Source organism: Terrimonas rubra, from assembly GCF_042686025.1.
GTDB lineage: Bacteria > Bacteroidota > Bacteroidia > Chitinophagales > Chitinophagaceae > Terrimonas > Terrimonas rubra.
This window is the reverse complement of the sequence record NZ_JBHUOZ010000001.1, coordinates 115343-346028: the sequence shown is the minus strand read 5'-3', so window position 1 is coordinate 346028 and position 230686 is coordinate 115343. Positions and strand designations below refer to the sequence as shown.

The following is a 230686-nucleotide window of genomic DNA, read 5'->3' as shown; positions in this document are numbered from 1 at the left end:
AGTTACCTGACGGCGCACCTGGATAAGGCCAATCATTTTGGTGGTGCACCGGTGGATCTGACATCGTTTGGTATTACCACTACCGATTTGGCAGCTATGGCCAGGCAGGTATTGCAGCAGGCCGATACGCAGTGGGGTGGTTTTGGTGCTGCACCCAAATTTCCGCAGACATTTGTTATCCGCTTTTTATTACGCATGGCTTACCTGTGCAAATACAATAAGGAATTGCAGGAAACGGATACGCAGCTGGGGCAGGAGTGCCAGGCACAGGCCCTTTTATCGCTGGATAAAATGATACGCGGCGGCATATACGACCAGGTTGGAGGCGGTTTTGCCCGGTATGCTACCGATACGAAATGGCTGGTGCCCCATTTTGAAAAAATGTTATACGATAATGCCTTACTGGTATCGGTAATGTGTGAGGCCTACCAGTTAACAGGATTGCAACACTACCGGGTAGCCATTGAGGAAACCATGGCTTTTGTGCAAAGAGACCTGATGCATGCACAGCACGGTTTTTTTGCAGCCCTGGACGCCGATAGCGAAGGTGTGGAAGGGAAATATTATGTGTGGACCAAAGAAGAGGTAACAGCTTTACTGGGAGCGGATGCAGCTTTATTTTGTGCCTGTTATGATATTACAGCAGCAGGCAACTGGGAGGGGGTGAATATTTTACAGGTGAAAGAGCCTTTGGATAAAGTGGCAGCCACCTATGGCAAAACAGAAGCGGAATTAAACGCTGTTTTAAACAGGGGTAAGGAAATATTGCTGCAACACCGGTACACACGTATTGCACCCGGACTGGATGATAAAATAATACTGGGCTGGAATGCCCTGATGAACAAGGCCTGCAGCCAGGCTTTTATGGCTACAGGTAATGAGGAGTATAAAACACTGGCGGTTAAAAACATGCAGTTCCTCCTGGAGGTATTTAAGGGCGGGAACGGGTTGTTGAACCATACGTGGAAGAACGACCAGGCCCGCTACCCCGCATTTTTAGATGATTATGCCTGTTTAATTGATGCCCTGTATTATTTATATGAAATAACGGCTGAATTTGACTGGTTACTGAAAGCGGAGGAACTAACGGAGCAGGTAATTGCCCACTTCAGCGATGAACAAAACCTGTTTTTTTATTATACCGGTAAGGAACAGACAGATCTGTTGTTACGTAAAAAAGAAGTATATGACGGGGCGGTGCCATCGGGAAATAGTGTGATGGCACACAATTTATACAGGTTGTCCATCGTTTTTGGCAAGGCCGGGTGGGCCGAAAGGGGATTGGGTATGGTACAGGCTTTAAACAAATCCGTTCATCAATATCCGGCTTCTTTTGGTATCTGGGCCAATATTTTGGTAGAATTGTATGCGGGCACACAGGAAATAGTGATGGTGGAGCCGGATGAGAACATATATTTTAAAACACTATATGAGTATCTCCCGTTTAAAATAATGCTGACGGTGGATAAAAAAACAGGGCACCTGGACTGGGCCCGGGGTAAAAAAAAGTTGGAAAAAGCCAATATTTTTTTATGCCGTCAGTTTGCCTGTAAGGCGCCGGTTGCTACTGTAGAGGAACTTATATTATTGATTAACAGTGAGTTGTAAAATTAATTAATTTTCTGTTAAATGCAATAAAATATTTAATGCCGCGTTAGATAATTTACGACGTATTAAACCATTTGATTGTTTAAAAATAAATTGTATCCTTGTGACTGCAAATAGACCAAAATATTATATTTGTCCAATACCCTTTAAGTGTATGATAATGAGAAACCCTAACTATGCGTTTTTAGCATTTGCAGCCCTGATGGTGTTTGCAAGCTGTAATTCGGGAAAGAACAAAGGCGGTTCATTGCCTAACGACGGCCAGTTACATGGTGTGTCGGCAGGTGTGAGGTCCAACCTGAAAAAGCCGGTGGGCATGGTATATGTGCCTCAGGGAACTTTTCACATGGGCCCCAGCGATGAAGATCCTGCTTATGCCTTTAGTGCCCGTAACCGTTCCGTTTCTATCAGTGGCTTCTGGATGGATGCTACCGAAGTAACCAATGCAGAGTACCGCCAGTTTGTATACTGGGTGCGCGACTCAACTGTTGCCCGTAAATTAAACAAAGTAAAAGCTGATGCCAATGGCATTGAAGGTGTTGATTGGGCAGCAATGAAAAAATTCAGGTGGGATGATCCCAAAAACATTGAGGAGCTGGCTAACACCAACCTTATCCTTGCTCCTGAAGACAGGATCTTTGGCAAAAAAGAACTGGATGTGAAAGAGTTGAAATACCACTCAGAGATCCATGACTTAAAAGAAAATGCCAAAAGAGAAAACGAGAACAAACCCCGCTCTAAGTTCATCATTAAAAAAGACGTTCCCATTTACCCGGACACGCTGGTATGGGTGAGAGACTTCTCTTACTCTTATAATGAGCCCATGACCAAACGTTATTTCTCCCACCCGGCTTTTGATAATTATCCTGTAGTAGGTGTAAACTGGAAACAGGCTACAGCCTTCTGCGAATGGAGAACACATTACCTGAACTCTTTCCTGGAAAGCAAAAAAAGGGTAACGGAGTCTGACTTCCGCCTGCCTACCGAAGCACAATGGGAGTATGCCGCACGTGGTGGCCGCTCACAATCTATGTTCCCCTGGGGTGGTCCTTACTTACGTAATAAAAAAGGATGTTTAATGGCCAACTTTAAACCAGGCCGTGGTAACTACCCTGAGGATGGCGGTTTTTACACCGTGCGTGCCGATGCTTACTGGCCTAACGACTTTGGCCTGTACTGTATGTCGGGTAATGTGGCGGAGTGGACCTCTTCTATCTTCTACGAAGGACGTAACAACTTCCAGCACGATATGAACCCTGATGTACGCTGGAATGCCAAAGACGACGACCCACCATTAATGAAACGTAAAATTATCCGTGGCGGCAGCTGGAAAGATGTTGGATACTACCTGCAAACCGGTACCAGCACTTACGAGTACCAGGATTCTGCAAAATCTTACATTGGTTTCCGTTCGGTAATTGATTTACCTGCAGCCGGGGGTCGCAGATAAATAAAATTGCCGCTTTACCTGAGACAATACAATATTGTAATTACTTTTTAAGTTATAAATAACCGGGGTGTAATAAAAACTACATCACACCCCGGTTCATTTCACCAATCTTCTTCATCAAAAACTATTTTTTTTAAATCATTATTTTATGGCAGCAGCTATTCCTTCAAAAGTTAGTAAATGGGTTGACGTAGCAGTATCATTTGCAGCAGCAATTGTATTATGGGGAGCATTAAGAAAAATTACCCACGCACCCGATGCCGACACCTGGTTATGGATCGGTCTGGTAACTGAGGCTGTTATCTTCGCTTTATATGGTGTTTTATATATTATGTACCCGGCTTTACCCGATAGCTCTCATTCTGAAGAGTTAACGGTTGCCGGCGAAGTGGTAAAACCAGCAAAAGGTGGCGCTATTGCCGCATTGGATAAAGCATTGATCGACGCGCATGTTAGTCCTGAAGTATTGACCCGTTTGGGCGATAACTTTAAAAAATTAAACGAAACTATCGGTAACATGAACAATATCAGCGATGTATTGGCTGCTACCGGTGATTATACCGCAAAAACGAAAGAAGTAACGGTTGCTTTGGATAAAGTAAAAGAAGCTTATGTAGGTGCGGCTAATTCAGTAGGCGCTTTTAACCTGGCTACCGAAGGGGCTAAAACCTTCCACGACCAGGTGCAGGTACTGACCAAAAATTTGTCGTCTTTAAATACAATTTACGAGCTGGAACTGCAGGAAAGCAATAACCACCTGAAAGCCCTGAATGGTTTTTATGGTAAACTTTCCGAAACTTCTGCCAGCCTGATCAACAGTGCGGATGATGCTAAGAAAGTACAGGAGCAGATTGGTAGCCTGGCTACTAACCTGGGTCGCCTGAACGGCATTTATGGTAATATGTTAACTGCAATGCAGGGTAAATAATTACCATCCTGTTTGATAAACCAAAGTTGTAAAAGAAAAATATTTTATAAAAGACTATAAATTTTTTGATCAGTTATGGCACTACCTAAAGAGCCGCGGCAGAAGATGATCAACCTGATGTACCTGGTGTTAACCTGCCTGTTAGCACTGAACGTATCATCAGAGATTCTTAATGCCTTTAAAACCGTAAACTCCAGCTTAGAGAAAACGAATACCACTGTAAATGCTTCTACTTCTACTATTTTAGCCTCATTGGAAGAAAAAACAAAAAAAGCAGAAACAGCAGAGAGAGCAAATATTTGGTATCCGAAAGCACAGCAGGCTGCTGCTTTGTCTAAATCAGTATTTGATTATATACAAAGCTTAAAAACCAAAATCATTACCACAGCCGGAGGCGATCCGAATAATCCTGACAACCCTGACAAACATATGAATGAAGGAAGCCAGGAGATTGTTACCCGGATAATGGTAAAGGACGGCGAAGCCAAAAAGTTATATACGATGTTGGCTGATTATAAAAAGAACTTATTGGCAATTGATCCAAGTATCGCTGAAAAGTTTTCTAAAACCCTGCAGATAGACCTGTCTGAGCCAACAGGCAAAGACGGAAAAAAGAAAGATTGGGATATTGCCAACTTTAATATGGTGCCAACCGTAGCCGGTTTAACCATTTTAAGTAAGCTGCAGAATGATATTAAAACTTCTGAGAACAATGTAGTGGCTCATATTCACGAGCAGGTGGGTAAAGTAGAAGTAATATTTGATTCATATGCTGCGGTGATCGGGCAAAGTTCAAATTACCTGATGCCTGGCCAGGAATTGGAAATTACGGCTGGTGTAGGTGCTTTCAGTAAAAATGCACAACCTAAAATTTCAATTGGCGGCTCAAGCCTTTCGATCGGAGAAGACGGAACGGCGCATTATAAAACAATGGCAAATTCCATTGGTACACATACTGTTCCGGTAAATATTTCGTTCTTTAACCAGACAACGAATAAAGAGGAGTCTATCAGCAAAACCATTACCTATACAGTAGGTCAGGCTAATGCTTCTATAGCATTGGATAAAATGAATGTACTGTATGTTGGTGTTGATAACCCAGTTACCATTGCTGCCAGCGGTGGTGGTGATGACAAAGTGCAGGTAAGCATTAGCGGCGGTGGCGGTTCAATCAGTAAAGTAGGTGCCGGTAAATATATTGCACGGGTAGGTACTGTTACTGATGATTGCCGGATTACGGTGTCAGTGGATGGTAAAGTAGCCGGTGCCTCTCAGTTCCGTGTACGTACCATACCTAAGGCACAGGCTTATGTTGGTGGTAATGAGAGTGGCGCTTCTATTGCGGCGGGTGCTTTCAGGGCACAAACCGGTGTAGGAGCAGGTATTAAAGACTTTCCTTTTGAGTTGAAATACCAGGTTGTTTCATTCTCTTTCTCCATTGATACTGATGACGGAGATGTAGCAACAGCGGCTTGTCAGGGTAACCTGTTCAGCTCGCAGGCTCAAAACTATATCAAAGCTCATGCGAAAGCTGGTAAAACAGTAACTATTGACGATATAAGAGTACAGGGTCCGGATGGCAGGGTTTCTTCTGCTCCCTCACTGGTGTACTACCTTAAATAATATTTTTAAAGTTCAGCGCTATGAAATTATCAATTTATAAAAAGTGTTTGTTGGTTGCCTTTGCAGCTTTACTGGTTGCAGATGTAAGTGCACAAAGAACAGGGAGGAGAAGAAATAATACGGGCACCAACACCAACCAGGGTACACAACAAGGTAATAACCAGCAGCAACAGCAGGTTAACGATACCCGCCCGCCTTCAGGTTATGATCCTTATGGTGGTGTACCGATCGAAGTAGACAGTTCCGGTGTTTCAAGTAATACGAAAAAGGCCTCTTTACGTCAGGATAATGCTTTTGATAAAAAAGGATTAAATGCACGTACCCCTTTGGAGTATGAACATTTACGCTGGGATGATGCATTATATGCAGAAAAGGTTTGGCGTGAATTAGACCTGCGTGAAAAAATGAACCAGACTTTCCGTTACGAAGCGGAAGATGATAACGGTAGCCAGGTTTTCATCAATGTTTTGCTGAATGCGGTTACCAACGGAGAAGTTACTGCTTTTGCCGACGACAGGTTCACCACACCTATTACTGTGGCTGATATTAACCAAATGACATTGGGTAGTGCTGATACTGTTCCGCAGTATGACCCTAATGATATTAACAAGATCGTTAAATATGTAGTTACACGTGCCAGCTTTGATGCCAAGAGTGTTTTAAAATTACGTATTAAGGAAGAGTGGGTGTTTGACCGTGAGGCCAGCCGCATGTTCTGCCGTATTTTAGGAATTGCTCCTGTACTTACTAAATACTTACCCAATGGTAAAGAGTTTGGTAGCCAGCCAATGTTCTGGGTGTATTATCCGGATTTGAGACCAACCCTCGCTAAAAATGAGGTGTACAACCCTAAGAACATGGGCCAGAGCCGCATGACCTGGGAAGAACTGTTTGAAAGCCGTATGTTCAGCAGCTATATTACCAAATCAACTTTGGATAATGCCGCCAACAGAACTATCAGGCAGGTAATAAAAGACCCGATCCTGGCCTTACTGGAGGGTGAGAATATCAAAGAAAAGATCTTCAATTTTGAGCAGGACCTTTGGTCGTACTAACAAGAAAATATTGATGTAAAGCCCCGGTTTACCGGGGCTTTTTTTATGGCCGCTATTGTTGGGCTATTGGGTGTTTAAAATACATAATTGAATGATAAACAATTTGTTGTTCCGACAATATACCGTAAATGAATAGTAGTGAAAAAGGGTAAAAATAAATATGACGAACGGTCAAAGGAAACTGTTGAAAAATATAGATATAAATGAGTTAAATCAACTTTTTTGTGTATTTTTGTTACGGTTTTTCATAGGATATTGGATTTTAAAAACGGGGCTGGATTTCTATCCTGGCCCCATTTTTTTAAGTATCATCCCCGGGATGAAAATGCTTATACACCAACACCGCCTTTTGCAGTCCTACTATTTTTGTTAGCGTCTCTTTGCTTTGCGCTTTTACGTTTTTTACCGATTTGAAATGTTGTAATAACTGTGTGGCTATTTTAGGACCAATACCTGCAATGCTCTCCAGTTCATTGGTAAATGTGCCCTTACTTCGTTTATTACGGTGAAAAGTAATGCCAAAACGGTGCACTTCATCCCTTATTTGTCTTAACAGTTTTAACTCTTCGCTATTGTAAGGCAATTTTACCGATTCCTTATCACCTACAAAAAAAACTTCCTCTTCTCTTTTGGCCAGGCCAACCAGGGTGGTTCTGTCAGCCAATCCTAGCTCCGTCATTGCCTCATGAGCCGAACTTAATTGTCCTTTACCACCATCAATGATCACCAGTTGCGGGAAAGGCTGTTCCTCTTCCTGTAAACGTTTGTACCGGCGGGTAACGGCTTCCTTCATGGTGGCAAAGTCGTTAATACCCTCTACCGTTTTTACATTAAAATGGCGGTAATCTTTTTTACTGGGTACGCCCATTTTAAAGCATACCATGGCCGACACCGGGAAACTGCCCTGGAAGTTAGAGTTATCAAAACATTCAATATGAACAGGTAAACTGTTTAACTGCAGGGCCTCCTGCAATTTTTCCAATACTTTTATTTTATTGGTATTGGTGGACAGCTTTAAACGTTCTTTATTCTTTATCTCTTCAATATAATGATCTACATTTTTTAAAGACAACTCCAGGAGTTTCTTTTTATCGCCACTCACAGGTATGGTTATGGTGATATCTTTCTCAGGATAGTCAATGGCAAAGGGCACAATGATCTCCGTGGCATCGCTGTTAAATGTCTGGCGCAAACGCGCAATACTGAAACTTAATATTTCCGGCTCATCCTCATCGAGATGCGTGAGCACTTTAGTGGTTTGTGTTTGTACAATGGTGCCATTACGTACCATTAAAAAGTTAACATAGGCCACATTCTTTTCTTTCACCAGGGTAAACACATCTTTATCACCGGCGGTATTACCGGCTACAACCGATTTAGCCTGGTAATTGGTCAGAAAAGCAATTTTATTTTTCGCAACCTCGGCCTGTTCAAAGGCAAGATCAGCCACTGCATTTTTCATCTCCTCCTTAAAATGCCGGATAACAGGAGTAAGATTTCCCTTTAATAAATTTTTTACCTGTTGTATACCTTCTAAATAATCAGGTAAGGTTTGTAAACCTTCGCAAGGCCCCTTACAATTACCCAAATGATATTCGAGGCATACTTTGAATTTCTTTTTGGCAATATTGCCTGCCGTGAGGTTGAGGGTACAATTCCTGAGCGGTACGGTTTGACGGATGAACTCCAGTAGTTCCTTTACTTTTTGCACAGAAGTAAAAGGACCCAGGTATTCCGATTTATCATTCACCACATAGCGGGTTAAAAACACTCTGGGGAAGGGTTCATTTTTAATAACAATATAAGGATAGGTTTTATCGTCCTTCAGGTTGATATTATACCGCGGCTTGAACTCTTTGATCAATGAGTTCTCCAGCAGGAACGCATCATGCTCCGAATTAACAATGGTAAACGCAATACGTTTAATGCGCTGTACCAGCTCGTGCGTTTTATAGGAGGTAAAGGTTTTAGTAAAGTAGGAGCTTACCCTTTTACGCAGATCCTTGGCCTTGCCTACATAAATAATCACATCCTCGTCATTAAAATACTGGTATATGCCGGGCTGGTGCGGTATGGTGGGCGCTATATGTTTAAAATCTTCTGCAGTCATAAATACACATCAATCGTTCCATTTAACAGTAGTGGTGGTAGTGGTTTCAATACCACCGGGTTTTTGTACCATGCGTGTTACCTGGAAATTTTTATCAACCATCCATAACATTCTTTTCTGTACCGCACTATCTTTTGAGGATGTGGCGTAGTCCACATATACACTTACAATTTTATCGCCTGTATACTGGTTAGGGCTGATGGTGATCTCCTGTTTCAGTACGGCATGTTTGGCATCGGGCTTTTTGGTATAGGTCATTACTACCCGGTTCAGGGTTTCATCAAAAAACTTACTTTCGGTATAATCATCCTCATATTTTTCAGATGAAATATCAGGAATGTCTAAAAAGTCACTTGCTTCTTTTCTAAAATCTTCCCTTGGAACAAAAGTGGTATCGGCAACGGAATCAACTGTTACCACTTTAATAATACTGTACAGGGAAGTGTCCACATCTTTTACCTGGCTTAAGAGATAGGGTAATACGGGAAAGTTTTTATCTGCTTCATCGCGTTTCTTTTTTTTACTGCCGCAGGCGGTTATCAATACCATTAATGCAACAAACAGTGCTGTTATTTTCATAGTATAAAATTACTTGAAATAGCGTTCGGACTGATAAGGTTTTTAAAACCTTATCAGTCTGGATGAAGGGCTGCCCCGCTTAGGTGTAAATCCTTACGGCCTTAAAGCCGTAAGATTGCAGCCGGGCGGGGAACTACAGCTGACCGGAGTTGCTGCAGCTGACAGCCCCTAAAAGTCCTGTTCCTCCAGTCGTATTTTAAGAAGATAGTACCCGAATTTTTCCTTTTGCCCTTTATTTGGGGTGGTGCAGCCGGAGCGGGGTAGTAAAATATGCCATCTTTACAGTAAGACCTGACATTGGTCATTTTGCTACCCTGATCTAACTTACTTCCTTATTTAAGTGGCTTTTCCAGGGCTGCTTATGAGTAAGTTAATGATTGCATTTTTTGTGATGAGCCATAGATAAATTACAACGCAAGTTTGTATAAATGCCCGCTACAAAGCAAATGATCCGCAACAGCTGCTTATTCCTGAGCCTGTTATCCTGTACAGCCTACACCATATTGCAGGTTTATGTTTTTAAAAAAATATTTCGAGGAGTTTGAAATTGGCGAACAACGCCTGACCATTGGCCGTACCGTGACCGAGACGGATATAGTGGTACATGCCGGTCAGTCGGGTGATTTTTTTCCGCATCATATGGATGAGGAATGGTGCAGCACCCAGCCTTTTAAAAAACGTATCGCCCATGGCACGCTGATCTTTACCATCGGTATTGGATTAACGGCCAGTTTTATTAATGAAGTGTCCATGACCTATGGGTATGAAAGGCTGCGTTTTATTAAGCCCGTTTTTATTGGCGACACCATAAAAGTAACCGTCTCCATTAAAGATAAAAAAGACCATAAGAAGCCCGGCTTTGGCCTGGTAACGGAATTGGTGGAAGTGTTTAACCAAAATAAGGAACTGGTAATGCTTTGCGAACATTTATTACTGGTTGAAAAAAAGCAAGCTTGAGTATGTCGGTAGTTTTAAAAGGTATAACATGGGGGCATAGCCGGGGCATTACACCCTTGCAGGCTTTTTCGCAGCGTTATGCCGAGCTGCACCCGGGCGTGGAGATAGTATGGAAGAAGCGGACCTTACAGGAGTTTGCCGATTTTCCGATTGAAGTACTGACAAAGGAGTATGACCTGCTGATCATTGATCACCCGTGGGTGGGTTGTGCCGCCGCTACTAATTGTGTACTACCCCTGAACGAATATCTATCAGCTGATTATTTGGCCGACCAGTTACAGCATTCGGTTGGACAATCACATATAAGTTATAACTACGACGACAAACAGTGGGCCCTGGCCATTGATGCAGCCACACCTGCTGCCAGTTACCGCAAGGACCTGCTGGAAGCGAATGGTGTTGCCCTGCCGCAAACATGGGAAGAGGTATTATCACTAGCAAAGGATGGTAAAGTAGCTGTGCCGGCCATACCCATTGATATACTCATGAATTTTTATTCCTTTTGTATTGCATATGGTAAAACACCCTTTAGCAATGAAACCGAAGTGATTGATGTGGAGACCGGTGTAGCGGCTATCCGCACCATGCAGCAATTGTATGGTATTATTGATAAAGAAATGTATGTGTATAACCCGATAGCAGTGGCAGAACGTATGAGCAGCACCAATGATTACTGGTATTGCCCTTTTGCTTATGGTTATTCCAACTATTCGCGCCGGGGATATGCAAAATATTTATTGCATTATGCGGATGTAGTGCGGGTGAATGGAGAAAGATTACAAACAACAGTAGGCGGTACCGGTATATCGGTATCTGCATTCAGTGAGCATAAGAAAATAGCGATAGATTTTGCACAGCAGATCGTATCGGCGGAATGCCAGTCCACTTTTTATATGGAGCATGGCGGACAACCGGGGCACCGCAAGGCCTGGGAATCGCCGGCTGCCAATGTATTGACGAATGATTATTTTAAAAATGTATTACCGGTAATGGATAACGGGTATATCCGCCCGCGTTACAACGGGTATTTACATTTCCAGGACCATGCCGGTACACCCCTGCAGCAATGCCTGTTGCACAATGGTAACCCTGAGGAGGCATTACAGGAAATGAATAAGATATATCAACATAGTAAACAAGCTAAACCATCAAACCAACCCGTATGAGTCATTTGCCGTTGAAAGGATTAGTGGTATTGGAGTTTAGCCAATATTTATCGGGGCCTGCTGCGGGCTTACGCCTGGCCGACCTGGGCGCCCGTGTTATTAAAATTGAAAGACCGGGAGTGGGTGATGCCGGCAGGAAACTGTCCATTAAAAACCTCTGGGTAGATGAAAGCTCTTTGTTGTTCCATACCATTAACCGGAATAAAGAAAGTTATGCGGCCGATCTGAAAAATGAAGCAGATCTGCAGCTGTTAAAAAAAATAATCACCAAAGCAGATGTGCTGATACATAATTTCCGCCCGGGTGTGATGGAGAAAATAGGATTGGGTTATGCAGCCGTACAGGCCATTAACCCACGGCTGATATATGCCGAGATCAACGGGTATGGTAAAGCCGGTCCCTGGAAACATAAACCGGGGCAGGATTTACTGATACAATCTATTGCCGGTTTAACCCATACTACGGGCAATAAAGAACAATCACCGGTACCCTTTGGCATTGCTATTGCCGATATTTTATGCGGGGCACAGTTAACGCAAGGTATACTGGCAGCATTGATACGCCGCCAGAAAAGGAATACAGGCGCATTGATAGAGGTAAGCCTGATGGAATCCCTGCTGGATTTCCAGTTTGAATTACTGACCACATACTATGCCGACCGTCAACAGCCGGTACGCAGTGCAGTGAACAATGGCCATCCTTTATTAAGTGCGCCTTATGGTATTTATGCAACAAAAGACGGACATTTGGCCATTGCCATGATGGATATACAGGAGTTGGCAGAAGCTATACACAGCGATGAACTGGCGGCATACACATCTGAGTCTGCCTTCACGCATCGTGATGAGATAAAAGCTATCATAGCCGCTCATTTGTTACAGCAGCCTACTGCCTACTGGCAGGAACAATTGCATAGTCGTGATATGTGGGCCATGGAAGTGCTGAACTGGCAACAATTAACCCAGCACCCGGCTTATAAAGCCGTCCAGATGGAACAATCCATACAGGCAGAAGGCATGAGTATTACAACCACCCGTTGTCCTATCCGGATCAACGGTGAACGGTTAACATCAGATAAACCGGCCCCGAAAGTAGGGGCAGATAATGCGGCTATTTACCGCGATTTTATAAGTGAAATGTAGTTTATGCGTTTGTTGGAAGATATAATAGTGGTGGATTTCAGCCAGTTCCTGTCGGGGCCTTCCGCATCATTGCGCCTGGCCGATATGGGAGCGCAGGTGATTAAAATTGAAAAACCCGGCATTGGCGATATATGCAGGGAACTGTATGTATCGGATGTGATGATAGAGGGTGAATCGACCATTTTTCATGCCATTAACCGGAATAAAAAAAGTTATGTGGCCGATTTGAAAAACCCCGACGACCTGGTAAAAATAAAGGAGTTGCTACGCAGGGCCGATGTGATGATGCATAATTTCCGTCCCGGTGTAATGGAGCGTATCGGGCTGGATTATAACACAGTGAAGGAGCTGAACCCCCAGATCGTATATGCGGAGATAACGGGCTACGGTAACGAGGGCCCCTGGAAAGACCTGCCCGGGCAGGACCTGTTATTACAGGCTGCATCGGGTATTACCTGGTTAAGCAATAATAAACAGGAAGGACCTACACCGATGGGTGTGGCCGTGGTAGATATATTGGCCGGCACACACCTGGCACAGGGCATACTGGCTGCTTTGTACAGCCGTATTGTTTCCAATAAAGGGGCGTTGGTACAGGTGAGTATGCTGGAAAGTATTTTAGATTTCCAGTTTGAAGTACTGACCTGTTATTATAATGATGGGAATGCATTGCCGCAACGCAGCGAAGTAAACAGCGGTCATGCCTATATAGCAGCGCCTTATGGTATTTACCAGACACAGGAAGGATTTATTGCGCTGGCAATGGGTAGTATTCCCGTATTAGGCGAATTATTAGGTTGTGCGCCTTTACAGGCGTTTACAGATAATACGGAATGGTTCAGCAAAAGGGATGAGATCAAAACCATTTTATCGGCTCACTTATTAACGAATACAGCCGCTCATTGGCTGGCTATTTTAGAAAAGGCCGATATTTGGTGTGCCCCCGTATTAAATTACGATGAGCTGATGCAGGAGGAAGGATATAAAGCGTTGAATATGGAAACCGTGGTTAAAACCACCAATGGCCTGGAGATCACTACCACCCGTTGCCCTATCCGTATTGACGGGAAAATTATCACTTCTGAAAGAGGCGCTCCTGTGCTGGGCGAACATAATGCTGAAATTGATAACCAGTTTGGATTAGTACAGCCGGTTACAAAGCTGGCCAATATTTGATTTAAAGTTTAACGATGCTGCAGCCGATCATTGATACACATATACATATCTGGGATTTACAAAAAGCTGCCTACCCATGGCTGGAGGGAGACGAATCTATACTCCGTAATAACTATGACCTCTCGCAACTGGAGGCTGAACGCAGTAAAACAAATGTGGTGGGTGGGGTATTGGTGCAGGCGGCCGGTAATAAAGAAGATACTGACCTGATGATGGCAGCTGCCCGTGAAAACGACTGGATAAAAGGCGTAGTGGCCTGGTTGCCGCTTACTGATCCGGAAGCTGTGAGTAAATTGTTAAAGGAGGAATACCTGCACAACCCCTACTTTAAAGGGGTACGTCATCAGGTACACGATGAAAAAAATACAGAATGGCTATTACAGCCGGCAGTTATCAAAAGTTTAGAAATATTAGCGGATAATGATATTCCGTATGATATAGTAGGCATATATCCTGCGCATATTGAAACAGTATTGCAGGTAACGAAAAAGGTGCCGGGTTTAAAAATGGTATTCGATCATTTAAACCAGCCACCCATTGCAACACAGGAAAAATTTGGCCGGTGGGGTGAGTTAATGAAACAAGCAGCACAGCAGCCAAACCTGTACGCCAAAATATCAGGACTGGGAACAACATCGGGCAAATTGCATCAATGGCAGGCCGATGATGTAGCGCCTTATATTGATTTTGTATTACAGGAATTTGGTACGGACCGTTGTTTTTGCGGAGGCGACTGGCCGGTGAGTTTACTGGCAGGCTCTTATGAACATGCCTGGCAGGTGTATGAAACCGTGATCAATAATTTATTGAACCAAGCAGATAGTGGCAGGGTATTGCATGATAATGCCGTACAATTTTATAAGTTATAGCTGTAAAAAATGCCGGTTTATTTTTGTTACCGCCGACAGTAACACGGATGAACAGTTATTGCGACGCTCCTTTCAGCTGTATATCGCTGTTGAGCAAAACAGGGCATAACAGGTAAATTGTTTTTTACAATAAAAAGCAAACAGGTTAAATGAATGGAAGTTATTAACGGTATATTATTACATGGTGTAGGTGCATCCAGCGCGGCTTTATGTTATACGCCACAAAAGCAGGTGCGTAACTGGAGCTGGCAAACCTACTGGCTGGCACAGGCTTTTGTATGCTGGCTGGCTTTGCCGGTTTTAATAGCCATGCTTACTATTCCGCAATTAACAACAGTATTGAAAGAAGCTCCCGCTTCGGCTATGATCAACTCCTTTTTATTAGGAATGGGGTATGGTATAGGCGGTACGGCTTTTGGTATTGCCATCCGTTATGTGGGTTTCTCACTCACTTATGCTATTTCCGTGGGTATCAGTTGTGTGTTAGGCACTTTAATACCGCCATTGGTAAAAGGCACATTAGCGGAAACGCTTTCCGGTTATGGTGCCAATTTTGTTATCATTGGTATTGTATTAGGCGCCATTGGTATTGCCCTCTGCGGCGTAGCCGGCCGAAAAAAAGAAAAGGACCTGGAAAAGGCCCATAATACCCAAACCGGTTTCTCTTTATCCAAAGGCTTGCCTATTTGTTTACTGGCCGGTGTGCTTTCTGCCTTTTATGGATTTGCTATTGAACAGGGGCAACCTATTGCTGATATAGCGGCTAACTATGGCGCCGGTAATTTACAGAGTAACGTGATCTATATATTTTCCAATACAGGTGCATTTGTTACTACGGCTTTATATTGTTTGTACTTACACCTGAAACAAAAAACATTTTCAGAATATCGTATAGCCGGCAAAGGCATACTCAGCAAAAACTATTTAATGGCTGCCATTACCGGCGTTTTATGGTATGGCCAGTTTTTCTTTTATGGTTTGGGGCATGTGCGTATGGGCAGTTATAAATTCTCCAGCTGGGCCATTCATATGATCATGCTGGTACTCATCAGTTCACTGGTAGGCATATTGTTAAAAGAATGGAAGCCTACCCAACAAAAAACAAAAACGTATCTGGCCATTGCACTGTTGGTATTGTTGACAGCTGTACTGGTTATTACTTACGGCAATTATTTAGGAGGAAACGAAGCGAATGGCTAATCATCAACATTTCCCGGTTTGTATTATTGGTGCGGGTGGTATTGTACACGATGCGCATTTGCCGGCCTATGCACTGGCGGGCTACCGGGTAAAAGGGATAGTGAACCGTAATAAAGAAAAGGCGGAGGCGCTGGCAGCAAAATTCGGGATTGAAAAAGTATATGATACACTGGAAGCCATGGTGGCTGAAAACGGCAACGATGTGATCTATGATTTTGCTTTACCGGCCTCTGAAACCGTGGAGGTATTACATAAACTTCCTGTTGGCGCTACCGTATTAATACAAAAACCATTAGGTGAAAATATTGAGGGGGCAAAAGCTATTCTTGACCTGGCCCATGCCAGACAAATGCAGGCCGGCGTAAACTTTCAGTTACGTTTTGCTCCTTATGTGGCGGAGGCCCGGAAGATGGTCGAAGCCGGTGAATTAGGTACCATTACCGATATGGAAGTATATGTAAATGTACACACGCCCTGGAATTTATGGGAGTTCCTGTTTACCAAACCCCGCATGGAAATTGTGTACCATAGCGTACATTATGTGGACTTAATACGTTCCTTCTTGGGAAACCCTGAACGGGTGTACGGCCGCTCTTTTAAACATCCATTATCACAGCCGCTTACGTCGGTACGCAGTAATATCATCATGGATTATGGCGATATGCTGCGGGCGGCTATTCATACCAATCATAACCACGACTATGCCTACCAGCAACAGGAGTCGTATATAAAAATAGAAGGCACCAATGGCGCTGTTAAAATTAACTATGGCGCCCTGATCAATTATCCGCATGGTGTGCCTGACAGTTTTCACTATATCATAAGGCAGGAGGGGAAACAACCCGAATGGCAGACAAAAGAAATTAAAGGTACCTGGTTTCCGCACGCTTTTATCGGCACTATGGAACAGATGATGCTGGCCAAAGCCGGTGTAATAACGAAACCCTGGAATAGCGTGGATGATGCTTTTGATACCATGCGTTGTGTGGAAGCGGCTTATATCAGTAATGAAAAAGGAGGCACCTGGTTAAGCGAGGTATAGTAGCGGGTGATACTTTCCCCTTGAATTTTTAACGGTTAATATGCCTGTTAGCAGGATAACAGGCAGTCAAATTTTTTTTGAAAAGTGATGAGAGTTTTTTGTTTTATACTGGCAACTTGTTTTTTTGTGTTTGGTGGTACGGTTGTAAAGGCAGCACCTAGTGAAAAAGTGTACGTGGTAGTGCCATCCAAAGCGGCACCCCGTGTACAATTTGGCGCAGCACAATTAGTAAAAAACTTAAAAAGCTGGGGGTATGATGCAGTAACGACTGCGGGTACTAAAAATATAAAGGGTAATGTAATTATACTGGGGGTTGACCCTTCAAAAGGACTAGGAAAAGAAGGCTTTGCGATAGAGGCTGCGGGTAAAAAAATAAACATAACCGGTGCCGATGAATCCGGTGTTTTATATGGTTGCCTGGAATTACTGGAACAATCAAAGGCGGCAAAAAAGTTACCGTCTGACTTGAAATTGCAGGACCAGCCCGAGATGGTATTGAGAGGGGCCTGTATTGGTGTACAAAAGCCTTACTACCTGCCGGGCAGGAATGTGTATGAATATCCTTACACCCCTGAAGTGTTCCCCTGGTTTTACGATAAACAACTATGGATACAATACCTGGACTCGCTGGTGGCCAACCGGATGAACTCTTTGTATTTATGGAATGGTCATCCTTTTGCTTCGCTGGTAAGACTGAAAGACTATCCTTATGCGGTAGAAGTGGATGATGCTACTTTTAAAAAGAACGAGGAGATGTACAGTTTCCTCACCACGGAAGCAGATAAACGGGGCATCTGGGTAATACAGATGTTCTATAATATTATTGTATCGAAACCTTTTGCCGAACATCACCATATTAAAACGCAGGAAAGGGAAAGACCGATTACACCTTTAATTGCTGATTATACCCGTAAATCCATTGCGGCTTTTGTAGAAAAATATCCCAATGTTGGATTGATGGTCTGCTTGGGTGAAGCAATGGAAGGTGTAGGGCCTGATGATATTGAGTGGTTCACCAAAACCATTATTCCCGGTGTACAGGACGGGTTAAAAGCGCTTGGTCAGACTGCCGAACCACCGATCGTATTAAGGGCACATGATACCGATGCCCCGGCCGTGATGCGTGCTTCTTTACCCCTGTATAAAAATTTATACACCGAAGCCAAATTCAATGGCGAAGCCCTGACCTACGCCCGGCCGAGAGGCGCCTGGGCCGAGTTGCACCAGACCTTAAGTAAGCTGGGGAGTGTACAAATAGAGAACATTCATATACTGGCCAACCTGGAACCTTTCCGGTATGGCTCGGCCGATTTTATACAACAATCGGTGATTGGTATGCATGAAGTAATGGGCGGTAATGGCCTGCACTTGTATCCGCAGGCATCTTACTGGGACTGGCCTTACAGTGCCGACAGTGTTAAAGGAAAACGTTTACTGCAAATTGAAAGAGACTGGATATGGTATGCCGCCTGGAGCCGTTATGCCTGGAAGGCAAAGCGTGACAGGAAGGAGGAAATAAACTATTGGGGGGGCTTACTGGCTTCAAAGTTTGGAACGAATGCGCAACAGGGAAAAGAGATACTGACGGCTTATGAGGAATCGGGTGAGATTGCCCCCAAGCTATTACGCCGCTTTGGTATAACCGATGGTAACCGCCAGACTTTAACCCTGGGTATGCTCATGACCCAACTCATCAATCCTTACCGTTATGGCCTGTTTACCTTACTATACGATGGGGAAAGCCCGGAAGGAGAAATGCTGATACAATATGCCGAAAAGGAATGGAAGGGCGAAAAACATATTGGCGAAACACCGGTACAAATTATACAGGAAGTAAAACAACATGGCGATAAAGCCGTAGCTGCCATAGAAGCAGCGGCGAAAGGGGTAAAGGCCGATCAGGCTGAATTTGAAAGATTGAAAAATGATATGTACAGTTATCGTGCCCTGGCCTATCATTTTGCTTACAAGGCTGAAGCTGCCCTGCACACGCTGCGTTACAAATATTCCAACGATATCAGTGACCTGCAGAAAGCCTTACCCTTATTACAAAAAAGTGTGGACTGGTATAAAAAGCTATCTGATCTTACCAAAGGCACTTATTTATATGCCAACAGTATGCAGACCCAGCAACGGAAAATACCCATGCGTGGGGTAGATGCTACTTATAAAAACTGGTACGAGATGGTGGCCCCTTTTGAAAAAGAAGTACAACATTTCTCCAGGAAGATAGACTCCTTGCAACGAAATGCCAATGCACCCGTGGTAACCGTAAAACCACTTACCAACGCACCGGTGAAATTAACAGGTGTTATTACACCGGCTTATACATTGGATAGTGCGGCCGCTATTTTTGCGGACACCACTTTAAAAGTGATGGCTGTTGCCAAAGAATTGAAAGGATTAAAAGGCCTGCAATTATCCTATAAGCAGCTATTAAAAAATCCTACACAGGTGCAGTTTACTAACAACAAACCGGTAAAGGTATTGGTAGGTTATTTTAAGCCCACCCGTGCGGCTTTTACACAGGATAGCGTTTACCTGAAGGCGCCGGAACTGGAAACCAATGCACTGGCCAATGATTATGGCCAGGCGGATACAAAAATTGCCAATGCACTGGTGATAAAGGGCATGCCACCGGTAAATGTGCATACTTATACCTTCCCTGCCGGCAACAATATCCTGAAATTGGCAAAAGGGGTATGCGTAATACTGGGCTTTGTATATGATGATGAAATAATACCCCTGTATGATGCAGGTTTAACCGAAAGTGGTGCCAGCAAGGAGATAGATTGGTTGTTTGAATAATTATAAATCATGGAAGTGATGAATTGTAAGCGTAGTTATATTTTATGGATCGCTTTTTTAGTCAGCAGTACGGTAGTACAGGCACAACGCTTTTTTGATGTAACCAAATACGGAGCAAAAAACGACAGCAGCGTCAAAGTCACTGCTGCCATTAAAAAAGCCATTGATGCGGCTGTGAAAACCGGCGGCGGTACCGTATACTTTCCTGCAGGCAAATATTTAACCGGCCCGATACACTTAAAAAGCAATATCACCATTCATATTGAAGCCGGTGCCGAGATACATTTCAGTGATAATTTTGACGATTACCTGCCCATGGTAGAAAGCCGTTATGAAGGCGTTGATGTGACGAGTTTTTCTCCCCTGTTCTATGCCAACCGTGCTGAAAACATCACCATCACCGGCCGGGGATTAATTAATGGACATGGGAAAAAATGGTGGGATTTTGTAGAAGGCTATAAAGCCGATCAGCCAAGAAGTAAATGGCAATTGATATTTGATGACCTTAACAAGGATATTTTATTGCCCGATGATCCCAAACAAATGAAACGCGGTTTTTTACGCCCGGCATTCATCCAGTTTATGCATTGTAAAAATGTACTGATCGAGGGTATCACGATAAAAGACTCGCCTTTCTGGACGGTAAATCCGCAGTTTTGTGATAATGTAACGGTACATGCCGTTACTATTACTAATCCGCAAAGAAATGCGCCGAATACGGATGGGATTAATCCTGAATCCTGCAGTAATGTGCGTATCAGCGATAGTCATATAAGTGTAGGGGATGATTGTATCACCATTAAATCGGGTAAGGATCTTCCGGGTCGCACCAAAAACAGGCCGGCGGAAAACTATACCATTACCAATTGCACTATGCTGGCGGGACATGGTGGTGTGGTGATAGGCAGTGAGATGAGTGGCGGCGTGAAAAAGATCGTGATCAGTAACTGCATATTTGATGGCACCGACAGGGGTATCCGTTTAAAAACAACCCGTGGCCGTGGCGGTGTGGTGGAAGATATACGTATTGATAATATTGTCATGAAAAATATCCGCGACCAGGCTATTGTAATGGATATGGAATATGCCAAAGTACCTGTGGAGCCGGTAAGTGAGCGTACACCTGCTTTCCGTAATATCCGTATCAGTAATGTAACGGCCTATACCAATGAAGCTATGTTTATCAATGGTCTTGCTGAAATGCCGGTACAGGAGATCAGCCTGAACGATGTGGTGTTTGAAGCCAAACGCGGCATTACCATTCGCAATGCAAAAGATATTACATTGCATGGTGTACGTATAAACACGGAAACTGGCCCCGCAGTAACAGTGAGTAATTCCGAACGGATTGACCTGGATAATATCAGCGCCGCCAAATTGCCGGCAACGTCGCCCATGATCCGGTTAACAGATGTAAAGGCGGCCCTGTTAAGGAATAACTGGTTATTTAAAAATGTAAAGACATTTGCAGAAATAAAAGGGGCCACCACAGAAAAGGTGAAGTTGTTAAATAATGAAACCGGCGATGCCGCAGTGGTGTACGGCGAAGAAGTGAAGAAATAGTTCATGGTTCATGGTTAATGGTTCATGGTGATTGTTGTAGAGACTCCATGCATGGAGTCTCTACAACAATGTTGGGGTCTCTGCAACAATGCTGGAGTCTCTACAACAATGCGGCAAAAATGTACAACCCATAACAATATCATTTAGGCCCAACACAACAACCGCCCCATCAGGGACAAAACATTGATAAAAAATGACAACAAAACAAACCTATTTATTAGCCATTCTATTAACCGGGTGTGTGCAATTACTGCAGGCACAGGATCTGAAATTGTGGTACAATAAGCCCGCTGAAAAGTGGACCGATGCCCTGCCCCTGGGTAATGGCCGGATAGGAACCATGGTATTTGGTGGCGTAAACGAGGACCGTATTCAATTGAATGAAGAAACCCTATGGACAGACGGACCGAGGGATTATAATAAACCGGGTTCCTGGCATTACCTGGATACCATCAGGCAATTACTTTTTGCCGGTAAACAGCGGGAGGCAGAAGCGATAGCCGGTGAACACTTCATGGGATTAAAATCGGAGGAAGGAAAAAAGGAAGCATGGCTTCAGAAAATTAAATCCGGGAAAGGATTAACAGGCAACCCTGCGGCTGAAAAATATAATGACAGTAAATGGGGCTGGTTACAGGTGCCTGCTTACGATGGATGGGAATCTGTAGGGCAGGAAGGATTAGACGGTGCTATCTGGTTACGAACCTATTTTACCTTACCGCCCGACTGGCAGGGGAAGGACCTGGTGCTGGACCTGAACCGCATTCGTGATGAAGATGAAACCTATGTGAATGGTGTATTGGTGGGTTCGCAGAAAAATACCGAAGCCAGGCGCTATGTGATACCGGCTAAGGTATTACATGCCGGTAAAAACAGTATTGCCATACAGGTGCTGAACTTTTTTGACAAAGGTGGTGTGGCCGGTTATAAGGATACTACTAAACATATTGGTGTATACCCGAAAGGAAATGAACAGGCGAAACTATCTTTAAACGGCAAATGGAAATTTTTTATACAGGACGATGAACCACCGGCTGCGGGCACCTACCAGGCCAGTTACCAGCCTTTTTCCGATATCTGGTTGCGGTTCAATACTACTAATATTACCAACTACCGTCGCGAACTGGATATCAGTACGGCTATTGCCACTACTAGTTATACAGATGGTGAGGTACAATACAAAAGAGAATACCTGGTAAGCCAGCCGCAGCAGGTATTTGTAGTACAGTTAACGGCCAGTAAAACAGGCCATATTAACTTTGAAGTGGCTTTAACCAGTGTACACAAAAAATATACACTCAAACAAATTGATCCGTTTACACAGGAATTAAACCTGCAGGTAAAACATGGCAGCTTAAAAGGTGTAAGCCATATCCGGGTACGGACTAAAAACGGTAGTATACGGTTTACATCAACGGGCATAACGGTAAATAAGGCTGATGAAGCTACGGTGTATATAACAGCGGCTACTAACTATAAAAATTACAAGGATGTATCGGCCAATGCTGTTGCTATCAGCAAAAAACAATTGCAGTCAGCAGTTGCGTTGAGTTATGCGCAGATAAAGCAGGCGCATATTAAAGAATACCAGCAATACTTTAATACCTTCTCCATTAGTTTTGGTAAGGGTGATGAGCACCTGCCCACGGATGAACGGTTACAAAAATTTGCTACGGCCAATGATCCTGCTTTTGCGGCACTCTATGCGCAGTATGGAAGGTATTTACTCATTGCCGCATCAAGACCAGGTACAAGACCGGCTAATTTGCAGGGTATCTGGAACGACCTGCAAACACCGCCATGGGGTAGCAAATACACCACTAATATTAACCTGGAGATGAATTACTGGCCGGCTGAGTTATTAAACCTTTCTCCATTGCATGAGCCACTGTTCAGTATGATCAAAGAACTATCGGTTACCGGTGCCGCAACCGCCAAAGCTTATTACAATGCGCCGGGTTGGGTATTACATCATAATACGGACCTGTGGCGGGGTACGGCGGCTATCAACCATCCCAATCATGGTATATGGGTTACCGGCGGTGCCTGGTTATGTCAGCATTTATGGGAGCGTTACCTGTTTACAAAAGATAAAAACTTTTTACAAACGCAGGCCTATCCTTTAATGAAACAGGCGGCCTTATTCTTTAACGCCTTTTTAATTACCGACCCGGTTACGGGTTACCTCATCAGTACACCTTCCAACTCACCGGAACAGGGTGGACTGGTTGCCGGTCCTACCATGGATCACCAGATCATCCGCGGTTTATTTGACAATGTGATACAAGCTGCCGCTATTTTAAACACGGATGAAGCTTTACGTACTGAGCTTGCCGAAAAATATAAACGTATTGCACCCAACACCATTGGTAAATACGGCCAGTTACAGGAATGGATGAAAGATGTGGATGATACCACCAACAAACACCGCCATGTATCCCATTTATGGGGCGTATATCCCGGTAACGAAATTAACTGGGATCATACACCGGACATGATGAAAGCTGCCCATCAATCTTTATTATACCGGGGTGATGAAGCAACGGGCTGGAGTCTTGGATGGAAAATAAACTTATGGGCAAGGTTTAAAGACGGCGATCATACTTACCGCCTGATAAAAATGTTATTAAGCCCGGCAAAAGGCGGAGCCGGTAGTTATGTGAACCTCTTTGATGCACACCCACCTTTCCAGATAGATGGCAACTTTGGCGGCGCTGCAGGTATTGCTGAAATGTTGCTGCAAAGCCATGCGGGTTACCTGGATATATTGCCGGCCCTGCCTGCTGCTATTCCGCAGGGAAGCGTAAAAGGCCTTTGTGCCCGTGGTGGATTTGAAGTATCCATGCAATGGAATAATGGTCAGCTGCAACAATTGCAGGTATTGTCAAAATCCGGTGAACCACTGGTACTGAAATACGGCAATAAGGAAACAAAACTCAATACCCTAAAAAACAAGACCTATACTTTTAATGCAGCATTGCAAGTACAATAATTTTTATGATACCGGCTTTAGGGACATAAGGCAGCAGTGGTTGCGACGCTCCGTTCATCGTCCGGTTTTTCATGGCATCCTTTTTACCATGCTGTGTGGCATGCTTTCATTAACGGTATCGGCACAACGTAAACAAATTAACCTGTATGATAACTGGCTCACGACGGCAAACGATCATGCAGGCATAAACACCACAGATGCTCCGGTGCCTGCGGCTGATGCGCATTGGAAAAAAGTTTCCATACCTCATAACTGGGACGATTACCATGGTTATCGCCGTTTATTACATGGTAACAAACACGGTACTGCCTGGTATAAAAAAAATATTACACTCAATGCATCCAGGCAGGGTAAACGTTTCTTCCTGGTTTTTGAAGGGGCAGGTTCTTATGCTACGGTTTATTTAAATGGTACTTATATAGGTGAGCATGCCGGCGGCCGTACCAGTTTTACGCTGGATATAACGGATCATTTTAAAACTGATGGTACGGATAACCTGTTAACCGTGCGGGCCGACCACCCGGCACATATACAGGACCTGCCCTGGGTATGCGGCGGCTGCAGTGAGGAGCGTGGCTTTTCAGAAGGCTCGCAACCCATGGGTATCTTCCGGCCGGTACAATTGCTGGTTACGGATGATGTACGCATTGAGCCTTTCGGTATTCATGCCTGGGCCAATGTAGGCGAACAGCAATCGACATTAAACATCAATACCACGGTAAAAAATTACGGCCCGACCAAACGTACGGTAACAATTACGCACCGTTTACTCAATGCACAACAACAAACCGTTAAAACGGTTAGTTATACACAGGTACTGCAAGCCGGTGATTCTTTAACCCAACTGCAAAAAAATATTATCATCAACAAGCCCGTGCGCTGGTCAGTTACCAATCCTTACCTGTATACCATTGTAACAACTGTGAAGGAAAATAACCGCCTGCTGGATGAAACAAAAACGAGTTTTGGTTTCCGTACAGTAAAATGGCATACGCCCACTAACCAGTTTCTATTAAACGGGCAGGCTGTATTTATGAATGGCATTGCGGAATATGAACATATTATCGGGCAGAGTCATGCTTTTAGTAAGGAGCAGGTGAGGGCAAGAATGAACTGGATCAAATCAACCGGCTTTAATGCTTTTCGCGATGGTCACCAGCCGCATCATTTATTATACGGGCAGTTATGTAACGAATTAGGCATTTTATGGTGGACACAATTATCGGCACATATCTGGTTTGATAATCCTGCATTCCGCAGCAACTTTAAAAAACTATTAAGGGAGTGGGTGATAGAAAGAAGAAATGATCCTTCCGTAGTACTATGGGGTTTACAAAACGAAAGCACTTTGCCTGAAGACTTTGCCAAAGAATGTACAGAGCTAATAAGAACGCTTGACCCGACAGCATCAACAGAAAGATTAGTGACTACCTGCAATGGCGGTAAAGGAACAGATTGGGATGTGCCGCAAAACTGGACAGGCACTTATGGCGGTAACCCTGCTGCTTATGACCAGGATGTAAAAAGACAGGTGTTGATAGGAGAGTATGGTGCCTGGCGTACGCTGGACCTGCATACAGAGGGTGGCTTTGTACAAAACGGCCCGGTGAGTGAAGACAGGATGACGGAGCTGATGGAACAGAAAGTCCGCCTGGCAGAAAAAGCCAAGGACAGTGCGGCCGGTCATTTCTTCTGGTTGCTTACTTCACATGATAATCCCGGCAGGGTACAGGGCGGCGAAGGCTTGCGTGAACTGGACAGAGTTGGTCCTGTAAATTATAAAGGCTTATTAACGCCCTGGGAAGAGCCCACGGATGTATTGTATATGTACCGCAGTAACTACACTACTGCACCCATGGTATATATAGCTTCACATACCTGGCCTAACCGCTGGACAACACCCGGTATTAAAAATGATATCCGTGTTTACTCCAATTGCGAAGAAGTGGAACTGTTTAATGATATAGAAGCCGCTTCCTTAGGTAAAAGAAAACGTGATGGCATCGGCACACATTTTACCTGGGATAAAGTAAATATTCAGTTTAACGTGTTATATGCCGTAGGATATGTAAAGGGTAAAGCGGTGGCCAGGGATACCATTGTGCTGGATCATTTACCCCAGGCCCCGGGTTTTGACAAACTATACCGTACCGCAAAACCTTTATTGGAACCTGCCAAAGGCTTTACCTATGTATACCGTATTAACTGTGGCGGACCGGGGTATACCGATACTTACCAGAACAAATGGTCAGCGGACAGGTCAGTGCCCAATGGTAATACTAAAAACCAGGGTTCCTTATCCTGGACCAATCATTTTTCCGGCATGCCTGCATTCTTTGCCAGCCAGCGCCGGACCAATGATCCCATTAAAAACACCAGGGACTGGCCGTTATTTCAAAGCTTTCGGTATGGACGTGAGCAGTTAAGTTTCCAGTTTCCCCTGCCGGACGGTGAATACAGGGTTGAACTATATTTCAATGAACCCTGGCTGGGTATTGGCGGTGGTATGGATGCCGGGGCTATGCGTTTATTTGATGTGGCGGTGAATGATAAAGTTGTTTTAAAAGATCTTGATATCTGGAAAGAAGCCGGTACCAATGCGGCCTTAAAAAAAGTGGTGACAGTGCAGGTAAAAGGTGGTATGCTGCGTTTATCATTCCCTGATATAAAAGCAGGGCAGGCATTGATAGCAGGTATCGCTATTGCCACTACCAACAAAAATGTACAACTTGCACCTGCCTTACAGTTAATTACTTTGCAAAGTAAAACCGGTGCCGCTCAAACCTGGTTAGATGCCGGTGATAAAACATTCAGTGATGGGAATGTGCAATTCCGTTCATTGCCTTCTAAATTATATGGTGCCGACTGGATACAGCAACCCCGGCAACAAAATGCTGATATTAGTTTTACCATACACAAACCAGCCGATGTTTTTATTGGTATAGATTCGGCCTTAAAACCCTCGGCAGAATGGCTTGCACAAATGGAAGCCACACAAACTTTTATAGAAACCGATGAAGGTGGCAGTAAACTGTATGCCGTGTACCGTAAACGTTATAAGGCAGGTGAACCGGTGGTTGTAAAAGCAGCAAACTATCCCCAACTGATCATGATAGTACCGGTTGATAGCATGCAGGCCGCTTTTGACCTGAAAAAAACAACGGTATATAATATTGATAAAGCGATATTACCTCTGGGTGTACAAGTTGCCATAGCCAATGAAAAAGAATGTGGTGTGGTGAATACCAATAACCGGGTAATGGTGGAATGGCCGGTGCATACCGGTGTGGCCGATCAGTATGCTATTACATTTAAATACTATTACCCGCTGCAAAATGAAATAAAAGGCCGGTTACAATTAATTAATTCGGCAGATGATATAATGTTAGATGAAGAACTGTCCATTGGCTTTACCCGGCCCGGTAAATGGAATACCCTTGGTTTTAATACACCGGGTATGATCAATGCCGGTCATTACCGGGTACGTTTTATTACCGAAGGCGGACAACAATTGGCGATACGTAGTATTGAAATACAATAGGAAGCTGAGATGATGAAGAAAATGTTTTTTATTTTATGGGCTGCTATACCGGTTGCTGTAAAGGCACAAAACTTTACCGTACACAACCTGCGTTGCCAGTTACAGGAGCGTCCCCTGGGGGTGGATATACCTCGACCCGCTTTAAGCTGGGAACTGCGATCCTTGCAGCAAAATGTGTTGCAAACAGCTTATCGTATTGTAGTCAGTACCGACTCTCTTGCATTAATCAATAACGAAAACATAAGCTGGGATTCTAAAAAGATCACCGCAAATACTTCTATACAGGTAGCCTACAATGGCCCTGCTTTAGCACCCGCTACCCGTTACTACTGGAAAGTAATGAGCTGGGATAATAAAGGTAACCAGTCACCGTGGAGTCCTGTCAGCTCCTGGCAGATGGGCCTGTTCACCCAGCATGACTGGAAAAAAGCACAATGGATCACCAATGCCATTTTACCTGATGCCAGGAAGATATATCCGGCTGCTCATGGCAACGGTGATAAAAGCTGGGGCAAACGACCGAATACCTTGCCTTTATTGCGTAAACAATTTAGCGTTAATAAGCCCGTTAAACAGGCTACTGCCTTTATTTGCGGACTGGGTCAGTTTGAAATGATGCTGAATGGTAAAAAAGTAGGTGATCATTTTTTAGATCCCGGTTGGACCAGGTATAATAAACAGGCACTGTATGTTAGTTTTGATATCAGTAACTATTTACAACCCGGAGAAAATGCGGTGGGTGTGATGCTGGGTAATGGGTTTTACTATATCCCCGGCGAACGTTACCGTAAAATGACCGGCGCCTATGATTATCCTAAAATGATCAGCCGTATTGCCATTGAATACACTGATGGTTCCAAAGAAGATATTATTTCTGATGATACCTGGAAGACGGCGGCTTCGCCTGTTATTTTTTCCAGCATTTACGGCGGCGAAGATTATGATGCCAACCTGGAGCAGGCTGGTTGGGACCAACCGGGATTTAATGATACACAATGGAAACAGGTACTGGTTACCACCGGGCATGACCTGCAATCGCAGGTAAGTACACCGGTAAAAATTATGCAGGCTTTTAACCCGGTACAACAAACAAAGATCAGTGATACGCTATGGGTATATGATATGGGACAAAACATGTCCGGCATACCCGCTATTAGCGTAAAGGGTAATAAAGGCGATACCATCCGTTTACGACCTGCAGAACTATTAACAGAGAAAGGCCTGGCGAACCAGAAACATACCGGCAGCCCGGTGTTTTATCAATACATTCTTAAAGGGGAGGGTGAGGAAAGCTGGCAGCCCCGTTTTCATTACTATGGTTACCGGTATGTACAGGTAGAGCTGGTTAAAAATACGGCATCGACCGGTTTGCCGGTGGTAACCGCGGTAAAAGGGCTGCACTCCCGTAACAGTGCCGATAAGGTGGGAACCTTTCATAGTTCCAGTGACTTATTTAATAAAACCTATGACCTCATCTTATGGGCCATCAACAGTAATATGCAGAGTGTATTTACCGATTGCCCGCACCGCGAAAAGCTGGGCTGGCAGGAGGAAGTGCATCTTATGGGTAACTCCATGCAATACAACTACAATATTGCTCCTTTATCACAAAAAATATTCCGCGATATACAGGTTGCACAATCACCCAAAGGGTTGGTGCCGGGCACGGTTCCCGAATTTACTGAAATGCATTTTGCCGATGGCTATTTCCGCGATTCACCGGAATGGGGCAGTAATGCCATTATCTTTCCCTGGTATAGTTATTTATGGTACGGCGATAAAAAAGTGCTGGAAGATAACTATGTTACCATGCGCCGCTATGTAAGGTACCTGCAATCAAAAGACAGTAGTGGTTTACTGATGTGGGGTTTAAGTGACTGGTATGATCTGGGGCCGCAACGCCCGGGCTTTTCACAGCTCACACCAATGGGGTTAACGGCAACGGCCTATTATTATTACGACCTCAGCATTATGGAGAAAGTGGCCAACCTGTTAGGTGAAAAATATGATGCCGCAGAATTTAAAAGTGAGGCGGCACGCATTAAAAAGGCATTCAACAAAGCCTATTTTCACCCGGCAAAAATGCAATATGGCAGCGGTAGTCAAACCTCCAATGCCATGCCTTTATACATGGGCCTGGTAGAGGATAAAAACCGGCAGGCCGTATTAAAAAACTTAATTGCCGGCATTAAAAAGAATGATAACAAGGTAACGGCCGGAGATATTGGCTATCGCTATTTATTAAAAGTACTCAGTGATGCAGGCCGCAACGATGTTATTTTTGATATGAACAGTCGCAGTGATGTACCCGGTTATGGTTACCAGTTAGCCCAGGGCGCTACTGCATTGACCGAATCATGGCAGGCATTACCAACGGTAAGTAACAACCACCTGATGCTGGGGCATTTGATGGAATGGTTTTATGAAAGCCTGGCCGGTATTAAACAGACGCCCAACAGTGTGGGGTATAAAAATATTATTATTCAACCGCAGGTGGTAGGCACGGTAACAGCTGCGCAGGCCGGTTATCATTCTGCCTATGGCGTTATTCAATCTTCCTGGAAAAAAGAAGGTAAACAGTTTGAGTTAACAGTAACCATACCGGTCAATACAACGGCGCAAATTATATTGCCGTCCAATAATAAAATAAACAAACCCATACATATTGGTTCCGGTGAACACAAATTTACTGTAACCCTGAAATAATTTTTTGTATACGGGCTTTATAGCCCTGATGGGGCTGCTGTTGCGACGCTCCATTCAACTGTAGTAATGCTATTGAACAATGAAAAAACTTTTTATCTATACCGTTTATCTTTTTATTTCAACAGGGTTGATGGCACAATCAGGTACCAGGCTTACGCTGAACTTTAATGATAACTGGAAATTCAGTTTACAAAACGACAGTACTGCCATACAACCTTCATACAATGATGCGGCATGGCGTAACCTTAACCTGCCGCATGACTGGAGTATTGAAGGCACATTCAGCAAAGACCATCCCGCCACCACCCAGGGCGGAGCCTTGCCAACGGGCATTGGCTGGTACCGTAAAACATTTGTATTACCCAAACAGGCAAGCGGCAAACAGGTACGCATTGAATTTGACGGGGTATACCGTAACAGCGAAGTATGGGTCAATGGGCAATACCTGGGCCTGCGTCCCTATGGGTATAGTGCTTTTAGTTATGACCTGACGCCTTATATAAAACCGGCTCCGCATAACAATGTTATCACCGTAAAAGTGGATAACAGTATGCAGCCCAACTCACGCTGGTACTCCGGCTCGGGTATTTACCGTAATGTAAAACTGGTGGCTACCAATACGGTTGCTATTAAAAAATGGGGCCAGTTTATTACTACGCCACAGGTAAACAAACAGTATGCTGTTGTAAACTTTGCTACCGGTATAACCAACCTTACCGGGAAAGATGTTGTGGTAACGGTTAATACAAAAGTATTTGACGGAGCAGGTAAACCGGTTAACACAGAGCCCATCAGTAAAATAAAAAATATAACAACAGGAAAAGAAGGTGCTACACACGAGTATGCAGTATATATTAAACAGCCTGCTTTATGGTCGGTTGATAAACCCAATTTGTACAAGGCCGTAACTACACTTACCGTGAACGGGAAAGTAGTGGATGAGTTGTCACAGACTTTTGGTATCCGGCATTTTCATTTTGATAAGGACAAAGGTTTTTTCCTGAACGGGGACTGGCTTAAAATAAAAGGTGTTTGTAATCACCACGACCTGGGCGCCCTGGGTGCAGCGGTGAATGTGAGGGCCATGGAAAGACAACTGGAGATATTAAAAGCCATGGGTTGTAATGCCATCCGTACAGCGCATAACCCGCCTGCACAGGAATTACTGGAGCTTTGTGACAGAATGGGATTCCTGGTAATGGATGAAGCTTTTGATATGTGGGCCAAAAAGAAAAACAAATTTGACTACTTCGCCGATTTTAAACAATGGCATAGGGAAGACCTGCTGGATATGGTATTACGCGACCGTAATCATCCTTCTGTATTTATGTGGAGCATTGGTAACGAGATCAGGGAGCAGTTTGATTCCACAGGCATTACCCTGACCAAAGAAATGGTGGCCCTGATAAAATCGGTAGATACCACCCGCCCGGTAACAGCGGGACTAAGCGAATGGAACCCGGAGAAGAACTTTATGTATAAAGCCGGGGCACTGGACGTAATAGGGTTGAACTACCACCATGAAGTGTATGAAGACTTTCAGCAACATTTCCCCGATCAGGTATTTATTGGTTCGGAGAATATGAGTGCTTTTGCCACCCGCGGGCATTATGATATGCCATCGGACAGTACTTATTTCTGGCCGGCCGCTTCGCCGCAAAAGATAGTGGAAAAAGGCAACCCGGATTATACGGTTTCTGCCTATGACCAGGTTTCTGCCTATTGGGGAAGCACACACGAAACCACCTGGAAACTGATCAAAAAACATAATTTTCTATCGGGGCTATTTGTCTGGAGCGGCTTTGATTTTATAGGCGAGCCGATACCCTATCCCTGGCCGGCGAGGAGTTCGTATTACGGTATTATTGACCTGGCAGGCTTTCCCAAGGATGTATATTATATGTACCAAAGTGAGTGGACCAATAAACCCATGTTACATATATTTCCGCACTGGAACTGGAAGCCAGGGCAACTGGTAGATATATGGGCTTATTATAACCAGGCGGATGAAGTGGAACTTTGGCTGAACGGGAGATCGCTGGGGGTGAAGAAAAAAGAAGGGGATGCTTTACATGTGCAGTGGCGGGTACCTTTTGAAGCCGGAACCATAAAAGCGGTGAGCCGTAAAAATGGTAAAACCATTGTAGAGAAAGTAATACATACTGCCGGCGCAGCGGCGCGGATTGAACTGGTAGCTGACAGGACGGCTATTCATGCTGATGGTAAAGATCTTTCTTTTGTTACCGCCCGTATAGTGGACAAGGATGGGAACCTTGTTCCCGATGCCGGCAATACCCTGACCTGGAAGGTAGATGGTGCGGCGTTTCTTGCTGCAACGGACAATGGTTACCAGGCAGATACGGTATCTTTTAAAAGCGCTGTCCGGAAATGCTGGAAGGGGCTGGCACTGGGTATTGTACAGAATAATGCAAAAAAGGGAAATATTACCGTTTTGGTCAGCAGTCCCGGCCTGCCACCGGCCAGTATAACCCTGCGTACCAAACCGTAAAATGAAAGGAGCTTGTTGCAGGAGGTCTGCGGGTAAAACCCGGAGACCTTTTTTATTTTTAACCATATCACCATCAATGCAGGATCATAATAAAATATTGCAAAAGAAGAAGATGGGAGCGTAAAAACTGCCTGTTCCATTGGGGAAGCGTATTCCCGGTACATAAAAGCACCCTAGCTGCAGCCTGTACTGCAGCTGAAGTGTGCGACGCAAGGAACGATGCCCGTTGTACTGCAGCCGGGAACAAAAAAATATAATGGCGAATACCGCGAATAATATAATGCAGGGCAAAGTCATGATATCCGCAAACGTTCCCGGCATTGGGAAATATTATCAAATAGTAAAATATTCCATCTTTATAACCAAACTTTGCATTTTCCCCGCCAAAAGGTACTTCTACCTTTAGCATAAATGTATAGGGGAGTTTTTAACCACTTATATGTTGATCTAACGATAAAGTTTTCTTAGCTAAATGAAACGTTTTATGCTTGTCCATACTGCAAAGCCTGTTATACGTCATTCGTATTTACCCGGGCTGGCCGCAACGCTTATCATGCTGTTAATAACTGCCTTTAGTGCTATGGCACAAAATACTCCGGAGCAGGAGGCCGCTTACAAAAAAACAATTACCGAAAGAGCCACTAAAATTGTCAATACACTGGGTATTGATGATACGGGTAGGTTTAACGAAGTAGTGACCGTAGTGGCCAACCAGTATTTTGCATTGAATACCATACAGGACGAAACGCAGAAAGCTATTGCAACGGTTAAAAGTACTTATACCGAAAAAACGAAACAGGAAGAGCCGTTAAAACAGGTTGAGGATAAAAAAACGGTGAAAGTGAAGCAGCTACATGCTGCTTTTCTTGCTCAATTAAATAATAAACTTACTCCTGAACAGGTAGAGAAGGTAAAGGATGGCATGACCTATAGTGTACTGCCTAAAACCTATGCCGCTTACCAGGAAATGTTACTGCAATTAACACCGGAACAAAAAAAGCAAATTTATGCCTGGCTGGTGGAAGCCCGCGAACTGGCGATGGATGCGGAGACCTCGGATAAAAAACACGCCGTATTCGGAAAATACAAAGGGAGGATCAATAACTACCTGTCAGCAGCCGGTTATGATATGAAGAAAGAAGGGGAGGAGTGGCAGAAAAGGATCAAAGCCCGCGAACAAAACAACAACACTAAATAATAATGTCTTTTAACTATAAGATTGCTCTTTAATTACCAAAACAAAACAATGCTATATGAATCAATTAAGATTGCTTAAAGTTGCTTCTTTGCTGCTGTTTTTATTTGTAAGCTTTACTGCCGTTGCACAAAACGGAAGAATGATTACAGGTAAAGTAGTGGACGAAGCTACAGCACTCCCGCTGGAAGGGGTAAGTGTAAAGGTGAAGAACTTTACCGCCGGCACGCTTACCAATGATAAGGGTGAGTTTACACTTGAAGTGCCTTCCTCCGAATCGGTTATTACTTTTTCTTATGTAGGTTTCCGTATTTATGAAATAAAAGCCGGTACGGCCAGTACCCTGGATGTGAAGCTGGTATCAACCGCCGATAAAATGGATGATGTGATTGTGATCGGGTATGGTACGCAGCGTGCTAAAGATGTTACCGGTTCAATGGCGACGGCGGATCTGAAAAAAATACAGGACCTGCCGGTGGCGAGTCTTGCCGAAGCATTAAGAGGACAAATACCCGGTCTTAATGTAAGTGGCGGAAGTACACGTCCCGGTTCATTGGCCACTTTAAGTATCAGGCAACAGTTTAACTGGGGTAAAGACGGTGGCGGTACTATTCCGCTGGTGGTAATTGATGATGTGATACAGGTGGATCCGCAAACCGGTTTACCTTCCCTGGACAGGTTTAACATGCTGGATATATCGGAAGTAGAGAGCATTACCGTTTTACGTGACGCGAGTGCAGCTATTTATGGCTCACGTGCATCCCAGGGTGCTATTGTGGTAAAGACAAAAAGAGGTAAAGTGGGTGCGCCCCGTTTAAGTTACAGTGGTAAATTTCAAACCAATGATGCGGTGAGCCATGGTAAAGTGATGAATGCACGCCAGTACGGTGAGTTTGCCAATCGTTTTGGTACGGCTATGGGCTGGAACCCGCAAACACAATTGTATTCGCAGGCAGAGCTGGCGAGAATGGACTCTTTAAATTACGACTGGCTGGCCAATGACTGGAGGGCCGCAGGAGCTATGCAACACTCTTTAGATGTAAGCGGCGGATCGGACAGGGCTACATACTTTACCGGTGTTTCCTATTACACCCAGGGCGCCAATTTAGGGTCGCAGGATTTTACAAGATGGACTTACAGGGCTGGTACAGATGTAAAAGTAATGAGCGGTATGCGCTTAGGGGCAACGATTGCAGCCGGTAGTACCAATATTGAAAAATCCTTTACTAAAGTGAATATCAGTGACGGATCGTATGCTATTGGCGGTGAGCAGAATGACTATAATATTTTATTACACATGCCCAAGTATATTCCCTGGATATACAATATTAATGGCGTAGACCGTTATGTTTCGCCTTCGCTGGGACCTAATAAACTGGGTAACGTGTCAGGTAATAACTCACTGAGCAACTATAACTACTATGCTTTATTGAATAACGGCTCAAAAACAACTAATAAAACATTCTACTATAATGCTGTTTTTTCTTTGAACTATGAAGTACCTTATATTAAAGGCCTTTCATTAAAAGTAAACTATGGCCTTACTTCAACAGCTACCAATACCGAGCAAATTATGCTGGCGCAGCTTTTATCAAGAGCTAATAATATGAATACGGCTAATAACCACTTATATTCTGCCACTACGGTATGGGATAACCCTGTATTAAACAGGTCTAACTCCCGCGTTACCTATGATAATACAACTTCTACCAACCAGCAGATGAACTTTTTTGTTAACTATGAACGCAGGTTTGGTGATCACAGTATTTCGGCAATGGCTAGCGTAGAAAGGGCTGAAAACCAGTGGGAGGACAGGTACCAGATATATGACAACCCTATTCCCGGAGCTTATAATGGTACATCGGTATCGGCCGGTACATTAAATACTTCCAATTCAATTACCTACAGAACAGAGAGTGGTAGTTTATCCTATTTAGGCCGCCTGAACTACAGTTATAAAAACAAGTACCTTTTACAGTTTGTTTACCGCCAGGATGCTTCTACCAGGTTTGCACCTGAAAACTACTGGGGTTCATTCCCTGGAGTTTCTGCCGGATGGGTAGTATCGGAGGAAAGCTGGTTTAAAGACAATGTTTCCTGGATGGACTACTTAAAAATCCGCGGATCTCTGGCACGTACCGGTAATGATAATGTAAAAGCATGGAAATGGATGCAGTTATATAAAGCCGAAACGGATAAAGGAATGGGATTTGGCTCTAACGGCGGTAATTATACAACAGGTATCACACCTGAAGCTTCTCCGAACAGGGATGTTAAATGGGACCGTACAACCCAACGCAACCTGGGCCTGGACATGGCTTTCTTGAAAAACAGGTTATCTATAGCTATTGATGGTTATTATAATACCACCAGCGATATGTTAACCGATATGACCGGTGCGATCAATGTACCTATATCAGTAGGTGGTGCTTTTGCTGAGCAAAACTACAGTGGCGTTAAAGCATGGGGTACTGAAATTGCTGCTACATGGAGAGAGACCCATAAAGACTTCAACTATTCTATTGGTATGAACTTCGGTCTTGGCGATAATAAGATCACTAAATATTTTGACCAGCCCTTCGATTATCCTAACAAAACTACTACCAGGAGAGAAGTTGGCCAGTCCACTATTGCACCGGTATGGGGTTTTAAAACCTGGAAAGGTACTTCCGGTGGTGATGGCATGTTACGTACCGATGCGGATATTGATAACTACTGGGCTTATTTGACAGACCTGGCTAATAAATCGGGTGTGACCGGTGCAGTACCTAATTTTATGGGTATCACCAATAAATCACTGATGAAAAAAGGTATGCTGGTATACGAGGATGTGGCCGGTGCGCTGGATGCTAATAACAGGACTATTGCCGGACCAAACGGCACTATTTCAAAAGACCAGGATTATGTAAAACTCAGAAAATCGAGCCGTTCTTATGGTATTACAACTAACTTAAGTGTAGGCTGGAAAGATATTTCACTGACTGCCCAGATAGCTACTTCATGGGGCGGTGCTAATTTCCTGGATTATATTAAACAGGGAACAAGCAGTACACATAGCTTATGGTCGCATCCGATTTACCTGACCGATATGTATGATTCGGCCAGTAACCCCAATGGCAAATATCCTAACCTGGCCTATTTTGATCAGTTTGGCGGTACCAATTCAGATTTCTTTATGCTCTCTAACTTCCGTATGGTAATTAGAACACTGAGTATTGGTTATACATTACCTAAAGCATGGGTAAACAAGGCTAAAATTCAAAGTGCCAGGGTATTTATTGCAGGAAACAATCTATGGGATCTTTATAACCCTTATCCTAATAAGTATCGCAATATGTACGATGCACCAAATGTGGGTTACCCCACCTTACGTACATGGGCGCTCGGGGTGAATGTAGGATTCTAAGATTTTTAATTTCAAACTTTTGATTACTTGTATTATGAAAAATAAAATATTATACCTGGCCTCTTCCCTGTTACTGCTGACAATGGTAAGTTGCAGTAAACGTTTCCTGGAGGATATGAAGAGCTACGATAAATACGACGAAAGCATTTTTACGAACGAAGCCCAGACCGGATGGTATATAGACAGGCTGTACAACTACTATTTTGTGAGTTACAGGAATCCGCTGCAATCTGTAGTAGGTTTATATAATGACAACAGGTCAAGAATGACAGAAGAATTAGGCGGTACAGTTATTAACTATACAAACCCGAACATTCTTTTACAACTGGCAACAGATGCGGATACTTATTATGGTAACTCCGTAGGTACAGGGGTAACCAATAACCCTTATACCCGTATCAGGTTCGCCAATTTTTTACTGGAAAAAATTGAAACGGTAGGCCAGGTATTACCGGAAGAGTTTCGTAAAACGTCCCGCGGACAAATGTACTTCTTAAGGGCTTTGCAATATTATGACCTGGTGCGTACTTATGGTGGTGTGCCAATTGTTACTACTGTACAAAACGCCAGCTCTACCGATGAGTCGATCAGGGTGCCCCGTGCCAAATCATCAGAAGTATTTACGCAAATTGTTAAAGACCTTGACTCGGCGGCAAACTTATTGCCTATGATATGGAGTGCGCCTACCACCAACTATGGCCGTCTTACTGCTGCCGGCGCCTTAGCTATGAAAAGCCGTGTATTATTAACTGCGGCAAGTCCTTTATTTAACAGCGACTGGGATAATCCAGGCAGTGAAAAATGGCAAAAAGCGTTGCAGGCAGGTTTACAGGCCGAAACGGCTTTAACCACTGCAGGATATGGTTTATTTGGTGCTAATGCAAAAGACTGGGCTGAAATGACTTTCAGGAATGACAATTCCTTTAATAAAGAAGCCCTGATCGTTACTTTATTATCAACCAATCAAACCAGTTCAGCGGGGTACAATAACTCATGGGAACAATCGGTGCGTCCCCGCGATCATAATGGCGGAGGCGGCGTTTCTGCAACAAAGGAAATGCTGGACCTTTTCCCGTTGGCAGATGGTACCCGCCCCAACGCTTCGAATTATAAAGACACATTCTTTTTTGAGAACCGTGACCCCCGTTTTTATCGCACGTTTGCTTTTTCCGGTGCCAAATGGGGTATAAGAACAAATGCCAATAAATCGTCCTGGTTTTACAGGTGGAGACCTAATGCAACAGGTACCCCGGTTTATTTTAATAATAACCAAACCAATAGTCCGGCAGTTGTTCGTAAAATGTCAAACCCCAATGCAGATACCACGCTGTTAACCTTCTCCGGAACTGATATTTTTGAGTACAGGTATGCGGAGTTATTATTGAATATTGCGGAGTGTTATGCAGCAACTGGCGATATCGGCAATGCGGTTACTTATATTGGAAAAGTACGTCAGCGTGTAGGCATACCATCAGCCAATAATTATGGTGTAGGTACACCTGCCGACAGGTATGCGGCTATTGAGGCCTGCTTATACGAGCGCCGCGTAGAACTGGCTTATGAAGGAAAACGTTTCTGGGATCTGCAGCGCTGGATGTTATATGGTAATGATAATGAGTCAGGTTATAATACCTGTCAGAAACTGGGCATTGCTCCATTAAACGGAACAAAACGCAATGGCTATTACTGGCAATCTAAAAGTTTTGTAAGTGCTGATCCTTTAACCGCTGCAGACAGGAATATTTTAATTGATCCGGATGCAGCCAATTTCGCTACAGAAATAGCGAAATTGAAGGCGGTGTACCAGGCAAAATTAGTAATGACCCCGCTAGACCAGGAGTGGGACCGTGTGAACAATTTACCGGTAACCATCCTTTTCCGTCCTCATTACTATCTGTCCGGTTTACATGCAACCCTGCTGTCAAATAACTCCTGGTTACAGCAAACAAAAGGTTGGCTTGATTATTCAGGAGGTCAGGGTACTTATGATTACAGGCAATAATCATAACTTTTATAAGAGATCAGATAGCAGTTGTTTTGAAATAAATTAAGTGTGTTAAAATAAAGAAGGGAGAGGTTGGCAGACAACTTTTCCCTCCTTTTTGATATCTGTTAGTAGTATTCAATCATTTTAAATATATCATTTGTTGTAAGGCCGGCAAATGAACCCAGTGAACATGAAAAAAATTGGACTGTCTCTTTTCGCATTAGTAACAACCATCTATGCTTCTGCTCAATACCCGCAGGTATCGGCTGAAGACAAGAAGAAATCAGATTCATTAATGGCTGCAGCCGTTCGTCATTCCGACTCGGCCTGGGCTGTTGCTTATCCCATTATTCAACAGCAGGCGAAAGAAGGACGCCCCTATATTCCCTGGGCTTCGCGGTATGATGAATTGCCACATGCTGATATTCCTGCTTTTCCCGGTGCGGAAGGTGGCGGTAAAGTAAGCTTTGGTGGCCGTGGCGGTAAGGTATTGGTGGTTACTAACCTGAATGATGATGGCCCGGGCAGTTTACGCTGGGCGTGTGAGCAGGGTGGCGCCAGGACAATCGTGTTCAATGTAGCCGGTATTATCAAACTTCAAACGCCTTTAATTATCAGGGCTCCTTATATCACTATTGCAGGACAATCGGCACCCGGTGATGGCGTATGTGTGGCAGGAGAATCGGTGTGGATCAATACCCACGATGTGATCATCCGTTATATGCGTTTCCGCCGCGGGGAAACCTGGGTGGGTCGTCGCGATGATGCCATTGGCGGTAACCCTATCGGTAATATCATGATCGATCATGTAAGTGCTTCCTGGGGTTTAGATGAGAACATGAGCATGTACCGTCACATGTATAACGACAGTACAGGCAAAATAGAGGATAAATTCGGTACCGTAAATATCACTATCCAGAACTCTATTTTCAGTGAAGCGCTGGATACCTGGAACCATGCTTTTGGCAGTACCTTAGGCGGTGAGAACGCAACTTTTATGCGCAACCTCTGGGCCAATAATGCCGGCCGTAATCCCTCTATCGGCTGGAACGGCGTGTTTAATTTTGTAAACAATGTTGTGTACAACTGGGTACACCGCTCTATTGACGGGGGCGATTACCGTGCACAATACAATATTTTCAATAACTACTTTAAGCCCGGTCCGGCTACGCCCAAAAACAATGTGGGGCACCGGATACTGAAACCGGAAAGCGGCCGTAGTAAATTACCTTACAGAGTGTACGGACGTGCTTATGTAAACGGCAATATCATGGAGGGGTATCCCGAGATCACGAAAGACAACTGGAATGGTGGTGTGCAGATAGAAGAAATGCCAAACACCGGTGAATACACCGATTATATCAAAGTGAACAAACCTTTATTAATGACAAAGATCCCTGTGTTAACAGCGGAACAGGCAAAGGATTATGTGCTGGCAAATGCCGGCGCTACGTTGCCGGTTCGTGATGCGGTGGATCAGCGTATTGTAAAAGAAGTAGCTACCGGTAAAGCCACTGCATTACCCAATGTACAATTACCCGAAACACAATTCAAACACCGTCGCCTGCCGATCGATTCTTATAAAATTGGTGTGATCACCGACCCATCACAGGTAGGCGGTTATCCTGCTTACAAAGGCACACCTTATAAGGACAGCGATAATGACGGTATACCGGATGACTGGGAAAGAAAAAATGGCTTAAATCCTAACGACCCAACAGATTCTGCAAAATATGCAAAGGATAAAAGCGGTTATACCAATATTGAAGTGTATTTAAACAGCATCGTTACAAAGGCTAAAAAATAATGGCAGTAATTACTGCGGCAAGTTCTTTTATTTATTCATTGTTCAGGTTACCGGGCGGTTATGGTGGTTTTGCCCGGCTGCAGTGCAGGTGGCAGCAGCTGTTGCGTCGCACACTTGTGCACCTGTAATGCTGCCCGGCATGCGGCAAGGTGATGGTTTCACCTGTTGATCACGATCGTCCGGTGACCTTATGCAACAATGGTAAAAAACAATGAAAGAGCTGGAATCGGGCATTTTTTGGCAACTTTGTACAGGTATAACTTTATTACATCATCCCGGGAGTTACGAGATAATATGAACTGATAGCTGAATGGCGAACCTGTATTGTCTCTCTCATAAAACCATAAACAGGTTTATTGTGAAAGCGAAACAATTGTACATATCAGCCTTACTGTTTATTACCGGTAGTTTGTCCGCACTTACCGGCCGGGCCCAAAAAGAAACCAAACCCCAGCCGCCTCTCTCCTTTGTTAAAAACAAGGCGGTATATGTTGCCGACTCTATGGGCAACCGCATTCCAGATTTTTCCTATGCCGGCTATAAAGCTGCTGAAAAAAAGATCCCCGATATTCCTGTTAAAATAATTGTACCGGTAACTGCCGGTGATGCCACTATCCGTATTCAATCGGCCATTGACTATGTGAGTAAATTACCTGTTGATCAAAATGGTTTCCGGGGTGCGGTTTTATTGCAGCCGGGAACTTACCGGGTAGAAGGAGCTTTGCGCTTGCATAGTTCCGGGGTAGTGTTAAGAGGCAGCGGCGTAAACGATAACGGTACTATACTGACAGGTGCTGGTAAAAGCAGGACCACCCTGGTTACCATTGGCGGCAGCGATAACCAAAAATGGCAAACCCCTGTTGCTGTTACCAGTGACTATGTACCGGTAAACAGTCTTACGCTACAGGTGGCAGATGCTTCCGTATTTAAAAAAGGAGATGCCGTGCTGGTGATCCGGAAAGGAACAAAAGAATGGATTGACCGGTTAGGTACCGATCACTTTGGCGGCGGCATTACCTCCCTTGGATGGAAGCCGGATCAGCGCAATATTAACTGGCGCAGAACAATTACTGCTATATCGGGTAATACCTTAACCCTTGATGCGCCCATTACCACAGCCCTCGATAAACAATACAGCGTATCTACCGTAACGGCCTATACCTGGCCGGGCCTGATCGGTGATTGCGGTATAGAGAACCTGCAAATGGTTTCTGAGTATGATAAAAATAATCCGAAAGATGAAGACCATCGCTGGATGGCCATCGTAATGAATAATGTAAATAACAGCTGGGTGAAACAGGTTACCTTTAAACATTTTGCCGGTAGTGCGGTAGCATTGTATAGTAATGCTTCAAAAATTACGGTGGAGGATTGTATTGCATTAGCGCCTGTTTCAGAAATTGGCGGTCAGCGTCGCATCAGTTTTTTTACCGAGGGGCAGCAGACTTTATTTCAACGTTGTTATACCGAAAATGCGATACATGGTTTTGCTACGGGATTTTGTACACCCGGGCCAACTGCTTTTGTACAATGTGAAGCCGCGAATGCTTTAGGGTTTAGTGGCGGCCTGGATAGCTGGTCCTCCGGTGTATTATTTGATGTGGTAAATGTAGATGGTAATGCTATTAGTTTTTTAAACCGCGGCCAGGACGGACAAGGTGCCGGCTGGAACATGGCCAATAGTGTATTGTGGAACTGCAGCGCTGCCCGTATAGATAATTACCAGCCACCCGGTGCACAAAACTGGGCTTTCGGCTCCTGGAGCCAGTTTGCCGGCGATGGCTACTGGAATGAATCCAATAACCATCTGCAGCCCCGCAGTTTGTTTTATGCACAATTAAAAGAACGGTTACAAAACCTACCCGATACCCGGCAACAGCTACTTGAAATTGGTACCGAAGCCAGTAGCAGTCCCTCTGTAGAAGTAGCCATGGCTTTAACGAAAGAAGTGCTCACCCCGAAAATAAGTTTACAACAATACATTCTTGATGCCGCTAATCGTACACCGGTTGATGTAAATGCGAACAACAGTAAAACGATTGACCAGGTTGGGCTTAGTGCAACACCTGCCAAACAACCCGCACCAGCTTTACAGGTACAACAAGGGTGGTTAACAAGGGGGAGTAAGGTATTGGTGGGTAACAGCATCAGTTCGCCCTGGTGGAATGGCAGCTCCCGCCCGTATGCATTAGATAAGGCCCAGATGGCCGTAACCCGTTTTGTTCCGGGTAAAACAGGCAATGGCTTAACAGATGATTTACATGAAGTAACAGACTCCATGCTGGCAAACAATACCATTGCTTTTGAACAAAACTATGCTTTGTGGTACGACAGGCGAAGGGACGATCATGAACGCATCCGCCGTATGGACGGCGATGTATGGCCTCCTTTTTATGAAGTGCCTTTTGCCCGCAGCGGTCAGGAGCTGGCCTGGGATGGGCTGAGCAAGTATGACCTGACCAAAAATAACAACTGGTACTGGGGCCGTTTAAAAGAATTTGCCGGCCTGGCCGATGAAAAAGGATTACTGCTCATTCACCAAAACTATTTCCAGCATAATATTATTGAAGCCGGGGCCCACTATGCCGACTTTGCCTGGCGCACAGCCAATAATATAAACCAGACCGGCTTTCCGGAGCCGGTACCTTATGCCGGTGATAAACGCATCTTCATGGCTGAGCTGTTTTATGATACTACGAATGCAGTTCGCCGTGGGTTACACCAGCAATACATTCGCCAGTGCCTGGATAATTTCAGCACCAACAATGGCGTCATCCAGTTAATAGGGGAGGAATATACAGGCCCTTTACATTTTGTGCAGTTCTGGTTAAACACCATCCGTGAATGGCAGGTTGAAAAAAACAAAAAGGCCATCATTGGATTAAGTACTACCAAAGATGTGCAGGACGCTATTTTGCAAAACCCCGCTTATGCCAATCTTATTGATGTAATAGATATTAAATACTGGCATTATCAAACCAATGGCGAGTTGTATGCACCGCAAGGCGGACAAAATTTAGCGCCCCGTCAGCATGCCCGTTTATTAAAACCCAAAGGGCCTTCTGCACAACAGGTGTACAGGGCGGTATCGGAATATAAATTACGTTATCCCGGGAAAGCTATTTTGTACTCAGGTGATGCGGCCGACCGCAATGGCTGGGCGGTGTTAATGGGGGGTGGTTCGCTGGCAAATGTAAAAGTAAAAGACAATGAATTTTTGCAGGCTATCAGTACCATGCAGCCGGTAACACAATACACCGATAAACAATGGATACTGTCAGGTAAACAAACTGGTATGGTGATATACCAGTTGGAAGGTAATATTATTGACTTGAATATTAATGATAATAACCGATATGAAATTGCCTGGGTTAACACCGGCAATGGTACAATTCAGAAAACAAAACAAATTTATAAAGCAGGTTCGGCCAGACAATTCACCATGCCTGGCAAGGGGAATTGGGTATTATGGCTAAAGAAAAAAATAAAGAGATGAGAATTATTGCAGCAGTCCTTTTTTTATGTATTACAGTAGTTACACAGGCACAATCTTCACTACCGGTAATAAAAATATCGGCCAATAAACGGTTTTTTCAAACCGCGGATGGTAAACCATTTTTCTGGCTGGGTGATACAGGCTGGTTATTGTTTGGTAAACTGAATAAGGAGGATGTATTGACTTACCTGGATACGCGGCAGCAACAGGGCTTTAACGTAATACAATCCATGGTATTACATGAAATGACTGTTGCCAATGTAACACAAGGGCCGGCCCTGCTGAATAAAAATGCAGCAACACCTGATGTAAAGGAAGGTCCGGACAATGACTACTGGGATAATATTGATTTTGTGGTGACTGAAGCAGGCAAGCGTGGTATTTACATGGCCCTGGTGCCGGTTTGGGGCAGTAATGTTAAAGGCGGGCATGTATCGGTAGAACAGGCCCAAGCTTATGGTAAATTCCTGGGCGAACGTTATAAAAAATACAGCAATATCATCTGGTTGAACGGCGGTGATGTACATGGTACCGATATCAAAGCGGTATGGGAGGCTTTAGGCGCTGCTATCAAGCAATACGATCCTGTACATATCATGACCTATCACCCGCGTGGCCGTTATTCTTCCAGCGAATGGTTTCATCATGCTTCCTGGCTGGACTTTAATATGTTTCAAAGCGGTCACCGTAATTATGCACAGGATACCAGCAAAAATGATAAAAACCATTATGGGGAAGACAACTGGCGTCATGCGCAGCACGATTATAATTTAAAGCCGGTAAAGCCTACTATTGATGGTGAACCGTCATACGAAAATATTCCCCATGGCTTACATGACAGCCTGCAGCCGCGCTGGCAGGCAAGTGATTTAAGGCGTTATGCTTACTGGAGCGTATTTGCAGGTGGTGCCGGTTTTACCTATGGTGAAAATGCCATCATGCAATTTCATACCAAAGGCGATAAGGATGCAAATTATGGCGTAACGCATAACTGGAAAGAAACATTACAGTCACCGGGCGCCAACCAGATGAAATATTTAAAACAACTGATCCTTTCCAAATCATATTTTGACCGGGTACCGGCACAGCAAATTATTGTTGATAATGACCAGGAGCGATACAATTATATACTGGCAACAAAAGGTAAGGGTTATGCGATGGCCTATACTTATACAGGAAGAACGTTCAGTATCAATTTTGCTAAACTGGGATTCACTCCTAAAAAAGCATTTTGGTTTAAACCTGCTACCGGTGAACAAACAAAACTGGCATTGACCGCCAAAAAAGGAGTGGTGCGTTTTGATCCGCCAGGACAGCCGGCAAACGGGAATGATTGGGTATTGGTATTGGAATAGTTAATGGTTCATAGTTAATAGTTCATGGTATAGCCACAGGAGTGAAGAAGTGCTTTTCACAAAGTTGCAGGAATTTTTACTGCTCTGTGTTCCTCCGTGAAAGCCCTCTGTGTACCTCTGTGGTTTATTTATGAACAAAAAATACAATTGATGAATGTTGTTTTTTAAGAGAAATATTTTTTTAGGGGCGCTTGTACTGCTATTCACGGCTTGCTCAAATAAAGCCTACCTGTTCACTTCCTTTCATGAGCCGGCAACGGATGGGTTAAGGATGTTGTATAGTTATGATGGCTATACATGGATCGATACCGATACGGTTTTATTAAAGCCCGCTATTGGCAATCAAAAAGTAATGCGTGATCCATCGATGGTACAGGGGCCAGACGGAATTTACCACCTGGTATGGACCACCAGCTGGCGGGGAGATAACGGTTTTGGGTATGCCTCTTCCAAAGACCTTTTACACTGGTCCGAACAAAAGATGTTACCGGTGATGCAGCATGAACCCTCCACGGTGAATGTTTGGGCGCCGGAATTGTTTTATGATGATGAAGGCAAACAGTTTATCATGATCTGGGCATCCTGTATCCCGGGCAGGTTTGAAAAAGGAATAGAGTCTGATAGCAATAATCACCGTATGTATGTGACCACTACAAGGGATTTTAAAAGCTTTACACCTGCACAGCTTTTTTTAGACCCCGGCTTTAGTGTAATAGATGCGGTAATTGTTAAAAAAGCGAAAGCTGATTACGTACTGGTATTAAAGGATAATACCCGCCCGGAACGGAACCTTAAGGTGGCTTTCAGTGACTCGCCTTTAGGTCCCTGGAGAAATGTGTCAGCACCTTTCACTGATAATTTTACAGAAGGTCCTAGCGTGGTTAAGCTGGGTAAGGAATTGCTGATCTATTATGACTCCTACCAGAAAAAAATATATGATGCGCACAGTACTACAGACTTTATCAATTTTAAAAGCATTACTGGTAAAGTAAAAGTACCGGAGGGGCATAAGCATGGAACCATTGTGCCGGTAAAGAAAAAAGATGTAAAGAAATTTTTGAAACAGGTTAGCAAATGAGAGCAGTAATTACAGCAATACTATTGAGTACCGGTGCGGCAGCTTTGCAGGCACAGGATACCGTGCGTTACGTGGGAAATACCTTATCCAATATTGATTATCACCATGGACAACTGACACCCGCGGTGGGGGTGCATAATGTCCAGACCTTTCGTGCCAACAGGGAACATGCAGATTGGGCAGGCGGCATGAACTGGACCTATAATCACCAGCCCATGATCTGTTACTGGAACAATACATTTTACATGCATTTTCTCAGTAACCCGGTTGGTGAACATATTGCACCGGGTAAAACATTCATACAGTCATCAAAGGATGGCTATAACTGGACCAATGTACAGGTCTTATTCCCCGAATACCGGATACCGGATGGGTTTAAAAAAGCGGAGGGCAATCTTGTAGCAAAAAACATTGATGCGGTGATGCACCAGCGGGTAGGTTTTTACGTTGCCTCAAACGGGAAGTTACTGGCACAGGGTTATTATGGCATTGCGCTGGACGCCAAAGATGACCCCAATGATGGCAATGGCATTGGCCGTGTAGTGCGGGAAATTAATAAGGATGGCAGTTTTGGCCCCGTTTACTTTATCCGTTATAACCATGGTTTCAATGAAAAAAATACGAGCCTGCCCTTTTATAAAAAATCAAAGGACAAAGCTTTTATAGCTGCCTGTGATGAATTAATGTCCAAGCCCCTGCAGATGCAGCAGTGGGTGGAAGAGGCAGACAGGGATGATGTATTGATCCCTTTGAAAAAGCAATTCAAGGCCTTCAGTTATTATCATTTACCGGATGGCCGTGTAGCCGGCTTTTGGAAATATGCATTAACCAGTATCAGTAACAACGAAGGTAAAACCTGGCAATACAACCCAACCAGGGCGCCGGGTTTTGTGAATGCCAATGCCAAAATATGGGGACAACGTACCAGCGACGGTAAGTATGCTACGGTATACAATCCTTCGGAGTTTCGCTGGCCCCTGGCAGTGTCGGTAAGTGATGACGGACTGAATTATAAAAACCTGTTGCTGGTAAACGGCGAGATCACATCCATGCGTTATGGCGGCAACTATAAATCCTATGGCCCGCAATATGTAAGAGGTATACAGGAAGGAGAAGGTACGCCGCCCGGCGGCAATATGTGGCTTACCTATAGTGTAAACAAAGAAGATATCTGGGTAGCATCGGTACCAGTGCCGGTTGTATCGGAAGTGAAAGAAAATATAACGGAAGATTTTACCACACTCGCTCCTGTTGATGCATTGAAATATTGGAATATATACAGCCCGGTATGGGCCAGGGTAGGGTTAGCGCAATGGAACGGCAAACAAATACTCACCTTAAAAGACGCCGACTCCTTTGATTATGCCAAGGCCGAAAGGGTAGTGCCGGAGTCGGTGATCAGCCGGGTAGAGTTCAGTGTAACCCCGCAGCAAAAAGATTTTGGAAGACTGGATATAGAATTCCAGGATGCAAAAAATACCCCGGCTATCCGTTTTTCATTTGACTCAACCGGCAATATTATTACCAAGGCAGGTTATCGTGATAAAGGACTGGCAAAATATGAAGCAGGCAAAGCGTATCATTTTGTGGTGGAACTGAATACGAAGACCCGTTTTTATACGGTGTCTATCAACGGCAGCAACCCTAATAATAACCTGGTGTTTGCACCGATCGCAGCTTTGCACCATGTAAGTTTCCGGACCGGCGGGGTAAGGCGTTTTCCCAATGCAGATACCCCGACCGACCAAATGTATGACCTGCCCAATGCCGGGGAAAAGGATAAGGAAGCGGTATACGGAATATCTTTTTTTAAAGCGACTAAACAATAAGGAATGCGTTTAAAGTGGACTATATGGATCATGTGTTGTTTTGGGGTAATGCAGGCGAATGCGCAGCAGAAAGCTAAAAGTTATGTACTGAAGGCAGCTGATTACAAACATTATGTTGATTATTTCAACGGGATGGAAGACGAGAACATTGTACAGGCCATACCCAATGCCGAATCCTGGAACTGGATGCAGCAGAATATCCCCCTGTTTGAGTGCCCGCAGCAGAATTTTGAGGAGATGTTTTACTATCGCTGGTGGACACTGAGAAAACATATTAAAAAAACGGAACAAGGTTATGTACTGACCGAATTTTTGGTCCAGCGTTCTTATGCGGATAAATACAACCTGATCAGCAGCGGGCTGGGGCATCATATTTATGAAAGCCGCTGGCTGCATGATAAAAAATACATGGACGAAAACCTGCTGGTATGGTACCGCGGCAACAAAGGCAAACCACTGAACCGCCTGCGTTTTTACAGCAGCTGGAATATTGATGCCATTTACAACCGTTTTCTCGTAAACCAGGATATGGGTTTTATCAAAGATCTCTATCCGGACCTGGTAACCGATTATAAAGCCTGGGAGGCGGAGAAGAAAGCAAAGAACGGTTTATACTGGCAGTTTGATGTAAGGGATGCGATGGAGGAAACCATCAGCGGTGGCCGTAAGGAAAAAAATCCCCGTCCCAGTATCAACGGCTATATGTATGGTAACGCCATGGCTTTATCTAAGATTCTGAACATGTTTCACCAATACGAAGCGGCTTCTTTATACAAGGCCAAGGCCGATACCATCAAACAACTGGTGCAATCAGCATTATGGAGCACAAAAGACCAGTTCTTTGAAGTGCGTAAAGAACATGGCGATACCCTGGCCAATGTGATGGAAGCTATCGGTTTCATTCCCTGGTACTTCAATATGCCGGACAGTAATTATGATATAGCCTGGAAAAAAGTAATTGACCCTTTACATTTTTATGCACCCTTCGGACATACTACGGCCGATAGGAGTCACCCGGAATTCAGGACACATGGCTGTTGCAAATGTGAATGGGATGGCGCCGTATGGCCTTTTGCCACGGCACAAACATTAACAGGCATGGCTAACCTTTTATGTTCGGATCGTCAGCAATATGTGGCCGATTCCAATTACTTCCATATGCTGGAAAAATATGTAGAGTCGCAATACTATCGTGGTCGTCCCTATATTGGCGAATACCTTGATGAAAAGACCGGTTACTGGTTAAAGGGTGATGAAGAACGCAGCCGTTACTACAACCATTCCACATTTAACGACCTGATCATTTCGGGACTGGTAGGTTTAAAGCCAAGACCAGATAATATGGTAGAAGTGCATCCATTATTGCCGGCGGGTAAATGGGATTGGTTCTGCCTGGATAATGTACTATATCATGGCAAAATAATCACCATTGTATGGGATAAAAACGGTACGAAATATAAAAAAGGAAAAGGATTGACAGTGTGGGTGAATGGTAAGAAAGTAGCTCAAAGCGGGGAGCTAAAGAGAGTGACTGGGAAATTATAGCATGATAAATTATGAATTATGAATGATGAATGAATGAATCGTTCACCATTCACTCTCATTCAGCGAAAATCTGCGTAAAAAATCAGCGCATATCTGCGGGTAAAAATGAATAACCATTATGCGAATTGTTGTTGTATTATTAATGATCTTGTTTTCTGTTGGTAGTGTAAAGGCACAACCAACAGAAAAGATATACCTGTCAGGAAAGGGGAGCGATGATATGATGTCCTGGGATTTTTTTGTTACCGGTGGTATGAACGCCGGTAAATGGAGCAAGATCGGCGTGCCTTCCTGCTGGGAATTACAGGGCTTTGGTAAATACGATTATGGTTTTGCTAAGGATAGTGTAAGAGGTAAAGAAAAAGGTTTATACAAACATCATTTTGAAGTCCCGGCTGCCTGGAAGGGAAAAGTCATCAATATTGTTTTTGAAGGCGTGATGACCGATGCAGAAGTAAAGATAAACGGTAAGCAGGCCGGGCCGGTACACGAAGGAGCTTTCTATGCCTTTAAATATGATATCAGTAAACTGGTAAAATATGGGAAGCATAATTTGCTGGAGGTAACCGTCTCCAAACACTCGGCCAACAAAACGGTGAATGAGGCCGAACGCCAGGCCGACTACTGGATATTCGGCGGCATATTCAGGCCGGTGTGGCTGGAAGTACTACCGGCTGTGCATATCAGCGATATCAGTATGGATGCAAAGGCAAACGGAACTTTCCGGACCAGATTTGCGGGCGGCAAGTCTGACAAGGCAGCAGTAAATATTTACAATGCCCATAATCAACTAATAACAACAGCGGAAGCAAACCATGAGGGCCGGTATTATACAGCGCAGTTCACCGTTCATAATCCTGGGTTATGGAGTGCTGAATCACCTTACCTATACCGGGCAGAATACATACTTTACAAAAATGGGAAAGCGGTACATACTGTCAGTGAAAAATTCGGCTTCCGGACAGTGGAAGTAAAACAACGGGATGGTATTTATGTGAACGGGGTGAAGATGAAATTTAAAGGCGTGAACCGCCATTCATTCAGGCCGGAGAGTGGCCGCACGACGAGTTATAAAAACAGTGTGGAAGATGTGCTGCTGATGAAGGAGATGAATATGAACGCGGTAAGGATGGCGCATTATCCTCCTGATGACCATTTTTTAACCGTCTGCGATTCGCTGGGTTTGTTTGTGATCGATGAACTGGCAGGCTGGCATGGGCATTATGATACGCCTACCGGTAGTTTACGGGTGAAGGAAATGGTGGAGCATGACCGTAATCACCCATCCGTTATAATATGGGCCAATGGTAATGAGGGGGGTAGTAATCCTGAACTGGATAGTTTGTTCGGGCAATATGATCTGCAGAACAGGGTGGTCATCCATCCCTGGCAACTAAGAAATGGTATTGAAACGCAACACTACCGGCAATATAATTATGGCGTAGGCAATTTTGAAAATGGCCGGGAGATCGTTATGCCGACAGAGTTTTTACATGGGTGGTTTGATGGTGGTCATGGTGCCGGTTTAGAGGACTACTGGACCAAAATGTGGAACAACCCTTTAAGTGCCGGTGGCTTTTTATGGGATTTTGCCGACCAGGGTGTGGTAAGAAAAGACCTGAATGATTCCATCGATACAGATAAACACAGGGGGGCAGATGGAATAGTGGGGCCGCATCATGAGAAAGAAGGAAGCTTTTATACCATTAAAGAAATATGGAGCCCTATATTTTTTGAACGCCGGGAAATTACACCTGCTTTTGATGGTAAATTGAATATAGAGAACCGGTATCATTTTACCAATGCCCATACCTGTACCTATACCTGGAAATTAAAACGGTTTACGGTAGCTAATGAAAAAGAACTGACTGGTAAAGCGGTAGCGCCGGATATATTATCTGGCCGGAAAGGTGTTTTACAATTATCGCTTCCTTCTGACTGGACGAGCTATGATGTACTTTATGTAACCGTGACCGATAAAACTGGCCTGGAGCTATTTACCTGGAGTTTCCCTATTGCTACGCCAAAACAGAAAGCAGTTGAACTGGTAAACGCTACTACTGCAACAAATGCAGTAACCATTGCAGAGCAGGCTAACCAGTATGAAGTAAAAACAGGCGAGGTAACACTCTTATTCAACAAAGCAGATGGTTTGTTACAGGAAGTGCGAAATGCTAAAGGCATCATTCCCTTATCAAACGGCCCGGTAGTGCAGGAAGGGGTGAATAATTTTGCCGGCTTATCCTATGCTTTTGATGCGGATGAAAACCTGGTAATAAAGTCTGCCTATCACAAACAAAAAAGTTTTAACACCCTGCAATGGGTAGTACATACCAATGGTTGGGTACAACTAACGGTTAACTATTTCCCCGATTCCTTGCATACAAAAATGCTGGGTATCAACTTTGACCTGCCGGAAAATAAAATGCGATCGGTTACTTATATGGGTAAAGGACCGTACCGGGTATGGAAAAACAGGTTGAAAGGTGGCCGTTTTGATGTGTGGACAAAAACGTATAACAATACAGAGACCGGTGAAAACTGGGTATACCCTGAATTTAAAGGATACCATGCTGATTTTTATGGCGGGTTTATTAATACAGAAGGGCAAAGCTTTGCAGTGGCTACAGAAACGGAAGACCTGTTCCTGCGTTTATACTCGGCAAAATGGAAAACGGACCAATGGCATAACTATGAACCCTGGTTCCCGTCGGGAGATATTTCCTTTATGCAGGCCATTCCTTCCATTGGTTCACGTACACAGACAAGAGAAACAACAGGCCCAATGGGACTGGATAATATTTACTACGATTACGAGAAGGACCCCGCCAGGGCCCTGAAAATTGTATTGTGGTTTAACTTTAGCAGCAGACAATAAACGATATGAGATTTGTTTTTATCATAATAGCTTTTATATGTTTTAGCAGCGCTACTGTGGCGCAGACAACCGTGCAGCAATTGTTAACGGAGCAACAGTCGCACCCTATCGGTATTGCTACCACGCAGCCACGGTTCAGCTGGCAGCTGGCATCGGCACAACGAGGAGTGAAACAGTTGAGTTATGAGATACTGGTGGCTAGTTCCAGGGCAAATCTGGAACAGGACAAAGCGGATATCTGGCAATCCGGTGAAGTAAGATCGGACCTGTCCATATTAATTCCTTATACCGGCAAGCCGCTGGCCTCAAATGTATATTACTACTGGAAGGTAAAAGTAAAGACCAGTAAAGGTGAAACAATAGAGAGCAAACCTGTGTTCTTTACAGTAGGTTTTGTGGACCCCAAAAACTGGAAGGCCAAATGGATCGGTTATGATAAAGCTTTTGCCTGGGATAGTGTAACACAATGGTCCCGTTTATCGGCCCGTTACTACCGTAAGGAATTTGGTACGGCTAAGAAAATTAAAAAGGCCTATGTTAATCTGGTAGGACTGGGTATGTATGAACTGCTGATCAATGGTAAAAAGATCGGCGATCAGGTACTGGCGCCTGCGCCTACCGATTACCGCAAAACAGTATTGAGTAATACTTTTGATGTAACGGAGCATATCATACAGGGTAAAAATGCCATTGGCGTAGCACTGGGCAATGGCCGTTTCTTTACCATGCGCCAGAACTTTAAACCACAAAAGATCAACACTTTTGGTTTCCCTAAACTGCTCTTGCAGCTGGATATGATCTTTGAAGATGGTACCAGACAAACCGTTATTACTGATGAAACCTGGAGGTTTACTGCTGATGGCCCCATACGCACCAACAATGAATATGACGGTGAGGAATATGATGCTACCAAAGAACTGGGGAACTGGGCCCAGGCTGCTTACAACGATGCAAAGTGGCTTAAGGCAAATATCGTACCTGCACCCACTGGTGTGATTACCCCACAACCTAACCGGCACATGAAAATAATGCAACGTATACAACCGGTTGCTATTAATAAAATTAACGGTGATAAATACATTCTGGACATGGGCCAGAACTTTGCCGGCTGGTTACAATTAAAAGTAAAAGGTGAGAAAGGCCGTAAAGTAATGTTGCGTTTTGCTGAAAGCCTGCAGCCGGATGGTGAATTATATACTGCCAACCTGCGTGATGCCAAAGTAACCGATGTCTATACGTTGAAAGGAGAGGGAGAAGAAACATGGCATCCCACATTCGTGTACCATGGTTTCAGGTATGTAGAAATTACCGGATGGCCGGGTACACCTGTAACCAGTGCCTTTGAAGGACACCTGGTATATGACCAGATGCAAAGCACCGGGAATATCCGGACAGCTAATGAAACCATCAATAACATTGTAAAAAATGCCTGGTGGGGCATTGCTTCCAACTACAAAGGCATGCCGGTTGATTGTCCGCAACGCAATGAACGGCAACCCTGGCTGGGCGACAGAACACAGGGGGCTTACGGTGAAAGTTTCCTGTTTAATAATGGCGCTTTGTATGCCAAATGGCTGGACGATATTCAGCAGGCACAAACAGCCGAAGGCGCTATACCCGATGTAACACCGGCTTACTGGAACTATTACAGCGACAATGTTACCTGGCCCGGCGCTTATATCTTAATTGCGGAAATGCTGTACCATCAATTCGGCGACCAGCAGGTACTGGTGAAACATTATCCTTCCATGAAAAAATGGATGGATTATATGCGCGGCAAATACTTAAAAAATAATATCCTGACCAAGGATAAATATGGTGACTGGTGCGTACCGCCGGAAGACCTGAAAATGATAAAATCGCAGGACAGTACCCGCACTACCAATGGCCAGTTGATTGCTACAGCTTATTACTACCGGTTATTACAGATCATGAAAAACTTTGCCGTGATCACGGGTAATAAAAGCGATACCCTGGCTTATGTAAAACTCTCGGCAGATATAAAAGATGCTTTCAATAAAAAATTCTTCAAAGCAGATGCCGGCCTGTATGATAACGGTACTATTACTGCCAACTTATTACCACTGTATTTTGGGATAGTGCCCGCTAATAAAAAAATGCAGGTGGTGGAGACCATTGCCCGAAAATTAAAAGCCGATAACATGCATATCAGTACCGGCGTGATCGGTACACAATGGCTGATGCGGGGACTAACACAAAACGGCCTGGAACAGGCAGCTTTTACCCTGGCATCTAACCATACCTATCCCAGCTGGGGGTATATGATACAGCAGGGTGCTACTACCATCTGGGAATTATGGAACGGCAATACGGCAAACCCGCAGATGAACTCACAGAATCATGTGATGTTACTGGGCGACCTGCTAACATGGTTATATGAAGAAGTAGCCGGCATTAAAAACCATACACAAAGTGTGGCATTCAAAACAATAAGTATGAAACCAGCTTTGCACCAGCAATTGCCCCATGCCCAGGCTACTTATCAATCTCCCTATGGTACAATTGTTTCGGATTGGAAAAATGATAAGGATATTTTTACCTGGAAAATAAATATACCGGCCAATACTACAGCACTGGTGCAGGTGCCGGTTAAAGCGCATGCCAATATCATGGAGTCGGGCAGGCCGGCCAATGAGGCCGATGGTCTGCGTTTTGTAAAACAGGAAAAAGGTTATGCCATATATGAAGTGCAGAGTGGGGAATATGCTTTTGAATCAAAATGATGAATGGAATTATGACAGTAAAATATATTATTACAACAATAGCCTTGTTTGGTATAGTGGTGGTAAAGGCGCAAACAGGCGACGAGCAATCGTTGAAGAAAGCGGCTGAATGGACACAGGCCTTACAGTTAAATAATGCAGCAAAAGAACAGGCCGTACAGCAGGCTATCGCCAGGCATTTAACGGCGGTAAAAAACTGGCATGATGCACATCCTGCTACTATTATACCTGATGGTATTAACCCGGCTACTGGTAACAAACTGAGCGACCTGGATAAACAGGTGATACTCTGCAGCGCCCAACCGGCTGCCATACGTGATAGCCTGTTAATGGTATTACAGGCCAATCTGACGCCTGTACAGGTGGAGCAGGTGCTGGATGCCTATACTGTAGGCAAAGTGGCATTTACCATAAAGGGGTATGAAGCCATTGTACCCGACCTGACTGAGAAGGAACGTGCAGAGATCACCAAACAATTAAAGCTGGCAAGGGCTGAAGCCATTAACTATAAGAATATGAAAGAAATATCGGCCATCTTTGAAATATACAAGACCAAATGCGAACAGTATTTAAATAATAATGGTCGAAATTGGAGGCAATTGTATAAAACTTATACCGATAAAATAAAAGCGGAGAAAGCGGCGAAAGGAAAGAATTGAGAGCATAGTATTCGGATAGTAGTATTCAGAAATTAGTATTGAGATAAGAATAAGAATAAGAATAAGAAACAACTGGCTATATTAACATAGTTATATATTGAATTATGAAAAGGATCGTATCATTAGTATTGTTGGGCATTATTTGTCATACAGCCTGGGCGCAAACAAAATGGAAGGATGGTATTTTGGTGGATGAATTCATTTATACCAAGGCTGCCTTTCCTTCAGCACATGCTGCCACCATTGTAGAAACGCCCAAGGGGCTGATGGCGGCCTGGTTTGGTGGGGCCAGGGAAGGTGCCCCGGATGTTGAAATTTATATGAGCAGGCTGGAAGGCGATGGGAAGTGGACGGCACCGGTTTCCATCGCGAATGGTATTATTAATGATACCCTGCGTTATCCCTGTTATAACCCCGTATTATACCAGGTGCCCGGTGGTGAGCTGATCCTGTTTTATAAAGTAGGCCCTAAAGTAGCGGCCTGGGTGGGTTGGATGAAACGTTCCTTTGATAATGGTCACACCTGGACTAAACCTGAATTATTACCGGATGGAGGTTTGGGGCCCGTGAAAAACCGTCCGGAGATGATCGGTGATGAACTGTTCTGCCCTTCGAGTACCGAAGTAGACGGCTGGAAACTGCATTTTGAAATAACAAAGGATAAAGGTAAAACCTGGCGTAAGATAGGGCCGCTGAATGATGGCAAAGAGATCAGTGCTATTCAGCCTAGTATATTACGTCATGGTAAAAATAAATTACAGGTATTATGCCGCACCCGCCAACAACATATAGGTCAGGCATGGTCTTATGATGGTGGTCAGACATGGACCGGTGTAACCCTGTTAAAAGCGTTACCTAATAATAACTCGGGCACGGATGCCGTTACCCTGAAAGACGGACGCCATCTACTGGTATATAACCATGTATTGCCCGATACTACCTGGGTAAAAGGTAAAGGCCCGCGTACACCCTTGAATGTAGCACTTTCTAAAGATGGTAAAACATGGCATGCTTCACTGGTGCTGGAAGATTCACCCATCAGCCAGTACTCATACCCATCCGTTATTCAATCAAGCGACGGTATGGTACATATTGTGTATACCTGGCGCAGGGAGAGGATCAAATATGTGAAGATCGATCCGTCGAAACTGAAGATGAAAAAAATAAAGAACCAGCAGTGGCCCGGCGGGCAGGCTAAGTTAAAGGAATTTGTGATGGAAGAATAAAGGTCAGCGGCCTTACCGTTGTAAACGATTAGTTTTTGTTGTATGAATAATTTGCCCGTTATTGACCTGTTGATCATCGGAGTGTACCTGGTGGCCATGGTATGGATCGGTTTTTATTTTTCGCGTAAAAATAAAAGTGCCGAGCAGTTTACAGTGGCTTCCGGTAAAATACCCGGATGGGCTATAGGCTTATCTATTTATGCTACTTTTTTAAGCAGCAATACCTTTTTAGGTGTGCCGGGTAAAGCCTTTGGTGGTAACTGGAATGCTTTTGTATTCAGTTTATCCATGCCACTGGCGGCATGGATAGCGGCAAAATACTTTGTTCCTTTTTACCGGCGTACAGGTGAGGTATCGGCTTATACCAATTTGGAAAAACGTTTTGGTCCCTGGGCAAGAACATATGCAGTGGTCTGTTTTTTATTAACACAGTTTGCCAGGATGGGTTCTATCTTTTTCGGAATGGCGCTCAGCCTGCAGGCCCTGACAGGTTTTTCGATGGCGTCCATTATGCTGGTGATGGGCATCTGTATTATTTTTTACACCGTGCTGGGTGGTATTGAAGCAGTGATATGGACAGAAGTAGTACAGGGCATTATTAAAACACTGGGAGCAATACTGATATTATACCTGGTGATAAAAGAGATACCGGGCGGGGTGAATACCATACTGGAGATAGCCGGTAAGGATGATAAGACAAGCCTGGGAAGTATGTCATTCAACTTTACGGAATCAACCTTTTGGATGGTATTGTTGTATGGCTTCTTTATTAACCTGAATAATTTTGGTATGGACCAGAATTATGTACAGCGTTATCATACGGCCACCTCGCAAAAACAGGCTGCCAAATCGGTATGGTTATGTGTGGCATTATATGTACCGGCTTCTTTATTGTTCTTTGTTATTGGTACGGCGTTGTATGCTTATTACCAGGTGAATCCCGGTATGATTGAAACAGTGAAGCTGACTACTGCTGCCGAAAGGCTGGGTAGTGAAGCAGGCGCGGCACAGATCAGTGCCCTGGCGGCGCAACTGCAGCCGGCTGATTATGGTGATAAGGTATTACCGCATTTTATGGTCACTACTATTCCCCAGGGGCTGGTAGGCCTGATTGTTTCGGCGATACTGTCGGCGGCCATGAGCACCATTAGTTCAGGTATGAATGCATCGGCCACGGTGTTTACGATCGATATTTATAAAAAGTACTTTAATAAGAACGTTTCAGAGAAAGGACATTTACGAACGCTCTATATAACAACGGTACTGGTAGGCCTGATCGGTTTGTGTACCGGACTGGCAATGATAGGCAGTAAAAGTGTACTGGATGTATGGTGGGAGTTGTCGGGCATTTTTGCCGGCGGTATGCTGGGCCTTTTCCTGCTGGGTTTGATCAGCAGGCGTACCAGGGGGCAGGAAGCATTAACAGCGGTTATCATTGGGGTGATCGTTATTCTGTGGATGAGTTTTTCGGACAGGTTACCGGCAAACTATGCCTTCCTGAAAAATCCGCTGCATAAAAACATGATCATTGTGGTGGGCACTTTAACCATTTTCCTGGCGGGTATATTGCTCACAAAACTGCGTAAGAAAACAAACGACGACCGCATTCATCATTCATAACTTATCATTCATCATTCATTAATGAAACTTTATAAAACAAAAACAGGTATCATAGTTGGTCATGAAGATCGTTACTATCTCCTGCCAGGAACGGATTGGGATACGCTCATCAATCAGCCCGCATTATACAACTGGTTACAGGAGACCATTGCTGCACTTCAACCCTATGCTGATACTTTTACATCCGATGATTGCCTGGTGCCTATTGGCTCGCAGGAAGTATGGGCTGCGGGGGTGACCTACCTGCGCAGTAAAGTGGCAAGAATGGAAGAGAGTAAGGAGAGCGGCGGTGCCACTTTTTATGATAAGGTATATGATGCAGAAAGGCCCGAGATATTCTTTAAAGCCAACCCGTACAAGGTAGTTCCGCATCAGGGTAAAGTACGTATACGGAAGGACAGTAACTGGAATGTTCCCGAGCCGGAACTGACACTTGTCATCAATAGCAACGGTGAAATTGTGGGCTATACCATTGGTAACGATATGAGCAGCCGCAGCATTGAAGGTGAAAATCCCTTGTATTTACCGCAGGCTAAAATGTACGATGGCAGTGCTGCTGTTGGTCCCTGTGTGTTGGTTACGGCTGCGCCGATCGATCCGGCAACATTGATCTCTATTTGCATCATGCGTGAAGGAGTAACGGTGTTTGAAGGCAATGTAACCATTGATAAAATGAAAAGAAAACATACGGAACTGGTTGAGTTCCTGTACCGGGAATATAGTTTTTCCACCGGTGCTTATTTAATGACCGGTACGTGTGTGGTGCCCGACAACGATTTCACCTTACAACCCGGTGATGCAATACAAATAACCATAACCGGCATCGGAACATTAATCAATACAGTTGCATAAACATACACTTATGGTAAACGATAAAAAATTTGTCCCGGTAATGATCACACCTTTCAACCTCAAAGCCAAGGTTGACCTGGACGCGGTCTCAGCACTGATAGATTTTTACCTGGCAGCAGGGGTGAAAGGTTTTTTTGCCAACTGCTTAAGCAGTGAAATGTTCAGTATTTCTGAGGACGAACGCCTGGAACTTACACGGCATATTGTACAATATGTCAATGGCCGTGTGCCGGTGGTGGCTACCGGCTCCTTTGGCTTAACCATTGAAGATAAGGCCGTTTTTACCCGGCAGATATTTGATACAGGCATTGATGCCGTGATCATGATCACCGGGCATTTTGCCAAAGTGAACGAAGCGGATGATGTGTTATTACGCAATTTTGATACAATGCTGTCGCTTACCGGCAATATTCCTTTAGGGATGTACGAATGCCCTGCTCCTTACAAACGTATACTCAGCGCCCCGGTATTTAAACAACTGCTGGATACCAACCGCTTTGTATATCATAAAGACACGTCCATTTTACCTGGAAATGTAAAAGCCAAACTGGATATTGCAAAAGATAATACGATGCTTGAATTTTATGATGCGCATACGCCTAATGCTATGTTCTCATTGCAGAACGGGGCCAGGGGTATGTCCTCCATCTCCGGCAATTTTTATCCCGAAATACTGGTATGGATGTGTAATAACGCGACCGACCCGGCACGGCAGGAAGATGTTGCATGGCTGCAAAATGAGTTAACGGCCGTTGACCCCCTGATACATATTGCTTATCCCATGGCGGCTAAATACTTCCTGGAGAAAAGAGGTTTGCCGGTAAGGCAGATCAGCCGTTCGCATATTTTACAGTTAACACCGGAGCAAAAACAAACACTGGACGATATTCATGCAAAATTTTTGCATTGGTGCGAACGTTTACAAATTAAGCCGGCAACGGTTTGATCCCGGCTGTAGTGCCATTGGCATCGTTCCTTGCGTCGCACACTTGTACTGCATGAACACAGATGAGCATTTGGAGGTTTTTTTTCATTGTTAATTATTAATTACTAATTACAAAATGCGATTGTTATTTTTTATAAAACTGGCGTTGTGTTTAGTATGCTGTATTCCTGCATTTGCGCAAAACAATAACAGCGACAACCAGTTTAAAAAAACGCTTAAGGAAGTACTGGATGATATTCAGAAAAAATACGGCGTTAAAATAAAATACGATGAAAAAGCGGTGAAGGATAAATGGGTAAGTTATGCCGACTGGCGTTACCGTAATGATGTGGACGAAACCCTGCGTAATGTGCTTTCCATCTTTGATATGAAAGTAAAGAAGGAGCAGGAGAAAGTATACAAACTAAGCGATTTTGAATACTACCGCTGGCAGCCACAGGAAGGCTGGGCCGAACTTGACAGGATTGCGGCACAGTACAACAACCTGCATGAGTGGGAGGTACGTAAAGAACAATTAAGGGACTGTATAAAGGAGCAATTGCAACTCTCCGCTTTACCGGCACAGCCAACATTAAAGCCTGTTCTTACTACTGTTAGAAAATTTAAAGGTTATACCGTACAAAATATTGCACTGGAAATTTTACCCGGTGTATGGATCAACGGTTCTTTATACAAACCTGAAAAATACAAAGGCAAAATTCCGGTTATATTAAACCCCGACGGGCATTGGCAGGACCATCGTTATCGCGCCGATTGTCAGCTACGTTGTGCAGCGCTGGCCCGTATGGGCGCTATGGCCATCAGTTATGACCTCTTTGCCTGGGGTGAATCGATGTTACAATTTAAATACGAGGACCACCGGCGAAGCCTGGCCATGACCATCCAGGCATTAGGGGCTATCAGGATACTGGATTACCTGCTGGCGCAAAAAGATGCTGATAAAGAGAGAGTAGCTATCACCGGTGGTTCGGGCGGTGGCAGTCATACCGTATTGATGGCGGCTATTGATGAACGCATTAAAATATCAGCACCTGTAGTTTCTTTATCCTCTTATTTCTATGGTGGCTGTCCCTGCGAAAGCGGTATGGATATATTCAGTTGTTCAGGCCGTACCAACAATGTGGAAATAGCGGCTATGGCAGCGCCCAATCCGCAACTGGTGATCAGTGACGGCGGCGACTGGACCGATAAAATGCCGGAACATGATTTTCCTTACCTGCAAAAAATGTATAGCTGGTACAATAAAAAGGATAATGTGGAGAATGTACACCTGCCTGCGGAAAAACATGATTTTGGTATTAACAAACGTACTGCGGTGTACCGTTTTATGGCCAAACACTTGCAACTAAATATAGGGGCTATACAAAATGCAAACGGCTATATTGATGAATCGGCCATTACCATAGAGCCTAAGGAAGCTTTGTACGTTTTTGGTAATAATGGTGAAAAACTGCCTGCACATGCGGTAAAAGGATTTGAGAACCTTGAAAAGCTCTTCTATACCGAGGTGGAGAAAGCAAAGGCGGGCCAGCGTTATAAGATCGGGTTGATTGACCTGATGTTATTAAAAAGGCAAAAACTAAGTGCCATTACTTTAACCGCCGAACTAAAAGCCGATGGGGTAGAAGTGGATATGGGCGGACTGGGTAACAGCCCCACCTTTGATAACCAATTAGCGGTTGATAGTATCAGCACTAAATTTTTACAAACGGCTAAAGAGAATAAGGTTGAAATTTTTTCACTGGCCATGACAGGTTACTATGCCCAGGCATTCTGTACCAGGCCTGAATATAAACAAAGTATTGCCGATTGTATTACTACCATGCAGCAGATGGGGGTAAAACATGCTTTCCTGCCCTTGGGCGTACAATGTGACCTGAAAAAAGAACCCGGCCTGAGAGCTGCTGTGGTAGAGCGACTGAAAGTAGCCGGTAAAATGGCGGAAGATGCGGGGGTAGTGATCGGCATTGAAACAGCCCTCTCAGCAAAAGAAGAAGTACAACTGCTGAAAGAAATTGGCTCTCCTGCCATAAAAATTTATTTCAATTTCTCTAACCCTTTAAAAGAAGGCCGTGACCTGTTGAGTGAATTAAAAATATTAGGCAGGGACAGGATCAGCATGATACACGCTACCAATAAGGACAGTGTGTTATTGCAGGATGATAAGGAGCTTAACCTGTACCAGGTAAAACAAACCTTAGATAACATGGGATGGAGCGGCTGGCTGGTGATAGAGAGAAGCCGGGAAGCGGCAAGAGCCAGGGAGACCAAATACAATTACGGTGCTAATACGGCCTACCTTAAAAAGATATTTCAGCGGTAAGCCGGTTATGAATAATTTAGCCTGTTAAAATACTAAGCGGTTGAATACGGGAAATGCAAAGCTGAAATGGTTTACAGGCGGGTTGTTATTTGCAGCACTATGGGCTTCGGCATCAGCTGCTACTAAAATAGGTTTACTGGTTGCCCAGCCACTGGTGATTGCCAGTGTGAGGTTTGGCATGGCAGCGCTTATCATGTTACTGATAGCCCACCTGCTGATGCGTGAAAAGCTCCCGACGGGCAAACAATGGCAGCAAATTGCCATTTACGGGTTGTTGAATATTACCATTTACCTTGGTTTATACGTGGTGGCTATGAAAACGGTATCGGCGGGTATCGGCTCTTTATCCACGGCCATCAACCCGGTTTTTATGAGTGTGATGTCGGTGTTCTTTCTCAACAAAAAACTCACAGCCACTATTGTACTTGCTTTAGTGATCTGCTCGGCCGGTGTCATCTGCGCAGCCTGGCCACTATTCGGGGATGCTTATGTGACTCCCGGGGGGCTGGTCATTTTATTTGTCAGTATGTTATCCTATTCCATTGCTGCTATCTACTTTTCCTCGAAAGACTGGAAAGGCCTGCACCTGTTCACTATTAATGGCTGGCAAACTTTGCTGGGCGGTATTTTTCTTTTACCCGTTACCTTATTTTATTATGAGCCCGGGCTGAATCACTTTAATCATTCTTTCTGGCAAAGTGTTGCCTGGCTGGCCATACCGGTTTCCATTGCAGCGGTACAAATATGGTTATGGTTGTTAAAAACAGATGCGGTGAGAGCCGGTTTATGGTTGTTTCTATGCCCGGTATTTGGATTTGCTTATGCATCATGGTTGTTAAAAGAGCCGCTGGATATGTATACCATTATTGGGGTGGTGTTGGTATTGGTAGGGTTATTATTGTCGAGGTTTGATGCAAAAAAGAAAGCGGTAAACGGCTAAGGGGTAAATAACTATTTACCTGCTGGTGATGATTTTATTGTACTGTCCTTACGGTTAACATGCGACCCGCTCCGGGGTCGAAAATACTTTCATCAATCGTGCATCTATAAAGTTGTGATGCCGAAGGCATCAGTCCGTATTATCCGTCAAAAGATTTATCATTCCTTCGCAGGATTACGTTATGCCGGCGATAGGAAGCATATCCTGTTACACAAAAAGCTTTCAATATTTTTAGCATATCATTTCCGGGATAAAAATGCATTCCGGTCTTTGAGGAATAAATCAAACTCCTTTGTGTATACATACAATAATACAGAACAAATATATTGTTATGGAGCTATAAATTTTTATCCCGTAGGGATAACATATTTATAGCAAAGCGACAGCGTGCGTTCGACGCCGGCGGGGTCGCATGTTGTTGATAGTAGATGAATGATAAACCAGATTACCAGAAATTAGCTGCCATTAAATGAAACGAAAGGGTATGTGATTTTCCTTATCCCATAGGGATAAAATGTTTATAGCCGAAAAGGCGTAGATGAAACCGACCCCGGCGGGGTCGCATGTTACTGGTATCGTTTAATTTTAATATGATTATTCATTATGTCGCTATTGGTAACCATAATGCCCGACATTAACTTAATCCTATTTTATTAACAGGGCAAGACAAACAACCTAAATACTGGTTATATTTGATTGCTGTTAATATGAATGGCTGACATATTTAAAACACAAAATCACCCATATGGAACCAACAATTCTTTTAGATTCGGTTAACCCTTCCGGTACGCTTCGTGCCATTGTAGAACAAACGGATACTACTGTTTACCTGTACATTCAGCCACATCCCGACCTGGCAGAGCAATATCCTATGCGCAGTAGCTGGGTACGCAATTTAACGGCAGCGCCGGCGGAGTTTGATTATGAGGCCATGCAGCAGGGGCAGGCGCCTTTATTGCCTGCCATACATTGTGCCCATCCTGATGGCGCAACACCAATGGAAGAAGAAGGCCTGGCCCTGGTTTGGACAGAAGCAGAGGATGGCGCATCCCTGTTATATGAGGAAGAGATCATTGCCATTATCCCCGGCTGGAGTTTGTATATGGAAAACCCGGTGACCTATGCAAAAGATTGTATAGCAGAAACCAATACCCTGTTTCCTTTAACTGCCGATAATGTGTTAATTGAGGCAACCTATAAAACAATGGAACTTATTGACCAGTGGACGGAGGACAGTTCGCCCTGGCCTGCTACACAGGAATATATATTGAGCAGTTATGAAAAAGTATTTGGTCCGCACCATCAATACTTTGCCATTGATGGGGGCACCTGGCCGCCCATGGCCCTGGTATCTTTTAAGTATGAAGACCTCTATGTATTTTTGACCATAGGTATTTCGCAACGTCCCATGCCCTGGGTGGATTATTTGTACAGTGATACGGCCACTGCTTATCGCCGGATGGAACTTGGTTTAGCCGTACAGCAATCGCTGGGCGAAGCTTTTGCCATGGAGCTGGCGCAGGGAATTGCCGGCCTGGCAGGCATGCCCTGGCGAAAGATCAGCTGGCTGGGAGAAGGACATACCATTAGTTCCAATGCGGTAAAGCCGCCATTTGAAAGCCTGATCCTTTCTTCGGCCCTTTATAACGGACCCGCATTGCCTTCGCTGGAAATGAATGGAGACAAAGTAAATATTTACTGGGCGCAACCCATTACCCTGGCCGAAAGGGAGTTTGCACATAAAGAACCGAATGGGGGTTACCCATTGATAGAAAAAATGATCAATGCCGATATCAACTGGGTTATTACCGGTAACAGGCCATCGGTAGTATAACTTACTGTAATGAAATAGTAAAATATGACATCATTTTAGTAGATAATTACATTGCAGGGCCTTTTAACTGCCACTAATTTTACTGTATTAAATGAGTGACAGCTGTTTATACCAGAAACAGCGGTTGGTAAAGAACGATTAGCTAAAAAGCGTTTTTTGATTTGCACATGGGCCATTTACTTACCCGTAAAAGCTGTTGAACAGCTTGCAATAACAAACCAGCATCCGGTTAATCAGTGGGGAACAGGTACTGACACAGGCATTTATATTTTTTTTCAACGATCCGGCAACGATTGCGCTGAGCGCACGAAACCGGGCGGCAGGTAAAAGTCAACAACATTTCGCACCTGTTGGTGTGTAACGATATTTATCTTTTTAGTATGGCAATTTTAACAAATCTACCGGGGTTTCTACCCCGGTTTTTTTATGAAAGTCAATAGCAGCCTGCTTATAAGATGATACGGGCCCTGTAGTAGTAACGCTGTTGGTTGTTGCTTGTGTGATGTTACAACAGTAGTATTGCGGGTGCATACTGTATAGCCTGGTACATTTTTCATCAGGGGGTAAACGGTTCCGGGCAGGGATTGCAGCGGTTACCCCGCAGCCGGCGGGTGGTGATGTGGCTGGGGCGAGGAGTAATAGCGAAAAGCCCGGCCCGTACCGGGAATAAGGCGAACGGAACAAGCCGTTCAGTAATTGCTGCAGCCGGTTTCCCGGTACGGGGCCCGCATAACAAAGACTTTAAAGCATGTTACAGTATGCAATAGTAATATATTCCATCTTTATAACTAATACATACATTTTTCAGGCCGGGTAAGGGGCCTACATTTAAGTTTCTAATTGCCTGCTGGTTAAGTGTTACGGCACAGGATTAATATTTGTAATAATGAAACGATTGCCCTTTTGCCTGTTTGTGCTTATTTTACTATTTGCCGGATCATTACGGGCAACAGATATCTACGTATCGCCACAGGGTAACGATAACAACGACGGCAGCATTAATAACCCCTTACAAACCTTACAGGCAGCCATTAAAAAGGCAAGAGCGTTAAGACGTACACAGGCCCCGGGTATACAACAGGGCATCACCATTCAACTGCAAAAAGGAGTTTATCCCGTTTATGAAACCATATCTATTAAAGCCGAAGATGCCGGTACCGCCCAAAGTCCTTTAGTGATCAACGGGGCCGGCAGGGAGCAGACCATCATTAGCGGTGGTATAGCCATAAATAACTGGAATAAATTAAGTTATACCGTAAAAGGATTACAGACTGGTGTACACCAATACCTATGGGTGGCAGATGTGCCGGTAGTAAATGGTATACCCCTGCAGTTTCGCCAGTTATGGGTGAATAACCGTAAAGCTGCCCGGGCAAAATACTTTAATGGTAATACTATGGGGCGTATACTGGACTGGAATAAAACGGATGCCAGCTGTAAGATCTTATTACCGAAACCCATACAAGTAAAACAATCAACACCCCCGGAGTTATTTATACACCAATGGTGGGCCATTGCCATGCTGCGTATTAAACAGGTGAAGTATAACAGGGATACGGCCAGTGTTTATTTTTACGAACCGGAAAGTAAGATACAGAACGAGCATCCATGGCCGGCGCCCTGGATATCGAAACATACGGGCAACTCGGCCTTTAACCTTACCAATGCCATTGAGTTTTTAGATGAACCGGGTGAATGGTACCTGGATTCCACAGCAAAAAAAATGTATTACTGGCCTTTACCGGGCGAACAAATGAACCGTGCAACTGTGATGGCGCCGTTTACAGAAACACTGATCAGCATAAACGGTACCGCAGATAAGCCGGTGCAGGAAGTGTATTTTAAAAACCTGCAGTTTGCCCATACCGGCTGGCAGCGGCCTGCTTTATATGGCCATGTACCTCACCAGGCAGGCATGTATATGACGGAGGCTTACAAGCTAAGGCCGGCAGGAACTGCGGAACGGCCGCAACTGGATAACCAGGCATGGATAGGCAGACCGGCAGCAGCTGTGGAGGTGAACTATGCCAGCCATACAGGATTTGCCAATTGCCTGTTTACCCGGATGGCATCCACAGCACTGGATTACCATACCGGTGTTTATGACAATATGGTAACAGGCAATGTATTTAAAAATATTGGTGGCACGGCCATTATGGGTGGCGTATTTGCTGAGCCGTCAAGAGAAATTCATACTACCTATTTCCCCAAAGACACCAGCCTGTATTGTAACCGGCTTACACTAACTAATAATGTGATAACCGATGTGGCGAATGAGGACTGGAGCTGTGCTGCCATTGCTTTAGGATATACCCGGAATTCAATGGTTGCCAATAACCATATTGAAAATACCTCGTATAGCGGCATTAGTATGGGCTGGGGCTGGAACCCCAACGAAAATATGATGCGGAACAATACGGTAAGGGCCAATCGTATTGTGCTGTATGGTAAACACAATTACGATTGTGCCGGGGTGTATACTTTAAGTGCCCAGCCGGGATCGGTAATAGAAGAGAACTATGTGGACAGTGTGTACAAAGCACCGTATGCCCACCTGCCATCGCACTGGTTTTATTTGTATACCGATGAAGGATCCTCCAATATTACTATCCGGAATAATTATAGTCCTGCTACAAAATACCTGCAAAATAACAATGGCCCCGGCAATAGTTGGGAGGACAATGGTCCGCAGGTGCCGGCAGCCATACAACGAAAAGCGGGTGTTTTAAACAAAGAGTTATTACAATATATACAGGGCTATGATAAAGCTTATGCCATTAACGAAGAGCACCCGGAAGTGATTGAAATTATTGTGCACCGGGATAGCGTATTGAACATACAGCAATTGAAAACCTTTTTGCATCAATACCAGGTAGACAGTAATGCTGTGTACCAATGGAAAAACCGTTTTGTGGTTTATGCACGTATGCAGGATGTGGGCGTGATGGAAGGCCGGATACAGAAACGTTTTCCCGGTACAACCGTAAAGGCATATTACGACCTGTTTTACCAGTACAATAAAAAACAGCATTGCAGTGATAAAGAGCTGGCAGGCGAATGGGATCATTTTATTATCACGGCCAACCTGGTGGCTGATACCAAAAAACAGCAACAATACCTGGAAGATCATGCCACACAATTTGAAAAATGGCCTGAAGTGGCGAAGGGGTTTTGTAATGCCGGCTTCCAGCAATTATTGCTGTTTAAGCATGACAGGCAGCTGATGTTAATTATCAGTGTGCCAAAAGGAAAAACCCTTGCCGAGCTTGACCCTAAAACAACGGAGAATAACCCGAGGGTACATGAATGGAATAAAAGAATGAGCCGGTACCAGGAAGGAATAGAAGGGACAGTGAAAGGAGAAGTGTGGGTGGAGTTGAGGAAACTATGAATGAGGAATTATGAATGGAACTGAGAAATGATAAAGGTTGTTGATATCGAGTATAATATTTTTTGAAATAATAACAGAGAGTTATAAATGATGAATTATGAATGAAACGCTCTACGTATAAGAGCCATTAGGTCCAGGCGCAGTAGTTCTATAAACAATAATGATTTGCAGATAAACAGGGTCTAAACATTCATAATTCACTAATTCATAAATCATAATTTTAATAAAGATGTTAAACGTAGGCATATTAGGATTAGGCGAGGGACGCAGCACCATGTCGGCGGTATTAAAAAGTGAGAAACTGAATTTAAAACTGGCTTGTGACCGCGATGCGGAGTTGTGCAAAAAGCGGGAGGCGGAATTTGGTTTTGCTCATTATACACAGGATTATAATGACCTGCTGAATGATAAAACAATAGACATTATTGCTATTTACACGCCTGATCATTTACATGCAACTCATATTAAGCAGGCTTTACTGCACGATAAACATGTGGTATGTACCAAGCCATTTATTGATAACCTGGCTGACGCAAAGGAGCTGCTGGACCTGCAGGCCAAAACAGGTAAAAAAGTATTTGTAGGCCAAAGCTCCCGTTTTTTTGAGCCGTACAAAAAACAACGCCAGGATTTTGAAGCCGGGATAATTGGTGAGTTAATAACTATCGAGAGCCATTACAATGCGGACCACCGTTGGTTCCTGGAAAAAAAATGGGCCCTGGAAAATTCTTTTAAATGGCTTTACGGCGGCTTGAGCCATCCCGTTGATTTTATCCGCTGGTATATGCCCGGTGTGGAAGAAGTAATGGGTTATGGCATGATCAGCAGTAACGGCAAAACTGCCGGTTTAAAGAATGAGGACACGATGCATTTTATATTCCGCGCAGCGGACGGCCGTATTGCCAGGGTAAGCGGCGCTTATACCGGCCCCGTGCAGCCCACACAAAGGGAGAGTGGGATGAGCTGTATTTTACGTGGTACCGAAGGCGCCAGCCAGGCCGATTACCATGAACTGCGTTATGCGGTAACCGATAAAACCGGTGAAGAACGCATCATTACCTGGGGCGATGAAAAACTGAAACATTATTTCCGTTTTGAAGGACAAAGTCACCATGCCGGCGAATACCAGAACTACCTGGAATACTTTGCAGACTCCATTACCAATGATTTTACCGCCTATCCCAACATGCAGGAAGGCATTGGTACCGTTGCTTTATTACAGGCGATGGATAAAAGTCTGCAAACAAAACAACCGGTGAAGGTGGCGGATGTATTAGGGGAGTATGGGTTGTAGAAATTATGAATTATGATTTATGAATTAGTGAATTATGAATGAACAGAAACGATTAACTAATAACAAATAACGATTAACCGCTTGAATACTATTTACGATAAACTAACAGCCCTCGATTTTACCATTGTAGCCATCTACTTATTGGTATTGCTGGCCATTGGGTATTGGGTAAGCACCAGGCAAAATAAAAAGGAGGAGACCTTGTTCCTGGCCAATAAATCGTTGAACTGGTATAATATCGGCTTTAATATGTGGGGTACCAATGTAGGCCCTTCATCCTTACTGGCTTTTGCAAGTATCGGTTATACGGCCGGTGTGGTTGGTGGTAATTTTGAGTGGTATGCTTTTGTTTTTCTGTTACTGCTGGCTATGGTATTTGCTCCGCGTTATATTGCCAGTAAGGTAAGCACCATGCCCGAATTTATGGGTAAGCGATATGGAAAAAGTACACAGGATATACTGGCAGGTTATGCGTTGATAAAAATACTGATCAGCTGGCTTTCATTAGGATTATTCAGTGGTGGTATACTGGTGCGGCAGATATTAGGCATACCCATGTGGCAATCTACGATAGCGTTGGTAGCTTTCTCAGGCTTTTTTACTTATGTAGGGGGACTGAAAGCGATTGCCAAAGTGAATGTCTTTCAAATGCTGCTATTGATTGTTGTTTCACTGATACTTACTTTTTTAGGGTTGGAGAAGATCGGCGGTATCAAAGCATTGATCGATCAGACTCCCGGTCATTTCTGGAACCTTACCCGCCCGGCTTCGGATCCCGGTTATCCCTGGCATGCCATCTTATTAGGCTACCCGGTTTCGGCCATTGCTTTTTTCTGTACCGATCAGAGTATGGTACAAAGTGTACTGGGGGCCAAAAATTTAAAGCAGGGACAATTGGGCGTTAATTTTATTGGCTGGCTTAAAGTACTGGCATTACCCATGTTTATCCTGCCGGGTATTATCTGTTTTGTACTGTATCCCAATATTGGTGATGATAAGCTGGCTTATATGACCATGGTCACTAATTTATTTCCGGCTGGTATGAACGGCCTGGTAATATGTGTCCTTATCGCCGTACTGGTGGCCACTATCGGCTCTTCACTCAATGCATTAAGCACCGTGTTTACCAAGGATATTTATGTGAATAATATTAACCCCTCGGCAACGGTGAAGCAACAGATAAATGTTGGGCGGATGGTGGTTATTGCCGGGTGTGTATTGGCCGTACTGATGGCCATAGCATTGGATAATGTAAAAGGGAAAACCCTGTTCGATATCTTTCAATCTATTTTGGGTTACCTGGCGCCACCCCTGGCAGTAACCTTTTTACTGAGTGTTTTCTGGAAACGCACCACTAAACTGGCGGTGAATATCATTTTATCTTTTGGTTCGGCGGTCAGCCTGTTTGTGGGTATTTTAAATTTATGGATACTGCCACCTGATCATGAAACAGGTGTCAATACCTGGTGGCCGCACTATTTCCTCATATCGTTTTATTTATTTGCCTTTTTACTGGTAGCGGCTATACTCATCTCCCTGCTTGATAAAAAGAAAGTTACGGCTGCTATTGAAGCAACACCGCTGCCTGAAACCGATAAACAGGTGAAATGGTTGTTTGCTGCCCTGGGGCTTGTTATTGTTTTACTGTACATCATCTTCAACGGACATTAATATGCTGAAAATTAAAAAATCAAAAGTCAATGTAGTACACGCAAAAAAACAGGCCGCTAAAAAGCTTGTTATGTTCTACTTATTACTATTGACTTTAGTTGCCCCGGCTTACTCACAAACAGCCACCTGGATATGGTACCCCGGCGATTGGGAAATATCATTGTCCAATAAAATGCAGAACCGCCGTACAGAACGGGGCGTATTCTTTCCCGTATTCTGGAAAATTGACAACCATTATGTACTGATGGATTTTCATAAAGTATTTAACCTTTCACAGCCGGAAGAAATAAAACTTTATGTGGAAGGGGAATACAATGTAAAAATAGATGGTAAGGCTTTTGAAGGCAGCCCTTCAACCATTACCGTGCCGGCCGGTAAACACAAGATCAATATTAAAGTGTTTAACCAGCAACAGGTGCCGGCCATATTTGTGCAGGGTAAAACCATTGTATCCGATAACAGCTGGCTGGTAACTTTCGAGGATAAGGAGTGGATCGATGAAACAGGCAAAACCTCCGATATCTCCGCTACCAAATGGCTGAATGCCGGCAGTAGTAATTTAAATGATCCCACCAAACTACCATCTACCTATTCTTTACCGGTAAAACCGGAACCGGCATTACGCATAGAAAGAAAACCACAGGCTTTGGTGGCCGATTTTGGTAAGGAAACATTCGGTTTTTTAAAACTGCATGGTGTAAAGGGTAAAGGTAAACTGACTGCGTACTATGGTGAATCAAAAGAAGAAGCGCTTTCACTGGAACATAGTGAAACGTTTGACCGGTTAACAATAGCGGCGACTACTAAGCAAGATACTGTTATCAGCCTGTCAAAAGCATTTCGTTTTGTAAACCTGGTACATGAAGCCGGTATATCGGTTGATTCTGTTTCTGTTTTATACGAATATGCGGATATCAGTGATAAAGGAGGCTTCCGTTGTTCAGATGAGGAGTTAAACCGTATTTACGATGTATCAAAATACACCCTGCACCTGACCACCCGCGAATTTTTTATAGATGGTATTAAACGGGACCGCTGGGTATGGAGTGGTGACGCCTACCAGAGTTACCTGATGAATTACTACCTGACCAACGATAACGAAACGGTAAAGCGTACCATGTATGCTTTAAGAGGGAAAGATCCCGTTACGGCGCATATCAATACCATCATGGATTATACCTTTTACTGGTTCCTGGGTATTTATGATTACTACCTGTATTCCGGTGATAAAAGCTTTATTGCCCAGAACTACGACCGCATGCAGTCTTTAATGGAATATTGTCTGGGTCGCAGGAATAAAGAAGGTTTAATGGAAGGGCTGCCGGGAGATTGGGTATTTATTGACTGGGCCACCGGTTTGAGTAAAGCGGGGGCAGTGAGTTTTGAGCAACTGTTGTTATGCCGCAGCCTCGAAACCATGGCTATCTGTGCCGGCCTGGCCGATGATGCGGCAGGAGCAGCCCGTTATACAAAGGAAGCGGACCTGTTAAAAAAGAAATTATTTGATTATTACTGGAACGAGAACAAACAGGCGTTGGTACATAGCCGTGTGAACGGAGCACAAACAGATAATGTTACCCGTTATGCCAATATGTTCTCCATCTTATTCGGTTATTTTTCGGAACAACAAAAACAGGCGGTGAAAAAATCGGTATTACTCAATAATAATATCCAGAAGATCACCACACCCTATATGCGTTTCTACGAATTGGAAGCATTATGTGCCATGGGCGAACAGGTTTATGTATTAAAAGAAATGAAGGATTACTGGGGTGGCATGTTAAAGCTGGGAGCCACCAGCTTCTGGGAAGAGTACAACCCCGATAAAACCGGCGCTGAACATTATGCCATGTATGGCCGTGAGTTTGGTAAAAGTCTTTGTCACTCCTGGGGAGCCAGCCCTTTATACCTGTTAGGTAAATATTATCTGGGGGTAAAGCCATTGGAGCCTGGTTACAGTCAATATGAAATAGCGCCGCAACTGGGCGGATTACAATGGATGGAAGGCAAAGTTCCTACACCTGATGGCACGATTGAATTAGCTGTAACGACCAGTCAGATCAAAGTAACCGGCGCTACAGGCACCGGGGTATTAAAATTCAGCAGCAGATCGAAACCGGTTTGTAAAGAAGGAATAGTTAGTGATAAAGGGAATGGTCATTACGAGCTCACTATTGAAAAAGGAAAGACCTATACCGTTAAGTATAAATTGTAAGTATTGTTAAACATATTCAGCTATGATGAAACGATATATGGTAATGGCGGCCTTAACATTATCCCTGCAGGGGATAGCGCAAAATGGCCTGCTTAATACTTCTCAGAGTGCAAAAGCAAAGATGAATTCGGTTGGACTGAGTGATGTGCAATGGACAAAAGGCTTCTGGGCTGAAAGGTTTGAAACCTGCAAGGATATAATGTTGCCACAGTTATGGGAGACCTATACCAGCAAGACCATGTGTTACTCCTTCCAGAACTTCAGGGTGGCAGCTGGATTGGATACGGGACGTTTCCGTGGGCCTTCTTTCCATGACGGTGATTTTTATAAGACCCTGGAAGCGGTAGCGTCGATGTATGCCATTACCAAAGATAAAAAGCTGGAAGGCTGGATGAACGAAGCGATTGAAGTAATTGGTAAAGCACAAAAGCCGGATGGATATATCTACACAAAGAGCATTATTGAACAAAAGAAAACCGGCCAGGAAAAAATGTTTGACGATGTACTGAGTTTTGAGGCCTACAACTTTGGCCATTTAATGACAGCCGGTTGCATATATTATCGTGCTACCGGGAAGACCCCTTTATTGGATATTGCCCAAAAAGCAGCTGATTTTTTGATTGGCTTTTACAATACCGCTACACCCGAACAGGCACGTAATGCTATTTGCCCTTCGCATTATATGGGCCTGGTAGAGCTTTACCGTACTACGGGAGAAAAAAAATACCTCACACTGGTGAATTATTTAATTGATATACGTGGCACAGTAGAAGGTACGGATGATAACAGTGACAGGGCCCCATTCCGGGAGATGAAAAAAATAGTAGGTCATGCTGTAAGGGCAAACTACCTGCTGGCAGGGGTAGTAGATGTATATGCGGAAACTGGAGATGAGCGCTTGTGGAATACAACCCTGCGATTGTGGGATAATGTGGTGAACACTAAAATGTATGTAACAGGAGGTTGCGGCGCTTTATATGATGGTGTGTCTGTGGATGGAACTTCTTATAAGCCGGATACGGTACAGAAAGTACACCAGTCTTACGGACGTGATTACCAGTTACCCAATTTTAGTGCGCATAACGAAACCTGTGCTAATATCGGCAATGTACTATGGAACTGGCGTATGCTGCAGGTAACCGGCGATGCAAAATATGCAGATATTGTTGAGCTGGCTTTGTATAACAGTGTATTAAGCGGGGTGAGCATGAAGGGTGATAAATATTTTTATACCAACCCCTTAGCTGCCACACAAAACTATCCTTATCACCTGCGTTGGGAAGGCGGCCGAATACCCTATATCAGTAAAAGTAACTGTTGTCCGCCGAATGTGGTGCGTACGATAGCACAGGTAAACAACTATATGTATACAACCGGTGATAATAGCGTGTATGTGAACTTATATGGCGGTAACACGCTTTCTACAACACTTAAAGATGGCAGCCGTATACAACTGGAGCAAACCACGGCTTATCCCTGGAATGACCATGTTAATATACTGGTAAAGGAAATGCCGGCAAAGGAGTATACTGTTTACCTGCGTATACCGGGATGGTGTACTAACTATACTATTAAGGTGAATGGCAAAACGATAAAAGCCCCGGTAAAAAACGGGTATGCTCAGTTACAGCAAGCCTGGAAGGCCAATGATAAAATTGAACTGGTGATGGATATGCCCGCTACCTTGCTCGAATCAAATCCACTGGTGGAAGAAACCCGTAACCAGGTAGTTGTTAAAAAAGGACCGATGATCTATTGCCTCGAAAGTCCTGACCTTCCCGGGCAAAATATATTCGATGTTGCCATTCCTTCAACTATTAAACTGCAGCAGCAAGTTATGGCAATTGAAGGAGGGCGGGTAATGGCCTTAACAGGACAGGCTAAACTATTACAACACAACTGGAGCAATCAATTATACCAAACCATCAATAACAAGCTCCAACCGGTTAACATTAAACTTATTCCGTATTATGCCTGGGCGAACCGCGGTAAAACGGATATGACGGTTTGGATGCCATTGTTGCGTTAATATACTTATGCCCGTAAATCAGGCACTCTTATTATACTTTAAAAGAACAGGATACTCATATGCAAAAAATAAAAAACTATTCGCTTTATACTGCAAAGGCCACTTTACCCAAACCTATTGCTGATGCTACGCACACATTAACCGAAATATCCTTCGTTGTTCTAAGGTTACAATTAAACAGCGGGATAACCGGTGAATCGTATTTATTAAGCTTTCAATATAGTCCGCAGGCAATTGCGGGTGCCCTGAAAGATATATGTGCCCTGGCTGTTGGCGAAAATGTGTATGACACGGTAGCGGTATATAAAAAAATAGATGACGCCAATGAATATTTTGGCAAAGAAGGCATCAATCGCTGGGCTCAGGCCGCGGTTAATATAGCCATGTGGGATGCATGGTGTAAAACACTGGGACAACCTGTTTGGAAAGTATTGGGAGCTAACACACTGAAAGTACCGGTATACGGTAGTGGTGGCTGGTTGTCTTACTCCACAGCGGAATTGATAGACGAAGTTACCGTGTATAAAAAACGCGGCTTTAATGCGGTTAAAATAAAAGTTGGAAAGCCCGATTGGAAAGAAGACCTGGAAAGATTAACGCAGGTGCGTGAAGCCGTGGGTAATAACATCGGTATTATGATGGATGCGAACCAGGGCATGGATGTTTCATCGGCTTTACAACTGGCCAGGGCTGCCAGGGAATTAAACATTCATTGGTTTGAAGAGCCGTTGGATCATGCCGATTTCCAGGGCTACCAGTTATTGAAAAACCAGGCGGGCATATCACTGGCTATGGGTGAACGCGAATACTCCACCCTTGCACTGAGGGAGCTGATTAAACTCAATGCCATTGATATCTGGCAGCCCGATATTCTAAGGTTGGGTGGTGTGGAAGCCTGGCGTAACAGTGCCGCAGTGGCATTGGCGCACCATATACCGGTGTTGCCACATTACTACAAAGATTATGATGTGCCTCTGTTGTGTACAATATCCAACGGGGCAGGAGCAGAGTCTTTTGACTGGATAGATCCCCTGATCGATCATCCCCTGCAAATAAACAATGGTTATGCCCGTCCACATGAAAGGGCCGGTTGGGGTTTCGGATTTAAAGATGAATGTTTAACACAGTTATGATAAAATATACTATAATCTTCCTGGCGTTTTTAGTTTGCGGACACGTATCCGCCCAGTTGGTGGATAAAACACCTGCAGCCGTACCGGTGGCTCCACGGGTGTTTGACCGGGAGCCTTATGAAGATCCTTCCGTAAGTGGTATTAACCGCGAACCATCGAGAGCTACGGCTTATTCCTTTGCATCTGTAGAAGATGCCTTACATAAAACAAGGGAACAAAGTGGCCGTTACATGAGTTTAAACGGCGATTGGGATTTTGCGTTTGCCTTAAAGCCCGGTGAAGAACCGCAGGACTTTTATAAAAGCCGTGTGCAGGGCTGGAAAAAAATACCCGTGCCTTCCAACTGGGAAATGCAGGGCTATGATAAGCCTATCTATAAAAGTGCGGTCTATCCTTTTCGTCCCGTAAACCCACCTTATGTACCAAAAGATTATAATGGAGTAGGTTGTTACCAGCGTACATTCAATGTTCCTGCCAACTGGAAAGGAATGAATATTATCCTGCATTTCGGCGGCGTAAGTTCGGCCTATAAACTATGGATCAACGGGAAGTTTGCGGGTTATGCAGAGGATAGTTTTTTATCCTCCGAATTTAATATTACCCCGTATTTGAAGGATGGGGAAAATATAATTTCCGTTTGGGTGATCCGCTGGAGTGATGGCAGTTTCCTGGAGGACCAGGACCAATGGCGTTTGAGTGGTATTCACCGCGAAGTATATTTAATGGCCGAGCCCACCATGCGTATCAGCGATTTTTATTACCAGGCCAGACTGGATGCACAATACAAAGATGCCGTACTGAGTATCCGTCCGAAAATTGAAAATCTTACGGGTAGTGCGCTTACAGGGTATACCGTAAAGGCTCAGTTATATGATGCGGATAATAATGCCGTGTTAGCAAAACCGTTAACACGTTCGGCCGATGAGATCATCAACGAAATTCATCCGCGCCTGGACCAGGTAAAATTCGGTTTGCTGGAAACAACAGTCAGTGATCCAAAAAAATGGAGCACCGAACAGCCTAACCTGTATAAGCTGGTCATTACACTTGAAGATAGTACCGGTAAACTGGTAGAGGCCAAGACCTGTAAACTGGGCTTCCGTTCTGTTGAGTTCAGTAAAGAAAACAGTAAACTGCTCATCAACGGAAAACTTACTTATCTCTATGGGGTTAACCGGCCGGATCATCATCCTGTAAAAGGAAAAGCACTGAGCCGGGAAGATATTTTACAGGACATCACTACCATCAAACAATTTAATTTTAATACCGTTCGTTTAAGTCATTATCCTTCCGATCCTTACTTATTGGATCTTTGTGACGAATTTGGTATCATGGCCATTGATGAGGCCAACCTCGAAACACATGGACTGGGTGGTAAACTGAGTCACGATGCGGCCTGGGCCGGTGCATATATAGAAAGGGCCAGCCGTATGGTACTAAGAGATAAAAACCATCCGTCTATTATCATGTGGAGCCTGGGTAATGAGGCCGGTAGTGGTCCCAATCATGCAGCCATGGCGGCCTGGGTAAAGGACTTTGATATTACCCGTCCGCTGCATTATGAACCGGCAATGGGCGACCGTAAATCGCCGGGTTATATCGATCCTTCCGATCCGCGTTACTTAAAAGCCAATGATCATTCACATCGTATACAAAACTCCCTCGACCAATATTATGTAGATGTGGTAAGCCGTATGTACCCGGCACTATACACTGCGCCTTTATTGGTAAACCAGCCGAATGGCGATAAACGTCCCATCTTCTTTTGCGAATATGCTCACGCCATGGGCAACAGTGTAGGCAATATAAAAGACCTCTGGGATCAGTGGCGCAGCCTGCCCCGTGTGATAGGAGGTGGTATCTGGGAATTTAAAGACCAGGGCTTGCTGAAGAAAGATGAAAATGGTGTGGCTTTCTATGCCTATGGTGGTGATTACGGCGAAAAGTATTTTGACAACTTTACCATTAAAGGTATTGTGGCTTCGGATGGTCGTCCCAAGGCCGCTATGTATGAATGTAAAAGGGTGTTTCAGCCCATTGAAGCCAGCTGGGCCGATTCAGCAGCATTCGTTGTAAAAATTTATAACAGGAGTGCTGTACAGAATGCCAGTGTATTTACACCGGTATTGTTGATAAAGGAGGATGGAAAAATAATAGTACAAAAAACTTTGCCGGTGATTGACCTGCCGGCCGGCGCTGATACCCGGTTAAATATAGCGGCTTACTTACCCAAACTAAAAGCAGGTGCCGAATACCATGCCGATATACAATTTTTATTAAGCGAGGCTACGGTCTGGGCGCCCAAGGGATTTGTTATTGCATCGGACCAGTTAACTATTAAGGGAATAACCAGGACTGCCACAGCATTTAAGGCCGGTACAAAACTTAAGTTTACGGAAACACCGGAAGTGATACAGGTACAGGGTAAAGATTTTACTGTTAAAGTGAAGCGTACCGGCAGCGGAGGACTTTCTTCCTATATCTATAAAGGCAAAGAACAACTGGCACAGCCTTTCATTCCACATTTTACAAGGCCCCTAACGGATAATGATAAAAGAGGCTGGAAGCCGAACCGTGTTTTAAAACAATGGTATGATGCGGATATAAAAGTGAACAGCGTTACAAAAACGGTTAACCCTAACGGAGAACCGGTTATAATTACGGACTACCGTTTACTTAACGATAGTGCGAACGTACAGGTAATATATACAATAGCAGACAATGGTGTGGTAAAAGTAAATTATCAATTGACGGTTAAGCCCGGCCTGCCCAATATCCCTAAGGTGGGTATGCAGGGTGGTATACATAATAGTTATCAAACTATTGAATGGCTGGGCAAGGGGCCTTTGGAAAATTATATTGACCGGGCTCATGGTTTTGATGTAGGTCTTTATAAAATGGATATTTACGATTTTATGGAGCCCTATGCTGTGCCACAGGAAAATGGTAACCGTACAGGTGTTCGCTGGATGTACCTGGGTGATAAGAAAACCTATGATGGTTTATTGGTAGTGGCAGACAGCTTATTAAGTATGAGTGCGTGGCCGTATACGCAGGAAAATATCCAGCAGGCAAAACATACCAATAAACTGCAGGCAGCCGGGTATATAACGCTCAACATAGATCTGAAACAGATGGGTGTTGGTGGTAACGACAGCTGGAGCCCGGTGGCTGCGCCGCTGGAGCAATACCAGTTACCTGCAGCAAACTATCAATATGCGTTCTACCTGCTGCCTTTGAATGCAAAAAAATCAAATCCGGCAACAGGCGTTAAATTTGTACAATAAGCATGAAAAAAATTATTGCAATTATTATCAGTCTGCAGTGCGGCTTAATAGCAGCGGCACAACAAACCGTACCGCAGGCCGATATGCAAAAAATATACGAGGAAGTAAAAACCCCGTATAAATATGGACTGGTAGTGGTGCCGGATACCGGTAAAAAAATAGATTGTCCTTCGGTATACCGCCAGGGTAAATACTGGTACATGACCTATGTGGTTTTTGATGGCCGCGGTTATGAAACATGGTTGTCACGCAGTAAAAACCTGCTGGACTGGACCACCCTGGGCCGTATCATGAGTTTTACGGACAGTACCCGCTGGGATGGTCACCAGCAGGCCGGTTATATTGCTTTACAGGATCATACCTGGGGCGGCTCTTACAAATGGCAGCAGTATAACAATAAACACTGGCTTTCTTATTTTGGGGGTAAAGACCGTGGTTATGAAGCAGGGCCTCTATCCATTGGTATTGCTTATTCATCAAAGGCGATTACCCGGGCTAACGAGTTTGAAAGAATAGCACAGCCGGTATTAACACATAGCGATCCGGATACACGCTGGTGGGAGAACAAAAAGCTGTTTAAAAGTTCGGTGATCTGGGATAAAAATAAAACAACCGGTTATCCTTTCGTGATGTATTACAATGCCAATGGCGACAGCAGCAACAATACACCCAAATGGCGCTGGTTTGAACGTATTGGCATGGCCGGTTCACATGATATGATAAAATGGGAGCGTATTGGCGCTGATCCGGTAGTGCATCATAAAATCGGCATAACCGGTGACGGTGTGATACAGAAAATAAATAACCTTTGGGTAATGTTTTACTTCGGGGCCTTCTGGGAAAACAGGAAGAACGATACCTTTAACCGTTTTGCCTGCAGTTACGATCTGGTGAACTGGACAGACTGGAATGGTGCGGATTTAATTAATCCCTCAGAACTATATGATGCCAAATATGCGCACAAAAGTTTTGTGGTAAAAGATAAAGGGGTGGTATACCATTTTTACTGTGCGGTGGATAAAAAGGATAACAGGGGCATTGCAGTGGCTACATCTGTTGATAAAGGAAAAAGTAAACTGGTGTTCAGGTAGTAATTGTTTTGTTGCCGATCTGTAGTGCTGCTATCATCGTTCCTTGCGTCGCACACTTGTACTGCATCAATACTATTCAACTACTTCCCAGCCTGGTCTCCCGCAGGGCCCCGGCGTGTGTAACAGGATAACCAAAGAGGTAAGGGTGTTGATACACAGGGTTACACGGCGTTTTGTTAGCTGCTTAACCCTGTATTCCGCAGCGGACCTGACGTATGAAAGCTACAAACTGAGTTGCTTTCTCTGCGTAACACCGTGAAAGCACTCCGTCAACGCTGTGGTTAAAAGAAAAAGTTATAAATGAAATCTTTACAAAATATATTTTTATTATTCGCACTATTGTTGTCTGTACATTTTTTGCAGGCACAACAAGGTGAGGTTTTTACACGTTTCAACAACCCGCCGTCCGCTGCCAAACCCTGGGCAATCTGGTACTGGCTGCATGGCGCGGTAAGTAAAGAAGGTATTAAAGCCGACCTGGAAGCCATGAAACAGGTGGGTTTTGGCGGGGCTTATTTAATGACCATCAAAGACACCAATGCAAAAATTCCTTTTCAACCGCAGGTACGCCAGTTAACACCGGAATGGTGGGGGATGGTGCGTTTTGCTTTGCAGGAAGCACAACGCTTGCAACTGGAAATCGGGATACATGTAAGCGATGGTTTTGCCCTGGCCGGTGGCCCCTGGATAAAACCCGAGCAGAGTATGCAAAAACTGGTGTGGACCAAAACCTTTATACAAGCTGGTAACACCAAAAAGATCAGGCTTACCCAACCGGAAAGCAATGAAAATTTTTACAGGGATGTGGCCGTTTATGCTTATCCGGCTAACTATAAAAATCAAATCGCTGTTAAAAAGTTAAAGCCGGTTGTTACCACCAGCACCGGTGTAGAAGCTTCCTTCCTGGCTGACGAATCAGCCGCTAAACAAACATTCCGGGGCGACAGTATTTGCTGGATACAATACACTTATACCGAGGCAGTGACCGTGCGCCAGATGAAGATAAAAAAACAGAACAATGCCTACCAGGCCCAACGCTTTATTATCCAGCAAAGCAGGGATGGTAAAAACTTTATTACGGTAGATACGTTACAACCGCCAAGGCATGGCTGGCAGGATTGGGATGAAGCCTATACCCATGCAGTGAAAACATTTACATCAAAATACATCCGTTTTCTTTGGACGGCCGATGGTACGGAGCCGGGTAGTGAAGATTTGGACGCTGCTAAATGGAAGCCGGTACTAAGAGTGCAGGGCATTTATGTGAGCGATGAACCGGTGATCAATAACTACGAAGGAAAAAACGGGAGTGTCTGGAGAGTGGCGGCCAGTACTACTACGCAGGAAGTAAACCATAAAGAGGCTGTTCCGCAAAACAACATCATCAATCTTAGCAGTAAACTTTCGGCAAATGGCGAACTCAACTGGACGCCACCCAAGGGAAAGGGCTGGGTGATTGTGCGGATCGGCCACACTTCTACAGGTTATAAAAACAATACGGCCGGTGGTGGCAAGGGACTGGAAACAGATAAATTCAGTCCGGAGGCCATCACCTTACAATTCAATAACTGGTTCGCTAAATTCTTTACGGAAACGGATACTGAAGCGGCTAAAGCGGTTATCAAATATTTTCACATGGATAGCTGGGAATGTGGCAGCCAGAATTGGAGTGCAAACTTTGCAGCGGAGTTTAAAAAGAAAAGAGGCTATGACCTGATGCCTTACCTGCTGGTGATGACCGGTACACCTGTTAACAGTGCTGCTGCATCAGAAAAAATACTACACGATGTAAGACAAACTATTACCGACCTGGTGAATGAAAAATTCTACGGCACTTTACAAAAGCTGGCTAAAACAAAAGGATGCCTGTTCAGTGCCGAAAGCATGGCGCCTACTTTTGTAACGGACGGCTTGCAACATTACCAATACGCGGATGTACCCATGGGCGAATTCTGGCTTAACAGTCCAACACACGATAAACCCAACGATATGCTGGATGCGATCAGCGGCGGGCATATTTATGGTAAGCAGCTAATAGGCGCAGAGGCCTTTACCACTTTACGTACGGACTGGGGCGAACATCCGGGCAACCTGAAAACCCTGAGTGACCGGGCTTTTGCGGATGGTATCAACAAGTTATCTCTACATGTATTTATGCATAGTCCATGGTTAGATAAAAAACCGGGCATGACCCTGGATGGTATCGGGCTTTTTTACCAGCGTGATCAGACCTGGTTTGCACAAAGCAAACCCTGGCTCGACTATTTTACCCGCAGCCAGGCTTTATTGCAGATGGGAGAGCCGATAACGGATATTGCGGTTTTTATTGGGGAGGATATTCCAAGGCGTTCACTATTGCCTGACCGATTGGTAAGTACATTGCCTGGCCTTTTTGGAGAAGATAAAGTAGCGGCAGAACGTATACGTTTACAGAATACAGGCCAGCCTATGCGTACCATACCCGATGGCGTATCGCATGCTGCTAATATGGCCGATCCTGAATTATATATTGATGCATTGAATGGTTATAAATACGACTGTTTTAACCCCGATGTATTAATGCAGATGACAGTGGTAAACGGCAGAGTAGTAACACCGGGCGGCGCCAGTTATGCCGTATTGGTGATACCGGGTAAACATCCCCTAAATACAAATACGCTCATGAGTGTGGCGGTGAAAAATAAACTCAAAGCACTGGCAACAGCAGGGGCAAAAATTATTGTGGATAATAAACTATATGGATTAACCGGGACAAACTTTATACCAGCGCCTTATTCAGATAATGATTTCTTAAAACTGGGTATTATCAAAGATGTGGAGGTGATTGATGGGAAAAATAAAATTGCCTGGACACATCGCAGGCAGGGAGAAACGGATATCTATTTTTTATCCAATCAAACAGGAGAATATGTGGGAAAAGAGATAGTATTCAATCAACAAGACAAACAACCATGGATATTGAACCCGGTAACAGGTCAATATTATAAAGCTGAATATGGCGGTTTAAAAAATAATAAAACTTATTTGGACCTAAATTTGGCACCATCAGAATCTGTGTTTATTGTATTTACGCCAACAACAGAAAGGATTGTTTTTAAACGCGCTAAAATTGGTATAGTAGATCGAAGATTGGTACTATTTACCAACAAGTGGCAATTACAGTTTGGTAATGAGGATAAGCAGTACAGCCTGGATGGATTAAAGAGCTGGACTACCTTTACGGATTCAGCTATTAAATACTATTCAGGTACTGCTACCTATACCAATAATATTAAGTGGGAAGGAGATTTACCGGATCGGCCGGTAAATCTAACTATCGGCTCTTTATATAATATAGCTACTGTTACGGTTAATGGTATTGATTGTGGCACCTTGTGGACCTATCCTTATAATATTGATATTACAAAAGCAATTAAAAAAGGGAATAATACTGTTGAAATAAAAGTAACCAATACCTGGCGTAACCGTTTAAAACTGGACGAAGAGTTGCCCCTTGAACAAAGAGAAACTTATCATAACTCACCTTACTCATTAAAAAACAAACCCCTGTTACCTGCGGGAATGACAGGTAACATATATTTATTCGTAGATTAATGAATACAAAAAGCCTGATAGTATTATTACTGATCATCGTTGCGCTCACGGTAAAGGCACAGCAACCTGCTGCTTATAATGTAGTATGGAATAGCCAAAGCAAAAACGCGGGCGAGTCCATGCCCTGCGGCGGTGGTGATATTGGCCTGAATGTATGGGTAGAAAATGGCGATCTGATGGTGTATGCTGCCAAATCCGGCAGCTTTGATGAGAACAATGGTTTAATGAAAGCAGGCCGCCTGCGCATCAGCACTTCACCGGCTGTTTTTAATGGTAACAATTTTAAACAGGAACTTCATTTACAGGAAGGTTATATTACCATAAATGCCGAACAGCATGGCATTAAAGCACAGGTAAAAATATGGGTGGATGTTTTTCACCCGGTAGCCAATATCGAATTTAAAAGTAACAAACCCGTCAATGCCACTGTAGCGTATGAAAGCTGGCGTTACCAGGATCATTTCTTGCGTAAAAATGAAGGCTTTGGTAATTCCTGGAAATGGGTATTGCCCAAAGAACAGCTGGTTAAAAAAGATGAGATCGGGTTTATCAGCAATGGCATCAGTTTCTATCACCAAAACATAGGAGAGACCATTTTTGATGCTACAGTGAAAGAGGAAGGATTAACAGCCGTTAAGGATCAGTTGTATAATCCTTTACAGCATTTGATATTTGGAGGCAAACTGGTAGCAAAAGATTTTATTGCTGCTGGTAACAGCGAAGGGGTATATATCAATACACCCTATAAAAGCTGGCAGCTGAAAACAAAAAAAGCAACCCGGTCTTTTGCCCTGCAATTATACTTACTCAATACACAGGCTACTGCTATTACACAGTGGCAACATTCGGTAGATAGCCTGCAACAATTGTACAGCCGTATAGCCAACAGGCAACCGGCGCTTAATAAGCAATGGTGGCAGCAATTCTGGAACCGCAGTTTTATCTATACCGGCCATCAGCAAACTGATCCCACAGCCTGGGAGATAGGCCGGAATTTCCAGTTATTCCGCTATATGCTGGCGAGTAACAATAACAGTAAATGGCCTTTAAAATTCAATGGTGGTTTGTTCACCGTTGATCCGGTGCTCACCGATACTACCCGAAAATTCACTCCCGATTTCAGGAACTGGGGCGGCGGTTTACATACAATGCAGAACCAGCGCCTCGTGTATTTTCCCATGATCAAAAACGGGGACTGGGACCTGTTACAGCCTCAGCTTGAATTTTATTTACGCCTGTTAAAAAATGCCGAACTGCGCAGTAAAGTTTACTGGAACCACGGCGGGGCCTGTTTTACCGAGCAGATGGAAAACTTTGGTCTCCCTAACATAGCGGAATACGGCCAGAAACGCCCGGCTGGCTTTGATAAAGGGGTGGAGTATAATGCCTGGCTGGAATACCAGTGGGATACTGTACTGGAATTTTGTTTAATGATGTTGCAGGAACACCAGTACACGGGCAAATCCAGCGATGATAAAATTCCTTTTATAGAAAGCTGCCTGCAATTCTTTGATGAACATTACCAGTACCTGGCCTTGCAACGTGGCCGTAAAGCCCTGGATGGTAACGGTAAGCTGGTTTTATACCCGGGCTCTGCGGCAGAAACATTTAAAATGGCTTATAATGCCAATGCTACCATTGCTGCTCTGCAGGTGGTGACAAAAGAATTATTACAACTGGAAGCGATACAAAACAATGAAGCAAGAAAGACAAAATGGACAGGCTTCTTACAGCGTATACCACCAATTAATTTCGCATCTTTTAATAGTAAGTCTACTATTGCCCCGGCTATTACCTGGGAGCGTATCAATAATGTGGAGTCGCCGCAGCTATACCCGGTGTACCCCTGGGGTATTTACGGGGTTGGCAAGCCTGGTTTAGATACGGCATTAAATACCTGGCTGTATGATACCAGTGTTATTAAATTTCGCAGTCATGTGGGTTGGAAACAGGATAATATCTGGGCGGCACGTTTAGGTTTAAGTGAAGAGGCCTGGCGCATTACTGCTTTAAAATTACAGAACAGCGAACGCCGTTTCCCCGCCTTCTGGGGCCCGGGTTTTGATTGGGTGCCTGACCATAACTGGGGTGGCAGTGGTATGATCGGTTTACAGGAAATGTTATTACAAACAGATGGCAAACGTATCTTACTCTTTCCCGCCTGGCCTAAAGACAAAGATGTACACTTTAAACTACATGCCCCATTTAATACAACGGTAGAAGCGGAGTGGAAAGATGGTAAACTGCAAAAGCTGACGGTATTACCGCTGGAGCGGAAGGAAGATGTAGAGGTTTTGATACGGTAGATAATGATGAATGATAAATTATGAATGAAGGGTTATAAATTTTACGTTTTTTACCCGCAGATTTTCGCAGATAAAATACACCGCAGATTTGCACAGATATATTTACAAATCAGCGATGATCTGCGTGCTATGCCTTTCTCATATATTTTTACAAATGAAATACGCAATAGATTTACACCGGTATATAAAAAATCAGCGATGATCTGAGTAACCCATCAGCGCCCATCTGCGGGTAAAAAAAGAATTTCAGGTCATCATCTGTTCCATAAGTCAGAACAATTGATTGCTATGTCTTTCTCATAGATTTTCGCAAATAAAATACACCGCAGATTTGCACAGATATATAAAAAATCAGCGATGATCCGCGTAACCCATCAGCGCCCATCTGCGGGTAAAAAATTTGAATTTCAGGTCATCATCTGTTCCATAAATCAGACCATTGATTACTATGTCTTTCTCATAGATTTTCGCAAATAAAACACACCGCAGATTTGCACAGATATATAAAAAATCAGCGATGATCCGCGTAACCCATCAGCGCCCATCTGCGGGTAAAAACTCAATTCCTAATTCATAACTCATAATTCCCTACCAATCATCCGTCCTGAAACTTGACACCGGGAACCCCTCCGTACTGAACAGATCACCCGTTACAAAATCTTTAAAAGCATAACGTACCGCTACGGGTTCTTTCACTTCCGGCGCTGATACCACAATATTGCCGCGTACAATACTGGCTTTGGCCGGTCGGAAAAATTTATCGGCTCCCGCAACTTCAAATTGCATCAAAGGTTTACCGAATGAAGTAAAACCATTGGGTGCATTATTAAAGCTGAGTGTGGCCACGCCTTTATCGTAGGTTACTTTAGCCAGTGAAGGACTGGTATAGGCAAATCCCTTTTGTCCGTAGGTTTGCGCCAATGCCAGGTAAGCAAAACGTTTACCTGCTATTGCTTTATTAGCGGGGTGAATATTATTCTCTTCACCGGCATCCAGTAACACGATCATACCACTGTTGCTGATCTTTTCAGCTGCCTTGCGCTGCGCATCACGCAGGTAGGCCGAATTAAACTTGCCGCCACTGTTATAGGGTGGCAACTGCGCATAATTATAGGGTGCAATCTGGGCAAAATAAAAAGGAAAATCGCCCTGACCAAACTCCTTACGCCATTCCTGTACCAAAGCCGGGAAAAGGGTTTCATATTGATCGGGACGTTCATAATTGCTTTCGCCCTGGTACCAGATACAACCTTTGATGGTAAAACCTATAAAGGGGTATAACATGCCATTATATAAAGCAGTAGGGGTACGGTTATCGGGTTTATCGGTATCAGGTATTTTTATTTCAGGGAATAACTCCTGCAAAGTAGCCTTATTCATCCAGGCTTCGGCTGTGGAGCCACCGTAGCTGATGTTGACCAGGCCTACAGGCACTTTCAAACGCTCCTGTAATAATTTTCCAAAATAATAAGCGGTTGCGCTGAAGCCCGCGGTAGTCTCCGGGTTGGCTATCTTCCAGTCATACTTTTTTGAAGTATCCTGTACCATTAATTTAGCTGAACGGGGCACCACGTAAAAACGCAACTGGTCATTGGCGCTATTGAAAATGGCATCGTTGCTGTTTAAAATAGGCTGGTCCTTATAACCCTTCATCGGCATCTCCATATTTGACTGGCCGCTGCACAACCAAACCTCACCTATTAATACATTATTCAGTGTAATAGCATCACCATCACTTATCCTGATGGTATAAGGTCCGCCGGCAACCGGGGTTTCTATCTGGGTCTTCCATTTTCCGCCGGTATCTGCTTTTACCGTGTAGTTCTTTTTATTCCATGAGGGTATGATGGTAACAGTGGCCGAGGCTTTTGCCCGGCCCCAGATCGCGGCTTTGGTTTGTTGCTGCAGCACCATATTGTCGCCAAAAAAATAGGGAAGTTCAATGGCGGCAAAAGAAAATAAAGGGGCTAAAGCCAGGACAAGGGCAAATAATATAGTACGGAAAAAAGAAGTAATAGTCATGCGTAAAATTAACCGATACCGCTATAAAAACTGTTATGGGGTTAACAGATAATGTTAAAATAAAATAACCGGGCAGGGATAGTCAATTTTTTTGTAATTTTTGCCGTTTTTAACGGGATACGGCTGTATGAAAGAAATAAACAAGGAAGGTTCACACAACAATATATGGTACGGCATGGGCCGTGAGCGTATTGATATTCCCAAAAATATCCTGAAATCCCGTGTGCAGCAAAACCTGTTGTTACAACATTTACATATCTGCTCTATCGGGCATTATCCCAAGGCCAAGGATCATTATACCTATCGTAAAAAAGGCCTGCCGGAAAATTTTATTTTTTATTGCGTGGATGGTCATGGCTGGTACCAGCTGAACGGTGTACGCTATGAAGTAGGGCCGAACGAATTTTTTATTCTGCCGCAAAACCAGGAGCATGCCTATGGCAGCAGCGACGAAAACCCCTGGAGTATTTACTGGATACATTTTGGTGGTACTTCCCTGCCTACTTTAAACGAGGTATACGCGGTCCAGCAATTCTTCAAGCCCTCGCATATCAAAAGTAACAATGAGATCATTGCCATCTTTACCCGTATTTATAAAACCCTGCAACTGGGTTATAGTATCGATAACCTGCTTTTTGCCAATATGTGCCTGGCGCATTATCTCACCCTCTTTGTATACAGCGAAAGGCATAATGATAAGGTGGACAGCAATAACCTCGATTGTGTAGACAATGCTATTTTATATATGCGTGAACACCTGGCGGAGAATATAGCCCTGGGCGATCTGAGCAAAAACTATAACTACTCGGTATCCCGTTTCTCCAACCTGTTCAAACAAAAGACAGGCTATGCTCCTATCGATTACTTTTTACAAATGAAAATGCAGCGTGCCTGCCAGCAACTGGATTTTACCAGCCATTCTATCAAGGAAATTGCCTTCAATATGGGTTTTGATGATCCCTATTATTTCTCCAAACGTTTCAGGACCATCATTGGCGTATCGCCCCGCAAATACAGGGCATTGAAAAAACAGGAGTAACTCCTGCCGTGTTTTCAGCGGGGGAAACCAGATGTTTTATTTGATAGTACTAAATCTGTTTTAATCTCATTCATAGCTAAACGTTCCTGGATTATGGCTAGTCTTCGTGCAGAACCCATATCAAGAATCAGCTTTTTGTCTTTTTTGAAAGCGTTCAATTCTCCCTGTGTCCATTCCATAATATTTTTAAGTGATAGAAGGTTTTTAATATCAATATGCTGGTCAATACGCAGTGACAATATCCAGATTGTGTTTTCTTCTTCGTAATGGTCAAACATTGCTTCTATATCTAATCCTGATCGATAGGTGGATATATGGCCGGTCGTTTTTGAAACAAATAAGGGACTGTTGCCGCCAATTACATATTGCTTATCACCTGTCTCCCAATGTTTTTTTGAAGTATAAGGGAATATCCAGGCATAGGGTTTTTCAATAATCATTTCATCAATGATTATCAGTGAATCATTATCTGGAAATTGAATCAAACGTATCTGTTTTTCTGCTATAAGTTTAGCTTCCTGTAAACTGATCATTATGAATTGAAAAATAATTGTAGGGAGTGCCGGTAAAAGAAAAAAGAAATTTAAAAGCGCCTCGGTATTTATTGATTAACCTGCATACCGATCTTCAAACCAAAATCAAACAGGTTCTCTTTAACGGGGTATTTGTTCTGGAAGCTCGACAGCATCTGGTAACGTATCTGTGGGCCCACCTGCCATTGTGTTTTGCCTGTGCGGAAGGCGGCAAAGGTTTCAAAGCTCGAATTAACATTCACCCGGCGTATCAGCCAGGGTACTTCCACATAATGTTTATAATCCGATGATATCAGGTGCGAACGGTTACTGATCACATAAGTAGGCTGAATGGTTCCTGACACGCCTAAATAAGTACGGTCATTACCGAATATTTTATACTCCAGGCCAATAGGCAGCGATGCGGAGAAATAAAAATTCTTGATCCAGTTGGCTTTATAACCGCTGAAAGTATTGTAATAGGTCCAGCTGGAGGCAAAATTATTACCGCTGCCATTGCTTACATCCACGCTGGCCATCTGTGGGTTATAAATAAACGCTTTTATATCGTAACGATTTACATTTAACTGCACTCCGCCTTTAACCTTTAACCGGTTGCTTAAACCATATTTGCCGGTGAGGCCAAACTCCAGTCCCAGGTCGGGTTTATGGGTTACGGCGTTGTTAATATCATCGCGGCTGTTGGCAAAAGGATTATTATTCGGGTTTAAGATAGAAGAATTGGTATAGGTACTATTCTCGCTCAGCTTACGGTAACTGATCGATGGGGTGAAATGTAACTGCCAGTCAACTTTTTTCCAGAAATAACCTTTGGGACGTTTATAACCATTGGTCACACTTTCAATAGTGGCAATATGAATGGGGTTGTACAGGTTGCTGTGATTTTCAATCAGCGAAAAGCGCTGGGCATGCATAAAACCCTGTTTGGGTGCTTTATGTTTTTGCATATCTGCTACGGCCACCAGTTCGTCGGTTACAGTGGCTTGTGCCGTATCATTACCGGTTACTTCTGTTGCTGTTACATTATTCCTGCGTTTTAACTGGGTAACCTGTTTACTGGTAATGCCCGATGCGGGGTCGCCTTCATGATCTACCCTGGCCAGTAAAGGGTTACCGGCAACATTATCTGTTTCGCTTATTACAGTTGTAATGGCCGTAAACTGGGCGGTACCGGCAGGGTTATAACCCATTACAACCGATTCGTCCACTAAACCGGGTATGGTATGAATGATGGAATTTTTATTGGCAGTTTCATGCCTGCGGCCGGATGGGGCCAGTATCTCAGGGTTATTGGCGGCAATAACAGGCTCGTTAATAACCGGCATTGTCTTGTTCGATTGAAAATCATTCACAGGCAACTGTGTTACTTCGGGTACATTCACCTGTTTAACGGGGTAAGAAAGCATGACGGCAGTAACGGCAGTAACAGTAAGCATAAACAGGCCTATCAAACCAATTGCGTACAACCTTCTTTTAATATGCAGGGTATCATTAATACCTTTCCATACTTTCTCAGAAGGCAGCATTTGGTAATCATCAACGCTCTCTTGTAAAAAGCGTTCAAAATTCCTGTTATGATGCTCTCTATCCATAATCCAGTTAATGGCGCAAACAACTTGCCAATCAACGCTGGTGTACAGCAGCTAACCAGTCAACGTTTGGTTTTGGTTTTTGCATAATACGTTTATGCACTAATATATCTTCAAGCATGCTTTTGGCCCTTGTGTACTGGCTTCGGCTGGTGCTCTCTTCAATATTTAATAATTCGGCAATTTCGCGGTGGCTGTAACCTTCCAGGGCATACAGGTTTAAAACGGTACGGTAGCCTATGGGTAATAGTCTTATACACTCCACCACCTGTTTGGCCTGCATAATGGCCGGTATACTTTCCTCCCTGGTGTACAAACCCGAGGCATGAATAATATCCACGCTTTCATTAAACTTCTTATTCTTCTTCAGAATATTAATGCAGGTATGTACAATGATCCGCCTGATCCATCCTTCAAAAGAGCCACGGTTCTCAAAGCTGTGCACCTGCAAAAAAACTTTAATAAAGCCTTCCTGCAGCATATCCTCCGCATCTTCGCGGTTCGGTGCAAAACGATAACAGACAGCCAGCATACGGGTACTATACTTATTGTATAACTCCCGCTGGGCTACCGCATCATTTCTTAAACAGCCTTTTAATATAGCTTCCTCAGTCATATTGTGACGATGGTTGCCTGTAAGTTAGACATTTTTTTCATACAAATGCTGCTTAGTTTCGTAGTTTTTCATGCGAAAAGCGGGTTAGTACGCAAAAAACAAACGTTTGAGTAGTGCACAGGCTCAAAACCTGTTATTTACAGCTTTTGGGGCTACCGGCCGCAGTAACTACGGTCAGCCACAGTTCCCCGCCCGGCTTCAATCCGCCGGCTATAAGGCCGCCGGTATTTACGCCTAAGCGGGGCAGCCCTTCAGCTGTACCGGGCAATTTGACAGGCTCAATCACATTTTATAATTTTATGCTTATCAATGGAAAGGGTAACGATTGATATTAAAAACCGCAGTTTTCATATTACAAGGCTTTTATCCGTTACGGTAGAAAGAGTTTGGCAGGCTTGGACTAACCCCGGACATATTGCCAGCTGGTGGGGGCCTGAAGGCTTTACCAATACCATCCATGTTATGGAAGTAAAAGCTGGTGGTGAATGGCGGCTGACCATGCATGGCCCCGATGAAAAACGTTATCCCAATAAAAGTACATTCGAAGAAATTATACCGCAGCAAAAAATAGTATTCAGGCATTTTAACCCCGATTACCTAGCTACCATTCTCTTTGAAGCAAAAGGTGAACAAACCCTGTTACACTGGACGATGGCATTTGAAACAGAGGCGTTGTTTGAAACTGTGGTAAAAGTATTTAAGGCTGATAAGGGATTGGAAGAAAATGTAGCGAAACTGGAAAAATATCTTACCACGATGTAAGAAACAATAGAGGTTTATTTTTTGGTACTCCGCATCGCTTTCACTTTTTTAACCTCCTTATCTGCTATAAACCGTTGATACTCCGCAGTACCTGCACTTACCAGGGCAATCTTTCCTGCTTCATTGGCATGAATGCCAAACCCCTGTTTCTTGGTTAAAGGCGATGCCCGCATACAAGCCTGGCCTTTGGAAAAAAAGGCAGCCCTGGCTTCGGCATATTCTTTTTTAGTCAGCTCATTTTTATCGGCATATACCTGGAATAGCACATCATCCGAGGTAAACCGGTAAGGGTGTTTGGCTATCAGCTCATACTGCATCTGGGCAATAGTTTTTTTATCATTTTTTGAAACCGGGATAACAGCTTTACCACCCGGGCAATCCTCCGCTATCTCGATAAATGTATTGTAGTAATTGGTGGTATGTACCTTATCGTTTGTTTTCATATTTATTCATTTGGTGCCTGATAGCTACGCTGGTTCTTTAATATTGTAATCCCCTCACTGGTGTAAAACCTTGTCTGTACAAAAGCGTCCATCTGGTAATTTAATTTTCGTTTTACTGAAAAATGCAGGTGCGGCCGGAAAATAAAGCCGGTGGCCCCGCTCCAGCCAATCTGCTCTCCTTTTTTACTTTCCCTGTTTTGGTTATTACACCATGCTTTTTCAAATGCCAGTAACAGCCATAGCTGCCGTCACTGTGTTGTATCATAATAAAATTTGCTTTTCCTTTATACTTACTGAATGGTCCACCCTCATCGTAGCTGTCTTTATAAGCATATACCACCCCTTCTCTGGCAGCCAGTACAGGCGTGCCTACCGGCATTTCAAAATCAATGGCCGCAGTATTTTTATGAGAGAACAGCCCGCCATAACCCTGTACTACCTTATGGCTGGTACCTTTTTCAAATGGCAGGTCATAAATATAACTGTCAGTGTTTTTAGTTACGGCGGTTGGTACATATAATACAATGACAATTCCGGCAATGCATAATAAAAACAATAATCCCAGCCATTTTAATACACTGCGTAAACGTTTTCTTTTCATCATATCTATTCAAACAAAGGGGGCATTCAACTATCTTGCACAATTTACTTGATTTCTAAAGAAAGATCGGAAAGAGCTTGTTTTCTTCAATTGAAGCAGGTTGCACAAATAGCAGTCAACAACAAGCTATTTCTTTATTAAATAATTATCTCTATATCCATAATCAAAAAGCTACTTTCATTTATTGTAGTACATGTACAGTTATATATTCAGTTGAAGGGCTGCCCGATTGCAGCGGCATACCGGAACATCGTGACGGGATACAGCGGAAAGCGGGAACTGCAGCTCAATAGCATTACCACAGCTGACAGCCCCCATAAAAAATGCCCGCAAGACTGCAGGCATTCAATAGTATAAAAAGATTAAAACTATATCAACACGTCACCGGTCATTTCAGGTGGTATGGGTAAGCCCATTACGGTTAAAATAGTAGGGGCAATATCGCCCAGTTTACCTTCCTTAATAGTACCCTGCCAGTTATTACTGATGATGAACAAAGGCACCGGGTTCATGGTATGCGCTGTATTGGGCGACCCGTCTTCGTTAATTAAATAATCGGAGTTGCCATGGTCCGCGGTCAGGAAAATAGTGTAATCGGCAGCCAGGGCAGCCGTTACTACTTTCTCTACGCATTTATCCACCGTTTCGGCGGCTTTAATGGCAGCGCCCCATACACCGGTATGGCCCACCATATCGGCATTGGCATAGTTCAGGCAAATAAAATCGGCCCGTTTATTCTCTATTTCCGGCAACAGGGCAGCGGTCATTTCAAAAGCGCTCATCTCAGGCTGCAGGTCGTAGGTGGCTACCTTGGGCGAAGGGATCAGGATGCGGTACTCACCCTCAAATTGTTTTTCGCGGCCACCGCTGAAGAAGAAAGTTACATGCGGGTACTTCTCCGTTTCAGCAATGCGTAACTGGGTGAGGCCGTTATCCTCTATTACTTCGCCCAGGGTTTTACGCAGGTCATCGTTCTCAAAAATAACATGCACATTCTTAAAACTATGATCGTACTGTGTCATCGTAGTGTAGTGCAGGTTAAGCGGGTGCATACCAAAGTCCGGGAAGCTGGTCTGTGTCAGCACCTCCGTTATTTCGCGGCAACGATCGGTACGGAAATTAAAGCAAAGCGCCACATCGCCGTCTTTAATGGATGCAATGGGTTGGTTGGCTGCATTCACAATAACGGTTGGTTTAATAAATTCATCCGTTACGTGCGAGTCATAGGAAGCAGCTACTGCGTCAATAGCCGAAGTATTGGTATCGCCAATGCTATGCACCATGGCATCATAAGCCAGCTTTACACGTTCCCAGCGTTTGTCGCGGTCCATGGCATAATAACGGCCGCTTACCGTAGCAATGGCGCCCACCGTTTTTTGTGTATGCTCATGCAGCTCGGTAATAAAATGTAAGCCGCTGCGCGGGTCACAGTCACGACCATCGGTAAAAGCATGTATATATACCTGCTGTAAACCCTGCACCTGGCAAATATCCAGGATGGCTTTCAGGTGGTTGATATGCGAGTGTACACCACCATCGCTTACCAGTCCCAGTAAATGCAGCAGTTTATTATTTTCTTTGGCGTAGGTAATAGCTTGTAATAAAGTAGGGTTTTGTGCAAAGCTGCCGGTGCGGATGGCCACATTAATACGCTGCAGTTCCTGGTATACAATACGCCCGGCGCCCAGGTTTAAATGGCCCACTTCTGAATTGCCCATTTGCCCTTCCGGAAGGCCAACCTGCTCGCCAAAAGTGGTAAGGGTAGTGTGTGGATACTTGCCGTACAGGGAGTTAGTAAAAGGTACGTTTGCATGTTGAATAGCGTCGGAGGATGCAACTTTTCCGAGTCCCCAGCCGTCCATGATTATTAAAATAGTTCTTTTTACAGACATAAATGAAAATTTGAGGTTGTTAAAGTGACAAGCAAACGTTCGCTTCAATGCCCATAAGAGTAATTTTTGTCATTGAAGTGTGTAAAATTACAGCGAAATAGCTTATTTATGTGGTAAAAACTACTTGTAAATGAGTAATTTATTACATTAGCACTATAAACCAATGCCTAAGATGGCATATTTTTAGATGCAATAACTATGAAAGCTTAAAATAAAAAATATGAAAACGATTTATACTCCTTTACTGGCGTTGTTTTCTTTTGTGATGTTAACGGCTTTTGAACAGAAAAGCAATATTGATAGTGTGATCAGTTCCTTAAAAACCGGTAACGCTACTGAATTGTCAAAATACAGCGATGAAAACCTGTTACTGACACTGCCTGATAAAAGCGACAGTTACAGCAAATCGCAGGCACAGCAGATATTACGCGATTTCTTTGGCACCAATGGTGTGAAAGGCTTTGAGTTAAAACACAAGGGTAATTCACCCGGTGGACAATATTGTATTGGTACCCTGCAAACAAAATCGGGTAACTATCGTACCCACGTTTTTATGCAAACCAAAAGCGGTAAAGAAAGCCTGAAAGAGATCAGGTTCCAGTTTATTGAATAAGCAAGTATTAACACATTAGATATAAGCCTGTACGGATTGTACGGGCTTTTTTGTGGATGGTGGTTAACAGTTAATTGTTCCAGGTTAATAGTTAAGGGAAGGCAAAACGCTTAACGCTGAAAGCTTAAAGCTTGCAATATAAAGCGGGGTATTTATTTTTCGATAGAAGCCTTTTTAATGCACTCATCAAATTCTGTCATTTACCATTCATAACTCATCATTTATAATTCATCGTTCATACTACAAATGGTTAAGCTGTTGTGCCACAGAACAACACTTTCACCTGTAAAACAATCTGGCTTTCAGCTTTTCGCATTCAGCTTTTGGCTTTTCACTCATAACTCATCATTCATAATTCCTCAACGCCTAACTTTGTCCCATGAGCTTTACACAAAAATTACATCATTTAATTGACGAAGCCTGGAAGGAGGATATTGGCAGTGGGGATCACTCTACTTTATCCAGTATACCGGCTGGTGCAACCGGGAAGGCGGTGTTAAAAATAAAACAGGACGGTGTGCTGGCGGGCATGGAAGTGGCCCGGGAAATATTTGCCTACAAAGAACCCGGGGCTGTATTTAAAGCCTATAAAGCCGATGGCGATGCCATGGTATATGGAGAAGTGGCTTTTGAAGTAGAAGCACATATACATACCATATTACAATGCGAAAGACTGGTATTGAACTGTATGCAGCGGATGAGTGGCATTGCTACCCTTACCCGCCAGTATACCAGTAAACTGGAGGGCTATCATACCCGTTTACTGGACACCCGAAAAACCACCCCTAACTTCCGTTTACTGGAAAAAGAAGCGGTACGCATTGGTGGCGGGGTGAACCACCGCTTCGGGCTGTATGATATGATCATGCTGAAGGATAACCATGTGGATTATGCCGGTGGTCTGGAAAAAGCCATTGATGCAGCTTATCAATACTTGCAGGTAAACAAATTGCCTTTAAAAATAGAAGTGGAGACCCGTAACTTGGACGAGGTAAAAAGGGTGGTGGCTATGGGCGAAGAAAAGGTATTTCGTATAATGCTGGATAATTTTACCCCCGAACAAATAACTGAGGCATTACCTTATACCAAAGGGCGTTTTGAAACCGAAGCCAGCGGGGGCATTAACCTGGATAATATTGAAGCCTATGCCCAGACAGGTGTTGATTATGTAAGTGTAGGGGCATTGATACACCAGGCTAAAAGTCTTGACCTGAGCCTGAAGGCAGTGAGCAATAAATAGTAACAATTCGCTAACCTGCGATACAAACCAATCTAAATATTTTTATACCATGAAGAGCAGATTATTTTTATTGCCTGTTGGCTTGGTCATGACAGGCATGGTAGCCGCACAGGATATATCGGTGATGAGTTTTAATATCCGTTTAAATACAGCATCGGATAGTTTGAATGCCTGGCCTTACCGGAAAGAAAAATTAAGCTCGCAGGTATTATATCATGCGCCGCAGGTGTTGGGTGTACAGGAAGCCCTGCCCGACCAGATGAACGACCTGAGGGCATCGTTAAAACAATATAGATCCATTGGTGGTGGCCGCGATAACGGAACGGATAAGGGCGAAGCCTCTGCCATCTTTTATGATACCACACAGCTGGCTGCTTTGCAATCAGGCATGTTATGGTTATCGGAAACACCAACAGTGGCCGGCAGTAAAGGCTGGGATGCAGCATTTCCGCGGGTGATCACCTGGGTCAAATTCAGGCATAAAAAAAGCGGTAAACAGTTTGTTGCCTTTAATACACATTTTGATCATATGGGTAAGGTGGCCCGCAGGGAAAGCGCCCATATGGTATTAAAGACCGTAAAAGAAATTGCAGGCAAACTACCGGCATTCTTTACCGGCGATTTTAATGCTACTCCTGATGATGAGCCGATACAGGTGATCATGGATAAAAATAACCCGCTGCATTTAACTGATGCGAAAACTGTTACGGTTAAGCCGCATTATGGTCCCACCGGTACTTTTAATGCCTTTAAAAATAAAGAGATCAATGACCAGCCGATAGATTATATTTTTATTAAGGGTAACTGGAAGGTAAAAAACCACGCTACGATTTCGCAAACATGGGAGGGGCGGTTTGCATCCGACCATTTCGCTGTATTGGCCTTATTGCATTTACCATAATAGAGACGTCAGCATGACGTCTCTATTATGGTAAAAAGAAATGTTGTTGTCGTAGAGTGAGCATGCATGCTCACTCTACGACAACAACAACCTGAATTTTATTTCGTTTCCAATCCGCGTGTCAGCCATCCTTTCCGGCTGGCGGTGGCAATGGCATATGGTGTTATCCAGAACAGGGCAAAGGCATAAAAAATACTATAAGGGTATGCCCAGAAGGACTCTACTATATTATGCCATTTGGCGTAAAAATATACCTGTATGCTGGAGAAAATTAATATGCTTAAGAGTACGGAACTGATAAACAGGATGGGATGCGTAACAATGAACACCAGCATTAACAAGGTCAGTGGAATGGCCATGATCACTTTTAACCATTGGTTCAGCAATAATATCCTGGTACCTGCTTTAGGACCGGTACGAAAGTTTTTAAAGGCGAAAGTACTCATCATGATATTCTCACGCACATTACTTCTTTCCCAGCGTATAAACATCTTGTAAAGATTTTTATATTTTTCAGGGATATTGGTCAGCACATGCGCATTACGCTGGAATACCACATGATAACCCTGTTTCAGGATCATATTGGTCATGGCCCGGTCTTCACCTATATCAGACAGTTGTCCCATAAAGGTTTGGTTGATCCATTCCGGTAAGCAGGCCATCACGGCATCTTTACGGTAAGCGGCCAGGGCGCCCGGTGTACACAATACCGAACCTAACGAACTTTGTGCTGAACGGATGAACTCAAAGCTGAATACAAAACTCACATTCAGCATGCGGGGGATCATGCCCGATTTATTATTTAACACCCTTACATTGCCGGCAACGGCGCCACATTTTTCATTTACAATGAACGGGCTTACCAGGTTGCGTAAAGTGTTTGGTTTTACAATGGAATCACTGTCTACCGTAACAAATATATCGCCGGTGCCTAAATGAAAGCCACGATACAGGGCATGGCGTTTACCTTTATTCTCCGGCTGCTGGTATATCTCCAGCCGGTCGCCTAATTCGGCCTTCGCTTTTTGCATCCATTGCCAGGTATCATCCTGGCTGCCATCGTCGATAGAGATCAGCTGAATTTTTTCTTTGGGGTAATCGCTGTTAGCCAGACTCAATAATGTTTGCCATACCAGTTTACCTTCATTATAAGCCGGAACAATAACGGTACAGGTAGGTAATAACTCGTCACTAACCGATTTAACTGCTTTATAGCGGAGGTATAAGACAAGAATATATACGAGAAAGCAAAGCTTAATAACTAATAAGGATACTGCTAAAATAACAAATGCGGTTCCCCATACAGTGGTTAATCTTTCTGACCGGATCTGTTCATAATGCGGCTGCAACCGGTATACAAGATATACAGCGCCGAACATTAAAATAAAAGTGGTAATAAGCACCATGTAGTCCGATAACTTTAATGCAGCGGCTTTTGCATGTTCTGCTACTTTTGATTGAAAGGCCTTTACACCGGCGGACAATCTCCGGGCAAGACCTGCTTTTTTTTGTAGGGTAGGTTCCATCATAATCAATACATTTAATGTGTTAGCTGATTCAACTGACAATTCATTTCATTCACGATCCTTCCTTATTATAGACTTGAACACTCAACACACATTCTCAGTCTGTAGTGAGAATGATCAGTAGTAAGTAAGCCAAAGAAAAAATACATGAGGTATTCTACAGACTTGGGGAACCAACAATTTTCAAATACCATGCCATTATGATAGACTGCTTGCCAGCACTACATTGTAGCCTTTATATTTTTTATTTTTTTATGATTAAATCATAAGCAGATGATAACAATAAAATAACATTTATATAGCAGGTGCTGTTACTGTAGTGTTTTTCAGTGTGTTGCTAATAATGAAAAAAAGCTGCTTCATGTGTATAAAAAAATATACATGATAAAGATGTTGATAAGATGCAGGAGTAAAGAACTTTGTGTAACTGCTATACATAATTGGAAGCAGTATTCTTTTTTATTATTTTAGCCTTATAATTTACTCCGGTGAATAATAAAATAACTGCTTTTTTACAATCAATTTTATGTTGTATACTCTTTACGGCTGTATTAGCCCTGGCTTCCCCGCTTAAACATTTGTTACCACCACAATTTGAACGATATGCTTATGGCATACTTGGAATAGTTGTTGCGCTTGGTATTGTTTGGGTGTTTTGCAGGTGGGGCCGGCAGCGGCCTGCTGATATGGGCTTAGCATGGCAGCCTGGTACAGTGAAAAATTTTTTCACCGGTTTTGTTTCCGGGTTATTGATTTCAGGGATCGCTTTTTTGATTGTTATCGGTGTAAATGATCTACAGGTGATAGCAGTACAAGGCCAGGATATGGGCATGTTTTTTATGTGGGCAATGGCCTTATTATTATTGTCTTTGATGGAGGAAATAGCTTTCCGTTCTTTTGCTTTTATGCATTTAAAAAATAACTGGGGGATATGGCCGGCACAAATTACCATTGCCATATTGTTTGCATTGTATCATGTAGCAGGTGGGCAGGATATGCTCAGTTCCTTTCTAGGTCCCGGTGCATGGGCCTTTATCTTTGGCTGGGCCGTGTTGCGTACCGGTGGAATAGCTATGGCTACCGGTATTCATTTTGCCGCCAATTTATTTCAGGCTGCACTTGGGCAAAAAAGCAGTTTTCCGGCGCTGTGGAAAATTGATGTGCCGGAAGTATTACCGGCTTCTTTACAGCAACAGATTGACAGGACCGGTGTACTGGTACAGCTTGGGCTGCTGTTAACAGGTATAATACTTACACTTATATATAAGCGAAAGCAGCGTAGAATCTGATAAACAGGTAGCTGCTCATAACAGCACTGCAGCTGAAGGGCTGCCCGACTGGATGTAGTAGCTGCATAAAGGGGTATAGCAGCATGGCTGCACTACTACGGAAGGCGGGAGCTATTGCTGAGTGATGTACACTGTTGACAGCCCCGATAAAAGCAAGGATAATTATTCTATTAATGAGTTTTTAACGGCAAAGAAAACCAGGCCGGCAGTGTTTTTACAGCCAAAACGTTCCATTAATCGGTCCTTGATAGCCTCTACGGTTCGCGGGCTGATCTCCATTTTCTGGGCTATTTCCTGTGCGGTAAATTCCATACAAATAAAACGCAGTACATCCCGTTCCTTATCGGTCAGGGTTACTTCGTTGTTTAAGGATGGTATTACTTTCTGGCGGGAATGTGATTTTTTTAGTAAGATGCGGTTAACAAAGTTGTTGAGGTAATATCCTTTTTCAGCCACATCCATAATGGCCCGACGGATTTCCTGGGGATCGGCATTTTTGAGCAGGTAACCATTCGCTCCGTTTTCCATCAGGTGGTAAACAAAGCGCTCATCTTCGTACATACTTAAAACCAGTACCTTGATATGGGGGTATTTTTTGCTGACGATCTTGGTGGTTTCAATACCATCTTTTCCGGGCATACGAAGATCCATCAGGATTACGTCCGGCTCTGCTTCATCCAGTTTTTCCAAAAGTTCATCCCCTTCTCCGGCTTCCAGTACAAATTTAATATTTGCAAAGGGCCTTAAAGATAGTACTACGCCTTTTCGAAAAATCTTATGATCGTCTGCTATGGCTACTTTTATTACTTCCATCGGCTTGGGTATTGGCAAATGTAAATAATTCGTATCATTTACCCATAACAGTTCTGAACATTAAGGCATGGGGAGCGTGAAAGGCGGGAAGAAGCGGGTGAATAGTTGTGCGGAATAAGCTTACTCGTAGGTGGTATTATTTTCCTGCGGAATTTCGAGAGTAACCTTATAATAGGTTTGGGAAATATCTTTTTCAAAAACAATACTCCCACGAACCAGGCTGGTACGGCTGGTAATATTCTTTAAGCCAAGACCTACGGTACTTTTAGTAAGTTTATCAAAGTCTGATTGCACAATACCCCGCCCGTCATGGTGAATACGCAGGTAAAACCGGTTGTCGTGTACATTTTGCGTAAGGTGTATAAAGCTGGAGTTACTGTGTTTTAAAATATTGCCCACTAACTCCTGCACGATCCGGAATACAACTAATTCTGTCTCAGGTTTAAGACGGTCTTTATAATCGTGAAAACGGCTGCTGGCGTTGATGGTACCTGAGCCGCTGATCTTTTGGAAAAGGTCATTAATGGCCGATTCCAGACCAAAGTTTTTCAGGGTAGGGGGCATCAGGCTATGGCTGATATTCCGGATCAGCTGAATGGTATCGTCGATGATCTGGCGGGCCTGGAAGATGGCCTGCAGCTGTGATGCTTTATCCTGGTTTACCAGGTTCTCGTTCAGGTATAAACGGGCAGTAGCCAGTAATGGTCCGGCGTCGTCATGCAGGTCGGCAGCCAGGCGTTGTCGTTCCTCTTCCTGCATTTTTATAGAAGCATTTAATAAAACCTTTTGTTGCTCCTTTTCCATTTCCTGTACGGTGGCATTAAAACGGGCTACTTTTCGCTGGTGAAGTATTAATAAGGTAACAATGCTTACTGTAAGTACAGCCATACCCACGGCACCGATGATAAATACCACCGGGATATTTGTAGCTGTGCTGGCTTGCAGTAGAAAATTCATATATGCAGGTAGATAAGACAGGTTACATGACTAACCTATAAAAAATTTAAAAATGGTTCGTTGGTTTTTTGGGCTTGCGGTTTTTTATTGGCTTGGCGGATGTAGACGAAGATAGCTATTGTAAAGAATATATTCTTAATTATGTCAAATATATAGGTGATAAACCAGTACTGGCGGATCTGCTCTTTAGGTAAATAGTCGATTAACAAATGAAAAAAGAAAGTGCCGGCTAGATAAACCAATATTCCAAGTGCTATCCAAAAAGTAGGTTGAGTAGCTAGGGACATACCAGGCATTTTTGTTTCATCCCGGTTTAATTCTAAAAAAATATAATAAAATATATAGGCAAACATTAATAATGTACAAATACCGATAGAAACGGAATCAATAAGACCGGCTTTGACCCAAAGCGAATAGAAAGTGTGAAAAAGCAGAAAGAATATTGAACCAATAAAAACCGTTTTTAAGAATGTTTTATTGGTTTGATACCAGTAAGTAAGTAAAGTGGCAAATAATATATATTCAGTTAATGTAAATAAAAAGTTGAATATACGGGGTGAAACAGGGGACGGGGTAATCTGATCAAAGAAAAAGGTAGTTAAAAAGAAAACAATTGAGTAAATCAGAAGGGGTAATACCTTAGGGAAAATTTTACCTTTATTTTTGATAAACAACAGAAAAGCAATTACCGGGAAAAGGTAACTCAACTCTAATATGTGTTCAACTAGGTATAAAAAAAACTTTTCTATTGTAATTGGATTTTATCCAAAAATAGAAAAGTTTTTTAAAAAAGGAAATTCTTAAAAAATTTAGTCTTCTAAACCTTCAAAAATACCACCACCTTCAAGATCCCAAACGATTTTGCGGTTTAATTTCGTAATTTTTTTCATAACAGTAACAAATTTAGACGGTCTATAAAATTATTGTACTGCAAAAATTGCACGTAGAAGTCCCATACTCAACCCTTAATTTCAGAGGGATAAATACTTATAAGTGCGTGTAATTCAATACTGATAATAGTTACAGGGAGATTAACGGAACAACGGCATCTTAATAGTTGCGTAATGTTACGACTATTTACTAGTAAAATTACTATTTTGTATATAGTTTTTTTACTAGGTATAAACTCTTATTGTAGAAAGTTCTTCAAATAGAAGCAAAAACCGGATTCAAAAAAAGAGGAAAAACATCTGTTTTTTAAAAGGGAAACTCCCCTTTTGGAGGGTACAAAGTTATTTTAAGGGGTAATACCGGGCAATAGCAAAAACACTATCCAGCCTATCGTATATTTAGCAGTAGGAGAGTTTTAGGATTATTTAAAACCTTTTTTATTTTAACTTATTGATTATCATATTGATATGATTTAGGGGAGATAGGGAGTAAGTAAGGATATATTGGGCTTGCCGTTTCTTAATAGTAATAATGTAAGGGAATATCAAGCATTTTACATACTAGTTTGACGGACCATAGATCCCGGAAGGAGCCTATGGTCCTCGAAAAACAAAACGCTTCATGGGCAAAGCATAACCAGCAAGGGTTTAATTATTTACTCTATAGAATACAACTTATATAACAGCTTTTTCACCAGCCTGTAATTGGTAATCACGGATAACAATATCAGTATTACCGCGATACTGATAACCGACCAGTGTACAACAGAAGAAAGTTCGGGGCGATTATACATAACAAACTGATGAAAGGCCCATTGCATCAACTGGGTGGCTAATAATGCGCCAAAAACTATAACCAGGTACATGGGTACAAAGCGCCGGGAGAAGTTGCTGCCAAGCCATTTTGGTGAATACCCGATAGTGAGTAATAATTGCAGGTTGTCCTTGCTGCGGGCAATGACCAACTGCAGGTAAAAGGAGAATAACAATAAGGCTAAGATCACTACCAGCAAACCAAAGATCCCCAGGGCGCTGAAAATACCCTGGATCACGATCTTATTACGCCCCAGTAAAGTTTTATCCTTGTTCAGTTTATACCCCTTGCTGTCAAAGAATTTCAACAGTTCGGTATTATTGGCGTCCCTGGTTTTTATAAATAACCGGGAAGAGGCTACGCCTTTGTTTTTCCCGAATTTTTCATTTGCCCAGCTTAAAAAGGCTTTGGGAACCAGGACTGAGTTTACCCGGTCGCTGAAAGCCACAATGCGGCCATAAAATACTTCGCTGTTATTGTTCCCTTCACAGTGTACATGTACTACCATGCCTCCTGCAGTTTCCTTGGATATCTGGGGCAGGTTCTGGCCCGGGGCAAATACATTGTAGATCTCGAAAAAGTCGGAGGACAGGATAATGGGAAGGGTTTGCTGGCCGGGCTGCCAGGTAAAGCTGGGTGGAAGGGTGTCTAAAAAATCATTGTCCAGGGTTTCCAGGAACATATCGGTACGGAAGGGTACCACATCGCCGGCGCTTAACATTACCCTGAAATCATTGGGAATTAATGGCGACACATTATCAATCAGCGGGTTGGCCTTGAGTCCATCTATATCCTGTTGGGTAAATAAACTTTTTTCGGGCTGGCCCATGGTCGCATTCGTAATGGGCTTGGTTATCGATATATAATCGTATCCGTTTTTACGGATGCTGCCTTCTTTTAATAGCTGCTGGATGTTGATATACATCTGTACAGAACATAAGAGCAGTAATACCCCGATACCCAGGCCTAAAAACGAAAAGAAACCAGAACCGCCTTTTCCGCCTGTCTGTAACAAAGGTTTTATGGGTTTAAATGAAAGCGCCATATAATAAGGTCAGAATTAAAAGTAAAAATTAGTATAGAACAGCCTGCCGGGATAATTTATACTACAGGTAATAAATACTGGTGTACGGATAAAAATCTATTTTCTCCAGGTCGGCCAATATCACGGTAGCGTTCCTTTGTCTGGCTTCTTCAATGATCAGTTCCATGGCTTTTTGTGCATTATTGTTATCCAGGTGACTAAAAGGCTCATCCAGTAATAAATAATCAAAAGGCTGTAATAAGGAACGGATAATGGCTACACGTTGCTGTTCGCCGTAGGAACAGGTTTTACCCCGCGACGATAATTTATCACCCAGCCCCAATCTCCTGGCCATCTCCAGCACTTTGTCCCCATCATGAAAAGGAGCCAGTTGTCTTTTTACTTCCAGGTTCTCCAGTACGGTCGATTCCGGTAATAATTTCATATCCTGGAATACAATACTTACCTGGTTGGTACGTACCCGGGCAAAATCTTCGGGCGTAAACTTTTTTAGCGGTTGGGTGTCGTATAATACATCGCCTTTGTATTGCTGCCGCATACCATATAAAAAATGCATCAGCGATGTTTTACCGCTGCCCGAAGGAGCAACAATTTTCACCAGCTCCCCTTTATTAAATACGATATCCTTACCCCATATTTCGGAGGTAGTGGTCCGTTGCTGTTCAAAATAGGTGGGTAATAAGTTTTTAATGGATAGTATCATGTATCAGTAAATAAACCACTATAGATATGATAGTGGTAGTTTGAAGTTTAAAGCTACAACATTACCGGTATTCCTGTAACTGCTTGTTTTGTTAAAATATGAACAGTACATATCAGGATAGCAGGTAGTACAAATGAGGTCGGAAACAAAAATGGGTACAGTAATAAGCTAACCTTACTACTGCACCCATTACCTGCTTTATGAATTATTTTTTTGGTTTAACTTCTATTGCAGATGCGCTTGGCGGTGGGGCAGGCATATTCGGGGCTGCTATCACTGTATCTATTGTGGTAGGATACTCTGTTTCCCATTTTGCCCTTTGTTTTTTCTCCAACACATTCATCTGGTCAGCATATTTATTGAGTTGTTTTAAGCTGTTAACACTTTTATCGCTTAACAGTACTTCCATATTATAAGTAGCTTTACTTTTTTTGTAGTCGCAGTTAAACGTAAACTCCTGCCAGGTTGCTTTTGACAGGTCGGTCATGGCATTGGCAATGCTGTCATTGTTTTTACTTCTGAAGGTTTCGATAACCTGCGGGATATTCACAAAAAAGTTCAGGTTGTTGCCTTTTAATTTGTCGGCATAATTTGGTTTGTTATTACCGGCCAGGAATGCTTCCTGGGCAGCTGAGTCGGTACCCACGATAAACCAGTCCTTTTCATTTTTAACAAAAATATCATTAGGTTTTTCCCCGCCCATTTCTTTCAGGAACATATCATATAACTTGTTGAATTTATCCTGCACTACAGAGATACCAAAGACCATTTTCGGGTTTTCTTTCTCGTAGGTATAGCTCTCCGGTTTGCCATCATAACCGTCATAAGTACTGGTCACTGTTTTCTTTTCCATGCCGGTTAAGGCAAAAGCAATATCACCTTTGAAAGCGGCGGCAATCTCTTCCAGTGAAAGATTGTTTTTACCCAAATAACTATTGGCAATACCGTCAGCACCAGCCAGGCGGATGATGTCGATGATCATGGGGATAGATAGTTTGTAAACACCGGCAGCCAGGGCTTCACCCGAAGGCAGGCGGTTGATTACGTCGGCACTTACGCCTTCGTTGTTATATTTATCCATGATCTTGGCCAGCTCTTTACCATAAAACTGTTCGCCTGTCAGTGAAATTTTACCATTCTCAAAACTAAGGGTACCGGTACTGATATTTCCCTCGATCAGGCTGTTGAATTTCATCATGCTTAAAATGCCGCCCGCGAATGAATTGCTGTACATTTTTTCGGCACTGATCCAGTAATGCAGGTCGCCTTTACTGGTTACCAGGTCGGCAAAACGTTTATCACTGTCCAATAATTTTTTACCGCTTAATGCATAAGTGGTTTTGGCAAAAGTTAATAAGCTGTCCGTGCCAAAACGGGTGCTGCGGCCGGAACCGCGAAAATCATTGGTAAGGTTCATTGGGGCATCTGCAATAAACATAAAACGGGAGCTGTTCCAGGTCAGGATAGCGTCATCGTCCAGGCTGGTATAACTGAGGTCATCTTTCTTTTGAATACTGATGCCTTGTTTTACATTCTTTAAAGCGGCTTCAAAATCAGCAGCGCTTTTTAGTTTGCCCTGGAAAACCAGGTAACCACCATTATTCTGGGGTTTCATAAAAAATGCAAAACCTGCTTTAATATCAATACCCGATTTTTCAGGATTGGCTACCAAAGCGGCCATGGCCGTATCATCATTGGTGCTTTTTTTCTGCATGTCTTTGTACCATTCACTGGCCTGGATATCATCCCAGGTCATTTTTTCGCTTAATGATTGTGAGTTGATGGTAAAAACAACGGCTGCATCTTCCGGAACCAGTAAGCCGGTTTTGCCGGATTTATTACAGGAAGCCAATACCATTATACCGATAATGGCAAGAAATGATAAGAATTTTAATTTCATGATGTGTTTTTTATTTGTCAGTCGGTAAGTTTTACTTTGTACCGGGTAGGACACTTTTTTTGATCAGGTTTATGTAATACAAAGAAACAAAGAAAAAGCTTGCATTGCTGCAAGCTTTTATAAATGGTGGTTTAAGCCGTATAAATGAAGTATTATGATTGATGGCCGTTAGCTGCGCAATATTTCGCGGCTGATGACCAGTTTTTGTATTTCGCTGGTACCTTCTCCAATGGTACATAGTTTGGCATCGCGGTAAAACTTCTCTACGGGGAAGTCTTTTGTATACCCATAACCGCCAAATACCTGTACGGCATCATTCGCTACCTTAACGGCAACTTCGCTGGCATAGTACTTGGCCATAGCTGCCTGTTTGGTCATAGGCAGGTGGCGGTTTTTAAGGTCGCAGGCCTGCAGGGTCAATAACTCGGCGGCCGCAATTTCGGTGGCCATATCGGCCAGTTTAAAGGAGATGCCCTGGAAGCTCGCAATAGGTTTATCAAACTGGTGACGCTCCTGTGAGTATTGCAAGGCCGCTTCATAAGCTCCTTTGGCAATACCAAGGGAAAGGGAGGCTATTGAGATACGTCCGCCGTCCAGGACCTTCATAGCCTGTTTAAAGCCATCGCCGGTTTCACCCAAACGCTGTGTGTCCGGTACCCGGCAATTGTCAAATATCATTTCAGTGGTTTCGCTGGCGCGCATGCCCAGTTTATTCTCTTTTTTACCGGCGCTGAAGCCGGCCGTTGTTCTTTCTACAATAAAAGCGGTGGAATTATTCTTGCTTCTCGGCTCACCGGTGCGGCAGATAACAACGGCGATATCGCCGCTTTTACCGTGGGTGATCCAGTTTTTGGTCCCGTTAATGATCCAGTCATCCCCATCACGGGTAGCGGTACATTTCATATTACCGGCATCGCTGCCCGTATTGGCTTCCGTTAGGCCCCATGCCCCTATATATTCGGCTGTAGCCAGTTTGGGTAAGTACTTTTTCTTTTGTTCCTCGTTGCCGAAGTTTAAAATATGGCCGGTACACAGCGAGTTATGTGCCGCTACGCTAAGTCCTATTGAGCCACAAACCTTGGCAATTTCTTCAATGATGGTTTTATATTCTACATATCCTAACCCGGCTCCCCCGTACTCTTCCGGCACCAGTACGCCCATTAAACCCAGTTGCCCCATGGCTTTAAAAACGTCTACCGGGAATTCCTGGTTTTCATCCCATTGCATTACATAGGGTTGTATATGTTGACGGGCAAATTCCCTGGCTGTTTGTGCTACCTGTTGTGTAATTTCTGATGTTTCAAAGTTCATACGACTGATTATTTACGATGTTCTCCTTTATCCGGGTTATATCACTTCCCCAAACTTACTGCGCCTGTCAACGATAAAAAAATGTGCCACCGCAAAATTGTGATGGCACACATTGAAGGCTATTTGCCATAGGCTATGAGGCAAGCAACCGACGCAATCGTTAAAGGCAGTACAAAAATGCGGAATAATATTTAAACTAACAAATGTTAGTTTAAATATTTATAAACTTTTTTGGGGTTGGCATCCGGGCAGGTCCGGGTATTATTCTACTATAATGGAAAGGCCGTCATAGGCCAGCTGTATGCCGGCAGGTAATTGGGCCGAAATAGCCTGGTGAAGCCCCAGCTGATGGGAAATATGGGTGAAATAAGCCTGAGGTACCTGTAATTCCTGTACAATGGCAATGGCTTCCGACAAGGTAAAATGCGAAATATGTTTTTCCTGGCGAAGGGCATTTAAGGTAATAGCATGGCTGCCTCTTATTTTGTCCATTGAATCGGCATTGATAAAATTAGCATCGGTAATATAGGTATAGTTGCCAAAGCGAAAGCCGAGCACCGGCATGTTCATATGCATTACCCAAACAGGAGTAACGGCAATATCGCCTACAATAAAAGGATTATCGCTAATGCTTACCAGGTTCATCTGTGGCAAGCCGGGTATATTGCGGTGATCAAAAGCGTAATAAAAGTCCCGGCGGATAGCCTCTTCCGTCATTTGGTTGGCATATACAGGGATGGTTGTTTTTTGGAAAAAGTTAAAAGCCCTTATATCATCCAGGCCGGCAATATGGTCACGGTGCGGGTGGGTAAACAGTACGGCATCGATCTTTTTTACCTTCTCCCTAAGCATCTGGTAACGGAAATCGGGGCCTGTATCCACAATAATACGGGTGGTATCCGACTCTACCATAATACTGGAACGCAGGCGGGTATCTTTTTTGTCAGTGGATTGACAAACCTCGCAATTGCATGCGATCATCGGCACACCACTGCTGGTACCTGTACCCAAAAAAGTTATTTTTAACCTGGTAGCTAACACAATGGTAAAAGTAGTAAATGCAAAATGAAAAGCCGGCTAAACTTAGTAGCTTAGGCCTCCCCTTCGGGGGTATTATTGGTAGACAGGATACCCCAGTAAAGTTTACGGGCATCGTCGGTAAGCAGATTGGTATCAATATCCAGCTGCGGTATCAGCTCCAGTAATGTATTGATACGTCCTTCCGTTTGTAAAAACTTGTTCAATACCACCACTTTTTTAGCTTCTAAAATGCAGAAACCGCTTTGAAAAGTACCTCTTTCATAGCGCAGTACATACCCGCATTGTTCGGGTATATGCTCCAGTTTGTCAAGCGTGGATTGGGTGTATTTTATCATGCCGGAATACGTTAAAAATATGCTGCAATTTACTCCATAATCGGGGGAGGGGAATAAGTACTTTTCCACAAAAAAAGCTTTGAAAATGGGTATAATTCATACCATTTTCCGGGGTATTGCCGGTATAAACAGGTAAAGTGAAAATGTAATAGCTTTGCCGCGAAGCATCATCATCATCATTACCAGAAATATTACTCCCATGAGTAAGAAAAATAAACAGGACCAAAACGGTTTTGTATTCAGTACAGACCCTGATTTCAAGTTTGACTACCAGGAGGAGGCTCGGGAAACCCTGGAACCGGCACAACAGGTATTGCGTGTAAAACTGGAGACCAAACACCGGGCTGGTAAAGCGGTAAGTCTGATCACCGGCTTTATTGGTAAGGACGGGGATCTGCAGGACCTGGCCAAAAAGCTTAAAAATTTCTGTGGTACGGGTGGCAGCGCCAAAGATGGCGAGATCATTATCCAGGGTGATCAGCGTGAAAAAATACTGAACTGGTTATTAAAGAATGGTTATACCAAAACCAAACGCATCGGCTAATGTACTGGCAGGTAGGTATCATAGGATTACTTTGTTGCATTCTGGGTATATACCTGTTTGTGAAAAACGCTTTCGAGGAAAATAAAAGCGTTTTCAATGCCATCATGTTTATGATACTGGGTGTGTTTTTAATCAGCTGGGCAACGGCTATATTCTATGGTTGGGTAAAATAAGGGATTAGATAAAAACAATATCTACTTATTTATTTTACTACTTATACCTAAGTGTAAATACTAGTACGTTAGAAATACTTAAGCAGATATTTTCCAGTTGTCATTTGCCGGAGGAAGTATCTCTAATATATCATGTACTGTTAATGAAAAGATCGCTGCGATCTTTTGAAGACGTTCAATATCAATACGCGTTTTCCCGGTTTCTATTAATGAGTAGGAGTTTTGAGAGATAAAGAGCATCTCTGCTACCTGCGCTTGTGTCATCCTCCTTTTTTTCCGCAACAGTTTTATTTTCTCATGTAGCTTCATGGTGGTTGGACTTCGGTCACATAGTAGTTTGGTTAATGGTATTTCAAATATATAAAAAAAATGCAGCTTTCTGCGTACCACTAAGTGGTATTTTTTATCAGTTTTATTGATAAACATTTGCTATCAGCAAAACTGATAAAACTATTCAATACAAAGTAGGAGATTACGGGAGTAAACTTTTTTTCTTAAAATCAAAAATGTAACTTTATGAGAAAGTTTTTTCTTCTTGTTCTGGTAGCTACTTTTAGTATGTATGCTTCCGCCACTGTAAAGTATCCTTCTACTGACATTTCTACAATTGTCAACAAAGCGAATGCAGAAGAGATAGATGTGAAGAATGCAAAAAAAATCGACTTTGAGACATTTAAGGAAATTGCAGCAAATAAGGGTATTGGCAGTATTGTGTTTACAATGAGGGCCGGTTTTTGGTTTACTGACTCCTGTGGCGGCACGTATTGGGTAGAGTACTGGGGTATGACATGGTATGAAGCCATGGACATTCTGGTTATGATGGACCCGGTTTTCTGCACGTTCCCCGGTCATGACTGGCTGATCATGGTTGAATAATAACGTAAATACAATTAGCTGATCAAGAAATAGCAAATGCGTTACATTTTGTTCTAACACGCATTTGCTATTTTACTTTATTATATTTTTAAGTAAAATGCTAAAACCATAAACTATGGCTTACTGGGGTATACTACTGGCAGTTTTATTATCTTTTGCAGGTAATGATTTAAAAGAAACATCGGAACAACAGTTGAAGAATGAGCAATACGCTTATATTATTTACTATGAGTTTATCGGTAAGGTAAACAAGGAGGATTCTACAAAGCTGGTAACAGAAAGAATGATACTTTTATCCGGGCAAAATACATCGAAATATCTGAGCTATAATAAATTCCTGGCCGATTCCATGCTTATGGACCAGTATAAGAATCCCAAAATGATCAATGGAGCTCCTTCTTTCTCCATGCAGGGTATTCCCCGAGCAAAAGTTAATCACCAGGTAAGTAAGGATTTTTCTAATAATACCTATAAGTTTAATAATGTTTTAGGAGTTAATTATTATGTTTTTTCCGATAGTCTTCCTGATCTGCAATGGAAGCTTGATGCGGAGGAGAAAGTATTGTTAGGTTATAAATGCCAGAAAGCCACTACTCGTTTTGCAGGCAGGGATTATATTGCATGGTTTACATCAGGTATACCTATACAGGATGGTCCCTATAAATTCAGTGGATTACCAGGGCTGATACTGGAAATAGCAGATACAAAGGGAGATTATAAGTTTATCGCAGTTGGTCTTGAAAAGGCGAATAAAAATATTGCCACCAGGCCTATCAGTAACATCTTAAAAGAATTAAAAAGCAGTAGCGATTATAAAGCGGTATACAAGAAATTTAAAGCTAACCCCGGTCCTTTTTTTGAACCGGATAATATGAAATTGCCCCCGGAGCTAATAGAAAAAGCTGCCAAGAATGCTACAGAAATGCTTCAACTACAAAATAACCCTTTGGAACTGGATGAATAACAGAAGGTCTAAATATCTTTTCTTTCTTGTCACCTTAACTATTTTAACCTGCTTTACTTCTTTTATTGCTTATGCACAGCAACCGGTGCTGATTAAGGGAAAAATAACAGATACGTTAGGCGTTGGGATGCAAGGTGTATCTGTTACTATTACTACAGAGGATCAACAGGTGCTGGCATTTGCCATCAGTAATAAAACGGGCAACTATAGTTTAAGCGTTAACACCGGGTTAAGCCCGTTGGTGTTAAACCTGCGTAAACTGAATTACAAACCTGTCCGTCAAACTATATTGAACCAGGCGCAGGAATTAAATTTCACCCTGCATTTTTTTTCAGAAATATTACCTGAGGTAAAAGTAAAGAGTGGCCCGATACGCATGCGGGGTGATACCATCAGTTACCAGGTAAGTGAATTTGCCGAAGGCCGCGACAGAAGTATCGGCGATGTATTGGCTAAGATGCCCGGCATTGAGATACAGGGTGATGGTAAAGTATTATACCAGGGTAAGCCGATCAACCGGTATTATATTGAAGGTATGGACCTGCTGGAAGGCCGTTATGGTCTTGCCAATAAAAACCTTCCCCATCAATCGGTAACCAGTGTACAGGTAATAGAAAACCACCAGCCCATCAAAGTACTGGACAGCCTGGTGCCCAGCAACCAGGCAGCTATCAATATTAAATTAAAGAGCAATATCACTACTACGGGTAATGCACAGCTGGGTGCTGGTTTTTCTCCTTTTCTTTGGAGCGCCAATATAACCCCGATGGTATTTACTAAAAAACACCAGTTCATTGCTTCTTACCAGTCCAATAATATAGGTAACGACGTAAGTGTGCAATTAAAAGCCCTTAACCTGGAGAGTTTTCTGGAACAGGTAGAAACACCTACCATGAAATCGAACCTGGTGAATATTGTAGAAGTGCAGTTCCCGCCGGTTTCCAACCTTCGTTTTCTTGATAATAATATACACCTAGGAACGCTTAATTATATTACCAGGTTAAAAAAGGATGTAGAACTGAGGATCAATTCCTCTTATTTCAACGATTATCAAAGACAAAATGGCGACAACCGGATAGAATATATTTTACCAACAGGAAATGTGCTGCTGGAAGAACAAATGAATAACCGGCTTTTCTATAATGACTTTAAAACCAGTGTAACCCTGCAAAAAAATGTTACCAAGGGTTATATGGCCAATAATACCCGTTTTCATTTTAATACTGATGGTGCAGCCGGGCATATTTTTAATACCCGTGATAATATTGCACAACGTACCAGTACCCCCTACACATCTGTTACCAACGAATTAAAATGGATAACACCCATTGGTAAACAACTGGTCACTATTTATTCTTTCGTTAACTATAACAGGTCGCCTCAACGTCTTACGGTGACGCCTGGACAGTTTATTGAAGCTTTGAATGATAGTGTGGACTATGGACAGTTGCGCCAGGAAATAAGGCAACAGGTATGGCAAACACATAACTATGCCGAGCTTATAAAAGGTCTTGGCAAGTTTACGCTTACGTCCAGGGCAGGTCTGGTATTACAGGAACACAAAACCGATGCTGATATTTATATTGATAATGTAAAATCACAGGATCATTTCAACAATGCGCTGTTATATAAAAAACAGAAATTTTTTGCACAAACAGAATTGATCCGGAAAACACAAAAAAGCGATCTTACCATCAGGCTGCCGTTCTCTTATACGTTTATTTCCGTTCGTGACAGCAGGCTGGATAACGGCCAGAAAAATAGCGGGCTGATCGTACAACCTTCCGTTACCTGGCGGTATAAACTGGGCAACTATTGGGAGTCGGATATTTTTGGTGGCTTTAGTAACGATTTTTATCAGCCAGGCCAGGTATTATATGGCTACCTGCTGACCAATTACCGCAATTTGCAACAGAATGCTTATCCCGTGCTGCAAAATAAAACCGTTTATTTTCAACCGGGCATCCGGTTCCGCAACCCGGTGAATGGTGTGTTCTTCAATGTACGTTACCGGTTTTCATTTTCCGATAACCCGTTTTTATTCCAGAATTTGGTGCAACCCGATGGTACCATGATAGTGGCGATTAAAGATGTAAACAACCAGGCCTACAGGCATGAATCGTCTGCTAAACTGGGTTATTACTTCACGGCTATTAAAACTACACTGACCATTGGCGCAGATGCTTCCCGGCAGTCGGAAAACCAATGGTTAAATAATGGTCTTACGAAAACAGTTAATACTACGTTGAACCCTAACCTGCGGATCAATACCCGTTTCTCTGCCTATGCCAGCATTGATTATACGATCAACAATAATATTGGTATGAATAAAACAGGAACCAGGCCCGAGCAAAAATATTATACCCTGTCACAGGCAGGCAGGCTTACTTTGTATCCTTTAAAGCATCATCAGCTTACGGTGACAGCAGATCATTACTATAATGATTTTGTACCGGCAAATAAACACAATGTTTACTGGGACCTTGCTTACCGCTATACGATCGCTAAAAAGCGCATTGATTTTGACCTGGTATGTATTAACCTGCTGAATGCTTCCACCTATGTGAGGCCGATGTTCTCCCAGTTTTATTTTTCGCAAAACATTGTTCAACTCCGGCCACGTCAGTTAATGCTGAAGGTTGGCTTTTATTTTTGATAGGTATAACCGTGAGCTGGCCACCCTTAAAGTTGTAGTTGTTGCGAATGGATTAATAGCGGAGTAATCCCTGCGTGACCACCTCGTAGATGGTCCTGTTCCTGAGTACCAATTCTTCCTGTCCATCAGGTGAAAATTTTTTCCAGTAAACAAAATAAGCGGCTGATCCAAGGCCTATCTGGGGTTGTTTATTAAAAGAGGGGGTGTGGTATTTAATCTCTTCGGTCTTTCTCCCTGAGGCGTCATAACTGGTCCTGGTGATCTCAAATTTTTTATGAATATACGGAGGTTTCCTGGCCGCTTTTTCTTTCCATTTATACATGGTTTCAAGCGTGCCGGCCGGTGTATATTCTTTTCGCCAGTCCCTGGTCATCTCTACTTTCAGCCGTTTGCCTTCGTAATATTCTGTAAACTGTATAATGCCTCTATATGACTTTTCTGCAATGTGAGTATTCCCGTTGGGATAAAAAGTGGTGGCAGTATAATTGGGCGAGGCTGAGTTTTCGGTACCATAGTGACTGATTTTTACCACCCGTGCCAGGCTGTCAAATTCTTTAATATACAAATGCCTGGGTAGGTAAATAATCGATTTATAAGGTATACCATTTGGGTGAAATATACTGATAGAGTCCTTGGGTATGCCATTTTTAAAATTGCCCCGCATTTTCACAATACCGTCCTCATAATAATCCTCGTGCTCACCATTGAGTAAACCGTTACAATCTTTATACACGTATGTAACACCATTGTCAAATCCCAGGCCTACCCTGATCTTACTGTCGTAATGCGTATAAATATTAGTGTCCTTTTGTATATTAATAACCGGGAAAATGATGTCGGGTTGGGTGGGATAAAAAATCTGGTACTCACCTGCGGCCGGCAAAAATACTTTGCCTCTGACATTTTTATACTGGTTACCCAGCATATCTGCCAGGTAAAAATAGTTTGAATCTATGACGGTTTCTTTTGTACAATAATTTACCCGTTGCATTTGAAACCAAATAGTTTGAGTTTGACCTGATGCAAAATGACCAATTAGCGTAAAAAAAAGGAGAAGTAATTTGTTCATTAAATTTTCAACCCCATTTTTAATTATAAAAAATATTGGGTTTATTGACTAATAATATCAGCACCCGACTGCATCATTTCATGCTTACTTATATTTTTAAATAACACCGTTTCTTGTCCATCATCCGCATATTGTTTCCAATAAACAAAGTAGCTGGCGCTGTTTAAATCAAAGTTTGGGATATTATTTCCCCATTGCGTGGAATGATATTTTATAATGGATGTTTTTTTATGCAGTTTATCGTAATTGGTTTTTACTACCTCGTAAGTTGTTTGTAGTACTAAACCCCTGCTGGCTGTTATATCTTTCCAGGTGTACTTAGCGGTAATTCTTCCTTCATTATCATAGTCGGTTTTGCTACTATAATTAGTTTCGCTTTTAAGTTTTTTATCAGGATAGTACTCCTTGGAAGTAGTGGTTCTTCTTCTTACTTTTTCTATTTTTTTTACCCTGCCATTGGGGTAAAAACTGGTGGCATTATATTCTGTAGAAAAATAAGTATGGTCCAGTACATGGGTTATTTTAGTTAATACGGACAAGCTGTCGTATTCCCTGATATGAATTTTTTTTCGAAAAAAAATAACACTTTGATAAACGTTTCCGTTACGGTAAAAAAAGGTTAACGAATCTTTAGGTTCTCCATTTTTAAAATTACCCCGCATTAAAAGAATGCCGTTTTCATAAATATCTTCATGCACGCCATTTAATAAACCTTTACAATCAAAATAGGCTTCTGCCCCAAGTTGCCGATCAAATTTTATATTTATTTTTTTATCATAGTGTATATGTGTATTCACACTATCAGTAATATTTACCGTGCCAAAGTTTACATTACGTTGCGATAGCGATACAATTTTATACTTACCCATACTATCCAGCCAAACAGTACCGTCAACACTTTTGTAACCATTGCCCGATTGGGCAACAAGATAATAGGTGCCTCTTTCAAGCTCGGTAGTATTGGTGCAAGGATTTACCCGGAAAAGTTGAAAAGAATAAAGCTGTGCCTGCGTATAACAAACACAAGTAAAAGTTGTAATGAGTAAGACAAGTAGTTTTTTGTGCATATACAAGTGGTGTCTGAAAGATAATATAATCACACGAAAGATGAACCGGTTGATTAAAATATATTAAAAAGATTAACAAGTTAAAAGCAGTCAAAAACTTTGAAAAGAAATATTGGTTATTACATATAGCCCGGTAGAATTGTAGCAGTACAAGTGAGTGACACAACGTAAGCTCAATCAAGGGTGGGACGCTGGTAACATAAAACTATTATGCTTTGTCAGATTGTAAAGTCCCTTTTAGAGATTTAGGATTGATAGTAGTAATGCAAACAGCAATAAATATAAAAGCACCTGCATGTACAGGTGCTTTTATTATAATAATGCTCGGTTAAACTATTAACCAATAACGCTTATTGTCCTTGTGCTAAACTATACCCGCGTTTATCGCCCCAGGCATTCAACAGTTCAAAGGAGCATATTTTAAAATTGCCGCTCAGGCTTACGTACAAACCAATAATATCTGTTTGGCTAAGTGGTGTGCCATCAATACTTTCAAAACGTACATTGTACTGGTTTACCAGGTTGGTGTATACCGAGCCGGTTGGCCATACCTGGGTACCACGGTTGCTGATGTTTACCAGGTTGAATTTTACCCCTGCATGGCGCTGGCATTTCAACGCAATTACATGCGGCTGCTCATCACTTTCAATAAACATATCAACCCCTGCAATGGTTTCGTTAACCGCTTCCTTGCTTACCATCATACTGTTTTGCTGCAGTTTGAAAGGGGCAGGCGTGCCGGGTTTATTGGGCACAATCTCTTTAGCGCCTACCGCCGGTTTTTTACCAAAATTGGCAATAATGGCATTGGCAAACTCGGTGGTATTTACAGCCGGAATACTTTTATCTCCAAAATCACCGGTATGTACACCGCTTTCCAGGGTATATAATAGTGCGTTCTCAATAACGGCTGCATTCTCTGTTAAGCCTACGTGCTGTAACATAGCAATACCGCTTAATAATAAAGCCGTTGGGTTGGCAATATTACGGCCGGCAATATCCGGTGCGGTGCCGTGTACAGCTTCAAAAATAGAGATATGGTCACCAATATTGGCAGATGGAGCAAAGCCTAAACCACCTACCAGGCCGGCGCAAAGGTCGCTTACAATATCACCCTGCAGGTTGGTCAGTACCACTACATCAAACAGGTCGGGGCGGGTAACCAGTTTCATACAAAGGTCGTCCACAATAATATCGTCTGCTTTAATTTCGGGATACTCTTTCGCTACTTCATAAAAACATTCTAAAAACAAACCGTCGGTTATTTTCATAATGTTGGCTTTATGGCCACAGCTGATCCGGCGGGCATTTTTCTGGCGCGCCATTTCAAATGCGTAACGTATCACCTGCATACTACCCGGGCGGGTAATAAAACGGCGGCTCAGGGCCACATCGTGGGTAAGCATATGTTCAATACCGCCATAAGTATCTTCAATGTTTTCACGTACCACTGTAATATCAATAGGTATACCGGCTTTGCTAAAAACCGTATCTACACCGTGCAGGCTTTGAAAAGCACGTTTGTTGGCGTAGGTATTCCAGGTTTTACGGGCGGTAACATTAATACTTTTTACGCCTTTACCTTTTGGCGTTTCCATGGGTCCTTTAAACAATAAGCCCAGGGTTTCAATACTTTGTTTGGCTTCCGGCGTCATACCGTTATTAAAGCCTTTGTCAAACACCCATTTACCCATATCCACAAACTCGTACTCCAGCGGTGTATTGTTCGCCTTAAAAATGTTCAGCACGGCATCCATAATTTCCGGTCCAATGCCATCACCTTTTGCTACAGCTATTTTCATAAATTACTATATAATTGTGTGTTTAATATGTTACTTTTTTGGGGCTGTCAACAGTAGTGCTACTATCAACTGCAGTTCCCGCTGTCCGTTATACCTGCGCCGTTAAAACGGCTTCGGTGCCACTGCCATCGGGCAGCCTGTTAACGGTATTGCAAGGCCCGTCATTTATGATAAACATCAAAACTTACCGGCCCTGTTCTCTCCATATCCGGGTTGTTTAAAGCGGCTGATTTGGTGGCGCAAAGGTAACTCAAATATGCTTCCATTGTGTATTAAATAAGGCCTTTTGTGCGTATTTGACATTTGTTTACCGTTTCTCCAACAGTACTATTTTATAGGGTGGTCGTTATCGCTTACAGGGTGGGTTTTCCTTGTCCGGACGCTGTCCGGCGGCAAGGGATAACGGCTTACAGCTATAAGCCCGCAGTTATAAATGACAGATAATTATTGTAAACGCCGGGGAAATAACTTATTTTTACCAAAACCATCATATATGAGCAGTGCTATTACGGCAGGTATATTGGTGCATGTGGAAACATTCTATCAACCGGATTACAGCAATCCCATGCAATCGGAGTTTATGTTTGCTTACCGTATCACACTCGAAAATCATAACGCATTTCCCGTAAAGCTACATCGCCGCAACTGGCATATTTTTGACAGTAATGGTACCTATCGCACCGTGGAAGGCGAAGGGGTGGTAGGGGTACAGCCCACCCTGCAGCCGGGCGAAAATTACCAGTATGTAAGTGGCTGTAACCTGCGTACCGATATGGGTAAAATGAAAGGCACTTACCAGATGGAAAACCTCCATAATAAAAAACTATTCCTGGTCGAAATTCCTGAATTTGAAATGATTGTGCCCGCAAAGGCCAATTGATCCTGCACATATAACCCACTTTTGTAAATAACGTTTAGTGTATTGGCTAAATATTACCTGTAATGTTTATCAGTACTGTTGTCTGTGAATGCCTGAATTTTATAAAACTTATTTACATTTTTTTAGATTAATATTTTATTATTTTACGGTTAATTTTGGCTACCAAAGCCGATAGTAGCAGCTTGTCAAAAACTAATTTACATAACGAACCCATGTGGGTGGAAGCCTTGCAAAAGGGTGATACGGAAGCATTTACCGTTTTGTACCGCCATTACAGCCCGCAACTATATTCCGGTATTCTCCGGATTGTAAAGGACCCCCTGTCTGCCGAAGAAATTACCCAGGAGCTGTTCACCCGGGTATGGTTAAAAAGGGAAGCGCCGGGTTTACAGGAAAACTTTGCCGGTTATATCTACCGCATTGGTCAAAGACTGGTATTTGACTTTTTCCGTAAACTGAAATCTGATAAAAAACTCCTGCAAAAGTTTACAAAACTGGCGGCCGAACAATATAACCCGGTAGAGGAATTACTGCTGCAAAAAGAATGTTCCCTGTTATTAAACAAGGCCATTGACCAGCTAAGTCCCCAGCAAAGGCGGGTGTACAAATTAGTGAAACAGGAAGGCTATACCTACAAAAAAGCTTCGGAGATCATGGGTATATCACCGCTTACGGTTAAAGAATACCTGGTAACCGGTAAAAAGAATTTACAGCAATATATGCTCAATAATATGGATGCCACTTTGCTGGCCGTATGGCTGCTTTCCCAGTCGGGTATGTTCTAACCTGCTGTTAATGAATATAATATCCTGATTATTTTTTTCTGCCCCCACTCCCCCCATTTGCTTTTTTGTTCCGTTAATTAGGAAATAAACTAATTGTAACGTGTTATTAACCCCGGAACAGTATAAGGATTTATTTGAACGATTGCTCGCTTCAGACCTGTCCCCAGCCGATAGTGAAAAGATCATTAACTGGTTAAGCAGCCGGGAGGAAGATCCCCTGGCCGCCGAATTAATACTGCAGCAACTGGCGGTTACTGACACGGTAACGGATGAGGCCACTACCCGGGCCCTGGAAAACAGGCTTAGCCTGATATTGCAAACAATTGATACAGCTGCTCCGGTAAAACAAATTCCTTTTTATAAAAAAACGATCTGGCGCGCCGCTGCCGTATTCATTGTATTAGTGGGTATGGGTTTTTATCTTTTTAATGCTACACAACAAACAACTGCCCCCGATAAACCTTTGGCAGCAGTTACATCCAATGCCGAAATTAAACCCGGTGCAGAAGGAGCCTTGCTTACTTTATCAGATGGTTCAGTGCTGGTGCTGGACAGTTTAGGTAACGGGCTGGTAACTATGCAAAACGGCACACAGGTAATATTGAAAAATGGCCAGCTGGTATATGATCCCAATAATACCGACCCCGCTACTATAGGATATAATACCATGACCACTCCCAAAGGCCGCCAGTTTCAGCTGGTATTACCCGATGGTTCCAAAGTATGGTTAAATGCGGCCTCGTCCATACATTATCCCACCCTGTTTACCGGCGACGAAAGACTGGTGGAAATAACCGGTGAGGCCTATTTTGAAGTAGCCCATAATGCAGCAAAACCTTTTAAGGTAAAAGTAAACAACGCTACCACCATAGAAGTACTGGGTACCCATTTTAATGTGAATGCCTATAGTAACGAAGAAACGATCAATACTACTTTACTGGAAGGTGCGGTACGGGTATCAGGCACCAACGGTAAAACCGTACTGGCACCTGGTCAGCAGGCACGTACATCCGGCGATGGAAGCAGTAAAGTGGTAAATGCCGTAAACACCGGTAAAGTAATAGCCTGGAAAAATGGTGTATTTGATTTTGAAGATGCAAGCCTGGAAGAAGTAATGCGCCAGTTAGAACGCTGGTACGATATAGAAGTGGTGTATGAAAAAAATATTCCTAAGCTGGAATTTTTTGGTAAGATGGGAAAAGACCTGAGCCTGGATATTGTACTGCGCGGCTTAGAGAAATCAAACGTTCATTTCAGAGTTGAAGCCAACAGGAAGTTGGTTGTATTGCCATAATAAAAAAACGATTAAAAAACTATGATGTAACAAAACTAAAAACAAGGTTACACTCAAAAAGAAACCGCCATGGACGGCCATCCAGGCGGTAAAGGTTTGAGTAGTATCAACATTCAGGTCCGAACATTTAATTCTTAAAACAAACCCAAACAAAGGTATGCAAAAAACTGCTCTTTGTGACCCCAACGCTGTTGTGCTAAGGCTCTCTTTACATGCTGCAAACCCATGCGGTAAAACCAGGCTGTTGCCACGGCGGTTCAGGTTACTCACCAAAACGCTGTTGATCATGAAATTTTTTATACTGTTTATGATGGCGGGCCTGCTGAAAGTGCAGGCGAACGGCTATGCCCAGACAGTTACATTTTCAGGAAAAAATGTAGCGATCACCCGGGTATTTAAAACCATTGAAGCACAAACCGGCTACACGGTTTTTGCCAACAAGGATGTGTTGAAAAACATTAAACCCGTATCGGTTGCCGTACAGGATATGCCGTTGCAAAGTTTTTTAACGGTTATCACAAAAGACCAGCCGGTAGGTTATGAAATTCATAACCGGACTATTTTTATTGTAGCAAAAAAAGAAACCCCGGTAGAAAAGAAAGAGGAAAAGCCCGAACCGGTATACGCCGAAGTTAAAGGTGTGGTAACGGCTGATGGCGGCCCTTTACCAGGTACCACTGTAGCGATCAAGGGAACCAATATTTCAACGGTTACCGATATAAACGGCCGTTATACTATTGCTGCCTTACCCGGCCAGATCCTGGTATTCTCCTATGTAGGTTACAAGTCGCAGGAAATTACTTTTAATACACAAACTGAGATAGATATTACCTTGGAAAAGCAGGTAGCTGAAGAAGAGCATGTGGTGGTAACGGCGCTGGGTATTCCCAAGCGTGTAAGAAGCCTTACTTATGCCGTACAGGAAATTAAAAGCAGCGACTTAAACGCGGTAAACAACGGCAACTTTGTCAATAGTTTAGTAGGTAAAGTGGCCGGCGCCACGGTAAACACTTCTTCATCCGGTGACGGCAGCTCGGCACGTGTGGTATTACGTGGTGTAAAATCGATCAGTGGTAATAACAACGCTTTATTTGTGGTGGATGGTATCCCTATGCTGAACAACACTATCAGGGGGCAGGCAGAAGATATTTTCTCCGGTGCCGGACAGACAGGCGATATACTGGCTAATCTTAACCCGGATGATATTGAAAGCTTAACCATCCTCAGCGGCCCCTCTGCTGCTGCTTTATACGGAAGCCTTGCTGCAAACGGGGTGGTAGTGATCAATACCAAAAAGGGACAAAAAAACCGCACCACCTTTAGTGTGTCCAATACCACGGCTTTCTCTTCACCACTGGTGTTGCCTAAATTTCAAAATACCTATGGTGTATCTGAAGCAGGAAGTTACTATAGCTGGGGTGATAAATTAAGTACACCTTCTTCTTATAAACCTGCCGATTTCTTCCAGACGGGCGTTAACTCCGCTACTTCCGTTTCTTTTTCTACCGGTAGCGAAAACAGCCAGACCTATGTTTCGGTAGCTAAAGTGGATGCAAATGGTATTGTGCCTAATAATGAATTCGGACGGTTAAATTTTACCGCCCGCAATACATCCACTTTCCTTAACGGGAAAATGAACCTGGATGTAAGCTTTTCTGCCGGCCTGGTTGATGAGCAGAACATGATCTCACAGGGACAGTACTTTAACCCCTTAATTGCAGTATACCTGTTTCCGCCCGGGGATGATTTTAACAAGGTAAGATCATTTGAGCGTTACAATGCTTCCCGTAATTTAATGACACAATCCTGGCATTATGGCGATAACGGACTGATGATGCAGAACCCTTACTGGGTAACACAAAGAGATCTCTTTGTAAATAAAAAAGAACGGTATGCAGGAACAGTGGCGTTGAAATATAATATCAACGACTGGATGAATATTTCCGGCCGTGTAAAACTGGATAAGTCAAATGACCGCAACGAGAAAAAATTTGCGGCATCTACCAATACATTATTTGCATCGGAAAATGGCTATTACTCTTTACAAAATGTAAGCAACCGCCAGATATATGCCGATGCCTTATTGAATATTAATAAAACAATTGAAAGAGATTACAGTATAGCGGCCAACCTGGGTGTTTCCCTGGAGGATATACGTTTTGACCAGAATTTATATGGCGGACGATTACAGGGTGTGGCCAACCTGTTTACTTTCGGTAATATTATCCGGGGTACTACGGCCGATATTGCACAGGCAGGCTATGTACGCCAGAAACAATCTGCTTTCGGAACGGCTCAGTTAGGATACCAGAACAAGTTGTTCCTGGATGTTACGGGCCGTAATGACTGGGCCTCTACTTTATCAGGATCCAGAAATAACTCTTTCTTCTATTCATCGGTAGGTTTATCTGCGGTGGTTACCGACCTGGTAGATATCCGTTCCAATATGCTGAACTACCTGAAAGTGCGTATTTCACATGCAGGTGCGGGTAACGAGCCCGATCCGTTTTTAACTATTCCAACCTACCCGCTGGCAGGTGGTGTGCCTGTAACACAAACCAGGATGCCCAACCCTAATTTAAAGCCCGAGCTTACCCGTTCATGGGAGGCTGGTTTTAATGCCTTGCTGTTTAATAACTCACTACGTTTAGAAGGTACAGTATACCATTCCCGTACTTATAACCAGTTTTTCGAGCCTACACTTTCGGCCGCTTCCGGTTATACCAGCGTGGTGCTGAACGCAGGCCGCATTGATAACAGGGGTATTGAGGCAACTGCCCGTTACACCAAAGAGTTTGGTAATGTAAGCTGGACCTCATCACTTACCTATTCTTTAAACAGGAATAAAGTAGTAGAGCTGTTACGTAACTGGGAAAACCCCGTTACAGGTGAAAACATTTCCATGCTGGAACTGGATATGACCGGTACCGGCAGTTATAAAATGGTACTGAGAGAAGGTGGCACCATGGGCGATATTTATGTAAATACTTTAAGGGTAGATGAGCACGGCGCTATTTATGTAGACCCGGGTTCGCAGACAGTGGTACCGGAAAATAACAAGTTTGTATACGCAGGTACCAATTTACCCAAGTACAATATGGGCTGGGGTAATACGGTTACCTGGAAAGGTATTACGTTAAACGCACTGGTATCGTTAAGAGTAGGTGGTGTGGTGGTTTCCAATACACAGGCTATGATGGATGCCTTTGGTGTTTCCAAAGCATCTGCTGATGCCAGGGATGCCGGCGGGGCGCTTGTAAACGGACGCCCGGTACCTGCACGTGAGTTTTACCAGGCTGTGGGTTCCGGTGGCTCCGGCGGCATTGCTTCCTTATACACTTACAGTGCAACCAATGCCAGGCTGGCCGAATTATCCTTAAGCTACGAACTGCCTTTAAAACGTTATAATAAATTCATCAAAGGTGCGAATGTAGGTCTGGTTGGGCGTAACCTGTTCATGTTCTACCGCGAAGCACCATTTGATCCGGAGTTAACCGCTAACACGCAGACCTACTTCCAGGGCATTGACTATTTTATGATGCCAAGTCTCCGTTCAGTTGGCTTTTCAGTAAAACTTAATTTCTGATCAACTAATTATTAATTATTATGACTGCAGATAAAATGAAAAAAATTAAAAGCTGGTCACTGTTCAGTTTATTTATACTGACCATGACGGCATCCTGTACCAAAAAGTTCGGGGATTACAATACGAACCAGCATGAGGCTACAGAAGATATGATGGGTACGGATAACCTGAAAACAGGTGCCTTCTTTGCACAAATGTTACGCAATGTGGTTTTATTCAGGGATGGTGTTAACCTGTCCAGCGATTACCAGGTGGCACAGGGCCTTACCAGCGACCTGTATTCGGGTTATATAGCGCCTACAGGTACCTGGTACGCCGGTGTACATAATGGTTCTTATGCCTTTATCAGTGGCTGGATTGAAAAAACCTTTACCTCAGGCTTTGCTTCTGTTATGCCGGCCTGGCAATCCATTAACAAAGCGGCAACCGAGCAAAACCTGCCCCATGTGGCTGCTTTGGCAACCATTGTAAAAGTACAGGGCATGCACCGTGTTACCGATGCCTATGGCCCTTTGCCGTATGTAAACTATGGCAGCGGATCTTTACAAAATACCTATAACTCTGTACAGGATATATACAAAAAATTCTTCGAGGAGTTAGATGGTGCTATTGATGTATTAACACAATATGCCCAGGCCAATCCATCGGCCCTGTTGCTGGATAAGTTTGACTATATCTATGGCGGTAATGTTACCAACTGGGTAAAATTTGCCAATACCCTGCGTTTACGTTTAGCTTTACGTGTAGTATATGCAGATGCCGCCCTGGCTAAAACCGAAGCGGAAAAATCAGCAGCCAACCCCTTGGGTTTTATCTCGAATGTGAACGAGCGTGCTTCGCTTAAACATTCATCGGCTTTGGAATACCTGCATCCTTTATACGAGATTGCCTATAATTTTAATGCCGGCGAAGTAAGAATGAGCGCATCGATGGACGCTTACCTGAACGGCTTCCAGGACCCGCGCCGCGCTGCCTATTTTACCAGAGCGGCAGATGGTAATTATCATGGCGTTCGCCTGGGTATTGTTACCGGCAACTGGACACCCTATACCGGCACGGCTATCTCTAACTTAAATATCAATCAAAGCACTACACAAATAGTATGGATCACTGCCGCAGAATCTTTCTTCCTGCGGGCAGAAGGTGCTTTAAGAGGATGGAATATGGGTGGTACGGCCGAAAGTTTTTACAACCAGGGCATCACTGCCTCTTTCCAGGAAAACGGTTTACAATCTGCTGAAGCAGCTACTTATTATGGTAATTCAACCTTAACTCCCATAGCTTTTACCGATAACAGCGGGCAATCGGGTAATAACCATGGTGCACCAAGTAATGTAACCATAGCCTGGAACAATGGCGATGGTTTTGAACTGGCGCTTGAAAAAGTGATCACGCAAAAATGGATCGCCATGTATCCCGACGGACCGGAAGGCTGGGCCGAATACAGGCGTACGGGTTACCCTAAAATACTACCGGTAGTAACCAATAACAGCAATGGCACCATTGTAACAGCTACGCAGATCAGGCGGATCCCTTTCCCGCAGTCCGAGTACAATAACAACCGTGCCGGTGTGCAATCCGGTGTGGCCTTACTGGGCGGTGCTGATAGCGGCGGTACACCATTGTGGTGGGATAAAAACTAAATAACTGATTAAAACTATTGATATGCGATCAACAAAAAATACCATATTAATGCTTTTAGTATTACTGGTTTCTTTTGCCGCCTGTGTAAAAGAAAAAGCCCTGGAAATACAAAAGCCATTTACCTACGACGAACAGTATTACGCTAATTTAAGAGCGTACAAAAAAACAGATCACACTTTATGCTTTGGCTGGTATGCAGCTTATGCACCTATTGAGGGTACATCAGGTTATAAAGATCCGGCATCATGGGGCGAAAGAATATTGGGTATTCCCGATAGTATGGATATTGTGTCCTTATGGATGGGTATTCCCAGTAACGATCCCAACAGCCCGGCTTATGCACCCATTGCCTATAAAGACATGCATTATGTGCGGGAGAAAAAAGGAACACGTTTTGTGGTGCCTACCATTACGCGTATGAACAAGATCATTACCCTGCGTGATGGTACCCAGTATGACCTTCGCTTAAATCATAATGATGCAGGTATTGAAGTATACGGGCAGTACCTGGTAGACCAGGTATTGGATGCAGGCCTCGATGGTGTTGACCTGGATTACGAGCCGGATGGTGACTGGATACAAGGCGCCAACTTTACCAAACTGGTACAATACATTGCTAAATTCTTCGGTCCTAAAAGTCCTAACCCCGAAAAATTACTGATCATCGACTTTTACAGCCTGGTACCTCCTGTTGCTACCGGTGAGTATGCCGATTACTTTATACGCCAGGCATATTCGCAGGGTACAGGTGGTATACAAACCGCTGCCAACTTACAGAACTACTATAATGCGGTACAAACTGCTGTACCGGCCTCCAAATTTATTGTAACGGAAAACTTTGGAGACTTTGCAGAAAACGGCGGTACTCCTTTTACCGAGGCCAACGGTAATACATTATCCAGCGACGGAAGCAGGATGTATTCGCTGGAAGGTATGGCCAGGTGGAACCCTACACAAGGTAAAAAAGCCGGCTTTGGTGCTTTTTACTTTGACAGGGACTACTATTCTAAAACAGGTATACCTTATTACAATGTACGCAGGGCTATACAATTAATTAACCCGGCTGCTAAATAGTATTGCTGAAAACATTAAATGAACTAACATGAAAAAAATATATTTAGGACTTTTATTATTGTCCTTTTATACCATCGGTTGTAAAAAAGCCGATTTTGGTGACCCGGTTATCCTGGTTACAGGTACCGAAGTATCACCCATTGTAAAGTTTACAGTGGAGGATACACCGGCCGAGTTTGCGGTAACTGCCAGCTCATCCCATAAAACAAACGAGGATATTGATATTGTTTTTGAATACAACCCGGGTGCTGTAGATGCGTATAACGCCCTGCATAAAACAACCTATTTTGCTGCACCTGAAGAAGCCCTGGAAATTACCAACCTGTCAACAGTTATCAAAGCCGGATCAGCTTCTTCCACACCGGTTTCGGTAAAAGTAATTTCTACCTCGCCTTTACTGGACGGGCGCTCTTACCTGATACCGCTTACCATTAAAAGTACCAGGGGCGGTAATATGAGTGTACTGGAAGCTTCCCGTACTATCTTCTTACGTATTGCCCGTATCATCAACTTTGCAGCGGTATCTATGAACAATGCTACCGGCGCTACAACCGGTTCACCAGGGCAGCGCGGCAACTTTAACGGCTTTGCTTTATTTGATCCGCAAAATCCTGCCCGCCTGGCCAACTTTACGGTGGAGATCAAAAATTTAATTTACGATTTCAGGGGTGGCGACGGTAACTCCAATCCTCAGCCCATTCAATACCTGGTAAGCTGGACCAACCAGTGGGAGCAAACCACCATCGGTTTCCGTTATGGTGAGTTGGGTAACCCTAATAACTCTTTGCAGGTTATCGGTTCTTTAGGTGGCAAGTTTGCTTACGGCTTTAATAAAAACCAGTGGTACACTTTGTCTTTATCTTACGATGGCAGTAAAGGTGTGCTGTTTGTTGATGGTAATCCTGTTGCTGAATTGCCGGGATCCATGGTGCTCGATTTTTCACGTATGCAGTTCGGCCAATGCTGGGGTGGTTACCATACCCGCCAGTACGTAAATGGCCGTATTGCCGAAGTACGTGTATGGGAACGGGCTTTAACTGCCAGCGAAATAAAACTCAACCTTTGCGGCGCCGATCCTAATGCAGCGGGGTTACTGGCTTACTGGAAAATGAATGAAGGTTCGGGTCATATATTCCATAACTCATCAAAAGCAGGATCTAAGTATGATATGGACTGGAGTAAAGTATACTGGGATCCTAATGACAGGGGTAACGATAACCTGACACTGGCAGACAAATCACAATTTGTGTATTGGGCGAATGACGACTTAAATAAATGTAGTCAGTAAATACAATTACTTATACAAATGTTATGTTTCATACAAATACCTGTTTATTGTTTGGGGGTGTCCCTCGTGCCTCGGGCCGGGCTATCCGCTGTATCTTTTGCCCCTGGCTGCTTTTGGCCGGCGCTGCGCAAAAGGATGCCGCTGCTATCCCTCACCCGGTAAGCAGGTATTGGTAACAGTAACTTATACTAAAAACTAATGAATATGCTTTCAGCTAAATATATTACGGGTTGTGTGCTGGCTATAGGGTTATTGGCCGCATGCTCCAAAAAAGAAACCTTTGATGTAAAAGGGGATGCCACGGTAAAGTTTTTTGTAAACAATGCGGCATTAGGCAATGCCCCGCAAAACTCAATCAGCTTTGCGGTGGTTAACTATCCGCAGGCAACGGGTACCGGGCTGGTAAACCTTTCGTCCAATATACCGGCAACCATAAAAATACCGGTATTTGCCACAAGGGATGTAAGTGCGTCAGTGGATATCAGTGCTACGCTCGATAATGGGTTGATTGCACAATACAATACGGCGAATAATACCAACTATAAAGCTTTCCCGGAGGGATTTTTAAATACGGCTAACTTAAAAGCCACTATCGGCCAGGGTACATCGGTATCTGCCGATTCCATTGTAGTAACTGCCGATATAACCAAACTGACTGACCTGGCGGATACTGCTTATATGGCACCATTGAAATTACAATCGGTATCCAACCAGTCGGTAGGGCAAATAAGCAATACTGCGGCTTTGCAGGTGGTATATATTGTAGTGAATGTGGAACAAAGAAAAATAAAATACCTGGCCACCACAGCCGATGTAATGGGTGCATTAGTTACCGCCCGCACGGCCTGGCAGGTTAACCTGACACCCGTACCCACTTTGAGTGCCGGTAGTATAACGGACGGATCAGTTAATACATTTGCCCGCTGGGATATATCCAACCCGCAGGTAGATGTGATGATGCCGGAGAGTAAAAATGTAACGGGCATCAGGATACATACTTCCACCAGCTCTACCACTTCACCCACACAGGTACAGGTACAACTGAGCGAGGATGGGGTGACTTACCAGAACATTGGTACGCCACTGCGGGCAAACCTTACTTATGCATCGGGTTATACTTATATACTTTTTTACAAAGCCATACCGGCAAAATATATAAGATTGAACCCCTTATATTCAACCTCTACCAATACCCAGAACCGCAGGGTAACGGAATTGGATGTATACGTTAATTAATAAAGGCGCACCTGTAAAACAATGCTGATGAAACGGTTTATTGCTTTTTTATTACTGGGTATCATTTTTCAAAACAGGGTACAGGCTCAAACACTTGCCGAAGGTATTGTGTTTGAAAAGCGGGTACACAGTTTCGGAACCATTAAGGAAGTGAATGGTAAAGTGTCTTACACTTTTGTTTTTAAAAACAATGGTAATACACCGGTTACCATCAGCAGCATTAACAGCGGTTGCGGGTGTATAGGTAATGCCGTTTCCAAAAAGCCTGTACCGGCCGGTGGAAAAGGCCAGGTAACAGTTACTTTTAACCCGGAATATAAATCGGGTTTCTTTTCCAAGGAAATAGTGGTGATGAGCAATAACGATAAGGAGTTTAACCGGGTTTGGGTAGAAGGTACTATTATACCCTCCGAAAAACCCATTGAACATGAGTATCCTTACAACTTTGGCAGCGGGCTTTATTTACGGCTGGAGGTAATGGCTTTTGGTTATGTAAAAGCGGGTACTACCAAACAAATGGAACTGCATTACGCCAATGCAACAGATAAGGAGATGAACCTGGGTTTTGTAGTGGAGGATAACAAAGGTAACCTGTTATTTAAAAACCCCGGCAAAATAGGTGCAAAGGCAAAAGGAATAACCAGCTTTAGTTTTACCATGCCCTACCTGGGTAATGATGATATAACGTATAAAGTATACCCGTACGTAAACAATAAAAAACTGGCTAAGCCGGTAGCGGTTAAGATTTTGAACGAACTGAATTTTAAAAATAAGGCTGCCAAACCAGCTGCGGTAACCAAATAAAAAACAGGGCCGGTTGTATGCAACGGTGGCTGAAAAGCCATGGTTTTGATACAGCCGGCTTTTTAATTTTTTTTCGGATTACATTTTTTTAATAGCGGCACACAGATGAGTAATGAAACCGCAGCTGAAGGGCTGGCGGATGGAAGCGGTAGCTGGCCTGCGCCAGGGACCGGGCAAGGCCGGCCACTACAAGCGTACAGCCGCAACTGTAGCCGGATGATGTTCTTTGGATCACAGCCCCAACTTCTTAAACTACCGGCGGATGTTGATTTGTAGCCGGATAGTATGCATATTTGTATTTACAGGCAATATGGTACTGCAAAAATATACAGTGTATGAAAACTAAAATAATAATGGCGCTGGCTTTGCTGGCAACAACAGGCGGTATGAAAGTACAGGCCCAGCAAAAAAGCAGGCAGGATAAAAATTATGTGCTGTTCCATGAACAGGATACGGATGCGGATAAGATAAGGAAGGCGGCACAGGTGGCCCCTTCGCCAAGACAGTTAAGCTGGCAGCAGATGGAGCTGACCGGCTTCCTGCATTTTGGTGTAAATACGTTTACGAATAAGGAATGGGGCGATGGCTCGGAAAGCCCGGCTATATTTAACCCCACTGCTTTGGATGCCCGGCAATGGGTGAGGGTAAGTAAAGAAGCCGGTATTAAACTGGTGATATTAACCGCCAAGCACCACGATGGATTTTGTTTGTGGCCATCGGCTTATACCGAACACTCTGTAAAAAACAGCCCCTGGAAAAACGGGCAGGGCGATGTAGTGAAAGAGGTAGCTGCGGCCTGTAAAGAGTATGGGGTTAAGTTTGGCGTGTACCTGTCACCCTGGGACAGGAATTCGGCCTTCTTTGGCGATTCGGCCAGATACAATGATTATTTTATTAACCAGCTTACGGAACTGCTTACCAACTATGGCCGTATTGACGAAGTATGGTTTGACGGTGCTAACGGGGAAGGGCCTACGGGTAAAAAACAGTATTACGATTATAACCGCTGGTATACACATATACGGAAGCTGCAACCCGGTGCGGTAATTGCCGTAATGGGCCCTGATGTAAGATGGGTAGGTACGGAATCGGGCTACGGACGTGAAACGGAATGGAGCGTGTTACCTGCCGATGAAATGATACAGGATAAAATTGCCGCCAATTCGCAACAGGCGGCAGGCTTTGCACCCATGAACTTAATGGAGGACGACCTGGGCAGCCGGGCAAAAATTTTGAAGGCGAAAAGCCTGGTATGGTATCCTGCTGAAACCGATGTATCTATCAGGCCAGGCTGGTTTTACCACCCGGCAGAGGATAACAAGGTAAAAACGCCGGAGAAGTTAATGGATATTTATTTCAGTTCTGTAGGGCGTAACGGCGTATTGTTATTAAATATTCCGCCCGATACCAGGGGCCTGATACATGAACAGGATGTGAAAAGTTTAACGGGCTGGAAAAAACTCAAGGACCAGACTTTTGCCCATAATTTATTACGCAAAGCATCCATTACGGCAAAAGGAAAAAACGCAAAAGTCCTGGTTGATGGCAGGACTGATACGGACTGGACAACAACCGGAAAGGATAGTACGGCTGTTATTACCTTTACGCTGCCTGTTGAACAGGAGTTTGACGTTTTACTGTTGCAGGAGAATATTGCCAAAGGACAGCGTATTGAAAATTTTGTATTGGAGGTTGAACAAGGCGGTGAATGGAAAAAAGTAACAAGCGGCACCACGGTAGGGTATAAAAGGTTGTTACGTTTTGCACCGGTGAAAGCAAAGAAAATTCGCCTGTCAATTACGCAATGCCGTACCCAACCGGTACTGGCCGAAATAGGTTTGTATAAACAGCCTTAATGAAATAACTATAAATAAAAGTTGACCATGTTGTACTTACGTTTACTGATCGTATTGCTTATGTTGGGTAGCGGGTTATGTGCCCAGCAGGTACCCGTTTTCCGGAATGCCCATGAACCACAGGAAAAAAGAGTGGCCGACCTGTTGAACAGGTTAACCCTGGAAGAGAAAATATCTTTACTGGGTTACAAAAGCAATGCTATTCCCCGGTTAAATATCCCGGCTTATAACTGGTGGAACGAAGCGCTGCATGGTGTGGCAAGAGCAGGCCTGGCAACGGTTTTTCCACAGGCAATAGGAATGGCCGCAACATTTAATGACAGCCTGGTACAGGAAGTGGCTACCGCTATTTCTACCGAAGCCAGGGCTAAGTATAATTTATCCACTGCGGCAGGCAGGCATATACAATACATGGGTTTAACTTTCTGGTCGCCTAATGTAAATATATTCCGCGATCCTCGCTGGGGCCGTGGCCAGGAAACCTATGGCGAAGATCCTTTTCTGACAGGCGCTATGGGTACTGCTTTTGTTAAGGGGTTACAAGGTAATGATCCCCGGCATTTAAAAACAGCAGCAGCAGCCAAACATTTTGCCTTACACAGCGGCCCGGAAGCCGGACGCCATGCATTTAATGCCAGGGCCGATGAAAAAGATATGCGGGAGACGTATTTGTATGCATTTAAAAAACTGGTGGATGCCGGTGTGGAATCGGTAATGTGTGCTTACAACCGTTTAAATGATGAACCCTGTTGTACCAGCAATACCCTTTTACAAAAAATATTGCGTAACGAATGGCAGTTCAAAGGTCATGTAGTGACCGACTGCGGCGCCATTGACGATATTGTTAACTTTCACAAGTTAACCGATAGTAAACCACAGGCGGCTGCAGATGCGGTAAAAGCGGGTGTAAATTTAGATTGCTCCAACCTGTTGCAAAATAACCTGGCGGATGCACTGAAGCAGGGGTTGCTGACGGTGAAAGATATTGATACGGCACTGGCCGGTTTATTCCGCACACAGATGCGTTTAGGTTTTTTTGATAACCCTGCACAGAATGTATACGGTAAGCTGGGTGCAGAAAGTGTACATACGCCACAGCATATACAGCTGGCACGCAAAGCGGCACAGCAAAGTATGGTGCTGTTGAAAAATGATAAGAACCTGTTGCCGCTGGATATAAAAAAATATGGTTCCATTATGGTATTAGGCGCCAATGCAGGTGCTATGGACCCAATGGTGGCCAATTACCATGGCATGTCAGGTAATATAGTTACGGTTGCCGAAGGTATAACACAGGCTGCCGGCCCCGCTGTTGCCGTTCAATACGACCAGGGCAGCGATTTTACCGATACTACCCGTTTTGGTGGTATATGGGCGGCCGGTGAAAGTGATATTGCCATAGCTGTTATTGGTTTAACACCGGTATATGAAGGCGAAGAGGGTGATGCTTTCCTGGCAGCCAACGGCGGAGATAAACTGTCACTGGAATTACCCGCGGCACATATTGCCCTGTTAAAAGAACTGCGTAAAAAAAATAAGCCCGTTGTAGTGGTGGTAACGGCTGGCAGTAATGTAAATATTAAAGCCATTGAACCTTATGCTGATGCCATTATTTTAGCCTGGTATCCCGGTGAGCAGGGCGGACATGCTGTAGCCGATGTATTGTTTGGCACCGTATCGCCCGCAGGCCGTTTACCGCTTACTTTTTATGAATCATTGAACGACCTGCCAGATTATGCCAGTTATAATATGCAGGGCCGTACCTACCGTTATTATAATGGTAAAGTGCAGTACCCCTTTGGATTTGGATTAAGTTATACCCGCTTTCAATATAGCTGGAACCAGCAGCCGGTTATTAATCCACGCTCTTTAAAGGATAGTATAACCGTAAGTGTGAAGGTTAAGAACACCGGTAATTACAATGCCGATGAAGTAACACAATTGTATATTCAGTATCCGGGTATTGAGCGTATGCCATTGCAGGAGTTAAAAGCTTTCCGCCGTACACAAATAGCAAAAGGCGATGAAAAAATAGTAAGACTCACCATCCCGTTAACTGAATTGCAAAAATGGGATATGAAGGAGGGTAAATGGAAATTATACCCGGGCGATTATACCATACAGGTAGGTAGCCATTCCCGCGATATACAGTTGGAGACTAAGTTTACTATCAAGAAAAATGTAAAATAGTTTTTTAGCCCGCAGATAATGTGGATTTGTACCGCAGATTTTCACAGAGAAGTATTTGATCTGTGGTGGTCTGCGGTTTTTGTGTAGCGAGATACGATAAACGATTTTTTTAACCCGCAGATGACGGTGATTTGTACCGCAGATTTTCGCAGAGAAGTATTTGATCTGTGGTGGTCTGCGGTTTTTGTGTAGCGAGATACGATAAACGATTTTTTTAACCCGCAGATGACGGTGATTTGTACCGCAGATTTTCGCAGAGAAGTGTTTGACCTGAGATAATCTGCGTTTTTTTATAACGTGATACGACAAATGATTTTTTTAGCCCGTAGATTTTCGCAGAGAAGTATCGGTCTGCGAAAATCTGCGGTGCTCTTATTCTGCGCAAATCTGCGGGAAAACATTATTCTTCAGCGGGCGGTGAATATTTCACAATATCAATCCCAATACCATTAGGGTCCACAATAGCGAAATGCCGGTCGCCCCAGGGTTCATTGCGGATGTCGATCTCAATGGGTACTTTCTTTTTCTTCAGCTGGGCATACAAAGCATCTACATCATCTACTTCAATGGTTAAATACATACCCTGGTTTTGAAAAGCTTTCTGAAATACGGGTTGCTGACTCGGGTGATCGGGTAATAAAAAGCTGATCTCGGCACTGCGGTCAGGAGTATGCAGCAGCAGGTAAAACTCATTTTCAAAACTTACGCCAAAGCCCAGCACCTCCGTATAAAACGTTTTGGTAGCGGCTAATTTTTCAGTAATAATGCCTGCATTCAGTTTCATCGTTGTTGATTTTTTATGAGGTAAATTATTTTGCGCCTGGCAAATTGTTGTTAAACAAAGGGCGGTGAATATAAAAACTAATTGTTTTATGAGCATTGTTTTCATAACACAAAGCTCCGGTAAAGCACGCCGTAAACATTGTAAAAAACGGACATAATCAGCGGCCGAAGGCCTTTGCCGGAGTTACACCATAAAAATTTTTAAACTCCTTGATAAAGTGTGCCTGGTCATAATACCCGGCATCAAAAAACAATTTATTCTGCCGCAGGCTTTGGGTGGAGGGTTTAGCCCTTAATATATTTTGAAAACGGACCACTTTGCTGAAGGTTTTTGGTGTGTCGCCAACATAATATTCAAATAAGCGACGTAACTGGCGCTGGCTGATACCGGTGTCAATATCCTTTTCAATATCTACCACACCATAATTTTTCAGTATGATGCCCAGCGCTTCATACAGCCTGGGATCATCATCAAAATCAGTCCTGCCAAGTATGTTCAACAGGTATTCATCTAATAAGGCGGTAACCTGAGCAGTGGTTTGCCCCTCATGCAGCCTGTTACTGATAAAGCCAGACAGGTCCGGCACAACTGCCTGCAGGTTTTCAAAACGATTGCTTAACTGCTGCGCATTTACCTTAAAAAACTGGGGGAAGATAGTGGGGAGGAAACGGATACCAAAATAGTTAAAAGTATTATCTAGCGGGAACTCTGTGAATTTTTTACAAAAACCCATTACAAAATTTTCTTTACTGTTATCCAGTTCAAAAAACACATCTATACAACCATCTGCTACTACCCGGTAATTAAAAGATTCCTGTAAAGTTTCGGTTGTTTTTAATTGCCAGTAACAATATATAAAGGGTTGTAAACGGATGTCAGGCACAAACTCGGCATATTGTACCGCTGCGGCAGTTTGTTTTACGGTAGGTTGAACAGGAGTATAAAAAGGTCTTATGGCAGTGATCAATTTCAAATACCGGGATTTTTTTATCACCAAATTTACTTTTTTATGCCGGTGAATAAATAAGATACTACGACAATTGCCGGATAAAGGGGTTAGTGGTTGTAGGTGGTTATTAACGGTGGAAACAGGGAAAGGGGCTAATCCCTGCCTATTTATATTGGAGTTTTTTCCGGATAGGCCTGTCATAATATTTCATGGCCAGCCACGCTACCAGCAACTGCAACATGATTAAAGCCATTACGACAATTGTTAAGGTTCCGGTAGATGGGTTGGTGGTGCTGTAATAGCTGCCGAATGCCCATAAAACAAAATAGTGCGTGATATATAGGGGGTAGGATATATTGCCCGATAACCGGCAAATGTGCGCTTGCTTGGATGGTAATATACTACCGGCTCCCAGGGCTATTAAAAAAGGGAAATAGATCAATACGATAAACGGTTCTACTACCGGGTTAGATGCCAGGTTATAAGGTGCCAGGAAGGCCGCGATCAGTAAAACCGATAAGCCCGCAAACCCAAGCCGGTTTTTAATAAAGAAGCCATAGCGCATAATACACATGCCGGCTGTAAAGGAAAACAACATTCTTGCCCCGCCGTGCCAGAAGGTTTCGCCATTCCATCCGCCTACCAGCGAACCCGCGGTATACGTAATGTACACGATAAGTAAGGCACTGATAAACGCCAGTAGTAACAGCCATTTTTTATGGAGCTTTACCAGTACCAATGCGTAAAATATATTGGCCACGTATTCCCAGAATAAAGACCAGGCAGGGGCATTTAATCCAAACAGGTTAAAATACCGGTCTTCCATTACCGGGTAAGGAATAAGCAGAGCGGAAGTGATAAACAATAAACTGATTTGAAGAAAACTGTAACCGTAAGCGGCATTGCTGAAAGGATCGAATAAAAAAGCCAGTAGCCCTAATACTGTACCCAGTATCACCAGCGGGTGTAAACGTTTAAGTCTTTGTTTGAAAAAACTGCCCAGCCGCATGGTGCTCATGCGGTCATCGTAGGCATAGGCTATTACAAAGCCGGAGAGACAGAAAAAGAAGTCTACAGCCAGGTAACCATGCGCAATAATGTTTTTGGTAAAATCGGTAATGATCACTTCCATAAAATGGAAGATGACAATAACCATGGCGGCCACACCACGCAACCCGTCTAAAATTAAATAATGTTTTTTAGCAGGGTAGTCAGGGGTCATGATCTTACTTGTGTTGATAGCCTTTATTTATCTTCAAGAATAGGCTTTTTTCATGACTTGAACAAACCGGCAACATTGGCTTTAATAATGATATTAAAAAATTATGCCATACCACCATTGCAACCAATATTTTGCCCCGTGATCCAATGCGATTCGTCACCGGCCAGAAACAGGATCACAGGCGCAATGTCTTCCGTTTCACCAATGCGGTTAAAAGCAGATAAGCCTGCGATCCTTTGCACCAGCTCCGGTGTTTTGTCTTTTAAAAACAATTCGGTGTTCAACGGCCCGGGCGAAACGGAATTAACCGTAATACCTTTTGCTCCGATCTCTTTGGCAAATACCCGGCTCATCTGTTCTACGGCTGCTTTGGTGGCGGCATAGCTGGCATAACCTGGCATCATTAAACGGGTTACCGAACTGGATATATTAATGATACGGCCATGGTCCGCCATTTTTAGCGCGGCCTCCTTCATGGAAAGGAAAACGCTTTTTACATTAATGCGGAACTGCTGGTCAAAATCTTCTTCTGTTGTGTCTTTCACCGGTTTGGTGATCATGATGCCGGCATTATTTACTACAATATTCACTTTACCAAACTGTTCAATGGTTTGATCGAAAAGATGGGTTACCGCAGCTGCATCACTGATATCGGCACGGATAGCGATGGCCCGTCCGCCTGTATTATTGATACTGTTTGCTACTTTCTCCGCTTCTTCGGTATTATTGGCATAATTGATCACTACGTTTGCGCCATGTGCCGCTAATAACAATGCGATCTCTTTTCCCAGTCCACGGGATGCGCCTGTAACAATGGCTGTTTTGTTGGCCAGTTTATTCATTGTACTATTTTATATACAAAACTAGCGCTTAAAAAAAGGTAATGATGGTGAAGGTTTCAGAATCTGCAGGCAAGCCTACAGGCTATTCCTGTATTGCAGGGGTGTTTGACCGGTATGTTTTTTAAAGTACTTGGTAAAGTTGGTGGGCTCGTAAGTGAGTAACATGGCAATGGAAGCGATCGTAAGACTTCTATCCTGTAATAACTTTTGCGCCCGTTCAATGGTTTTATCGTTGCAGATATCGCAGGGCGATTTGCCGGTAGTGGCTTTGATGGTATTACTTAAATGGGTAGGGTGTATATGTAGCAGGGCAGCCATATCACCGATCTCTAAATAAGTATCGGTTTCACCGCTGACAATTTTATCGAGGTGGTTATCCAGTATTTTTATAAAATCGGCCGTTATGGTTTCAGGTCTTTTCATGGTATGTTGTATAACAAATTTTTACCTGAATTGTTTAGGCTTTAACTGCTGCGCTGCCAGGCTGGCAATTTCATCGATCCTTTTTGCCCTTGTTTCCGGGCGTTTGGCGGTGGCTACCCAATGTAACATGATTTTTTGTTCAGCTTTTTTTAAGCCCGTGAAATAGGTTTTGGCGCCGGGGTAAACTTTAAAAGCCTGTAACAGGTCTTTGGGAATGATCATGGCTTCCACCGTATCCAGCAGGAACCAGGAGCCGTTTTGTTTCGCTTTTTCTATACATGCAAAACCGGCAGGCATCATCTTGTCGTCTTTAACCAGTTGTTCAATCTTGGCCTTGTTTATTTTAGACCAGCCGCTACTGGGTTTTCTTTTACTGAAAAACTGGATGAATCTTTCTTCATCCAATGTTTTTTTTACACTGTCTATCCAGCCAAAACACAGTGCTTCATCCACGGCTTCGCTCCAGGTTAAATTATGATTGGGTGATGTTTTTTTGTAGTAGATAAGCCAGACGGCTGTTTCTGCCTGGTGATGTTTTTTTAACCAGCGTCGCCATTCGCCCTGGTTTTTAGGACAAAAGGAAGAAATTTCATTGTTAGTCTGTGCAGGCATCTGTATCAAAATGAGTTTGTAAAAATAAGGGAAAGAACGGATCAGGTATTACTGGTATGAAAACCCTTTAACCAAAAGGAGAAAGTACTGCCTGCTCCAAAATCACTTTTTGCACTGATAGTACCACCCTGAGCCTCAATAAACTCCTTACTGATGCTTAGTCCCAGGCCGGTGCCTTCTTTTTTGGTGCCGGGTATACGGAAGTAGCGGTCAAACACTTTATTAATGTATTCCGGGGGAATGCCCTGGCCGGTATCCGTAACGGAAAATCTTATTTTATCATTTTCCTCCTGCACTGTAATATCAATGGTTGAATGATCGTGGGAATAACGGATGGCATTGGATAATAAATTGGTCAGTACCCAGGCTGTTTTTTCCGAGTCGGCAAAAACGCTTAAAGGTGTGTTTGCTTTTATATGAATGCTGACCTGTTTTTGCTCCGCAGCGGTTTTGTTGGCATTAATGGCATAGTGAATAATATCCCGCACATCAGTGGGAGTTATATTGATATGGATTGATCCACTCTCCACCTGTGTCATATTCAATAGTTCACCGGTTATTTTTAATAACCTGCCGGCATCATCCCGTATACTTTCTACCAGCCCCTGCTGTTCTGTATTTAATGTGCCTATCTGTTTATTCTCTAATAGTTGTAAACTCATTTTAATGGCCGAGATAGGTGTTTTAAGCTCGTGCGAAACCGTAGCTATAAAATTGGTCTTGGCAAAATCCAGTTCCTTATACGGTGTTATATTCTGTAACATGATCACATCGCCAATATGTTTTTCCTCTTTTTCACCGGTTGGAATGATCCGGATGGGAATGATCTCTTTTTCAAAATAACTTTCTTTATTGTCCGCATATATTTTTACAGGCGCTGTATGGGTGGTTGAACCAGGATTAAACAACTCCTCTGTTAATTTTTTTACCAGGTCATTCTTGGTTGCAATTTCCTGTACCGGTTTGCCGATAACCTGCTGTTGCTGCAGGCCGGTGATCTGCAGGGCGGTATTGTTCATAAAAAGAATATCCCGGTTATTATCCAGTCCTATTACCGGTTCGCTCATATTATTGATCAGGGTTTCAATGCGCTTCTTCTCCATCATTAATTTCTCCAGGCTGCCGGCCTGGTATTCCTGTAACTTGCCGGCCATGGTATTAAAGGCTGCGGCCAGTTCACCAAATTCATTGTGTTGCTCAAAATGTACCCGCTCGGAATAATTTTGGGCCGCCACCTGTTTAATGCTGGTCGTAAGCTCTTTTATGGGGTTGGCAATATTGCCGGGCAGGTTTACCAGCATGGTAAAAGCCAGTACAAAACAAATCACGCCTGTGAGCGATATCCAGAACACAGCACTTTCGGCTGTTTGCCCGGCAATACTGCTCTTACGCTGTATGGCCTGCATGTTCAGTAACATAATATCCATCAGGTCATGGCGGATATTATTCTGAAGCATGCTATCTGCCGGTGTACGGATCAGTTGGTTAAAGTCAGCTTCCAGTTTATCGGTCAGCTCTCTTTCACCGGTTTCGGTGATCGTATTCTTTTGCTGTAAAAGATTGGCCTGGAAATCAGCCTGGGTGCCCGTGTCGGCAATATCCTTGTTCAGGCTGTTGAGCATCTGCCGGCAATAATCAATGGTGTTGTAATTGTCGGTGAGTATGTTTTTAGAATCGCCCGACAGCTGGTTAATATACCAAAGGCCCAGGGTAGTTAAAAGGGCTATCATAATAAACAGCAGCCCCACACCCAGTAATAATTTTGTTTTAATTTTCATCGTAGTTATTTAACTTAAAATAACAAGGTCAATATCACTGGCCGATAGTTTTTTCAGAAGTTCATTAAATACATTGGTGGCCAGTATCACTTTCCATAAACGCAGGTGCGGCTTGCCGATACAAATAGTGGTGGCCTTGCGTTCCTCGCATTGCTGCATAATGGTAAGCGCAATATGTGCACTCTCTGTTTTAATAATCTCGGCCCCAAGTTCCGTTGCCAGTTTAAAATTATTGATCAGGTGCCTTTGTTTATCCAGGGCAATCCTGTCGGGTCTTTCAGCCGGTGTTTGTACATACAGTACATACCACTTACTGTTATAATAATTGGCCAGCCTGGCTGTTTTACGGATAACCGTCCTGGCGGTTTTGTCGTTCGAGCTGATACAGGCCAGGAAACGTTCTCTTTTACCGGCATTGGTCCGGGTAACCTCGGTTTCTACTTTACGTTCTACCTGCGAAGCTACTTCTTTCAGGGCCAGTTCACGCAATTGTAAAATATGTTCGCCCTTAAAAAAATTAAGCAGGGCCCTTTCAATCTTTGCCGGCTCATATATCTTGCCCTCTTTCAACCGGCTGATCAGCTCATCGGCCGTAAGGTCAATATTTACTACTTCATCGGCGCGGGCCAGCACACTGTCGGGTATGCGTTCTTTTACTTCAACGCCGGTAATGGCTTTTACTTCTTCATTCAGGCTTTCAATATGCTGAATGTTTACTGCACTTATCACATTAATGCCTGCATCCAGTATATCCGTTACATCCTGCCAGCGTTTCAGGTTCTTGCTGCCCTCAATATTGGTATGGGCCAGCTCATCAATAATAACAACTTCGGGCCGCAGGCTGATAACGGCCTGTACATCCAGCTCCTCCAGCTCTTTGCCTTTGTAAAACAAACGGCGCCGTGGTATAAGGGGTAAGCCTTCCAGCAATGCATGTGTCTCCGGGCGGTTATGGGTTTCTATATAACCTATTCTTACATCAATGCCGTTCTTTAACAAAGCATGTGCTTCCTGTAACATACGGTAGGTTTTACCTACTCCGGCACTCATGCCAATATAGACTTTAAACTTTCCCTGCCGGGCTTTTTTGATCAGTTGCAGAAATTCCTCCGCCGATTTTTTTGTTGCTTCCATCATACCAGGTTTAAAAAGAAAGGGCCAGGGCCGTGCTTACAAAAAAGTTATTATTTACAGGTGTATCGCCCTGGAAAAATATTTTGTCTTTTGCCGTAAAGCCTCGTCCTTCTATCCTCCATAACACATTATTGCGGATCATCCAGTCGTAGTTCAATGAATAACCCCAGGTTTGAAAACCATTGGGTGAGCCGGAGGCAATGATCACCCCGTGGGTATCATGGTAATATTCACCTCTTGCTGTAATATGATGCCGGGCATTAACGCTGAAACGTGTCATCAGTACAGGGGTATACCAGTTGTTATAGCGACTGCTGCCTTTTACTTTTTGTTCGGCGCCTATATCAAAGCCGGCGGTAATGGCAAACTGGTTGCTGATTTGCCATATACCATAAAAATTATGGAAATAACGCATCTGCCTGCTGCTGTCGGGTTTATCATTCCCAATAAAACTACTGCTGTTCAGGGTGATTTTATCGTTGGGTTTATAAGTAAGCTGGTGACCAAAGGCCGGTGTATTATTACCGTTCACTCTTTGTATGCGTTGCCAGCCATTCAGCACTAACCCACTGGCAAACCATTTACCGTTATCGCTGGTATAGGAAAGTTTTACCCCGCTTTCGTAATAGGGAGAGTTGTCGGCCAGTATACCGCGGGTCAATGCCCAGCAATCTTTACCAATGGCACTTTCAAAACCAATATGCGAGGCAAAAATGCCGGCATCTACCCAAAGCTCCTTTTTCTTCGACAGTTTTACCCCGGCATTGGCCTCGTAAATATTTTTTAATACCCCCGGTTCGGCCGCAAGGTTGGCATTGGCATAAGTACCGGTCATTAATGCCAGGTTGGCCCTGATGACACTGGTTTGATAATCGGCTTTGATCATGGCCATATTTATATTCACTTCATTATGCCGGTTAAAGGAGTAAAGAAAAGGTTGCCGGTCATGCCCCGCTGGCTTACCAAAATCATAGGTATAATAAGTTTCCAGGTACCCGCTGATGGTTAAAGGTGAAGTACTGCTATCCGTTTGAGCTGATCCTTTTACAGCAAGCATGATGATAACTGCTGTCATTATTTTTTTCATCTGTATTATTTTAAATTGTCTAATGCTATGTTCAATTGGAGTACATTAATGCGTTCTGTGCCAAACAAACCCAGGAAAGGTTTTTCCGTGCAGGAAAGAATAAGTTGCTGGATATTACCTTCGGCCATAGCTCTTGCTTTGGCTACCCGTTTTACCTGTACATTGGCAGCCTGTACTGAAATATGCGGATCGAGGCCGCCGCCGCTGGCGGTTACCAGGTCGGCAGGAATATCGGATCTGCGAATGCCGGGGTTATGTACTAAAAAACTGTCAATGCGTTCCGCAACCGTAGCCAGGTAAGCAGGGTTGGAAGGGCCTTTGTTACTACCGCCTGCACCGGCTGCATTATACTCTACTGCCGAAGGGCGGGAGTGGAAGTATTTATCATCGGTAAACTTTTGCCCCAGGTTAACGTAATAAGCTTTGCCATTTTGCAGCACCAGTTCGCCCTTTCCTTTGTTGGGGGCAAACTGTGCAATGCCTAAAACAATACAGGTATAAATGCCCGAGAAAAATAACAGGCAAACCAGGGTAAGCCTGATGGCGGGGAAAATATGCGCTTTCATGTTGAATAATTTTAAAAAAATAAGGAAACAAAAAGGTCAATTAATTTAATGCCGATAAAAGGTATCAGTACGCCGCCCAAACCATAGATCAGCAGGTTGCGCCTTAATAAAGCGCCCGCCCCGATGGGTTTATAGGGCACACCCTTTAAGGCCAGGGGAATCAATAGCGGTATAATAATAGCATTAAAAATTACGGCGGAAAGAATAGCCGTTTCGGGTGAATGCAGCTGCATAATATTCAATCCCTGTAAAGCCGGAACTGCTGCAATGAACAGGGCCGGTACAATGGCAAAATACTTGGCCACATCATTGGCAATACTGAAGGTGGTCAATGTACCCCTGGTCATTAATAACTGTTTACCTATTTCCACTACTTCTATCAGTTTGGTGGGGTCGTTATCCAGGTCAACCATATTACCGGCTTCTTTGGCAGCCTGTGTACCGCTGTTCATGGCCACACCCACATCGGCCTGGGCCAATGCCGGGGCATCGTTGGTGCCATCGCCCATCATCGCTACCAGGCGGCCTGCTGCCTGCTCTTTACGGATATAGTTCATTTTATCTTCGGGTTTTGCCTCGGCAATAAAATCATCAACACCGGCTTTTTCGGCAATGTATTTTGCGGTTAAGGGGTTGTCGCCTGTTACCATTACGGTTTTAATGCCCATTTTACGTAAACGTTCAAAACGTTCCTGTATGCCTGGTTTAATAATATCCTGCAATTCAATAACGCCTAATACTTTTTCGTTTTCCGCTACTACCAGGGGTGTGCCGCCATTACTGGAAATAACCTTTACTATTTCTTCCGCTTCTTTCGGAAAGCTGTTGCCTGCTCTTTCTACCAGTTTACGAATGGCATCAAAAGCGCCTTTACGGATCTTAATATTGTCGTAGTCAATACCCGAACTCCTGGTTTCTGCTGTAAAGCTGATAAAGCGTGGCTGGGTAACAGTAAAAGAAGAAGGGTTAATGCCTGCCAGTTCTATGATGGATTTTCCTTCCGGTGTTTCATCGGCCATTGAGCTTAGTATGGCAGCTTTTAAAAAATGTTTTTCATCCACACCGGCTACCGGGTGAAAATGGGTGGCTTTGCGGTTACCAATAGTAATGGTGCCGGTTTTATCCAGCAGCAATACATCCACATCCCCCGCTGTTTCTACAGCGCGGCCGCTCTTGGTAATTACATTGGCCCTTAAAGCCCTGTCCATACCGGCAATACCAATGGCCGATAATAAACCCCCGATGGTAGTGGGTATTAAACAAACAAATAAGGAAATAAAGGCTGCAATGGTGATGGGTGTTTGTGCATAACCGGCAAATGGTTTCAGCGTTACCGTAACAATAATAAACACCAGGGTAAAGCCCGCCAGTAAAATGGTCAGCGCAATTTCATTGGGTGTTTTCTGGCGGCTGGCGCCTTCTACCAGGGCAATCATTTTATCGAGGAAACTTTCGCCCGGTTCGGTGGTTACTTTTACTTTTATATGATCCGATAATACCTTGGTGCCACCTGTCACGCTGCTCTTATCGCCACCGGCTTCACGTATAACGGGAGCGCTTTCACCGGTAATAGCGCTTTCATCTATCGTTGCCAGTCCTTCAATGATCTCGCCATCGGAAGGAATAATATCACCCGGTTCGCAAAGAAAAATATCGCCTTTTCTCAATTGCGAAGAAGGAACAATTTTTAATTCATTCACATACATTTCGCCAACGGTCTGTATCCACTTAGCAGGCGTTTCTTCTCTTGTTTTACGCAAACTATTGGCCTGGGTCTTGCCTCTTGCTTCGGCAATGGCCTCGGCAAAATTGGCAAACAACAGGGTGATAAATAATACGGCCGTTACAATAATATTGTAGACAAGGCTACCCTGGCTTTGTTCGCCCAGGGCAACCCACATGCACACGCCTGCCATGATCAGCGTGCCGATCCATACCATAAACATTACCGGGTTGCGGTACATGCCGGCGGGGTGCAGTTTTATAAAGGATTGTTTCAAAGCTTCTTTTACAAGCGATGCCTGTATAAGCTGGTTGTTATTATAATTTGTACGCATCTTTTTTATTTTTTGTTTTACCGGCGTCCATATTGCTATGTGGCTTTTGTTGTGTCACTCACTGCATCGTCCGGTAATGCTATTGAACTGATTGATGAAGACACCGGCAACTACCGCAGGCTTGCTGTAAACACGGTGCACAGGGTACAGGTGTACAAGTGTGCGACGCAACTATGGCTGATAGTAGTAATGCTGCCGGCTTCATTATTATACTAATGATACAGGGAAAAATATTCTGCTATAGGGCCCAATGCCAGTGCCGGGAAAAATGATAAGGCCGCTATAATGGCAATTACCGCAAATACCATCAGGCCAAAAGTTGGTGTATCGGTCTTTAACGTGCCCGCGCTTTCGGGAATATATTTTTTAGTAGCCAGGCTTCCGGCAATAGCTATCGGGCCAATGATTGGCAGGTACCTGGCCAGTAACATTACAATACCACAGCTTATATTCCAGAAAGGCGTATTATCACCCAAGCCTTCAAAGCCGCTGCCATTATTGGCGCTGGACGAAGTGAACTCGTATAACATTTCGCTGAAACCATGATAACCGGGGTTGTTCAGCCAGCCTGCATAAGCTTCGGGGTTACCGGCGTACAGGTGACTGGCAATGGCTGTACCGGCTAATATTAATAAAGGGTGTAACAGTGCAATGATCATGGCGATCTTCATCTCCCTTGCCTCTATTTTTTTACCCATGAACTCCGGTGTTCTTCCTACCATCAGCCCGCTGATAAATACGGCCAGTATAATGAAGATGTAAAAGTTTAATAAGCCTACACCAGCACCACCATAAAAAGCATTCACCATCATGCCCAGCATCTGGTTCATACCGCTAAGGGGCATAAAACTATCGTGCATGGAGTTAATACTGCCGGTAGAAATAACGGTGGTAGCAATACTCCAGTAGGCAGAGGCGGCAGAACCAAAACGCAGTTCCTTGCCTTCCATATTGCCCATGGATTGACCGATACCCATACTGCTGATGTCAGGGTTACCTTTCATTTCGGTAATAACCGTGGGAATGGTGAGTAACAGAAATCCAACGGTCATTACACCGAACACCGTCCAGGCAAACCTCCGGCGTTTGAGTATAAAGCCAAGTGCAAAGATCATGGCAATGGGAATGATCATCTGTGTTACCATCTCCACTATATTGGTAAAATAGTTAGGGTTTTCAAAAGGGTGGGCCGAGTTGGGGCCAAAAAAGCCACCGCCATTGGTGCCTAAATGTTTAATGGGTACAAAAGCAGCTACGGGCCCACGACTTACCTGTATGGTATCACCCTGCAAATTGGTAATCGTATCCTTACCTTCAAAGGTCATGGGGGTGCCATTGAATAACAATAAGGTGGCCACTACCAGGGCAATGGGAAACAATATCCTGGTGCAGGAACGCACAAAGAAAAAATAGAAATTTCCCAGTTTACCGGCAGTTCTTTCCTTCATGGCAAAAAACAACACCGCTGCAATGGCAATACCACAGCCCGCACTCACAAATTGAAACAACATCAGTACCAGTTGTCCCAGGTAGGACATACCCGTTTCTCCTGAATAGTGTTGCAGGTTGGTATTACAAATAAAACTGGTAGCAGTATTAAATGCCAGCGTGGCGTCCATGGAGGGGTTGCCATCCGGGTTCAGCGGCAGCCAGCCCATGTTCATGAGTACAAACATGCCCAGTAAAAACCAGGACAGGTTAATGGTAAGCAGGGCCACCAGGTGTTGTTTCCAGTTCATCTCCCTGGCAGGGTTAATACCGCTTAATTTATAAAATAGTTTATCTACCGGGTTTAAAACGGTATCCAGCCAGGTTGGCTGGTTACTGAATATTTTACCGATATACCTGCCCAGTGGAATGGCCAGTAGTACGGCCAGTGCATACATAAGTACAATGCCGGTTATTTCTGTGTTCATTTATTAATCATTAAAGTGTATAAAACGGGTTAAAACTTTTCGGGTTTGATCAGCACATAACACATATACCCGAATACGGTGATGGCGATGATAAACAGGGCTGTCATATTTTTTCAAATGATTTGATGGTGAAGAAAAAGCCTGCAAACAGTAATATGCCGGCCAGTACGAGGATTGTTGTCATGAGCATAAGAATTTTTGTTGTTGTGTTATCCTTATGCCAAATCCCGTTCCTGTTAAGGTGGTAAATACTGAAAGGCTTACCGGTATTGGTTTTCAGGGTTTCCGGGAAACAGGGGCAATAAAAAACCCTTTCAAAATGAAAGGGTTCACACTATCGTTTTGAAAGGGTTATTGTATCTGGTACTCCTCCAGTTTACGGTATAGGGTGGTGAGGGCAATATTCAGCAGCCTGGCCGTTTCGGTTTTATTGCCATTGGCATAGTTCAGTACTTTCTGTATATGTATCTTTTCGGCACTGGCCAGTTCAAAGGCCGACAGGTTTTTGCTGCCTGTGGTATTACTGTGTTGCAGTTCGGCCGGTAAGGTGGAAATGTTTAGTTCATGGCTATCGGTGAGGATGGTACTGCGCTCAATAACATTTTTCAACTCCCTGATATTGCCCTTCCAGTGATGCTGCTGCAGGGCTGCCAGGTAGGCCGGCGCCATGGCTGTTATTTTTTTATTGGTCTTACGGGCAAACAATTGCAGGAAATGTGTGGCCAGGTCTTCTATATCCACTATCCTTTCCCTTAAGGCCGGCAGGGCTAGCTGGAAAACGGCTATACGGTAATACAGGTCTTCCCGGAAATTACCGGCTGTTATTTCATCCTGCAGGTTACGGTTGGTAGCGGCAATAATCCGTACATTAATGCGGGTGGATTTGCTGTCGCCTACTTTTAAAAACTCGCCTGTTTCCAGTACCCTTAATAATTTGGCCTGCAGTTCCAGGGGCATTTCGCCTATTTCATCTAAAAAAACAGTGCCGTTACTGGCTTCTTCAAAAATGCCTTTACTGTCTTTGATGGCCCCGGTAAAAGCCCCGGCTTTGTGGCCAAACAATTCGTTCTCCAGCAACTCTTTACTAAAGGCTGAACAGTTAACGGCAATAAAATTTTGTTTGCTCCTGCTGCCGGCATTATGAATGGCCTGGGCAAATACCTCCTTGCCGGTGCCGGTTTCACCCGTTAATAAAACGGTGGCATCGGTAGCAGCTACTTTCCTGCCTGATTCAATAGCGGCCTTAATTAATTTAGATCGGCCAATAATGGTATCGAAAGAGTATTTATTACCCAGCTGTTTTTCCAGTTGCAGCACTCTTTTGGCCAGTGTTACTTTTTCAACGGCTTTATAGAGTAAAGGGATGATACGGTTGTTATCATCGCCTTTGGTAATATAATCAAAAGCCCCGTTTTTAATGGCTTGTACGCCATCAGGTATATTACCATAGGCCGTTAACAATATGATCTCGGTAACAGGATACTTCTCTTTAATGGTGCCGGCTAATGTAACGCCACTGGCATCGGGGAGTTTTACATCGCAGATGATCACATCCGCCTCCGCGGTTTCCAGTTTTTTAAAAGCGGTTTTAGCGTCGCCGGCCTCTGCCACTTCAAAACCTTCGAGGCTAATGATACGGGCCAGTAAGGTCCGGATCTTTTCTTCATCGTCTATAATTAAAACCTTGGGCAAATTGTATATTTTATGCGAAGGTAGAAATTAATAGAAAGGAATGCCTATTGTTTGTTTTCAGCAATACAACTGTTATACCTGCTGTTAATGGGAGGAATGCAGGCCCAGTTTATTGCCCTCGGTATCTATAAACAGGGCAAAATATCCCATTTCAGGACTGATCATGGTTTTAGGTACAATTGTTTTACCGCCGGCTGTTTCAACTTTACTCAAAACAGGTTGCAGGTCCTTACCGGCATTCAGGTAAAGTACCGGGCCGTCGGTAGTAGGTTTATAATCATGACCTTTTGCCAGTACTACATTTATCGTTCCTTCTTCATTTGGGAATATGCCCATTTTTACACCGTCCATGTCCATCTCTTCAATAGTTAAGCCCAGTATGGTTTGATAAAAATTACGGGCTCTGGTGAAATCTGTAATGGGGATCTCTGCAATGGAAATTAAATTTTTCATGTTTCCGGTTTTTGTGGTGATAGAATCTGTTGTTGATGCGGAGCTGCCTGTACCGGCCTGGTTATTACAGGCAGTGAGTGCGGTAATGGTCATAAGGACTACCGCAAATAATTGTTTTTTCATGTTTACCGTTTTTTAATACGGCACAAAGAAAACATCCTGTTTACACCGGGAATTGTATAAATGCGACAGTTTACCTGGTTGTATAAAAAAGGGAGGAGAGGGTCATGTTATCGTGGTCTAAAAAATCTTTCGGGTTAATGCCGGTAAATGCTTTAAAATCTTTAATAAAATGTGCCTGGTCAAAGTATTCGCTTTCGTAGGCTACATGGGTGAGTGATTCGTTCTGCCGGCTGAGTAATAATTTTAAGGCAGCCTGTAAACGGATGATCTTACCGAGTTGTTTGGGACTAAGCCCTACCTGTTTATAGAACTTTCTTTCCAGTTGTCTTCTTTTCGCCAGGTTGTTTTCCAGTAGTGTATTAATGGAAGTACTTCCCTTTGCAGCCAAAAGTGCATCAATAGTGTTGGTCACAATACTATCGATGGTGGGTTTGTGCCGGAACCTGTCCAGGAAAAATGCTTCCAGTATTTTTATCCGTTCCTCATTGCCGGTTGCGGTAATGATCTGTTGCTCCAGTGTTGTTGCCACCGTTTCACCAAACAGGTCAGCGATCGGGGTTTCTTTATTGGCCAGGTCTGTTACCGGTATATCTACCAGGTTAGCAAAACCATAAGGATAAAAACGGGCAGCAAAACAGTGTACATAACCGGTGGGTTCAATTATAAAAGGTTCGGTGATCTGTCCTACCACTATGGCAGGGGGTTGTATAATAAACTCCTGTTCGCTGGTATAACGCCGGATATCATCGCCTAAAATGAAGATCATTTCCATACAGCCATCGGGTACAATCCGTTGTTTTTGCGCTGGTACTTCGGCAGGCACTTCCAATGACCAGTAACATTTTACCAGGAAGGCTATATCGGTATGTGGTGGAAAGGTCTGGTAGTTCATATTAAATGATGTACATGTCTTGGTTTGCTAAAGGGTAAGGGGAGTGATTCTTGTTCTTTTTGGATACGATAAAAATACAAATATCAGCGTTGATTTATTATTCAAATTGATACAAAGCTTCCAGTACTTGCTGCTGCCTGTTTGCCAGGTTACCATTAACTTCTATTGTTTTTATGCTTATATCACTTAGCCATTCCTGTACAATATCGTTTACCCGTAGCCTTAAACGTGGCAGGTCCGATTCCCCGCATGGAATAAGGTCCGGGTTTTCTACCGGTACAAATACCAGGAGATCGATCTGTGTCAGCGCATTTGTCATATCCGCATACAAAGAGGTAATATCCCTGGATTTACTTACGGCATGGATATAGGGTAACAGGTCTAAAGGACAACGGTCAAAAATCACTTTTTCTTCAGCAGCTTCGGTTTGTTCTACCGCAAGGTTAAACTGGGCAATATAATCATCGATAATTGGTATTTCCGAAAATAAATATCCCTGTTCCTCCAGTTGCCGGTATGGCTCCTGTATCAACAGGTAACCGGGTAAATGTGTGGTAATCGCTTCTGCCAGGCTTGTTTTGCCTACCCGGTGTGCTCCTGTAAATGCTATCCGCATACAATGTTAATGCCGGTTATTAATGTTTGTTATTATATCCTTTTGTTCTATGTTGTCAGCGCCTCCGGATGTGAAAAAACGCCACTTATCCGCTGTAACGGTTGAAACATATACACTAACCGTTCCGCAGTTGTTTTTTGTATTATTTTTAAACGATTCGTAATTACCCTGTGCCATGATAGAACTGTTTTCGAACCAATATATCCAGTCGCCGGTTTTAAAACTATAACCCATGGTTACAGGCCCTCCGGCATTGCATTCAGGATAAGCACCCACCGAAAAATTACCCTTTGCATAAATTTTCCCCGAAGGATAGTAATATATCCATTCTCCTGTCTGTACCAGGTTAAACTCCATATGCGGGTCTATTATAAGTTGACCGATTGCATAATAACCATCGGGAAATAAAAAAGTATCCAGGTATGTATAGAATTGTTTTATTGTATCAATTGGGTGCGATGGACTGGTTGAAACTGATATATTGACTATTGTACTGTCAAGTTTGCCCGCTTCGTATAAATTTTTACATTTTTGCCACACGATTGCCGGGCTATTTTCCGGTTGTGCAAATACAATGAAAGGAATAAAAATAAATAAAAGGATTAAATATTTTTTCATTTTTTATTGTATGTGATGGTCATTTACTAACATTTCGGTATGACAATATACAAAAAAAGCTAAGGGGTAAAAATGAATCCTGTTGTATTAACAATATGTTTTGTTATGGGGAATAGGATATGTTATATCCTGGTGATGATGCTTGATATCTGCGAGGATGTTGTTTTGAAGGAAAAAAATAAATAGGATGTTCTCCGTTGATTTTGATGAAAAGGCCGGGGATACAGATAGTAATCCTTTCTGTATCCCCGGCCTTTGACCTTTGTTGTCTCAAAAATATTTATGGCAACTTACCCGGAAAATTTAGGGCTTCGGTGCACTCGTCGCATCTTTTGTTATTACCGGCCAAACCGAACCGGGCGGTTGTGAGCCGGGAACTGTTATGCCTTTGGTAGCGCCGCGAAGCATATTGTCTGCACTAAAATAATAAAGCGGCCAGCCATTGTAGGTTAATTGTTTTCTGCCAAAAACATCCATTATTACAAACAGGGATTTATTCAGGGTGGAAGGCACTACTATCGAGGTGGTCTCATAAATCGGCCAGATGGTATTGTTGCTGAAATCAGCGGCTGTAAAGTTATTGTTTAAAGCACTGTCCCTTATAAATAAATACAGGGTATTGCCTTTGGCGTCTGTGAAATAGGACGTTCGGCCATCTCCGGCAGTATAATCACTTTTATAATTGGTGCCATTGCCTCCCGTTAGTTGATGGTTGGCAATCATAATGGTATAATCGGGTTTGGCAACAAACCAAACATTACCTATACCTTCGCCTGTAGTTGTTCCGGCTGCTTCATACACATCGCCGGGTGTATAGTAATATAAAGGCCAACCTTTATAAGCTAGTTGTTTTTTACCTGAACTTAAGGTTATTGACGTAAAATCGGCAGCAGCTAAGCCTTCATCGTACAGGTTACTCGTACTATCCGGATTAAGCGGTTTCCAGTTAGTAAGACAACCGCCGCTACAGTTTGAAGCACCATTAGCATCATTGGAAAAATAATAAAGCGCTCTTCCTGTTTTGTCTACTAAATGTTTGCCAAGTGTGGGGCTGGTTGCAAGATGGATATTCTTTGTTGCAGGATTTTGGTCCGACTCATTTTTGTTGCACGAATGAAAAGCAAGGGTCATGGTACCGGTAAGTAAGAGCAAAAAGAAGTGTTTCATGTTTTTTATTTTGAAGTGAGGTTTTATAAATGCGGCAGCGCATTTACTGGTATTTTTTATAACTGCTATTAAATCGGTATTTTACAGGTAATGGTTGCCTGGAGATTTCTTTTTGTGGATAACTGGCATTGATGCGGCAATGGTTTGCTTAAAATAAGCGGTTCCCGGGTTTGATATAAAGCTCGTATCTGTTTATTTATTAGCGAAATAGATATATCGGATTTTATATATTTAACAATACGACACGAAGGCTGGCCAGGCATTTTACCGCTATTCAAAATAGTTTTACCATAAGGCAACCATTTACAAAAAAGATACGTTTATACGGCTAATTTTAATGGAATCGCACTTAGCTAGTCAGGCAACAGATATTCAGGGGATATTAACCGGCTGTGCAAATCAGGACAGGATTTGCCAGAGAGAATTTTATAAAAAATTCTATGGGTTTGCCATGAGTATATGTACCAGGTATACCAATGTGTATGATGAAGCACTGGAGCTCGCCAATGACGGTTTTTTAAAAATATTCAGGGCCCTGGCTAAATTTAAAACTGAGCAGGGGGAAGTTGAAAACCAGCTAATGGCATGGATTAAGAAAATAATGATCAATACCTGTATAGATTTTATCAGGTCAAAAAAAAGTAAAATTGTCTTTTCTCCCATACCCGAGTCGCCGTACGCGGAAAATCCTGTTTCCGAAGATTATATCATTGAAAAAATTTCCATAAACGATATCCTGGTGTTGATTAATAAATTGTCGCCATCGTATAAAACAATTTTTAATCTTTTTGTAATAGACGGGTATACCCATGAAGAGATAGCCTCCATGTTGCAGATCAGTGTAGGTACTTCAAAATCCAACCTGTTTAAAGCAAGACAACATTTGCAGAGCCAGTTAAAAAGAAACGAACTAAGTATGTATGAAAAATGATTTTTCAGATATCGAACAAGCATTAAAGGCGGAAGCTGCCCAAAATTTGCCTGAGTTCAACGAAGAAGCCTGGCATAAAATGGAAGCCCTGCTGGATAAAGATGAACGGAGGCCCAAAATTATTTTTTGGTTTTCCGGCATCGCTTTGCTAATACTGTTACTTACTGCACTGTATTTAGTGAACAGGAAAAATAATCCGGATAAAATCGGCGATAAACAAATCAGCAATACGGGAACCGCTAAAGAAAACCAGCCGGCAACCACAGGAGCGGCAGGCAGTACAAGCCATATAATAAATGAACATGATTCAATGGACAAGCATATTGCAGTTAACTCAGATCTTGCCGATAAGATGGATGTGGAGGATCGAACTGATAAACATGTTACCGTTAACCGGAATTTTACCAATACAACAAAACTTACACAGCCATCTCAAAGCCGGCCCGTTCTTGTAAAACCATCCAGGAAAAATAAGGGGGCTGATAACCGTGGTTTTGTCAAAAGCCAGGTGCAAAGTAACGATGCAGCAGCCAATGAGGAGAGGATTGCAGAAAAAGAAAATAACATGACGGTAAGCATACCGGTAAGGGAAGTGAAAAAAACTGAGGTGGATAGTCAATCAACTACTGTAGCCGCCACAGAAACAATGCCCGCACCATCAGTAACACAAAGCGATTCGGCTAAGACGGAAAAAAAGGATAAAAGTATAAAAACGAGCAGGTTTTATGTTACCGGGGTTATCGGAATGGGTACTGATAAAACATCATTAGGTAGTGCAAGCAAACTAACGCCAAAATATGGTGTGGGTGCAGGCTTTGCCATTAATAATAAATGGTCGCTAGGCATAGGGGTGCGTGTGCATAGAAAAATATATACAGGAGGCCCTGATGATTACCGCGTAAAATCGGGTTACTGGAGCATGGTAGATATACAGGAAGTGGATGCCAATTGCCTGGTTTATGAAATACCGGTTACGGTCAATTATAATTTATTTGAAAAAAATAATTACCAGGTTTTTGCCTCAGCCGGTCTGTCATCATTCATTATGAAAAAGGAAAAGTATGATTTCTCTTATATAAACAGCAGCGGACAACAGGCAAAAGGTGCTGCCAACTATACCGGTAATAAACATTTCTTTTCCTCCATTAATTTAGGTATTGGGGTTTCTAAAAAAATGAATAAGCGCCTACAGCTTTTTGCAGTTCCGTCAGTAGCCCTGCCTGTAAATGGTATCGGGGAAGGAGCCATAAAACTAAAATCTTTTGAAATAGCAGCCGGCTTCAATTACTTTTTGTTTAAATAGCCACACAGGCAACCATTTGTTTTAATTATACGTTGGTGTATACTATAAAACAAATAAGATGAAGTACAGGCTTTTATTATACTCTTCATTTATCATGGTGATGGGTACATGTTTAACAGTTGTATCCTGTGGTAAAAATGAGCCGGATGTAACAGACCCCAATGCTGACTGTGCCGCTTCAGGCTTTGCCGTAACAGCGTCGGCGACCAATACACCGGGCTGCGGATCCCAGGGAACGATTACTGCTTCTTCCACAGGCGGTACAGGCACTATTACCTATAAATTGAATGCCAATGGGACTTATCAAAGTTCAGCCGTCTTCTCCAATGTAGCGGCAGGCAACTATACCGTTTTTGCCCGGAATAGTAATGGTTGCGAAAAATCCACTACTATAACTGTTAATAGTGATAATACCGAAGGCCCGTTGTTTACCCAGGTAAAACAATTACTGGCCACAAGATGTGTGAGCTGCCATAATACCTCTACTCAAAGCGGTGGAAAAGATTGGACAGTGAGTTGCAATATTGTCAACAATAAATCACGTATTAACCAAAGAGCGGTAATTGAAGGCACCATGCCTGCAGGTGGCCCGCCATTAACGCAGGCGGAAAAGAACCTGATCATTAATTGGTTAAATGCAGGTGGCGATTTGAATGATTAATGTATATCCTGGTAGCTGTCATGGCTTGATGTACTGTTTGTAAACCGCATCGCCGGTACAGCGTTTCATGGAATGATAATTTCTCCTTTCATATGATTAATGGTGAACATGCAATGAAAAGAAAATGGTGGTTATACCTTATTGTTCTGGTGATCGTTAGTGCGGCAATTTATACCTGGAAAGAATATAACCGCAAGCCCCCTGACTTAATGTATTCCACTGCTGATGCAATTGTAAAGGCCGAAGCGCTTGCTGCAGCTTTTGAAACGGATGAGGCTGTTGCTAATGAAAAATACCTGGGAAAAATAATTGAAGTGGATGGCGTAATAATCAATGTGAATGCAACGCAATCGCCTGTGCATATTGTTATTGGTAATGAAGATAGTATGCATAATGTCGGCATTAGCCTGGCAGGCAGTAAGCAAAATATACATGAGTTAAAAAACGGGATGACTATTACTGCCCGGGGTGAATGCACCGGTTTTTTAATGGATGTTGAATTGAATAATGCGGTTATTATAAAAACGAAGCAATGAAAATCCTGATCGTTATTGGTGCGCTGTTTTTATCGGCACACCCCGGCCTGCAAAAAACAAAATATTATACCAAGGCCGCCCAAATTAGTTTTTACTCCAGTACAAGTTTTGAGAATATTGAAGCGCATAATAAAGCCGCTGTAGCTGTATGGGATATAGCCAGCGGGCAAATTGACTTTTCGGTACTGATTAAGGGCTTTGAATTTGAAAAGGCCTTGATGAAAGAGCATTTTAACGAAAACTACCTGGAAAGTGATAAATACCCCAAGGCCGGTTTTAAAGGGAAATTAAATAAAGCGGTATCATTAGAAACGGACGGAACTCAAAATCTTACGGCAACAGGGGAGCTTACCATACATGGAATTACAAAAAAAATCACAGCACCTGTATCGGTAAGTGTAAAACAGGGAAAGTTATCTGCAACCAGTGTGTTTACTATTGCTCCGGAAGATTACGGTATAAAGATCCCGGCAGTAGTAAGAAATAATATCAATAAAGAAATTCAAATAAAAATTAATGCAGCCAATTTTATTGCCTCTAATTAAACTATTCATTAAACGGGAGTATTGTTTTGTTTTGTGTTTTTTGAGTGTTACTGCAATAACATCGTATGCACAGGAAGACTCGCTGATGAACGCGTTAGAAGCAGAGCAGGCAAGGGTGCCGGCAAAGGTTACAGGGGCTTTTAAATCTACCAGGGTTATTAATAATCATTCCATGGAGATGCTGGCTACCGGAAACCTGGATGTAAGAATATTGCACCGTTTTGGGTATATTAATAATGGGATCAGCGAGCTTTTTGGATTGGATGATGCATCCATGCGGATGGGTTTTGATTATGGACTCACCAAAGATCTCAATATCGGCGTTGGACGAAGTACGTTCAGAAAAGAGTTAGATGGTTTTGTAAAATACAGGATCTGGCAACAAACAACCGGGGCAAAAAACATTCCTTTCTCAGTTATTTTGTTGCAGGGGATCAGTACCTGGACGGAAAAGTCGTTTACCGGTAAAGTGAGTGTGGAGGATAGAACAGCTTATTATACACAGCTGATCATCGGCCGGAAATTCAGTGACAGGTTTTCCCTGCAGTTAATGCCTACTTATCTGCATCGGAATATGGCTTTTGAAACGGGTTACAATAAGGACAATATTGCACTCGGTATTGGCAGCCGGATGAAAATAAGTAAAAGAATGGCACTTACGCTTGATTATACCCATTCCTTTACCGATCTGCCGGATAACTATTATAATGCTTTATCTTTTGGCATAGATATAGAAACAGGGGGGCATGTATTCCAGATGCATTTTTCAAATGCTTCCGGTATGAATGAACGTGCTTTTATAACAGAAACTACCGGCGATTTTTTTAATGGTGATATACGTTTTGGGTTTAACCTTTCAAGGGTTTTTTCAATGAAAAAGAAACCTGCCGCCAGGCAGTCAAAGGTTTATTGATTCCTGTCAGGCTCAGGGGATATATTTTCCTGCTCCATGGAAAAGATCACGCTGGTGATCTTCCATTCATTGTTTATTTTAATAAGTCCCCAGGACTCTTTGCCCCACAATCCTTTCCTGCCACCGGCCCAGAAACTAAAGTCGAAAGTAACAGAAGCAATACTTCCATCCGTATCAATATTGACATTATAAAATTTTTCCTCCTTGGTCGCACCCTGCGTAGTTGTTCTAAACCAGGTTTTATAATCGGAGGTCTTATAGTCTAAAATATTGGGACTGTTCTGTGATCTTTTTGCCTGCGTTTTTTCTTTATATACCCCTATCCAGGTTACATGACCTTCGTAGAAAAGGTTGTAAAGACTGGTACTGTCTTTTGTTTTGAGACTGTTCATAAATGTATGGAGTACCTTATTTAAAGCGTCCCTGTCTTTATCGGCTGATGATGAATTCTGGGCTGATAAAACTGAATAACTCAGCAGGAACATTGTAATTACCACTATGGTTTTCATATGACCTTCATTTTTCTATTTTGTATTATAAGATGGAAATGGCCTGATCCGGGCCTAAAAACGAATTTGATGTTTTTTTGAAGAAGACCGATGAACTTAAGTTAATAAATGAACCGGCTACCCCCCGGCGGGTTTATTGTATGTTGTTATGGCACTATACTTTTTTATCTGGCAGGTTCATAATAAAGTATAATAGCCCCGGAATCAAAGTTTTTGGTATTGATTAATTTAAGATTGATCCTATGATCGATGTTTTTAAATAAAGGCAAGCCGCTTCCCACTACTACCGGGTGTACACATATCTGGTATTCATCAATTAAGTCGAGTTGTGTTAAGGATACGATCAAACCCGGGCTACAGGCAAAAATAGCTTTACCCGGCTCCTGCTTCAGTGCTACCACTTCTTCTTCCAGGCTGCGGGTTGCCAGGGTTGCTGTTTCCCAGGTGAGCTCTTTTAGGGTACGGGAGAATACAATTTTTGGAACCCGGTCAATGGCTATTGCAAAATCATCCATGGCTTTATTGCCGGTGGGCTCTTTCAACACCGTTTGCCAGTATTCCATCAGCTGGTAGGTGGTTCTGCCATACAAAGCAACACCTGCCTGGTCTAACAGATCGGTATAATGGTCATGTATGGTTGCGTCAGGGGTAATGACATCATGATCGCAATACCCGTCCAGGGTCATATTGATGGCAGCAATTAACTTTCGCATGTTGTTATTATTGATCCGGGAATGAGGAGGGCATACTGATGAATATCAAATATTCCCGGCTTGTTTTTTAGCGCCCCAGCGGAAAGTTACAAATAATAACATGATCAATACTACACCCTGCAACACGGTAAAGAAGTTGATGATGGATTTTGTTACAGGATCCTGTGTTAACCCTTGGGTTTTCTCAGGCTTTAATGCCGATAAGGGCGGATAGACCGTCCAGTCGCCTGAACAAAACCCTGAAAATGTGCTGACGAGTAATGTTAATGCAATAATAAGCGCTATGCCAATAATGACCAATACCCGGTTGGAACCTGTTCGCTGAAAGGAATAGCGGAATTCTTTAATAAAATAAAGAAGGAAGGTGATCAGCAAAAAAAGCGGTAGCCATACACGAAAAGGCTCCAGTATAAAATAGGTATCACCCACATGAATGTCCACCGTGTTGCTGAAAGCAGTACGGCCTCCAATAAGAAGGGATAGTAATACTGTCAACCCCAGGGAAAGGGCCAGCCAGATGACTTCCATTAAAAAACGGTTAGCTGATTTTTGCATGATGGTGGTGTTTTACAGATGTTGTTAATACCCGATATGACATTAGTTCTTACGCCCGCTCCTGAAATAATAATCAGCCAGCGCATTGGCAATAAGTCTTGGGTTTGCCTCATCCGTATTGGTAAGGATGATAATGGAGAGCCCGTCATTCACAAAACGTGCATATACCGACCTGAACCCGATATTGGCCCCGCCGTGTATGATTAATTTACGTCCCTTGTATTCCTCTATTGTCCAGCCAAAGCCATAATAGTCTTTGGCATCCGCTTTGTCCGAGGTTTTAATAACCGGTTGCCATAACTGTTCCCAATTATTTTTTTGCAGGATGATCTTTTTTTCTCTTAAGACCTTATCCCATTTGATCATGTCCGAAGCGGTGGAAAGAAACCCGCCACTGGGTCTTACGGCAAACATGGCCGTGGCATTGATGAGCGTATCTTTCTTATGCATATAACCATTGGCACGGTTGGGTATGATGCGGTAAAATTCGGTCAGGTAACTATTATGCATACCTGCGGGGATAAACAGTTTTTCATGAATATAGTCCTGCCATGGCATACCACTTACCTGCGTGATGATCTCGGCCAGCATAAAATAAGCCAGGTTACAGTACAGGTATTTTTCTCCTGTTTTATAAGCCAGGGGCAGGTTGTAGGCCGACCTGATCACATCTATATCGGGTTGAATTTTAAAATTATCATAACCCGGGGCTTCCCTTTGCAGGCCGGATGAGTGGGACATGAGGTGTTTGATGGTAATAGGCCTCCAGGTTTCGGGCGCATCCGGGAAGAATTTATGTACTGAATCACTGATACCCAGTTTTCCTTCTTCCATGAGTTTCATAATGGCCGTAGTAAAAAACTGTTTACTCACGGAACCCAGCCGGATCACGGTTTCGGCGTTTACCGGTACATTCAGTTCCACGTTGGCAAGGCCGTAACCTTTATTTACCACCGGTTGCCCGTTTTTTATAACAGCAAGTGAAAGCCCGACAATCTTTTGTTTCTCCATCATTTGTTTGACAATGATATCGGTGCTGTCCACTTGTGCAAATACAAAGGATGGCAACAGTAAAAGTAAGACCAGCAGTTTGTTCAGCCGGCTTTTATTGGTTTGTATCATTTAAGGCTTATTTTATAGTTAAACTTAAGAACTTTTTTCCGCCAAAGTGTTAATACCTGTTCAGCGGAAAGGTGGTCATCTTCCTGCCGGATGGTTAACCGGTCACGGAACGAACTTACATATTTTGACCAATAGTTTCCTTTAGAATCGTTCAGTAAAAAATAAAAACCGGCATCGCCCGGTTTTTTCCCGGATGATTCTAAAACCAGTTCACCGGCGCTTGTTACACCCGGTACCATAATAACCGTTGCATTCCCCTGCGGTAACGGAAATACCGCTTTGATACAGGTTTGGCCCGAGGGCAGGGTACAGGTGCCGTATATGCCGGAATAAATAACCTGTCCGCTTGCCGCAAAAGTCCTGAGCCAGATGGTATATTTTACCTGGTTTGATACAGGATGGGTTAGTGTGATGATCTCGCTTTTAAGGGATTCCGCATTTTTTATATTCCTTGTGGGAATATGTAGCTGGTTGATCCTGCTGCTAAATAGTTTATTGACCAGGATGCCGAAAAACTTAAAGAAAGGATTCCATTGTACACTGAAGTCTAGGTTGTATTCTGCAGTTTTTTCATAAAAATCAATAACCTTCCAGGATAAACACGATAAATCGGATGCCGGCAGGTTAAGCAGATCAAAGGAAGGGATCAGGCCCTGTGACAGGGTATTTCTTTCAATAACTAAATTTTCTTTTTGTGCTAATTGCTGTATAAAAGCTTCGCCTATCCCGTTTACATTACCAAAGGGTCCCATTAACCAGGGCATATCATCCGGGTTTATTTTTTTGCCGGTAATAATTACCCATTGCTGGGTAAGCCAATCCTGGAACTTTTGGAGGGGGTAAGCTAAACCCATATCAGTTATTGGTTGAGGGTTTGGGTATGATGTTTACCCGTCCATTCCATTGCCCAAACTCCGAAAGGGGCCTGAAACGTAAGGTGGTAAACTCAATATGAAAATCTTTGCGGTCTCTTTCTTTCATAGCGTTTATATGTCGTTTGGGTTGCGGTATGGTGCTATGCCCATGCACCATATCCGTCATTTCTTTTTGCGACTTCCAGATGGAGAAAGTAGAAATGGTGCGGGGAAGCCGGATGGATGCCAGCGATAAAGTGGTGCCGGGATGATCCCGGACTAATTTTTCTACCGGCCTTCCCCACCGAATGAATCTTGGGATCTCCGGCATTTTCATACGGGCCAGGGTAATGGCCACCACTACCGCATCAGGGTTGTCGGGTTCAGTGGTAGCGGCCGGTATGTCGAATTCAGTTATTTTACCCCATTGCCGCATAAAGGCTAACCTGGTATGCCAGCCTTTTGCCAATACTTTACCAAAACTATTTTCCGCTAAAAAATGATCAATAGCCGCTTCATTCTCCCATTGGGCAAATACCGCCACTTGTCTTATTAACATACGTGACGGGGAAAAAACAGGCGAGCCTAATGTCATCACCGTCATGCATTCGGTATGTATTAAACCGGGATTGTTTTTGGGGCTGGGCGGGGCTATAATGGCCTTTAAGGCGGTGAGTGGAGAAGTTTTAACCAAATGGTAGGTGAATATGCTCATTTGCTACTATTGACGATGAAGATAAGGACAAAAGGGCAATAGCATGAGCTTACTTTCAATCGATAGTGCATCATCAGTTTTTTGCTTCCCGTAATTTAAAAGGTCAAAAACAGGTTCTTGCCTATAATTGGAAAACAGCGTTGACCATACCAATAGGGGGCGTTAAATTATTGTTTTTAATTCTTCCTTTGATTTATGCGAAAAACCGGATAAGCAATGCGCTTGTATTTTTTAAAACTGCCTGTCAAATGAGTTTCCATTAAATTGATATACGCCACCGCCAGCCATTCCAAAAAGTAAATTGTTATTATTGTCTTTATAGATTGTCCAGATCATTGGTTGGGAAAGTTTATGGCTGATAGTATAGTTTGTCATCGTTTTGCCGTCATATTTCCAGGCCCCGGAATCCCTGTCTCCAAACCAAATATTTCCATCACTATCTTCTTCAATGGCAAAAACGGCTTGAAGCCCTTTATTTTTATTGAATCCCCTGCTTTGCGTGTTTGCTTCCAACTCATTTATTGGGATGGATTTTCCTAGTTCTTTTGAGAAGTGAATGATAGCATCTCCGTTTTTAAGCAGTACACCAATGCCATTATTTCCTATCCAAAGCCGGCCCTTTGAATCTTCGAGGGTACTCCTGATATGAAGACCATCCTGCTCATTGTTAATCCCCAACGTTTTATTATTCAGAATGGTCATATTGCTTCCATTATACCCAAAAACACCCGCATAAGTACCGATCCACTGCATATTGTGTTTCCCTTTTGAGAAGCTTGTAACAGCATAGGTATTGCCACCAGGAACGGTCACCGGATCGGGGAAGGCCAGATAATTTAGTTTTTGTCCGTCATACTTATTTACACCTTGTTTTGTTCCGGCAGAAAACCACAGGTCAAAGTCTGTCTTCTTCCATTCGTTTTCTGCATTTTCATTTACGGTGTGGTTTTTAATGGTTTTCCCATCGTAACTACTTACTCCATTTTGTGTATCAAACCAGATAACGCCTTCCCTGTCTTCCTGAATGGAACGGATCTGATTGTCTGCTAAACCTTCTTTTGTTGTAAAGTATTTGAATGTCTTTCCATTATAAAAGCCTGCTCCTTCATTTTGACTGCCAAACCAATAGTTGCCTTTACTATCCTGGAGAATAGCTCTTATTCCGGATGTGAATTTTAAAGTATCGGCACTTAAAGTTGCTGCCAATCCAGGCATGCCGGTTTCTTTTTCGGCTGATCTGTTTTCAATACAGGAAAAGTTGATGATCAATATGAGGAGGAAATAAATCAATTTTAAGTTTTTGTTCATTTCTGATTTTCTAATATGACACACCATGGTTAAGTATAAGCTTAGTGCGGGATCAGCAACACTATACTTATAGCCGGGCGATATGTTGGTTAATAGATAATTTGTTTAAAATTAATACTTTTACCTGCGAACCTACCTGTTTTGACCAATAGTTTCATTCTTTTGGAATGGTATAAGGTTGATGATGAAGAATAGAGAATATTCCGTTATTAATGGGGTTTAAATCAGTGTCAAAATTATTGCAGAGTATGACGATAAGGATGTTTTCATTAACAATATGTGTCATGATAGAACGGAACCCATTAATGGCTCCCTGGTGAAAAATGAAGTGCATTTCTTTGTTCAAGCCAGGTACAATGAATTTGGTTATTCCAACACCGTACCCATAGTTTGATAAAACCGGGGTGAACATTAATTCCCTGCTTTTTTTAGTAAGTAATTTATCTGCATACAATGCTTTATCCCATAAAAGCAAGTCGGCTGTTGTTGAGTAAACAGCACCCGCCGAAAAGATGGTAGATGATAGATCAATATAGTCTGCATTCAAATACCTGCCGGAATTGAAAGTATATCCCTTTGCAATTTCTTTAATAATGGTTGAATCGTTTTCAATACCTGTGTTTTTCATTTCAGCAACAGCTAAAATGTTTTTTTGTAATACTTCCGCATAACTTTTCTTAGTAACTTCTTCGATGATTGCCCCCAAAATATAATACCCTGTATTTGAGTATTTATATCCGGTTCCGGGTTTTGCTAAAAGACTATCGCTGCAAAATTGCTGGATAAAGGCTTTATGCGTGTACGTATGTTTGCTGATATCAGGAAAGAAATCATCACGTTCCGTATATTCGGGCAGGCCAGATGTATGTGTTAGTAGTTGGTGTATGGTGATCCGGTCGCCGGTTTCTTTTTTGTAATAGGGCAGGTATTGGGTAATTGTGGCATCCAGGTCAATTTTACCGGATTCAACAAGCTGCATAATTAAAACAGCCGTAAATTGCTTGGTCAATGAGGCAATGCGGAATCTGGTGGTTTTTGAATTAGGAATATCAAATTCCCTGTCAGCAAAACCATAACTTTTTTCAAAAACCACTTTCCCTTTCTCCGCTATTAAAATATTCCCACTGAATTTATTCAAATTTGTATATGCCTGCACCAGGTTATCTATCATCTCCTTTTGCGCCTGGGGGAAAACGGGAGCATTTATTTGTGTTAAGATAAAAAGCAGGAGTATGAATTTTTTCATTTGCTGTTCGGGTGATTAGGTATCGTATCCGAAAACGTTATTTATAAAGGTTTTTGGACTTGTCGTTTGGGGAAATTATCAAAGCACAAAACCTGAACAAGGTACAAAAGTTTGATAAGAACACAAAGCTAGAAATGATCCGTTACCCTGGTTGATACAAAATTTGTGTTGGTAATAGTTTTTATGTGTTGGGCTACATCGTAACATTCGTCAGCCTAATAAATTGCTCTATTGTTGAGAGTAAGAATAACGATTATTGCAATGACCGTATAAAAAACTTACCAGTTTGTTTTTCTCCATTCTTCAAGTGACATTTTTACTAATGTTGAAGACGCTGAACCCTCCTGCCTGTTTGCCAATGGGGAAAAGAATACCGTAAACTCTCCTGAACCTTCTTTGCCTCCTCTGAAACGGATATTTATTGTAAGTGTGTGTGTGTACTGGATTGCACTATATCGTTTGTACTCTTTAGCTGTCATCGGCAATACTGGTTTAAAGCCTTTTGGGATTTCAATGTCTTCCATTGTAACGTAAAACAGCTTTTCCTTTTCAGTGGAAATTGTTTCTATAAAGTAGCTCGTATATTCATGGAATATTTCTGTTTCAGGATTAAAAAAACGCAGTTTGGCAAGCTCAGGAATTAATAAGTCGTTCTCAATACAGGTTCCGGTTAACATAATATCAAGCCCTCTTGAAGCACTTCCTTCATTGGTAATTATCCATTCAGCAGTCTGTTTTTCCCCGGCTTTTATATCCAGCACTATCCCGCTTGCAACTGTTTTAAATTGGGTTAGCCCTAATTCGGGTGGCTTCTTTTTGTCTTTTTGAGCAAAGTTTAGTTTGACCTGCTTTGTTAACTTGTTTTGGTTAAGGTATTCATAACCTGTTAACAAATTTGAGGTATCCAGGTTAATGAATTTGCCCAATTCCGTTAAGAAATCTTCAACGAAATGAGATTTATTTTGACAGGCAGTGATAATATTGTCAAATGAATAGTTGTTAATAAGAATACCGGACCATAATATGTCTTTATTTTTAGTAAAGTCAACTTTCCTTGAGCGGTTACTGATAGTGTCCTTTAAGACACCATTGATGTTCAGTCCTAGATATAAGGAATCGCTGTCGTTAACCAAAACGCTCAGGGCGGTGGTTTTAAATGCTTTTGATAAGTTAGCAGCCAGCTTGTTCAATTTTTTTATGTGCTGATCTTCGGTTTCCTCATCATAAATGGATATCCAGCTCCGGTCTTCAGATATTGAGATAATGACTGATTTGTCGGCATCGTTTTCGTCATCAACTTTTAAAAAGCCAGCTTCTGTATTAAGCTGTATGATATAATTGATGATCAGTTCATTGAGGTCCGGTTGATTGGGGTTCAAGACCTTTAATTGTACGTTTGTAAAAAAAGCGCCCATCTGGATGTGTAATTGCGTTAAGGTTGTTGTCAAAGCCCGCTACTCACTTACCGGACACAATATAAATAAAAAGTACCTGATCAATGTTCCTGAAAAGTTATAAGTTGTAAGTTTTAAGTTGGACAATTCATACACAAAAAAGCTGGCAACTCAACGCCACTGGTGTTAGGCATAAAGCATATACCTTTCAGTAAGCCCCAGTTGTTTGTGGCCCATGGTTAGCCCATCCGGCAGTTGGATAAATAAAAAAATGAGATTTAGATTATGAATGTTTAACGGATATTCAAATATATTTCTACTTCCCGATATTGTTCTACACTACGTCCGTTTTGTATAGCTGGCTTCCATTTTGGCATAGCAGCTAAAATTTGCATTACATATTCGTCTATAGACTTGTCGACTCCCTTCAATAAAAAAAAATCTTTTGGTGTCCCGTCGCTAGAAATTGTAAAGCCGTATTTGACACTCCCCTTGACTTTCGCAAATGTATCTGGCATTGAGGCAATAAGGTTAGTATTTAAATAATGTTTTAAAGCCTTCTCTCCTCCAAAAAAGCTTGCAAAAATTTCTACCTTTTCAAAATATTTATCCCCTTTCACTTTTTCATTTGCATTCTTTGAAACAGATACGCCTGACTGTGAAAGGGTAGTGTCAATTAAAATAGTTGTAGGTGATGGTTTTATTGTTTCCATTTTAAAATTTATAGTCGAATTACCATCAATTTTTTCGATGGCACGACTATAATTAATATGTGTACATATAATACTATCATATTTCTCCGATATCAGCGCCGTATAATTTCCGTCTTTATCTGTCATAGTACCATAGCTAAATCCTTTAAAAGTTATAGATGCTAAGGCGATTGGCCGACCATGTACATCAACAACATTTCCATGCAAAATTTTCCCTTGAGAAAAACATTCTGAAATAATGAGTAGGGAAAGCGTTAAAAATAAGAGTGTTTTAATCATGATGAAAGGGGCATATTTTTTTGCAATAAAAATGGACTAACACAAATTGACATACTACAAATGCAATATACAAAAAAGTGTATCAGCTAAAAATGAAGTTATAAATGGACCATAGTGTTCCTACTGCCCAAAGGCTGCCCGATGCGCAGGGTTTAGTGCGCAGTGCAACGAAGCACCGGAGCGAAGCGGAGCCCGTAGCAGCGGGGACTGCAGCTGAGGTGAGTTACCGGCGCTCAAAGCCCCGTAGAAGTTATAAGTAATAAGTTTTAAGTTGTAAGTGGCAGCAGGATAAAAGGATGAAGTATATGCGGCAGGCTATAAGGTGAAAGGTGTAAGGTATAAGGTAGAGGATGGGCCCAGGCATAAAAAAGCCGGCTATCTAACGCAGCCGGCTTTACTTATAACTTATTACTTACAACCTATCACTATTTCAGTACTCCCAATTCCTTACCAATTTTGGTAAAGCCGGCAATGGCTTTATCCAGGTGATGTTGCTCGTGGGCGGCGCTTAATTGTACCCTGATACGGGCCTGGCCCTTGGGTACCACGGGGAAGAAGAAGCCGATCACGTAAATACCTTCATTCAGCAGTTTGGCGGCAAAGTCGGCAGCCAGCACCGCGTCGTATAACATGATGGGTACAATGGGGTGATCGCCGGGTTTAATATCAAAGCCCGCTTCGGTCATTTTGGTGCGGAAGTATTTGGTATTGAATTCCAGTTTATCACGCAGCTCGGTGGTTTCGGTCAGCATATCCAGTACGGCAATAGAGGCGCCGGCAATTGAAGGGGCCAGGGTATTGCTGAACAGGTAGGGGCGTGATTTCTGGCGTAACATCTCAATCACCTCTTTTTTACCGGAAGTAAAACCGCCGGAGGCGCCGCCTAAGGCTTTACCCAACGTACCGGTGATGATATCAATTTTACCCATTACCCCGCGGTATTCATGGGTACCACGGCCGGTTTTGCCCAAAAAGCCGGAGGAATGACATTCGTCGATCATGATCACGGCATCATATTGCTCGGCCAGGGCTACAATTTTGTCCAGCTGGGCAATGGTGCCGTCCATGCTAAAGGAGCCGTCGGTTACAATAATGCGGCTGCGGCAGGAGGCCGATTCTATTAACTTGGCTTCCAGGTCGGCCATATTATTATGCTCGTAACGGAAACGCTGGGCCTTACACAGGCGCACGCCATCAATAATGGAAGCGTGGTTCAGTGCATCGGAAATAATGGCGTCCTGCTCATTGAACAGGGGCTCAAATACCCCGCCATTGGCATCAAAGGCGGCGGCATATAAAATAGTATCTTCTGTGCCCAGGAAGGCAGAGATCTTTTGTTCCAGCTCTTTATGAATATCCTGCGTGCCGCAGATAAAACGTACGCTGCTCATGCCATAACCATGGGTTTCAATGGCTTTATGGGCTGCTTCAATTACTTTGGGGTGGGAGGACAGGCCTAAGTAGTTGTTGGCGCAAAAGTTTAAAACGGTGCTGCCGTTCACTTCAATTTCGGCCCCCTGCGGGCTTTTGATGATGCGTTCTGATTTATATAAGCCTGCCGTTTTAATATCTTCAACTTCGGCGGCAATACGGGCGGTAAATGTTTGATTCATTGCCTAAAATATTTGTGTGCGAAGATAAGCGGGATAGGGCCGCCAAGCGTACTTTTTGTGGTAAAATACCGCGTTAACATTAATTAACCCCGTTTCAAACGTTTGTTTTAGGAAAGGCGAACAAAATTATTTTACCTTTGTTGTAACATTTTAAATGCAACCGGCGTCTAAAATGCTAAACCAACCACTCATGAAAAGAAAATGGCAAATATTATGTTTCATCGCTTCCATTACCACGGCGGGTCTGATGCTGCTGTATGCGGCTAATCCTGCCGAAGAGGAGACCAATGCCGAAAGGATGGAAGAGAGCAGCAAGCCATCAAAAAAACAGGATCTGCCCGGCCAGGGCTTCTGGAACATGCTGCCCAGCGGTTTTTCGCTGTCCACAGGTTTTTAATCAGCACCCGTCTTTAAAAAGACTGGCTGTGTTGCCATACACATCCCGGATATTTGTTTAAACATTAATTTTTTTTGCACATAAAATGAAGCGCCCCTCCTAGGAGGGGCGCTTCATTTGTTTGAGTTGGCAGAATTAGAATCCTTTTTTCTGTACGGGGTTGCCGTCGCTGTCCAGCTCTATGATCTCGTAACCCAGTTTTTGCAGTCCGGGTAAAATTTTAGCTTTATCACCTACCAGTAACACGTTAAACTTGTCAGGCGTTAACCATTTTTTGGCCAATGCATCAATCTCTGCCTTGGTAATATTGTTGATGATCTTGTTTTGTTGCTCAACATAATCACCGGGCAGGTTGTAGTTTAAAATATTGCCGATAAAACCTGCTTTCTGGAAGCCGGTCTCATAACGCAGGGCATCACGCTGACCGATGGCATTTTTCATAAAGGTCAGTTCCTCGTCGGTAATACCGCCGTTTACATAACCTTTAATCTCTTTCATCAGCTCAATCATGGCGCTGTCGGTAGCTTCGGCTTTAATGCCGGCGCTGAACTCAAAATCACCGGTTTGTTTACCGCCGCTAAAGCCGCTGCGGGCGCCATAGGTCCAGGCTTTATCCTCACGCAGGTTCAGGTTTAAACGGCTGTTAAAGGCGCCGCCTAATACATAGTTCATTAAACCAGCTTTGTAATATTCGCCGGTGGCATCGTATTTCAGGTCGGTAACATAACCTACACGGAATTCGGTTTGTGCCGATTTAGGTACGTCTACCAGGTAAATTTTGGTTTTTTCTACTGCAGGCGCTTTAGCCAGGGTTGGTACCACAATATCTTTTGCCGGCAGGTTGTTTAAAAAGGCCAGTTTAGGTAAAACATCCGCCTCTTTAATATCACCCACTACCACTACTTCCACACCTTTCGATGTCAGGGCATTGTCGTAAAAGTTTTGGATATCCGCTAAAGTGATTGCGCTAACAGATGCTTCTGTACCGTTTGAGCTGGTACCAAGAATATGGTTTTTGCCATAATTGATCTTGGCAAATACATCGTCGGCAATAGCTGCCGGCTGCGATTTGGACATTTTAAAGCTTTCCAGTACCTGTTTTTTATTGCGGTCAAAATCGTCCTGGTTAAACTTCGGACGGAACATTCTTTCCTCCAGCAGTTTCAGGGTAGCATCCAGGTTTTTTACCTGCGATTGTACCTGGAAAACTATTTTATCGTTGGAGTTGTATACCGATACCGAGCTGCCCAGAGTTTGTAACTGCCTGCTGATCTCTTCCGAAGTATAATTTTTGGTATCCTCGTTCATCATAGTAGTGCCTAAAGAAACCAGGCCGGCTTTGGACAGGTCATTGGCTTCCATAAAGCTACCGCCGGGTATGCTGATGCTTAAGGTTACCGTAGGTATCTCAGTGTTCTCTGCTCCAATGATTTTAATGCCGTTGGGCCAGTCCTTTTTCCAGTAAGCAGGCACTTTTACCACGGGGTTAGGACCGTTGGCAGGTATCTTGCTGCGGTCAAAATTATCCTTGGCTTTTACATATTTTAAATTATCGTAGCCATAATCAGGCGCACGGTAGCCGTCCTTGTTCACGGTATAGTTATTCTCACCTACAATAAATTTCTCCTGGCCTTTGGGTAAAGCGCTTACATTTAAGCTGTGTTTGTATTTAATGTATTTGTTATACACCCGCATCACATCTTCCTTGGTAACCGCCTGGTAACGCTTTAATAACTCGCCTAACATATTGGGGTTGCCGGCAAAGGTTTCAAAAGCAGCTAACTGCGATACTTTACCGCTTACGCTCTGCAGGCCATTGATCAGCTGCGATTCGTACCCGCCTTTAAATTTGGCTATATCCTCATCGGTTACACCGCGTACTTCAAAACTATCCAGGGCATTGTTCAGTAAATGGAACATGCTGGCCAGTGATTTACCGGGGAAGGGGACTACCTGGAACATGAACTGCCCGGATAGTTCTGATAAACCGCTGCTGGCGCCTGCCTGTAGGGCCAGTTGTTTTTTTACCAGTTGCTGGTATAATACCGAGTTATTACCCTGTCCCAATACCTGCGCCAGGCAAGCCAGTGCGGCCTGGTCGGGGTGGTAATTAGGAACCGTTGGGTACACCTGTAAAAACAGCGGGAAACGGGCATAGTTATCGGTATAACTGGCAAAACGGTGTTTCTCCAGCGTGGGCACCATCTTGTCCATGTTTTTTACTTCGGGGCCACGGGGAATGCTGCCAAAGTATTTCTGTACCAGTCGCAGTGCTTCTGCCGGTGTAACATCGCCCCCAATGGTCAATACGGCGTTGTTGGGGCCGTACCAGCGCAGGAAAAAGTTTTTAAGGTCGTTCACGTTTACACGGTCCAGGTCCTCTACATACCCGATGGTTAACCAGGAATAAGGGTGTCCGTACGGGTAAAAATTCTGTGCAATTACTTCCGACACCAGTCCGTAAGGTACATTGTCCACACGCTGGCCTCTTTCGTTTTTCACGGTGCCGCGCTGTACCTCAAACTTCTGCTGGGTAACGGCATCCAGTAAAAAGCCCATACGGTCGGCTTCCAGCCACAACATTTTTTCCAGCTGGTTGCTGGGCACGGTCTGGAAATAATTGGTGCGGTCCTGGTTGGTGGTACCGTTCAGTGTACCGCCCGATTCGGTCACAATTTTAAAATGCTGTTCATCGGCCACGTTATCACTTCCCTGGAACATCATGTGTTCAAAAAAGTGTGCAAAACCCGATTTGCCGATCTCCTCCCTGGCCGATCCTACGTGGTAGGTAACATCCAGGTGTACCACCGGGTCGCTGTGATCCTCGTGTACAATAACGGTTAGTCCGTTCGGTAGCCGGTACTTCTCGTATGGTATCACCAGTTCGTTGCCTTTTTTGACAACTTTTTCAATAAGTTTAGCCTGGCTAAAGCCTGCATACCCGGTAAAGATCGCGGCTCCGGCCAATAGAAGTAATTTTTTCTTCATGTTGTATTTTCGTTTGGAATGGTTACAAAGTAAGGAAAACCGTATAAAATACAACCACCGTTCGTCATAATATGACTATTTACGGCAAGGTTCTAACCTGTTTTTAATCCGGCACCTGGTTTTTTGCAAGAGGGGCTGTGGGCTGCAGTAACACCGTTCGGCTACAGTTCCCGCTGTCCGTTCTACTCCGCCACACCCCTGGCCCCAAAGGGGTATCCACGCACAGGCCTTCAGCGGGGTGCCACTGCCATCGGGCAGCCTTTGAACAGCAGACCATCGGGCAACATACCCCTAAGCCTCAACAAGTGGGCCCGGTATGATAAAGGATGCGGCCGGTAAATGTCATGATGCCAGGATATTATTGATGGTAATACGAAAGGCCGGTGTTGCTACCGGTCTTTTTTTATGCAATGGTCATCCGTATCAACTAAAAGCAGGAAGAGCGATCTGCGACCCCGCAGGGGTCGAATGTTCATTTGTAATGAATATGTCTAAAAATATATGATGCCGCTGGCATCAAAAAAAATCAGCTTTTTGCCTTGAGCTTTCAGCGTTTATTTCATGATCCATAAACGATCAACTGATACTGTATAATGCCGTGGGCGTCGGAAACCGCTTTCAGCTTTTTGCCTTGAGCTTTCAGCGTTTATTTCATGATCCATAAACGATCAACTGATACTGTATAATGCCGTGGGCGTCGGAAACCGCTTTCAGCTTTTTGCCTTGAGCTTTCAGCATTTCTTCCATGATCCGCAAACGGTCAACTGATATTGCATAAATGCCGTGGGCGTCGGAAACTGCTTTCAGCTTTTTGCCTTGAGCTTTCAGCGTTTCTCTATAAGCCATGAACTTAACCCCATTCATCATTCCATCATTCATCATTCAGGCATTCACTATTCAGCCGTACCTTCACACAAACCTTTTGAGAACATGCACCCTTTTGTAGCCGAAAATTCAATTGTGAGAAAAATATGGGGTAAAAGCGATACCATACTTTTCATTTTTGCCGGCGCCGCGGCCGAGTTTGCCTTAAATAAAGCGGTGGACTGGTTATACTTTACCGGCAAGTTGCCTGCTGATCCCCTGGGCCGGCTTTTTTCCACGGTAGAATATGCCCGCAAAATTATTTTTACACCGGAATTGCAGGCCCACCAGGCCATTGATACCATGAGCAAGATTCATACTGCAGTAGAGAACAGCCGCGGCGCTGTTATACCTGACTGGGCTTACCGGGATGTGCTGTTCATGCTGATACATTATTCCATTGCAGCCTATGAGCTGCTGGAACAAAAATTAACGGAATCGGAAAAAGAAGAAGTGTACCATGTGTTTTATAAAGTAGGTACACGTATGGGCTTAAAGGAGCTGCCGCCTGATTATATAAGCTGGTTGCCGGTACGGGAACAGCACATGATCAACGACCTTGAAAAAAGTGGTTATACCGAAGACCTGTTTCAACAATATAAAAAACACCTGGGTGCCATGCGGTTCAGGGTGCTGATCGAGGGACAAAAACTGGTAGTACCGGAGCGGGTGAAAACAATGTTGCATTTTAGCGATTTCTCGCTGTTAACTCCCGTAGTACCTTTGTATAAGGTGAGCCGCCTGATGAAGATGGACTGGTTGCTGAAAAATATATTGTTGCCGTCCGCCTATAAGGATAAGATCAACCGGCTGAATGTGTACCCCGGTAAATAGAGCTTAGTCCAGCACTTTCTCAAAACAAACACTGTTATCAATGCCGGCATATTTACCATAATTAGGAATAACTGTGTAGTTATTTTTGTGATAAAGACTGATGGCTTCCGGCTGTTTTTTACCGGTCTCCAGTATACATTTTTTATACTGTAATTCTTTGGCCCAATCCTCTAAGGCTGTTAATACTGCGGAAGCAATACCGCGGCCTCTTTTTTCCGGTAACACATACATGCGTTTTACTTCCATAATACCGGGCTCATATTCCCTTAAAGCCCCGCATCCTACCGGCAACGCATCTTCATACAAAACAATGGCGTGTTTTATGGTATCCACTGTGTTCAATGCTGCATAAAATGCATGCTCATCCCCGTCGCGGATGGCCAGGTCTTTATCCAGCTCGGATACCAGCTGCCGGAAATGAGGATTGTCGGAATTGGTTCTTATTATATGAAACATTGGTATTGTTTTAGGTGGTACTTACCCGTACATATCATTTATATCCAGCTTATCCAGCTGTACCAGGGCATCAGCTATTTTTTGGGTAACCATATTAAAAAATACTTCGCCTTTTTCTTTGGTGGCCAAACGCGGATCACCAATGCCGGTATCGGCCGTTACTTTTGACCATTGCCGTTCGGCCCAGATCCAGCCTTCGGTATAGGCTTTTATCTTGTGTTTTTTCTCTTTGCCATCACCGGCTTCGGCTAAAGGTAATACCAGCTCAGGCGCTAAATGTAATAAAAGACTGGTCTCCATTTCATCGGCATGGTCGCCGGCATTTTCAAAATAACTGCGTTTATCCGGTAGCTGAAACCAGTTGCAGACAGAAATAAACATACCGGGAAATTTAAGACCCAACTCACGGATCATCGGTTTAAAGTCATTCCCGCCATGGCTGTTCAGGATAAATAATTTGTGGATCTGCTGCCGGTTAAGGGTTGCCACAATATCTGATAATATTAATAATTGGGTACTTGGGTTCAGGTTAATATCCAGGGTAATATCGGCCTGGCCCGTGTTCACGCCAAAGGGAATGGTAGGCAATACGATCACTTTACTGCCCTGCTCCCAGGCAGTTTTTGCCGCCGCAGCTGCAATCTCCGTTGCTTCTATATTGTCGGTTGCATAGGGCAGGTGGTAATTATGCGCTTCGGTAGCGCCCCAGGGTAAGATGGCAATATTAAAATTGGTCGCCTTAATTTGCTTCCAGTTGGTCTCGGCTAATATATATGGGCGCATGAGCGTTTTTTTATGATTGATAATTGAAGCTAATACTTTTTATAAATACCTGTTCATCGTTTTACAGGAAAGGATACACACTTATTTCTTGATAACCTCTATTGCTTTCTCCAGTAAATAATCGCCCTTGGGTAAAAAATTATCCTTAGTGAGCTTCAAAGGGATATTAATTTTTACGCCGGCTTTTTGCGCTTCGGTACCATCGTTGTAAAAAATGGCATTGCCGGTAAAGCTTAGCTTGTAATTGCCGGGCAGATTGATTGTTTTTGAATCCCCGTCAGCCCCGGCACTTTGTTCACCTACCGTAATGGCTTGGGGAAAAAGCTGTTGGATATTCATGGTATTCCATTCGCTTTGACTTAATGTTTCAGCATTTACAATAATGACCACTTTTCCCGGATAAGGCAGATTCTTCACCTGCAGATCGGCCTGGTGGTAGGTTTCTATACCTGGTTTATACTGGTAAGTACCTACGGTCTGTTTGTTTACTTCGTAATACCTGGCATAACGGTGTGGTGTGGTACCAAAACTTTTAACCAGGTAGGTATAAGCAAAACCGCCCCAGTCAGGATAACCCCGCATATCAAAAATGATCCCTTTTTTATTTTTTACCAGGGTTAATAATGAATCCATATGCCGGTCAATGTTATTGTCGTCCACCTCCCTGATAAACCGGAACGTATCAAATATTTTAAAATACACAAAATCATGATCAATGATGGTCAGCGCTTCTCCCTTTGTTTGTTTACCTGGTCTGGAGGACAGGTAAGCGTTCAGCGCTTTAAAGCCTTCATTATCACCGGGGCCGATAAAAGAAATGTTGGCGTTTGTCTTTTGATTATTCCGTAAAACTACCAGCTTCACGTCTTTATTAGTGAGTCCCCAGATAAGGTTCCCAGCATAGCCTGACAGGTAGTGTAATAAGGCGGGAGGATTGGAAACAGATAACAAGGATGCCAGTTCTTCTATACGTTCTTTTACCGGCTTACCGTTAATGGCAACAATATAATCCCCGGTTTTGATATCCGCAGCCTGGCAGTTTTCCGGAATAATAATATCGGTAACGGTAATACCGTCTTCAAAAACCTTATAGGCAAATGGCGGGAAGAAGGCAGTATTGAAAATATCTCTTTTATGCACCAGTTGCTCGTAAAAGGAGTAAGTATGTGAGTCCTGTAAAGTAGCCGAGAGCGTTAACAATATAAGCTCGTAAGCCTTCCTGTCCTTACAATCGAGTGCGGGTATTATTTGCGTTAACAGCAGGCTGTCAAAATTTCGCTCCATCAGGTATTTATGTGGGTACATATAATCAACAACACCCTGCATTTTTGCTAAGGCCAGTAAGCGGTACGGTACCGGTATGTTTTCTGTCTTCGGAAAACTGTATACTTTTTCATTTGGGATATCCGAATTAAAATTTAAAGCCGGTAAATAGTAGTGGTTAGCGGACTGGTAACGGTGTTTAAAAATAGCGGCAAGTCTTTTTTTATTTTTTCTGTCCAGCAAAGTACTTTTTGTATACCAGCTGAAGTTTACATTTTTATCAAGTAGGTTGCCCGCGGCGGCCGTATCCTTTTCTGCGATGGCAGCGGGTAAGGGAAATTGAAGTAAAGAGGATTGCAGGAATTTATTCCATGTTTTTTTGTCCTGCACTTTTGCTATTTCATCAATATACCTGAGAAATATACTATCCGCATTTAATTTCCCGGAAGCGAAATCAGGATGATAGTATTTAATAAAATTCCAGGTTTTGAAATATAAAGCGTAGGCGGCAGGCTGATCGATCTTTTGTGCGGAAGAGGCAAGGGTAACAAGACTAAGTAACAAACAGAGGGCTGCTGTTTTGAGCATATTTTTTTAACAATGTTACGGCTAAAATTTTGTCCGGGAATAAAATGACAGCATTTTAACTTACCTGGTTTACCCGTTTTCTTGTAAGATACCAGTCAAATGAGTTCAGGTAGTAGTTATAATAAAAAAAAGAGGCTGTTCACAAAATTTGCAGACAGCCTCTTTTTTTATTTTATTTTAACTTGTTTATCCTGACAGATTGTATTAACCTGCCTTTCTTGTCAATAACTTTTAATATATATAAACCGCTGCTTAAACCAGTCATATCAATTCTTTCCTGGTAGTTAGATGAAGTTTGCCTGCTTATTATTTTGCCTGAAATGTCACACAATTCCAGCTGCACTTTGCCATTTAACCCTGTTATATTTACTACATCAGTAGTAAGCGGGTTAGGGAAAACAGTAATGGTTTTACTGTTACAGCTGGATGTGATAAAAATAACTTTACTGTACTTAAATGTGCCATCTGCGTCTACCAGTTTCAGCCGGTAGTAGGTATTGCCGCTGCTTAACTGGTTGTCGTAAAAACTGTATTTGCTTTCCATTTCGTTGTAAGCAATTGTTGCCAGATTAGCATAAGACATACCATCTACACTTTTTTCAATTTCAAAATGAGTGAAATTTACCGCATCGCTGGCCTGCCAGTTTAACTGTGCTTTATTACAGGTGATGGCTGTAGCGTAAAAATTATTCAAAACAATCGGTAGCGCAGTAGACCAGATGATGGTATAGGTGGCTGGAGTGGGGTCCGAAACTCCGGCAGCATCAGTAAAAGCGTAGTTGAAAATTATATTGGTAGAGCCATTGCTGATACCTGTGAAGGATAACAAAGCCGGGTTGAAATTAGTAAAGGTTTGATTAACGGTTACAGGTGTGCCATTATATAACATGGTAGCATTAGATGGTAATTGAGTAACAGTGAAGGTACTACTATTGCCAAGAACGCCATCTTCAGGATCGGAGCCACTAACATTGGTTGTGATAGTGCCGGCAGGAATGGCATTTCCTGTTGGGGTTGAAATGTTTTGCGAAACATTATCACTATTGGGCGTTCTTTCAATACCAAAATTAGCCTGGGTAATATCGTTGTTAACCGGGCCCAGGGACAATACGCCATTCGCAGTTCCATCGCTACCGGTGCAGCCTGCTGCGTTTTCACAGTTTTGTTCGCCGGTACTAACCCAACCCGCAGGTAGTGTAACAACCGGAGGTGCCAGCTGACCAACAGTGGCCGTAGCAGTAGTGATGTATACCGAATAAGTATTCCCACCCACAGCAGGAGGGAAGGTGTAGCTGCCATCAGCGTTTACAGGAACCACAGCCACCACGGCTCCGGTGGTATTGTTGTACAAAATAGCATTCAGTCCGCCGGCATTGGTGCCGCTACCATTTACCATACCGGTAGGGATATCGTTTAAGCCATTGGCATCGTTAAAAACATTACCACTGATAATTGGGGTAATGCTGCATATATTAGCGGCAACGGAGTTGAAAAAATTACTAATACCGGAGAAAGGGCCTACATAGTAATCCTGTGTTTTAAAATCATTGGTATAAGGCAGTGCATTGGCGCCATTTGTTAAAGATTTAACCATGCTTAATCCGTAAGGAGTAGCAGGTGACGCATCCATGCCACTTGTAAAGAAAAATTCTTCGTCATTTATAATAGTAAACAAGCGTACTCCGGCAGCTTTAATGGCATTGGCCGCATCATAAGCATTGGTTACATTTTCTACAAAATCATTGGTAGCATCAGAGGCCTGCAAAATTTCAAGATACGGTTGATTAGGTGTACCATCCGTAAAAAAGAACATTACATCCAGCCCGGTATGGTTGAAATTGGTGAGCCCGTCATTCCAGTTGGTACCTGTGTTTTCATAAGCATAACAGGCTGTAGGGCTGCCGCAGTCGGTTCTTAATACATTATCAAACAGCGGGCGATTAGCTGCGGTAACTTCTGTAAGATCTATAAATTGTGCATAACCTCCGGTGGAAGCGAACTTGCCAATACGTAGTCTGAATGGCGTAGGAACCAGCCCATTGGTATAATGTGCTTCAAGGTCATCCAGCAAACCTTTAATACCGGTAATGATCTGCTCACGCTCCGGAACCGACATACTGCCGGTAGCATCCAGCAAAATACCTATATCCAGTGACTGGCATGTTTTGGTCAATGTAGGGTTGGCAGTGTGTGCAATACTAACCGGCTCTACATCCCTGATAGGATTGGTATAAGTGTACAAAGTGCCGCTTGTTTGTACAAAATTGAAACTATTGGCAGGTAAGGTTACTGTACCGGCATTACACACCTGTACCTCAACATAAATAAAACCCTGGGTACCACGGCTGGTGTTGGAATTATCATTTAGTACAGCACCCGCATTAATAGTTATACTGTTAGTGGTGGTAGAAAAAACAGGAGCGGTAGTCCATGTTCCTGTGGCTGTATTATAGCCCTGGACTCCTCCGCTAACCACTGTAATACCAGCAGGGAGGGTAATAGTAACATTATTTTGTAGTTGAACCGCAGGTGCATTGGTAGCGAGGTTAACATAGCGCATATCTACGGCAAACATAGTTCTGCCGCAGGCATATGTTTTATTAGGTAAAAAACCTACACCCACATCCACATAACTCTGTTGGGTAATGCCGAAAAGATTAGTGGTGTTATCGGGACTATTGGTACCAGGAATAGTAAGCACAAACTCATTATTGGGGGTGCCATCGCTTGGTCCCGAAGTGGTGCTTTCGCCTACAGTACCCCAGCCGTTTGGCAATGTTTTTTGAGGAGGGGCAGCGCCTACAGTGCCCTGTACATTACTTAATTGAAAAGTTACCACATCACCGGTAATTAAAGCACCGCCGGCAGGAAATGTAAAAACACCGGTATTGCTTACGGTAACCCGTGCAATTACCAGTCCGTCCTTTACGGCATTTACATACAGTTGGTTGGCTGTAGCCCAGGTGCCGCCACCAGTGCCACCGGCATCTATGCCGCCGGTAAGGCTATTGTTATCAATGTACACTGTACCGCTTACACTTACTTGTGCAGCAATGTTTTTTGGCAAATAAGCTAACAGCAAAAAAATAAAAATAGTAGTTATACTATATTTTAATGATGTTGATTTTTGGTTGATAGTTGTCATTGTACGATAGTATTTATAGGCTGAATAAGCAGATTAGTTTAAAAAAAGTGCTGTTTTGAACGTGCAGTTTAATACGAACAGTGTAAAAGTATATATGAAAAATAATTTTACATTGTTGATTAGTATAATTACTGATAAAATACTCAATAAGTACAATAAATGTAAAAGAAGCCGATTCAAAGGAGCAATCTTCTATCCACATTTAATTTCCCGGAGTCGAAAATCGGCACGATAGTATTTAATAAAATTCCAGGTCTTGCAATATAAAGCGCAAGCGGCTGGCTGATCGATCTGTTGTGGAGAAGAGAAAGGGTAGCGAGAGTAACAAACAGGGGCTGCTGTTTTGAGCATAACTTTTTGACAATGTTACAGTTGACAGTTGCCCGGTAATAAAATGGCAGGCCTTTAACTTGACTGATTTATTGTTTTCATTAAGGTACCAGTCAAATGAGTTCAGGTATTTCTATCTATAGAGAACCCCTGAAACGTTACAGAAATACTGTAAAGTTTCAGGGGCTCCTCAGGTTCAATTTTCCATTGCGGGTTAAAGGCGCAATGAGTTTTATGATAAAAGGCGGAAGTTTTTACAAACTTTGCCCAAAGGTCAGCAGGTTATTATCCGGGTCAAGGAGGGCAAACTCCTTTTGACGCCAGGGTTTTATTTGTAAAGGCCCGTTGGGGTGTATAGGGATATGATTATCCAGGTATGACTGGTATAAGCTGTCAATATCATCGGTACGGATATATACGCCACCGTAATTGGTAGTAATATCCAGGTCTTTAAATTCAAAAAAATGAATTTCGATATTCTCCTTCTCGATCATCAGGTAGGGAGCAAAATCGGGATCGCCCAATTCGCGGAAGCCTAATTTATTTACATAAAAATCCCTGGTTGCGGCTTTATCCCGCATCGGGAGTTTGGGGTTAACAGCTGTCAGCATTTTCCAATATTTAAGAATGAAGTAATTACCTGATTAAAGATACCGGTTTTGTTGCTTTGTTACTGCTGCTTGCACCATTCTATTAGTTGGGGGTATAATTCATCTATTTTTTTGCCAGGGTTGTTTTGTTTCAATTTTAACAATTCATCATTAAAGGCCTGCACTTTCATAAAACCGCGGATCTTTAAAACGGCATTGATATCGTCATAAGCATACTTGATAGCAGCGTTGTCGCCTGCAAAGGCATCCTGGCAGAAAAGATAGAATGTGGTAAAGGTCATATATTCATCAAAAACGCGGCTGGGGTTGGGGTAATACTCCGTTCCTTCTTTGGTCGTATCCACCCATTTATGCCTGTCCTGTAAAGCTATGTTGATCTGTTCTTTATAGGTTTTGGTGGGAGCACCTACATAATTATGATCAATCTCTGTAAACATGATCCGGGTATTGAAAACCTGGTTTTGTTTATCAGTCAGTGCCGGATTTTTTTCTAAGGGTGGTAATACCATCATGATCTGTTTAAAGTCATTATCGGTATAACTGGTGGTATAATTTAAACCATTGATCAGCGGTGAACACATAATGGTATAGTTGTTAACCCGGGTATTGAAGTTTTTTTCCAGCCAGTCCCATTGTTGCTGCAGGTTAGCAAAATTGTTATAGTCTGCAACGATCTGCCGGTAAAATGCTGTATGTTGTTTATAAAACTTTCTGAATCTGGTTTTGACAGCAAACTGTTCAATTTCCTTTTTATAGGTAGTGATCGGGTTCACTGTAATGGTGGTATGTGAGGAAACGTTCTGGGCCGGGAATAAATAGTTCTTATCGGCCTTTAGCTTGTTGCCTTTGAATTGATAGCTCAGGGTGTTGCCGGTGAGAAAAATATAATTAAGCGGGTTGGCTTTCATTAACGAATCGAAAGTTAAAATGATGGGTTCCTGCTTAAACGCTTCAAAATCTTTCAGAACGTCTTTATAATAATTGCCGGTTTGAGCCACCATGTCATCATTCTCCAAACCTGATGCTGTGATAGCGATCATGATATGCAGCAATTCCTTTACTTCATGGATCTCAATTTTTACTTTCCCCTGGTGGGCTTTTCTGAATTTTGCGTCAAAACTGACTTGTTTTTGTTTTTCCTGGGCAGAAATGGTTGTAATAAATAGAAGGAGTGTAAAAAATAAACCAATAGTCTTCATGTTCAATACTTGTTTAGAGAGGAGGCCGTTTATTAAAGGGCGCAAATATCCGCACTTCTTCTTAATTGACCAATGAAATTTATAAACGTATCTACCGGCTTTCCGGCCGGCTCATACGTTTTAAAAGCCTGAGGTGGGAAATAAGCCCGCCCCAATAGCTGGTCTGGTTAGGGGTGATATTATTAGATTGTAATACCTGGTATAAAATTTTGTTGAGTTTTGGGTAGTGGATATGATGATAATGCGGAAACAGGTGATGGGCAATATGGTTGTTAAAGCCCCCGAGAATGAAATTGGCCGTTTCACTGAAAGGGTGCATATCATTGGAGCTTTTTACCTGGTTCATTAACCAGGAAGTATTGATATAACCTTTTTCATCAGTAGTAGGGTAAGCGGTGGTCTCCACATGATGGGTCATAAAAAAGGTGAACAGTAAAAACAGCGATTGCGTTAAATGCATCAATAAGAATCCCGATAAAACAATATACCAGGCCTGGCCGGAGTAAAGCAGGGGTAATACCAGGATAAAGCCGAGATAAACAATCTTTTGTACCCAAAATGACAGGTGATATTTAAAACCTTTCTTTTCGGTGTACGGATCTTTAGAAAAGAGTATAATAAAATCTTTTATAAAGATCCAGAAAAGAGAATAGGTAGTGTAGGCAAGCGGGGCATAGATATGCTGGTAACGATGATACCAGTAATGATCGCTGCCCGGAATTACCCGGATGAGTTTGGTGATGTTCAGGTCTGAATCATACTCTTCCACATTAGGTGCATAGTGATGAGAGTGGATATGCCTTTGTTTCCAGGCTTCGGCATGTGCGCCTACAATCGTGTAAATAAAAATAAAACAAAGATTGTTTAGCTTTTTGCTTTTAAATATAGTGTTGTGAGAAAAATCGTGCGAAAAATTAAAGGCAAACAATAACGACACAAAGCCATATAGTATAAAGTCTAGGATAAAATATACCGGGCTGTTAACCGTATACAAAAGTGAATAGCAGAAAACGGAGGCAGAGAAGTAGAAAATAAATTTTACCCATATTTTAACCAGGAAAACGCGACGGTCAATAACGAGTTGTTCCTCTACCTGGCGGTAAATGGATTTTAATAATTCGCTGTCCTGGGGGATATGCAGGTGTTTATCTCTCAAAGGGGATAGGTTTAAAAGTTTGTTGCCGTCCCATTTCTCTTAAAAACCGGAAATGAGATGCCAGCGATTGATGGTAAGGCATTTCCATATAAGTAAGGCCATGCTTTTGTGCCAGCTCACGAAAAATGGGGAGGATGCCCAGGTAATGTACATGGCAGACATTCGGTAATAAATGATGGAGTGCATGGGCATTAAAGCCACCTAATGTCCAGTTAAAAAATACACTTTCGGTGTTATAATCCACCGAGGTACACATCTGCAGTTTGGGCCAGCTCATATCCAGTTTATTGTCTTTATCCGGAACAGGGTGTGCCACATAGTCCGACAAATGAGAAACGCCTAAGACCCCTACAAACAAGATGGAAATAATAAAATGGTTTAACAGGAAAGCCAATAAAACAGTTGACCAGCCAAAGGGCAGGAGGTAAACGGGCAGCAGGATCATATACCCGATATAGAGCAACTTATAAAGCACCAGTTTAATCACTTCGTTCCGGGGAATTACAATCTTGATGGTACGGCTGGAATAATTGAAAAGCATCAGGGTTTCGCGGAAAAAGAACCAGTTGATAGAGTAAAGCAGGTAAAGGAAAGGGGCATAAATAAACTGGTAGCGGTGAAACCATTTTAATTCCTGGCTGTCAGTCATTCTGAATAATGGGTTATTCAGTACATCAATATCGCTGCCTTCAATGTTTGTATATAAATGATGCGATTCGTTATGGTTCTTCCCCCAGACATAGGCATTGTTTCCCTGTAGGTTAAAGCTGAGAGAAAATAATACTTTATTCCAGAACTTACTTTTAACCGCTACGCCGTGGGCCGCATCATGTGAAATATTAAAAGCGGTTAACAGCACGGAAAGTCCCATTAATAAATAGAAAGTGTAAAAGGCAAAGGTGGTGGTGCTGGTGATCATTAACACATAAAACAGGATATCCAGGCTGAAATAGAGAAAGATCTTAAAAAACATGGTCTTATTACCTGTTTTACGCATCCCTTTGTCCTTAAAGTATTGCTCCACTCTTTCTGTAAGTTCTTTGTAAAAGTCAGAGCCTTCGTCCCTGGTGAATTTTAATTTATTCATATGTTACAATATGATGTTATTGGTTGGCTTGTTTTAAAAACCGGGAAGGGTAACAGAAGTTGTCAGAACAATTTAATCAAAAAAAAGTATACATAATATATTTCAAACCTGTTAAGACAGGCGTTGGGTTAGTTATAGCTTCAGCATTAAACGGACGTTCTGTTTTTTAACATTTTTTTAGTACTGGTGTGACATCAATAATGAATAATCACTGTTTGTCTATAAGGCTTATTAAAGTAATAAATAGAAGATTAACTGGCTTATGCTAAGAACAAGTGTAAACCAGGCAAGTTGTGATCGTCCCGGCGGGTTGATATAATTATAAAAAATAATCGACAAAAATGAGCCCAGCATAATGGCCGGTATGGTGATTAGCCCGAAAGAGCTGTTTAAAAACCGAGTTTGAATGTTCTGTCTCGGTCGAATATGTAGGCTGTCACGCTCTGTAATCGGTTAGTGATGGTGGTGTGTGTCACCTGTATGGTATCATCCCACCCCGTATAATCATACAGAATTTTATTGACCCTAAAAATCCGGCCTTTATCTGTATATAATTTATGTACTTTAACCCGCCCACTACCATAAGAGATTTGATTAGTAATGATTTCAGGACTGGTTACAGAAAGAAAATTCCATTCCAGTACTATTGGTAATAGGATAAGAAAACTTAATGCGAATAACAGTTTATGCTTTTTTTTCGGGGACATATATGGATAGCTTGCTCAGAGGCCGGTGAAGATGAATTATTATACGGTTTTTAGTTTTACAAATAAACTTAGGAATTTTTATCCATACCGGTAAGTATACAAGAAGTTATTAAGAATTATTGAGTTTGTTCATATGTTCACTACAATCATATTATCTTTTGGGTAAGGGGTTATATGTTTACATGTATTTTAGATATATTTGGCGCATAACCACCAAGATATATTATGAGAAAAATTATTGCGATCTGTCTTTCGTTTTTTATGGCCGTATCCGTTGCCAGGGCAGAAAAAGATTCCACCGAAATTTTTATTCAACAGATTGAAAATTCACTGAAGTATGAAACGGGCACTATTAAGCTGGTCCAGGGGAATGGTACGCTGGTTGTACCACAGGGTTTTCGTTTTTTAGACCAGGAGCAGGCAAAGTATGTGATGGAAGAATTATGGGGCAACCCTGCAGATGCCAGTATTATCGGGTTACTGGTGCCTGAGGGCAGGGGTGTACTGGCTGATGACAGTTGGGTGTTTTCCATCTCTTACGATGCTATCGGCTATGTAAAGGATGATGATGCCAGGAAAATCAATTATGATGACCTGCTGAAAGATTTGAAAAAGGAACAGGAAACTGATAATATACAGCGTGTCAAAGAGGGTTATCCGGCTATTGATATCATCGGCTGGGCATCCAAACCATATTATGACGAGCAGACACATACCCTGCATTGGGCACGTGAACTGAATTTTGGCGGTGACTCCAGCAACACCCTGAACTATAACCTGCGGGTGCTGGGTCGTAAAGGGATGTATATGTTAAATGCCATATCGCGTATGAATGAGTTTAACGAAGTAAAGCCCACTGTGAATGAAGTAATTGGCAGTGTTACTTTTGCCAGCGGCGAAACCTATAAAGATTTTGACAGTAAAACGGATAACGTGGCGGCTTATACCGTAGGCGGACTGGTAGCAGGTAAAGTATTGGCCAAAGCCGGTTTTTTTGCCTTACTGGCCAAATTCGGCAAGTTCATCCTGATCGGTTTGGGAGCATTAGGGGCTTTTTTATTCAAGCGTTTCCGTAAAAAGAAAGAAGATGATTTTGCAATGGTAGAAACGGTACCGGTACCGGTGGAAGAAGAGCCAAAGGAGAATAATCCACAATAAAAGATTTTATATTTTATTGAAAAGCGGTATGATAGTTATTGTCATACCGCTTTCTTTTAAAAGAGCTAACTGTCTGCATAGTTAGGAATTGAATCAAAAATATATAGTGCTTTATCTGGTTGTAAAGCCCATCGGAAAGCAGGATGTACCTCCCATTCATAGCCGAAATCTACAAATTGAGATGATAAATACCTATTTTCTTCGAAATATTTTCTATCAATGAATTCTTCACCATCTCGATTTATAATCATTTTTCTCGCAGTAATAAAGTTGATTTTATAAAGAAATTGCGCTAGGTCAGATTGATTAGCATTTTGACCATTTGCAAAACGGAAGGTCGCATGTTCCATGACATTTTTAAGTTTCGACCTTAATTCTGTTGTATTATACTGAAACCATTTTCCTTCTGTTACTTGCTTGCGACTTGGCTTCATTTCAAAAATTAGCCTTTGAATATTAGGCAATTCTGATTTATATTCATTGATTGTGTCTTGTATTCTACCTTGCGAATATTCTTCGAAAATTGTTTCAAAATTTTGCGTGTTAATAATTGTATATTTTCGATTGTAAGCATCTCTTGCTGCTAATGTACATAACTTAACAAGATCTCTTGGCCGTTTACGAATTAAACTCATCAATACGCGATGAATCGGAGCATTCGCCCAAATACCCGTAGAGTTGAATCGTAGGGAAAATACAGGTTCCAGATAATGATTTAAGTGCCTAGTGGGTGTTTGCTTTAAAATATCAATATTGCATTCTCGTCCAAAATAGGATTCAATTCTTTTTATAAGAAGAATTAATATTTCTTGATTAGACCATTTATGCCAAATTACAGATCCTTCTATTTTATCTGTTGATTCGTCTGATGTTCTAACTAAGTAGTAAACATCTGATCGAAGAGCTATTTTGAAATTTAATCCTCTAGTTTCATTGCTTAAATCTCTCACGGCACTCATTAATGCAGAAATTCTATTTATATCTTCCTTGCGGCTTTGCCAACCCCTATCTAAATCGTCTAAATAAATTACGATTTTAGAGAATTTTAAAAATTTTTCAACAATTTTTTTTTGAGCTGGTAATAAATCCGCTTTTTCTTCAATAATTTTTTTGAAAGTTTCTTTCAAAAAAGTTAATAATTGACCCGCAATATTTAGAGGAGTACGGATAATACCAGCCTTATTTGACATTCCGACAGCTTCTAAAGCTTTATCTGCAATAATTTTTATTAGTCCAAGTTTCCAATCTCTAATAGTTTGTAAGGGATCAGAGGTGTCTTTGCCTAAATCTGCAATGTCATCCGGTTTAATAAGTATTGAGAGCCTATTTTTTTCTATGTCTTCATTCATTGCAATTTTGAAGATTGCAGATTTGCCAATGCCTTTATGTCCCACAACAATTCTTAATGGTAAATCAGCAATTACTTTTTCATGTGTATCACTTTTTAAGTAATATGCTTGTAGCCTCTCAAATGTTTCATCCTCGGCAGCTTCGTTGCCAAAGAGGTTTTGAATTACTTCATCCGTAAAAGCAGTAATTTTATCGTGTACCATAAATTTTTTATTAATTCAAATTGTTTTTTCAATTTTGAAGATAATTTAAGTTTTTTACAATACAAATATGTTGAGTGTAAGTTATAACAGTAAGAAAACGTCTCTTTTGAAGCTAACGCATAATTCTAAAAGGATAAGTGAATAAATTCCAACAGATCTAAGGCTGCCCGATTGCAGCGGCACTTTGCTGTAGGCCTGTAGCCCGGGCTCCGGCAAAGTATAGCGGAAAGCGGGAACTGCTGCCGACCGGAGTTCCTACAGCCGAGAGCCCCAAATAGTATATAGTATTCAGTATGTAGACATTAGTATATAGATATTAGATAGGAATGGGTCAAGCTTTAAGCTTTCGGCTTTTAGCTTTAAGCCTCAAACCCAAACATCCGTTAGTTAAAACCTACTTTACCCAAAAAAATCCCCTCACAAAATATTAATCCCCAAAACCGCCGCTAAAAAACTGCTTTCCCTTAATTTTGCGGGATTTGTTTTTTCGCTAAGGTTTTAACCCCCCAGTTTTTTAAAATGCCCAAAGATAATTCCATCAAATCCGTGCTGATCATCGGCAGCGGTCCCATTGTAATAGGCCAGGCTTGTGAATTTGACTATTCCGGTTCGCAGGCAGCCCGCAGTTTACGTGAGGAAGGTGTACGTGTTACCTTAATTAACAGTAACCCGGCCACTATTATGACCGACCCCATGATGGCGGATAAAGTGTATCTATTACCACTTACGGTAGAAAGTATTGAACAGATTTTACAGGAAGCGCAGGATACCGGCAACCCCATTGATGCCGTATTGCCTACCATGGGCGGACAAACTGCCCTGAACCTGTGTAAAGAGGTAGAGGACCTGGGACTTTGGAAACAATTTAATGTTCGCCTGATAGGGGTGGATATTAAAGCCATTGATAAGGCAGAAGACAGGGAACTGTTCCGCCAGTGGATGATTGAAATGGGCATACAGGTGGCTACGGCCAAAACGGCCAACTCCTTTTTAGAAGGAAAAGAGTTTGCACAGGAAATTGGTTTTCCATTAGTTATACGCCCCTCCTTTACCCTGGGCGGTACCGGCGGCGGCTTTGTACACGATAAAAGCGAGCTGGACGAAGCCCTGAACCGCGGTCTACAGGCATCACCCATACACGAGGTGCTGGTAGAACAGGCCGTGCTGGGCTGGAAGGAGTATGAGCTGGAATTATTACGCGACAGCGCCGATAATGTATGTATTATATGTACGGTAGAGAATTTTGACCCCATGGGTGTGCATACCGGTGACTCCATTACCGTGGCCCCGGCCATGACCCTGAGCGATACTGCCATGCAGCTGATGCGTAACACGGCCATAGCCATGATGCGCAACCTGGGCAATTTTGCCGGTGGTTGTAATGTGCAGTTTGCACTGAACCCGGCTAATGAAGAAATTATAGCGATTGAAATCAACCCAAGGGTAAGCCGTTCATCGGCCCTGGCCAGTAAGGCAACGGGTTATCCCATTGCTAAAATTGCGGCCAAACTGGCAATAGGTTATCACCTGGATGAACTGGAAAACCAGATCACCAGGACCACTTCGGCTTATTTTGAGCCGGCGCTGGATTATGTAATTGTGAAAATACCCCGCTGGAATTTTGATAAATTCAAAGGCGCCGATGATACTTTAGGTTTACAGATGAAGAGTGTGGGTGAGGTAATGGGCATTGGCCGCAGCTTTACCGAGGCGGTACAGAAAGCCTGCCAGAGCCTGGAGAACAACGCAGTAGGTCTGGGCTATTATGGTAAAAGCCTGATGCATGCCGAGGAACTGCTGGAATATATTAAAACCCCGAAATGGGACAGGATCTTCCGTATTAAGGATGCCCTGATGGCAGGTATATCGGTTGGCAGTATTTCCAAAGCTACCAATGGTATTGACCGCTGGTTCCTGTACGAGATCCAGAAAATATGTAACCTGGAAAAACAACTGGAAAAATATTCGCTGGCAACATTACCCAAAGAGTTGTTACAGGAAGCCAAAGTGAACGGCTTCAGCGATGAGCAGTTAAGCCGCATTTTACAAAACGGTACCGAAGACGAGATATATGAAAAGCGTAAGGAACTGGGCATAAAAAGGGTGTACAAAATGGTAGATACCTGCAGTGCCGAGTTTGAAGCCAAAACACCTTATTTCTATAGTACGTTTGAAAGTAAGACTACCAACGCAGACGGCAGTACCAGTGAACTGGCCAACGAAAGCAAGGTGACCGATAAAAAGAAGATCATTGTACTGGGTAGCGGTCCCAACCGTATTGGCCAGGGCATTGAGTTTGACTATTGCTGTGTACACGGCTTACTGGCTATTAAAGAATGTGGCTACGAAGCCATTATGGTAAACTGTAACCCGGAAACCGTAAGTACCGATTTTGACATGGCCGATAAGTTATACTTTGAGCCGGTATATTGGGAACACCTGTGGGAGATAATTGAACACGAAAAACCTGAAGGGGTAATTGTGCAGCTGGGCGGACAAACCGCTTTAAAGCTGGCCGAGAAATTAACGCAACGTGGCATTAAAATAATCGGTACCAGCTACGACAGCATGGATATTGCCGAAGACCGCGGCCGTTTCAGCGATATGCTGAAAGACCTGAACATTCCTTACCCTGATTACGGAACCGCTTACGATGTGGATGAAGCCATACAGGTAGCCAATAAAGTAGGTTACCCGGTACTGGTACGTCCTTCCTATGTATTGGGCGGACAGCGTATGCGTATCGTGATCAATGATGAAGAAGTGGAAAGCGCGGTAGTAAGTTTATTAAAACATATACCGGGTAATAAAATCCTGATCGACCATTTCCTGGATCGTTGCCAGGAGGCCGAGATTGATGCCCTGTTTGATGGTGAGAACTTCCATGTAATGGGTGTGATGGAACATATTGAGCCGGCCGGTATCCATAGTGGTGACAGTAATGCGGTGTTACCTGCTTTTAACCTGAGCCCGATGGAAGTAACGACCATGGAGTTTTATGCCGAAAAAATTGCCAGGGCTTTAAATATCAAAGGCCTGATCAATATACAGTTTGCGGTAAAAGGCAGCAATGTGTACGTAATTGAGGCTAACCCAAGGGCCAGTCGTACCACTCCGTTTATTGCCAAGGCTTACCAGATACCTTACCTGAATATTGCGACCAAGATCATGATGGGTACACATACCCTGAAAGACTTTAAGTTTGAAAAGAAACTGAAAGGTTTTGCTATCAAGGAGCCGGTATTCAGCTTTAGCAAATTCCCCAACGTTAACAAGGAGCTGGGCCCTGAAATGAAAAGCACGGGTGAAGCCATCCGTTTCATTAAGGACTTACGCGATCCGTACTTCCGCCAGTTATACAAAGACAGGAGTATGTACCTGAGTAAATAAAATTAAAAGCCCCGTGAGGGGCTTTTTTGTTTTTTGGTAATAATTTGTTTATCGGCTGTTGTGTCACTCACTGCATCGTCCGGTAATGCTATTGTACAAAAAATGGAGCATAGAACTTTTATCAAACATACATGAAAACTCCGTGTACCTCTGTGAAAAAACTCCGTGTACACTGTGGTGAAAAGCTTCGTTCTCCCGGATGTAGTATATTAAAAATGCCTCGCGGTATTCCCTCTTCAACAGGCAGGAATGGTTGTTATTGCAGCATTCAAAATTAATTATGTAATTGTTTGTTTTGCCGCATCATGAAGCTAAATGCTGTTTATGAGGTACTTATTACTACTGTTCATACTGTTTACCGGTACATTGGCAAACGGGCAGAATAACTGGGATAAAAAGGTGGGTATTAAAACCGTGAATATACAGGTTGAGGTAAAGGACCTGCTTGCCAGCACTACCTACGAATTTGAGTTTATCAACCCTCAAAATACTATAGTAGAGGGCTTATATACGTTTAAGTTATTGCCCGACCAGGTGGTTACGGCCATGCAACTGGAACTGGACGGAAAGTACAGGGACGCAACAATTGAAGAAAAATGGAAGGCTAATACAGCGTACCGGGAAATTGTGGGCAAAAGGATTGACCCCGCATTACTGGTAAAAGATTATAACCATCAATACCGTTTAAATATATACCCGATGCCGGCCAACGGCACCAGAAAAATAAAAATTACCATTGATGAGGTATTACCGGTTCAGGACGGAAGGCTTGTGTATTCTCTCCCTCTTGCCATTACTGATATAGTCCGGGAAGGGAAAATAGAACTGCTTCTTAAAGATAAAACACATATCAAGTTGTCGCCTGAATATGAGTGGAACGACCAAAGGCAGATAGTGGTAGATAACAACACATTAATAGGAAAGGATATTTTTACCATGGAGGTTCCGGGCCTGGTATTTATTGCCGGTGATACAGGAGTGATTGGACGTTTAGTGAGAACGAAGGAGCATTCGTTGCCAGGCAGACTAAATAAGCTATTGATTATGTGGGACGTTTCGGCAAGTATGAAATCGAGGAGTCTACACAAAGAGATAACCTATTTGCAAAAGTTTATTAAACTGCATAAGCCGGAAACTGTCCGGTTCCTTGTTTTTTCGGATAAGGTACATGAAGAAAAAATATTTGATCACCCTTACTCAAAGGAGAAGAACATAGAGAAATACCTGCGCCAGCTAACCTATGACGGGGCTACATCTTATAAAGCATTGAATATGTTTGAAGTGGATGTTGATTACACCTTACTGTTTTCTGACGGGGGGGTGAGCCTTGAAAAAAATATAAAACCTTATCGCGGGCCAATAAAGGCTATAACTACCGGTTATGCCAATGTAGAAAAGCTGAAAGCATTTACCTGCTTGACAAAAGACGCTGTTGTAAATATTGCATCCGGTGATCTGGACAGTATGATTATCCGTCAGCCATTACAATATGCTACACAAGACTTACCGGTGAATTACGAGGTAAAAACTATTATTAACGATATTGTTTATGTTATACCAGGGGAGAGTGTTACCGCAGTTAACCAGGAGCAGGGCGGCTTAACACGCTACGATAAAAGCTACTTTAATAAATTAAATATCATACTAACATTAAACGATCTGCAAAAAGCTCCCTGGTATCAGCAATATAAAACGTTGTTGAAATTTGGTATAGAGTTCAGGGTGGTTACCCCTTATACGGCTTTTATAGTGTTGGAAAGGCTGGAAGATTATATAAAATATGATATTGCCGTTCCTCCTGATATGTACGAGGCCGCTGCTAAGGTGAATTATACCCATACCCAACATAAATATATCTATACGGAACAAGCGGAAAAGCTAAAACAGTTAAACAGGGTAATTGAGGCGTTTAATAAAAAGTATAATAAAATGCTTCCGGCCGTTGAAGAATTACCTGCCAGATTTCAAAATAGCGGCACTGGCTCTTTTTCGCAGCTTGCGGGAAATAATTTACCGGTTTCAATCAGGGGGGTGTCAGGCAGTGCCGCCGGCCTCTCTATAAATAATGAATTGGACGAGTCTGTCGTTGTAACTCGTTATAAGGTATCCGGGACAAAAACTGTTGTTGGCAGAACAGGAGATGTGTTTACATCGGCACAAACCATTGAACAGGCATTACAGGGCAGGGTAGCCGGTGTACAGGTATCCGGCGCCTCTGCGGGTTTCTTTAATAATGCTACAGTAAGTATCAGGGGCGCTGTTAGAGGGCCATTATGGGTGCTGGATAATATCCCGGTTGATGGTAATATAAATGACTACGTTATAGGATCTGATATAGACTATGTCGAGGTATTAAAAAGTCCTTTTGAAACTGCCGTTTGGGGGAGTCGCGGAGCCGATGGCGTAATACTGGTATTTACTAAAAAAGGAAAGTCTCAAAACTATGTGAATACAAGGCCCTATCGTTTGAGCGATATGGAGGATGAGGATTATTTACAGGAACTGAAATCAGCCGCCAACAAGATTGATACCTATAATGAGTTACGAAAAACCTATAGTGAACATGTGGGTTTTTTTATAGACGTAGCGGATTATTTTTACAGCATTGGATTAAAAGAAGGAGCCCGGCGCATTATTTTAAATGCGATTGAAGCCGGGAATAACCAATCGGCAAAAGCAACTGTTGCCCAGGTGTTTGCTGCCTGGGGTGAATATGGACAGGCTATTGAGTTTTATGAACAATTAATTGAACCTGGCGCCGGTATAAAAAGGCTGCTTGCCTGGTGTTATTACCGCAATGGAAATGTGGAGAAGGCAATAAACATATTGTATGACTTAATTACAGAAGAAGTGTTGGGGAACGAGTGGTTAGAGGCCCGGGCAGTTTTTTTACAGGATCTTATGGGCATGGTTAATGTGAATGCAGGAAAAATTGAACCGGTGGCTGGTTTAGATGTTACAGGCGCTGTGGCGGATATAAGGGTCGTAATAAGTACTGAAGAGCCCATTGAATCTGTATCGGTACGGAAACCGGGTGATTATACATTCCAAAAAATAGACTGGACACCTCATTTTCTATTCCGGACCGGTGATTTTGCATACGATTTTATGTTGTCTGAAGCAACGAAAGGTACTTATAAATTTCGCATAAAATACAATGATTACAGGTATTACTATAATTACAGCCGGCCGGATATAGCGCCGAAAACGGTGCAGGTATTCATATACAGGAATTATGGTAAACCTAATCAAACCATTGAGCAACAAAATATCAGCATTGATAACCAAAGCGGAGAGTTTGAAATAATGCGTTTTAACTGGTAATAAGAAACATATTTACCACCATAAGCTTTTAGTGCAGGTAAAGTAATGTGTTAACTTATTAACGGTATTATGAAAAATGGTTATTGAAACTCAAACTACATCAGGTAACAATTAACCAATAACAATTAACGGTTAACACCGTTTCGTTTATTCCAGTTTAAAAAACGCAGTGTTAAAAATATAGCCGAAAAACTCAACCCCGCAATTAACCCAAGCCAGATACCATTGGCGCCCATATTATAATAAAAGGCCAGCAAGCAGCCGAAAGGAATGCCCAGTACCCAATACGCGATGGCTATGAAAAGGGTAGGGATGTTTACATCTTTTACCCCACGTAATAAACCGGCTGCAATGGCCTGTAACGCATCGGAAATCTGGAAGATGGCTGCAAATAATAAAAGCGTAGCAGCTATAGTGATCACTTCTGTTTCATGGTTGAAAAAAGTAGGCAACTGCCAGCGGAATACCGTGAAAATAATACAGCAGAGCACCCCATACATAAGCGAGAGGCCCAGTGTGCTTTTCCCAATAAAACTAATCTTGGTAAGCTGGTTGGCGCCAAAAGCATTACTTACACGGATTGAGCCGGCCTGCGACAAGCCCAGGGATACCATAAAGGTGAAAGCCGCACAGCTTAAAGCTATCTGGTGGGCAGCCTGTGCCTGTGCACTGATGGTACCGATGATAATGCCCGATACGGCAAAAGCCCCGGCCTCCATACCAATTTGTAAACTACTTGGAATGCCGATCTTCAATAACTGTTTCATGGCAGTGCGACGCAGTTTCCACTGGTTCTTTCTAACCGCCATAAAGGGCCTGAACACCCGGTGTTTTAAAATAACAATGGCCAGTGCCACACAAATAAGTGTACGGGTGATGAGCGTGGCATAACCGGCTCCCACAAGTTCTAAACGGGGAAAGCCCCAGTTGCCGTATATCAGTAACCAGTTCAGTAAAAAGTTAATGGGTATAGCGGACAAGGAAAGTACCATCGCTGTTTTGGTATACTGTAATCCATCGGCAAATTGTTTCAATGCCATGAACAGGATCATCGGGATGATAGAGGTGCTCATCAGGTCCATAAAAGGCAGGGCCAGTTGCACTACTTCCGGGTCCTGCCCCAGGTGCCAGAGTACATTTTTACCTAAATGCAGGCCGAGCGATATTAAGAGGCCCGCCACCAGGCATAATAATATACCGTTGAAAAAATAGTGGGATACCAGTTGCCGGTCATGCCGGCCCTGGGCCATAGAAACCATCTGGGCCACGGAAACCGTAACACCAATACCGAAAATAAAAGGGATATTAATAACCTGCAATACCAGGGAAGCGGCAGCCAGTTCTTTATAGCCCACAAAACCGATCATAGCGGTATCCAGCAAATGCAGCGACATTTGCGACAGCTCACCTAAAATAATGGGAAATGCTAATTGTAAAGTTTTCCTTCCCTCCGATCTGTACGTCATCATAAACCTGCAAATTTAACTGGTTTACCCGCCTGCACAAAATTGTTGCTGAAAACACAAAAAATAAAAGGTAAGGCTCTCTCCGGGTAAAACCTTAAACCTTATCCCCTACACCTTATACCTTACATCTTAAGCTATACACCCTCCTCCATATCATTACCGGCTCATCTTTTACTACAATGCCTTATTTTTAAGGTTTAAAAGCCGCTTCATGAAGCAATCTGTCCTTTTTTTATTTGTAAGCATTGTTATATATGCCTGCAGTAGTTCCAAACCATATAGTAAGACCAATAAACAATATAAAAAGCAGGCGGCTGCCTATGCGGCGATCCTGAAAGCTTACCCGCTAAAAGATTCTGCCGGCCTGCCTTACGCGGTAGATTTTGTAGGCACCACCAATTTCAGTATGCGTAAGCCCAACTATGTGGTTATTCATCATACGGCCCAGAATAGCTGCGAGCAAACTTTAAAAACATTCACTTTGCCCCGTACCCAGGTAAGTTCACATTATGTGATCTGCAAGGATGGTACGGTGCATCATATGTTGAACGACCTGTTACGGGCGCATCATGCCGGTGTAAGTAAATGGGGCAATACAACTGATCTGAACAGTAGCAGCATTGGCATAGAGATCGACAATAACGGCTCGGAAGCTTTTACCGATGCCCAGATAGGTAGCCTGCAAACCCTGCTGGGCCGGCTGAAAAACGCCTACCAGATACCTACCGGCAATTTTATTGGTCATGCGGATATAGCGCCGGGCCGTAAGGTAGACCCCAATAATCATTTTCCCTGGCAGCAGCTGGCAGGCAATGGCTTCGGGTATTGGTACGATACCACCAATGTGCAGGTAGCGCCGGGTTTTGATCCGCTGCAGGCATTACGGATAGTGGGATATAATATTGCCAAACCGCAGGCGGCCATTCAATCGTACCGGTTACACTTTACGCCACAGGACAGCAGTAAAACACTGAATGAAAGCGATAAAAAAATACTGGCCAGTTTAATGGCCAAATACCAATAAATAACCGGAACTGCCCAAATGTTGTTAAACTGTTAACGTTACTTGTTTTTAATCATTACCGCCTTAATTTCGGGGATATACAAGCCGGAAGCGGAGGTTGGTAAACCGGTATAATAACCAATACTAAAATAATGATGATGCGTACTATATTTCTCCTGCTCTTTTTATGTTGTGGATTATCTGCAATAAAAGCACAACAGTTAGATGATGTACTGAACAGGTACGCCAACGAATTTACCAATGAACGCTGTTACCTGCATTATGATAAATCCAGTTACGGTCCAGGTGAAACCATCTGGTTTAAAGCGTATGTTCTGAAAGGCATATTACCAGCTACTGATAGTAAAAGTTTTTATGTAGATATTTCTGATGACAAGGGCAAGCTGCTGGCGCATAATGTAATGCCCATGGTAGAGGGCGGGGCTTTCGGGAATTTTGATATTCCTACTGCTTATAAGGGCGAATACCTGCACGTAAAAGCCTATACCAAGTGGATGTTGAATTTTGATACCGCATTTTTATATAATAAGGATATTAAAATACTGGCGGGCCGGCCTGCCAATGCCAAACCATTGCCGGCAGTTATTCCGGCAATACAGTTTTTCCCCGAAGGTGGTGATGCAGTAAATGGCATCAGCGGTAAAATAGCTTTTAAAGCCAATGATCAATGGGGTAAACCCGTAAAAGTAACCGGCACTGTGGTGAATAATGCGGGTGCCAAAGTAGCGGATATTACCACTTTACATGATGGAATGGGCTGGTTTGCACTTACACCTAAAGCCGGGGAAAAGTATACGGCTAAATGGAAGGATGAAAAAGGTAAAGATTATACTACCGCTTTACCGGCGGCTAAAACCGGTGGCGTTAACCTGGCAGTGATCAATGGCGCCGGTAAAAGAACCATTAATGTAACCGCTAATGCGGCAGATGCGGAAGCTTTGCAAAAAGTAATTATTGTAGGTACCATGCACCAGTTCAAAGTATTTGAAGTGGTAAAGGACATCAGCAGCGGCAGCACCACGGCTGTGGTACCAACCAATAGTTTAATTACAGGCATACTGAACGTAACGGTGTTTAACCAGTCCATGCAGCCACTGGCAGAGAGGATATCCTTTATTAATAATGATGATTATACTTTTAAGCCGGAGTTTAACGTGGATCACTGGGGTTTAAGTAAACGAGCCCGTAATAAAATTGATATACTGGTGCCGGATAGCCTGGTGGCCAATCTGTCCATTGCTATTACCGATGTAAATATTGACAGTGACAGCAGCAATAATATTTATTCCCATTTATTACTGACCAGTGAAGTAAAAGGCATGGTATACAAACCTTCCTATTATTTTAAGGAGAACGATGAAACCACCGCGCAACACCTGGACCTGGTGATGCTGACACATGGCTGGCGCCGGTTTAACTGGGAAATGGTGACCCAAAAACAATTCCCTAAAATTAACTATCCTATGGATAGTATGTACCTGACCCTGTCGGGACAGGTAATTGGTTTAAGCCCGGCCCAGATACGGGAAGCAGGTAGTATTACCATGTTACTGCCTAATCCTAACAAGGCCCCGGACATTATTAACCTGCCATTACAATCCAATGGTACGTTTATAGATTCTTCTTTGTTATTATTTGATACAGTAAAAGTAAATTACCAGATAGGTGCGAAAAATAAATTCGGTGAGCCGCTGGTTAAATTCATGCCCGGTTTTTTGCCGCCGCTAGCCAAAACAATGGTGGCCAGTGGTAAGTATAATGATAAGTTTGGTGATACAACCGGCATGGGGCATCATTGGTTCTGGGCCGACGAGGCAGCGAGTCTATTGCGTCAATATGAAGGTGCTTTAATGGATGAGGTAGTAGTGAAGGCCAAAACAAAAACACGTGTACAGGAGATGGATGAAAAATATACCAGTGGCATGTTCTCCGGTGATGGTTACCAGTTTGATATAACGAATGAAACCGGTGCACTGGGAGCCATGGATATCTTTGCCTTTTTGCAAAGCCGTGTGGCGGGATTACAGATCAGTGGAACCGGGGCGAATGTGCAAATGAGCTGGCGCGGCGGTACACCACAGTTATACATCAACGAAATGCAGACAGATGCGGATATGGTGGCCAGTACCCCAGTTTCCGATATCGCTTATGTAAAAGTATTCCGTCCACCGTTCATGGGCGGCTTTGGCGGGGGCTCAGGCGGTGCCATTGCTATTTATACGCGTCGTGGTGATGATGTAAAACGTGAGCCGGGTAAAGGACTGGCCTCGGGTACAGCTAAAGGTTACCAGGCTATTAAACAATTCTATTCTCCTAATTACGATAATTTTACCCCGGATAATAACAAAAAAGACCTCCGCACCACTTTATTCTGGAACCCGCAGGTAATTACCAACGGGCATGATAATAAGCTGAGTTTTACTTTCTATAATAACGATATCAGTGAATCCTTCCGTGTAGTGATTGAGGGTATTACCCGCGACGGACGCATGACCCGGATAGAACAAATAATGGAATAAACAAAAGCCCCTTCCAGGGGCTTTTTTGTACCCGGATATTCATAAAATGGAACAATTGTACCCCAATTACTGAAGGTGATCCGGTAATAAGGCCTATTTGCCTATTTCCTTTTATTTTTGTCTTTTGTAACCAAACCACACGCGTGGAGTTTTATACATGATGACAGCAGAACACCAACGTTTGGCAGTAAACGCCAAAAAACCTATTCCCCTGGCACAGTGGGGGCCCTATTTGAGCGAAAGACAGTGGGGAACGGTACGTGAAGATTACAGTACGAATGGCGATGCCTGGCACTATTTTCCTTTTGAACATGCGCATTGCCGCAGCTTTTTATGGGGTGAGGATGGACTGGCAGGAATATCGGACTATTTTGGCAATATATGTTTTGCTATTGCTTTATGGAATGGCAAAGATGAGATACTGAAAGAACGTTTATTTGGCCTGGGTAACCCGCAGGGTAACCATGGTGAGGATGTAAAAGAATTATACTACTACCTGGATAATATTCCTACCCACTATTATATGGAATACCTGTATAAATACCCGCAGCAGGCATTTCCATACCAGGAACTAAGAGACCAGAACAGGGCAAAAAGTAAGGACGAGCCCGAATTTGAAATACTGGATACCGATGTATTTAAACAGAACGAATACTTTGATGTTAAAGTAACTTATGCCAAACAATCTGCAGAAGATATTTTTATTAAAATAGATATCACCAACCGGTTTTCAAAAGCTGCTGATATTACTTTACTGCCCACCGTATGGTTTTATAACCGCTGGCAGCGTGGCAATTTTAAGCAAAAACCTGTTATTACGGCATTGGATAAAACCTCGGTAAAACTTACCCATGAAAGAATGGAAGATTATTTCTTCTATTTTCAGCCAGCTGACAAAACCCTGTTTACAGAGAACGAGACAAACACAGAGATCGTGATGAACAAGCCCAACGAAAGCATTTATACAAAAGATGCTTTTAATACGGCCATTATAAAAGGCGAGAACCTGAATGCACTCACCCGTAAAAAATCGGGCACTAAATTTTCACCGGTATATAAAATGAATGTAGCGGGTGGCGCTACCACAACGGTTTATTGCCGGTTAAGTAATAAACAAACGGACAAACCCTTCCCCCAAAACTTTAAAGATGTTTTTGCTTTACGCAAAGGGGAGGCAGATGATTTTTATGCGGCCATTTTACCCAAAGGAATTAACGACGATAAAGCCAATATACAGCGCCAGGCACTGGCCGGTACCCTTTGGAGCAAACAATACTATCATTTTGATGTGGAAGAATGGCTAACCCAGAGCGATGGCATTACACCGGTGAGCCAGTCAAAGCTAACGGGCCGCAATAACGATTGGAAACATTTAAAGAACCAGGATATTATTTTAATGCCTGATAAATGGGAATACCCCTGGTATGCCGCCTGGGACCTGGCTTTCCAGTGTATTCCCATGGCAGTGGTAGACCCTACTTTTGCCAAACACCAGTTATTGCTGGTCATGCGGGAGTGGTATATGAAACCCGATGGACAATTACCTTCTTATGAATGGAACTTCAGTGATGTAAACCCGCCGGTACAGGCCTGGGCTGCCATGAAGATCTACAATATTGAAAAGAAACAAAAAGGAAAAGGGGATGTTGATTTTTTAAAGAAGGTATTTCATAAACTGCTGATCAACTTTACCTGGTGGATCAACCGCAAGGACGTTAACGGCAACAATATATTTGAAGGCGGCTTCCTGGGCCTGGATAATATCGGGGTGTTTAACCGCAGCTTTCATTTTCCCGGCGAGATACAGTTAGAGCAGGCAGATGGTACCAGCTGGATGGGCACCTATGCACTGGATATGATGGATATCGCTATTGAAATTGCCATTCATGACCGTTCTTTTGAAGATACCGCTACGAAGTTTTTTGAACACTTTGTACTGATCGCTGAATCTTTAAATGAACACGGGCTATGGAATGAAGAAGACAGGTTCTTCTATGACGTTCTATGTGTAACGGGCGCTGAACCGGTTCCTTTACGCATTCAATCTGTGGTAGGCATATCTCCTTTATATGCCGTGTCTACCATCAGTAAAGATAAATTGGATAAACTGCCTGATTTTAAAAAGCGTATTACCTGGTTCGAGGATTTCAGGAAGAAGAACAACAAATTCTGGCCCAACGAGGAACGCAGTGAGGATGAAGAGATTTTATTATCACTGGTACCCAAGGACCGGCTGATAGACCTGTTACAGCGTTTACTTGATGAGAATGGTTTTCTCTCCAAAGGAGGTATCAGGGCATTGTCAAAATACCATGAGCAGAATCCTTATTCGGTAATGCTGGAGAATAATACCTACAGCATCCGTTATGATCCGGGTGATTCAACCTCAGATATGTTTGGCGGTAACAGTAACTGGCGCGGACCGGTATGGATGCCGATCAACTTTATCATCATCCGTTCCATTATGAAGTATGGGGTTTTCTATGGCGATAGCCTGCAGGTTGAATATCCTACCGGTTCTGGCAATAAACTTAACCTGCAGCAGGTGGCTAAAGAATTATCTAAAAGGGTAGTGAGCATATTTGAACGTGACGGGGATAATGGCCGCCGTTTATTTGGTGACTATAACTGGTTTTACAACCAGCCCGGCAATGAACACCTCATCAACTATTTCGAATATTTTCATGGCGATACAGGCCGTGGCCTCGGCGCCTCACACCAAACCGGCTGGACAGCGCTGGTAGCCGAGCTGATCAGTGAATATGACGACAGGGATGGTGGTGTACGCCTGGCAGATGAAGTGGTAATGAGCGAGGCTTCGTTGGGGTATATAGGGGATAATTAGATAATTTGGTGATTAGTTAATTTGGTGATTTGGAAATGTGGGGGATAGTTAATGGTTCATCGTTAATAGTTAATTGGTTTCGGCCACGGTTTGTGTCTCACGAACTGGAAATGTAGGATTACTGAACAATGAAGTGAATAGTACTATCAACTTCCCTTGGGGGCAAAATAACAGTGTAACAGGAATAAAAACACCTGGAATAAAAAAATCAGATCCTGGAATAGGATCTGATTTTTTTTACGGCAAACGGTTTTTCACTCTCACATTTAAGATTTGAAGGAATGCTGGTAAGTACCAGGCGTAATACCTTCAGTTTTTTTAAATAAGCGTACAAAATAATTTACATCAGTAAAGCCACACTGTAAGCCAACATCGGTAATGCTGTTATTATTATCGGCCAGCAATTGTTTGGCCAGTTTAATACGCTCACGGTTAATATATTCCAGGGGTGTAATACCAAACTGCTCCTTAAACCATTTAAAGAACATATTCCGGCTCAGGTAGGCTTTACGGCTTAATACATCTACCGAGATCTTATCGGTTAAATTATCGTGTATATAATGTAATACATAATGTAAACGGCTGTGGTTGGTATTGGCTGCAGATTCTGATTCTATCTGCAACAAATGCTGGCTTTGTACCAGGCGTATCAAAAGTTCTTTCAGGCTCAGGTCTGCAAAAATGTTTTTAGCCGTATCGGCGCTGCTGCATACCCGGATCAGTTTATTGATCAGGTCGGCAATTTCCGTATCATTCGCAAAATGGTATTGATTGAATTGTAGCTTCCAATCGTTGCCACTGTTTTTTTCCTCGGTATTGTAATAGGTGTTTAAATATTGCAGGGTATTATTGATATAACTGCCATCCACGGCTAAGGCAATACATTGAGAAGGCGTTTCGGTGGTGGCTTCGGGAAAATCGATCACCATGGTTTCATTCGCCGGAATAATAACCGACTCACCAGGTAAATAAGCAAACTCGGGCTTGTCAAACAGGTGCATGATTTTCTTGCCACGCACCATACTCGTGATCACAAAATCATTAAAGGTAAGCGGCAGGCGATAGGTTTGCTGGTAACATTCAAAAACATTCAGCTCACAATTTTCCAGGTTAAACACACGCCTGTTCTCTACTAACGTATCCAGCTTATCCGGGTGCGTCAGGTCTATTTTCCGCAAAAAATTTCTTACCGGCACAGTTATAAAATATTAGTTGAAGAATGTACAGTCAAGTTACAGCTATTAATTAGTACGATCATCATCTGGGGTACAATCGTACTACAACTAAATACAATTATGCGCTGGTTTTGTTGCTAAAAAAACAAAATTAGCCTATTGTTTAACGATTTAAAATAAGCTTGACCATGAGTACTACAACAGCAGTTGCGCCTGCAACAAGCGCGGTAAAAAGACCTTCTTTTAAAGAAAAATACGAACATTACATTGGCGGTGAATGGGTTACGCCGGATAGCGGTGAATACTTTGATAATATTTCACCACTGGATGGCAAAGCTTTTACCAGGGCCGCCCGCGGCAATGCCAAAGACATTGAAAAGGCGATAGATGCCGCTCACAAAGCTTTTGAAACCTGGGGCAAAACCCCTGCTGCCACCCGCAGTAATATATTATTGAAAATAGCGCAGGTGATCGAAGATAACCTGGAATACCTCGCGGCGGTTGAAACCATTGACAACGGCAAGGCGATCAGAGAAACCAAAGCCGCTGATTTACCGCTGGTTATAGATCACTTCCGTTATTTTGCCGGCGTTATCCGCAGCGAAGAAGGCACTATCAGTGAGCATGATGAAAACACCGTCAGTATTAACCTGCATGAACCCATCGGTGTGGTGGGACAAATTATTCCCTGGAACTTTCCCTTATTAATGGCCACCTGGAAAATTGCACCGGCTCTGGCCGCCGGCTGCACCATTGTGGTAAAACCTGCCGAACAAACACCCACCAGCATCATGGTGTTACTGGAACTGGTAGGTCATCTGTTACCCAAAGGTGTATTAAATGTAGTAACGGGCTTTGGAGTGGAAGCGGGTAAACCCCTGGCATCATCGCCACGCATCAACAAAGTAGCTTTTACCGGTGAAACCACCACCGGCCGGTTAATCATGCAATACGCATCGGAAAACCTGATCCCGGTTACCATGGAATTAGGAGGAAAAAGCCCCAACATATTTTTTGAAAGTGTTGCTGATGCCGATGACGATTTCTTTGACAAAGCAGTAGAAGGTGCTGTGATGTTTGCTCTCAACAGCGGCGAAATATGTACCTGTCCCAGCCGGATACTGGTACACGAAAAAATTTATGACAAATTCATACAACGCGTAATCCAGCGTACCAAGGCTATTAAATTAGGTAATCCTTTAGACAGTACAGTGATGATGGGTGCGCAGGCTTCAGAAGACCAGTACAAAAAAATATTGAGCTACCTGGATATTGGCAAACAGGAAGGAGCCGAAGTGCTGACCGGTGGAGAGGCTTTTCACCAGAACAGCGGTTTAGAGCATGGTTACTACATACAACCAACCATATTTAAAGGGCATAACAAGATGCGTATCTTCCAGGAGGAGATATTTGGTCCTGTTGTTGCTGTAACTACTTTTAAAACAACGGAAGAAGCGATAGCCATTGCCAATGATACATTATATGGCCTGGGAGCCGGTGTGTGGACAAGGGACGCACATGAACTATACCAGGTACCACGTGCTATTCAGGCAGGACGTGTATGGGTGAACAACTATCATGCTTACCCGGCACATGCGCCATTTGGTGGTTATAAAAAATCGGGCTTTGGCCGCGAAACCCACAAGATGATGTTAAACCACTATCGCCAGACAAAAAATATGCTGATCTCCTATAGCAAACAAAAACTTGGTTTTTTTTAAAGGCAAGGCAAGCAATGTTAAAAAGCAAAACAGTGGCGTAAGCCGCTGTTTTTGTTTCAGTTTTTTTTATTTGCCGGCTGTATTACTACTATCAGCTTTTGTTGTGTCACTCACTTGTACTGCAACAACGCTATGCATCAATGAGGCTAATCCAATAACTAATATCGAATTAATTCTATTGGCCCTTTTGCAGTACCCCGTATTTCAATCGGGGCTGTCCGGTAATGCTAATCGGCCATTTCTGTTCGTGGGACAGGAACCGCGGCTGGAACCAATTAACTATTAACGATGAACCAAGCCTTATTTCCAAATTACCAAATTGTCTAATCACCAAATTACTTCCTCATGATCAAACGAATATTAGCCACCCCCGCTGCGCTCGAACTCATCCAACGGTTAAAAGACACCCACGGCCCTTTAATGTTCCATCAAAGCGGCGGTTGCTGCGATGGCAGCCAACCTATGTGTTACCCGGAAGGTGAGTTTAAAATCGGTGGCAACGATATCTGCCTGGGTGAAATAGCAGGCTGTAAATTTTATATGCATGCCGACCAGTTCGAGTACTGGAAACATACCCAGCTCACCCTTGATGTTACACCCGGCCGGGGCAGCAGTTTTTCCCTGGAAATACCGCTGGGCTTAAGGTTCTTTATACAATCAAAGGTTTTTACCGAAGATGAACTGGAGCAGCTGGAGCCGCTGCTGGATACCCCTGCCTGATACAATAACAGGTAAACAGTATATTTGCGTCCGTTATCAGTAAATAATAAAATGCATCACCTTGCGTTATAGGATGCATAAAAAACAGTCATGACTATTCTGCACCGGAATGGCATGCGGTATTTGGTAAATAAAAAAATACGGATGAAACAAGCCCTTATCCTGTTTATTGTTGTTATTGGCCTGGCTGCCTGTGGAAATAAAACAAAAGCCCCGGATGTCTCTAATATCAGTGTAGACCTGAAAGTGGAAAGGTTTGACCGGGATTTCTTTGCATTAGATACCAATCATACCGAATCGGGTATGGTTGCCTTACAGGAAAAATACCCGGTACTGCTGCCCCTGTATCTCCAGGGGATACTCGGTGTTTTTGACCCGGCCGGTGTAAATTCTTTTTACCAGTACTACAAACCGGTGTATGATTCTGTGCAAAAGGCATTTCCCGATTTTGATGGTATTGCCAAAGAAATAGGTCAGTCATTCCGGTATGTAAAACACTACTTCCCTGCCTACGAACTGCCACGCCGGATAATACCTATTGTAGGCCCTATGAATGCGGCTGATGACCTGCCGCGTAAGGCGAATGGTGAATATACTGCTGTGTTTGGGCGTGAAGACTTTGTAGGCATCAGTTTACAGTTTTACCTGGGCAAAGATTTTTCTTTGTACAACGTTGAATACTTCATTAATAATGTAGCGCCCTTATATATCAGCCGCCGTTTTGAGAAACAATATATCGTTCCGGATGTAATGAAGCTGATCGTTGACGACCTGTATCCCGACGAAAGCCAGGCCCTGCCCCTGATAGGCCAGATAATAGAAAAAGGAAAAAGATGGTGGTTGCTGGATAAACTTATGCCGCATACGGCAGACTCTTTAAAAACAGGGTATACCGGTTTGCAAACAGAATGGGTCGAGCATAATGAAGGTGCCGTATGGGCATCGTTTATTAAAAATGTTAACCTGCAGGCAACTGACAGGCCTACTATACAAACCTTTATCGGTGATGCGCCTTTTACCCAGTTTTTCTCCCAGGAATTTGCGCCCGGTAATATTGGTCCCTGGTTTGGCCGTCAGATCGTTAGAAAATTTGCAGCTAACAATAGCTCACTGACCATTGACGAGATCATGAAAAAAACACCGCAGGAAATACTGGACGATGCAAAGTATAAGCCGAAATAACAGCGATACTGATAGATTATTTATAACGTTTATGTATTGACTGGTTATGCGTTATGAGTTTTTATATTATTGACATTTTTAATGTTATTAATAATTAATATACGATAATTTTTTCTTTGGATTGGTTTCAAAAGAGTTAATTTCAGGTTCACTATTAACCTTTAATTAACCTAACCAATGAACTGCCACTACACCAAAAGCCTGCCCGGCTTTACAGCTCTTCTCTGTGTATTATGGGCATTACTATTTCAGACTTGTAAAAAAACGGACAAGGATGTGACTGCTGAGGATGAACTTATAACTACAGCGCCTCATGCGCTAACCGGGAAAAATAATAAACAGGTTGCCAAAGTTTTTAAGGAGTTGAGCCAAAGAGGCCTTAACGAAGGAGCTTTTGCCCGATACGGGAAACTGTTATGGGATAAAAGCATAGTATTACCTTATTCCTCTATACAATCACCTGCTTATAATACCCGTGTGGACAGTGGTGTAGATGCTGTTGTTATTGTGCCGATTGTACCGGGTAATGCGCAAGAGGTTACAGCTTATTTACAAGCCTGGATAGGCGATATGGTCAGTTTAGCGATATATACAAAAGATCATTATACAGGTCTTGCTTTTGGCAATACCGTGAACAATGGTATAGGCGAGGCTGAAAAGCTGGCTTTGCAATTTATGCGGTTAAATAAACACGTGTTTAATTATACCGACTTTAAAATAACCGATAAAAGACTATTCACTGGCAATATTCCGAATGATACGGCAAAGGCCGGGATGATGATTAAATTAAGAGAACCGGGAAATAATATAACAGGACGGTTAAGATATGTGGAGTTATGTGTGGATATTATCCGTACCAATTGTACAACTCCTACTGCTCCTCAATGTAAGCCTACCTGCGATAACTGCCCGGGTTATTGCCAGACAACAGAAAGGGTATGTACAGGGTGGTGGGAGGATGACAGTCCGGGCGGTGGTGAAGGGCCTTCTTTGCCAAATCCAGGTGAGGGTGGTGGTACCAATCCTCCGGGTCCGGGTAATCCCTGCGGAGGGGGCCGGATAATCGGCGCCAGGCTTCCGCCCTGCGGCGGTGGGGGTGGCGGAACCGGTGGCGGCAGCGGTGGTGGTGGATGGATACCGATTGTTCCGGATGAAAATCAGTGGTCCGGTAATACACCGGATTCTGCGCTGATAAAGGCTTCTTTGGCTATTAATAAATTGGCTGATTCTATTTATAAGCAACTGTCAGTTCCCAACAACTGGGAGTATATGTTCCCTATTTTTGGTAAAAATGAGAATATTACAACCGGGATGGTGAGAACAGACCAGCAGGAGAATAGCGTTACTCCAAAAAACATGGTTAAACCCGGATGGCAAACCATTGGTATGTGGCATGGTCACCAGGGAAACGGTGCAGAAACAGCCAGGATGCCTCATTCACATGCCGATATTGATTATCTGCGACGACATGCTGCCACCAAAAATTTCATCTCTTTTGTAGATTGTGGTAATAAACGTTTTGCTTTAATCATTACGGATGTGGTTAAAGCGAAACAGTTTTTTGTTAATAATAATGAACTTCAAATTTATAGTAACTATAAACTACCATCAGGCCCTCAGTCGGGTACAATACAACACTTGAGAAGTCTATGTGTTACTAATGCAATTGGTAGTATTACAAATAATGGCATTGGTTTTTATAGTGCTGATGGCCCAAACTTTGATAACTTTATATTGCTTAATCCTTAAATACTTTGTATGAAAAAGATGATACTATTTAGCACAATTTTTTGGGGGCTATCATTCTCTAAAAGTAGCAAGGCCCAAAGTCCTGTTGTTGATTCTTTAATGGCTATTAATGAAATTAGTTACATCGGAAAGCCTTTGGATTCTTTAATCACTAAACTGCCTACTGGTTATATAAAAATATTTGTAAGAGGACTTTTTTTACAAAAAGCACGATGTATTACCGTACAGTACCCTGGTTGGATATGGATAGATTTACATGTACGTGAATTTACACACATGAACCCTATTGATAATAATGGTGTATGGGATATAAACTTAATGCGGAAGGAAAAGTTATATGGTATAGCCATCTACAATGACATCAATTGTCTGAAAAATTGTGATATGCATTGAACGCTTACCAGTGCAAGCGGCTTTGTCGGTATAAAGGCCTCTTCCCGTTTCCAATATTTTACGGTTTACTGAGGACGGTGACAAGAATAAAAACTTACCTTTGCGCTACATTTTTTGCTTACTTCTTAATTACATAATTATGTATCCACATCTTTTAGCCACACACAATGTAGTCCGCTGGTTAGTACTTATCTTTTTAGTAATTGCCATCCTGTTGGCCTGGCGCGGTTGGTTAGGCAATAAAAAGTTTGGTGCTGTTGATAACCGTTTCCGGGTTTTTACCGTAATATTTACCCATATCCAGTTTATCCTGGGTATTGTATTATATTTTGTTAGCCCAAGGGTAACGGCTTTTTTAGATAATGTAGGTGCTGGCATGAAAGATAAGGACCTGCGTTTTGTAGGCATGGAACATGCTTTATTGATGCTGATATCAGTGGTGCTGATCACCATTGGTTCCTCAAAAACCAAACGCCAGGCAACTGATAAGGCTAAATTTAAGACCATGGCTATCTGGTTTACTATTGCCCTGTTGCTGATCCTGTTTGCTATTCCCTGGAGTATGCCACATTTCCGTCCTTTCTAAGACAATGGATTTAATTATATAAAAAGCCGGGGTGTATAACTCCGGCTTTTTTATTGATAACGGTAATGTATGTGCAGCTTAGTAATTGGCAGCGCCGATGGATTCATAAATGCTTAAATAACTCAGGTAACGGTCTTCATGTATCTCCTGTGCCGCCACAGCTTTTTTTATGGCGCATTTGGGTTCATTGATATGCTGGCAGTTATTAAACTGGCAATCCTGTAAGCGGCTGCGCATTTCCGGAAAATAATGAGACAGTTCATCCTTTTCTACGCCCAGTAAGGCAAACTCCCGCATGCCCGGCGTGTCAATCAATTTACCGCCATTGGGCAGGTCATACATCTCGGCAAAAGTAGTGGTATGCATCCCTTTGCCGCTCCAGTTACTCACGTCCTGCGTCTTAATATTCTTGCCCGGTAAAATGCTGTTCACAAAAGAGGATTTACCTACACCGCTATGCCCGCTTACCAGGGATACCTTGTTGGTCAGTAGGGCATCAATTTCTTCCATGCCGGTTTGTTCGTTTACACTAATGCATAACACTTTATAACCCACAGCTTCGTACATGCTTTTGTATTCCTCAAACTTGTCCAGCTCTTTCTGTTTGTACAGGTCCTTTTTATTAAACACAATAATGGCCGGTACATGGTACATTTCACAGGCTACTAAAAAACGGTCGATAAAGCCGGTGGATGTGCGGGGTTCTTTAATTGTGGCAATTAATATGGATTGATCAAGATTAGCTGCTACAATATGCTGCTGGTATTTATGCCTTGGCGATTGCCTGTTGATATAATTACGCCTGTCATTAATGCCGGTGATCATCACGGTTTTTTCGGCTGTATCCTCTGCCTCAACTGTTACTATATCACCTACAGCAATAGGATTGGTACTGGTAATATCCTCATCTATCTTAAACACCCCCTTCATACGGGCCTGTAACCATTGCCCGTCCTCCGTTTTTACCTGGTACCAGCTGCCGGTAGATTTATACACTGTTGCTTTCATCGGGTAAAAGTAGGAAAAGTAAAAGTGAAAAACACAGAAAGTCGTTGAGGCCGGGAGTCTGTATATTGCTAAGTCCGGAAGTCAGAAAGACCGCAGGTCGGGAAGTCCGTAAATAGCGAAGCCGGAAAGTTAGAAAATAACACGGAGTTTAATAGTGTAGAAAAATATCTGAATACTGAAGTCTGAATACTAAAGTCTGAATTCTAATATCTAACTCTTCAATCTTAAATTTTCCTACGGCAGTCTCCTGAAAACAGTCATCCTTAACAACTGCTCCAATAATAAAAAGGCCAGTGCTGCCAGCAGAAAAGGAATATACTGTTCTTTAAATCTTTTATAGGTTACCAGTTCTACTTTCGATTTTTCCAGTTTATCAATGGAGGCATAGATATCTGTAAGCGCTTTTTTATTGGTGGCGCGGAAGAATAAACCGCCGGTCTCAACGGCTATTTTATTCAACAGTCCTTCATCTAAAAAATCATCAGTGGCTTTATTGGTCTCCCCACTTAACTCCGATGTGGATGCAGCACCGGCACCCATACCAATGGTATATACTTTCACCCCTTTTACTTTTGCTATTTCCAGAGCGGCCAGGGGATCAATGAGGCGTGTAACCGGGGCGTCTTCTTTACCATCAGTCAGTAAAATAACTATTTGCGACTTTGCATTACTGGACGATATCCGGTCAACGGCAGTAGCAAGGCCCTCACCGATCAAAGTGCCTTGTTCAAGGTAACCGCCATCCCGGAGATCCAGTGAACGTATCTGTTTGATCAGGGTGTTTTTGTCAGGCGTAATGGGACATTTGGTAAAACTTTCGCCGGAAAAAATAACCAGGCCAATCCTGTCCACCGGCCTGTTACGTACAAAATCCTCGGCCACTTGTTTGGCGGCTTCCATACGGGAAGGAGGAATATCTCTTTCGCCCATGCTGCCGCTTACATCAATACACAACATAATATCAATGCCTTCGCCCTGTGTTTTTTGGATATCGCTGCGTTCCTGCGGCCGGGCCAGGGCAACAATAATGGAGGTGATGGCTAACAGGCGTAGTATAAAAACAGTATGACGTAATTTGGTTTTGGCGGTAGTAACCTGTAAGGTGTTGGTAGTGGTAACTAAAACGGCTCCCCTGGCTTTATACTGGGTACGCAGGTAATGCCATATGAGTAATGGCAGCAGTCCCAATAATAAAAAATTTTCGGGCCAGGCAAAATCAATATTTCTAAACCACTCGTACACCATTAGCTGCTCGGGTTTTTATGGGCTTGGGCAGCGGCTTCCTGCTGCTGCTGCAAATTTTCAATATGTTGTATAGAAGCCGTGATGGCTTCCAGACTAAAATCATCTTCGGCAGGTTGCGGGGTAAACTTTGCAAACTTTACAAAATCACCTAACAGCAAAGCCTGTTTTACATTATTATAAGTGGCTTCCTGTAATAAATAGGCGCTTATGCTATGCAATAACTGGTTAGTGGTTTGCTGGTTGGTATGTAAGGCCAGGCGGCTATCCAGGTAGTCACGTAAAACATCGGACAGGGTAGTATGAAAGGTTTTACTATCCGGCTTATTGGTTTGTAAGGCTTGCAGGGCCTGCATGGCAATCCGGTATGCCGTTAAGGCCGGTACTGCAGTTACGGTAGCAGGCGCTTTCTTCTTACGGGTAAGCGCATATACCATAATAATGACAAATAGCAGGGCAATGCCCGCAACGATCCACCAGGTCATATTCTGCTCTCTTTCTTCAGGCACGTCCTCCACATCTTTAATATCGTGATACGGTTGGTTTCTGTCAAACTCCGAAAATGTTACGTCAATAGCAATGCTGTCACTTTGTACACCATCAGCCATTACATAGGGCGGGATAACCCATTGACCCGAATCGAAACTGGTGACCAGTAATTTTCTGCGTATAATAGTGCTGCCGCCTTTGTTAGTGGTATCGTTCTTACTCTCGCCAATAAACTCAAAATGGGGTATACTGTCAATGGCAATAAAACGGATCGGTTCGTTTTCGGGTATGGTGGTTTCAATGGTTAAAGAAAAATGTTCGCCGATAAGGATCTTGTTCTTGTCAACCGTTGCTTTAATAGTAGTAGCCTGCTGTGCAAACGCAGATGCGCTGATGAAACAAAATAATACCAGTAATATCCTATATTGTATTAAACCTGTCATGTAATTACATCAATCATTTATTTCTGCTTAAAAAGAAACGCTGCAATACTTTCACATAATCATCGCCGGTACGCACATGTAACAGGTCGCTGTTGGCTTTTTTAAACACCTGTGTGGCCTGGTTGGTATTATTAAAAAATGCCTGCTGGTAATGGTAACGCACCCTGGCCGAGGAACTGTCCACCCATTTTGAAACGCCGGTTTCCGCGTCGGTCATTTGTGTAAGCCCGATATCGGGTAGTTCCATATCCAGTTTATCATACAATTTTATACCGATCACATCATGTTTTTTAGCCGCTATTCTCAAGGCATCCTCATAGTTCATGTCAACCAGGTCGCTTAAGATAAAAGCAATACTTACCTGCCGGGTGGCATTGGTGAAATAACGTAATGCTGCGGTGGTCTGGGTGCCGTTGCCCTTGGGCTCTTTACTGATCAGTTCCCGTACAATATATAAAGCATGCTGCCTGCCTTTCTTGGGCGGAATATAACCTTCTACTTTATCTGTGTAAAAAATAACACCTACTTTATCGCCGTTATTTACCGCGGAAAAAGCGATCACTGCTGCCAGTTCTGCCGCCAGTTCTTTTTTGCGGGCGTATACCGTACCTATATTGTTACTGCGGCTGATATCAACAAGTAACATAACGGTGAGTTCCCTTTCTTCCTCAAAAACCTTACTGTAAGGATGCCCGAACCTGGCCGATACGTTCCAGTCAATAAAACGGATATCGTCACCGGCCGCATATTCCCTTACTTCCTTAAACGACATACCCTTGCCCTTAAAAGCGCTATGGTACTCACCGGCAAAAAGGTCGGTGGCCAGCTTGCGGCTCTTTACTTCGAGCAGGCGGACTTTTTTTAATATTTCTTTTGTCGTTAACATATATTCCATCTGTGATCTAAGATCTCAGATCAAGGGACGTTTATTTGTTTCAGTATATCATCAATAATATTTTCCACGCTCATATTCTCGGCCTCGGCCTCATAAGTAAGACCAATACGATGGCGTAATACATCGTTGGCAATGCTGCGCACATCTTCCGGTATTACAAAGCCACGTTTATTTAAGAATGCCTGTGCTTTGGCTGCCAGGGCCAGGTTAATACTTCCCCGGGGCGAAGCACCATAGGAAATAAGCGGGCTGAGGCTTTGTAACTGGTAAGCTTCGGGGTTACGCGTGGCAAACACAATATCTAGAATGTATTTTTCTATTTTTTCATCCAGGTATATCTCCCTTACCAGTTCCTTGGCGGCAACTACTTCCTGTATACTTACTACTTTATTTACAGCAGGTGGCCTGGTGCCCGATACATTCTGACGCAGGATCAGCTGTTCCTCATGCATTTGCGGATACCCCACAATTACCTTCATAATAAAACGGTCTACCTGTGCTTCGGGCAGGGGATAGGTTCCTTCCTGCTCCAAAGGGTTTTGGGTAGCCAGTACCAGGAAGGGTTCATCCAGTTTATAGGTACTGTCGCCAATGGTTACCTGGCGCTCCTGCATGGCTTCCAGTAAGGCCGATTGTACTTTGGCCGGGGCCCTGTTGATCTCATCTGCCAGTATAAAATTGGCGAAAATGGGACCTTTACGTACAATGAACTCATTGCGCTGCTGGTTATAGATCAGGGTGCCCAATACGTCGGCGGGTAACAAATCAGGTGTAAACTGTATCCGGCTGAAATGCGCATCCACCGCCTGCGACAATGATTTTATGGTAAGTGTTTTAGCCAGGCCCGGTACGCCTTCCAGCAATACGTGCCCATTACTTAATAACCCGATCAGCAAACGGTCCAGCATGTACGATTGGCCTACGATCACATGTGCCACTTCTGACCTCAATTTATCTATAAAGCTTCCGGCCTGGGTAATACGTTCGTTCAATACCCGTATATCTTCTGCGGTTTTAAGCATGACTATATAATTAGTTATAAAATTACTTTGTAAGTATAAGCAAAAAAATTGCCGATATTATGTTATAAGCCAAATAATTGGCAAAAAAGCAGAAGTTTTTATTTAATCGGTTAACCGGGGCCTGTTTAGTACCTTATTGGGTTGTATGATACAGGCTGCTGTCAACTTTACGTCCAGGTTAAAAGAAGCGTGCGTTTTTTATTATTAATTATTAAACCTTAATTACTCATTAATTAAGATAAATATTTGGCAACGATCGGTAAACGCCTTCCCATACCAAAGGCTTTCATACTTACACGAATGATGGGACAGAACTGGTTGCGTTTATACTCGTTTACATTCACCATCTTTAAAATACGGGCTACCAGTAAGGGCTCAAAGCCTTCGGCAATGATCTCCTTTGGTCCTTTACGACGCTCAATATACTCGTATAAAACACTGTCCAGCACATCGTATTCGGGCAGGCTGTCGCTGTCTTTCTGGTCGGGCCTTAACTCAGCCGAAGGGGCTTTGGTAATAATATGGCTGGGAATAATTTCTGCATCACGGTTAATATAACGGGCCAGCGCATATACCTGCGTTTTATATACATCGCCCAATACACTCAGGCCACCGGCCATATCGCCATATAAAGTGCCGTAACCGGTAGATAGCTCACTTTTATTGGAAGTGTTCAGCAGTATATAACCAAACTTATTGGCGATGGCCATTAATAAATTGCCCCGGGTGCGGCTTTGGATATTCTCTTCGGCCAGGCTAAAAGGCAGGTTGTTAAAAATGGGTTGGAGTTCGGTTAAAAAACTATCGTATATATTTTTGATGGGTACAATATCATAGGGATTGCCCAGGGTTTTGCTCAGTTGTACAGCATCATCTACCGAGTGGGAGGTAGAGAAGTGGGAAGGCATCAGCACTGCTCTTACATTTTCTTTGCCCAAAGCATCAACTGCAATAGCAAGGGTTACGGCACTGTCAATGCCCCCGGATGAGCCCAGGATGGCTTTGGTAAAGCCCATCTTGTCAAAATAATCCTTTATGCCCAGTACCAGGGCCTGGTATATTTCACCAATGTTTTTTTCGTTGTTCAGGTACTGCAAAGTGCTCTCGCCAACACCCACCTCCATGGCGGAAAAGTAAACCGGTTCGGTATTGGGCGCTAATTCGGTAAGGGGTAAGGCTGGTGCCAGCTTATTGGTATCGATCAGGCCATAATCCTCTTCAAAATATTTCATCTCCAGTACTTTGTTCCCGTTGGCATCGTATACCAGGCTACCGCCGTCGAATACTATTTCCGTTTGCGAGCCTACGGTATTGCAATACACCATAGGTAAACGATATTTCAGCGTATGGGCTTTTACCAGGCTATTGCGTACAATATCCTGCGCATAGTTATAAGGGGAGGCAGAAAGATTAATCATGAGATCGGGTTCCTGGGCGATCAGTTTTTCCATGGGCGTAATGCGGTACAGGGGGTTATTGCCCATATTCCAGATATCCTCGCAAATGGTTACAGCCAGTTTTTTCCCTTTAAAAGGTATAACGCTCCAGCTGTCGGCAGGCTCAAAATAGCGGTATTCATCAAATACATCGTAAGTAGGCAATAAGGTCTTATGGATCTCGGCCTTTATTTCCTGCTCGTACAGGAAGAAAGCGGCATTAAACAGGTCTTTACCATCGGCAATGGTATTACGGGCCGGTGAGCCGATCAGTACCCCGATGGTATCGGCGTGCTGACGGATAGCATCAACAGCGGCATAACATTTATTGATAAAATCATTGAACTCTAAAAAATCGCGGGGTGGATAGCCGCAAATACATAATTCTGAAAATACCACCAGGTCCGCACCCTGTGCCTTGGCCCGGTTAATACCTTCAATGATCTTTTCGGTGTTCTTTTCAAAATTGCCAATATGATAATTCTGTTGAGCTAATGCTATTTTCATGAATCAAGTGTTGTTATACAAAAGTAGCCATAAGTTGAAAATAGTTCATGGTTAATAGTTCATGGTTAATAGTTCATGGTTAATAGTTCATCGTTAATAGTTAATAGTTCATGGTTCATGGTGGTGAATTGGTAATAGTAAGTAATAAAAGTGACGATTGACAGCATTTCTTTGACGGCATCTCTGTGAAACACTGTGTAGATCCTCTGTGCAACTCAGTGGTTAAATATTTTACACCATTAGGGAGAACTTGCACAATGCCCAATAGCATTACCGGACGATGCAGTGAGTGACACAACGAAAGCTCAATCAGGGGCGGGACGATGGTAATAAAAAAATAACGGTATTAAATAATGGTTTTATGCTGTAATAGCCAATAACTAACACCTGTTCAGGTTTTATTGAAAAAACCTTATCCATATTTCTGTAAAAGATTGTTTCTTTGCAACGCCGGAAAGAGGTGTTGTTACAACACATTACCCCGACCCCCGGGAACGTTACCGGCCAATTAATTATAACAACAAACTACAAAAAATTTTATGAGCTACATTTCAGAGATTTTTTCCAGACAAATTTTAGACAGTCGTGGTAACCCTACCGTAGAAGTAGATGTAATTACCGACGAAGGAGCTATTGGCCGTGCAGCCGTACCAAGCGGTGCCAGTACCGGTGTGCACGAGGCGGTGGAACTGCGTGACAACGATAAGAAAAAATATGTTGGAAAAGGTGTATTGAAAGCCGTAAAGAATGTAAACAATATTATTGCCCCGGCTTTACTGGGTTACGATGTTGCCGACCAGACCGGTATTGACCAGATGATGATTGAACTGGACGGTACAGAGAATAAAGGCAAATTAGGCGCAAATGCCTTATTAGCGGTAAGTATGGCGGTGGCCAAAGCTGCTGCTGAAGAAGCCTCTTTACCCTTATACCGTTACATAGGTGGTACCAATGCTAAAACATTGCCTATCCCGATGATGAACATCCTGAACGGTGGTGCACATGCTGATAACAAGATAGATTTCCAGGAATTTATGATTATGCCGGTAGGCGCCCCTACTTTCAGCGAAGGTTTACGCTGGGGTGTGGAGATCTTCCATACACTGAAAACCGTATTGAAGAAAAAAGGCTTCAGCACCAACGTAGGTGACGAAGGTGGTTTTGCACCCAATATCCAGAGCAATGAAGAAGCGATTGATACCGTTATGGAAGCTATCCAGGCATCCGGTTACAAAGCAGGATCGCAGATCGTAATTGCCATGGACGCAGCCAACAGTGAACTGTGGGACAGCAAGAAGAAAAAATATGTATTCCATAAAAGCGATGGCAAAGTATTAAGCAGCGACCAACTGGTACAATACTGGGAAAAATGGGTAAAACAATACCCGATCGTATCTATTGAAGACGGAATGGCCGAAGATGACTGGGCGGGCTGGAAAAACCTGACCGATGCCATTGGCAGCAAATGCCAGTTAGTGGGCGATGACCTGTTTGTGACCAACGTAAAACGTTTACAGCAGGGTATTGATAAAAATACCGCGAACGGCTTACTGGTTAAAGTAAACCAGATAGGTACCATTACCGAAACCATTGATGCGGTTTCCCTGGCTCAGACCAATGGTTACAATACCATCATGAGTCACCGCAGCGGTGAAACGGAGGATACGACCATTGCCGACCTGGCGGTTGCTTTAAACTGCGGCCAGATCAAAACCGGTTCAGCCAGCCGTACCGACCGTATTGCCAAATACAACCAGTTAATAAGAATTGAAGAACAATTAGGCGCCAGTGCAATTTATCCGAAAGGAAAGATTAAATTTGGTAAGTAATTCTTCAATACCAGAGCATGGAAACAGCAACTAATATACCTGATAACAATAAGCCCCTTGGTAAAAGGGGCTTTATTGCTATCCCTTCCTTCCTGCGTAACAAATACCTGATCGCCATTTTGTGTTTTGCCATCATTTTGTTGTTTTTTGACAAAAACGATGTTTTTACACAAATTGACCGTAAAAAGGAACTCTATCGTTTGCACCAGAGCAAGGAACATTATACCCAGGAGGTAGAAGCGCTTAAAAAAATACGCCAAGGGCTTGAAAATGACCCGAATGCGCTGGAAAAGCTGAGCCGGGAAAAATACTTCATGAAAAGGGACAATGAGGATGTATTTATCATTCAATAACTTAACTTTTCCCCATTTTATCCTAAACTATTTGAAAAAGGCAATATCCGTATTAATTTGGCGTTAATTATTGCGGACGTAATTTTTCAAGGATTATAAATCAGGATACTAATGGACAATTTCACACCTGAGGATCTTTTACTGTATTTGTACAAAGAAACATCCCCAAAACAAACAATCGCCATTAGAGAAGCGTTGGAACAGAGTTGGACACTACGTGAAAAACTAGCAGTTTTAGAAACTTCCATGAAGCGATTAACAACAATTATTGAAAAGCCCAGGACCTCCTCTGTATTACGGGTATTGAACTATGCCAGGGAAAAATATACAGCTAAGGTTTCAGGCGCTTAATGATTATTAACTAAGGTTCTTAACTTTTTAAACCGGCTTTTTGCCGGTTTTTTATTTTTTAAGAAGTATAAAAATTAGTACTACAAACTATGTATTGCCCCCGGATATGTGACATGTTAATTTTGAATGACACAAATTTTAAAGCTATGCATACATATATCAACCTATCCAGGGTTTCTCTTTTGACAATACTGTTCGGATGTATCATCACGTCCTGCAAAAAAGAAAAAAAGGAAGATGTTTTTCCCACACCGATCGCCAATATCATATCGCAAAGTATGATCGATTCTATACGGGCAGCCGGTGCTACAGTTTATTCCGGCACCAGTCCGGCAATAGTGAATGGTATTTATTTCATGCATCCGGATAGTTGTATTTATGATAATTCACCGGCAAATTTCAGGGGAACATTATTTACAGATTATAAATTCAGGTTCTCTAACCAGGATAATAACCTTTATACCATTTTGGTGGAACAAAAAGCTATACCGTCCGGAACACTTAGTACGACACCTGTGTCTGTTTACATTTCGGGAAGCGGCAACCGGTTTTCCATTTTTTTGCTGAGAACATCGGTTCCCTCGGGTATCAGTGTACAACAGTTCAATGTATTAAGCGGAACCCTTACCGCTAATGGTATCCAGGATTTTCAAAACACGCTCTACCTCCGCAGCAAAGGCAGTGATCCGGGGAATACCTTGCCTCCGGCCGGCACTATTCGTGTTTTTGTGAATGGAGCGCCGGGGCTTGCTGTAAACTCAGGTACATTTTAAATGATATAACTATATGAGTTGTTTGATATTAAACGTGATGTTACTTGGATAAATGTGTTATAACCCAGGTATATTTAAATAAGAGACTGGGTGATGTAATGTTTGGTGTCAGCAGTTTAAAACCCAATGTAATACAGACTATTTTATTGCCTTTTCTAAACCGTAGGCGGGGCACCTAAAATATATTTTCTTAAACGATCTACCATTGCAAGCTTATATCCAGCAGGTAACAGGTCGTCAAAGCTTAAAGATTTATATGTGACGTATCGGACTTTCCAATTTTTGTCATTTAGTTTTTGCTGCAAAGCGTCTATTATTTGTGATTTATTTTTAACCGATGGATTAGTTAAAAAGACCGGCAGCATCCAAAGTGCTGCCAATTTTATTGCCAGGTTATCAGTATCAGTTTCATTGTAAAGCCGGTCAACAATTTTTTGAACAAAGGGCCTTTCATCATTTTCAATATAAGTAAATTCCGAAAGGAAACGTAGTATCACTTGCGGTTTAACGGCAGTTTCTGCTGTTTTAAATATTGCATCTAACGTATCAACAAAGAACTGCCCCCAATTGTCTGTGTCTTTTGATAAGGCTTCTAAAATAACTGGCAATGGCATAAGTTCGTAATCAAATTGAATTTTACCGACGTCTTGCCTGAATGTTTGCGGATTGGTATTGGCATATTCAAGTATATCTTTTAGTAGTTGTTGTCTGAGGCTTTCAGAAATGTCTTCCCAATAGTTTCTTATAGATTCGCCAAATTTGTCTAAGAATTGATTCATTAAATAACTTATATGATTGTGTAGTGTGAATTAAAATTGTAGTCCCTAAAAATGGGAATTATACAGGTTTGGGTAATGAGTATTGTGCTGAAGTAAGTAAGACTAATATCGTTAGTGAGATTCGCATAAAGTCACTGCTAATGTCCCGGACTTGCTGCTGAACTAGGCTTATAATATGTCTGCCAGGCTACAGTATTCCGGTATAAATTTTTATTTATAAATATACTGAGAAATATTATATACTATTTTGTTTGAATGATTTATACTGTTGCTGCTGATGAAAGCCCCTAATCTATATATCGATTTTAGTATAGAGTATTTAAGACGGCCCCATGAACCATGAACTATCATCCATAAAATCATTTACTTTGCAGCATGACCCGCAAAGAACGTTATGCTGCTGTAATTAATTATTTCCAGGAGTTTGCTCCCGAGGCCGAAACCGAACTGGTCTATGATAATCCCTACCAGTTACTGGTGGCGGTTATTCTGTCGGCACAGTGTACCGATAAAAGAGTAAACCTTACAACACCGGCTATTTTTGAAAAGTACCCCGATGTATATGCATTAAGCAAAACCAGTTTTGACGAGCTGTTTCCGTTTATCAAAAGTATTTCCTACCCTAACAATAAAACCAAGCACCTTATTGGCATGGCTCAACAGGTGGTGAATAATTTTAACGGTAATATACCCATGACGGTGGATGAACTGATCCAGCTACCCGGTGTGGGGCGTAAAACGGCTAATGTCATTACCTCGGTTATCGATCAGCAACCCAATATGGCCGTGGATACCCATGTGTTCAGGGTGAGCCATCGTTTAGGCCTGGTTAGTAAAAATGCTACTACGCCCCTGGCGGTAGAAAAAGAGCTGATCAAATACATCCCCCGGGAACTGGTACATAAAGCCCATCACTGGCTTATACTGCATGGCCGTTATATCTGCCTGGCGCGTAATCCCAAATGCGAGGATTGCGGCTTACAGGATATCTGCTTATACTTCAGGGCCAATTATGTAGACCGTAAATAATTTTTAGCGATCATTTACTTATGCACATTATACAATTTATCCTTAACTGCTCCGTTCCTATGATGCAGGCAACACGGCATCCGTCTGTGTAATACGACACCATCATTATTTCCCCTGGGCAAGGTTCAACAAATAAACATAGCTGAACTATGCAAAAAACAATCAAGCAGGGATTGAGCCTATTATGTATTTGTATAATCGCTAAGCAGGGTTTTTCGCAATATTATTTTCGTGATGATAAACATTATAGCAATGATGTGGTGATTGAAGCAGGTGTTGCTATTGGTGTCATGAACAGCTTTACCGACCTGGGCGGCCGCTCCGGGCAAGGCAAGGGCTTTTTAAAAGATTTAACTATGAAAACTACCCGGCCCAGTGCCGGGTTCTACGCAGCAGCTATTTACAGGGAATGGCTGGCCGTAAGGCTGGAAGCCACTTTTGGTACGGTACACGGGTATGACAGTATCTTACAAAATGTGGCCGCCAGTACACAGGGACGTTACGAACGTAACCTCAGTTTTAAAAGCCCTGTACGTGATGTACAGCTGGCCCTTGAACTACACCCTTTGTTTTTAAAATATTATGAAGAAAATAAAGCGCCTTTCTGGTCGCCCTACCTGGTGGCCGGCATTGGTTTGTTTAACTTTAATCCACAGGCGCAATTGAACGGGAAGTGGTACGATCTGCAACCCCTGCGTACCGAAGGGCAGGGCTTTGCCGAATACCCCGGGAAAAAACAATATAAACGTACCCAGGTAAATGTTCCGCTGGGTATTGGTTTACGTTATGAAATAAAGACAAACCTCTTCATCCGTGCCGAGCTGGTACACCGTATCCTGTTCACCGATTATCTTGATGATGTTAGCGGCACTTATATTGATCCTGCAGCTTTTTATAACCATCTGCCGGCGGAACAGGCTGCTATTGCCGAACAACTGGCCAACAGGTCCATGATGCTTGAGAACGGCTACAGGCCGGGCCCCGGTGAACAACGAGGTAACCCGAAAGACAATGATTCCTATTTTACCTTCCAGTTAAAACTTGGTTATACTATTCCCGGCCAAAAACGGAAAGGTGTAGGGCGGTAAATAATTAATCGTATTTTTTGCCCTTCGTATACAGGATATCACGATAGGTAAAGCTCAATGTAAGCTGTACATAATTTTCTTTGATCAGTTTTTGCTGTGTGGTACCACGGCTGCCTCCCTCCAGCGCTACATTATACAACAGGCCCTGTCCTAATATGCCGCCAATGCCGGCCGTTATGCCATATTCGTAAATGGGCTTATTGCGTATTTGTAAATAGGACTGATTAAAAAAACTACCCACCTGGAAATTTCTTTTCTCCACCAGGCCGTTACGGGTATAAGTATACTGCGAAAAATTGACACCACCCGAAATGCGGTTACTGTTCACTAACTGCCATCCTGTTTCCTTTACTTTAAACGAGGCCCAGTCTTCATGTACAAAATCCAGTGCATAAGTGGTTTTATTATTTTTAGTGAGTGATAAACCCAGGCCAAATGTCTGCGGTAAATGAAAAACTTTATTACCGGTAAACTCGTTACTATTCACTTCGCTGCTGCCTTCTAAAACCGTCACTGTTCTTTCCGAGGTAATATTGCTCGCGGGTGCATAAGTAGCGCCCAAGGCTATATCCCATTTTTTCGATACCGGCTTACGGTACAATACGCCGCCCTGGAAACGCAGTTTGCCTACATAATCCTGTATTTTGGTGGTAAAGGTATTAGGGAGTGAGGCATCTGCAATGATCTCGGAATGGTTCATTCCTCCGGCAATGAGTGATGAGCGTACACCAAAGGAAAGTCTTTTCTTTTTGCCAACAGCAAAGGCATTGGTCCAGAAATATTCATGCAGGCCGCCATCGCCTTCGTATATGGTGCTAACGGTCTGGTTGCTGCCTTCAATGGTTTTGTTGCCGGTAAACTTATAATTCATATTGCTGAACTGCCGGTAACCAATGCCGCTGGCCCAGAAATTATTCAGCTTCAATGCAAGGGTAAACCGTTTGATCCAGAAATCCTTGCTGTTACTATTATCCAGGCCAATCGGGTCGCCTTTATAAGTTACACTTTTACCGGTAGCAGCCACATTCACCAGGTAAACACTTTTTATAAGGGAAGTGATCGAAGCGGGATTATTATCAACAAAGGAAGTGTTGGACTGAAAAGCAATGCCGGTATGTCCCATGCCCGCCGTACGGTTATAATGCCTGAAATCAATATCACCCAGTTCGTAAATAGAATAGGGGTTGCTCATGTTCTGTGCATGTAACAGGGTGCAGCTGCATGTAATGGATAAACCTGTGAGAACGTTTTTAATGATGCGCATAAACATATTTATTTGTTGATATACATTACCGTTAATAAAAGTTGTGAACTATAGGCGTCTTTACCTCTCTCCGATAATACTAACCGGTTTAGATTTGGGGTAACACCTCCTGCCTGCCTGAGAAACAAGCCCTGCCGTTCGGTACCCAGGTTGCTTAACAGGCTGCCGATATAGGATGTTATATTAAAGCGGTAGTACGTGCCTTCTCCATATAAATTATCTATTACGGCCCGGGCATACTGTGTAGCGGTGCCGGTGGAATCGGTGAGGGTGTAACCCACCAGGTTGCTGGCATCGGTTGCGGATAAGTATAAGCTGTCGGGCAGCCGGTACATACTGTTGTTATAGGATAACGGAGTAGGTTTTAATATCAGTTCGGCCTTGATCAGCTTTACGGTATAATTGCTCTTGGCCACCAGTATATTTCTTAAAGAAGGAAAGGTTAGTTTGGTATAAGTGCTCATGCCTTCCTGCAAAAAAGCAACATGGTTGGTTTGTGCGGCAGGTATTTCGGTAATATTAATACCGGCGCCACTGCTCACCAACCCGGTGCCGGTACGGTCGGCTGTAAGATGATTGAAAGCATAATCATTAGTGACCGAGGGGAAATCAATGAATTGTTTTTCATGATAGGGAATGGTTTTATGGTAATGTACCCGCATCACTATTTGCGAAGCGGCGGCATTAATACCCAACATAAAAGCAT

The 230686-nt window shown here is 43.1% G+C and carries 171 protein-coding genes (2 of these 171 cut by a window edge); 96 read left to right on the top strand and 75 right to left on the bottom strand.

The features are described from left to right. From ACFS6H_RS01355 to porN, 5 genes are all read left to right on the top strand, one after another. Window positions 1-1608: the 3' portion of a thioredoxin domain-containing protein gene (locus tag ACFS6H_RS01355; RefSeq protein ID WP_386094275.1), read on the top strand. The gene continues 477 nt to the left of window position 1, outside the view; only the last 1608 of its 2085 coding nucleotides appear in the window; the start codon falls outside the window, past its left edge; its stop codon occupies window positions 1606-1608. Window positions 1609-1768: 160 nt separating this feature from the next. Further along, the gene (gene porK / locus ACFS6H_RS01350; RefSeq protein ID WP_386094273.1) at window positions 1769-3058 is read left to right on the top strand and encodes a T9SS ring complex lipoprotein PorK/GldK; all 1290 of its coding nucleotides are present in this window, start codon (window positions 1769-1771) and stop codon (window positions 3056-3058) included. A gap of 148 nt (window positions 3059-3206) precedes the next feature. Beyond that, window positions 3207-3986 carry a type IX secretion system motor protein PorL/GldL gene (gene porL, locus ACFS6H_RS01345; protein ID WP_386094271.1) on the top strand — a complete coding sequence of 260 codons (780 nt, stop codon included), beginning with the start codon at window positions 3207-3209 and terminating at the stop codon, window positions 3984-3986. Window positions 3987-4061: 75 nt separating this feature from the next. Then, window positions 4062-5609: a type IX secretion system motor protein PorM/GldM gene (gene porM / locus ACFS6H_RS01340; protein ID WP_386094269.1), complete on the top strand. Its 1548-nt coding sequence runs from the start codon at window positions 4062-4064 to the stop codon at window positions 5607-5609. 20 nt (window positions 5610-5629) lie between these two features. After that, window positions 5630-6664, top strand: coding sequence for a type IX secretion system ring subunit PorN/GldN (gene porN / locus ACFS6H_RS01335; protein WP_386094267.1), 1035 nt, complete (start codon window positions 5630-5632; stop codon window positions 6662-6664). A 301-nt stretch (window positions 6665-6965) separates the two neighbouring features. Here porN and uvrC read toward each other — a convergent pair whose 3' ends face one another. Together uvrC and ACFS6H_RS01325 are read right to left on the bottom strand one after the other, a co-directional pair. Beyond that, a complete protein-coding gene (gene uvrC, locus ACFS6H_RS01330) occupies window positions 6966-8774 on the bottom strand; it encodes an excinuclease ABC subunit UvrC (RefSeq protein ID WP_386094265.1) in 1809 nt (602 codons plus the stop codon). A gap of 9 nt (window positions 8775-8783) precedes the next feature. Then, entirely contained in the window at window positions 8784-9353 is a 570-nt protein-coding gene (locus ACFS6H_RS01325; protein WP_386094263.1) for a hypothetical protein, read from the bottom strand. Window positions 9354-9866: 513 nt separating this feature from the next. On the opposite strand from ACFS6H_RS01325, the gene ACFS6H_RS01320 reads away from it, so the two are divergent. The 42 genes from ACFS6H_RS01320 (at window position 9867) to ACFS6H_RS01115 (ending at window position 88755) form a co-directional block, all read left to right on the top strand. Continuing rightward, on the top strand, window positions 9867-10310 hold the full coding sequence (locus ACFS6H_RS01320; protein WP_386094261.1) for a MaoC family dehydratase: 444 nt from the start codon (window positions 9867-9869) through the stop codon (window positions 10308-10310). A gap of 2 nt (window positions 10311-10312) precedes the next feature. Continuing rightward, window positions 10313-11476 (top strand): ABC transporter substrate-binding protein, encoded by a 1164-nt coding sequence (locus tag ACFS6H_RS01315; RefSeq protein ID WP_386094259.1) that lies wholly within the window; start codon window positions 10313-10315, stop codon window positions 11474-11476. Then, window positions 11473-12618, top strand: a complete 1146-nt coding sequence (locus ACFS6H_RS01310) for a CaiB/BaiF CoA transferase family protein (RefSeq protein WP_386094256.1) — start codon at window positions 11473-11475, stop codon at window positions 12616-12618. Before ACFS6H_RS01315 ends, ACFS6H_RS01310 begins: the two co-directional genes overlap by 4 nt. Before the next feature lie 3 nt (window positions 12619-12621). After that, window positions 12622-13794, top strand: coding sequence for a CaiB/BaiF CoA transferase family protein (locus ACFS6H_RS01305; RefSeq protein WP_386094253.1), 1173 nt, complete (start codon window positions 12622-12624; stop codon window positions 13792-13794). A gap of 14 nt (window positions 13795-13808) precedes the next feature. Further along, a complete protein-coding gene (locus ACFS6H_RS01300) occupies window positions 13809-14663 on the top strand; it encodes an amidohydrolase family protein (RefSeq protein WP_386094250.1) in 855 nt (284 codons plus the stop codon). Window positions 14664-14816: 153 nt separating this feature from the next. After that, on the top strand, window positions 14817-15863 hold the full coding sequence (locus ACFS6H_RS01295; RefSeq protein WP_386094247.1) for an L-rhamnose/proton symporter RhaT: 1047 nt from the start codon (window positions 14817-14819) through the stop codon (window positions 15861-15863). Beyond that, window positions 15856-16905 (top strand): Gfo/Idh/MocA family protein, encoded by a 1050-nt coding sequence (locus tag ACFS6H_RS01290; protein WP_386094244.1) that lies wholly within the window; start codon window positions 15856-15858, stop codon window positions 16903-16905. Before ACFS6H_RS01295 ends, ACFS6H_RS01290 begins: the two co-directional genes overlap by 8 nt. Window positions 16906-16992: 87 nt before the next feature. Beyond that, the gene (locus ACFS6H_RS01285; RefSeq protein WP_386094241.1) at window positions 16993-19713 is read left to right on the top strand and encodes an alpha-d-galacturonidase; all 2721 of its coding nucleotides are present in this window, start codon (window positions 16993-16995) and stop codon (window positions 19711-19713) included. A gap of 9 nt (window positions 19714-19722) precedes the next feature. Beyond that, window positions 19723-21276: a glycoside hydrolase family 28 protein gene (locus ACFS6H_RS01280; RefSeq protein WP_386094238.1), complete on the top strand. Its 1554-nt coding sequence runs from the start codon at window positions 19723-19725 to the stop codon at window positions 21274-21276. Between the two features lie 193 nt (window positions 21277-21469). Further along, window positions 21470-24268: a glycoside hydrolase family 95 protein gene (locus ACFS6H_RS01275; protein WP_386094235.1), complete on the top strand. Its 2799-nt coding sequence runs from the start codon at window positions 21470-21472 to the stop codon at window positions 24266-24268. A 100-nt stretch (window positions 24269-24368) separates the two neighbouring features. Continuing rightward, window positions 24369-27809 (top strand): malectin domain-containing carbohydrate-binding protein, encoded by a 3441-nt coding sequence (locus ACFS6H_RS01270; protein WP_386094232.1) that lies wholly within the window; start codon window positions 24369-24371, stop codon window positions 27807-27809. Between the two features lie 9 nt (window positions 27810-27818). After that, the gene (locus tag ACFS6H_RS01265; protein WP_386094229.1) at window positions 27819-30515 is read left to right on the top strand and encodes a family 78 glycoside hydrolase catalytic domain; all 2697 of its coding nucleotides are present in this window, start codon (window positions 27819-27821) and stop codon (window positions 30513-30515) included. 79 nt (window positions 30516-30594) lie between these two features. Then, the gene (gene galB / locus ACFS6H_RS01260) at window positions 30595-33024 is read left to right on the top strand and encodes a beta-galactosidase GalB (protein ID WP_386094226.1); all 2430 of its coding nucleotides are present in this window, start codon (window positions 30595-30597) and stop codon (window positions 33022-33024) included. Window positions 33025-33604: 580 nt separating this feature from the next. After that, window positions 33605-34222 (top strand): DUF3826 domain-containing protein, encoded by a 618-nt coding sequence (locus tag ACFS6H_RS01255; protein ID WP_386094223.1) that lies wholly within the window; start codon window positions 33605-33607, stop codon window positions 34220-34222. A gap of 55 nt (window positions 34223-34277) precedes the next feature. After that, window positions 34278-37625 carry a SusC/RagA family TonB-linked outer membrane protein gene (locus ACFS6H_RS01250; RefSeq protein ID WP_386094221.1) on the top strand — a complete coding sequence of 1116 codons (3348 nt, stop codon included), beginning with the start codon at window positions 34278-34280 and terminating at the stop codon, window positions 37623-37625. Between the two features lie 34 nt (window positions 37626-37659). Continuing rightward, window positions 37660-39627: a RagB/SusD family nutrient uptake outer membrane protein gene (locus ACFS6H_RS01245; RefSeq protein ID WP_386094218.1), complete on the top strand. Its 1968-nt coding sequence runs from the start codon at window positions 37660-37662 to the stop codon at window positions 39625-39627. A gap of 175 nt (window positions 39628-39802) precedes the next feature. Then, window positions 39803-41419, top strand: a complete 1617-nt coding sequence (locus ACFS6H_RS01240; RefSeq protein ID WP_386094215.1) for a polysaccharide lyase — start codon at window positions 39803-39805, stop codon at window positions 41417-41419. Window positions 41420-41777: 358 nt separating this feature from the next. Further along, window positions 41778-44915: a DUF6298 domain-containing protein gene (locus ACFS6H_RS01235; protein ID WP_386094212.1), complete on the top strand. Its 3138-nt coding sequence runs from the start codon at window positions 41778-41780 to the stop codon at window positions 44913-44915. Next, the gene (locus ACFS6H_RS01230) at window positions 44912-46270 is read left to right on the top strand and encodes a glycoside hydrolase family 140 protein (protein ID WP_386094209.1); all 1359 of its coding nucleotides are present in this window, start codon (window positions 44912-44914) and stop codon (window positions 46268-46270) included. Before ACFS6H_RS01235 ends, ACFS6H_RS01230 begins: the two co-directional genes overlap by 4 nt. Before the next feature lie 154 nt (window positions 46271-46424). After that, window positions 46425-47348, top strand: a complete 924-nt coding sequence (locus ACFS6H_RS01225) for a glycoside hydrolase family 43 protein (RefSeq protein ID WP_386094207.1) — start codon at window positions 46425-46427, stop codon at window positions 47346-47348. Continuing rightward, on the top strand, window positions 47345-49177 hold the full coding sequence (locus ACFS6H_RS01220) for a six-hairpin glycosidase (RefSeq protein ID WP_386094204.1): 1833 nt from the start codon (window positions 47345-47347) through the stop codon (window positions 49175-49177). The genes ACFS6H_RS01225 and ACFS6H_RS01220 overlap by 4 nt, the downstream gene beginning before the upstream one ends. A 3-nt stretch (window positions 49178-49180) precedes the next feature. Continuing rightward, window positions 49181-50722 (top strand): MGH1-like glycoside hydrolase domain-containing protein, encoded by a 1542-nt coding sequence (locus ACFS6H_RS01215; RefSeq protein ID WP_386094201.1) that lies wholly within the window; start codon window positions 49181-49183, stop codon window positions 50720-50722. A gap of 118 nt (window positions 50723-50840) precedes the next feature. After that, the gene (locus ACFS6H_RS01210; protein ID WP_386094198.1) at window positions 50841-53600 is read left to right on the top strand and encodes a glycoside hydrolase family 2 protein; all 2760 of its coding nucleotides are present in this window, start codon (window positions 50841-50843) and stop codon (window positions 53598-53600) included. 5 nt (window positions 53601-53605) lie between these two features. Then, on the top strand, window positions 53606-56344 hold the full coding sequence (locus tag ACFS6H_RS01205; RefSeq protein WP_386094195.1) for an alpha-L-rhamnosidase: 2739 nt from the start codon (window positions 53606-53608) through the stop codon (window positions 56342-56344). An 11-nt stretch (window positions 56345-56355) separates the two neighbouring features. After that, the gene (locus tag ACFS6H_RS01200; RefSeq protein ID WP_386094192.1) at window positions 56356-57003 is read left to right on the top strand and encodes a DUF3826 domain-containing protein; all 648 of its coding nucleotides are present in this window, start codon (window positions 56356-56358) and stop codon (window positions 57001-57003) included. Between the two features lie 104 nt (window positions 57004-57107). Beyond that, a complete protein-coding gene (locus ACFS6H_RS01195; RefSeq protein ID WP_386094189.1) occupies window positions 57108-58229 on the top strand; it encodes a sialidase family protein in 1122 nt (373 codons plus the stop codon). A 42-nt stretch (window positions 58230-58271) separates the two neighbouring features. After that, on the top strand, window positions 58272-59849 hold the full coding sequence (locus ACFS6H_RS01190; RefSeq protein WP_386094187.1) for a sodium:solute symporter: 1578 nt from the start codon (window positions 58272-58274) through the stop codon (window positions 59847-59849). Window positions 59850-59870: 21 nt separating this feature from the next. After that, window positions 59871-60701 (top strand): fumarylacetoacetate hydrolase family protein, encoded by an 831-nt coding sequence (locus tag ACFS6H_RS01185; protein ID WP_386094184.1) that lies wholly within the window; start codon window positions 59871-59873, stop codon window positions 60699-60701. A 10-nt stretch (window positions 60702-60711) separates the two neighbouring features. Further along, complete coding sequence (locus tag ACFS6H_RS01180; protein ID WP_386094181.1) at window positions 60712-61647, top strand: dihydrodipicolinate synthase family protein; 936 nt, start codon at window positions 60712-60714, stop codon at window positions 61645-61647. Window positions 61648-61762: 115 nt separating this feature from the next. Further along, window positions 61763-63970, top strand: coding sequence for a TIM barrel protein (locus tag ACFS6H_RS01175; RefSeq protein WP_386094178.1), 2208 nt, complete (start codon window positions 61763-61765; stop codon window positions 63968-63970). Window positions 63971-64010: 40 nt separating this feature from the next. After that, complete coding sequence (locus tag ACFS6H_RS01170) at window positions 64011-64910, top strand: DMT family transporter (protein WP_386094175.1); 900 nt, start codon at window positions 64011-64013, stop codon at window positions 64908-64910. Between the two features lie 745 nt (window positions 64911-65655). Beyond that, on the top strand, window positions 65656-66744 hold the full coding sequence (locus tag ACFS6H_RS01165) for a suppressor of fused domain protein (protein ID WP_386094172.1): 1089 nt from the start codon (window positions 65656-65658) through the stop codon (window positions 66742-66744). Window positions 66745-67630: 886 nt separating this feature from the next. Further along, entirely contained in the window at window positions 67631-70135 is a 2505-nt protein-coding gene (locus ACFS6H_RS01160) for an L-rhamnose mutarotase (RefSeq protein ID WP_386094169.1), read from the top strand. 229 nt (window positions 70136-70364) lie between these two features. Next, complete coding sequence (locus ACFS6H_RS01155; protein ID WP_386094166.1) at window positions 70365-71429, top strand: Gfo/Idh/MocA family protein; 1065 nt, start codon at window positions 70365-70367, stop codon at window positions 71427-71429. Between the two features lie 81 nt (window positions 71430-71510). Continuing rightward, window positions 71511-73100 (top strand): sodium:solute symporter family transporter, encoded by a 1590-nt coding sequence (locus ACFS6H_RS01150; RefSeq protein ID WP_386094163.1) that lies wholly within the window; start codon window positions 71511-71513, stop codon window positions 73098-73100. A 70-nt stretch (window positions 73101-73170) separates the two neighbouring features. Next, window positions 73171-75315 carry an alpha-L-rhamnosidase-related protein gene (locus ACFS6H_RS01145; RefSeq protein WP_386094160.1) on the top strand — a complete coding sequence of 715 codons (2145 nt, stop codon included), beginning with the start codon at window positions 73171-73173 and terminating at the stop codon, window positions 75313-75315. Window positions 75316-75337: 22 nt separating this feature from the next. Then, on the top strand, window positions 75338-77344 hold the full coding sequence (locus ACFS6H_RS01140) for an aceric acid hydrolase (RefSeq protein ID WP_386094157.1): 2007 nt from the start codon (window positions 75338-75340) through the stop codon (window positions 77342-77344). A 59-nt stretch (window positions 77345-77403) separates the two neighbouring features. After that, on the top strand, window positions 77404-78477 hold the full coding sequence (locus tag ACFS6H_RS01135) for a mandelate racemase/muconate lactonizing enzyme family protein (RefSeq protein WP_386094154.1): 1074 nt from the start codon (window positions 77404-77406) through the stop codon (window positions 78475-78477). Beyond that, the gene (locus tag ACFS6H_RS01130; protein ID WP_386094151.1) at window positions 78474-81764 is read left to right on the top strand and encodes a glycoside hydrolase family 2 TIM barrel-domain containing protein; all 3291 of its coding nucleotides are present in this window, start codon (window positions 78474-78476) and stop codon (window positions 81762-81764) included. The genes ACFS6H_RS01135 and ACFS6H_RS01130 overlap by 4 nt, the downstream gene beginning before the upstream one ends. 2 nt (window positions 81765-81766) lie before the next feature. Beyond that, window positions 81767-82855, top strand: coding sequence for a glycosylase (locus ACFS6H_RS01125; RefSeq protein ID WP_386094148.1), 1089 nt, complete (start codon window positions 81767-81769; stop codon window positions 82853-82855). A gap of 300 nt (window positions 82856-83155) precedes the next feature. Beyond that, on the top strand, window positions 83156-86449 hold the full coding sequence (locus ACFS6H_RS01120) for a glycosyl hydrolase (protein WP_386094145.1): 3294 nt from the start codon (window positions 83156-83158) through the stop codon (window positions 86447-86449). After that, window positions 86449-88755, top strand: a complete 2307-nt coding sequence (locus ACFS6H_RS01115) for a DUF5703 domain-containing protein (RefSeq protein ID WP_386094142.1) — start codon at window positions 86449-86451, stop codon at window positions 88753-88755. Before ACFS6H_RS01120 ends, ACFS6H_RS01115 begins: the two co-directional genes overlap by 1 nt. A gap of 588 nt (window positions 88756-89343) precedes the next feature. On the opposite strand, the gene ACFS6H_RS01110 is transcribed toward ACFS6H_RS01115, so the two are convergent. After that, entirely contained in the window at window positions 89344-90777 is a 1434-nt protein-coding gene (locus ACFS6H_RS01110; RefSeq protein ID WP_386094139.1) for a sialate O-acetylesterase, read from the bottom strand. A gap of 127 nt (window positions 90778-90904) precedes the next feature. On the opposite strand from ACFS6H_RS01110, the gene ACFS6H_RS01105 reads away from it, so the two are divergent. Next, the gene (locus ACFS6H_RS01105) at window positions 90905-91816 is read left to right on the top strand and encodes an AraC family transcriptional regulator (protein WP_386094136.1); all 912 of its coding nucleotides are present in this window, start codon (window positions 90905-90907) and stop codon (window positions 91814-91816) included. Window positions 91817-91830: 14 nt separating this feature from the next. Here the strand turns inward: ACFS6H_RS01105 and ACFS6H_RS01100 are convergent, their stop codons facing one another. From ACFS6H_RS01100 to ACFS6H_RS01090, 3 genes are all read right to left on the bottom strand, one after another. Next, window positions 91831-92349, bottom strand: coding sequence for a YrhB domain-containing protein (locus ACFS6H_RS01100; protein WP_386094133.1), 519 nt, complete (start codon window positions 92347-92349; stop codon window positions 91831-91833). Between the two features lie 68 nt (window positions 92350-92417). Next, the gene (locus ACFS6H_RS01095) at window positions 92418-93941 is read right to left on the bottom strand and encodes a hypothetical protein (protein WP_386094130.1); all 1524 of its coding nucleotides are present in this window, start codon (window positions 93939-93941) and stop codon (window positions 92418-92420) included. 31 nt (window positions 93942-93972) lie between these two features. Continuing rightward, window positions 93973-94554: an RNA polymerase sigma factor gene (locus ACFS6H_RS01090; protein WP_386094127.1), complete on the bottom strand. Its 582-nt coding sequence runs from the start codon at window positions 94552-94554 to the stop codon at window positions 93973-93975. Between the two features lie 106 nt (window positions 94555-94660). Here ACFS6H_RS01090 and ACFS6H_RS01085 point away from each other — a divergent pair, with 106 nt between their 5' ends. Together ACFS6H_RS01085 and ACFS6H_RS01080 are read left to right on the top strand one after the other, a co-directional pair. Beyond that, window positions 94661-94792 (top strand): hypothetical protein, encoded by a 132-nt coding sequence (locus tag ACFS6H_RS01085; RefSeq protein WP_386094124.1) that lies wholly within the window; start codon window positions 94661-94663, stop codon window positions 94790-94792. 71 nt (window positions 94793-94863) lie between these two features. Then, window positions 94864-95316 carry an SRPBCC domain-containing protein gene (locus ACFS6H_RS01080; RefSeq protein WP_386094121.1) on the top strand — a complete coding sequence of 151 codons (453 nt, stop codon included), beginning with the start codon at window positions 94864-94866 and terminating at the stop codon, window positions 95314-95316. Between the two features lie 14 nt (window positions 95317-95330). Here ACFS6H_RS01080 and ACFS6H_RS01075 read toward each other — a convergent pair whose 3' ends face one another. The 3 genes from ACFS6H_RS01075 to gpmI all read right to left on the bottom strand — a co-directional run bounded on the left by ACFS6H_RS01075 (window position 95331) and on the right by gpmI (window position 98252). Further along, a complete protein-coding gene (locus ACFS6H_RS01075) occupies window positions 95331-95759 on the bottom strand; it encodes a DUF6157 family protein (protein WP_386094118.1) in 429 nt (142 codons plus the stop codon). A 112-nt stretch (window positions 95760-95871) separates the two neighbouring features. Then, window positions 95872-96363: a M23 family metallopeptidase gene (locus tag ACFS6H_RS01070; RefSeq protein ID WP_386094115.1), complete on the bottom strand. Its 492-nt coding sequence runs from the start codon at window positions 96361-96363 to the stop codon at window positions 95872-95874. A 365-nt stretch (window positions 96364-96728) separates the two neighbouring features. After that, window positions 96729-98252: a 2,3-bisphosphoglycerate-independent phosphoglycerate mutase gene (gpmI, locus tag ACFS6H_RS01065; RefSeq protein ID WP_386094112.1), complete on the bottom strand. Its 1524-nt coding sequence runs from the start codon at window positions 98250-98252 to the stop codon at window positions 96729-96731. 220 nt (window positions 98253-98472) lie between these two features. Between gpmI and ACFS6H_RS01060 the strand changes: the two genes are divergently transcribed. From ACFS6H_RS01060 to ACFS6H_RS01050, 3 genes are all read left to right on the top strand, one after another. Continuing rightward, the gene (locus ACFS6H_RS01060) at window positions 98473-98865 is read left to right on the top strand and encodes a DUF4783 domain-containing protein (RefSeq protein WP_386094110.1); all 393 of its coding nucleotides are present in this window, start codon (window positions 98473-98475) and stop codon (window positions 98863-98865) included. A 379-nt stretch (window positions 98866-99244) separates the two neighbouring features. Beyond that, the gene (nadC, locus tag ACFS6H_RS01055; protein WP_386094107.1) at window positions 99245-100105 is read left to right on the top strand and encodes a carboxylating nicotinate-nucleotide diphosphorylase; all 861 of its coding nucleotides are present in this window, start codon (window positions 99245-99247) and stop codon (window positions 100103-100105) included. 49 nt (window positions 100106-100154) lie between these two features. Continuing rightward, the gene (locus ACFS6H_RS01050) at window positions 100155-101006 is read left to right on the top strand and encodes an endonuclease/exonuclease/phosphatase family protein (protein ID WP_386094104.1); all 852 of its coding nucleotides are present in this window, start codon (window positions 100155-100157) and stop codon (window positions 101004-101006) included. 98 nt (window positions 101007-101104) lie between these two features. On the opposite strand, the gene ACFS6H_RS01045 is transcribed toward ACFS6H_RS01050, so the two are convergent. Continuing rightward, window positions 101105-102535, bottom strand: coding sequence for a glycosyltransferase (locus ACFS6H_RS01045; protein WP_386094101.1), 1431 nt, complete (start codon window positions 102533-102535; stop codon window positions 101105-101107). A 797-nt stretch (window positions 102536-103332) separates the two neighbouring features. Between ACFS6H_RS01045 and ACFS6H_RS01040 the strand changes: the two genes are divergently transcribed. Further along, complete coding sequence (locus ACFS6H_RS01040; protein WP_386094099.1) at window positions 103333-103821, top strand: CPBP family intramembrane glutamic endopeptidase; 489 nt, start codon at window positions 103333-103335, stop codon at window positions 103819-103821. 162 nt (window positions 103822-103983) lie between these two features. On the opposite strand, the gene ACFS6H_RS01035 is transcribed toward ACFS6H_RS01040, so the two are convergent. The 9 genes from ACFS6H_RS01035 to ACFS6H_RS00995 form a co-directional block, all read right to left on the bottom strand. Continuing rightward, window positions 103984-104634: a response regulator gene (locus ACFS6H_RS01035; protein ID WP_386094096.1), complete on the bottom strand. Its 651-nt coding sequence runs from the start codon at window positions 104632-104634 to the stop codon at window positions 103984-103986. A gap of 120 nt (window positions 104635-104754) precedes the next feature. Continuing rightward, window positions 104755-105591 (bottom strand): sensor histidine kinase, encoded by an 837-nt coding sequence (locus ACFS6H_RS01030; RefSeq protein ID WP_386094093.1) that lies wholly within the window; start codon window positions 105589-105591, stop codon window positions 104755-104757. Between the two features lie 35 nt (window positions 105592-105626). Beyond that, entirely contained in the window at window positions 105627-106298 is a 672-nt protein-coding gene (locus ACFS6H_RS01025; RefSeq protein WP_386094090.1) for a hypothetical protein, read from the bottom strand. A gap of 839 nt (window positions 106299-107137) precedes the next feature. Further along, window positions 107138-108340, bottom strand: coding sequence for a hypothetical protein (locus tag ACFS6H_RS01020; protein WP_386094087.1), 1203 nt, complete (start codon window positions 108338-108340; stop codon window positions 107138-107140). A 61-nt stretch (window positions 108341-108401) separates the two neighbouring features. Beyond that, on the bottom strand, window positions 108402-109043 hold the full coding sequence (locus ACFS6H_RS01015; protein WP_386094084.1) for an ATP-binding cassette domain-containing protein: 642 nt from the start codon (window positions 109041-109043) through the stop codon (window positions 108402-108404). Window positions 109044-109248: 205 nt separating this feature from the next. Beyond that, entirely contained in the window at window positions 109249-110943 is a 1695-nt protein-coding gene (locus ACFS6H_RS01010; protein ID WP_386094081.1) for a DUF4836 family protein, read from the bottom strand. Window positions 110944-111111: 168 nt separating this feature from the next. Next, entirely contained in the window at window positions 111112-112254 is a 1143-nt protein-coding gene (locus tag ACFS6H_RS01005) for an acyl-CoA dehydrogenase family protein (protein ID WP_386094078.1), read from the bottom strand. A gap of 261 nt (window positions 112255-112515) precedes the next feature. Then, window positions 112516-113265 carry an MBL fold metallo-hydrolase gene (locus tag ACFS6H_RS01000; RefSeq protein ID WP_386094075.1) on the bottom strand — a complete coding sequence of 250 codons (750 nt, stop codon included), beginning with the start codon at window positions 113263-113265 and terminating at the stop codon, window positions 112516-112518. An 80-nt stretch (window positions 113266-113345) separates the two neighbouring features. After that, entirely contained in the window at window positions 113346-113630 is a 285-nt protein-coding gene (locus ACFS6H_RS00995) for a hypothetical protein (protein WP_386094072.1), read from the bottom strand. A gap of 199 nt (window positions 113631-113829) precedes the next feature. Between ACFS6H_RS00995 and ACFS6H_RS00990 the strand changes: the two genes are divergently transcribed. Next, entirely contained in the window at window positions 113830-114174 is a 345-nt protein-coding gene (locus ACFS6H_RS00990; protein WP_386094070.1) for a translation initiation factor, read from the top strand. A 251-nt stretch (window positions 114175-114425) separates the two neighbouring features. On the opposite strand, the gene ACFS6H_RS00985 is transcribed toward ACFS6H_RS00990, so the two are convergent. Beyond that, the gene (locus ACFS6H_RS00985) at window positions 114426-114656 is read right to left on the bottom strand and encodes a helix-turn-helix transcriptional regulator (protein ID WP_386097211.1); all 231 of its coding nucleotides are present in this window, start codon (window positions 114654-114656) and stop codon (window positions 114426-114428) included. Window positions 114657-114863: 207 nt separating this feature from the next. Between ACFS6H_RS00985 and ACFS6H_RS00980 the strand changes: the two genes are divergently transcribed. From ACFS6H_RS00980 to ACFS6H_RS00970, 3 genes are all read left to right on the top strand, one after another. Then, complete coding sequence (locus tag ACFS6H_RS00980; protein WP_386094067.1) at window positions 114864-115223, top strand: hypothetical protein; 360 nt, start codon at window positions 114864-114866, stop codon at window positions 115221-115223. A 115-nt stretch (window positions 115224-115338) separates the two neighbouring features. Next, window positions 115339-116187: a GLPGLI family protein gene (locus ACFS6H_RS00975; RefSeq protein WP_386094065.1), complete on the top strand. Its 849-nt coding sequence runs from the start codon at window positions 115339-115341 to the stop codon at window positions 116185-116187. Next, window positions 116135-118843: a carboxypeptidase-like regulatory domain-containing protein gene (locus ACFS6H_RS00970; protein WP_386094062.1), complete on the top strand. Its 2709-nt coding sequence runs from the start codon at window positions 116135-116137 to the stop codon at window positions 118841-118843. The genes ACFS6H_RS00975 and ACFS6H_RS00970 overlap by 53 nt, the downstream gene beginning before the upstream one ends. Window positions 118844-118895: 52 nt before the next feature. On the opposite strand, the gene ACFS6H_RS00965 is transcribed toward ACFS6H_RS00970, so the two are convergent. From ACFS6H_RS00965 to ACFS6H_RS00955, 3 genes are all read right to left on the bottom strand, one after another. Further along, a complete protein-coding gene (locus tag ACFS6H_RS00965; RefSeq protein WP_386094060.1) occupies window positions 118896-119834 on the bottom strand; it encodes a hypothetical protein in 939 nt (312 codons plus the stop codon). Window positions 119835-119953: 119 nt separating this feature from the next. Further along, window positions 119954-120979, bottom strand: a complete 1026-nt coding sequence (locus ACFS6H_RS00960) for a hypothetical protein (protein ID WP_386094057.1) — start codon at window positions 120977-120979, stop codon at window positions 119954-119956. Between the two features lie 350 nt (window positions 120980-121329). Beyond that, complete coding sequence (locus ACFS6H_RS00955; protein WP_386094054.1) at window positions 121330-122781, bottom strand: NADP-dependent isocitrate dehydrogenase; 1452 nt, start codon at window positions 122779-122781, stop codon at window positions 121330-121332. Window positions 122782-123274: 493 nt separating this feature from the next. Between ACFS6H_RS00955 and apaG the strand changes: the two genes are divergently transcribed. The 11 genes from apaG to ACFS6H_RS00900 all read left to right on the top strand — a co-directional run bounded on the left by apaG (window position 123275) and on the right by ACFS6H_RS00900 (window position 139418). Continuing rightward, complete coding sequence (gene apaG / locus ACFS6H_RS00950; protein WP_386094051.1) at window positions 123275-123661, top strand: Co2+/Mg2+ efflux protein ApaG; 387 nt, start codon at window positions 123275-123277, stop codon at window positions 123659-123661. 155 nt (window positions 123662-123816) lie between these two features. Further along, window positions 123817-124446, top strand: a complete 630-nt coding sequence (locus tag ACFS6H_RS00945) for an RNA polymerase sigma factor (protein WP_386094048.1) — start codon at window positions 123817-123819, stop codon at window positions 124444-124446. A gap of 100 nt (window positions 124447-124546) precedes the next feature. After that, a complete protein-coding gene (locus ACFS6H_RS00940; RefSeq protein ID WP_386094045.1) occupies window positions 124547-125740 on the top strand; it encodes a FecR family protein in 1194 nt (397 codons plus the stop codon). A 286-nt stretch (window positions 125741-126026) separates the two neighbouring features. Then, a complete protein-coding gene (locus ACFS6H_RS00935; RefSeq protein WP_386094042.1) occupies window positions 126027-129326 on the top strand; it encodes a SusC/RagA family TonB-linked outer membrane protein in 3300 nt (1099 codons plus the stop codon). A 20-nt stretch (window positions 129327-129346) separates the two neighbouring features. Continuing rightward, window positions 129347-130969 (top strand): RagB/SusD family nutrient uptake outer membrane protein, encoded by a 1623-nt coding sequence (locus tag ACFS6H_RS00930; protein WP_386094039.1) that lies wholly within the window; start codon window positions 129347-129349, stop codon window positions 130967-130969. Between the two features lie 22 nt (window positions 130970-130991). Continuing rightward, a complete protein-coding gene (locus ACFS6H_RS00925; RefSeq protein WP_386094036.1) occupies window positions 130992-132044 on the top strand; it encodes a glycoside hydrolase family 18 in 1053 nt (350 codons plus the stop codon). Between the two features lie 28 nt (window positions 132045-132072). Further along, window positions 132073-133332 carry a BT_3987 domain-containing protein gene (locus ACFS6H_RS00920; protein ID WP_386094033.1) on the top strand — a complete coding sequence of 420 codons (1260 nt, stop codon included), beginning with the start codon at window positions 132073-132075 and terminating at the stop codon, window positions 133330-133332. 204 nt (window positions 133333-133536) lie between these two features. Continuing rightward, on the top strand, window positions 133537-134568 hold the full coding sequence (locus tag ACFS6H_RS00915; RefSeq protein ID WP_386094030.1) for a BT_3987 domain-containing protein: 1032 nt from the start codon (window positions 133537-133539) through the stop codon (window positions 134566-134568). A gap of 27 nt (window positions 134569-134595) precedes the next feature. Next, window positions 134596-135372, top strand: coding sequence for a DUF1573 domain-containing protein (locus tag ACFS6H_RS00910; protein WP_386094027.1), 777 nt, complete (start codon window positions 134596-134598; stop codon window positions 135370-135372). Between the two features lie 335 nt (window positions 135373-135707). Further along, entirely contained in the window at window positions 135708-137228 is a 1521-nt protein-coding gene (locus tag ACFS6H_RS00905; RefSeq protein WP_386094024.1) for an alpha-L-fucosidase, read from the top strand. A 27-nt stretch (window positions 137229-137255) separates the two neighbouring features. Next, window positions 137256-139418 carry a glycoside hydrolase family 3 N-terminal domain-containing protein gene (locus ACFS6H_RS00900; protein WP_386094021.1) on the top strand — a complete coding sequence of 721 codons (2163 nt, stop codon included), beginning with the start codon at window positions 137256-137258 and terminating at the stop codon, window positions 139416-139418. Window positions 139419-139818: 400 nt separating this feature from the next. On the opposite strand, the gene ACFS6H_RS00895 is transcribed toward ACFS6H_RS00900, so the two are convergent. The 11 genes from ACFS6H_RS00895 to kdpB all read right to left on the bottom strand — a co-directional run bounded on the left by ACFS6H_RS00895 (window position 139819) and on the right by kdpB (window position 150872). Then, on the bottom strand, window positions 139819-140202 hold the full coding sequence (locus ACFS6H_RS00895) for a VOC family protein (RefSeq protein ID WP_386094018.1): 384 nt from the start codon (window positions 140200-140202) through the stop codon (window positions 139819-139821). A 157-nt stretch (window positions 140203-140359) separates the two neighbouring features. Then, entirely contained in the window at window positions 140360-141175 is an 816-nt protein-coding gene (locus ACFS6H_RS00890; protein ID WP_386094015.1) for an AraC family transcriptional regulator, read from the bottom strand. Window positions 141176-141314: 139 nt separating this feature from the next. Beyond that, window positions 141315-142373, bottom strand: coding sequence for an acyltransferase family protein (locus ACFS6H_RS00885; RefSeq protein ID WP_386094012.1), 1059 nt, complete (start codon window positions 142371-142373; stop codon window positions 141315-141317). 101 nt (window positions 142374-142474) lie between these two features. Next, on the bottom strand, window positions 142475-143215 hold the full coding sequence (locus tag ACFS6H_RS00880; protein WP_386094009.1) for an SDR family oxidoreductase: 741 nt from the start codon (window positions 143213-143215) through the stop codon (window positions 142475-142477). A 75-nt stretch (window positions 143216-143290) separates the two neighbouring features. Continuing rightward, window positions 143291-143638 (bottom strand): helix-turn-helix domain-containing protein, encoded by a 348-nt coding sequence (locus tag ACFS6H_RS00875; RefSeq protein ID WP_386094006.1) that lies wholly within the window; start codon window positions 143636-143638, stop codon window positions 143291-143293. Between the two features lie 21 nt (window positions 143639-143659). Beyond that, window positions 143660-144250 carry a YdeI/OmpD-associated family protein gene (locus tag ACFS6H_RS00870; RefSeq protein WP_386094003.1) on the bottom strand — a complete coding sequence of 197 codons (591 nt, stop codon included), beginning with the start codon at window positions 144248-144250 and terminating at the stop codon, window positions 143660-143662. Window positions 144251-144291: 41 nt separating this feature from the next. Further along, window positions 144292-146028: an ATP-binding protein gene (locus ACFS6H_RS00865; protein WP_386094000.1), complete on the bottom strand. Its 1737-nt coding sequence runs from the start codon at window positions 146026-146028 to the stop codon at window positions 144292-144294. A gap of 9 nt (window positions 146029-146037) precedes the next feature. Continuing rightward, on the bottom strand, window positions 146038-147165 hold the full coding sequence (locus ACFS6H_RS00860; RefSeq protein WP_386093997.1) for a sensor protein KdpD: 1128 nt from the start codon (window positions 147163-147165) through the stop codon (window positions 146038-146040). Window positions 147166-147172: 7 nt separating this feature from the next. Next, window positions 147173-148249, bottom strand: a complete 1077-nt coding sequence (locus tag ACFS6H_RS00855; RefSeq protein ID WP_386093994.1) for a porin — start codon at window positions 148247-148249, stop codon at window positions 147173-147175. A gap of 5 nt (window positions 148250-148254) precedes the next feature. Next, a complete protein-coding gene (locus ACFS6H_RS00850) occupies window positions 148255-148815 on the bottom strand; it encodes a K(+)-transporting ATPase subunit C (protein WP_386093991.1) in 561 nt (186 codons plus the stop codon). A gap of 11 nt (window positions 148816-148826) precedes the next feature. Continuing rightward, window positions 148827-150872 carry a potassium-transporting ATPase subunit KdpB gene (gene kdpB / locus ACFS6H_RS00845; protein ID WP_386093988.1) on the bottom strand — a complete coding sequence of 682 codons (2046 nt, stop codon included), beginning with the start codon at window positions 150870-150872 and terminating at the stop codon, window positions 148827-148829. Window positions 150873-150911: 39 nt separating this feature from the next. Here kdpB and ACFS6H_RS00840 point away from each other — a divergent pair, with 39 nt between their 5' ends. Next, complete coding sequence (locus ACFS6H_RS00840; RefSeq protein WP_386093986.1) at window positions 150912-151088, top strand: hypothetical protein; 177 nt, start codon at window positions 150912-150914, stop codon at window positions 151086-151088. On the opposite strand, the gene kdpA is transcribed toward ACFS6H_RS00840, so the two are convergent. The 8 genes from kdpA to ACFS6H_RS00800 all read right to left on the bottom strand — a co-directional run bounded on the left by kdpA (window position 151085) and on the right by ACFS6H_RS00800 (window position 158349). Further along, entirely contained in the window at window positions 151085-152788 is a 1704-nt protein-coding gene (gene kdpA / locus ACFS6H_RS00835; protein WP_386093984.1) for a potassium-transporting ATPase subunit KdpA, read from the bottom strand. The genes ACFS6H_RS00840 and kdpA overlap by 4 nt on opposite strands. 29 nt (window positions 152789-152817) lie before the next feature. After that, window positions 152818-152895 carry a potassium-transporting ATPase subunit F gene (locus tag ACFS6H_RS00830; protein ID WP_386097209.1) on the bottom strand — a complete coding sequence of 26 codons (78 nt, stop codon included), beginning with the start codon at window positions 152893-152895 and terminating at the stop codon, window positions 152818-152820. 244 nt (window positions 152896-153139) lie between these two features. After that, window positions 153140-154480: a sigma-54-dependent transcriptional regulator gene (locus tag ACFS6H_RS00825; protein WP_386093982.1), complete on the bottom strand. Its 1341-nt coding sequence runs from the start codon at window positions 154478-154480 to the stop codon at window positions 153140-153142. Window positions 154481-154564: 84 nt separating this feature from the next. Next, window positions 154565-155056 (bottom strand): VOC family protein, encoded by a 492-nt coding sequence (locus tag ACFS6H_RS00820; RefSeq protein WP_386093980.1) that lies wholly within the window; start codon window positions 155054-155056, stop codon window positions 154565-154567. A 70-nt stretch (window positions 155057-155126) separates the two neighbouring features. Next, entirely contained in the window at window positions 155127-155948 is an 822-nt protein-coding gene (locus ACFS6H_RS00815; protein WP_386093977.1) for a DUF6597 domain-containing transcriptional factor, read from the bottom strand. Between the two features lie 97 nt (window positions 155949-156045). Further along, window positions 156046-156564 (bottom strand): ATP/GTP-binding protein, encoded by a 519-nt coding sequence (locus ACFS6H_RS00810; RefSeq protein WP_386093974.1) that lies wholly within the window; start codon window positions 156562-156564, stop codon window positions 156046-156048. A 6-nt stretch (window positions 156565-156570) separates the two neighbouring features. Further along, the gene (locus ACFS6H_RS00805; protein ID WP_386093971.1) at window positions 156571-157182 is read right to left on the bottom strand and encodes a hypothetical protein; all 612 of its coding nucleotides are present in this window, start codon (window positions 157180-157182) and stop codon (window positions 156571-156573) included. 303 nt (window positions 157183-157485) lie between these two features. Beyond that, on the bottom strand, window positions 157486-158349 hold the full coding sequence (locus tag ACFS6H_RS00800; RefSeq protein ID WP_386093968.1) for a COG4315 family predicted lipoprotein: 864 nt from the start codon (window positions 158347-158349) through the stop codon (window positions 157486-157488). A 337-nt stretch (window positions 158350-158686) separates the two neighbouring features. Between ACFS6H_RS00800 and ACFS6H_RS00795 the strand changes: the two genes are divergently transcribed. The 6 genes from ACFS6H_RS00795 to ACFS6H_RS00770 all read left to right on the top strand — a co-directional run bounded on the left by ACFS6H_RS00795 (window position 158687) and on the right by ACFS6H_RS00770 (window position 163238). After that, window positions 158687-159280, top strand: coding sequence for an RNA polymerase sigma factor (locus ACFS6H_RS00795; protein ID WP_386093965.1), 594 nt, complete (start codon window positions 158687-158689; stop codon window positions 159278-159280). Continuing rightward, a complete protein-coding gene (locus tag ACFS6H_RS00790) occupies window positions 159270-160583 on the top strand; it encodes a hypothetical protein (protein ID WP_386093962.1) in 1314 nt (437 codons plus the stop codon). Before ACFS6H_RS00795 ends, ACFS6H_RS00790 begins: the two co-directional genes overlap by 11 nt. Before the next feature lie 58 nt (window positions 160584-160641). Continuing rightward, a complete protein-coding gene (locus ACFS6H_RS00785; RefSeq protein ID WP_386093959.1) occupies window positions 160642-161244 on the top strand; it encodes a hypothetical protein in 603 nt (200 codons plus the stop codon). A 113-nt stretch (window positions 161245-161357) separates the two neighbouring features. Further along, on the top strand, window positions 161358-161780 hold the full coding sequence (locus ACFS6H_RS00780; RefSeq protein ID WP_386093956.1) for an OB-fold protein: 423 nt from the start codon (window positions 161358-161360) through the stop codon (window positions 161778-161780). Next, window positions 161777-162325, top strand: coding sequence for a YceI family protein (locus ACFS6H_RS00775; protein ID WP_386093953.1), 549 nt, complete (start codon window positions 161777-161779; stop codon window positions 162323-162325). The genes ACFS6H_RS00780 and ACFS6H_RS00775 overlap by 4 nt, the downstream gene beginning before the upstream one ends. A 40-nt stretch (window positions 162326-162365) precedes the next feature. Next, window positions 162366-163238, top strand: a complete 873-nt coding sequence (locus tag ACFS6H_RS00770; RefSeq protein ID WP_386093951.1) for a DUF5777 family beta-barrel protein — start codon at window positions 162366-162368, stop codon at window positions 163236-163238. On the opposite strand, the gene ACFS6H_RS00765 is transcribed toward ACFS6H_RS00770, so the two are convergent. From ACFS6H_RS00765 to kbl, 11 genes are all read right to left on the bottom strand, one after another. After that, window positions 163232-163747, bottom strand: a complete 516-nt coding sequence (locus tag ACFS6H_RS00765) for a hypothetical protein (RefSeq protein ID WP_386093948.1) — start codon at window positions 163745-163747, stop codon at window positions 163232-163234. The genes ACFS6H_RS00770 and ACFS6H_RS00765 overlap by 7 nt on opposite strands. Window positions 163748-163911: 164 nt before the next feature. Continuing rightward, window positions 163912-164460, bottom strand: coding sequence for a dihydrofolate reductase family protein (locus tag ACFS6H_RS00760; protein ID WP_386093945.1), 549 nt, complete (start codon window positions 164458-164460; stop codon window positions 163912-163914). 45 nt (window positions 164461-164505) lie between these two features. Continuing rightward, on the bottom strand, window positions 164506-165015 hold the full coding sequence (locus ACFS6H_RS00755; protein WP_386093942.1) for a hypothetical protein: 510 nt from the start codon (window positions 165013-165015) through the stop codon (window positions 164506-164508). 42 nt (window positions 165016-165057) lie between these two features. Beyond that, window positions 165058-166137: a serine hydrolase domain-containing protein gene (locus ACFS6H_RS00750; protein ID WP_386093939.1), complete on the bottom strand. Its 1080-nt coding sequence runs from the start codon at window positions 166135-166137 to the stop codon at window positions 165058-165060. Beyond that, the gene (locus tag ACFS6H_RS00745) at window positions 166134-166991 is read right to left on the bottom strand and encodes a hypothetical protein (protein ID WP_386093937.1); all 858 of its coding nucleotides are present in this window, start codon (window positions 166989-166991) and stop codon (window positions 166134-166136) included. The genes ACFS6H_RS00750 and ACFS6H_RS00745 overlap by 4 nt, the downstream gene beginning before the upstream one ends. 1 nt (window position 166992) lies before the next feature. Continuing rightward, window positions 166993-167706, bottom strand: a complete 714-nt coding sequence (locus ACFS6H_RS00740) for a hypothetical protein (RefSeq protein ID WP_386093934.1) — start codon at window positions 167704-167706, stop codon at window positions 166993-166995. A 231-nt stretch (window positions 167707-167937) separates the two neighbouring features. After that, on the bottom strand, window positions 167938-169014 hold the full coding sequence (locus ACFS6H_RS00735; protein WP_386093931.1) for a ligand-binding sensor domain-containing protein: 1077 nt from the start codon (window positions 169012-169014) through the stop codon (window positions 167938-167940). Window positions 169015-169168: 154 nt separating this feature from the next. Beyond that, window positions 169169-170260: a serine hydrolase domain-containing protein gene (locus ACFS6H_RS00730; protein WP_386093928.1), complete on the bottom strand. Its 1092-nt coding sequence runs from the start codon at window positions 170258-170260 to the stop codon at window positions 169169-169171. Window positions 170261-170538: 278 nt separating this feature from the next. Continuing rightward, window positions 170539-171675: a hypothetical protein gene (locus tag ACFS6H_RS00725; RefSeq protein WP_386093925.1), complete on the bottom strand. Its 1137-nt coding sequence runs from the start codon at window positions 171673-171675 to the stop codon at window positions 170539-170541. A gap of 272 nt (window positions 171676-171947) precedes the next feature. Further along, on the bottom strand, window positions 171948-172646 hold the full coding sequence (locus tag ACFS6H_RS00720; RefSeq protein ID WP_386093922.1) for an energy transducer TonB: 699 nt from the start codon (window positions 172644-172646) through the stop codon (window positions 171948-171950). Between the two features lie 425 nt (window positions 172647-173071). Then, window positions 173072-174259: a glycine C-acetyltransferase gene (kbl, locus tag ACFS6H_RS00715; RefSeq protein ID WP_386093919.1), complete on the bottom strand. Its 1188-nt coding sequence runs from the start codon at window positions 174257-174259 to the stop codon at window positions 173072-173074. 190 nt (window positions 174260-174449) lie between these two features. Here kbl and ACFS6H_RS00710 point away from each other — a divergent pair, with 190 nt between their 5' ends. Continuing rightward, the gene (locus ACFS6H_RS00710) at window positions 174450-174656 is read left to right on the top strand and encodes a hypothetical protein (protein ID WP_386093916.1); all 207 of its coding nucleotides are present in this window, start codon (window positions 174450-174452) and stop codon (window positions 174654-174656) included. A gap of 135 nt (window positions 174657-174791) precedes the next feature. On the opposite strand, the gene ACFS6H_RS00705 is transcribed toward ACFS6H_RS00710, so the two are convergent. Then, complete coding sequence (locus ACFS6H_RS00705; RefSeq protein WP_386093913.1) at window positions 174792-177644, bottom strand: M16 family metallopeptidase; 2853 nt, start codon at window positions 177642-177644, stop codon at window positions 174792-174794. Window positions 177645-178295: 651 nt separating this feature from the next. Beyond that, window positions 178296-178526, bottom strand: a complete 231-nt coding sequence (locus ACFS6H_RS00700) for a hypothetical protein (RefSeq protein ID WP_386093910.1) — start codon at window positions 178524-178526, stop codon at window positions 178296-178298. Between the two features lie 48 nt (window positions 178527-178574). Between ACFS6H_RS00700 and ACFS6H_RS00695 the strand changes: the two genes are divergently transcribed. Continuing rightward, window positions 178575-179342 (top strand): oxygenase MpaB family protein, encoded by a 768-nt coding sequence (locus tag ACFS6H_RS00695; protein ID WP_386093907.1) that lies wholly within the window; start codon window positions 178575-178577, stop codon window positions 179340-179342. A gap of 3 nt (window positions 179343-179345) precedes the next feature. On the opposite strand, the gene ACFS6H_RS00690 is transcribed toward ACFS6H_RS00695, so the two are convergent. From ACFS6H_RS00690 to ACFS6H_RS00655, 8 genes are all read right to left on the bottom strand, one after another. Beyond that, window positions 179346-179798, bottom strand: coding sequence for a GNAT family N-acetyltransferase (locus tag ACFS6H_RS00690; RefSeq protein ID WP_386093904.1), 453 nt, complete (start codon window positions 179796-179798; stop codon window positions 179346-179348). Between the two features lie 21 nt (window positions 179799-179819). Continuing rightward, window positions 179820-180581, bottom strand: coding sequence for a creatininase family protein (locus tag ACFS6H_RS00685; RefSeq protein WP_386093902.1), 762 nt, complete (start codon window positions 180579-180581; stop codon window positions 179820-179822). Window positions 180582-180662: 81 nt separating this feature from the next. Further along, window positions 180663-182432, bottom strand: a complete 1770-nt coding sequence (locus ACFS6H_RS00680; protein ID WP_386093899.1) for a S41 family peptidase — start codon at window positions 182430-182432, stop codon at window positions 180663-180665. Window positions 182433-182604: 172 nt separating this feature from the next. Further along, window positions 182605-185577, bottom strand: coding sequence for a T9SS type A sorting domain-containing protein (locus ACFS6H_RS00675; RefSeq protein ID WP_386093896.1), 2973 nt, complete (start codon window positions 185575-185577; stop codon window positions 182605-182607). Between the two features lie 584 nt (window positions 185578-186161). Beyond that, the gene (locus ACFS6H_RS00670) at window positions 186162-186518 is read right to left on the bottom strand and encodes a bleomycin resistance protein (RefSeq protein WP_386093893.1); all 357 of its coding nucleotides are present in this window, start codon (window positions 186516-186518) and stop codon (window positions 186162-186164) included. 59 nt (window positions 186519-186577) lie between these two features. Beyond that, complete coding sequence (locus ACFS6H_RS00665; protein ID WP_386093890.1) at window positions 186578-187717, bottom strand: DUF4932 domain-containing protein; 1140 nt, start codon at window positions 187715-187717, stop codon at window positions 186578-186580. Between the two features lie 91 nt (window positions 187718-187808). After that, a complete protein-coding gene (locus ACFS6H_RS00660; protein ID WP_386093887.1) occupies window positions 187809-188873 on the bottom strand; it encodes a fatty acid desaturase family protein in 1065 nt (354 codons plus the stop codon). Beyond that, entirely contained in the window at window positions 188863-189960 is a 1098-nt protein-coding gene (locus ACFS6H_RS00655; RefSeq protein WP_386093884.1) for a fatty acid desaturase family protein, read from the bottom strand. The genes ACFS6H_RS00660 and ACFS6H_RS00655 overlap by 11 nt, the downstream gene beginning before the upstream one ends. Before the next feature lie 932 nt (window positions 189961-190892). On the opposite strand from ACFS6H_RS00655, the gene ACFS6H_RS00650 reads away from it, so the two are divergent. Continuing rightward, complete coding sequence (locus tag ACFS6H_RS00650; RefSeq protein WP_386093881.1) at window positions 190893-191825, top strand: DUF2167 domain-containing protein; 933 nt, start codon at window positions 190893-190895, stop codon at window positions 191823-191825. 65 nt (window positions 191826-191890) lie between these two features. Here the strand turns inward: ACFS6H_RS00650 and ACFS6H_RS00645 are convergent, their stop codons facing one another. Then, the gene (locus tag ACFS6H_RS00645) at window positions 191891-193378 is read right to left on the bottom strand and encodes a P-loop ATPase, Sll1717 family (protein ID WP_386093878.1); all 1488 of its coding nucleotides are present in this window, start codon (window positions 193376-193378) and stop codon (window positions 191891-191893) included. A gap of 519 nt (window positions 193379-193897) precedes the next feature. Between ACFS6H_RS00645 and carB the strand changes: the two genes are divergently transcribed. Together carB and ACFS6H_RS00635 are read left to right on the top strand one after the other, a co-directional pair. Next, window positions 193898-196768 carry a carbamoyl-phosphate synthase large subunit gene (carB, locus tag ACFS6H_RS00640; protein WP_386093875.1) on the top strand — a complete coding sequence of 957 codons (2871 nt, stop codon included), beginning with the start codon at window positions 193898-193900 and terminating at the stop codon, window positions 196766-196768. A gap of 324 nt (window positions 196769-197092) precedes the next feature. Continuing rightward, window positions 197093-200092 (top strand): VIT domain-containing protein, encoded by a 3000-nt coding sequence (locus ACFS6H_RS00635; RefSeq protein WP_386093872.1) that lies wholly within the window; start codon window positions 197093-197095, stop codon window positions 200090-200092. 125 nt (window positions 200093-200217) lie between these two features. Here ACFS6H_RS00635 and ACFS6H_RS00630 read toward each other — a convergent pair whose 3' ends face one another. Then, window positions 200218-201561, bottom strand: a complete 1344-nt coding sequence (locus ACFS6H_RS00630; RefSeq protein ID WP_386093869.1) for an MATE family efflux transporter — start codon at window positions 201559-201561, stop codon at window positions 200218-200220. 208 nt (window positions 201562-201769) lie between these two features. On the opposite strand from ACFS6H_RS00630, the gene ACFS6H_RS00625 reads away from it, so the two are divergent. From ACFS6H_RS00625 to ACFS6H_RS00615, 3 genes are all read left to right on the top strand, one after another. Continuing rightward, a complete protein-coding gene (locus ACFS6H_RS00625; RefSeq protein WP_386093866.1) occupies window positions 201770-202582 on the top strand; it encodes an N-acetylmuramoyl-L-alanine amidase in 813 nt (270 codons plus the stop codon). Window positions 202583-202719: 137 nt separating this feature from the next. Beyond that, window positions 202720-205101 carry a hypothetical protein gene (locus ACFS6H_RS00620; RefSeq protein ID WP_386093864.1) on the top strand — a complete coding sequence of 794 codons (2382 nt, stop codon included), beginning with the start codon at window positions 202720-202722 and terminating at the stop codon, window positions 205099-205101. Window positions 205102-205258: 157 nt separating this feature from the next. Continuing rightward, on the top strand, window positions 205259-207946 hold the full coding sequence (locus ACFS6H_RS00615; RefSeq protein WP_386093861.1) for an MGH1-like glycoside hydrolase domain-containing protein: 2688 nt from the start codon (window positions 205259-205261) through the stop codon (window positions 207944-207946). Window positions 207947-208212: 266 nt separating this feature from the next. Here the strand turns inward: ACFS6H_RS00615 and ACFS6H_RS00610 are convergent, their stop codons facing one another. Continuing rightward, the gene (locus tag ACFS6H_RS00610; protein WP_386093858.1) at window positions 208213-209142 is read right to left on the bottom strand and encodes an AraC family transcriptional regulator; all 930 of its coding nucleotides are present in this window, start codon (window positions 209140-209142) and stop codon (window positions 208213-208215) included. A gap of 167 nt (window positions 209143-209309) precedes the next feature. On the opposite strand from ACFS6H_RS00610, the gene ACFS6H_RS00605 reads away from it, so the two are divergent. The 6 genes from ACFS6H_RS00605 (at window position 209310) to ACFS6H_RS00580 (ending at window position 215472) form a co-directional block, all read left to right on the top strand. Continuing rightward, window positions 209310-210842: an aldehyde dehydrogenase family protein gene (locus tag ACFS6H_RS00605; RefSeq protein ID WP_386093855.1), complete on the top strand. Its 1533-nt coding sequence runs from the start codon at window positions 209310-209312 to the stop codon at window positions 210840-210842. A 345-nt stretch (window positions 210843-211187) separates the two neighbouring features. Continuing rightward, window positions 211188-211562 (top strand): DUF779 domain-containing protein, encoded by a 375-nt coding sequence (locus tag ACFS6H_RS00600; protein WP_386093852.1) that lies wholly within the window; start codon window positions 211188-211190, stop codon window positions 211560-211562. A 144-nt stretch (window positions 211563-211706) separates the two neighbouring features. Further along, window positions 211707-212744 (top strand): gliding motility lipoprotein GldB, encoded by a 1038-nt coding sequence (gldB, locus tag ACFS6H_RS00595; protein WP_386093850.1) that lies wholly within the window; start codon window positions 211707-211709, stop codon window positions 212742-212744. Window positions 212745-212921: 177 nt separating this feature from the next. Next, window positions 212922-214493, top strand: coding sequence for a hypothetical protein (locus ACFS6H_RS00590; RefSeq protein ID WP_386093847.1), 1572 nt, complete (start codon window positions 212922-212924; stop codon window positions 214491-214493). 9 nt (window positions 214494-214502) lie between these two features. Beyond that, the gene (locus ACFS6H_RS00585) at window positions 214503-214886 is read left to right on the top strand and encodes a hypothetical protein (RefSeq protein ID WP_386093844.1); all 384 of its coding nucleotides are present in this window, start codon (window positions 214503-214505) and stop codon (window positions 214884-214886) included. A 139-nt stretch (window positions 214887-215025) separates the two neighbouring features. Beyond that, window positions 215026-215472: a hypothetical protein gene (locus tag ACFS6H_RS00580; RefSeq protein ID WP_386093841.1), complete on the top strand. Its 447-nt coding sequence runs from the start codon at window positions 215026-215028 to the stop codon at window positions 215470-215472. Between the two features lie 78 nt (window positions 215473-215550). Here the strand turns inward: ACFS6H_RS00580 and rsgA are convergent, their stop codons facing one another. From rsgA to ACFS6H_RS00550, 6 genes are all read right to left on the bottom strand, one after another. Then, a complete protein-coding gene (gene rsgA / locus ACFS6H_RS00575; RefSeq protein WP_386093838.1) occupies window positions 215551-216480 on the bottom strand; it encodes a ribosome small subunit-dependent GTPase A in 930 nt (309 codons plus the stop codon). 234 nt (window positions 216481-216714) lie between these two features. Continuing rightward, window positions 216715-217725, bottom strand: coding sequence for a vWA domain-containing protein (locus tag ACFS6H_RS00570; protein ID WP_386093835.1), 1011 nt, complete (start codon window positions 217723-217725; stop codon window positions 216715-216717). Further along, on the bottom strand, window positions 217725-218654 hold the full coding sequence (locus tag ACFS6H_RS00565) for a hypothetical protein (RefSeq protein ID WP_386093832.1): 930 nt from the start codon (window positions 218652-218654) through the stop codon (window positions 217725-217727). Before ACFS6H_RS00565 ends, ACFS6H_RS00570 begins: the two co-directional genes overlap by 1 nt. Before the next feature lie 13 nt (window positions 218655-218667). Further along, complete coding sequence (locus ACFS6H_RS00560) at window positions 218668-219540, bottom strand: DUF58 domain-containing protein (protein ID WP_386093829.1); 873 nt, start codon at window positions 219538-219540, stop codon at window positions 218668-218670. A 29-nt stretch (window positions 219541-219569) separates the two neighbouring features. Further along, a complete protein-coding gene (locus ACFS6H_RS00555; protein WP_386093826.1) occupies window positions 219570-220571 on the bottom strand; it encodes an AAA family ATPase in 1002 nt (333 codons plus the stop codon). A 233-nt stretch (window positions 220572-220804) separates the two neighbouring features. After that, entirely contained in the window at window positions 220805-222514 is a 1710-nt protein-coding gene (locus tag ACFS6H_RS00550) for an NAD+ synthase (RefSeq protein ID WP_386093823.1), read from the bottom strand. Window positions 222515-223053: 539 nt separating this feature from the next. Between ACFS6H_RS00550 and eno the strand changes: the two genes are divergently transcribed. From eno to ACFS6H_RS00530, 4 genes are all read left to right on the top strand, one after another. Beyond that, a complete protein-coding gene (eno, locus tag ACFS6H_RS00545) occupies window positions 223054-224343 on the top strand; it encodes a phosphopyruvate hydratase (protein ID WP_386093820.1) in 1290 nt (429 codons plus the stop codon). A gap of 17 nt (window positions 224344-224360) precedes the next feature. Beyond that, entirely contained in the window at window positions 224361-224696 is a 336-nt protein-coding gene (locus ACFS6H_RS00540; RefSeq protein ID WP_386093817.1) for an FtsB family cell division protein, read from the top strand. A gap of 111 nt (window positions 224697-224807) precedes the next feature. Further along, complete coding sequence (locus ACFS6H_RS00535; protein ID WP_386093814.1) at window positions 224808-225047, top strand: hypothetical protein; 240 nt, start codon at window positions 224808-224810, stop codon at window positions 225045-225047. Window positions 225048-225193: 146 nt separating this feature from the next. Further along, window positions 225194-225820: a hypothetical protein gene (locus tag ACFS6H_RS00530; protein WP_386093811.1), complete on the top strand. Its 627-nt coding sequence runs from the start codon at window positions 225194-225196 to the stop codon at window positions 225818-225820. 155 nt (window positions 225821-225975) lie between these two features. Here ACFS6H_RS00530 and ACFS6H_RS00525 read toward each other — a convergent pair whose 3' ends face one another. Continuing rightward, on the bottom strand, window positions 225976-226599 hold the full coding sequence (locus ACFS6H_RS00525) for a hypothetical protein (protein ID WP_386093808.1): 624 nt from the start codon (window positions 226597-226599) through the stop codon (window positions 225976-225978). Window positions 226600-226974: 375 nt separating this feature from the next. On the opposite strand from ACFS6H_RS00525, the gene nth reads away from it, so the two are divergent. Beyond that, on the top strand, window positions 226975-227628 hold the full coding sequence (gene nth, locus ACFS6H_RS00520; protein WP_386093805.1) for an endonuclease III: 654 nt from the start codon (window positions 226975-226977) through the stop codon (window positions 227626-227628). Window positions 227629-227777: 149 nt separating this feature from the next. Beyond that, entirely contained in the window at window positions 227778-228716 is a 939-nt protein-coding gene (locus ACFS6H_RS00515) for a hypothetical protein (protein WP_386093802.1), read from the top strand. Window positions 228717-228720: 4 nt separating this feature from the next. Here ACFS6H_RS00515 and ACFS6H_RS00510 read toward each other — a convergent pair whose 3' ends face one another. Together ACFS6H_RS00510 and ACFS6H_RS00505 are read right to left on the bottom strand one after the other, a co-directional pair. Then, window positions 228721-229980, bottom strand: a complete 1260-nt coding sequence (locus tag ACFS6H_RS00510) for a hypothetical protein (protein WP_386093799.1) — start codon at window positions 229978-229980, stop codon at window positions 228721-228723. An 8-nt stretch (window positions 229981-229988) separates the two neighbouring features. Further along, window positions 229989-230686 carry the 3' portion of a DUF4270 family protein gene (locus tag ACFS6H_RS00505; RefSeq protein ID WP_386093796.1) on the bottom strand. Its footprint extends 637 nt past the window's final position, so 698 of the gene's 1335 nt are visible here — the last part of the coding sequence; its start codon lies off the right edge, out of view — the gene reads right to left on this strand; its stop codon occupies window positions 229989-229991.

What these genes read in the sequence shown, in the direction of transcription:
- porK (WP_386094273.1), top strand. Translation starts at nt 1,769, where the DNA reads ATGAGAAACCCTAACTATGCGTTTTTAGCATTTGCAGCCCTGATGGTG.
- porL (WP_386094271.1), top strand. Translation starts at nt 3,207, where the DNA reads ATGGCAGCAGCTATTCCTTCAAAAGTTAGTAAATGGGTTGACGTAGCA.
- porM (WP_386094269.1), top strand. Translation starts at nt 4,062, where the DNA reads ATGGCACTACCTAAAGAGCCGCGGCAGAAGATGATCAACCTGATGTAC.
- porN (WP_386094267.1), top strand. Translation starts at nt 5,630, where the DNA reads ATGAAATTATCAATTTATAAAAAGTGTTTGTTGGTTGCCTTTGCAGCT.
- uvrC (WP_386094265.1), bottom strand. Translation starts at nt 8,774, where the DNA reads ATGACTGCAGAAGATTTTAAACATATAGCGCCCACCATACCGCACCAG.
- ACFS6H_RS01325 (WP_386094263.1), bottom strand. Translation starts at nt 9,353, where the DNA reads ATGAAAATAACAGCACTGTTTGTTGCATTAATGGTATTGATAACCGCC.
- ACFS6H_RS01320 (WP_386094261.1), top strand. Translation starts at nt 9,867, where the DNA reads ATGTTTTTAAAAAAATATTTCGAGGAGTTTGAAATTGGCGAACAACGC.
- ACFS6H_RS01315 (WP_386094259.1), top strand. Translation starts at nt 10,313, where the DNA reads ATGTCGGTAGTTTTAAAAGGTATAACATGGGGGCATAGCCGGGGCATT.
- ACFS6H_RS01310 (WP_386094256.1), top strand. Translation starts at nt 11,473, where the DNA reads ATGAGTCATTTGCCGTTGAAAGGATTAGTGGTATTGGAGTTTAGCCAA.
- ACFS6H_RS01305 (WP_386094253.1), top strand. Translation starts at nt 12,622, where the DNA reads ATGCGTTTGTTGGAAGATATAATAGTGGTGGATTTCAGCCAGTTCCTG.
- ACFS6H_RS01300 (WP_386094250.1), top strand. Translation starts at nt 13,809, where the DNA reads ATGCTGCAGCCGATCATTGATACACATATACATATCTGGGATTTACAA.
- ACFS6H_RS01295 (WP_386094247.1), top strand. Translation starts at nt 14,817, where the DNA reads ATGGAAGTTATTAACGGTATATTATTACATGGTGTAGGTGCATCCAGC.
- ACFS6H_RS01290 (WP_386094244.1), top strand. Translation starts at nt 15,856, where the DNA reads ATGGCTAATCATCAACATTTCCCGGTTTGTATTATTGGTGCGGGTGGT.
- ACFS6H_RS01285 (WP_386094241.1), top strand. Translation starts at nt 16,993, where the DNA reads ATGAGAGTTTTTTGTTTTATACTGGCAACTTGTTTTTTTGTGTTTGGT.
- ACFS6H_RS01280 (WP_386094238.1), top strand. Translation starts at nt 19,723, where the DNA reads ATGGAAGTGATGAATTGTAAGCGTAGTTATATTTTATGGATCGCTTTT.
- ACFS6H_RS01275 (WP_386094235.1), top strand. Translation starts at nt 21,470, where the DNA reads ATGACAACAAAACAAACCTATTTATTAGCCATTCTATTAACCGGGTGT.
- ACFS6H_RS01270 (WP_386094232.1), top strand. Translation starts at nt 24,369, where the DNA reads ATGCTTTCATTAACGGTATCGGCACAACGTAAACAAATTAACCTGTAT.
- ACFS6H_RS01265 (WP_386094229.1), top strand. Translation starts at nt 27,819, where the DNA reads ATGATGAAGAAAATGTTTTTTATTTTATGGGCTGCTATACCGGTTGCT.
- galB (WP_386094226.1), top strand. Translation starts at nt 30,595, where the DNA reads ATGAAAAAACTTTTTATCTATACCGTTTATCTTTTTATTTCAACAGGG.
- ACFS6H_RS01255 (WP_386094223.1), top strand. Translation starts at nt 33,605, where the DNA reads ATGGCACAAAATACTCCGGAGCAGGAGGCCGCTTACAAAAAAACAATT.
- ACFS6H_RS01250 (WP_386094221.1), top strand. Translation starts at nt 34,278, where the DNA reads ATGAATCAATTAAGATTGCTTAAAGTTGCTTCTTTGCTGCTGTTTTTA.
- ACFS6H_RS01245 (WP_386094218.1), top strand. Translation starts at nt 37,660, where the DNA reads ATGAAAAATAAAATATTATACCTGGCCTCTTCCCTGTTACTGCTGACA.
- ACFS6H_RS01240 (WP_386094215.1), top strand. Translation starts at nt 39,803, where the DNA reads ATGAAAAAAATTGGACTGTCTCTTTTCGCATTAGTAACAACCATCTAT.
- ACFS6H_RS01230 (WP_386094209.1), top strand. Translation starts at nt 44,912, where the DNA reads ATGAGAATTATTGCAGCAGTCCTTTTTTTATGTATTACAGTAGTTACA.
- ACFS6H_RS01225 (WP_386094207.1), top strand. Translation starts at nt 46,425, where the DNA reads ATGTTGTTTTTTAAGAGAAATATTTTTTTAGGGGCGCTTGTACTGCTA.
- ACFS6H_RS01220 (WP_386094204.1), top strand. Translation starts at nt 47,345, where the DNA reads ATGAGAGCAGTAATTACAGCAATACTATTGAGTACCGGTGCGGCAGCT.
- ACFS6H_RS01215 (WP_386094201.1), top strand. Translation starts at nt 49,181, where the DNA reads ATGCGTTTAAAGTGGACTATATGGATCATGTGTTGTTTTGGGGTAATG.
- ACFS6H_RS01210 (WP_386094198.1), top strand. Translation starts at nt 50,841, where the DNA reads ATGCGAATTGTTGTTGTATTATTAATGATCTTGTTTTCTGTTGGTAGT.
- ACFS6H_RS01205 (WP_386094195.1), top strand. Translation starts at nt 53,606, where the DNA reads ATGAGATTTGTTTTTATCATAATAGCTTTTATATGTTTTAGCAGCGCT.
- ACFS6H_RS01200 (WP_386094192.1), top strand. Translation starts at nt 56,356, where the DNA reads ATGACAGTAAAATATATTATTACAACAATAGCCTTGTTTGGTATAGTG.
- ACFS6H_RS01195 (WP_386094189.1), top strand. Translation starts at nt 57,108, where the DNA reads ATGAAAAGGATCGTATCATTAGTATTGTTGGGCATTATTTGTCATACA.
- ACFS6H_RS01190 (WP_386094187.1), top strand. Translation starts at nt 58,272, where the DNA reads ATGAATAATTTGCCCGTTATTGACCTGTTGATCATCGGAGTGTACCTG.
- ACFS6H_RS01185 (WP_386094184.1), top strand. Translation starts at nt 59,871, where the DNA reads ATGAAACTTTATAAAACAAAAACAGGTATCATAGTTGGTCATGAAGAT.
- ACFS6H_RS01180 (WP_386094181.1), top strand. Translation starts at nt 60,712, where the DNA reads ATGGTAAACGATAAAAAATTTGTCCCGGTAATGATCACACCTTTCAAC.
- ACFS6H_RS01175 (WP_386094178.1), top strand. Translation starts at nt 61,763, where the DNA reads ATGCGATTGTTATTTTTTATAAAACTGGCGTTGTGTTTAGTATGCTGT.
- ACFS6H_RS01165 (WP_386094172.1), top strand. Translation starts at nt 65,656, where the DNA reads ATGGAACCAACAATTCTTTTAGATTCGGTTAACCCTTCCGGTACGCTT.
- ACFS6H_RS01160 (WP_386094169.1), top strand. Translation starts at nt 67,631, where the DNA reads ATGAAACGATTGCCCTTTTGCCTGTTTGTGCTTATTTTACTATTTGCC.
- ACFS6H_RS01155 (WP_386094166.1), top strand. Translation starts at nt 70,365, where the DNA reads ATGTTAAACGTAGGCATATTAGGATTAGGCGAGGGACGCAGCACCATG.
- ACFS6H_RS01145 (WP_386094160.1), top strand. Translation starts at nt 73,171, where the DNA reads ATGTTCTACTTATTACTATTGACTTTAGTTGCCCCGGCTTACTCACAA.
- ACFS6H_RS01140 (WP_386094157.1), top strand. Translation starts at nt 75,338, where the DNA reads ATGATGAAACGATATATGGTAATGGCGGCCTTAACATTATCCCTGCAG.
- ACFS6H_RS01135 (WP_386094154.1), top strand. Translation starts at nt 77,404, where the DNA reads ATGCAAAAAATAAAAAACTATTCGCTTTATACTGCAAAGGCCACTTTA.
- ACFS6H_RS01130 (WP_386094151.1), top strand. Translation starts at nt 78,474, where the DNA reads ATGATAAAATATACTATAATCTTCCTGGCGTTTTTAGTTTGCGGACAC.
- ACFS6H_RS01125 (WP_386094148.1), top strand. Translation starts at nt 81,767, where the DNA reads ATGAAAAAAATTATTGCAATTATTATCAGTCTGCAGTGCGGCTTAATA.
- ACFS6H_RS01120 (WP_386094145.1), top strand. Translation starts at nt 83,156, where the DNA reads ATGAAATCTTTACAAAATATATTTTTATTATTCGCACTATTGTTGTCT.
- ACFS6H_RS01115 (WP_386094142.1), top strand. Translation starts at nt 86,449, where the DNA reads ATGAATACAAAAAGCCTGATAGTATTATTACTGATCATCGTTGCGCTC.
- ACFS6H_RS01110 (WP_386094139.1), bottom strand. Translation starts at nt 90,777, where the DNA reads ATGACTATTACTTCTTTTTTCCGTACTATATTATTTGCCCTTGTCCTG.
- ACFS6H_RS01105 (WP_386094136.1), top strand. Translation starts at nt 90,905, where the DNA reads ATGAAAGAAATAAACAAGGAAGGTTCACACAACAATATATGGTACGGC.
- ACFS6H_RS01100 (WP_386094133.1), bottom strand. Translation starts at nt 92,349, where the DNA reads ATGATCAGTTTACAGGAAGCTAAACTTATAGCAGAAAAACAGATACGT.
- ACFS6H_RS01095 (WP_386094130.1), bottom strand. Translation starts at nt 93,941, where the DNA reads ATGGATAGAGAGCATCATAACAGGAATTTTGAACGCTTTTTACAAGAG.
- ACFS6H_RS01090 (WP_386094127.1), bottom strand. Translation starts at nt 94,554, where the DNA reads ATGACTGAGGAAGCTATATTAAAAGGCTGTTTAAGAAATGATGCGGTA.
- ACFS6H_RS01080 (WP_386094121.1), top strand. Translation starts at nt 94,864, where the DNA reads ATGGAAAGGGTAACGATTGATATTAAAAACCGCAGTTTTCATATTACA.
- ACFS6H_RS01075 (WP_386094118.1), bottom strand. Translation starts at nt 95,759, where the DNA reads ATGAAAACAAACGATAAGGTACATACCACCAATTACTACAATACATTT.
- ACFS6H_RS01070 (WP_386094115.1), bottom strand. Translation starts at nt 96,363, where the DNA reads ATGATGAAAAGAAAACGTTTACGCAGTGTATTAAAATGGCTGGGATTA.
- gpmI (WP_386094112.1), bottom strand. Translation starts at nt 98,252, where the DNA reads ATGTCTGTAAAAAGAACTATTTTAATAATCATGGACGGCTGGGGACTC.
- ACFS6H_RS01060 (WP_386094110.1), top strand. Translation starts at nt 98,473, where the DNA reads ATGAAAACGATTTATACTCCTTTACTGGCGTTGTTTTCTTTTGTGATG.
- nadC (WP_386094107.1), top strand. Translation starts at nt 99,245, where the DNA reads ATGAGCTTTACACAAAAATTACATCATTTAATTGACGAAGCCTGGAAG.
- ACFS6H_RS01050 (WP_386094104.1), top strand. Translation starts at nt 100,155, where the DNA reads ATGAAGAGCAGATTATTTTTATTGCCTGTTGGCTTGGTCATGACAGGC.
- ACFS6H_RS01045 (WP_386094101.1), bottom strand. Translation starts at nt 102,535, where the DNA reads ATGATGGAACCTACCCTACAAAAAAAAGCAGGTCTTGCCCGGAGATTG.
- ACFS6H_RS01035 (WP_386094096.1), bottom strand. Translation starts at nt 104,634, where the DNA reads ATGGAAGTAATAAAAGTAGCCATAGCAGACGATCATAAGATTTTTCGA.
- ACFS6H_RS01030 (WP_386094093.1), bottom strand. Translation starts at nt 105,591, where the DNA reads ATGAATTTTCTACTGCAAGCCAGCACAGCTACAAATATCCCGGTGGTA.
- ACFS6H_RS01020 (WP_386094087.1), bottom strand. Translation starts at nt 108,340, where the DNA reads ATGGCGCTTTCATTTAAACCCATAAAACCTTTGTTACAGACAGGCGGA.
- ACFS6H_RS01015 (WP_386094084.1), bottom strand. Translation starts at nt 109,043, where the DNA reads ATGATACTATCCATTAAAAACTTATTACCCACCTATTTTGAACAGCAA.
- ACFS6H_RS01010 (WP_386094081.1), bottom strand. Translation starts at nt 110,943, where the DNA reads ATGAAATTAAAATTCTTATCATTTCTTGCCATTATCGGTATAATGGTA.
- ACFS6H_RS01005 (WP_386094078.1), bottom strand. Translation starts at nt 112,254, where the DNA reads ATGAACTTTGAAACATCAGAAATTACACAACAGGTAGCACAAACAGCC.
- ACFS6H_RS00995 (WP_386094072.1), bottom strand. Translation starts at nt 113,630, where the DNA reads ATGATAAAATACACCCAATCCACGCTTGACAAACTGGAGCATATACCC.
- ACFS6H_RS00990 (WP_386094070.1), top strand. Translation starts at nt 113,830, where the DNA reads ATGAGTAAGAAAAATAAACAGGACCAAAACGGTTTTGTATTCAGTACA.
- ACFS6H_RS00985 (WP_386097211.1), bottom strand. Translation starts at nt 114,656, where the DNA reads ATGAAGCTACATGAGAAAATAAAACTGTTGCGGAAAAAAAGGAGGATG.
- ACFS6H_RS00980 (WP_386094067.1), top strand. Translation starts at nt 114,864, where the DNA reads ATGAGAAAGTTTTTTCTTCTTGTTCTGGTAGCTACTTTTAGTATGTAT.
- ACFS6H_RS00975 (WP_386094065.1), top strand. Translation starts at nt 115,339, where the DNA reads ATGGCTTACTGGGGTATACTACTGGCAGTTTTATTATCTTTTGCAGGT.
- ACFS6H_RS00970 (WP_386094062.1), top strand. Translation starts at nt 116,135, where the DNA reads ATGCTACAGAAATGCTTCAACTACAAAATAACCCTTTGGAACTGGATG.
- ACFS6H_RS00965 (WP_386094060.1), bottom strand. Translation starts at nt 119,834, where the DNA reads ATGCAACGGGTAAATTATTGTACAAAAGAAACCGTCATAGATTCAAAC.
- ACFS6H_RS00960 (WP_386094057.1), bottom strand. Translation starts at nt 120,979, where the DNA reads ATGCACAAAAAACTACTTGTCTTACTCATTACAACTTTTACTTGTGTT.
- ACFS6H_RS00955 (WP_386094054.1), bottom strand. Translation starts at nt 122,781, where the DNA reads ATGAAAATAGCTGTAGCAAAAGGTGATGGCATTGGACCGGAAATTATG.
- apaG (WP_386094051.1), top strand. Translation starts at nt 123,275, where the DNA reads ATGAGCAGTGCTATTACGGCAGGTATATTGGTGCATGTGGAAACATTC.
- ACFS6H_RS00935 (WP_386094042.1), top strand. Translation starts at nt 126,027, where the DNA reads ATGAAATTTTTTATACTGTTTATGATGGCGGGCCTGCTGAAAGTGCAG.
- ACFS6H_RS00930 (WP_386094039.1), top strand. Translation starts at nt 129,347, where the DNA reads ATGACTGCAGATAAAATGAAAAAAATTAAAAGCTGGTCACTGTTCAGT.
- ACFS6H_RS00925 (WP_386094036.1), top strand. Translation starts at nt 130,992, where the DNA reads ATGCGATCAACAAAAAATACCATATTAATGCTTTTAGTATTACTGGTT.
- ACFS6H_RS00920 (WP_386094033.1), top strand. Translation starts at nt 132,073, where the DNA reads ATGAAAAAAATATATTTAGGACTTTTATTATTGTCCTTTTATACCATC.
- ACFS6H_RS00915 (WP_386094030.1), top strand. Translation starts at nt 133,537, where the DNA reads ATGCTTTCAGCTAAATATATTACGGGTTGTGTGCTGGCTATAGGGTTA.
- ACFS6H_RS00910 (WP_386094027.1), top strand. Translation starts at nt 134,596, where the DNA reads ATGAAACGGTTTATTGCTTTTTTATTACTGGGTATCATTTTTCAAAAC.
- ACFS6H_RS00905 (WP_386094024.1), top strand. Translation starts at nt 135,708, where the DNA reads ATGAAAACTAAAATAATAATGGCGCTGGCTTTGCTGGCAACAACAGGC.
- ACFS6H_RS00900 (WP_386094021.1), top strand. Translation starts at nt 137,256, where the DNA reads ATGTTGTACTTACGTTTACTGATCGTATTGCTTATGTTGGGTAGCGGG.
- ACFS6H_RS00895 (WP_386094018.1), bottom strand. Translation starts at nt 140,202, where the DNA reads ATGAAACTGAATGCAGGCATTATTACTGAAAAATTAGCCGCTACCAAA.
- ACFS6H_RS00885 (WP_386094012.1), bottom strand. Translation starts at nt 142,373, where the DNA reads ATGACCCCTGACTACCCTGCTAAAAAACATTATTTAATTTTAGACGGG.
- ACFS6H_RS00880 (WP_386094009.1), bottom strand. Translation starts at nt 143,215, where the DNA reads ATGAATAAACTGGCCAACAAAACAGCCATTGTTACAGGCGCATCCCGT.
- ACFS6H_RS00875 (WP_386094006.1), bottom strand. Translation starts at nt 143,638, where the DNA reads ATGAAAAGACCTGAAACCATAACGGCCGATTTTATAAAAATACTGGAT.
- ACFS6H_RS00870 (WP_386094003.1), bottom strand. Translation starts at nt 144,250, where the DNA reads ATGCCTGCACAGACTAACAATGAAATTTCTTCCTTTTGTCCTAAAAAC.
- ACFS6H_RS00865 (WP_386094000.1), bottom strand. Translation starts at nt 146,028, where the DNA reads ATGAAAATTAAAACAAAATTATTACTGGGTGTGGGGCTGCTGTTTATT.
- ACFS6H_RS00860 (WP_386093997.1), bottom strand. Translation starts at nt 147,165, where the DNA reads ATGATGGAAGCAACAAAAAAATCGGCGGAGGAATTTCTGCAACTGATC.
- ACFS6H_RS00855 (WP_386093994.1), bottom strand. Translation starts at nt 148,249, where the DNA reads ATGAAAAAAATAATGACAGCAGTTATCATCATGCTTGCTGTAAAAGGA.
- ACFS6H_RS00850 (WP_386093991.1), bottom strand. Translation starts at nt 148,815, where the DNA reads ATGAAAGCGCATATTTTCCCCGCCATCAGGCTTACCCTGGTTTGCCTG.
- kdpB (WP_386093988.1), bottom strand. Translation starts at nt 150,872, where the DNA reads ATGCGTACAAATTATAATAACAACCAGCTTATACAGGCATCGCTTGTA.
- kdpA (WP_386093984.1), bottom strand. Translation starts at nt 152,788, where the DNA reads ATGAACACAGAAATAACCGGCATTGTACTTATGTATGCACTGGCCGTA.
- ACFS6H_RS00830 (WP_386097209.1), bottom strand. Translation starts at nt 152,895, where the DNA reads ATGACAGCCCTGTTTATCATCGCCATCACCGTATTCGGGTATATGTGT.
- ACFS6H_RS00820 (WP_386093980.1), bottom strand. Translation starts at nt 155,056, where the DNA reads ATGAAAAAACAATTATTTGCGGTAGTCCTTATGACCATTACCGCACTC.
- ACFS6H_RS00815 (WP_386093977.1), bottom strand. Translation starts at nt 155,948, where the DNA reads ATGAACTACCAGACCTTTCCACCACATACCGATATAGCCTTCCTGGTA.
- ACFS6H_RS00810 (WP_386093974.1), bottom strand. Translation starts at nt 156,564, where the DNA reads ATGCGGATAGCATTTACAGGAGCACACCGGGTAGGCAAAACAAGCCTG.
- ACFS6H_RS00805 (WP_386093971.1), bottom strand. Translation starts at nt 157,182, where the DNA reads ATGAAAAAATATTTAATCCTTTTATTTATTTTTATTCCTTTCATTGTA.
- ACFS6H_RS00800 (WP_386093968.1), bottom strand. Translation starts at nt 158,349, where the DNA reads ATGAAACACTTCTTTTTGCTCTTACTTACCGGTACCATGACCCTTGCT.
- ACFS6H_RS00795 (WP_386093965.1), top strand. Translation starts at nt 158,687, where the DNA reads ATGGAATCGCACTTAGCTAGTCAGGCAACAGATATTCAGGGGATATTA.
- ACFS6H_RS00790 (WP_386093962.1), top strand. Translation starts at nt 159,270, where the DNA reads ATGAAAAATGATTTTTCAGATATCGAACAAGCATTAAAGGCGGAAGCT.
- ACFS6H_RS00785 (WP_386093959.1), top strand. Translation starts at nt 160,642, where the DNA reads ATGAAGTACAGGCTTTTATTATACTCTTCATTTATCATGGTGATGGGT.
- ACFS6H_RS00780 (WP_386093956.1), top strand. Translation starts at nt 161,358, where the DNA reads ATGAAAAGAAAATGGTGGTTATACCTTATTGTTCTGGTGATCGTTAGT.
- ACFS6H_RS00775 (WP_386093953.1), top strand. Translation starts at nt 161,777, where the DNA reads ATGAAAATCCTGATCGTTATTGGTGCGCTGTTTTTATCGGCACACCCC.
- ACFS6H_RS00765 (WP_386093948.1), bottom strand. Translation starts at nt 163,747, where the DNA reads ATGAAAACCATAGTGGTAATTACAATGTTCCTGCTGAGTTATTCAGTT.
- ACFS6H_RS00760 (WP_386093945.1), bottom strand. Translation starts at nt 164,460, where the DNA reads ATGCGAAAGTTAATTGCTGCCATCAATATGACCCTGGACGGGTATTGC.
- ACFS6H_RS00755 (WP_386093942.1), bottom strand. Translation starts at nt 165,015, where the DNA reads ATGCAAAAATCAGCTAACCGTTTTTTAATGGAAGTCATCTGGCTGGCC.
- ACFS6H_RS00750 (WP_386093939.1), bottom strand. Translation starts at nt 166,137, where the DNA reads ATGATACAAACCAATAAAAGCCGGCTGAACAAACTGCTGGTCTTACTT.
- ACFS6H_RS00745 (WP_386093937.1), bottom strand. Translation starts at nt 166,991, where the DNA reads ATGGGTTTAGCTTACCCCCTCCAAAAGTTCCAGGATTGGCTTACCCAG.
- ACFS6H_RS00740 (WP_386093934.1), bottom strand. Translation starts at nt 167,706, where the DNA reads ATGAGCATATTCACCTACCATTTGGTTAAAACTTCTCCACTCACCGCC.
- ACFS6H_RS00735 (WP_386093931.1), bottom strand. Translation starts at nt 169,014, where the DNA reads ATGAACAAAAACTTAAAATTGATTTATTTCCTCCTCATATTGATCATC.
- ACFS6H_RS00730 (WP_386093928.1), bottom strand. Translation starts at nt 170,260, where the DNA reads ATGAAAAAATTCATACTCCTGCTTTTTATCTTAACACAAATAAATGCT.
- ACFS6H_RS00725 (WP_386093925.1), bottom strand. Translation starts at nt 171,675, where the DNA reads ATGGGCGCTTTTTTTACAAACGTACAATTAAAGGTCTTGAACCCCAAT.
- ACFS6H_RS00720 (WP_386093922.1), bottom strand. Translation starts at nt 172,646, where the DNA reads ATGATTAAAACACTCTTATTTTTAACGCTTTCCCTACTCATTATTTCA.
- kbl (WP_386093919.1), bottom strand. Translation starts at nt 174,259, where the DNA reads ATGAATCAAACATTTACCGCCCGTATTGCCGCCGAAGTTGAAGATATT.
- ACFS6H_RS00710 (WP_386093916.1), top strand. Translation starts at nt 174,450, where the DNA reads ATGAAAAGAAAATGGCAAATATTATGTTTCATCGCTTCCATTACCACG.
- ACFS6H_RS00705 (WP_386093913.1), bottom strand. Translation starts at nt 177,644, where the DNA reads ATGAAGAAAAAATTACTTCTATTGGCCGGAGCCGCGATCTTTACCGGG.
- ACFS6H_RS00700 (WP_386093910.1), bottom strand. Translation starts at nt 178,526, where the DNA reads ATGATGAATGATGGAATGATGAATGGGGTTAAGTTCATGGCTTATAGA.
- ACFS6H_RS00695 (WP_386093907.1), top strand. Translation starts at nt 178,575, where the DNA reads ATGCACCCTTTTGTAGCCGAAAATTCAATTGTGAGAAAAATATGGGGT.
- ACFS6H_RS00690 (WP_386093904.1), bottom strand. Translation starts at nt 179,798, where the DNA reads ATGTTTCATATAATAAGAACCAATTCCGACAATCCTCATTTCCGGCAG.
- ACFS6H_RS00685 (WP_386093902.1), bottom strand. Translation starts at nt 180,581, where the DNA reads ATGCGCCCATATATATTAGCCGAGACCAACTGGAAGCAAATTAAGGCG.
- ACFS6H_RS00680 (WP_386093899.1), bottom strand. Translation starts at nt 182,432, where the DNA reads ATGCTCAAAACAGCAGCCCTCTGTTTGTTACTTAGTCTTGTTACCCTT.
- ACFS6H_RS00675 (WP_386093896.1), bottom strand. Translation starts at nt 185,577, where the DNA reads ATGACAACTATCAACCAAAAATCAACATCATTAAAATATAGTATAACT.
- ACFS6H_RS00670 (WP_386093893.1), bottom strand. Translation starts at nt 186,518, where the DNA reads ATGCTGACAGCTGTTAACCCCAAACTCCCGATGCGGGATAAAGCCGCA.
- ACFS6H_RS00665 (WP_386093890.1), bottom strand. Translation starts at nt 187,717, where the DNA reads ATGAAGACTATTGGTTTATTTTTTACACTCCTTCTATTTATTACAACC.
- ACFS6H_RS00655 (WP_386093884.1), bottom strand. Translation starts at nt 189,960, where the DNA reads ATGAATAAATTAAAATTCACCAGGGACGAAGGCTCTGACTTTTACAAA.
- ACFS6H_RS00650 (WP_386093881.1), top strand. Translation starts at nt 190,893, where the DNA reads ATGAGAAAAATTATTGCGATCTGTCTTTCGTTTTTTATGGCCGTATCC.
- ACFS6H_RS00645 (WP_386093878.1), bottom strand. Translation starts at nt 193,378, where the DNA reads ATGGTACACGATAAAATTACTGCTTTTACGGATGAAGTAATTCAAAAC.
- carB (WP_386093875.1), top strand. Translation starts at nt 193,898, where the DNA reads ATGCCCAAAGATAATTCCATCAAATCCGTGCTGATCATCGGCAGCGGT.
- ACFS6H_RS00635 (WP_386093872.1), top strand. Translation starts at nt 197,093, where the DNA reads ATGAGGTACTTATTACTACTGTTCATACTGTTTACCGGTACATTGGCA.
- ACFS6H_RS00630 (WP_386093869.1), bottom strand. Translation starts at nt 201,561, where the DNA reads ATGATGACGTACAGATCGGAGGGAAGGAAAACTTTACAATTAGCATTT.
- ACFS6H_RS00625 (WP_386093866.1), top strand. Translation starts at nt 201,770, where the DNA reads ATGAAGCAATCTGTCCTTTTTTTATTTGTAAGCATTGTTATATATGCC.
- ACFS6H_RS00620 (WP_386093864.1), top strand. Translation starts at nt 202,720, where the DNA reads ATGCGTACTATATTTCTCCTGCTCTTTTTATGTTGTGGATTATCTGCA.
- ACFS6H_RS00615 (WP_386093861.1), top strand. Translation starts at nt 205,259, where the DNA reads ATGATGACAGCAGAACACCAACGTTTGGCAGTAAACGCCAAAAAACCT.
- ACFS6H_RS00605 (WP_386093855.1), top strand. Translation starts at nt 209,310, where the DNA reads ATGAGTACTACAACAGCAGTTGCGCCTGCAACAAGCGCGGTAAAAAGA.
- ACFS6H_RS00600 (WP_386093852.1), top strand. Translation starts at nt 211,188, where the DNA reads ATGATCAAACGAATATTAGCCACCCCCGCTGCGCTCGAACTCATCCAA.
- gldB (WP_386093850.1), top strand. Translation starts at nt 211,707, where the DNA reads ATGAAACAAGCCCTTATCCTGTTTATTGTTGTTATTGGCCTGGCTGCC.
- ACFS6H_RS00590 (WP_386093847.1), top strand. Translation starts at nt 212,922, where the DNA reads ATGAACTGCCACTACACCAAAAGCCTGCCCGGCTTTACAGCTCTTCTC.
- ACFS6H_RS00585 (WP_386093844.1), top strand. Translation starts at nt 214,503, where the DNA reads ATGAAAAAGATGATACTATTTAGCACAATTTTTTGGGGGCTATCATTC.
- ACFS6H_RS00580 (WP_386093841.1), top strand. Translation starts at nt 215,026, where the DNA reads ATGTATCCACATCTTTTAGCCACACACAATGTAGTCCGCTGGTTAGTA.
- rsgA (WP_386093838.1), bottom strand. Translation starts at nt 216,480, where the DNA reads ATGAAAGCAACAGTGTATAAATCTACCGGCAGCTGGTACCAGGTAAAA.
- ACFS6H_RS00570 (WP_386093835.1), bottom strand. Translation starts at nt 217,725, where the DNA reads ATGGTGTACGAGTGGTTTAGAAATATTGATTTTGCCTGGCCCGAAAAT.
- ACFS6H_RS00565 (WP_386093832.1), bottom strand. Translation starts at nt 218,654, where the DNA reads ATGACAGGTTTAATACAATATAGGATATTACTGGTATTATTTTGTTTC.
- ACFS6H_RS00560 (WP_386093829.1), bottom strand. Translation starts at nt 219,540, where the DNA reads ATGTTAACGACAAAAGAAATATTAAAAAAAGTCCGCCTGCTCGAAGTA.
- ACFS6H_RS00555 (WP_386093826.1), bottom strand. Translation starts at nt 220,571, where the DNA reads ATGCTTAAAACCGCAGAAGATATACGGGTATTGAACGAACGTATTACC.
- ACFS6H_RS00550 (WP_386093823.1), bottom strand. Translation starts at nt 222,514, where the DNA reads ATGAAAATAGCATTAGCTCAACAGAATTATCATATTGGCAATTTTGAA.
- eno (WP_386093820.1), top strand. Translation starts at nt 223,054, where the DNA reads ATGAGCTACATTTCAGAGATTTTTTCCAGACAAATTTTAGACAGTCGT.
- ACFS6H_RS00540 (WP_386093817.1), top strand. Translation starts at nt 224,361, where the DNA reads ATGGAAACAGCAACTAATATACCTGATAACAATAAGCCCCTTGGTAAA.
- ACFS6H_RS00535 (WP_386093814.1), top strand. Translation starts at nt 224,808, where the DNA reads ATGGACAATTTCACACCTGAGGATCTTTTACTGTATTTGTACAAAGAA.
- ACFS6H_RS00530 (WP_386093811.1), top strand. Translation starts at nt 225,194, where the DNA reads ATGCATACATATATCAACCTATCCAGGGTTTCTCTTTTGACAATACTG.
- ACFS6H_RS00525 (WP_386093808.1), bottom strand. Translation starts at nt 226,599, where the DNA reads ATGAATCAATTCTTAGACAAATTTGGCGAATCTATAAGAAACTATTGG.
- nth (WP_386093805.1), top strand. Translation starts at nt 226,975, where the DNA reads ATGACCCGCAAAGAACGTTATGCTGCTGTAATTAATTATTTCCAGGAG.
- ACFS6H_RS00515 (WP_386093802.1), top strand. Translation starts at nt 227,778, where the DNA reads ATGCAAAAAACAATCAAGCAGGGATTGAGCCTATTATGTATTTGTATA.
- ACFS6H_RS00510 (WP_386093799.1), bottom strand. Translation starts at nt 229,980, where the DNA reads ATGCGCATCATTAAAAACGTTCTCACAGGTTTATCCATTACATGCAGC.